Annotated in this window: 203 protein-coding genes and 16 pseudogenes (2 of these 219 only partly in view); 107 read left to right on the forward strand and 112 right to left on the reverse strand. The window is 70.7% G+C overall.

What is annotated here, in order from left to right:
* From ACIRC0_RS00520 to ACIRC0_RS00545, 6 genes and pseudogenes are all read left to right on the forward strand, one after another.
* A protein-coding gene (locus ACIRC0_RS00520) for an SDR family oxidoreductase (protein WP_403609332.1) crosses the window boundary here: on the forward strand, window positions 1-613 show its final stretch. The gene continues 917 nt to the left of window position 1, outside the view; only the last 613 of its 1,530 coding nucleotides appear in the window; its start codon lies off the left edge, out of view; the stop codon is at window positions 611-613.
* Window positions 614-671: 58 nt separating this feature from the next.
* Window positions 672-2,048 (forward strand): cryptochrome/photolyase family protein, encoded by a 1,377-nt coding sequence (locus ACIRC0_RS00525; protein WP_403609335.1) that lies wholly within the window; start codon window positions 672-674, stop codon window positions 2,046-2,048.
* A gap of 125 nt (window positions 2,049-2,173) precedes the next feature.
* Window positions 2,174-2,614 carry an SPW repeat protein gene (locus ACIRC0_RS00530; protein ID WP_403609338.1) on the forward strand — a complete coding sequence of 147 codons (441 nt, stop codon included), beginning with the start codon at window positions 2,174-2,176 and terminating at the stop codon, window positions 2,612-2,614.
* Between the two features lie 72 nt (window positions 2,615-2,686).
* Window positions 2,687-3,907, forward strand: coding sequence for an aminoglycoside phosphotransferase family protein (locus tag ACIRC0_RS00535; RefSeq protein WP_403609341.1), 1,221 nt, complete (start codon window positions 2,687-2,689; stop codon window positions 3,905-3,907).
* 4 nt (window positions 3,908-3,911) lie between these two features.
* Entirely contained in the window at window positions 3,912-4,442 is a 531-nt protein-coding gene (locus ACIRC0_RS00540) for a hypothetical protein (RefSeq protein WP_403609343.1), read from the forward strand.
* A gap of 58 nt (window positions 4,443-4,500) precedes the next feature.
* Window positions 4,501-4,798: pseudogene (locus ACIRC0_RS00545) on the forward strand (ROK family protein); the annotation flags it as partial.
* A 96-nt stretch (window positions 4,799-4,894) separates the two neighbouring features.
* On the opposite strand, the gene ACIRC0_RS00550 reads toward ACIRC0_RS00545, so the two are convergent.
* Window positions 4,895-6,355 carry a hydrolase gene (locus ACIRC0_RS00550; protein ID WP_403609346.1) on the reverse strand — a complete coding sequence of 487 codons (1,461 nt, stop codon included), beginning with the start codon at window positions 6,353-6,355 and terminating at the stop codon, window positions 4,895-4,897.
* 281 nt (window positions 6,356-6,636) lie between these two features.
* Here ACIRC0_RS00550 and ACIRC0_RS00555 point away from each other — a divergent pair, with 281 nt between their 5' ends.
* Window positions 6,637-6,903 (forward strand): GlsB/YeaQ/YmgE family stress response membrane protein, encoded by a 267-nt coding sequence (locus ACIRC0_RS00555; protein ID WP_403609348.1) that lies wholly within the window; start codon window positions 6,637-6,639, stop codon window positions 6,901-6,903.
* Between the two features lie 393 nt (window positions 6,904-7,296).
* On the opposite strand, the gene ACIRC0_RS00560 is transcribed toward ACIRC0_RS00555, so the two are convergent.
* From ACIRC0_RS00560 to ACIRC0_RS00575, 4 genes and pseudogenes are all read right to left on the reverse strand, one after another.
* Window positions 7,297-8,073: a GNAT family N-acetyltransferase gene (locus ACIRC0_RS00560; RefSeq protein WP_403609351.1), complete on the reverse strand. Its 777-nt coding sequence runs from the start codon at window positions 8,071-8,073 to the stop codon at window positions 7,297-7,299.
* A gap of 89 nt (window positions 8,074-8,162) precedes the next feature.
* Complete coding sequence (locus ACIRC0_RS00565; RefSeq protein ID WP_403609354.1) at window positions 8,163-9,017, reverse strand: GNAT family N-acetyltransferase; 855 nt, start codon at window positions 9,015-9,017, stop codon at window positions 8,163-8,165.
* Between the two features lie 443 nt (window positions 9,018-9,460).
* Window positions 9,461-10,069: a chaplin gene (locus ACIRC0_RS00570; protein WP_403609356.1), complete on the reverse strand. Its 609-nt coding sequence runs from the start codon at window positions 10,067-10,069 to the stop codon at window positions 9,461-9,463.
* A gap of 320 nt (window positions 10,070-10,389) precedes the next feature.
* Window positions 10,390-11,648, reverse strand: a pseudogene (locus tag ACIRC0_RS00575) (asparagine synthetase B family protein).
* Between the two features lie 454 nt (window positions 11,649-12,102).
* On the opposite strand from ACIRC0_RS00575, the gene ACIRC0_RS00580 reads away from it, so the two are divergent.
* The 3 genes from ACIRC0_RS00580 (at window position 12,103) to ACIRC0_RS00590 (ending at window position 15,992) form a co-directional block, all read left to right on the forward strand.
* Window positions 12,103-13,200 carry a chemotaxis protein gene (locus ACIRC0_RS00580; RefSeq protein ID WP_403609359.1) on the forward strand — a complete coding sequence of 366 codons (1,098 nt, stop codon included), beginning with the start codon at window positions 12,103-12,105 and terminating at the stop codon, window positions 13,198-13,200.
* 90 nt (window positions 13,201-13,290) lie between these two features.
* The gene (locus ACIRC0_RS00585) at window positions 13,291-14,316 is read left to right on the forward strand and encodes a Gfo/Idh/MocA family protein (RefSeq protein ID WP_403609361.1); all 1,026 of its coding nucleotides are present in this window, start codon (window positions 13,291-13,293) and stop codon (window positions 14,314-14,316) included.
* A gap of 278 nt (window positions 14,317-14,594) precedes the next feature.
* Window positions 14,595-15,992: a PP2C family protein-serine/threonine phosphatase gene (locus tag ACIRC0_RS00590; RefSeq protein WP_403609364.1), complete on the forward strand. Its 1,398-nt coding sequence runs from the start codon at window positions 14,595-14,597 to the stop codon at window positions 15,990-15,992.
* A gap of 63 nt (window positions 15,993-16,055) precedes the next feature.
* Here the strand turns inward: ACIRC0_RS00590 and ACIRC0_RS00595 are convergent, their stop codons facing one another.
* The gene (locus ACIRC0_RS00595) at window positions 16,056-17,555 is read right to left on the reverse strand and encodes a hypothetical protein (protein ID WP_403609366.1); all 1,500 of its coding nucleotides are present in this window, start codon (window positions 17,553-17,555) and stop codon (window positions 16,056-16,058) included.
* A gap of 234 nt (window positions 17,556-17,789) precedes the next feature.
* Here ACIRC0_RS00595 and ACIRC0_RS00600 point away from each other — a divergent pair, with 234 nt between their 5' ends.
* Both ACIRC0_RS00600 and ACIRC0_RS00605 read left to right on the forward strand, forming a co-directional pair.
* Entirely contained in the window at window positions 17,790-18,929 is a 1,140-nt protein-coding gene (locus tag ACIRC0_RS00600) for an aminoglycoside phosphotransferase family protein (protein ID WP_403609369.1), read from the forward strand.
* Window positions 18,930-19,214: 285 nt separating this feature from the next.
* Complete coding sequence (locus tag ACIRC0_RS00605) at window positions 19,215-21,191, forward strand: N-acetylmuramoyl-L-alanine amidase (RefSeq protein ID WP_403609372.1); 1,977 nt, start codon at window positions 19,215-19,217, stop codon at window positions 21,189-21,191.
* 58 nt (window positions 21,192-21,249) lie between these two features.
* Here ACIRC0_RS00605 and ACIRC0_RS00610 read toward each other — a convergent pair whose 3' ends face one another.
* From ACIRC0_RS00610 to ACIRC0_RS00670, 13 genes are all read right to left on the reverse strand, one after another.
* Window positions 21,250-21,747, reverse strand: a complete 498-nt coding sequence (locus ACIRC0_RS00610; RefSeq protein ID WP_103844891.1) for a hypothetical protein — start codon at window positions 21,745-21,747, stop codon at window positions 21,250-21,252.
* A 152-nt stretch (window positions 21,748-21,899) separates the two neighbouring features.
* Window positions 21,900-22,088 (reverse strand): hypothetical protein, encoded by a 189-nt coding sequence (locus ACIRC0_RS00615; protein WP_403609375.1) that lies wholly within the window; start codon window positions 22,086-22,088, stop codon window positions 21,900-21,902.
* 269 nt (window positions 22,089-22,357) lie between these two features.
* The gene (locus tag ACIRC0_RS00620) at window positions 22,358-22,852 is read right to left on the reverse strand and encodes a GNAT family N-acetyltransferase (protein ID WP_403609377.1); all 495 of its coding nucleotides are present in this window, start codon (window positions 22,850-22,852) and stop codon (window positions 22,358-22,360) included.
* A 358-nt stretch (window positions 22,853-23,210) separates the two neighbouring features.
* Window positions 23,211-23,714, reverse strand: a complete 504-nt coding sequence (locus ACIRC0_RS00625) for a hypothetical protein (protein ID WP_403609379.1) — start codon at window positions 23,712-23,714, stop codon at window positions 23,211-23,213.
* Window positions 23,711-24,958 (reverse strand): putative T7SS-secreted protein, encoded by a 1,248-nt coding sequence (locus ACIRC0_RS00630; protein WP_403609381.1) that lies wholly within the window; start codon window positions 24,956-24,958, stop codon window positions 23,711-23,713. Before ACIRC0_RS00630 ends, ACIRC0_RS00625 begins: the two co-directional genes overlap by 4 nt.
* Window positions 24,958-25,209, reverse strand: coding sequence for a hypothetical protein (locus tag ACIRC0_RS00635; RefSeq protein WP_403609384.1), 252 nt, complete (start codon window positions 25,207-25,209; stop codon window positions 24,958-24,960). Before ACIRC0_RS00635 ends, ACIRC0_RS00630 begins: the two co-directional genes overlap by 1 nt.
* A 326-nt stretch (window positions 25,210-25,535) precedes the next feature.
* A complete protein-coding gene (locus ACIRC0_RS00640) occupies window positions 25,536-25,811 on the reverse strand; it encodes a nuclear transport factor 2 family protein (RefSeq protein ID WP_403609387.1) in 276 nt (91 codons plus the stop codon).
* Window positions 25,812-25,875: 64 nt separating this feature from the next.
* A complete protein-coding gene (locus ACIRC0_RS00645; protein ID WP_403609390.1) occupies window positions 25,876-26,784 on the reverse strand; it encodes a universal stress protein in 909 nt (302 codons plus the stop codon).
* Window positions 26,785-26,920: 136 nt separating this feature from the next.
* Complete coding sequence (locus tag ACIRC0_RS00650; protein WP_200419588.1) at window positions 26,921-27,163, reverse strand: DUF397 domain-containing protein; 243 nt, start codon at window positions 27,161-27,163, stop codon at window positions 26,921-26,923.
* Window positions 27,164-27,246: 83 nt separating this feature from the next.
* Window positions 27,247-28,413 carry a thiolase domain-containing protein gene (locus ACIRC0_RS00655; RefSeq protein ID WP_403609394.1) on the reverse strand — a complete coding sequence of 389 codons (1,167 nt, stop codon included), beginning with the start codon at window positions 28,411-28,413 and terminating at the stop codon, window positions 27,247-27,249.
* A complete protein-coding gene (locus ACIRC0_RS00660; protein WP_403609396.1) occupies window positions 28,410-29,459 on the reverse strand; it encodes a thiolase domain-containing protein in 1,050 nt (349 codons plus the stop codon). The genes ACIRC0_RS00655 and ACIRC0_RS00660 overlap by 4 nt, the downstream gene beginning before the upstream one ends.
* Entirely contained in the window at window positions 29,456-30,397 is a 942-nt protein-coding gene (locus tag ACIRC0_RS00665; RefSeq protein WP_403609399.1) for a Zn-ribbon domain-containing OB-fold protein, read from the reverse strand. Before ACIRC0_RS00665 ends, ACIRC0_RS00660 begins: the two co-directional genes overlap by 4 nt.
* Window positions 30,398-30,418: 21 nt before the next feature.
* On the reverse strand, window positions 30,419-31,219 hold the full coding sequence (locus tag ACIRC0_RS00670) for a crotonase/enoyl-CoA hydratase family protein (RefSeq protein WP_403609401.1): 801 nt from the start codon (window positions 31,217-31,219) through the stop codon (window positions 30,419-30,421).
* Window positions 31,220-31,407: 188 nt separating this feature from the next.
* Here ACIRC0_RS00670 and ACIRC0_RS00675 point away from each other — a divergent pair, with 188 nt between their 5' ends.
* On the forward strand, window positions 31,408-33,039 hold the full coding sequence (locus tag ACIRC0_RS00675) for an acyl-CoA synthetase (RefSeq protein ID WP_403609404.1): 1,632 nt from the start codon (window positions 31,408-31,410) through the stop codon (window positions 33,037-33,039).
* Window positions 33,040-33,253: 214 nt separating this feature from the next.
* Here the strand turns inward: ACIRC0_RS00675 and ACIRC0_RS00680 are convergent, their stop codons facing one another.
* Complete coding sequence (locus ACIRC0_RS00680; RefSeq protein ID WP_403609408.1) at window positions 33,254-34,282, reverse strand: GAF domain-containing protein; 1,029 nt, start codon at window positions 34,280-34,282, stop codon at window positions 33,254-33,256.
* An 844-nt stretch (window positions 34,283-35,126) separates the two neighbouring features.
* Here ACIRC0_RS00680 and ACIRC0_RS00685 point away from each other — a divergent pair.
* The 7 genes from ACIRC0_RS00685 (at window position 35,127) to ACIRC0_RS00715 (ending at window position 44,323) form a co-directional block, all read left to right on the forward strand.
* The gene (locus ACIRC0_RS00685) at window positions 35,127-37,100 is read left to right on the forward strand and encodes a beta-ketoacyl synthase N-terminal-like domain-containing protein (protein WP_403609411.1); all 1,974 of its coding nucleotides are present in this window, start codon (window positions 35,127-35,129) and stop codon (window positions 37,098-37,100) included.
* Entirely contained in the window at window positions 37,097-38,635 is a 1,539-nt protein-coding gene (locus ACIRC0_RS00690; RefSeq protein WP_403609414.1) for an amino acid adenylation domain-containing protein, read from the forward strand. Before ACIRC0_RS00685 ends, ACIRC0_RS00690 begins: the two co-directional genes overlap by 4 nt.
* Window positions 38,636-38,700: 65 nt before the next feature.
* Complete coding sequence (locus ACIRC0_RS00695) at window positions 38,701-39,885, forward strand: FAD-dependent oxidoreductase (RefSeq protein WP_403609417.1); 1,185 nt, start codon at window positions 38,701-38,703, stop codon at window positions 39,883-39,885.
* Window positions 39,886-40,125: 240 nt separating this feature from the next.
* Window positions 40,126-42,936 carry a nitrate- and nitrite sensing domain-containing protein gene (locus ACIRC0_RS00700; RefSeq protein WP_403609419.1) on the forward strand — a complete coding sequence of 937 codons (2,811 nt, stop codon included), beginning with the start codon at window positions 40,126-40,128 and terminating at the stop codon, window positions 42,934-42,936.
* Window positions 42,937-42,950: 14 nt separating this feature from the next.
* Window positions 42,951-43,382, forward strand: coding sequence for a roadblock/LC7 domain-containing protein (locus ACIRC0_RS00705; RefSeq protein WP_103844764.1), 432 nt, complete (start codon window positions 42,951-42,953; stop codon window positions 43,380-43,382).
* Complete coding sequence (locus tag ACIRC0_RS00710; protein WP_263233872.1) at window positions 43,375-43,749, forward strand: DUF742 domain-containing protein; 375 nt, start codon at window positions 43,375-43,377, stop codon at window positions 43,747-43,749. Before ACIRC0_RS00705 ends, ACIRC0_RS00710 begins: the two co-directional genes overlap by 8 nt.
* Window positions 43,730-44,323: a GTP-binding protein gene (locus tag ACIRC0_RS00715; RefSeq protein ID WP_403609423.1), complete on the forward strand. Its 594-nt coding sequence runs from the start codon at window positions 43,730-43,732 to the stop codon at window positions 44,321-44,323. Before ACIRC0_RS00710 ends, ACIRC0_RS00715 begins: the two co-directional genes overlap by 20 nt.
* Before the next feature lie 27 nt (window positions 44,324-44,350).
* Here the strand turns inward: ACIRC0_RS00715 and ACIRC0_RS00720 are convergent, their stop codons facing one another.
* Entirely contained in the window at window positions 44,351-45,187 is an 837-nt protein-coding gene (locus tag ACIRC0_RS00720) for an alpha/beta fold hydrolase (protein WP_403609426.1), read from the reverse strand.
* A 159-nt stretch (window positions 45,188-45,346) separates the two neighbouring features.
* On the opposite strand from ACIRC0_RS00720, the gene paaK reads away from it, so the two are divergent.
* Window positions 45,347-46,642 carry a phenylacetate--CoA ligase PaaK gene (gene paaK, locus ACIRC0_RS00725; RefSeq protein WP_403609429.1) on the forward strand — a complete coding sequence of 432 codons (1,296 nt, stop codon included), beginning with the start codon at window positions 45,347-45,349 and terminating at the stop codon, window positions 46,640-46,642.
* Between the two features lie 28 nt (window positions 46,643-46,670).
* On the opposite strand, the gene ACIRC0_RS00730 is transcribed toward paaK, so the two are convergent.
* The 7 genes from ACIRC0_RS00730 to ACIRC0_RS00760 form a co-directional block, all read right to left on the reverse strand.
* Window positions 46,671-48,167: an acyl-CoA synthetase gene (locus tag ACIRC0_RS00730; RefSeq protein WP_403609431.1), complete on the reverse strand. Its 1,497-nt coding sequence runs from the start codon at window positions 48,165-48,167 to the stop codon at window positions 46,671-46,673.
* 67 nt (window positions 48,168-48,234) lie between these two features.
* Complete coding sequence (locus ACIRC0_RS00735) at window positions 48,235-49,785, reverse strand: acyl-CoA synthetase (protein ID WP_403609434.1); 1,551 nt, start codon at window positions 49,783-49,785, stop codon at window positions 48,235-48,237.
* Window positions 49,782-50,891, reverse strand: coding sequence for a nitronate monooxygenase (locus tag ACIRC0_RS00740; RefSeq protein ID WP_403609437.1), 1,110 nt, complete (start codon window positions 50,889-50,891; stop codon window positions 49,782-49,784). The genes ACIRC0_RS00735 and ACIRC0_RS00740 overlap by 4 nt, the downstream gene beginning before the upstream one ends.
* Window positions 50,892-51,030: 139 nt before the next feature.
* A complete protein-coding gene (locus ACIRC0_RS00745) occupies window positions 51,031-52,641 on the reverse strand; it encodes a phytoene desaturase family protein (protein ID WP_403609440.1) in 1,611 nt (536 codons plus the stop codon).
* Window positions 52,642-52,735: 94 nt separating this feature from the next.
* Window positions 52,736-53,542, reverse strand: a complete 807-nt coding sequence (locus ACIRC0_RS00750) for an oxygenase MpaB family protein (RefSeq protein ID WP_403612608.1) — start codon at window positions 53,540-53,542, stop codon at window positions 52,736-52,738.
* Between the two features lie 141 nt (window positions 53,543-53,683).
* Window positions 53,684-54,079, reverse strand: coding sequence for an iron chaperone (locus ACIRC0_RS00755; protein WP_236041565.1), 396 nt, complete (start codon window positions 54,077-54,079; stop codon window positions 53,684-53,686).
* Between the two features lie 176 nt (window positions 54,080-54,255).
* Entirely contained in the window at window positions 54,256-54,711 is a 456-nt protein-coding gene (locus ACIRC0_RS00760; protein WP_403609443.1) for a carboxymuconolactone decarboxylase family protein, read from the reverse strand.
* Window positions 54,712-54,896: 185 nt separating this feature from the next.
* On the opposite strand from ACIRC0_RS00760, the gene ACIRC0_RS00765 reads away from it, so the two are divergent.
* Window positions 54,897-57,362: a helix-turn-helix domain-containing protein gene (locus ACIRC0_RS00765; RefSeq protein WP_403609445.1), complete on the forward strand. Its 2,466-nt coding sequence runs from the start codon at window positions 54,897-54,899 to the stop codon at window positions 57,360-57,362.
* 163 nt (window positions 57,363-57,525) lie between these two features.
* On the opposite strand, the gene ACIRC0_RS00770 is transcribed toward ACIRC0_RS00765, so the two are convergent.
* Window positions 57,526-57,954 (reverse strand): hypothetical protein, encoded by a 429-nt coding sequence (locus tag ACIRC0_RS00770; protein ID WP_403609447.1) that lies wholly within the window; start codon window positions 57,952-57,954, stop codon window positions 57,526-57,528.
* Window positions 57,955-58,794: 840 nt separating this feature from the next.
* Here ACIRC0_RS00770 and ACIRC0_RS00775 point away from each other — a divergent pair.
* On the forward strand, window positions 58,795-59,973 hold the full coding sequence (locus ACIRC0_RS00775) for a low temperature requirement protein A (protein WP_403609450.1): 1,179 nt from the start codon (window positions 58,795-58,797) through the stop codon (window positions 59,971-59,973).
* 202 nt (window positions 59,974-60,175) lie between these two features.
* On the opposite strand, the gene ACIRC0_RS00780 is transcribed toward ACIRC0_RS00775, so the two are convergent.
* On the reverse strand, window positions 60,176-61,243 hold the full coding sequence (locus ACIRC0_RS00780; RefSeq protein WP_403609453.1) for a ferritin-like protein: 1,068 nt from the start codon (window positions 61,241-61,243) through the stop codon (window positions 60,176-60,178).
* 461 nt (window positions 61,244-61,704) lie between these two features.
* On the opposite strand from ACIRC0_RS00780, the gene ilvC reads away from it, so the two are divergent.
* Window positions 61,705-62,703 (forward strand): ketol-acid reductoisomerase, encoded by a 999-nt coding sequence (gene ilvC, locus ACIRC0_RS00785; protein ID WP_403609455.1) that lies wholly within the window; start codon window positions 61,705-61,707, stop codon window positions 62,701-62,703.
* A 129-nt stretch (window positions 62,704-62,832) separates the two neighbouring features.
* Here the strand turns inward: ilvC and ACIRC0_RS00790 are convergent.
* Window positions 62,833-63,090 (reverse strand): annotated as a pseudogene (locus ACIRC0_RS00790) (hypothetical protein); the annotation flags it as partial.
* Window positions 63,091-63,092: 2 nt separating this feature from the next.
* Between ACIRC0_RS00790 and ACIRC0_RS00795 the strand changes: the two are divergent.
* Together ACIRC0_RS00795 and ACIRC0_RS00800 are read left to right on the forward strand one after the other, a co-directional pair.
* Window positions 63,093-63,191: pseudogene (locus tag ACIRC0_RS00795) on the forward strand (hypothetical protein); the annotation flags it as partial.
* A gap of 94 nt (window positions 63,192-63,285) precedes the next feature.
* Window positions 63,286-63,594 carry a hypothetical protein gene (locus ACIRC0_RS00800; RefSeq protein ID WP_403612792.1) on the forward strand — a complete coding sequence of 103 codons (309 nt, stop codon included), beginning with the start codon at window positions 63,286-63,288 and terminating at the stop codon, window positions 63,592-63,594.
* A gap of 150 nt (window positions 63,595-63,744) precedes the next feature.
* Here ACIRC0_RS00800 and ACIRC0_RS00805 read toward each other — a convergent pair whose 3' ends face one another.
* Together ACIRC0_RS00805 and ACIRC0_RS00810 are read right to left on the reverse strand one after the other, a co-directional pair.
* The gene (locus ACIRC0_RS00805) at window positions 63,745-64,470 is read right to left on the reverse strand and encodes a sigma factor (RefSeq protein ID WP_403609457.1); all 726 of its coding nucleotides are present in this window, start codon (window positions 64,468-64,470) and stop codon (window positions 63,745-63,747) included.
* Between the two features lie 149 nt (window positions 64,471-64,619).
* Window positions 64,620-67,433 carry an AAA family ATPase gene (locus tag ACIRC0_RS00810; RefSeq protein WP_403609459.1) on the reverse strand — a complete coding sequence of 938 codons (2,814 nt, stop codon included), beginning with the start codon at window positions 67,431-67,433 and terminating at the stop codon, window positions 64,620-64,622.
* A 217-nt stretch (window positions 67,434-67,650) separates the two neighbouring features.
* On the opposite strand from ACIRC0_RS00810, the gene ACIRC0_RS00815 reads away from it, so the two are divergent.
* On the forward strand, window positions 67,651-69,381 hold the full coding sequence (locus ACIRC0_RS00815; RefSeq protein WP_403609461.1) for an FAD-binding protein: 1,731 nt from the start codon (window positions 67,651-67,653) through the stop codon (window positions 69,379-69,381).
* 42 nt (window positions 69,382-69,423) lie between these two features.
* Here ACIRC0_RS00815 and ACIRC0_RS00820 read toward each other — a convergent pair whose 3' ends face one another.
* Window positions 69,424-69,621: a winged helix-turn-helix transcriptional regulator gene (locus ACIRC0_RS00820; RefSeq protein WP_403609464.1), complete on the reverse strand. Its 198-nt coding sequence runs from the start codon at window positions 69,619-69,621 to the stop codon at window positions 69,424-69,426.
* A gap of 92 nt (window positions 69,622-69,713) precedes the next feature.
* Between ACIRC0_RS00820 and ACIRC0_RS00825 the strand changes: the two genes are divergently transcribed.
* Entirely contained in the window at window positions 69,714-70,145 is a 432-nt protein-coding gene (locus tag ACIRC0_RS00825; protein ID WP_403612610.1) for a malonic semialdehyde reductase, read from the forward strand.
* Window positions 70,146-70,253: 108 nt separating this feature from the next.
* Here ACIRC0_RS00825 and ACIRC0_RS00830 read toward each other — a convergent pair whose 3' ends face one another.
* Window positions 70,254-71,114 (reverse strand): helix-turn-helix transcriptional regulator, encoded by an 861-nt coding sequence (locus ACIRC0_RS00830; RefSeq protein WP_403609467.1) that lies wholly within the window; start codon window positions 71,112-71,114, stop codon window positions 70,254-70,256.
* Window positions 71,115-71,355: 241 nt separating this feature from the next.
* Entirely contained in the window at window positions 71,356-72,822 is a 1,467-nt protein-coding gene (locus tag ACIRC0_RS00835) for an aldehyde dehydrogenase family protein (protein WP_403609469.1), read from the reverse strand.
* A 244-nt stretch (window positions 72,823-73,066) separates the two neighbouring features.
* Between ACIRC0_RS00835 and ACIRC0_RS00840 the strand changes: the two genes are divergently transcribed.
* Window positions 73,067-73,780, forward strand: coding sequence for a sigma-70 family RNA polymerase sigma factor (locus tag ACIRC0_RS00840; protein ID WP_403609471.1), 714 nt, complete (start codon window positions 73,067-73,069; stop codon window positions 73,778-73,780).
* 290 nt (window positions 73,781-74,070) lie between these two features.
* The gene (locus tag ACIRC0_RS00845) at window positions 74,071-76,815 is read left to right on the forward strand and encodes an ATP-binding protein (RefSeq protein ID WP_403609473.1); all 2,745 of its coding nucleotides are present in this window, start codon (window positions 74,071-74,073) and stop codon (window positions 76,813-76,815) included.
* Window positions 76,816-76,892: 77 nt separating this feature from the next.
* Here ACIRC0_RS00845 and ACIRC0_RS00850 read toward each other — a convergent pair whose 3' ends face one another.
* Window positions 76,893-77,651, reverse strand: a complete 759-nt coding sequence (locus ACIRC0_RS00850; RefSeq protein WP_403609475.1) for an SDR family oxidoreductase — start codon at window positions 77,649-77,651, stop codon at window positions 76,893-76,895.
* 220 nt (window positions 77,652-77,871) lie between these two features.
* On the opposite strand from ACIRC0_RS00850, the gene ACIRC0_RS00855 reads away from it, so the two are divergent.
* On the forward strand, window positions 77,872-78,297 hold the full coding sequence (locus tag ACIRC0_RS00855; protein ID WP_403609478.1) for an OsmC family protein: 426 nt from the start codon (window positions 77,872-77,874) through the stop codon (window positions 78,295-78,297).
* 25 nt (window positions 78,298-78,322) lie between these two features.
* On the opposite strand, the gene ACIRC0_RS00860 is transcribed toward ACIRC0_RS00855, so the two are convergent.
* The 5 genes from ACIRC0_RS00860 to ACIRC0_RS00880 all read right to left on the reverse strand — a co-directional run bounded on the left by ACIRC0_RS00860 (window position 78,323) and on the right by ACIRC0_RS00880 (window position 84,657).
* Window positions 78,323-81,091 carry an AAA family ATPase gene (locus tag ACIRC0_RS00860; RefSeq protein ID WP_403609481.1) on the reverse strand — a complete coding sequence of 923 codons (2,769 nt, stop codon included), beginning with the start codon at window positions 81,089-81,091 and terminating at the stop codon, window positions 78,323-78,325.
* A gap of 216 nt (window positions 81,092-81,307) precedes the next feature.
* Window positions 81,308-81,649 (reverse strand): hypothetical protein, encoded by a 342-nt coding sequence (locus ACIRC0_RS00865; protein WP_403609483.1) that lies wholly within the window; start codon window positions 81,647-81,649, stop codon window positions 81,308-81,310.
* A gap of 245 nt (window positions 81,650-81,894) precedes the next feature.
* Complete coding sequence (locus ACIRC0_RS00870; RefSeq protein ID WP_403609486.1) at window positions 81,895-82,614, reverse strand: alpha/beta fold hydrolase; 720 nt, start codon at window positions 82,612-82,614, stop codon at window positions 81,895-81,897.
* A gap of 138 nt (window positions 82,615-82,752) precedes the next feature.
* A complete protein-coding gene (locus ACIRC0_RS00875; RefSeq protein WP_403609489.1) occupies window positions 82,753-83,703 on the reverse strand; it encodes an alpha/beta hydrolase in 951 nt (316 codons plus the stop codon).
* Between the two features lie 165 nt (window positions 83,704-83,868).
* Complete coding sequence (locus ACIRC0_RS00880; RefSeq protein ID WP_403609491.1) at window positions 83,869-84,657, reverse strand: DUF427 domain-containing protein; 789 nt, start codon at window positions 84,655-84,657, stop codon at window positions 83,869-83,871.
* A gap of 263 nt (window positions 84,658-84,920) precedes the next feature.
* On the opposite strand from ACIRC0_RS00880, the gene ACIRC0_RS00885 reads away from it, so the two are divergent.
* The 5 genes from ACIRC0_RS00885 (at window position 84,921) to ACIRC0_RS00905 (ending at window position 88,639) form a co-directional block, all read left to right on the forward strand.
* Entirely contained in the window at window positions 84,921-85,391 is a 471-nt protein-coding gene (locus tag ACIRC0_RS00885; RefSeq protein ID WP_403609493.1) for a carboxymuconolactone decarboxylase family protein, read from the forward strand.
* Window positions 85,392-85,586: 195 nt separating this feature from the next.
* Window positions 85,587-86,117, forward strand: coding sequence for an alpha/beta fold hydrolase (locus ACIRC0_RS00890; RefSeq protein WP_403609495.1), 531 nt, complete (start codon window positions 85,587-85,589; stop codon window positions 86,115-86,117).
* Window positions 86,114-86,542, forward strand: a complete 429-nt coding sequence (locus ACIRC0_RS00895; protein ID WP_403609497.1) for an alpha/beta fold hydrolase — start codon at window positions 86,114-86,116, stop codon at window positions 86,540-86,542. Before ACIRC0_RS00890 ends, ACIRC0_RS00895 begins: the two co-directional genes overlap by 4 nt.
* Window positions 86,539-88,071 carry an MFS transporter gene (locus ACIRC0_RS00900; RefSeq protein WP_403609500.1) on the forward strand — a complete coding sequence of 511 codons (1,533 nt, stop codon included), beginning with the start codon at window positions 86,539-86,541 and terminating at the stop codon, window positions 88,069-88,071. Before ACIRC0_RS00895 ends, ACIRC0_RS00900 begins: the two co-directional genes overlap by 4 nt.
* A 73-nt stretch (window positions 88,072-88,144) precedes the next feature.
* The gene (locus ACIRC0_RS00905; protein WP_403609502.1) at window positions 88,145-88,639 is read left to right on the forward strand and encodes a cupin domain-containing protein; all 495 of its coding nucleotides are present in this window, start codon (window positions 88,145-88,147) and stop codon (window positions 88,637-88,639) included.
* Between the two features lie 101 nt (window positions 88,640-88,740).
* On the opposite strand, the gene ACIRC0_RS00910 is transcribed toward ACIRC0_RS00905, so the two are convergent.
* Window positions 88,741-89,208, reverse strand: coding sequence for a cupin domain-containing protein (locus ACIRC0_RS00910; RefSeq protein ID WP_403609505.1), 468 nt, complete (start codon window positions 89,206-89,208; stop codon window positions 88,741-88,743).
* A gap of 290 nt (window positions 89,209-89,498) precedes the next feature.
* On the opposite strand from ACIRC0_RS00910, the gene ACIRC0_RS00915 reads away from it, so the two are divergent.
* The 3 genes and pseudogenes from ACIRC0_RS00915 to ACIRC0_RS00925 form a co-directional block, all read left to right on the forward strand.
* Window positions 89,499-90,239 (forward strand): SDR family oxidoreductase, encoded by a 741-nt coding sequence (locus tag ACIRC0_RS00915; RefSeq protein WP_403609508.1) that lies wholly within the window; start codon window positions 89,499-89,501, stop codon window positions 90,237-90,239.
* A 111-nt stretch (window positions 90,240-90,350) separates the two neighbouring features.
* The gene (gene aceE / locus ACIRC0_RS00920; protein ID WP_403609510.1) at window positions 90,351-93,038 is read left to right on the forward strand and encodes a pyruvate dehydrogenase (acetyl-transferring), homodimeric type; all 2,688 of its coding nucleotides are present in this window, start codon (window positions 90,351-90,353) and stop codon (window positions 93,036-93,038) included.
* A gap of 119 nt (window positions 93,039-93,157) precedes the next feature.
* Window positions 93,158-94,330 (forward strand): annotated as a pseudogene (locus ACIRC0_RS00925) (2-oxo acid dehydrogenase subunit E2); the annotation flags it as partial.
* Here ACIRC0_RS00925 and ACIRC0_RS00930 read toward each other — a convergent pair.
* The 4 genes from ACIRC0_RS00930 to ACIRC0_RS00945 form a co-directional block, all read right to left on the reverse strand.
* A complete protein-coding gene (locus ACIRC0_RS00930; protein WP_403609512.1) occupies window positions 94,269-94,886 on the reverse strand; it encodes an N-acetyltransferase in 618 nt (205 codons plus the stop codon). The pseudogene ACIRC0_RS00925 and the gene ACIRC0_RS00930 overlap by 62 nt on opposite strands.
* A gap of 148 nt (window positions 94,887-95,034) precedes the next feature.
* Window positions 95,035-95,694 carry an alpha/beta fold hydrolase gene (locus ACIRC0_RS00935; protein ID WP_403612613.1) on the reverse strand — a complete coding sequence of 220 codons (660 nt, stop codon included), beginning with the start codon at window positions 95,692-95,694 and terminating at the stop codon, window positions 95,035-95,037.
* A gap of 24 nt (window positions 95,695-95,718) precedes the next feature.
* Window positions 95,719-97,338 (reverse strand): cytochrome bc complex cytochrome b subunit, encoded by a 1,620-nt coding sequence (locus ACIRC0_RS00940; protein WP_403609515.1) that lies wholly within the window; start codon window positions 97,336-97,338, stop codon window positions 95,719-95,721.
* A gap of 287 nt (window positions 97,339-97,625) precedes the next feature.
* Window positions 97,626-98,195 carry an NAD(P)-dependent oxidoreductase gene (locus ACIRC0_RS00945; RefSeq protein ID WP_403609517.1) on the reverse strand — a complete coding sequence of 190 codons (570 nt, stop codon included), beginning with the start codon at window positions 98,193-98,195 and terminating at the stop codon, window positions 97,626-97,628.
* A gap of 244 nt (window positions 98,196-98,439) precedes the next feature.
* Here ACIRC0_RS00945 and ACIRC0_RS00950 point away from each other — a divergent pair, with 244 nt between their 5' ends.
* The 4 genes and pseudogenes from ACIRC0_RS00950 to ACIRC0_RS00965 all read left to right on the forward strand — a co-directional run bounded on the left by ACIRC0_RS00950 (window position 98,440) and on the right by ACIRC0_RS00965 (window position 101,606).
* Window positions 98,440-99,204, forward strand: coding sequence for a class I SAM-dependent methyltransferase (locus ACIRC0_RS00950; RefSeq protein ID WP_403609519.1), 765 nt, complete (start codon window positions 98,440-98,442; stop codon window positions 99,202-99,204).
* 149 nt (window positions 99,205-99,353) lie between these two features.
* Window positions 99,354-100,586: an NAD(P)/FAD-dependent oxidoreductase gene (locus ACIRC0_RS00955; protein WP_403609521.1), complete on the forward strand. Its 1,233-nt coding sequence runs from the start codon at window positions 99,354-99,356 to the stop codon at window positions 100,584-100,586.
* A gap of 17 nt (window positions 100,587-100,603) precedes the next feature.
* Window positions 100,604-100,870: pseudogene (locus tag ACIRC0_RS00960) on the forward strand (NmrA family transcriptional regulator); the annotation flags it as partial.
* A gap of 136 nt (window positions 100,871-101,006) precedes the next feature.
* Entirely contained in the window at window positions 101,007-101,606 is a 600-nt protein-coding gene (locus ACIRC0_RS00965) for a YceI family protein (RefSeq protein WP_403609523.1), read from the forward strand.
* Window positions 101,607-101,675: 69 nt separating this feature from the next.
* Here ACIRC0_RS00965 and ACIRC0_RS00970 read toward each other — a convergent pair whose 3' ends face one another.
* Window positions 101,676-101,942: a WhiB family transcriptional regulator gene (locus ACIRC0_RS00970; protein WP_403609525.1), complete on the reverse strand. Its 267-nt coding sequence runs from the start codon at window positions 101,940-101,942 to the stop codon at window positions 101,676-101,678.
* A gap of 279 nt (window positions 101,943-102,221) precedes the next feature.
* Here ACIRC0_RS00970 and ACIRC0_RS00975 point away from each other — a divergent pair, with 279 nt between their 5' ends.
* Window positions 102,222-103,142 carry an RNA polymerase sigma-70 factor gene (locus ACIRC0_RS00975; protein WP_403609527.1) on the forward strand — a complete coding sequence of 307 codons (921 nt, stop codon included), beginning with the start codon at window positions 102,222-102,224 and terminating at the stop codon, window positions 103,140-103,142.
* Between the two features lie 17 nt (window positions 103,143-103,159).
* On the opposite strand, the gene ACIRC0_RS00980 is transcribed toward ACIRC0_RS00975, so the two are convergent.
* Window positions 103,160-103,936, reverse strand: a complete 777-nt coding sequence (locus tag ACIRC0_RS00980) for an RNA polymerase subunit sigma (RefSeq protein ID WP_403609529.1) — start codon at window positions 103,934-103,936, stop codon at window positions 103,160-103,162.
* Between the two features lie 179 nt (window positions 103,937-104,115).
* Here ACIRC0_RS00980 and ACIRC0_RS00985 point away from each other — a divergent pair, with 179 nt between their 5' ends.
* The 3 genes from ACIRC0_RS00985 (at window position 104,116) to ACIRC0_RS00995 (ending at window position 105,452) form a co-directional block, all read left to right on the forward strand.
* Window positions 104,116-104,550 carry a cupin domain-containing protein gene (locus tag ACIRC0_RS00985; protein WP_403609531.1) on the forward strand — a complete coding sequence of 145 codons (435 nt, stop codon included), beginning with the start codon at window positions 104,116-104,118 and terminating at the stop codon, window positions 104,548-104,550.
* Window positions 104,551-104,757: 207 nt separating this feature from the next.
* Window positions 104,758-105,009: a hypothetical protein gene (locus ACIRC0_RS00990; RefSeq protein ID WP_403609533.1), complete on the forward strand. Its 252-nt coding sequence runs from the start codon at window positions 104,758-104,760 to the stop codon at window positions 105,007-105,009.
* A 218-nt stretch (window positions 105,010-105,227) separates the two neighbouring features.
* Window positions 105,228-105,452 (forward strand): hypothetical protein, encoded by a 225-nt coding sequence (locus ACIRC0_RS00995; protein ID WP_403609535.1) that lies wholly within the window; start codon window positions 105,228-105,230, stop codon window positions 105,450-105,452.
* Here the strand turns inward: ACIRC0_RS00995 and ACIRC0_RS01000 are convergent.
* Together ACIRC0_RS01000 and ACIRC0_RS01005 are read right to left on the reverse strand one after the other, a co-directional pair.
* Window positions 105,442-106,800 (reverse strand): NAD(P)/FAD-dependent oxidoreductase, encoded by a 1,359-nt coding sequence (locus tag ACIRC0_RS01000; RefSeq protein WP_403609537.1) that lies wholly within the window; start codon window positions 106,798-106,800, stop codon window positions 105,442-105,444. The genes ACIRC0_RS00995 and ACIRC0_RS01000 overlap by 11 nt on opposite strands.
* Window positions 106,801-106,920: 120 nt before the next feature.
* Window positions 106,921-107,196, reverse strand: a complete 276-nt coding sequence (locus ACIRC0_RS01005) for a hypothetical protein (protein ID WP_403609540.1) — start codon at window positions 107,194-107,196, stop codon at window positions 106,921-106,923.
* Between the two features lie 371 nt (window positions 107,197-107,567).
* Between ACIRC0_RS01005 and ACIRC0_RS01010 the strand changes: the two genes are divergently transcribed.
* The 3 genes and pseudogenes from ACIRC0_RS01010 to ACIRC0_RS01020 all read left to right on the forward strand — a co-directional run bounded on the left by ACIRC0_RS01010 (window position 107,568) and on the right by ACIRC0_RS01020 (window position 109,492).
* The gene (locus ACIRC0_RS01010; protein ID WP_403609542.1) at window positions 107,568-108,311 is read left to right on the forward strand and encodes an SDR family oxidoreductase; all 744 of its coding nucleotides are present in this window, start codon (window positions 107,568-107,570) and stop codon (window positions 108,309-108,311) included.
* Window positions 108,312-108,377: 66 nt separating this feature from the next.
* Window positions 108,378-108,617, forward strand: a pseudogene (locus ACIRC0_RS01015) (carboxymuconolactone decarboxylase family protein); the annotation flags it as partial.
* A gap of 140 nt (window positions 108,618-108,757) precedes the next feature.
* The gene (locus ACIRC0_RS01020; RefSeq protein ID WP_403609545.1) at window positions 108,758-109,492 is read left to right on the forward strand and encodes an MFS transporter; all 735 of its coding nucleotides are present in this window, start codon (window positions 108,758-108,760) and stop codon (window positions 109,490-109,492) included.
* A gap of 78 nt (window positions 109,493-109,570) precedes the next feature.
* On the opposite strand, the gene ACIRC0_RS01025 is transcribed toward ACIRC0_RS01020, so the two are convergent.
* From ACIRC0_RS01025 to ACIRC0_RS01035, 3 genes and pseudogenes are all read right to left on the reverse strand, one after another.
* Complete coding sequence (locus ACIRC0_RS01025; RefSeq protein WP_403609547.1) at window positions 109,571-109,954, reverse strand: SpoIIE family protein phosphatase; 384 nt, start codon at window positions 109,952-109,954, stop codon at window positions 109,571-109,573.
* Window positions 109,875-110,309, reverse strand: coding sequence for a VOC family protein (locus ACIRC0_RS01030; protein ID WP_403612615.1), 435 nt, complete (start codon window positions 110,307-110,309; stop codon window positions 109,875-109,877). The genes ACIRC0_RS01025 and ACIRC0_RS01030 overlap by 80 nt, the downstream gene beginning before the upstream one ends.
* 407 nt (window positions 110,310-110,716) lie before the next feature.
* Window positions 110,717-110,998: pseudogene (locus ACIRC0_RS01035) on the reverse strand (NAD(P)-dependent oxidoreductase); the annotation flags it as partial.
* A gap of 235 nt (window positions 110,999-111,233) precedes the next feature.
* Between ACIRC0_RS01035 and ACIRC0_RS01040 the strand changes: the two are divergent.
* The 4 genes from ACIRC0_RS01040 (at window position 111,234) to ACIRC0_RS01055 (ending at window position 114,813) form a co-directional block, all read left to right on the forward strand.
* The gene (locus ACIRC0_RS01040) at window positions 111,234-111,464 is read left to right on the forward strand and encodes an alpha/beta hydrolase family protein (RefSeq protein ID WP_403609549.1); all 231 of its coding nucleotides are present in this window, start codon (window positions 111,234-111,236) and stop codon (window positions 111,462-111,464) included.
* Window positions 111,465-111,600: 136 nt separating this feature from the next.
* Window positions 111,601-112,701 carry a phenazine antibiotic biosynthesis protein gene (locus ACIRC0_RS01045; RefSeq protein ID WP_403609550.1) on the forward strand — a complete coding sequence of 367 codons (1,101 nt, stop codon included), beginning with the start codon at window positions 111,601-111,603 and terminating at the stop codon, window positions 112,699-112,701.
* Window positions 112,701-114,095, forward strand: coding sequence for an aldehyde dehydrogenase family protein (locus ACIRC0_RS01050; RefSeq protein WP_403609553.1), 1,395 nt, complete (start codon window positions 112,701-112,703; stop codon window positions 114,093-114,095). The genes ACIRC0_RS01045 and ACIRC0_RS01050 overlap by 1 nt, the downstream gene beginning before the upstream one ends.
* 220 nt (window positions 114,096-114,315) lie before the next feature.
* Window positions 114,316-114,813: an Ohr family peroxiredoxin gene (locus tag ACIRC0_RS01055; RefSeq protein WP_403609556.1), complete on the forward strand. Its 498-nt coding sequence runs from the start codon at window positions 114,316-114,318 to the stop codon at window positions 114,811-114,813.
* Between the two features lie 136 nt (window positions 114,814-114,949).
* Here ACIRC0_RS01055 and ACIRC0_RS01060 read toward each other — a convergent pair whose 3' ends face one another.
* Window positions 114,950-115,573 (reverse strand): DUF5134 domain-containing protein, encoded by a 624-nt coding sequence (locus ACIRC0_RS01060; protein ID WP_403609559.1) that lies wholly within the window; start codon window positions 115,571-115,573, stop codon window positions 114,950-114,952.
* Window positions 115,574-115,591: 18 nt separating this feature from the next.
* A pseudogene (locus ACIRC0_RS01065) lies at window positions 115,592-115,750 on the reverse strand (cupin domain-containing protein); the annotation flags it as partial.
* Between the two features lie 310 nt (window positions 115,751-116,060).
* Between ACIRC0_RS01065 and ACIRC0_RS01070 the strand changes: the two are divergent.
* Window positions 116,061-116,957, forward strand: a complete 897-nt coding sequence (locus tag ACIRC0_RS01070; protein ID WP_403609561.1) for an RNA polymerase sigma-70 factor — start codon at window positions 116,061-116,063, stop codon at window positions 116,955-116,957.
* A 150-nt stretch (window positions 116,958-117,107) separates the two neighbouring features.
* Here ACIRC0_RS01070 and fdxA read toward each other — a convergent pair.
* A pseudogene (gene fdxA / locus ACIRC0_RS01075) lies at window positions 117,108-117,416 on the reverse strand (ferredoxin); the annotation flags it as partial.
* A gap of 197 nt (window positions 117,417-117,613) precedes the next feature.
* Between fdxA and ACIRC0_RS01080 the strand changes: the two are divergent.
* The 4 genes from ACIRC0_RS01080 to ACIRC0_RS01095 all read left to right on the forward strand — a co-directional run bounded on the left by ACIRC0_RS01080 (window position 117,614) and on the right by ACIRC0_RS01095 (window position 121,319).
* A complete protein-coding gene (locus tag ACIRC0_RS01080; protein ID WP_403609563.1) occupies window positions 117,614-119,356 on the forward strand; it encodes an L-aspartate oxidase in 1,743 nt (580 codons plus the stop codon).
* 60 nt (window positions 119,357-119,416) lie between these two features.
* Window positions 119,417-120,163, forward strand: a complete 747-nt coding sequence (locus tag ACIRC0_RS01085; RefSeq protein WP_403609565.1) for an SDR family oxidoreductase — start codon at window positions 119,417-119,419, stop codon at window positions 120,161-120,163.
* 13 nt (window positions 120,164-120,176) lie between these two features.
* Window positions 120,177-120,302 carry a hypothetical protein gene (locus ACIRC0_RS01090; protein ID WP_403609567.1) on the forward strand — a complete coding sequence of 42 codons (126 nt, stop codon included), beginning with the start codon at window positions 120,177-120,179 and terminating at the stop codon, window positions 120,300-120,302.
* Between the two features lie 426 nt (window positions 120,303-120,728).
* The gene (locus tag ACIRC0_RS01095; RefSeq protein WP_403609570.1) at window positions 120,729-121,319 is read left to right on the forward strand and encodes a hypothetical protein; all 591 of its coding nucleotides are present in this window, start codon (window positions 120,729-120,731) and stop codon (window positions 121,317-121,319) included.
* A 482-nt stretch (window positions 121,320-121,801) separates the two neighbouring features.
* Here the strand turns inward: ACIRC0_RS01095 and ACIRC0_RS01100 are convergent, their stop codons facing one another.
* Both ACIRC0_RS01100 and ACIRC0_RS01105 read right to left on the reverse strand, forming a co-directional pair.
* Window positions 121,802-121,954 carry a hypothetical protein gene (locus ACIRC0_RS01100; RefSeq protein ID WP_403609573.1) on the reverse strand — a complete coding sequence of 51 codons (153 nt, stop codon included), beginning with the start codon at window positions 121,952-121,954 and terminating at the stop codon, window positions 121,802-121,804.
* Window positions 121,951-122,685 (reverse strand): alpha/beta fold hydrolase, encoded by a 735-nt coding sequence (locus ACIRC0_RS01105; protein WP_403609575.1) that lies wholly within the window; start codon window positions 122,683-122,685, stop codon window positions 121,951-121,953. Before ACIRC0_RS01105 ends, ACIRC0_RS01100 begins: the two co-directional genes overlap by 4 nt.
* A 247-nt stretch (window positions 122,686-122,932) precedes the next feature.
* Here ACIRC0_RS01105 and ACIRC0_RS01110 point away from each other — a divergent pair, with 247 nt between their 5' ends.
* From ACIRC0_RS01110 to ACIRC0_RS01120, 3 genes are all read left to right on the forward strand, one after another.
* Window positions 122,933-123,826, forward strand: a complete 894-nt coding sequence (locus ACIRC0_RS01110; RefSeq protein ID WP_403609577.1) for an RNA polymerase subunit sigma — start codon at window positions 122,933-122,935, stop codon at window positions 123,824-123,826.
* Window positions 123,827-124,179: 353 nt separating this feature from the next.
* On the forward strand, window positions 124,180-124,761 hold the full coding sequence (locus ACIRC0_RS01115) for a hypothetical protein (RefSeq protein ID WP_403609580.1): 582 nt from the start codon (window positions 124,180-124,182) through the stop codon (window positions 124,759-124,761).
* A 402-nt stretch (window positions 124,762-125,163) separates the two neighbouring features.
* A complete protein-coding gene (locus ACIRC0_RS01120) occupies window positions 125,164-126,216 on the forward strand; it encodes an alpha/beta fold hydrolase (RefSeq protein ID WP_403609582.1) in 1,053 nt (350 codons plus the stop codon).
* Window positions 126,217-126,275: 59 nt separating this feature from the next.
* On the opposite strand, the gene ACIRC0_RS01125 is transcribed toward ACIRC0_RS01120, so the two are convergent.
* Together ACIRC0_RS01125 and ACIRC0_RS01130 are read right to left on the reverse strand one after the other, a co-directional pair.
* Entirely contained in the window at window positions 126,276-127,454 is a 1,179-nt protein-coding gene (locus ACIRC0_RS01125; RefSeq protein ID WP_403609585.1) for an acyl-CoA dehydrogenase family protein, read from the reverse strand.
* A 130-nt stretch (window positions 127,455-127,584) separates the two neighbouring features.
* Complete coding sequence (locus tag ACIRC0_RS01130; RefSeq protein ID WP_403609587.1) at window positions 127,585-127,971, reverse strand: ferredoxin; 387 nt, start codon at window positions 127,969-127,971, stop codon at window positions 127,585-127,587.
* 122 nt (window positions 127,972-128,093) lie between these two features.
* On the opposite strand from ACIRC0_RS01130, the gene ACIRC0_RS01135 reads away from it, so the two are divergent.
* Both ACIRC0_RS01135 and ACIRC0_RS01140 read left to right on the forward strand, forming a co-directional pair.
* Window positions 128,094-128,498: a ChaB family protein gene (locus ACIRC0_RS01135; protein WP_403609589.1), complete on the forward strand. Its 405-nt coding sequence runs from the start codon at window positions 128,094-128,096 to the stop codon at window positions 128,496-128,498.
* A 45-nt stretch (window positions 128,499-128,543) separates the two neighbouring features.
* Complete coding sequence (locus tag ACIRC0_RS01140) at window positions 128,544-128,894, forward strand: hypothetical protein (RefSeq protein WP_403609592.1); 351 nt, start codon at window positions 128,544-128,546, stop codon at window positions 128,892-128,894.
* 60 nt (window positions 128,895-128,954) lie between these two features.
* On the opposite strand, the gene ACIRC0_RS01145 is transcribed toward ACIRC0_RS01140, so the two are convergent.
* The 7 genes from ACIRC0_RS01145 to ACIRC0_RS01175 all read right to left on the reverse strand — a co-directional run bounded on the left by ACIRC0_RS01145 (window position 128,955) and on the right by ACIRC0_RS01175 (window position 140,111).
* Window positions 128,955-130,310, reverse strand: a complete 1,356-nt coding sequence (locus ACIRC0_RS01145; RefSeq protein ID WP_403609595.1) for an NAD(P)/FAD-dependent oxidoreductase — start codon at window positions 130,308-130,310, stop codon at window positions 128,955-128,957.
* Between the two features lie 140 nt (window positions 130,311-130,450).
* The gene (locus tag ACIRC0_RS01150; RefSeq protein ID WP_403609598.1) at window positions 130,451-131,707 is read right to left on the reverse strand and encodes an alginate lyase family protein; all 1,257 of its coding nucleotides are present in this window, start codon (window positions 131,705-131,707) and stop codon (window positions 130,451-130,453) included.
* Window positions 131,708-131,734: 27 nt separating this feature from the next.
* The gene (locus ACIRC0_RS01155; protein WP_403612618.1) at window positions 131,735-135,064 is read right to left on the reverse strand and encodes an alginate lyase family protein; all 3,330 of its coding nucleotides are present in this window, start codon (window positions 135,062-135,064) and stop codon (window positions 131,735-131,737) included.
* Window positions 135,065-135,102: 38 nt separating this feature from the next.
* Complete coding sequence (locus ACIRC0_RS01160; protein WP_403609601.1) at window positions 135,103-136,887, reverse strand: glycosyl hydrolase family 28 protein; 1,785 nt, start codon at window positions 136,885-136,887, stop codon at window positions 135,103-135,105.
* A gap of 55 nt (window positions 136,888-136,942) precedes the next feature.
* Window positions 136,943-137,767, reverse strand: coding sequence for a carbohydrate ABC transporter permease (locus tag ACIRC0_RS01165; protein WP_403609603.1), 825 nt, complete (start codon window positions 137,765-137,767; stop codon window positions 136,943-136,945).
* Window positions 137,764-138,759, reverse strand: a complete 996-nt coding sequence (locus ACIRC0_RS01170) for a carbohydrate ABC transporter permease (protein WP_403609606.1) — start codon at window positions 138,757-138,759, stop codon at window positions 137,764-137,766. The genes ACIRC0_RS01165 and ACIRC0_RS01170 overlap by 4 nt, the downstream gene beginning before the upstream one ends.
* Window positions 138,756-140,111: an extracellular solute-binding protein gene (locus ACIRC0_RS01175; RefSeq protein WP_403609609.1), complete on the reverse strand. Its 1,356-nt coding sequence runs from the start codon at window positions 140,109-140,111 to the stop codon at window positions 138,756-138,758. Before ACIRC0_RS01175 ends, ACIRC0_RS01170 begins: the two co-directional genes overlap by 4 nt.
* Window positions 140,112-140,365: 254 nt before the next feature.
* On the opposite strand from ACIRC0_RS01175, the gene ACIRC0_RS01180 reads away from it, so the two are divergent.
* The 7 genes from ACIRC0_RS01180 (at window position 140,366) to ACIRC0_RS01210 (ending at window position 148,118) form a co-directional block, all read left to right on the forward strand.
* Window positions 140,366-140,491: a hypothetical protein gene (locus tag ACIRC0_RS01180; RefSeq protein ID WP_403609611.1), complete on the forward strand. Its 126-nt coding sequence runs from the start codon at window positions 140,366-140,368 to the stop codon at window positions 140,489-140,491.
* 245 nt (window positions 140,492-140,736) lie between these two features.
* A complete protein-coding gene (locus ACIRC0_RS01185; protein ID WP_403609613.1) occupies window positions 140,737-141,750 on the forward strand; it encodes a hydroxyacid dehydrogenase in 1,014 nt (337 codons plus the stop codon).
* Window positions 141,751-141,870: 120 nt separating this feature from the next.
* The gene (locus tag ACIRC0_RS01190; protein ID WP_403609615.1) at window positions 141,871-142,959 is read left to right on the forward strand and encodes a LacI family DNA-binding transcriptional regulator; all 1,089 of its coding nucleotides are present in this window, start codon (window positions 141,871-141,873) and stop codon (window positions 142,957-142,959) included.
* A 382-nt stretch (window positions 142,960-143,341) separates the two neighbouring features.
* A complete protein-coding gene (locus tag ACIRC0_RS01195) occupies window positions 143,342-144,682 on the forward strand; it encodes an ABC transporter substrate-binding protein (protein WP_403609617.1) in 1,341 nt (446 codons plus the stop codon).
* 9 nt (window positions 144,683-144,691) lie between these two features.
* Window positions 144,692-145,576 (forward strand): carbohydrate ABC transporter permease, encoded by an 885-nt coding sequence (locus tag ACIRC0_RS01200; protein ID WP_403609619.1) that lies wholly within the window; start codon window positions 144,692-144,694, stop codon window positions 145,574-145,576.
* A complete protein-coding gene (locus tag ACIRC0_RS01205; protein ID WP_403609621.1) occupies window positions 145,576-146,490 on the forward strand; it encodes a carbohydrate ABC transporter permease in 915 nt (304 codons plus the stop codon). The genes ACIRC0_RS01200 and ACIRC0_RS01205 overlap by 1 nt, the downstream gene beginning before the upstream one ends.
* Entirely contained in the window at window positions 146,487-148,118 is a 1,632-nt protein-coding gene (locus ACIRC0_RS01210; protein WP_403609624.1) for a family 43 glycosylhydrolase, read from the forward strand. The genes ACIRC0_RS01205 and ACIRC0_RS01210 overlap by 4 nt, the downstream gene beginning before the upstream one ends.
* A 74-nt stretch (window positions 148,119-148,192) precedes the next feature.
* Here ACIRC0_RS01210 and ACIRC0_RS01215 read toward each other — a convergent pair whose 3' ends face one another.
* Complete coding sequence (locus ACIRC0_RS01215) at window positions 148,193-149,830, reverse strand: APC family permease (RefSeq protein WP_403609626.1); 1,638 nt, start codon at window positions 149,828-149,830, stop codon at window positions 148,193-148,195.
* Window positions 149,831-150,185: 355 nt separating this feature from the next.
* Here ACIRC0_RS01215 and dhaK point away from each other — a divergent pair, with 355 nt between their 5' ends.
* The 3 genes from dhaK (at window position 150,186) to ACIRC0_RS01230 (ending at window position 152,258) form a co-directional block, all read left to right on the forward strand.
* Window positions 150,186-151,178, forward strand: a complete 993-nt coding sequence (dhaK, locus tag ACIRC0_RS01220) for a dihydroxyacetone kinase subunit DhaK (protein ID WP_403612620.1) — start codon at window positions 150,186-150,188, stop codon at window positions 151,176-151,178.
* 71 nt (window positions 151,179-151,249) lie between these two features.
* The gene (gene dhaL / locus ACIRC0_RS01225; RefSeq protein ID WP_403609629.1) at window positions 151,250-151,849 is read left to right on the forward strand and encodes a dihydroxyacetone kinase subunit DhaL; all 600 of its coding nucleotides are present in this window, start codon (window positions 151,250-151,252) and stop codon (window positions 151,847-151,849) included.
* Window positions 151,842-152,258, forward strand: a complete 417-nt coding sequence (locus ACIRC0_RS01230) for a PTS-dependent dihydroxyacetone kinase phosphotransferase subunit DhaM (RefSeq protein ID WP_403609632.1) — start codon at window positions 151,842-151,844, stop codon at window positions 152,256-152,258. Before dhaL ends, ACIRC0_RS01230 begins: the two co-directional genes overlap by 8 nt.
* Before the next feature lie 246 nt (window positions 152,259-152,504).
* Here ACIRC0_RS01230 and ACIRC0_RS01235 read toward each other — a convergent pair whose 3' ends face one another.
* The 3 genes from ACIRC0_RS01235 to ACIRC0_RS01245 all read right to left on the reverse strand — a co-directional run bounded on the left by ACIRC0_RS01235 (window position 152,505) and on the right by ACIRC0_RS01245 (window position 155,663).
* A complete protein-coding gene (locus ACIRC0_RS01235; RefSeq protein WP_403609635.1) occupies window positions 152,505-153,050 on the reverse strand; it encodes a PadR family transcriptional regulator in 546 nt (181 codons plus the stop codon).
* Window positions 153,051-153,079: 29 nt separating this feature from the next.
* Window positions 153,080-155,095 carry an FAD-dependent oxidoreductase gene (locus ACIRC0_RS01240; protein WP_403609637.1) on the reverse strand — a complete coding sequence of 672 codons (2,016 nt, stop codon included), beginning with the start codon at window positions 155,093-155,095 and terminating at the stop codon, window positions 153,080-153,082.
* A 145-nt stretch (window positions 155,096-155,240) separates the two neighbouring features.
* Window positions 155,241-155,663: a MarR family winged helix-turn-helix transcriptional regulator gene (locus ACIRC0_RS01245; RefSeq protein ID WP_403612622.1), complete on the reverse strand. Its 423-nt coding sequence runs from the start codon at window positions 155,661-155,663 to the stop codon at window positions 155,241-155,243.
* A gap of 109 nt (window positions 155,664-155,772) precedes the next feature.
* Here ACIRC0_RS01245 and ACIRC0_RS01250 point away from each other — a divergent pair, with 109 nt between their 5' ends.
* Window positions 155,773-156,603 (forward strand): alpha/beta fold hydrolase, encoded by an 831-nt coding sequence (locus ACIRC0_RS01250; protein WP_403609640.1) that lies wholly within the window; start codon window positions 155,773-155,775, stop codon window positions 156,601-156,603.
* Here ACIRC0_RS01250 and ACIRC0_RS01255 read toward each other — a convergent pair.
* Window positions 156,600-157,376 (reverse strand): putative protein N(5)-glutamine methyltransferase, encoded by a 777-nt coding sequence (locus tag ACIRC0_RS01255; protein ID WP_403609642.1) that lies wholly within the window; start codon window positions 157,374-157,376, stop codon window positions 156,600-156,602. The two genes, ACIRC0_RS01250 and ACIRC0_RS01255, sit on opposite strands and share 4 nt — an antisense overlap.
* A gap of 325 nt (window positions 157,377-157,701) precedes the next feature.
* On the opposite strand from ACIRC0_RS01255, the gene ACIRC0_RS01260 reads away from it, so the two are divergent.
* Window positions 157,702-158,121 carry a MarR family winged helix-turn-helix transcriptional regulator gene (locus ACIRC0_RS01260; protein ID WP_403612624.1) on the forward strand — a complete coding sequence of 140 codons (420 nt, stop codon included), beginning with the start codon at window positions 157,702-157,704 and terminating at the stop codon, window positions 158,119-158,121.
* A gap of 93 nt (window positions 158,122-158,214) precedes the next feature.
* On the opposite strand, the gene ACIRC0_RS01265 is transcribed toward ACIRC0_RS01260, so the two are convergent.
* Both ACIRC0_RS01265 and ACIRC0_RS01270 read right to left on the reverse strand, forming a co-directional pair.
* Window positions 158,215-158,925 carry a GNAT family N-acetyltransferase gene (locus ACIRC0_RS01265; RefSeq protein WP_403609645.1) on the reverse strand — a complete coding sequence of 237 codons (711 nt, stop codon included), beginning with the start codon at window positions 158,923-158,925 and terminating at the stop codon, window positions 158,215-158,217.
* Window positions 158,922-159,848, reverse strand: a complete 927-nt coding sequence (locus ACIRC0_RS01270; protein ID WP_403609647.1) for an NADP-dependent oxidoreductase — start codon at window positions 159,846-159,848, stop codon at window positions 158,922-158,924. Before ACIRC0_RS01270 ends, ACIRC0_RS01265 begins: the two co-directional genes overlap by 4 nt.
* Window positions 159,849-160,241: 393 nt before the next feature.
* On the opposite strand from ACIRC0_RS01270, the gene ACIRC0_RS01275 reads away from it, so the two are divergent.
* Both ACIRC0_RS01275 and ACIRC0_RS01280 read left to right on the forward strand, forming a co-directional pair.
* Window positions 160,242-160,826, forward strand: a complete 585-nt coding sequence (locus ACIRC0_RS01275) for a hypothetical protein (protein ID WP_403609649.1) — start codon at window positions 160,242-160,244, stop codon at window positions 160,824-160,826.
* Window positions 160,827-160,922: 96 nt separating this feature from the next.
* Entirely contained in the window at window positions 160,923-161,888 is a 966-nt protein-coding gene (locus ACIRC0_RS01280; RefSeq protein ID WP_403609651.1) for an acetylxylan esterase, read from the forward strand.
* 38 nt (window positions 161,889-161,926) lie between these two features.
* On the opposite strand, the gene ACIRC0_RS01285 is transcribed toward ACIRC0_RS01280, so the two are convergent.
* Entirely contained in the window at window positions 161,927-162,652 is a 726-nt protein-coding gene (locus ACIRC0_RS01285; RefSeq protein WP_403609654.1) for a class I SAM-dependent methyltransferase, read from the reverse strand.
* A gap of 125 nt (window positions 162,653-162,777) precedes the next feature.
* Between ACIRC0_RS01285 and ACIRC0_RS01290 the strand changes: the two genes are divergently transcribed.
* From ACIRC0_RS01290 to ACIRC0_RS01305, 4 genes and pseudogenes are all read left to right on the forward strand, one after another.
* Window positions 162,778-164,361, forward strand: coding sequence for an alpha-amylase family glycosyl hydrolase (locus tag ACIRC0_RS01290; protein ID WP_403609656.1), 1,584 nt, complete (start codon window positions 162,778-162,780; stop codon window positions 164,359-164,361).
* Window positions 164,362-164,460: 99 nt separating this feature from the next.
* A complete protein-coding gene (locus ACIRC0_RS01295; RefSeq protein ID WP_403609658.1) occupies window positions 164,461-165,123 on the forward strand; it encodes a protein-L-isoaspartate(D-aspartate) O-methyltransferase in 663 nt (220 codons plus the stop codon).
* A 298-nt stretch (window positions 165,124-165,421) separates the two neighbouring features.
* Window positions 165,422-166,558: a transcription termination factor Rho gene (gene rho, locus ACIRC0_RS01300; RefSeq protein WP_403609661.1), complete on the forward strand. Its 1,137-nt coding sequence runs from the start codon at window positions 165,422-165,424 to the stop codon at window positions 166,556-166,558.
* Window positions 166,559-166,726: 168 nt separating this feature from the next.
* Window positions 166,727-167,539 (forward strand): annotated as a pseudogene (locus ACIRC0_RS01305) (D-alanyl-D-alanine carboxypeptidase family protein); the annotation flags it as partial.
* A 35-nt stretch (window positions 167,540-167,574) separates the two neighbouring features.
* Here the strand turns inward: ACIRC0_RS01305 and ACIRC0_RS01310 are convergent.
* The 13 genes from ACIRC0_RS01310 to sigJ all read right to left on the reverse strand — a co-directional run bounded on the left by ACIRC0_RS01310 (window position 167,575) and on the right by sigJ (window position 180,863).
* Window positions 167,575-168,945, reverse strand: coding sequence for a glycosyltransferase 87 family protein (locus ACIRC0_RS01310; RefSeq protein ID WP_403609662.1), 1,371 nt, complete (start codon window positions 168,943-168,945; stop codon window positions 167,575-167,577).
* Complete coding sequence (gene mptB, locus ACIRC0_RS01315) at window positions 168,942-170,360, reverse strand: polyprenol phosphomannose-dependent alpha 1,6 mannosyltransferase MptB (RefSeq protein WP_403609665.1); 1,419 nt, start codon at window positions 170,358-170,360, stop codon at window positions 168,942-168,944. Before mptB ends, ACIRC0_RS01310 begins: the two co-directional genes overlap by 4 nt.
* 122 nt (window positions 170,361-170,482) lie before the next feature.
* Window positions 170,483-171,406, reverse strand: coding sequence for a glutaminase (locus tag ACIRC0_RS01320; RefSeq protein WP_403609667.1), 924 nt, complete (start codon window positions 171,404-171,406; stop codon window positions 170,483-170,485).
* A 155-nt stretch (window positions 171,407-171,561) separates the two neighbouring features.
* Window positions 171,562-172,974 carry an aspartate ammonia-lyase gene (aspA, locus tag ACIRC0_RS01325; protein WP_403609670.1) on the reverse strand — a complete coding sequence of 471 codons (1,413 nt, stop codon included), beginning with the start codon at window positions 172,972-172,974 and terminating at the stop codon, window positions 171,562-171,564.
* A 51-nt stretch (window positions 172,975-173,025) separates the two neighbouring features.
* Complete coding sequence (locus ACIRC0_RS01330; protein ID WP_403612626.1) at window positions 173,026-174,042, reverse strand: asparaginase; 1,017 nt, start codon at window positions 174,040-174,042, stop codon at window positions 173,026-173,028.
* An 11-nt stretch (window positions 174,043-174,053) separates the two neighbouring features.
* Window positions 174,054-175,496: an amino acid permease gene (locus ACIRC0_RS01335; protein WP_403609672.1), complete on the reverse strand. Its 1,443-nt coding sequence runs from the start codon at window positions 175,494-175,496 to the stop codon at window positions 174,054-174,056.
* Window positions 175,493-176,170, reverse strand: coding sequence for a FadR/GntR family transcriptional regulator (locus ACIRC0_RS01340; RefSeq protein ID WP_403612628.1), 678 nt, complete (start codon window positions 176,168-176,170; stop codon window positions 175,493-175,495). Before ACIRC0_RS01340 ends, ACIRC0_RS01335 begins: the two co-directional genes overlap by 4 nt.
* A gap of 200 nt (window positions 176,171-176,370) precedes the next feature.
* Window positions 176,371-177,204 carry an undecaprenyl-diphosphate phosphatase gene (locus ACIRC0_RS01345; protein ID WP_403609675.1) on the reverse strand — a complete coding sequence of 278 codons (834 nt, stop codon included), beginning with the start codon at window positions 177,202-177,204 and terminating at the stop codon, window positions 176,371-176,373.
* Window positions 177,205-177,289: 85 nt separating this feature from the next.
* Complete coding sequence (gene crcB / locus ACIRC0_RS01350; protein WP_403609678.1) at window positions 177,290-177,664, reverse strand: fluoride efflux transporter CrcB; 375 nt, start codon at window positions 177,662-177,664, stop codon at window positions 177,290-177,292.
* The gene (locus ACIRC0_RS01355) at window positions 177,661-178,062 is read right to left on the reverse strand and encodes a DUF190 domain-containing protein (protein ID WP_403609681.1); all 402 of its coding nucleotides are present in this window, start codon (window positions 178,060-178,062) and stop codon (window positions 177,661-177,663) included. Before ACIRC0_RS01355 ends, crcB (ACIRC0_RS01350) begins: the two co-directional genes overlap by 4 nt.
* 34 nt (window positions 178,063-178,096) lie before the next feature.
* Window positions 178,097-178,573, reverse strand: coding sequence for a fluoride efflux transporter CrcB (crcB, locus tag ACIRC0_RS01360; RefSeq protein ID WP_403609683.1), 477 nt, complete (start codon window positions 178,571-178,573; stop codon window positions 178,097-178,099).
* 179 nt (window positions 178,574-178,752) lie between these two features.
* Window positions 178,753-179,718 (reverse strand): SMP-30/gluconolactonase/LRE family protein, encoded by a 966-nt coding sequence (locus ACIRC0_RS01365; protein ID WP_403609686.1) that lies wholly within the window; start codon window positions 179,716-179,718, stop codon window positions 178,753-178,755.
* A gap of 182 nt (window positions 179,719-179,900) precedes the next feature.
* The gene (gene sigJ / locus ACIRC0_RS01370) at window positions 179,901-180,863 is read right to left on the reverse strand and encodes an RNA polymerase sigma factor SigJ (RefSeq protein ID WP_403609689.1); all 963 of its coding nucleotides are present in this window, start codon (window positions 180,861-180,863) and stop codon (window positions 179,901-179,903) included.
* Window positions 180,864-181,032: 169 nt separating this feature from the next.
* On the opposite strand from sigJ, the gene ACIRC0_RS01375 reads away from it, so the two are divergent.
* Window positions 181,033-181,437 (forward strand): hypothetical protein, encoded by a 405-nt coding sequence (locus ACIRC0_RS01375; RefSeq protein WP_403609691.1) that lies wholly within the window; start codon window positions 181,033-181,035, stop codon window positions 181,435-181,437.
* A 58-nt stretch (window positions 181,438-181,495) separates the two neighbouring features.
* Here ACIRC0_RS01375 and ACIRC0_RS01380 read toward each other — a convergent pair whose 3' ends face one another.
* The 3 genes and pseudogenes from ACIRC0_RS01380 to ACIRC0_RS01390 form a co-directional block, all read right to left on the reverse strand.
* On the reverse strand, window positions 181,496-182,449 hold the full coding sequence (locus ACIRC0_RS01380) for a hypothetical protein (RefSeq protein WP_403609693.1): 954 nt from the start codon (window positions 182,447-182,449) through the stop codon (window positions 181,496-181,498).
* 222 nt (window positions 182,450-182,671) lie between these two features.
* Window positions 182,672-182,959, reverse strand: a complete 288-nt coding sequence (locus ACIRC0_RS01385; protein ID WP_403609695.1) for an ArsR family transcriptional regulator — start codon at window positions 182,957-182,959, stop codon at window positions 182,672-182,674.
* Between the two features lie 104 nt (window positions 182,960-183,063).
* Window positions 183,064-183,921: pseudogene (locus ACIRC0_RS01390) on the reverse strand (beta-galactosidase); the annotation flags it as partial.
* Between ACIRC0_RS01390 and ACIRC0_RS01395 the strand changes: the two are divergent.
* The 4 genes and pseudogenes from ACIRC0_RS01395 to ACIRC0_RS01410 all read left to right on the forward strand — a co-directional run.
* Window positions 183,913-184,563, forward strand: a pseudogene (locus ACIRC0_RS01395) (LacI family DNA-binding transcriptional regulator); the annotation flags it as partial. The pseudogenes ACIRC0_RS01390 and ACIRC0_RS01395 sit on opposite strands and share 9 nt — an antisense overlap.
* A 152-nt stretch (window positions 184,564-184,715) precedes the next feature.
* Complete coding sequence (locus ACIRC0_RS01400; protein ID WP_263233774.1) at window positions 184,716-185,066, forward strand: VOC family protein; 351 nt, start codon at window positions 184,716-184,718, stop codon at window positions 185,064-185,066.
* A gap of 81 nt (window positions 185,067-185,147) precedes the next feature.
* A complete protein-coding gene (locus ACIRC0_RS01405; RefSeq protein WP_403609698.1) occupies window positions 185,148-185,555 on the forward strand; it encodes a MarR family winged helix-turn-helix transcriptional regulator in 408 nt (135 codons plus the stop codon).
* 135 nt (window positions 185,556-185,690) lie between these two features.
* A complete protein-coding gene (locus ACIRC0_RS01410; RefSeq protein WP_403609700.1) occupies window positions 185,691-185,909 on the forward strand; it encodes a hypothetical protein in 219 nt (72 codons plus the stop codon).
* Window positions 185,910-185,959: 50 nt separating this feature from the next.
* On the opposite strand, the gene ACIRC0_RS01415 is transcribed toward ACIRC0_RS01410, so the two are convergent.
* From ACIRC0_RS01415 to ACIRC0_RS01435, 5 genes and pseudogenes are all read right to left on the reverse strand, one after another.
* Window positions 185,960-187,045, reverse strand: a complete 1,086-nt coding sequence (locus tag ACIRC0_RS01415) for a hypothetical protein (RefSeq protein WP_403609703.1) — start codon at window positions 187,043-187,045, stop codon at window positions 185,960-185,962.
* 103 nt (window positions 187,046-187,148) lie between these two features.
* On the reverse strand, window positions 187,149-187,550 hold the full coding sequence (locus ACIRC0_RS01420) for an SseB family protein (protein ID WP_103844916.1): 402 nt from the start codon (window positions 187,548-187,550) through the stop codon (window positions 187,149-187,151).
* 184 nt (window positions 187,551-187,734) lie between these two features.
* Entirely contained in the window at window positions 187,735-188,289 is a 555-nt protein-coding gene (locus tag ACIRC0_RS01425) for a cysteine hydrolase family protein (protein WP_403609706.1), read from the reverse strand.
* A complete protein-coding gene (locus ACIRC0_RS01430) occupies window positions 188,286-189,782 on the reverse strand; it encodes a purine-cytosine permease family protein (protein WP_403609708.1) in 1,497 nt (498 codons plus the stop codon). The genes ACIRC0_RS01425 and ACIRC0_RS01430 overlap by 4 nt, the downstream gene beginning before the upstream one ends.
* A gap of 227 nt (window positions 189,783-190,009) precedes the next feature.
* A pseudogene (locus tag ACIRC0_RS01435) lies at window positions 190,010-191,002 on the reverse strand (phospholipase C); the annotation flags it as partial.
* Between the two features lie 253 nt (window positions 191,003-191,255).
* Between ACIRC0_RS01435 and ACIRC0_RS01440 the strand changes: the two are divergent.
* On the forward strand, window positions 191,256-192,251 hold the full coding sequence (locus tag ACIRC0_RS01440) for a Ku protein (protein WP_403609710.1): 996 nt from the start codon (window positions 191,256-191,258) through the stop codon (window positions 192,249-192,251).
* 101 nt (window positions 192,252-192,352) lie between these two features.
* Window positions 192,353-192,769, forward strand: a complete 417-nt coding sequence (locus ACIRC0_RS01445; protein WP_403609712.1) for an ANTAR domain-containing protein — start codon at window positions 192,353-192,355, stop codon at window positions 192,767-192,769.
* Window positions 192,770-192,779: 10 nt separating this feature from the next.
* Here the strand turns inward: ACIRC0_RS01445 and ACIRC0_RS01450 are convergent, their stop codons facing one another.
* Together ACIRC0_RS01450 and ACIRC0_RS01455 are read right to left on the reverse strand one after the other, a co-directional pair.
* The gene (locus ACIRC0_RS01450) at window positions 192,780-193,343 is read right to left on the reverse strand and encodes a hemerythrin domain-containing protein (RefSeq protein WP_403609715.1); all 564 of its coding nucleotides are present in this window, start codon (window positions 193,341-193,343) and stop codon (window positions 192,780-192,782) included.
* A 130-nt stretch (window positions 193,344-193,473) separates the two neighbouring features.
* Complete coding sequence (locus ACIRC0_RS01455; protein WP_403609718.1) at window positions 193,474-194,442, reverse strand: LysR family transcriptional regulator; 969 nt, start codon at window positions 194,440-194,442, stop codon at window positions 193,474-193,476.
* 133 nt (window positions 194,443-194,575) lie between these two features.
* On the opposite strand from ACIRC0_RS01455, the gene ACIRC0_RS01460 reads away from it, so the two are divergent.
* Together ACIRC0_RS01460 and ACIRC0_RS01465 are read left to right on the forward strand one after the other, a co-directional pair.
* A complete protein-coding gene (locus tag ACIRC0_RS01460) occupies window positions 194,576-195,820 on the forward strand; it encodes an MFS transporter (RefSeq protein ID WP_403609721.1) in 1,245 nt (414 codons plus the stop codon).
* A gap of 44 nt (window positions 195,821-195,864) precedes the next feature.
* Entirely contained in the window at window positions 195,865-196,179 is a 315-nt protein-coding gene (locus ACIRC0_RS01465; RefSeq protein ID WP_403609724.1) for a hypothetical protein, read from the forward strand.
* A 99-nt stretch (window positions 196,180-196,278) separates the two neighbouring features.
* Here the strand turns inward: ACIRC0_RS01465 and ACIRC0_RS01470 are convergent, their stop codons facing one another.
* A complete protein-coding gene (locus ACIRC0_RS01470; protein ID WP_403609727.1) occupies window positions 196,279-196,866 on the reverse strand; it encodes a hemerythrin domain-containing protein in 588 nt (195 codons plus the stop codon).
* 247 nt (window positions 196,867-197,113) lie between these two features.
* Here ACIRC0_RS01470 and ACIRC0_RS01475 point away from each other — a divergent pair, with 247 nt between their 5' ends.
* Window positions 197,114-198,541 carry a purine-cytosine permease family protein gene (locus ACIRC0_RS01475; protein WP_403612631.1) on the forward strand — a complete coding sequence of 476 codons (1,428 nt, stop codon included), beginning with the start codon at window positions 197,114-197,116 and terminating at the stop codon, window positions 198,539-198,541.
* A gap of 19 nt (window positions 198,542-198,560) precedes the next feature.
* Here the strand turns inward: ACIRC0_RS01475 and ACIRC0_RS01480 are convergent, their stop codons facing one another.
* From ACIRC0_RS01480 to ACIRC0_RS01490, 3 genes are all read right to left on the reverse strand, one after another.
* Window positions 198,561-200,684, reverse strand: a complete 2,124-nt coding sequence (locus tag ACIRC0_RS01480) for a SpoIIE family protein phosphatase (RefSeq protein ID WP_403609730.1) — start codon at window positions 200,682-200,684, stop codon at window positions 198,561-198,563.
* Between the two features lie 217 nt (window positions 200,685-200,901).
* Window positions 200,902-203,127 (reverse strand): catalase/peroxidase HPI, encoded by a 2,226-nt coding sequence (gene katG, locus ACIRC0_RS01485; RefSeq protein WP_403609732.1) that lies wholly within the window; start codon window positions 203,125-203,127, stop codon window positions 200,902-200,904.
* Between the two features lie 34 nt (window positions 203,128-203,161).
* Window positions 203,162-203,599, reverse strand: a complete 438-nt coding sequence (locus ACIRC0_RS01490) for a Fur family transcriptional regulator (protein ID WP_200419479.1) — start codon at window positions 203,597-203,599, stop codon at window positions 203,162-203,164.
* A 135-nt stretch (window positions 203,600-203,734) separates the two neighbouring features.
* Here ACIRC0_RS01490 and ACIRC0_RS01495 point away from each other — a divergent pair.
* Window positions 203,735-204,013: pseudogene (locus tag ACIRC0_RS01495) on the forward strand (transposase); the annotation flags it as partial.
* 36 nt (window positions 204,014-204,049) lie between these two features.
* Here the strand turns inward: ACIRC0_RS01495 and ACIRC0_RS01500 are convergent.
* Window positions 204,050-204,667 carry a TetR/AcrR family transcriptional regulator gene (locus tag ACIRC0_RS01500; RefSeq protein WP_403609735.1) on the reverse strand — a complete coding sequence of 206 codons (618 nt, stop codon included), beginning with the start codon at window positions 204,665-204,667 and terminating at the stop codon, window positions 204,050-204,052.
* 110 nt (window positions 204,668-204,777) lie between these two features.
* On the opposite strand from ACIRC0_RS01500, the gene ACIRC0_RS01505 reads away from it, so the two are divergent.
* From ACIRC0_RS01505 to ACIRC0_RS01525, 5 genes are all read left to right on the forward strand, one after another.
* Window positions 204,778-205,728 (forward strand): beta-ketoacyl-ACP synthase III, encoded by a 951-nt coding sequence (locus tag ACIRC0_RS01505; RefSeq protein WP_403609737.1) that lies wholly within the window; start codon window positions 204,778-204,780, stop codon window positions 205,726-205,728.
* Window positions 205,729-205,739: 11 nt separating this feature from the next.
* Window positions 205,740-206,060 (forward strand): lysophospholipid acyltransferase family protein, encoded by a 321-nt coding sequence (locus ACIRC0_RS01510; RefSeq protein WP_403609740.1) that lies wholly within the window; start codon window positions 205,740-205,742, stop codon window positions 206,058-206,060.
* On the forward strand, window positions 205,994-206,353 hold the full coding sequence (locus tag ACIRC0_RS01515) for a lysophospholipid acyltransferase family protein (protein ID WP_403612634.1): 360 nt from the start codon (window positions 205,994-205,996) through the stop codon (window positions 206,351-206,353). The genes ACIRC0_RS01510 and ACIRC0_RS01515 overlap by 67 nt, the downstream gene beginning before the upstream one ends.
* Window positions 206,354-206,662: 309 nt before the next feature.
* Complete coding sequence (locus ACIRC0_RS01520) at window positions 206,663-207,631, forward strand: SGNH/GDSL hydrolase family protein (protein WP_403609743.1); 969 nt, start codon at window positions 206,663-206,665, stop codon at window positions 207,629-207,631.
* 129 nt (window positions 207,632-207,760) lie between these two features.
* Window positions 207,761-208,981 (forward strand): acyltransferase family protein, encoded by a 1,221-nt coding sequence (locus ACIRC0_RS01525; RefSeq protein WP_403609746.1) that lies wholly within the window; start codon window positions 207,761-207,763, stop codon window positions 208,979-208,981.
* Window positions 208,982-209,119: 138 nt separating this feature from the next.
* Here ACIRC0_RS01525 and ACIRC0_RS01530 read toward each other — a convergent pair.
* Window positions 209,120-209,383 (reverse strand): annotated as a pseudogene (locus tag ACIRC0_RS01530) (hypothetical protein); the annotation flags it as partial.
* A 687-nt stretch (window positions 209,384-210,070) separates the two neighbouring features.
* Here ACIRC0_RS01530 and ACIRC0_RS01535 point away from each other — a divergent pair.
* The 5 genes from ACIRC0_RS01535 to ACIRC0_RS01555 all read left to right on the forward strand — a co-directional run bounded on the left by ACIRC0_RS01535 (window position 210,071) and on the right by ACIRC0_RS01555 (window position 214,858).
* Entirely contained in the window at window positions 210,071-210,928 is an 858-nt protein-coding gene (locus ACIRC0_RS01535; protein ID WP_403609749.1) for an ABC transporter substrate-binding protein, read from the forward strand.
* Complete coding sequence (locus ACIRC0_RS01540; protein WP_403609751.1) at window positions 210,925-211,674, forward strand: amino acid ABC transporter permease; 750 nt, start codon at window positions 210,925-210,927, stop codon at window positions 211,672-211,674. Before ACIRC0_RS01535 ends, ACIRC0_RS01540 begins: the two co-directional genes overlap by 4 nt.
* Complete coding sequence (locus ACIRC0_RS01545) at window positions 211,671-212,441, forward strand: amino acid ABC transporter ATP-binding protein (RefSeq protein WP_403609754.1); 771 nt, start codon at window positions 211,671-211,673, stop codon at window positions 212,439-212,441. Before ACIRC0_RS01540 ends, ACIRC0_RS01545 begins: the two co-directional genes overlap by 4 nt.
* Entirely contained in the window at window positions 212,441-213,565 is a 1,125-nt protein-coding gene (locus ACIRC0_RS01550) for a LacI family DNA-binding transcriptional regulator (RefSeq protein WP_403609756.1), read from the forward strand. The genes ACIRC0_RS01545 and ACIRC0_RS01550 overlap by 1 nt, the downstream gene beginning before the upstream one ends.
* A gap of 183 nt (window positions 213,566-213,748) precedes the next feature.
* Window positions 213,749-214,858 carry an NAD(P)/FAD-dependent oxidoreductase gene (locus ACIRC0_RS01555; protein ID WP_403609759.1) on the forward strand — a complete coding sequence of 370 codons (1,110 nt, stop codon included), beginning with the start codon at window positions 213,749-213,751 and terminating at the stop codon, window positions 214,856-214,858.
* Between the two features lie 112 nt (window positions 214,859-214,970).
* Here ACIRC0_RS01555 and ACIRC0_RS01560 read toward each other — a convergent pair whose 3' ends face one another.
* The 3 genes from ACIRC0_RS01560 to ACIRC0_RS01570 form a co-directional block, all read right to left on the reverse strand.
* Window positions 214,971-215,516, reverse strand: coding sequence for a DUF488 family protein (locus tag ACIRC0_RS01560; RefSeq protein WP_403609762.1), 546 nt, complete (start codon window positions 215,514-215,516; stop codon window positions 214,971-214,973).
* An 84-nt stretch (window positions 215,517-215,600) separates the two neighbouring features.
* Complete coding sequence (locus ACIRC0_RS01565) at window positions 215,601-216,038, reverse strand: hypothetical protein (protein WP_403609764.1); 438 nt, start codon at window positions 216,036-216,038, stop codon at window positions 215,601-215,603.
* Between the two features lie 4 nt (window positions 216,039-216,042).
* Window positions 216,043-216,777, reverse strand: a complete 735-nt coding sequence (locus tag ACIRC0_RS01570) for a helix-turn-helix transcriptional regulator (protein ID WP_403609766.1) — start codon at window positions 216,775-216,777, stop codon at window positions 216,043-216,045.
* A gap of 123 nt (window positions 216,778-216,900) precedes the next feature.
* Here ACIRC0_RS01570 and ACIRC0_RS01575 point away from each other — a divergent pair, with 123 nt between their 5' ends.
* The 3 genes from ACIRC0_RS01575 to ACIRC0_RS01585 all read left to right on the forward strand — a co-directional run bounded on the left by ACIRC0_RS01575 (window position 216,901) and on the right by ACIRC0_RS01585 (window position 220,539).
* Window positions 216,901-217,299, forward strand: coding sequence for a cupin domain-containing protein (locus tag ACIRC0_RS01575; RefSeq protein ID WP_403609769.1), 399 nt, complete (start codon window positions 216,901-216,903; stop codon window positions 217,297-217,299).
* A 160-nt stretch (window positions 217,300-217,459) separates the two neighbouring features.
* On the forward strand, window positions 217,460-218,863 hold the full coding sequence (locus ACIRC0_RS01580) for an amino acid permease (RefSeq protein WP_403609771.1): 1,404 nt from the start codon (window positions 217,460-217,462) through the stop codon (window positions 218,861-218,863).
* A gap of 269 nt (window positions 218,864-219,132) precedes the next feature.
* Complete coding sequence (locus ACIRC0_RS01585; protein WP_403609774.1) at window positions 219,133-220,539, forward strand: protein kinase; 1,407 nt, start codon at window positions 219,133-219,135, stop codon at window positions 220,537-220,539.
* 82 nt (window positions 220,540-220,621) lie between these two features.
* Here the strand turns inward: ACIRC0_RS01585 and ACIRC0_RS01590 are convergent, their stop codons facing one another.
* Window positions 220,622-222,814: an MMPL family transporter gene (locus ACIRC0_RS01590; protein WP_403609777.1), complete on the reverse strand. Its 2,193-nt coding sequence runs from the start codon at window positions 222,812-222,814 to the stop codon at window positions 220,622-220,624.
* Between the two features lie 324 nt (window positions 222,815-223,138).
* Window positions 223,139-223,705 (reverse strand): TetR family transcriptional regulator, encoded by a 567-nt coding sequence (locus tag ACIRC0_RS01595; protein ID WP_403609779.1) that lies wholly within the window; start codon window positions 223,703-223,705, stop codon window positions 223,139-223,141.
* Window positions 223,706-223,792: 87 nt separating this feature from the next.
* On the opposite strand from ACIRC0_RS01595, the gene ACIRC0_RS01600 reads away from it, so the two are divergent.
* Window positions 223,793-224,716, forward strand: a complete 924-nt coding sequence (locus ACIRC0_RS01600; protein WP_403609782.1) for an SDR family oxidoreductase — start codon at window positions 223,793-223,795, stop codon at window positions 224,714-224,716.
* Window positions 224,717-224,753: 37 nt separating this feature from the next.
* Here ACIRC0_RS01600 and ACIRC0_RS01605 read toward each other — a convergent pair whose 3' ends face one another.
* Together ACIRC0_RS01605 and ACIRC0_RS01610 are read right to left on the reverse strand one after the other, a co-directional pair.
* Window positions 224,754-224,945, reverse strand: a complete 192-nt coding sequence (locus ACIRC0_RS01605) for a hypothetical protein (protein WP_403609785.1) — start codon at window positions 224,943-224,945, stop codon at window positions 224,754-224,756.
* 137 nt (window positions 224,946-225,082) lie between these two features.
* Window positions 225,083-225,241 carry the final stretch of a tetratricopeptide repeat protein gene (locus ACIRC0_RS01610; protein WP_403609787.1) on the reverse strand. Its footprint extends 273 nt past the window's final position, so 159 of the gene's 432 nt are visible here — the last part of the coding sequence; its start codon lies beyond the right edge, outside the window — the gene reads right to left on this strand; the stop codon is at window positions 225,083-225,085.

Here is a 225,241-nt window from a genome sequence, read left to right on the forward strand (position 1 = left end):
CCGGCTCGCCCTGCAGCGCGTGCGCGACGCCCAGGTCACGACCCGCTGGTCGTCCGCCTCGCCGCCCGGGGCGCCGAGCGACCCGCTGCCGACCGATCCCGACTGGGCGGGCGGCAGCCTCTACACGGACGTCCGCGAACTCGTCGTCGACGCCTCGCGCGAGGACCTGTGGCGAGTCGTCGAGGGCATCGGCGGCGAGAACGGCTGGTATTCCTTCCCTCTGGCCTGGGCGGCACGGGGCTGGCTCGACCGGCTGGTCGGAGGCGTCGGGCTGCGCCGGGGACGACGCGACGCGCAGCGGTTGCGGGTCGGGGACTCGCTGGACTTCTGGCGGGTGGAGGAGATCGAACCCGGGCACCTGCTGCGCCTGCGGGCCGAGATGCGGCTGCCGGGCCTCGCCTGGCTGGAGCTGTACGCCGAACAGGACGAGAACGGGCGGACCCGGTATCGCCAGCGGGCCCTGTTCCATCCGCACGGGCTGCTCGGTCACGCGTACTGGTGGGGGGTCTCCCCCTTCCACGCCTTGGTGTTCGGAGGCATGGCGCGCAACATCGCGCGGGCCGCCGCCAGGGCGCCGCGCACCGGTCCGGCCGAGCCCCGGCCCACCCCGTGATGTCCGCGCCGACGGGGAGCGGACCGCGGCCGGCCCTCTCTCCCCCGGAGTTCACGTCATGCACGTCTCCATCGTCCTGTTCACCTCCGACCTGCGTCTGCACGACCACCCGCCGCTGCGGGCCGCCCTGACCCGCCCCGGACAGGTGGTGCCGCTCTTCGTGCGCGACCGGGGGGTCGCGGCCGCCGGATTCGCCGTTCCCAACCGGATGGCGTTTCTCGCTGACTGCCTGCACGACCTCGACGCGGGGCTGCGCGCCCGGGGCGGGCGTCTCGTCGTCCGGTCCGGGGACGTGGTCGACGAGGTGTGCCGGATGGTCACCGAGGTGGACGCCGCCGAGGTCCACCTGGCGGCGGACGTCAGCGCCTACGCGCAGCGACGCGAGGCGCGGCTGCGGCGGGAGCTGGAGGCCCTGGGGCGCCGGCTGTGGGTGCACGACACCGTCAACACGGTCGTGCCGCCGGGAACGGTGACCCCGGTCGCCTCCGACCACTTCGCCGTCTTCACCCCGTACTTCCGGCGGTGGGCCGGGCAGCGGCTGCGCGACACGTCGGGCGCGCCGCGTGCCGTGCGGGTGCCGGACACCGCCGGATCGGAGGAACTGCCCACACGCGAAGGTCCTGCGGCGGTCTCGGAAGGGCTGCCCGCCGGTGGCGAGACGGAGGGCAGGAAGCGGCTCACCGCGTGGCTGCGCGGCGGCCTCGCCGCTTACGGGGACCGGCAGGACGATCTGGCGGGCGACGCCACCTCGCGTCTGTCACCGCATCTGCACTTCGGCACGCTCTCCCCCGTCGAGGTCGTCCACCGGGTGCGGCAGGCGGGCGGCCCGGGCGCCGAGGCCTTCGTACGACAGCTGGCGTGGCGGGACTTCCACCGTCAGGTGCTCGCCGCGCGGCCTGACGCGGCCACCGCCGACTACCGCACGCGAGGGGACCGCTGGCGGTCCGAGGGCGCGGCGCGCGCGGACGTCGAGGCCTGGCAGGAGGGCCGTACGGGTTATCCGGCGATCGACGCGGCGATGCGGCAGCTGCGGCACGAGGGGTGGATGCCGGGCCGGGCCCGGCTGCTGGCCGCGAGCTTCCTCACCAAGACCCTGTACGTGGACTGGCGCGTGGGAGCGCGCCACTTCCTGCGGCTGCTGGTCGACGGCGACGTCGCCAGCAACCAGCTGAACTGGCAGTGGATGGCCGGAACGGGCACCGACACCCGGCCCAACCGGGTCCTGAACCCCCTCGTCCAGGCCAGGCGGCACGACCCTGACGGCGCGTACGTGCGCCGCTGGGTCCCCGAACTCGCCGGGCTCCACGGGCCGGCGGTGCATGAGCCATGGCGGCTGCAGGGCCGGGAACGGGCCGTGTGCGGCGCCTACCCGGATCCGATCGTCGACCTGTCCGACGGCCTGGCCCGCTTCAGACGGGCCCGCGGACTGGGCTGAAATGCCCATACCGTCCGAGCCCTACACATAAAGAAAAGATAAGAGCACAATGAGCGTACGCGGCTCTCCCCCGCATTCCACCCCGGATGCGGTCAGGCCGTGCACAGTCGAAGGAGAGACCAGTCATGGCTGACGTCTCACACAGCAGAGGGGACATGGCGACCCACCCCGACGTCTCAGAAATGCGGACCCGCTACGCCCGCATGCTCGGTGGTCGCGATGTGGCGCTCGTGGACGGACCGGTGTTCCTGCTCGGTCTGTACTGCGCCGCATCCCCGTGGATACTCCACTACACGACGAGCCAGCCGCCGCTTGTGACGCACAACCTCATCATGGGGATCGCGTTCGGCCTGCTGGCCCTCGGATTCACCATCATGCCGGAGAGGATGTACGGCCTGAGCTGGGCCATGTGCGCGATGGGCACATGGATGATCATCTCGCCGTGGATCGTCGGCACCGGCCCGGACACCGGAGTCGTGGTCAACAGCATCGTCGTCGGCGCACTCGCCGTGGTGCTGGGTGTCCTCTGCGCGGGCGCGGCGGCGAAGAGCCCACCTCGCCCGTAAGGGGAACCTGTCGGCCGGTCCGCAGCCGCGGACCGTTCGCCCGGGTCCCCTCGCGAGCCGCACACTGGCGCGATGGGTCGAACCGTCAGTGCGTGGGTGACGTCCGGCGAGGACGTCCTCGGTGTCACGGGACCGTTTCCCGTGGACGTTCCCTGGTGGTCGGAGGTCGAGCAGGTCGTCGGGCGGCTGGAGGAGGTGCTCGGGGTCCCGGTGATGGTGCTGCGGCTGCTGACGGTGGACGGCGGTGAAGGCGGACGGGACGGCCACGCGACCTACCACGTGGAGGCGTGGGAGCGCCCGGCGTCCGGGTTGCTCGGTCAACGGGCCGCTCCCGAAGGGATGCTGGCGGGGGACGTGGCACTCCGAATGCCGTGGGCGCGTGCGGACGGACTGCGGGAACTGCTCGACTGGGGCGTCCGTACGCTCCAGGCGGCGGGACGCCCCGTCATCGGCCGCGTGGAGCAGCGGCGGACCTGGAATCTGGCGGGGTTGTTCCGGCTGCCCACCGCGTCCGGACCCGTCTGGCTCAAGGCGACGCCGCGCTTCGCCGCCGACGAGGCGGCCGTCGCCGACCTGTTCGCGCGGGTGGACGCGGGGCTGGCGCCGGCGGTGGTCGGCCGGGGCGAGCGGCGGATGCTGATGGAACACGTGCCCGGCAGGGACTGCTGGGGGGCGTCCGCCGATACGGTGACGGCGGTGATGCAACGGTTCGTGGCGGCCCAGGCCGCGCTCGCGCGCAGCCGCCCCGCCGCGCTGCGGGACTGGCGCATCCCGGTGCTCGCGGCCCGGGGGCAGGCGCTGCTCGACGGGCCGGTCGGGGCGGAGCTGGATGGTGAGGAGAGGCAGGCCGTGCGGGACTTGGCGGCTCGCTGGCGGCAGCTGGAGGACTGCGGTCTGCCCGACACGGTGGTGCACGGCGACTTCCATCCGGGCAACTGGCGCAGGGACGGCGGCCGTCCGGTCGTACTGGACTTCGCGGACGCCTACTGGGGCAACCCGGTGGTGGACGGCCTGCGCGCCATCGACCACCTCCCCGAGGCGGCCCGGCCTGCGGCGGCCCGGGCCTGGACCGCCGCCTGGGCGGCGCACGCGCCGGGAAGCGCCCCGTCCCGCGCCCTCCGTCTCGCCGAGCCGCTCGGCCATCTCATGCATGCCATCCGCTATCAGGAGTTCCTCGACGGTATCGAGGCCTCGGAGCGGCCCTACCACGAGGGTGATCCGGTGACGGTGATCCGCAGGGCGGTGCACACCCTGCGACATCCGAGCCCGTTCTTCGCGGGAGCCGGGGACTGAGGCGATGGATCACGCGGAAGCGCTGCTCATCGGTGGACGCGCCGGTGTCGGCAAGACGACGGTCGGCTGGGAGGTCTCGGCACGGCTGCGGGCCGCCGGAGTCGCACACGCCGTGATCGACGGCGACTTCATGGGGCAGGTGCACCCGGCGCCGGACGGTGATCCCCACCGCGCCGAGATCACCGAACGCAACCTCACCGCCGTGTGGCGGAACTATGCCTCACTCGGCCATCGGCGGCTCGTCTACACGAACACCGTCAGCGTGCTCGACGAGTCCGCGGGCATGTTCCGGCGGGCGATGGGCCCGCAGGCCCGGCTCGTCCGCGTGCTGCTGACCGCGGCCGACGACACGATCGCCCTCCGGCTGAAGGGCCGTGAACTCGGGTCGGAGCTGGAACGGGAGCTGCGCGCCAGCACGTACAAGGCGCGGCTGCTGGACGCGCGGGCGCCCGTCGACACCGTGCGGGTGGCGACCGACGGGCGTGAGGTCGTCGACATCGCGCGCGAGGTGCTGGCCGCCACCGGCTGGGTGTGACTCCGCCGTCGCGTGGAGGTGACCTGCGACCGGGGGGATCCTGCCACCCGGGGGAACCGGTCGGCCGTTGGAGCTGCACAACGACGCCGACCTGGCGGCGCTCGGCGAGTACACGTACGGCGTCGGCGCGGGCGGCCGCCTGTTCGCGTACATCCGCGTACATCCTCATCGGGACCGGGCTCGGCATGGGGCTCGTCAGCGAGGGCCGGCTGTTCACGGGCGCGCACGGCGGAGCCGGGGAGATCGGTTTCCTGCCGTGGCCGGGACGGCACAGGCCCCAGACGCTGGGGGGACGCGGTGCTGCTCGGCGCGCCGGCGACGGCGCCCGGCACGGCCCGGGACGTGGCGTTCGAGCGCAGGTCCGCCACCTCCTGACCGACTCCGGCCGGTCGGCGGCACCCCGCCGCAGCACAAGGGGGTGGGCCCTTGGGAGAGGCCCACCCCCGTGCGGCTCAGCTCACGTTGAGCGCCGTGTCGTCGAGGACGAACGACGTCTGCAGGCTGGAGCCCTCGGTGCCGGTGAACTTGAGGGTGACGGTCTGTCCGGCGTAGCTCGCCAGGTTGAAGCTGCGCTGGGTGTAGCCGCCGGCGGCGTTGAGGTTGGAGTACGTCGCCAGGGTGCTCAGGACCGTGCCGGAACTGTTCAGGAGCTGGACCTTGAGCGTGTCGTACGCCGTACTGGTGGTGGTCTCCGCCGTGTCGATGTGCAGGTAGAAGCTCAGGGTGGCGGAGGTGCAGGCGGACGGGATGGTCACCGTCTGCGAGAGGGTGTCGGTGTGCGCGGAGCCGTAGCCGTCCAGCCAGGCGTAGTACGAGCCCGTACGGGGCGACTCGCTGCTGGAGTTGGTGATGACGCCGCTGCTCGTGGTCCAGGTGGTGCTGCCGGACTCGAAGCCGTTGTTGCCGAGGAGCTGGGCGGCGGTGCAGGAGGTCGAGCCTCCGCCGCCGGTTCCGCCGCCGCTGCTGCCGCTCGCTCCGGAGAGCCATTCGGTGGCGTTCAGGGCCAGGGCGGCGTTGGTGGCGCCGGAGTCGTTCCAGCCGTCGTACAGCGTGTTGCCGGACTGGCCGGTGCCGTCGTCGATGGGTGAGCTGTCGCCCCAGAAGGCGACACGGCCGCTGCCGAAGGCGGACGTCAGGAAGAAGGCGCCGGTGTTGCCCGAGTAGCCGCTGCGGTAGAGCAGACCCTTGACGGAGGAGTTGTCGGACGGCTTGAGCGTGGCGGTGGTGCCGTTGGCGATGAGGCTCTTGGTGACGGTGCCGAAGGAGCCGTGCAGCACCGGGTCGGTGCTGTCGCTGATCGCGGCCGGGTAGCCGGAGGTGATGTTCAGCGAGTCGATGGAGAAGCCGAACGGGTCGGTGGAGTCGACGCTGTTGTTGGTCATCAGGTCGTTGAGGATCTCGACCGCGTCGTAGCCGTCGTTGTTGCGGTCGGCGCCGGTGTGGTCGGAGATCATGAACAGTCCGCCGCCGTTCTTGACGAAGTTCATGATCGCCGTCTTCTCGGCGGTGGTGAAGAGGGTGTTCGGTTCGGGCAGGACGAGCGTGTCGAAGTTCTTCAGGTCCAGCGCGGAGGAGCCGCCGTAGCTGAGGCTGGAGCCCGACGGCAGGGTCTTGAGGCTGTAATTGCCGGTCTTCTGCAGGGCGACGCCCCAGGAGGAGAGGGCTCCGGTCCAGTCCGTCTCGGCGGACGGCGTGGAGTCCTGGCCGAGTGGGTCGGGTTGGCTGGTGGAGACGATCCAGTCGGCGTTGCCTGCGGTCTCCGCGTGCGCGTTGTCGAACAGGACGCGGTGCGGGGTGGCCGCGTGGGCCTCGGTCGCGGCCGTGGTGGCCTGGACGGCGGCCCCCGTGGCGAGCAGGCCGCACACGGTGAGGACCGTGGCGAGTCTGTGGCGGGGCCTGGTGAGTCCGAGCATCCGGCGAACCTCCATGGGGAGTTGGGGAGAGGAGCGGTGCGGGTGCCAGTCTGCGCGCGTAGAGATTCCGCCGCGGGTCTGCGCGCGTAGAGTTCCTTCATACGCCGCCCGTACGACGGACTGTTGAACGGTACATGGCAGGACAGGGTCTGGCCATGAGAACGCCCTCCCGACAGGCCGAGGATTGACTCTCCATTGACCCGCGATTGAAGCGAACAGGAGTGTTACCACGCAGAGCGGGCACACGTCGTACGACAGACGCTTCACAAAGAGGGGCGGAGATGGAGATCTCGGGCATCATCAGTGCCATCGTCATCGGGCTCATCATCGGCGTCCTGGGGCGGCTCGTCGTCCCCGGGCGCCAGCACATCGGCATCCTGTGGACGATCGTCGTCGGCATCGTGGCAGCTCTCATCGGCGCCGGGATCGCCGCCGCGGTCGGCGTGGCCGACACCAAGGGAGTGGACTGGATCGAGTGGCTCATCCAGATCGCTCTGGCGGCGCTCGGCATCGCGGCGCTGGACCGGGCGAAGACGGCTCATCGCTGAGCGGTCCATCGCTGAACGGTTCGTCCCGGGGTACGCACCCTGGACGCCGAGCCGCATCATCAACGGGGCCGATCGGGCCGGTGTCACGCCCGATCGGCCCCGTCGCGTGTGACCACCGGGTCGCCGGCCATTCCCCGTACCGGGCGAGCGTGGCGTCCAGCGTCTTCGCGAGCGGTGTGGGGGTGACGCCGAAGCTGCGCTCGAAGGCGGCCGCAGGCCCGCCTGCGCGCGCTCGCGGCGGCCGTCCGGGACTGGGCGATCGCGCAGCCGCACCGCTGTCTGCTGATCGAGGGCACGCCCGTGCCGGGTTGCACCGCCCCGCCCGACACCCTGGACGGCGCCCGTGCGGTGCTCGAGGCCAGGGGGCGCCCCGTCAACGGCTCCCCACGCCGGCTAGGGCTTGTGCACGTAGGGCGTCGTGGTGGTCAGGGGTTCGAAGCCGAGGCGGGTCAGGATCGGACGGCTCTGGTCGGTCGCGTCGACCTGGATGTAGCGGTAGCCGCGGGAGGCCGCGACCTCGGCGCGGTGGGCGACCAGGGCCCGGTAGATGCCTCGGCCGCGCCAGTGGGGGACGGTGCCGCCGCCCCACAGCCCCGCGAAGCGGGTGCCGGGGACCAGTTCCAGACGGGCCGAGCTCACCGGTTCGTCGCCCGCGAGGGCCACCACGGCGACGACGTTGTCCCGGTCACCGGCGAGCCCGGCGAGAAGCCGGCGGCGCAGCCGGGTGCCGTCCGTGCCGAAAGCCTTCTCGTGGACGTCCGCCACGAGGTCGACGCCCGCCGGATCGGTGACCGGCACGATCAGAATGCCGTCGGGCACCTCGACGTCGAGGGTCAGGTCGGCCACCTCCGCGACCATCAGTGTCTCCTCGGGCTCGGGGGTGAACCCCGCCGCCCGCAGCCGCTTGCCCAGATCCACCGGGAGGTCGTGCCCGTACAACTTCCACTCGAACTCGCGGCCGAGCCCGGTGAAGTACGCGATCTGCTCGGCGATCGCCGTGTCCGCCGTGGTCTCGTCCAGGTCCGACCAGACGACCCCGTTCCAGCCGTGCGGCGAGCCCGTCTGGCGGACCACCGCCGCGTCCCGCTCGATACGGGCACCGGGCTCGTCGGGCCGCGCGCCCTCCCGCATGTCCCGGTCGTACAGGGCCAGTACGGCAGCGTGATCCATGGCTCACTCCAACGTCCGGGGCATGTGCTGGAACCGTAATACATCGTGACCACTGCGCGTTCGGCCCCCTTGCACCGGCGCGGGGCGAACTAGCCGAGCTCCAGGGTGGTCACCCCGTACACGCGCTCCTCGGCGAAGGATCTGACCGGTCCCGTGTACATGCGCGCTGTTTCGAACGACGGGGTGAGTCCCGCGCGTTCGGCGAGGGCGACGGCCGCCGCGTTCGGTTCGGGCACGTCGACGGCGATCTCGCGTCCGGCGGCTTCGGCGGCCAGCGCGGCGAAGAGGGCCTCGGCGTCCTCGGGGCTGTCGGCGAACAGGGGGCCGATGCGCAGCGCGTCGCGGGCGGGCCGGATCACCGCGTAACCGGTGAGGCGGCCGTCGCCGGGACGGACGAGGACCCGGTGGCCGGGGGTGGTGAGCCAGCGCTTCAGGAAGCCGGGGCGGTCGGCGGGGCAGCAGGCGCTGTCGTACGCCGCGATGGCGTCGAAGTCGGCCTTCTGGGCCGGGCGCACCCCGGGCACGGGCTCCGCGGCGGGGGCGGCTCCGGTGAACCGTACGGTGCGGTGGGCCAGTTCGAAACCGGAGCGGCGGTAGTTGTCCTGCTGGGCGACCACGCCGTCGAGGCCGACCGTACGGTCGCCGGCGTGGGCCAGCCCCGTCTTCCAGGTGGTCAGCCCCAGGCCGCGACCGCGCAGGTCCGGCCGTACGAGGTAGCAGCCCAGGAAGGCGTAGTCGGCGCCGTAGGTGACGACGGACACCGCCGAGACGGGCTCGCCGCCGAGACGGCCGATGAAGAAGCCCTCGGGGTCCTGGGCGAAGAAGGCGGCGCCGTCGGACAGACCGGGGTTCCAGCCCTCGTCCGCGGCCCAGCCGCTGATCACCGGCCAGTCGTCGAGCGTGGCCCGGGTGACGACCAGGTCATCGGGACCCGCAGAGGTCATCGTCGCGCTCCCTTCCATGGGGGGTGTCGGGCGCGGCGGAGGGACCGGCCGCGCCGCGAGCATCCTTCCCGATGCCGGGGACGTGCGCCACCGTAGGCCCGCTGGTCCCTGCCCCGGCCAATTCCCCGTACACGTAAGGGTGTTGGAACAGAAGGCCGGGAAGGCCGGGTTCACCCGTGAGGGTGTCCACCGCAGCGTCGTGTTCCATGGCGGACGCTGGCGCGACGGCGTGCGGTACGCCGTCTTCGGGACGACCCGGTCGCAGCCAGCCCAGGCTGACACCGACGGTGCCGAAGCCCCGCCGCCGGTCGGTGCGGCGGGGCGTTCCGCCGGTGCTCGGGTCGGTGATGACCCGGCAGGCAGTGTTCGCGCGTCAAACAGCGGTGTCCGGTGCGTGCTCTTGGCCGGTCCTCGCGACGGGGCGAACGCCGCCCGTGGGGGCGCTAGCGGGTCGCTGACGACCGGAAGCGCCGGTACAGCAGCGTCCCGCCGAGCAGCAGGGCCCCGCTTCCCGCCAGCGCGGGCAGGGTCACGTCCGCGCCCGTGTGGGCGAGGGTGACCCCGGCCTGCTGCACCGGGGGCGCCGTCCGTACGGGGGTGTGCGCCTTCGGCGGTGCGGCGGGGCGGGCCGTGCTCGAGGTGTTCGTGGAGGTGTTGCCCACCGACGCGTTGCCGGCCCCGGCCACGCTGACCGAGTTGCCGGTGACGTTCACGGGGATGTCGACCGGGAGTTGCAGGCCGTTGCCCGCGAGCACGCCCGAGGAATCCTTTCCGCCGGTGTGCGCGGTGGCGCCGCCCCCGGACACCGCTCCCTGCCCGGGGACGGACCGGCCCGCGCCCCGGTTCTCGCAGGCGTTTCCCGCCGCCGGGTTCAGCAGCCCCACGACGTCCACGGTGTTGCCGCACACATTGACCGGCACGTGCACCGGGACCTGGAGGGTGCTGCCGGAGATCAGCCCGGGCGAACCCGCCGCGGTGCCGTCCGCCGCGGAGTCCGCGTGCGCCGGCAGCGCCACGGCCATCGCCCCCGAGGCGGCGGCCACGGCGATCAAACCATTCCGGGTAACCCGATTCATAGGTTCCCTGCCTTCCAGACATGGTCGCGAGCACTCGCCCGCACCCCATAAAACGCAGACGAACCATCCGAGTTATGGCTTATCTGCCTTTCACCCCATCGAGTGGCACGGTCGTCGAACCGGCGGGAAGGCCGTCGCGGGCGGCGCAGGGTACGGCAGGCCCCCCGTTCCGCCTGTCCGGAGACGCGCTCCGCAGGGCCCGCCTGTGGTGATCACAGGGTCGCCGCCGGAGCCGTACGGGGACCTGCCGCCGAACGGCGGCTCCTGCGGCCCTGAGCCGCCCGGCTGAGCCGGGCTCAGGTGAGGGAGAGCTCCGGGGTGTAGAGGTCCAGCCAGAGGGCCAGGTCCAGGGCCCGTTCCAGGCCGTGGCGCGAGGCCTGGGTGATCTGCGGGGTGTCGCGGCGGGCGGCCCGCCGCAGCCGTTCGCGGTCGACCAGGTCGAAGACGGGGTGGGAGGGGCGGGCGGGGAGGTCCTTGGCGTGTTCCTGGAGGGCGAGGGCGTACTTGGGGTCCTGAGTGGAGGGGTAGGGGCTCTTGACCCTGTCGTACACGGACTTCGGGATCAGGTCCGCGGCCGCCTCCCGCAGCAGGCTCTTCTCGCGTCCGTCGAAGGACTTCAGCGCCCAGGGCGTGTTGTAGACGTACTCGACCAGCCGGTGGTCGCAGAACGGCACCCGCACCTCCAGGCCGACCGCCATGCTCGTACGGTCCTTGCGGTCGAGCAGGACCCGTACGAAGCGGGTCAGGTGCAGGTGGCAGATCTGCCGCATCCGGTACTCGAAGTCGCTCTCGCCCTCCAGGCGCGCGATGTCCGCGACGGCCGTGCGGTAACCGTCGGCGATGTACGCCCTGAGGTCCAGGGTCTCGGTGAGGTCGGGGCGCAGGACGTCGGCGTCCTCGCCCCAGTGGTGGTGTCGCGGTCGTCGGTGTGCGGCCGGGTCTCCAACTGCCAGTAGACGCGCCGGTGCACGCCCCGCCGGTCGACGGTGACGACGGTGCCGGGCTCCACCTCGCGCATACCGTCCCAGATGGCATGCCCGGGCGTCCTGACCAGTGCGAGCAGCTCCCGCAGCCCGTCGAGGCGGACCCGGGCGGAGGCCAGCGGGTTGGCGAGGATCGCCTTGGGTTCGGAGCCGAAGAGGACGCCGTCGGGGGTCGGGTGGTAGTAGATGGGCTTGATGCCCATGCGGTCGCGGATCATCACGAGTGTGCCGCGGCGGCCGTCCCAGAGGGCGAAGGCGTACATGCCGTTGAGACGCTCGGCGAGCGCGTCGCCCCACTCGCGGTAGGCGCGCAGCACGACCTCGGTGTCCGAGTCGGTGGTGAAGCGGTGGCCCAGGGCGGTCAGTTCACGGCGCAGCTCGGTGAAGCTGTAGGTCTCCCCCGAGTACACGAGCGCGACGGTGCCCTCCGGGGTCTCGGCGGTCATCGGCTGGCGTCCGCCGGGCAGGTCGATGATCGCGAGCCTGCGGTGGCCGAGGGCGGCGGCACCGCCGATCCAGGTGCCGCTGTCGTCGGGACCGCGGCAGGCCATGGTCCGCGTCATCGCATCCAATGTGGCGGTCTAGGTCCGCGGATCACGGTCGCAGGAAACCCACCCGGTGATGCCGCACATGCGTTGCCTCCCGCGTCCGATCGCCGGGGACACCGCGTTCACCTGCGGCTTCGCAAGGATCGAGGTTCGCCCCGACAAACCAGTTGTATTAAGCAGCTATATGTCGAGCGTGTGTCATGCCGCGGCAGGCGGTCAACGCGTCCGCACCTCGACCGGGCTCCCCCTCCCCACTGTTTCGGCCGGGTTTTACGTCTCGTGTACGCGCCGAGGGGCCTGATCGAGGGACGCGGCCGTCAGGTCTCGGCCACGGGCAAAGAGTTTCCCAACCTTCCGGTTCCTCTCGGGGGCCGCCGGCTCGCGGGACGGCGCTGCCGCCCAGCCGGATGCCACAGTAATCACTTTGCCCACAGTTGCCCCGAATGCCCGACAAGCGAATCGGTCCTAAGGTGCTGATATGGAGCATGCCCTCAGTCCCACGACTCTCGCGGAACTGCGCCGGCCACGGCCCTACCCCGCGGTGTCGGTGCTGACGCCGACGCACCGCCGCGCGACCGAGCACGCGGAGGACCGGGTACGGCTGCGCAACGCGCTGGCCGACGCCAAGAAGCAACTCGAGGCCGATCCGGCGGTCCCCAGGGAACGCCGTATCGACGTCGCGGACCAGCTCGACCAGGCACTCGCCGAGGTCGACCTCGGACACGCCGAGGACGGCCTGGTCATCTTCGCCGCACCGGGCGAGCACCAGGTGTGGTCGCTGGCCCGTACGGTGCCCGAGCGTGTGGTGCTCTCGGACACCTTCCTGACCCGCAACCTGGTGGCCGCGCAGGTCGCCGAGCGGCCGTTCTGGGTGCTCACGGTCTCGGCCGACCGGGTGACGCTGTGGAACGGCGGTGCAGGCCACGTCGTGGAGGAGCGCGTCGGCGGCTTCCCGCTCACCCGGAGCCGGGAGAACTTCGACGCCGAGCGCCAGATGCAGATCGGCGACATGCCGAGCACGTCCCGCGACGAGACGACCCGCCGCTTCCTGCGCGAGGCCGACACCGCGATGAGCAGGATCCTGCGCCGGTATCCGCGCCCCCTCTACGTCGCCGGCGAGCAGGCCGCGCTCTCCGTTCTGGACGAGCTCGGCACCGTCACCAAGGACGCGGTCCACGTCCGCCACGGCGGTCTCGCCCACGGCACCCCCGACGCCGTGTGGCAGGCCGTCCGGCCGGTGATCGCCGCCGAGGAGCACAGGACCGTCGAGACGGTCAGCCGTGAGCTGGAGTCGGCCCGCGGCCGCAAGGCGTTCGCCGCCGGTGTCGACGAGGTCTGGCAGAACGCCTCCGACGGACGCATCCGGCTTCTGGCGGTGGAGGAGAACTACCGCGTCACGGTCCGCGCCGACGGCGGCGACCACCTGGTGCCGGCCGAGAGCGGCGACCTGGACGCCCGCGAGGACATCGTGGACGAGATCGTGGAGCGCTGCCTGGACACCGGCGCCGACGTCCGCTTCGTCCCCGACGGCGCCCTGGGCGACGCACAGGGGATCGCCGGGGTGCTCCGCTACTGATCCGCTCCCCCGCCGAGGCTTCTGCCGGGGCCGTCCACTGCGCGGTCTACCCTGCCGGGGACGGTCCGCGGACAGGGAGGGCGGGGGCACATGGGCGATCTGCTGGGTGTGGCGGTACTGGGTGCGGGGCACATGGGCGCCGACCACATACGCCGGCTGGACCGCGTGGTGAGCGGAGCCAGGGTGGTGGCCGTGGCGGATCCCGAGACGGACCGCGCCGACGAGGCCACGGCCGGTGTCGAAGGCGTTCTGGTGCACGCGGAACCCGAGGCCGCGCTGGACGCGCCCGGTGTCCAGGCCGTGCTGATCGCCTCGCCGGGCCCGGCCCACGAGGAGGCGCTGCTCGCGGCCTTCGCGCGCGGACTGCCGGTGCTGTGCGAGAAGCCGCTGGTGCCGGACGCGGCCGGGGCGCTGCGCGTGGTGGAGGCGGAGTCCCGGCTCGGCCGGCGCCTCACGCAGGTGGGGTTCATGCGCCGGTACGACGCGGAGTACCTGCGGCTGAAGTCGCTGCTGGACAGCGGCCGGCTGGGGAGGGCGCTGATGCTGCACTGCACGCACCGCAACGTCTCCTCACCTCCCGGTTTCACCACCGCCATGCTGATCAACAGCTCCGTCTCGCACGAGATCGACGCGGCCCGCTGGCTGCTGGGCCAGGAGCCGACCGCGGTGACCGTGCTGTGCCCCGGGCCGTCCCCGAAGGCTCCGGACGGCCTGCTCGACCCTCAGTTCGTACTGTTCGAGACGTCGGGGGGCGCCCTCGTCGATGTGGAGATCTTCGTCAACACCGGCTTCGGCTACCAGGTGCGCTGCGAGGCCGTCTGCGAGGGCGGCAGCGCCCGCATCGGCGACGGGCACTCCATGGTCGTCACGACCGCGGACGGCGCGCGTGAGGAGGTCGCGCAGGACTATCTCGTCCGGTTCGCCGACGCCTACGACCGTGAGGTGCAGGCCTGGGTCGACGCCACCCGGCGGGGGCGGGTCACCGGGCCCTCCGCGTGGGACGGCTATGCGGCCTCCGTGGTCGCCGAGGCGGGCGTGCGGGCGCAGGAGAGCGGCGCCCGGGAGGCGGTCACCCTGGCTCCGCGCCCCGAGCTGTACGGGGGCGATGACCGTTGACAGCCTCAGCGGACCCGCACACGTATTCATCACCCGTACACGTGCACGATCTGACGTCTGCCCCGCGAACGCCAAGTGGCGTACGCTGCCTACGACTTGCTCGGCCGGACTGGCCCGTCACCGGCTCCGACCACACCTTCCGCAAGCCTTTGGCATATGCCAGAAGCACCACCGTATCGGGTGTTGCCAAATCCCTTACGCCCCGTCGTCGGCTGTGCCACAGTCGTAACGGTCCTTCCGCCGGACCTGGTCGAACCGTCCCCGCATCGGAGCGCGTCATGCCACCCCATCTCTCCGCGGACCGCCCCGCCCCCCCGCCGCCCGGCCGTGACTCGGTCGACGCGCTCATCTCGCAGACCCGGCGGCTGCGCGGCGAGGTGGACGCCGTACGGCGTGAGGCGCCCGAGGACGGCACGGACCCCGAGACCCGGTGGCAGCGGGCGCTGTGCGACCTCGCACTGCACCAACTCAGCGACCTGGACGCCCACTTGGCACAGTTGCGCGACGGCCCGCCACCCGTGCCCGCGGGACCTCCCGCCCCGCCGCCCGTCGGCTCCCTGCTCAGCCGGGTCGGCAGCGCGGAGTGGAACCTGCTGTCCGACGAGGCGAGTTGGTCGGGCGAGCTGTACCAGATCCTCGGCCGCGAACCCTCGTCCCCCGCGCTCACCCTCGACGAACTGCCCTCGCTGGTGCACGACGAGGACCGGCCGCTGGTGACGGCGATGGTGACGGACTGCCTGGTCGACGGCAAGCCCATCGACGGGGAGTTCCGGATCCGTCGCCCCGACGGCGAGGTCCGCACGGTGCACATGATGGGCGAGCCGGTGCTCGACGCCGACGGCAGCACCGCCTCGATGTGGGCCGTGCTGCGGGACGTCAGCGAACTGCGCCGCAGCCAACGGACGGTGCGCGAGACCGGCGACGCGATGCAGCGCCACCGGGCCCGGACCGAACACCGGCTCGCGGCCGAGCTCCAGGAGGCCGTGCTGCCTCAGCGGCGCGGCTCGCTACGGCTCCCGCGACAGGGCACCGGCGCCCTGGACCTGGCCGCCCGCCATCTTCCCGCGTCCACGAGCGCGCCGATCGGCGGCCACTGGTACGACGCGTTCGACCTGCCCGACGGGGACACGCTGCTCGGCGCCGGCGACCTCACCGGACACGGCATGACCGTCGCCTCCGGCATGGCGACCCTGATCGGTGCCCTCCGGGGCATGGCCATGACCGGCACCGCGCCCGGCCGGCTCCTGGGCTGGCTCAACCAGCTCCTGGACGCTTCCGACCAGCCGGCCCTGGGCAGCGCGGTGTGCTGCCGCTATCGGCCCGCCACGCGCACCCTGAGCTGGGCGCAGGCAGGGCACCCCGCCCCGCTGCTGTTCCGCGACGGGACGGGGCGCGTGCTGGCCGGACCCGAGGGCGTCCTGCTCGGGGCGAGGCCCCAAGCCGCCTATGGGCAGGCCGAGGAGACCCTTAGGGAAGGCGACCTGCTGCTCCTGTACACCCACGGGCTGGTCCCGCGGCACACCGGCACGGAGGCCGTGCAGAGGCTGCTCGACCTGGCTCCGCGCCTCCGCGCAGACCGCACGGCCCAGGACTGCGTACGGACTGTCGTGGAGGAGTTCGGCGAGAGCGGGCGCGAGGACGACGCTTGCGTGCTCGTCGCCAGGGTGGTCTCCTGACGGTCAGGGAGGCGGGGCAGGACGACGGCTCCGCCCTGTTCTCGGCACGGACGTACAGGCCCCCTATGCCTGCGCCCAGTTGCCACCCCTCGGCTTGGACACGCTCTTCGGGAGCGCCTGTTCGATCTCCTCACGCAGGTCCTGGACCTTCGGATAGCTCGAGTACTGCGCGGTGAGCCGGTACATCTCACGCAGCCGGTCCCAGGTGCGCTGGGAGGAGTTGGCCCCCATGGACGTCAGGGCCAGGCGGGCGTAGCGGTCGGCCTGTTCGGGGTCGTCGGCGATGAAGCAGGCGGACGCCATGGAGATGTGGTCGAAGATCTTCGACCGGTCCCGGCCGGCTCCGCGCAGCTCCAGCGCCTCCTTGGCGTGGCGCTGCGCGATGAGGGCAGCGCCGGGCTCGTGTTCGGCGAGGGTGCGGTAGGCCAGGGCCTGCATGCCGTGCAGGTCCGCCTCGTCGAACATCTGCATCCAGCTCGGCGGGGGCACGTCCCCCTTGTCGGAGACGAACAGGTCCTCCGCCTCGCCGAGGGTGCGCCGCATGGCCTGTCCCTTGCCCATCGACGCCTGCGCCCAGGCCTCGATGGTGCAGAGCATGGCCTTGGTGCGCGGCAGCACCTCGTCGCCGGAGCCCGACCTTGCGAGCTGCATCAGGTCCAGGGCGTCGTCGGGACGGCCGAGGTGCACCATCTGCCGGGCGGCGCGCGAGAGCGCCTCCCCGGCGCGGGGCCGGTCGCCGCCCTCGCGGGCCGCGTGCGCGGCGATGACGAAGTACTTCTGTGCCGTGGGCTCCAGGCCGATGTCGTGCGACATCCAGCCCGCGAGAACCGCGAGGTTGGCGGCGACGCCCCACAGGCGGCGCTGCAGATGGTCGGGGTGGCGGTAGGCGAGCATGCCTCCCACCTCGTTGAGCTGTCCCACGACCGCCTTGCGCTGCAGGCCGCCGCCGCGGGCCGCGTCCCAGGCCCGGAACACCTCCACCGAGCGCTCCAGCTCCTCGACCTCCTGCGACCCGATGGGGGCGGCCTCGTATCGGTCGAACCCGGCGAGGTCGGCGTGCAGGGGGTCGTCGTAGCGGGGGGCGTCGGCCGCCAGGGCCGGATCGGTGCGCAGCCAGTCGTGCATGGCGCTGCTGAGTGCGGATCCTGCGGCGAGCGCGGCGCCCGCGCCCACCAAGCCGCGTCGGTTGAGCATGAGGTCCATTCCCGTGAATTCGGTGAGGACCGCAGCCGTCCGCTCGGGCGCCCATGGCACTCCGTCGGGGTGCTTCGCACTCCCTTCGTCACGCCGTCTCCCCGCGCGCCCGTGCCGGACCAGACCGAGGTCCTCGATGGTCACGACACGGCCGAGTCGCTCGGTGAACAGCGCCGCCAGCACCCGAGGCACGGGATCGCGCGGGATCTCTCCCATGTCGATCCAACGCCGCACCCGGGAGGTGTCGGTCGCCAGCTGGGGGTGGCCCATGGCCGCCGCCTTCCGGTTGACCATCCTCGCGAGTTCGCCCTTGGACCAGCCGGCCAGGCCGAACAGGTCCGCGAGGCGGGTGTTGGGTTGTCCGCTCACATCAAGCCCCCAGGTTCTCGGCTGAGTTGACAGTAGCCCGCTGTCAGTTGCAGCGGGACTATTCGCCAGGGTTCGCCAGGGTGCGCCAGATGGTGTGCCACGGCCCATCGGGTGTCAGGTAGGAACGCGCCACCCCGACCCGGTCGCCGCAGGGACATTCCCCAGGGTGCGCCGGCGGCGGCCGGGCCGGGTGGGCGCGGAATTCGCAGGCACACGAAGGGATCTGTCTCACCTATGTACGCAGCATCGTCCTCCGTGTCCGCCCCGACCCGGCCGCTGCGCCCCCGCCCGGGCGCCGGCGGCCCCTACCTCGAGCCCGCGCGACCGGCGGCCCCCGTGCTCGGTGCCGACAGGACGCGGCGCGTTCCGGGCGTCGGCACCCAGCCGCTCAGCGGGAGAATCGACTTGTCCGGCCCCCAGGGCGCGCAACTGCGCACGGCGATCGCCTCGGTGCACCGCATCTGCCCGGAGTTCACCCCGGTGCAGGTGCTGCGCCGCAGCGGGCGCTCCGTGCTCCTCGTCGGCACGACGGGGCGCAGTACGGCCGTGGCCAAGTGTTTACTGGACCACTCCCCCATCTGGTCCGAGCGCTTCAGGCACGAAATAGCGGCGTACCGGTCGTTCGTCCGGCACCGCCCTCCGGTGCGGGCGCCTCGACTGATCGCGGCGGACCCTGACAACTGCACCCTGGTCATCGAGCGGATGCCCGGCCGGGTGGCCGCGCTGCAGCGGCATCCGGTGGAGGCGCCGCCGCGCGCGGACATCCGGGCGGCCCTGGGCGCGATCTGCCGGCTGAACGCGTGGCGTCCCCCGGCGGGCACGTTCGGCGCCCCGCTGGACTACGCGGAGCGGATCTCGCGCTTCCACGATCTGGGGCTGCTCACGGACCGGGACATGGGCGATCTGCAGAAGCTGCTGCACGGCATCGCCCACGCGGCGGGCCGGCAGGGCATGGGCCAGTTCTGCCACGGCGACGCCCTGCTGTCGAACGTCCTGCTCTCGCCGGCTGGCCCGGTGCTGCTGGACTGGGAGCACGCGGGCTGGTACCTGCCCGGGTACGACCTGGCGACGCTGTGGGCCGTACTCGGCGACGCCCCCGTGGCGCGGCGTCAGATCAGCCAGATCGCGCAGTCGGCGGGACCGGCCTCGCGCGACGCCTTCCTGGTGAACCTGATGCTCGTCCTCACCCGCGAGATCCGCACGTACGAGACGGCCGTGCAGCGTTCGATGCACGACACGACCCCGGCGGCACCGGGAGTGGCCCACCCGGGCGCTGCGCCTTCCGGCGAGGAGCAGCGGCTGCTGCTGCGGCGGCTGCACGACGACTGCCAGATGGCCCGGCGGGCCGTACGAGCGGCGGTCGGCACTCGCTGACGGGGACGTAGGTCCGCGGAGCGCTCACGAAGGTGGCGCACCGCGGACCTTCGTCGTGTCCGGCCGGCCAGGGCCCCTTCGGCGGCCCGCCGTTCGGCTCATTGGTCCACGCCAGTGACGCTCCGCAGGCCCTGTCACCGCCGCGGCGAAACTCCCGGCAACCGCTGCTGACGTGGGAATTCACCTGCGTGCAGGCATGATTGACGGATCGTCGGTCACCGAGTACCACTGACGGACGTTCGGCCCCGCACGCCCCAGAGCGCCCGACCGTCCCAGGAGGCTGCATTGCGAGGATCCACCACCGGCCCCCATGCCCCCGCCGGGCACAGACGCACCTCCCGAACCGCGGGCGCCGTCGCCTCGGCGGCACTGCTGCTGCCGCTGCTGGGCGCCGCCCCGGCCCCCGGGCAGGACACCCCTGCCGGCCTGCAGAGCGCGTTCGCCGCCGCGTCCGCCCAGTACCACGTACCGCGGAGCGTGCTGCTCGGCGTCTCCTACCTCCAGTCCCGCTGGGACACGCACGGCGGCGCGCCGAGCGTCGCGGGCGGTTACGGCCCCATGCATCTGACGGACGCCCGCACCGCGATCGCCACCGAGGCGGCGCACCACGGCGAGGCCGCGGACGACGCGCGCGGCGACCAGGCCCGTCCCGCGCTGCTGCCCACCACGCAGGTGCCGGCCGACGCACAGCTGCCGGCCCGGCTGAAGACGCTGACCCGGGCCGCCACGCTGACCGGCCTGCCGGCCGAGCGGCTGCGCACCGACCCGGCGGCGAACATCGCGGGCGGGGCCGCCCTGCTCGCCGCCGCGCAGAAACACCTCGGCGAGCCGCTGAGCGCCGACCCGGCCGACTGGTACGGGGCGGTGGCCGAGTTCTCCGGCGCGGACGACACCGCCACGGCGGCCGCGTACGCGAACGACGTCTTCGCGGTGCTGCGCGAGGGCGAGCAGCGCACCACGGACACCGGTGAGAGCGTAGGGCTCGCCGCGGAGCCGGGCCTCGCACCCGACACCGCACAGCTGGGGCGCGCCGGGCTCCGCGCGGCCGACGCGGACGGGACCGAGTGCCCGAGGAGCGTGTCCTGCGAGTGGATCCCGGCACCGTACGCGCAGTTCGGCGACAACGACTACGGCAACCACGACCTGGCGGACCGGCCGGGCTCGCAACGCATCAGGTACATCGTCATTCATGACACGGAAGGCCAGTGGGAGGGCGTCCTCAAGCTGATCCAGGACCCGACCTATGTGTCGTGGAACTACACCGTGCGCTCCACGGACGGACTGATCGCCCAGCACGTGAGGGCGAAGGACGTGGCCTGGCACGCGGGCAACTGGTACATCAACGCCTCGTCGGTCGGCATCGAGCACGAGGGGTTCCTCGCCTCGCCGGACGCCTGGTACACGGAGGCGATGTACCGCTCGTCGGCGCGGCTGGTGAGGTACCTCGCCGGGAGGTACGGCATCCCGCTGGACCGCCAGCACATCCTCGGCCACGACAACGTTCCGGGCCCGACGTCGTCGTACATCCCGGGGATGCACACGGACCCGGGCCCGTACTGGGACTGGCGGCACTACTTCGAGCTGCTGGGCAGGCCGTTGCACGCCACGGCCGGGCCGATGGGCGGGCTGGTGACGATCCTGCCGGACTACGCGGCGAACCAACCGCGGTACACGGGCTGCACCACCGCGGGCGAACCCTGCGCGGCGCACGGCTCCAGCGAGGTCCGGCTGTACAGCGCGCCGGACGAGTCCGCGCCGCTGATCAAGGACATCGGCCTCCACCCCAAGGGCGGCGACTCGACGATCGACGTGAACGACGTCGGCTCGCGGGCCTCCACGGGCCAGCGGTACGCGGTCGCGGACCGGGACGGGGACTGGACGGCGATCTGGTACCTGGGCCAGAAGGCCTGGTTCAGGAACCCGAGGAAGCAGCCCACGGCGGTGAACGCGTCCGGGTTCGTGGTGACGCCCAGGGACGGTCTCCCGGACATCCCGGTGTACGGCCGCGCCTACCCCGAGAAGGAGGCGTACCCGGAGGGGGTGCCCGTGCAGTCGGTCTCGCCGCTGCCGTACCGGCTGCCGGCGGGCCAGCGGTATCCGATCGGCGGCGTGGTGCCGGGTGAGTACTACTACTCGACAACCTTCACCACGGACTCGCACCGGGTGGTGGCCGGCAAGGACCTGTACTACGAGATCCAGTTCGGCCACCGGGTGGCGTTCGTCCGGGCGGCGGACGTGCGGGTGGTGCCGTCGGCGTCGTAGCGCGAACGGAAGGGCCGGGACCACGGCTGGTCCCGGCCCTCCGGTGCCTTCGGGCGTGTCAGCCCTGCTGGAACAGCTCCGCGGGCAGGGGCTTCAGCAGCGCGTACAGGTCGTCGGTGATGGGGCGGTCCCAGGCGGCGATGGTCACCAGGACGCCGTCGCTGCGGTCGAACTGGACGCAGGAGATCCGGCCCTCGGAGAGCTTGAGGCGGCGCACGATGAGGAGGTTGTCACCCTGCATCACCGGGATGTCCTCGCTGCCGACGACGGTGACCTCCTCGTCGTTCTCCAGCGCGAGCAGGAGCTGGGCCACCTCGAAGGGGACCTCGCCCTCGGCGACGTCGCGGGCCGGGGAGCCCTCCGGCAGATTACCGATGATCATCGCGGGGCCGCGACCGCCGAAGAGGTCGTAGCGCAGGAAGACGCCCTGGCAGCTGCCGTCGGGCGCGGGCAGCAGACCGGCACCGAGATTGCCCGGCCAGTCACCCGGGTCCATGGCCAGTACGTCGAAGTCGGGCCCGGCGGGGGTGGCACTGCGGCGGCGGAGGAAGGACATGCCGCCATGGTACGTGCCCGACCGCGAAACCGGGCCCGCCCCCTGGCGAGGCCGATCACGCTCCGCCGGGCGTCAGCCGATCATGCGCGCCACACTTGAGCCGATCATGTACGGCGTGCTTGAGCCGATCACGCGCCGTGCGCTCGAGCCGATCACGCTCCGCCGAGCGGGACGCGCCGCGCGATCACTTGGCGCCGTCTGATCCGCCAACCGTCCCGGCCGCGTGCGACCGTGTCGTCGTAGGTCACGCTTCCGCAGGTGCCGTCGGCGTGGACACCGAGGCCCTTGGACAGGGCGCGCACCTGCCCGGGGGTGATCTCGGTGAGGACGACGTTGGTCATGTGGTGCGCGACCGGGTTCGCCGCGCCGAGGGCGAGGGATGTCCCAGCTCATACAGTGTTTCCATGAGTCGATCGAAGTTACCGAAGGCCACCATCACGCCGGGCGAGCCCACAGCGATCTACTACCGCATCTCGCACACGAAGGACGAGGACCAAACCGGCGTCGACCGGCAGGAACGCATCTGCCGGGAGATGGCAGCGGCCCGGGCTTTAGGACGACGCTGGCATCGCTTGGTGTTTCCTCAGCCCATCAAGCCTGAGCTCGGGCATCAACTGACACTGGGAACCTCTTGCTCCTTGCTCAGTAAGATCCCGCGTGGTCCGAAACCGGACGCAGAGTAGAAGCCGACGGCGTCCTCGTTTGGAGCGAAGATGCCGGCGTAGATGATCGAGATACCGCGATCTGCGGCAGATCGCTCCGCCGCTGCGACCAAAGTTGACCCCACGCCGCAGCCACGATGTCCGTCCAAGACCACGGTGTGGATCTCGGCCGCGCGACGGGGCACCAGGATCTGGTGATCCGGGGGCTCTGCCAGTAGGACCAGCTCTGCCATTCCCACCACCTCGCCCGCCACCTCGGCGACCGAGATCAGTAACTTGGATCCGTCAGCGAGTGCCTCCTCAAAGTGCCTCCGCACCGCTTCGGCATCGGGAACCCGATAGATGTCGGGTGCGAGCTGGATGTGCCGTTCGGCATTGGCCACGCGTAGACGGACAAGAGCGGGCACGTCCCTGCTTTTAGCGGGCCGGACCAAGATCGACATGAGCTAGAGCTTCCCACCGGATCGATCTAGTAGCAAGGTGCTCACCAACTGACGTAGGGGCAAACGTTGCCTTCCAGCCCAGGTCCGGCTCAGCCGGACGCTTTGTCCCTCTATTACTGCATGAGCAACGGTGGCCTGAAGCGTCTCCCAACGCGGCGACGGACGCGAACCCGGGCCTGCGGCTGCGCTCGCAGGACGCGCCTGTGCCTACGACGGACAGGACAGCGTCGAGAACCTCCACGCCGATGAGGAAGCACGAGGTTGGCGGCGGCGGGCCACGGAGCCCCGGTTCAACTCCGTCCAGGCGTGAGCTCACTTGCTCAGACTGTGCAGCTCGCGAGAGGAAGGACCTAAAGCACTAGCCGAAGTCCGAGATGGCAGGAGATGTCCAGAAGGTCACAGTCGGCCCGTAGGAGCCGTCCTCCTCGTCGCTCACTTCCACCGTGATCTCCCGATCCGGATAGCGTGCGGACAGGACCCCCTGCCAGCACTCCCCCAGAGCCAGCGCGAGTTGAGGCAGTTCTTCCCCGAGCTGATCGTCATCCGTCAAGGGGGTGTTGCCGAAAGTGGCCCACAACTCGACGTGGTTGGCGACAGCTTCGATACGTTGCCGCTCGCCACTCAGCTTCGTGAACCAGTCGTCGACAGTGTCCTGGCGGAAGCGCTCCTTGAGGAACACGCAGCCGCGGTACTCGACCGTCTCCGGGCAAAACAGCCAGGCCGCGGCCAGGACGAAGCGCAGGCCGCCCTCGAAGTCGAGGTAGTTCTCCGGGGAGAGCTCCTCGTCCTTCCAGTCGGTGCGCCATCGTCTGAAGAACGCCGGCAGCTCACGCTCGGACCACGACGGCTTACTGGTGCTCACGGGATCTCCCAGGGGAACGCGGCGCGCACGTCCTTCGATGGGCGCACGAAGACTTCACCGGTCTTCGGATTGGTATTACGCACGTACTCTACGACGTGCGGGGTCTCCACTCCGCCATGCGCGCGTCCCTCCAAGTCCACCCGCTTCACCGCACGGCCTTCGGAGTCGTAAGTCGTATAGTTGGTTACTTTTCCGGTCTGCGGATCGGTCTTGTAGAGGGTTCCGTTTTTCGGACCGTTCTCCACCGGCAGATTGTTCCCACCGCGACCACCGGTGCCCTTGTACTGCTGACCGTTCTTGATCAGCTCGGACGCTTCCTGCTGTGCGGAGCCGCCCGCGCCGGACCCTCGGCTGTTCATTTGCAGGGGTTCGACCGCGGAGTCGCTTGTGGCGTGTTGGGTGAGGTCCACGGTACCGGCGCCTGCCAGGCCGACGCCGGTGGCGATCCCGGCAGCGGAGATAGCGTTGAGCGGTACTCCAGCGACGGCACCGGCGCCTGTGGCGTCGAGGGCGACGCCGAGCGCTTCACCGCCGGTGCTCACCCCGGCCAGGAGCATGCCGCCGAGCATCGCCGCACTGTCACCCGGATGCTGGAGCATCGCGTTTCCGAAGGAGGCAAGGTCGTTGACGACGGTCTTGCCTCCTTCCACCAGCCCTTCGCCCACATCGCTGAAGAAGTTGCCGACCTCGGACCAGAATCCCGGGCGCTCCGGGGCGGACTCTGTGGCCCTCTTCACCAGCGCGGCCGCAGTGTGCCCCGCGCTTTCCACATTTCCGCGAGCGGTTTCGAGATTCCCACGGGCGGCAGCGCGATCAGCTTCGCCAGGATCGTGAAAAGGGATATCAGCGGTGTTCCCTCTGCTGCGCGCCTCGCTGACTTGCTGAGCGTGGGCATTCTTGGCAGCTGTGGTCGTCGCCTCGCCGCGCGCGAATTGAGATATGGCCTCGCCTGCGCGCCGCTGGGCTGCGCGCAGGGAGTAAATGTAGTCGTACAGTGCGTTCGCGGCGGCGTGGAAGTAGTTGCCTGCGTCGATCCACCTGGCCGGCTGCCCACGGAACCGACTGCGGAAGGCTTCGGCGGCTTCGCCACGCCAGCCATCCTCGGTGTCGATTTTCGCCAGCCCTTCGCCGGCCTCTATTAGTACATCACCGTAGGCGAGCAGAGACTGGGCAGTCGTGGTCAGCTTATCCGGTGCGCCAGGGACGAACTCACGAGGATCAGAGGTCTCTCCGAGCTGGGCCATCAGGACGCCCCCGGGTCTGCTCCGGATGAGGACTGAAGAATGCCCTGAACTGAGATTTGGATATGCTGCTCGGCCGCTTCGTAGCTCTTGACGCAGTGGTTCAGCCGGTCGGTGACCTGTGCACCGTCAGAGGCCAGGTGTGAGACGCCACCGTTCCACCGATCGCAGAAATCGGCGATTGCTGCGGCCAGTTCCTCGTGTCCAAAGGCGTCCTTGGGTGCATCGATGTCGCTCACCTTCTTGGTGGCCATCGCGTCCAGAGTGGCACTGATCCCGGATGCTGCCTTGCGTAGCGCGTTTAGGTCCACGGAGAACCCATCCGGCATGCTCAACGCCCTCCCAATGCTCAGTGCCTGAACTGATTCGCCCGGCATGAACCCATCAAGGACCGTAATCGAGGGAGGAGCCTGGCAGCGGATCCGATGGGTCGGAAAGGGAGGGTCTGACGTGAGACACCGTCCGCTTTCCACACGTGTGCCTTTGGTAGGCACAACTCCGTTCACCGAGAAGGGCTGAGCGTGTTTTGGCCGCCGCGTGTCGCTGCTGGGGGGGACTGGTGCCGTCGGTGCTCGGTCTGTCAACGATGCATGGCGAGCAATGAGGGCCAGGGTGTACGGGATGCTCCATCTGCCCCTGCGAGCACGCAGCGATTACCGCGTGAGCAGAGCTTGACGGATGCCTCGCGGATGGCGGCGATGCCGGCCAGCGGCTCCTGGCCGAAGTCGGTGACGTCGTAGACGGCGTCGTCGGTGAACAGTTCGTCGAGCCGGTCCAGCTCACCGGCGTCGAACAGGTGCCCGTGCAGGGAGAGCAACTCGGTGACGGCCGTCCGGTCGTCGGCGTTCAGTGCCATGGCCTGTCCACCTCCAGCATGATCATGCCATCGGGCTGGCTCGGTCGCGGCGTGTTCGCCCGGTTCATCCGGTCGGCTCCACGTCGGGTGGGATCACCGCGACGGGGCACGCCGCGTGCAGCAGGACCGCCTGGGTCACCGAGCCGAGCATGCGGGCGGGAGCGAGGAGGCGGCGGCGGTGGCGGCCCACCACGACCAGTTCGGCGCCGCGCGACGCCGCGACGAGGTGGCCCGCCGCGTCGCCGGGGGGCGTGAAGAGGTCGGCCGGCACGTCCGGGTGCTGTGCGTGGTGGGGGCCCAGGAGGCCCGCGGCCAGGGTCCGGATCTCGTCCTCGACGGCGTTCTCGTCGACGGCCGGAGGCATGAGTTCGCCGGGCGCCGGCCAGGTCTCCAACGGCGGCCAGGGGTGGGTGGCGATCACGTGCAGCCGGGCGTCGCGGCGGGCCGCCTCCGCGAACGCGAAGGCAAGCGTGGCCTCGGCGGGGCTGTCGACGTGCAGACCGACGACCACACGCCGACCGGGCGCGACGGGCGGCCCTTCGTGCACCTCGCGGCCGGGGCGCGGCACCACGACCACCGGGCAGGCGCTGTCGCGTGCGGCGGCCAGGCTCGTGGAGCCGAGCAACAGGGCGGCGAAGCCGCCGCGGCCCCGTGAGCCGAGCACCATCAGCTGGGCGTCGGCTCCGAGTTCCGGCAGGGCCGCGGCCGGGAAGCCGTCCACCGCCAGGTAATCGGTGACCGGACGGTCGGTCCTGTCGTCCAGACGCGCCCTTACCTCCTCGAGCACCGGGTCCTCGGCCGGCGCCGGGGGTCCGGCGACCAGGGCGCCGGGCTGGGCCCAGGGCCCGAACTGCCGCACATGGACCACGCGCAGCGGCGCCGCGCGCAGCCGTGCGGCGGTCAGTGCCCAGTCCAGGGCGCGCAGACTGTCGTCCGATCCGTCGACGGCCGCCATGACCGGCTCGGTGCTCATGGAATCCTCGCCTCCGGGACGCGGCTGTGTTCGGAGCTCTCAGAGCTCAGCCTGACGCAGAGGGCGGCCCCGGGGCGGGTTCACCGGCCGCGTGTCCGGAGATTCGGCAGCGGGCGAGGACTCGGCGGGTGAGGACTCAGGTGAGGTCGAACTCCCCCTCCCGTGCTCCCGACACGAAAGCACCCCACTCTGCGGGGGTGAAGATCAGGGAAGGGCTCTCGGGGCGGCCGCTGTTGCGCATCGCGATGAAGCCCTCCACGAAGGCGATCTGGACATCCCCGAGCCCTCGGCTGCTGGACTGCCACTCGGCGGTGCTGAGGTCCAGCTCCGGCTTGTCCCAGCCCGTCGGCGGGTGCTGCTGGATGGTGCTCTCGGCCACGTCCGTGCTCCTCCCGGTTCGTCGTCCGCGGCCAGCCTAGCGATCGCATCGCACGGCCGACAGGGCACGTGAGGAGGATGCGTTCAGGAGCTCGGCGGCCGGTCGCCGACCAGCCACATGGAGAAGAACTGCGACCCGCCGCCGTAGGCGTGCCCGAGCACCCGGCGGGCCCCGTCCACCTGGTGTTCCCCGGCCTGTCCGCGCACCTGGAGCGCCGCCTCCGCGAAGCGGATCATCCCGGAGGCGCCGATGGGGTTGGTGGACAGCACCCCGCCCGACATGTTGACGGGGAGGTCTCCGTCTAGTTCGGTCACCCCGGCCTCGGTGAGCTTCCAGCCCTCGCCCTGGTCGGCGAAGCCGAGGTTCTCCAGCCACATCGGTTCGTACCAGGAGAACGGCACGTAGATCTCGGCCGCGTCGATGTCCCGGCGCGGGTCGGCGATGCCGGCCTGCCGGTAGACATCGGCGGCGCAGTCCTTTCCGGCCCGGGGTGACACGAAGTCCTTGCCCGCGAAGAGGGTCGGTTCGCTGCGCATGGCGCCGCCGAGCATCCACGCGGGCGGGCGGGGCGAACGGGCCGCCCCCGCACGGTCGGTGAGCACCATCGCGCAGGCGCCGTCGGAGGAGGGGCAGGTCTCGGAGTAGCGGATGGGGTCCCACAGCATGGGCGAGCACTGCACCTTCTCGAGCGTGATGTCGTGCTCGTGCAGGTGCGCGTACGGGTTCTTGAGCGCGTTGCGCCGGTCCTTGTACGCGACCAGCGAGCCGATGGTGTCCGGGGCGCCGCTGCGCCGCATGTACGCCCGTACGTGCGGCGCGAAGAAGCCGCCCGCGCCGGCCAGCAGCGGCTGCTGGAAGGGGATCGGGAGCGACAGGCCCCACATGGCGTTGGACTCGGACTGCTTCTCGAAGGCCAGGGTCAGCACGGTGCGGTGGACACGGGCCGCGACCAGGTTGGCGGCGACGAGCGCGGTGGAGCCGCCGACCGAACCGGCCGTGTGCACCCGCAGCACGGGTTTGCCCACGGCGCCGAGGGCGTCGGCGAGGTAGAGCTCCGGCATCATCACGCCCTCGAAGAAGTCGGGCGCTTTCCCGATGACGACGGCCTCGATGTCCGCCCACGTCAACTCGGCGTCCTCCAGGGCACGTCCGGCGGCCTCCCGCACCAGGCCGGCGATCGACACGTCCCGGCGCGCCGCCACGTGCCTGGTCTGGCCGATCCCTACGACGGCCACGGGTTCCTTGCTCATCGGGGATCCCCTTCGAGTACGGCGACCAGGTTCTGTTGCAGACACGGTCCGGAGGTGGCGTGGGCCAGGGCGCGGTCGGACTCGCCGCGGTGGATGCGGGCGGCGGCCTCGCCGACGCGGATGAGCCCGGCGGCCATGATCGGGTGGGCGGCGAGGGCGCCGCCCGAGGGGTTGACCGTGACGCTGTCGTCGAGGCGGAGCGCCTTGCGCAGGATCACCTCCTGGGAGGTGAACGGGGCGTGCAACTCGGCGGTGTCGACAGCCCGTTCGAAGGCGCCTGCCTTCTCGGCGGCGAGTCGCGTGGACGGCGAGTCCGTCAGGTCGCGCACGCCGAGCCCGTGCGCCTCGATACGGTGGTCGATGCCCCGGATCCAGGCGGGCCGTGCGCACAGCTCCCGGGCCCGCTCCCCCGTCGCGAGGATCACCGCGGCGGCTCCGTCACCGATCGGCGGGCAGTCCCCGGCGCGCAACGGCCGTACGAGGTAGTCACCCTGCGGTATCGAACCCCTCAGTTGCGCATGCGAGTTGGTGCTCGCGGCCGCGCGGTTGCGGGCGGCGATGGCGGCCAGCGCCGGTTCGTCGGTCCCGCCCGCGTCGATGAGCGCCTGCGCCTGGAGGGCGGCCAGGGCCACGGAGTCGGGCCACAAGGGGGCGACGTAGTAGGGGTCGAGCTGCCGGGTCAGCACGTCCCGTACGGAGCCGGGCGAGGACTTGCCGTAGGAGTAGACGAGCGCGGTGTCGGCGTCCCCGGTGAGCAGCTTCGTCCACGCCTCGTACAGCGCCCAGGCGCCGTCCATCTCGACGTGCGACTCGGAGATCGGCGGCCAGGCGCCCACTCCGTCCAGGGCGAGGGTGAAGGAGAAGGCGCGGCCGGCGAGGTAGTCGCTGGATCCGGAGCAGGTGAAGCCGATGTCGGCGGTCTTCAGGCCGGTACGCTCCAGCACCTGATGCAGGACCGGCATGAGCATCTCCACCTCGGAGAGCTCGTCGCTGGTGCGCCGGTGGGCGGTCTGGGCGAAGGCGACGACGGCGATCTCGCGGGTCACAGCAGCTCCTTGTACGAGTCGTAGTCGGCGTCGGGTTCGCCGGTGGGCCGGTAGTGGTCGGGGTAGCGCGCCCCTTGGGTCCACACCGGCTCGACCCGCAGTCCCATGCGGACCCGGTCGTAGGGGATGCCGCCGATGCGGCCGTGCAGCGCGAGGTCGGCGCCGTCGAGGGCGATGTGCGCGTAGACGTACGGCACCTCGATGTCGAGGTTCTTCGCCTTGATGTTGACGATGCAGAAAGTGGTGACCGTACCGCGAGGACCCACCTCGACCTGTTCCTGTGTGGCGACACCACAGGTGGGGCAGGCGCCGCGCGGCGGTACGTACACCTTGCGGCACTTCGGGCAGCGCTCGCCGACGGTGCGTCGTCCGGCGAGGGCGCCTATGTAGGCGGACTGGGCACGGCCCGGCGAGTAGGTGTAGTCGAGCCGGGCGGGGGCGACGATGCCGGTGATCGCGTCCTCGAACTCGCCGTCGTGGCCTGCCGGTCGGGCCGGTTCGCCGTCGTACGGCTCGAAGCAGGCGATGTCCGTGATGGCGCCGGAGCGCTCCTCGGCCCAGCGGATGCGGACCCGCAGGCCGGTGCGGACGGCCTCGGGGCCGGGGGCGTCCAGGGCGTGCAGCAGGGCGGTGTCTGCGCCGTCGAGCTTCACCAGCACCCAGGCGAAGGGGCTGGAAAGGGGCTGACCGCGGCGGGGCTCGGGGTTCCACGCCCAGGTGGTGACCGTGCCGGTGGGGGCGACCTCGACGAGGTCGCGGATCTCCTCGGCGGTGACGGGGTCGTACTCGACGGGCGGGACGAGGGTGCGGCCGTCGCGGGTCCTCACCCCGAGGACGACGCGTTCGCGCAGGCCGGTGAGGAAGGCGCTCTGGACGGGGCCGAGGGAGCGGGTGAAGGGGAACTCGACGACGAGAGGGGCTTTGAGGACTCCGGGCATCCTTGCGGACTCCTTCGGTGGTCAGGCGCGCTTGTAGACGGGCGGGCGTTTCTCCGCGAAGGCGCGGGCGCCTTCCCTGGCGTCGGCGGTGTCGAAGACGGGCCAGCCTCGCTCGAGTTCGGCGGCGAGCCCCTCGGTCTCCGTCATCTCGGCGGTCTCGTACACGGACGCCTTGACGGCCTCGACCGCCAGCGGCCCGCAGGCGTTGATCCGTTCGGCGATCTCCAGCGCCTTGGCGAGGGCGGTGCCGTCGGGCACGACATGGCCGAGGAGTCCGATGGCGGCGGCCTCGTGCGCGGAGTAGGGGCGCCCGGTGAGCAGCATCTCCAGGGCGTGGGTGCGTGGGATCTGCCGCTGGAGGCGGACCGTGGAGCCGCCGATCGGGAACAGTGCGCGCCGGACCTCGAAGAGGCCGAAGGTCGCGGACTCGGCCGCCACGCGGATGTCGGTGCCCTGGAGGATCTCGGTGCCGCCCGCCACGCAGGGACCCTCGACGGCGGCTATCACCGGTTTGCGGGGGCGGTGGTGGCGCAGCATCGCCTTCCAGTGCAGATCGGGGTCGGCGTCGAGCCGCTCGCGGTACCGCTGCCCTTCCATGCCCTTTCCCGCCAGGGCCTTGAGATCCATCCCCGCGCAGAAGGAGCCGCCGGCGCCGGTGAGCACGATAGAGCGGACGGTGTCGTCCTCGTCTGCCTCGACCCACCCGTCGTAGAGCCCCACCAGCATCGGCAACGAGAGCGCGTTCCTGGCCTCGGGCCTGTTGAGCGTGAGCACCAGTGTGGCGCCTTCGCGCTGCACGGTGAGGTGTTCCGTCCCGCCCATTCGCTTCCTCCCGTCCGCTGAACGAGAACAGCTTGCAGGAGGGGTGGAGCAAGGACAAGAGTTTTCTGACAGGTAGTCAGATTTCTTCGCCGAGGGTCCTTCACAGTTGCACCGGGCTTTGCTCTGATGACCGGCGAACCGTCGGACGCGTTCCTTGCCGCCGTGGGGACCGAGCTCAGGAGGAACCGGTGGAGTACAACCTTGCCGACCTGTTCGAGTCGGTCGTCGACGTGGCCGCGGACCGCGAGGCGCTCGTGTACGTCGACCACCCGGGCACGGGTGCGGAGCGCCGTCTCACCTACGCGCAGCTGGACCGGGCCGCCAACCGCATCGGGCACCATCTGCTGGACGCGGGGATACGTCCGGGGGAACACCTGGGGCTGCATCTGTACAACGGCGTGGAGTACCTGCAGACGGTGCTGGGCTGCCTCAAGGCCCGGATCGTGCCGGTCAACGTCAACTACCGGTACGTGGAGGAGGAGTTGGCGTACCTCTACCGGGACGCGGACCTGGTGGCGCTGGTCTTCGACGCGGAGTTCACCGACCGGGTCGCGGCGGCGCTGCCCGGGGCGCAGAGGCTGCGGCACCTGGTGCGGGTGGGCACGCCCGCGCCGGAGGCGGTCGCGCTGCCCGCGGTGGACTTCGCCGGCGCCGAGGCCGCCGGGTCGCCCGAGCGGGGCTTCCCGGCCCGCTCGGGCGACGACCAGTTCATCATCTACACCGGCGGCACGACCGGCATGCCGAAGGGCGTGATGTGGCGGCAGGAGGACCTGTTCTTCTCCGGCCTGGGCGGCGGCGCCCCGACCGGCGAGCCGGTCGGCAAGCCGGAGGAGCTGGCCGAGCGGGTCGCGGCCGGCGGCGACGGCATCACGTTCTTCCCCACTCCCCCGCTGATGCACGGCACGTCCACCCTCACGGCGTTCATCGGGTTCCACTTCGGCCAGCGGGTGGTACTGCACCGCAAGTTCGTGCCGGAGGAAGTGCTGCGGACGATCGAGAAGGAGAAGGTCACCAGCGTGTCACTGGTGGGCGACGCGATGCTGCGGCCGCTGATCGACGCGTTGAGCGGGCCGATGAAGGGCACCGACTGCTCGTCCCTGTTCAGCGTGTCGTCATCCGGGGCCATCATGTCGGAGACCGTCCGCGCGCAGTTCCAGGCGCTCGTCCCGAACGCCCTGCTGCTGAACAACTTCGGGTCCTCGGAGTCCGGTTTCAACGGCACCGCGACCGCCGATTCCGGCCCGGACCGGGGTTTCCGCATCCGGGTCAACTCCCGTACGCGGGTCGTGGACCCGGTCACCCACGAGCCGGTGCCGGCCGGCCAGGTGGGCCGCATCGCGCAGTGCGGCCACGTACCGCTCGGGTACTACAACGACCCGGGGAAAACGGCGGAGACGTTCTTCGAGAAGGACGGCGAGCGCTGGGTGCTGCTCGGCGACATGGCGACGGTCGACGAGGAGGGCGTCGTCACCGTCCTGGGGCGTGGCTCGCAGTGCATCAACACCGGCGGCGAGAAGGTGTACCCGGAGGAGGTCGAGCAGGCGCTCAAGTCGCATCCGGACGTGTACGACGCACTGGTGGCCGGGGTGCCGGACGCGACGTGGGGCAACCATGTGGCGGCGGTGGTGCAGGTGCGCCGGGGCGCGGCACATCCCTCCCTGGAGGACATCCAGGCCCACTGCCGGACGCGGCTCGCGGGCTACAAGATCCCGCGCCAGCTGGTCGTCACGGAGGTCATCCGGCGCTCGCCGAGCGGCAAGGCGGACTACCGCTGGGCCAGGGAGGTGGCGGTGGCGGCGGACCGCTCCGGCCACCGGTGACCGGGGGGCGGGGGCCTCTTACTTCCTTCTCACCGGGCCCCTTGCCGGGACTGTGGTTCGGGAGTTCACGTGCGTCGCAGCCATGTCTCCGGTGTGGCGCCGGGTTCGGCCGGGACCGAACCGGTCTCCACCCAGCGCGCTGTCGCGAGGCCCCGGCCGTCAGGGCTCGGGCAGTTCAGGAACCCGAGCCCTGGGCGATCGGCGCAGAGGGTGGTCAGGTGCGGTAGACGGCGCTCTCCCGGTGGTCCGGCATCGCGCCGAGCCGCTCGAAGCGCTCCTGGACGTTGGCCGCGAAGGCCTGCTGCTCGGAGCCGGGGTAGCTCTGTCCGGTGCTCTGCATGGCCACCGTCAGGACACCGCTGATCGGCGCCCCGGGCGACGTACGCACCGGTGTGCACAGGAAGTTGAACTCCTGCGGCCGTGGATCGTCGTACGTGGTGAGGGAGACCTGGGACAACGTGGTGGCCTGCCCGGTGCGGTAGGCGTCGTCCATCGCGTTGAAGACGCCTATGGCCTCCAGGCCGGGCAGCACCATCCGGCCGGGGCTGAACTGGGGAACCATGCCGAAGGCGGCGCCCTGCTTGCCGTTGGCGTAGCGCAGCAGGTGGTTGGGGCCCTCGGTGAGCATGATGGGGAAGGGTGCGCCGTCGAAGACGGCGAACAGCTCCTGCTGCTGGGCCAGCAGGCTGTCCCGCAGTTTGAAGTCGGACAGCAGGGTCTGGCTGAGTTCCTGCATGCCCTCGCGCAGACCGCGGTCCCAGGCGCGGGGCTTGAAGTCGGCGACGCACACGGTGCCGAGGATCATGCCCGTGTTGTCGCGCAGCGGGGTGCCGAGATAGGAGCGCACGCCCAGGTCGTTGACGAGGGGGTTGCCCTTGAAGCGGGGGTAGTCGAAGACGTCGTCCAGGGCCAGTTGGGACCCCTGGGCCACCACATGGGGGCAGAAGCCGTAGTCGCCGGGGGCCTCCCGGGAGAGGTTGCTGAGGTCGAAGGCGATCCCACCGCCGTCGGGGTTCACCTTGTCGTCGGGCGACGCGGTGGGCACGTACATGCCGCGGAACATCTGCCGCTCGTCGTTGATGAAGTTGACCATGGCCAGAGGTGACTGGGTGAAACTGGCCGCCAGCCGCGCGACACGGTCGAACGTGGCCTCCGCCTCGACGGTGTTGAGGCCGAGAACCTGCAGTCGTAGCTTCCGTTGCTCACCCGCGAGCCGGGCCTGGTCAGGAGAGAGGGGATCCATGGGATCAGATGAAAGCAGAATCCGGGCTTCCGCGGATCGCCCCACCCGCTGATTTCCGTATCACTTGACTCACGCACAACGCCTCGCGGGCCCGCGAGACTTGATCGGACCGCCTCCGCGACCACCGGGCCCGCGCGGGGGCGTGCAGATACCCAAACCGGGATTCTGTCCAAATATTTCCAGGTTTCAACCTACGGCGATCACTTCCCGCCATTCCTTGAGCGTCCATCGAGAGGAAACGATCCGGCGTACGACAATCATGCGGCGGGCTGGTTTTCGACGTCGGCGCATTCTCTCCGAACTCCCACGCGATGATCGAACTGTGGTTCGGATTCTCGTGGGCTGTGACGGACGGGACATGTCGCCGCTGGTGCGGCCCGTGTGTAATGGGTTCGTGCGATGCACCTGCGAGAGAGGGCACGGCAGCGTGGGGCAAGTACGGTTCGAGTTGCGGACCGCCCGTCACCAAAGAGAGCGACAGCGCCGTTTCGGCCAGGGCGCCATGCGCGGTTTCCCGCCAAGATCCATGCCGCTTCTGACGGCCCGCTGTCCCGCCCCTACGAGGCCCCGTCCGACAACAGGCCCTAGGGGGCGCCAACCTGCTCGAGAAGCTCTCCTGTCCGACGGACGAGCCCGGTACGACGGCGTACCGGGCTCCTGAGCGGACCGTCCCTTCCGCCCGGAGACGGGGGCCTGGCGGTAGGGCGGCGTGTCGGACGCCATGTCGCGTCCACCGCGCCGCCTCGGTAATGCCGTGATGCCGCGCGAGCAGCCAGAAGGCCGTGCGGCAAGGTCAACTGCGCCATCTCCTACGGACAGTGGCGAACATCGAAGGAGTAACCTCATGAACAGGTCGGACGCGGACGCCCGGGCGGTGGCGGTGATCGGCGTGGCCTGCCGGCTTCCCGGCGCATCGGGAGCCGACGAGCTCTGGGCCCTCCTGAGGGACGGCACGGACGCCACCAGTGAGACCCCTCCGGAACGTTATGACGTGGACGCCCTCCACTCCCCCATCCCCGGACCGGGCCGCATAGCCAGCCGCCGTGCGGGCTACGTGGACGGCCTCGCCCACTTCGACGCCGAGTTCTTCGGGATGTCCGCCACGGAGGCGGTCGAACTCGACCCGCAGCAGCGGCTGTTGCTGATGACCGCCTGGGAGGCACTGGAGGACGCGGGGCAGCGGCCCGACCTGCTGGCAGGCAGCCGGACCGGGGTGTTCGTGGGCAACGCCCGGGCGGACTACCTGGAGCTGGCCCTGCGACAGGGCCCGGACGGCGCCACCGCCTCGCAGTTGAACAACTTCCGCTCACTGCTGCCCGCCCGGATCTCCCACACCTTCGACTTCCGCGGGCCCAGTGTTGTCGTGGACACGGCTTGCTCCTCCTCCCTGGTCGCCGTACACCAGGCCGTGCAGAGCCTGCGCTCCCGGGAGACCCCGCTGGCCCTGGCCGCGGGTGTGAACCTCAAACTGCGCCCGGACGAGGGCCTGGTGATGACACAGGCCGGCGGCATGGCGGCCGACGGGCGCAGCAAGTTCGGTGACGCGAACGCCGACGGCCACGCGCCGAGCGACGCCGTGGCGGTCGTCGTCCTCAAGCGCCTTGCGGACGCCGTGGCCGACGGAGACCGCATCCGCGCCGTCATCCAGGGCAGCGCCGTCGGCAACGACGGCCGCACCAGCGACTCGGTGCTCAACCCCTCGCTCCAGGGCCAGATCGACGTGCTGCGCTGGGCGTACGAGGACGCCGGGATCGATCCCGCGGACGTCGACTACGTGGAGGCGCACGGCTCCGGCTCGCCCTCGTTCGACCCCCTGGAACTGACCGCGCTGGGCCGGGTCCTGGGCGAGGGGCGCCCGGCCGAGCGGCCACTGCTCGTCGGCTCGGTCAAGACGAACATCGGGCACGCGGAGGCCGCCGGGGGCCTGGCAGGGCTGATCAAGGCGGTGCTCTGCCTGGAGCACGGGCAGGTGCCCGCCAGCCTGCACCTGTCGACGCCGAACCCCGAGGTGGCCTGGGACGAGCTGCCCCTGGTGGTGCCGACCGGACTCGTCGACCTTCCCGAGACGGGCCGGCCCGCCGTCGCCGGTGTCTCCGGGCAGGGCTCCTCTGCACTCAACGCGCACGTGGTGATCCGCAGCCCCGCCCCCGCCGAAGCACCCGTCGCGCCCCGCACCGCGCAAGGCCCCGCGCCCGCAGGCGCCGCACGCCCCACGCCGTACGTCCTGGTGCTCTCCGCGCGCAGCTCCGCCGCCCTGGAGGCACTCGCCCGTTCGTACGCCGACCACCTCTCCCCCGGCGGCGCGGGGGCCGCGTACTCCGTGCGGGACATCTGCTACAGCGCGGCCACCCGCCGGCAGCACCACGAGCACCGGCTCGCGGTCGTCGGGGCGAGCCACGAGGAGCTGGTGGCCGCCCTGACCGGCTCCCCGGGGCTGGGCGGCAGACCGCTGTCGGCCGTCGCCGAGCGCTACCGGAGGGGCGAGGACGTGGACTGGGAGGCGGTGTTCGGCGACCCGGGCCGCTTCGTCCCGCTGCCCACGTACCCGTGGCAGACCAAGCGGTACTGGCCCGGCGAGGAGCACGACGACGACGGTGGCGACCTGGCGTCCTGGGTGCTGCGCGAGCACGCCCGCACCGGCTTCGACGACACGTCCACGCTCACCGACATCGGCATCGACTCCCTGGCCAAGCTGCGGATCATCGTCGAGCTGACCAAGCGGTCCAGCCAGGAGGTCGACCCCGAGGAGTTCGGCAGGCTGCGCACCGTGGGCGAGCTGCGCCGGTGGACGCGCGAGCTGGAGGCGGCCGCCCGATGAGCCACCCGGAGACCGCTTACGCCTGGTTCGCCCGCTCCGCCGACACCTACGGCGCGGACGCCGTCGCGCTGGAGGTGGACGAGGACCGGCTCACCTATGCGCACCTGCGCGACCTGGCGGAGCGACTGGCCGCCCGGCTGGTCCTCGCGGCGGGCGGCACCCCGCCGCGCCGCGTGGGCCTGCTGGCGAGCCGTTCGGTGACCGCGTACGCCGGGTATCTCGCGATCCTGCGGGCCGGCGCGACCGTCGTCCCCCTCAATCCCGAGCACCCCTCGGCCCGCACGGCCGAGATCGTGAAGGCCGCCGAGGTGGAGGTCGTGCTGGCCGACACCGCCGGGGCGGGCACCGACCAGGGGGTGCCCGTCCTCACCGTGGGGCCCGACGAGCTGGCGGCCCTGTCCGAGGGGCCCGCGCCCGAACTGCCGCCACCGGCAACCGGACCCGACGACGTCGCGTACATCATCTTCACGTCCGGATCGACCGGCACCCCCAAGGGCGTACCGATCCGGCACCGCAACCTCACGGCCTATCTCGCCCAGGTCGCGCCGCGGTACGACATCGCACCCGGCAGCCGGCTGTCGCAGTCCTTCGAGCTGACCTTCGACGGTTCCGTGCACGATCTGTTCGTCGCCTGGGCGGGCGGCGGCACCCTCGTGGTACCGCGCCGCAGCCAGCTGCTGTCCCCGGTGAAAACCGTCAACTCACTGCGCCTCACCCACTGGTTCTCGGTGCCGTCGCTGATCTCCTTCGCCTCCCGCCTCGGCACGCTCGCGCCGGGCAGCATGCCCACCCTGCGGTGGAGCGTCTTCGGCGGCGAACCGCTCACCCTGGACGCGGCCCGTCAGTGGCGGGCCGCCGCGCCCGGCAGCCGTCTGGAGGTGCTGTACGGGCCGACCGAACTCACCATCTCCTGCACGGCGTACCGGTTCCCGGACGACCCGGCGAAGTGGCCCGGCACCCCGAACGGCACCGCTCCGATCGGCACCGGCTACCCGGTGCTGGACCTGCTGCTGATCGACGAGGACGGCCGGCCCGCAGACAGCGGAGAGTTGTGTGTGCGCGGGCCGTTGCGGTTCCCCGGCTACCTCGACCCGGCGAACAACGCCGGACGCTTCCTGGACCCGGACGGACGGCCCGGCGGCGATGGGCCGCTCACCGACCGGCACTGGTACCGCACTGGGGACCGGGTCGCCATGCGCGACGGGCAGCTGGTCCACCTCGGACGCACCGACCACCAGGTGAAGATCCGCGGGCACCGGATCGAACTCGGGGAGATCGAGGCCATGGTGCGGCAGCAGCCGGGGGTACGGGACGCGGTCGTCCTCGCCGTGCCCGCGCCCGACGGCGAGCCGGAGCTCCATGCCGCGGTGAGCGGCGACGGCTGCACGTCCGACGGGCTGTTCGCCGCCCTGGCCGAGCGGCTGCCGCCGTACATGCTGCCCCGCCGGATCGCCGTCCTCGATCAACTGCCGCTGAACGCCAATGGCAAGATCGACCGGCGGGCCCTGCTCGACGACCTCGGACGCTCCCGCTGAACGACAACCGTCCGCGTCACGGCACCACAACACCCCATCCCCCGACGTCTTGTGAGGCAACCCACATGTACGACGCCATCGTGGTAGGCGCCCGCTGCGCCGGTGCGCCCACCGCCATGCTGCTCGCCCGCGCGGGGTACCGGGTGCTCCTGCTCGACAAGGCGCCCTCCGGCACCGACACCCTCTCCACCCATCTCATCCACCAGCCCGGGGTGGCGACGCTCGCCCGCTGGGGGCTGCTGGACGCGCTGCGCGCCTCGGGGTGCCCACCTTTGGACCGCGTGGTCTACGAGGTCGCCGACATCCGCCTCGAAGGCTGCGCCCGAGGCGTGGAAGGGCAGCGGGCGGGGTTCGCGCCACGGCGCAACGTCCTGGACGCCCTCCTGGTGGAGGCGGCGGCCGCGGCGGGCGTCGAGGTGCGCCACCACTGCCGGGTGACCGGACTGCTGCGCGACTCCAGCGGGCGGGTCGTCGGGGTGGAAGGAAGATCCGGGGAACGCCCCTTCACCGAACGCGCACACCTCGTGATCGGCGCGGACGGCATGCGTTCCACCGTCGCCCGGCTCGCTCAGGCGCCGTACACGGTGGAGGCTCCCCGGCTGACCTGTGCCTACTACACGTACTGGGCGGACGTCCCGGCCACCCTGGAGCTGTACGAGAGGCCGGGCAGCTGGGTGGCGGCCGTGGCCACCAACGACGCGGCGACGCTGGTCCTCGCCTACTTCCCGCAGTCCCGCTTCGAGGAGGTCCGCACCGACGCCCGGAGGGCCTACCTGGAACAGATCCGCACCACCGCGCCCGGCCTGTACGAGCGGCTCGCGGGCAAGGAGCCCCTGGAGCGGCTGCGCGGCACCGGTGACCAGCAGAACTTCTTCCGGCAGGCCGCCGGGCCGGGCTGGGTCCTGGTGGGCGACGCGGGACACCACAAGGACTCCATCACCGCGCGCGGGATCAGCGACGCCTTCCTCCAGGCCGATTCCCTTGCCCGCAGACTGGAGGGCCTGCTCGGCGGCGACCCGGCCGGACTCGACGCCGCTCTGCGGGATTTCGCCAAGGAACGGGACGAAGTACTCACCCCGGGCTACGAATCCACTCTCGGCGTGGCCCAACTCACACCGCACGAACAGCGGCTGTCCCTGCTGCGCGCCGTGCAGACGGATCCGGAACTGACCGCGATCTATTTCGACATGGTGGCCGGAATCGAGACGGCGGGCGCCCTCTACACCCCTAAACTTCTGGCTCTGCTGTGATATGTCCCCCCACGTCCACCCGAACGGCGACAGCAGCGAATTCCGTGAACGCACCTGGCAACTCGCGTATGAAAGCGGTTAGTTGCCCTAAGCGGAAGCTGACGCTGCGCCATGATCCTGATACGGTTCAGCCTGATCGCCGACTCCGATGACGGTGAGGTCAAGTCGCCGCGCCGGGCGCAATCCGGCACTCGCACCGTCCCAACCGAACCAGTGCTTCGCTGCCGTACGAGGAATCAGATGCCAGGCACCCGCGACCGGCGGACGCGTCATCGGTCCGCCCCGCGCAGATCTCTCCGATTCTCGTTCGTCCTGCCCTTCGTCGTGCCCGCCGTCTGCCTGACCGGACTGTGGGGGTACACGGCGGCCGGTCTCGTCGACGAGCACGTCCAGTTGCAGGCCGACGCGGACCACGACACGTCGGCCGCCCGGCCGGCCCAGGCCGTGCTCTCCGCCCTGCAGAACGAGCGCCGTCTGACCGCCGTCTGGCAGGCGAGCCGTACCGGCGCCGCGCGCAGTGACCTCGAGGCCGCCCGGAAGCGGACCGACGCGGCCCTCACCGCCTACCGCGGCTCCTCGGGCCTGGACACCTCGGCGCTGCGGCGCCGGGCGAAGTCGCTCGACGACGCGCTGGCCGCGCTGTCCGACCGCCGCCGGGCGATCGACGCCCGCACCCTGTCCGCCGCCGACGCCTTCCAGTACTTCACCGACAGCATCTCCCAGGGCGTGTCGCTGGTGACCGCCGCCGTCCGCAGCGAGAACGGGTCCCTGGCGCGGGGCGGCACCGCCACGGTCTCCCTGGTGCAGATCACCGAGATGCTCTCGCGCCAGGACGCCCTGCTGTCCGGTGTCCTGCCCTCCGGGCGCATACCGGCGACGACCCGCGCCCAGTTCGCGGAGTACCTCGCGCTCCAGCGGGAGTTCAGCGCGGCCCTGACCGCCCGTGACCTGCCCGCCGGGGCGGCCGCCGGCTACACGCAGATCACCGACGGCGCGCAGTGGACGACGCTGGGCACGCTCGGCGACTCCGTGGCGTCCGCCCAGGGCACGACGCTGCCTTCGAAGGCCTCGACATGGCCGGACACCGCGAGCGGTGTCCTGGGCGATCTGCAGTCGCTGGGCGCGGACTCCGTGCGGCGTCTCGCGGACGACGCCTCGGACCGGGCCGACGAGCTGCTGCTCGGTATGCTCCTGGGCACCGCCGCCACCCTGGCCGCACTGGCCGGCGGCGCGGTGATCGCGCTGCGCGCCCGCCGCGCGACGCTCGGCCGGGTGTCCGAACTCGAGGCGCGGGCCGAGGAACTGTCCCGAGCACTCCCCCAGTTGCTGGCCCGTATCGAGCGCGGCGAGCATGTGGACCCTGCCGTCCTCGGCCCGCAGGATCGCCAGACCGGCGACGAGCTGGAACGGCTGGCCGGGGCCATCGACCGGCTGGGCCGGGTCGCCGCGGACACCGCGATGCGTCAGTCGAGGGGCCGCGAGGGCACCGAGAAGGTCTTCGCACAGCTCATCCGGCGCACCCAGATCCTGATCCACCGTCTGATCTCGCTCCTCGACGACCTCGAGCGCAAGCACGAGGACTCCGACCTGCTGAAGGACATCTTCAAGGTCGACCACCTCGCGACCCGCGTGCGACGGCACGCGGAGAACCTGGTGATCCTCAGCGGTTCCCCGCCGAGCCGCCGCATGACCGCGCCGGTCGCCATCACCGACGTGATGCGCAGTGCGGTCGCGGAGACCGAGCAGTACACGCGCGTGAAGGTGAAGAACCTGCCCGCGGAGCGGCGTGTCGCCCTCGCGGGCCGGGCCGTCGCGGACGTCACGCACCTGCTCGCCGAGCTGATCGAGAACGGCACGAGCTTCTCGCCGCCGGACACCCAGGTGTTCGTGAGCGCCACCAAGGTGGCCAAGGGGCTGGCCATCCATGTCGAGGACCACGGACTCGGCATGCCGCCCGACAAGATGGCGTACGCCAACGAGCTGCTCGCCCATCCGCCCAAGCTGGACATGACGTCTCTGGGCGAGGACCCGCGTCTCGGCCACTTCGTGGTAGCGCGGCTCGCCGAGCGGCACAAGATCAAGGTGGAGCTGCGCGAGTCCGTCTACGGCGGCACGCTCGTCGTCGTCCTGCTGCCCTCGGAGCTGCTGGAGGACCTCCAGTCGCCGGTCCTCGACCAGCTCAGGTCGGCGGCCGCGGCGGCCGGCAACGTGCTTCAGAGCGACCCCCGGGCCGAGGACAGGGCGCTCGCGGGCGCGGCCGTGGGAGCCACCGGGGGCGTGACCGCGTCGGCGGTCGTGGGAGCGGACGTGCTCACGCACTCCCGCATCGCGGACCACAGCGGCTTTCCCGAGTACGGAGGTGCAGGTCTGTTGCCGCCCGTGTCGGAACACCCGGTACCCCCTTCCGAGCCGGACCGGTGGGCCACGCCCCAGCAGGCAGCCCCGGCCCCACGGGTGGCGACTTCCGAGGCCGGGCCCGGGTACGCGGGGCCGTCGGCCGAGTACCGGGGGCCGTCGGCCGAGTACACCGGGCCGTCCGCCGAGTACACCGGGCCGTCCGCCGAGTACCCGGGGCAGCCGGCCCAGTACTCCGGGCCGTCGACCGGGTACGGCCGACCGCAGGCCGGGCCACCGCCGGAGCAGCACCGGCCGCAGGCCGGACCCCCGCCGGGACAGCACCGGCCCCAAGCCGGGCCCCCGCCCGGACGTGAGCCCGGCGCGGGGCGCACCGCGCCCGCCGGGCAGCGGTCCGCGTTCGCCGGGCAGGCGTCCGCACCCGATGCGGCGCGCCCGCTGACGACGCCCCCGGTGCTGCCGCAGCGGACCCGGGGAGCCAGCCTCGCGCAGCAACTGCGCAGGGAGGCAGCACAAACCCAGGGCCGGCCCGAGGGCGAAGACGACAACGGCGTCGTCTCCCCGGAAGCGTCGGCGCGCGCGATGATCGCCATTCAGCAGGGGCTGAAGCGGGCCCGGATGTCCGATCCGGACGTGCCGGCCGGCACGGAGGGCCGGCCGCAGGATTCGGGGGACCCCGGTGCCAATCGACTGTGAGGGAACGTTGAGCAATGACTGAGCAGGTACATCCCGGGCCGCAGCTGGACTGGCTCCTCGACGGCCTGGTGGACCGGATCCCGGAGATCCGCTGTGCCATCGTGCTGTCCGGGGACGGCCTCCTCATCGGCAAGTCGAAGGACCTGCGCCGCGACGACGCCGAGCACCTGTCGGCGGTGGGCTCGGGCATGCACAGCCTGGCCCGGGGCGCCGCGCGCCACTTCCACGGCGGGGAGGTCCAGCAGACGGTCATCCAGATGGAGAGGGCGTTCCTGTTCGTCACGGCCGCGGGCAGGGGCGCCCGGCTGGCCGCGATCGCCTCCGAGGAAGTGGATGTGGGGATGATGGCCTTCGAGATGGGCACGCTCGTCAAGCAGGTCGGCCAGTACATGAGCGCCGCGCCTCGCGTCCAGACACCGTCCGGCGGTCTTATTCAGGATGCGTGAACCGCGGTGGCTCGACGGTGCGGAGGCCGGGCGTCATTTACGGCCGTACGCCATCACGGGCGGGCGCACCCGCCACAGTCAGCACACGTTCACACTGATCACGCTGGTCGTCTCGCGGTCCGAGGCTGAGTTCGAGTACGAGTACCTGGAGCCGGAGGCGGTCCAGATCCTCGAGCTGTGCCGGGACCGCGCGGTGGCGGTAGCCGAGATCGCCGCGCATCTGGACCTGCCGGTGAGCGTGGTGAAGATCCTCTGCGGGGATCTGCTGGGCGCCTCGCTCATCATCGTCCAGTCGCCGCCCGGGCAGGACGACCAGCCGAGTGTGGAAATCATCGAAAGGGTGATGGATGGTATCCGTCAGCTCTGAGCCGGTCATGCCCACCGCTCTGAAGATCCTCATCGCGGGCGGTTTCGGCGTGGGCAAGACCACCATGGTGGGCTCGGTGAGCGAGGTGCCCCCGCTGGAGACCGAGGAGCGCATGACCGAGGCGAGCCTCGGGGTCGACGACCTGACCGGGGTGGAGGGCAAGTTCTCCACGACCGTCGCCATGGACTTCGGCCGGATCACCATCGCGCCGGAGCTGGTGCTGTACCTGTTCGGCACGCCCGGGCAGGACCGGTTCTGGTTCATGTGGGACGACCTGGCGACGGGCGCGCTGGCGGCGGTGGTCCTCGCCGACACCCGCCGCCTGGACGCCTCGTTCGCCTCGATCGACTTCTTCGAGGCGCGGGAGATCCCGTTCGCGGTGGGGGTCAACTGCTTCGACGGGCGGCGGGACTGCACGGCCGAGCAGGTGCGGGCGGCGCTGGACCTGGACGCGTCGACACCGGTGCTCCTGTGCGACGTAAGGGACCGCAACTCCAGCAAGGCGGTTCTGCTGGCGGTCCTGGAGGCGGCCCGGGCCCGGGCGGCGGCCCGTCTGACCCCCATGGGCGGCTGACGGCCGAGGCCACCCTCTCTGGCCCGCTCAGCCCGCGAAAAAGGCGTCCACCCGCGCGGCGAAGTGCTCGGGGTCGTCCAGCCACGGGTAGTGCCCTGCGCCCGGCTGGACCGTGAACTCGGCGCGCGGGAAGAACTCGGTGACGCGGCGGGCGAGTTCGGGGCGGGGGCCGCCGTCGAGTTCGCCCGCGTACACGAGGACGGGCGCGGTCAGCCGGGCGAGCGCGGCCAGGGTGGCGGGCGGGTCGAAGGCCGCGTCGGAGAGGAAGACGTCGGCCGCCGCGTCGTTGGCCTGCCCCGCCCGGTCCGCCACGTGCACCTGCGCCGCAGCGTCCCACCGGCCGTAGAAGAAGGGTATGAAGACCGGGTCGAACCCGCCGTCTCCCTTCAGCCAGGCCTCGAACGCCGGGAAGGCTTCCTCGAACCAGGGCTCGCCCTCGTGCAGCCGCGCCGCCTCGAGCCGGTCCTCGGCCGTGGCGGGCATCCCGAGCGCCCACGGTGTGACGGTGATCAGGGCGAGCCGGGCGACGCGCTCGGGGAACCGGGCCGCGTAGAGCAGGGCGAGGCTCCCGCCCGCCGAGTGCGCGAGGATGTCCATGCGTTCCAGGCCGAGGTGCTCGCGCAGCGCCTCCACGTCGTCGACGAGCCGGTCGCAGCGGTACGTGCCCGGGTCCGCCGGCACTGCCGAGTGCCCGGTCCCGCGCAGATCGAGCAGCACCAGCCGCCGCCGGTGGTCGAGCCCGCCCAGGTCCCCGAGGTAGGCGGAGGCCCGCATCGGTCCACCGGGCAGCACGACGAGCGGCTCCCCCTCCCCCCGCAGGTGGTAGGCGAGGCGGGTCCCGTCGTACGCGTCAAAGGCCGGCATGTACCGGATCTTGGCGGCGGTGGGGCTTCGACCGCAAGAAAGTTTCAGCCGGGCTCTTGCCTCCGGCCGGACAGGCTGGATTACTGATCCTCGGCATCTACCGAATGATCGGTCGACCGGTTCGTGACGATTGCTTGTGATTGCTAGGGAGGCGTCCCCATGGCGCACGCTCAGGGCCTGCTGGACGCGGGGGAACGGCTCGACGCTCAGGCGCTGAGGGCCCTGCAGCTGGAGCGGCTGCGGGCCTCACTGCGACATGCCTACGAGCACGTGCCCTTCTACCGGGAGTCCTTCGACAAGGCGGGGGTGCGGCCGGAGGACTGCCGTACGCTCGCGGATCTCGCCCGGTTCCCGTTCACCGTGAAGGCGGACCTCCGAGAGCACTACCCGTACGGCATGTTCGCCGTCCCCAGGGAGCGGATCCGACGCATCCACGCCTCCAGCGGCACCACCGGACGGCCCACGGTCGTCGGGTACACCGACAACGACCTGTCGATGTGGGCCGACATGGTGGCCCGGTCCCTCCGCGCGGCGGGCGGCCGGCCCGGTGACACGGTGCACGTGGCGTACGGCTACGGGCTGTTCACCGGCGGCCTCGGCGCGCACTACGGCGCCGAACGCCTCGGCTGTACGGTCATCCCCGCCTCCGGCGGCATGACGGCCCGCCAGGTGCAGCTGATCCAGGACCTCCGGCCCGGGGTCATCATGGTCACGCCCTCGTACATGCTCACCCTGCTGGACGAGTTCGAGCGCCAGGGTGTCGATCCGCGCACCACCTCCCTGCGGGTCGGCGTCTTCGGAGCCGAGCCGTGGACCGAGGAGATGCGGCGCGAGATCGAGGAGCGGTTCGCGATCGACGCGGTGGACATCTACGGCCTGTCGGAGGTCGTCGGCCCGGGTGTGGCACAGGAGTGCGTCGAGACCAAGGACGGCCTGCACGTGTGGGAGGACCACTTCTACCCGGAGATCGTCGATCCGATCACCGGCGAGGTGTTGCCGGATGGTGAGGAGGGCGAGCTGGTCTTCACCTCCCTCACCAAGGAGGCCATGCCCGTGATCCGGTACCGGACGCGGGACCTGACCCGGCTGCTGCCCGGCACGGCGCGGGTCTTCCGGCGCATCGAGAAGATCACCGGGCGCAGCGACGACATGGTCATCCTGCGCGGGGTCAACCTCTTCCCCACGCAGATCGAGGAGATCGTGCTGCGCACCCCGGGCGTGGCGCCGCACTTCCAGCTCCGGCTGACCCGCGAGGGCCGGCTCGACGCGCTGACCGTGCGGGCCGAGGCCCGGCCCGGCGCCACCCCGGAGCAGCGCGAGGCGGCGGCGCTCGCCATCGCCGCGGCCGTGAAGGACGGGATCGGTGTCTCGGTGGGGGTCGAGATCGTCGAACCGGAGTCCCTGGAGCGGTCCGTGGGCAAGATCAGGCGGATCGTGGACCTGCGGCCCCGCTAGGGCCGGTCTGCGGGATCCGCCGGCGGTCTCAGGACCCGAAGCGGTCCCGCAGCTCCCGCTTCAGGATCTTCCCGCTCGCGTTGCGCGGCAGCTCGTCCACGAACAGCACCCGCTTGGGCGCCTTGAAGTGCGGCAGCTTCTCGCGCACGTGGTCGATCAGTTCGGCCTCGGTCACCTCACCGCGCGGTACGACGACCGCGGTGACCGCCTCGATCCACCGCTCGTCGGGCAGCCCGATCACCGCGGCCTCGGCGACCCGCTCGTGGGTGTACAGGGCGTCCTCGACCTGCCGCGAAGCGACCAGTACCCCACCGGAGTTGATGACGTCCTTCACCCGGTCGACGATGGTGAAGTACCCGTCGGCGTCCCGCACGGCGAGGTCCCCGGAGTGGAACCAGCCGTCGCGGAACGCCTCGGCGGTCTCCTCCGGCTTCTCCCAGTAGCCCTCGCACAGCTGCGGTGACCGGTAGACGATCTCTCCCCGCTCCCCGTCGGGCACGTCCTTGCCCAACTCGTCGACGAGCTTCGCCTCCACGAACAGCACCGGACGCCCGCACGAGTCCATGCGTCCCTTGTGCTCGTAGGGCCCGAGGACCATGGCGAGCGGGCCGATCTCGCTCTGCCCGAAGCAGTTGTAGAACGCGAGCTTCGGCAGCCGCTCCTTGAGGCGCTCCAGGACGGGCACCGGCATGATCGAGGCGCCGTAGTAGGCCTTGCGCAGGCCGCTGAGGTCGCGGGTGGTGAAGTCGGGGCGGTTCGCCAGTCCGATCCATACCGTCGGCGGCGCGAAGAGGCTGTCGGCGCGGCCCGCCTCGACCAGGTCGAAGAGCCGGTCACCGTCGGGCGCGTCCAGGATGACGTTCTGCGCGCCGACGGCGAGGTAGGGCAGCAGGAAGACGTGCATCTGCGCCGAGTGGTAGAGCGGCAGGGCGTGCACCGGACGGTCGCCCGCGCTCAGGTCGAGGGCGGTGATCGCGCTCAGATACTCGTGCACCAGGGCGCGGTGCGTCATCATCGCGCCCTTGGACAGCGCGGTCGTGCCGGACGTGTACAGCAGTTGCACCAGGTCCTCGGCGCGTGGTTCCTCGCCGTCGTACGGTTCGGTCGCGGCCAGCCGCGCGAGCAGCGAGTCGTCCGCGTCGCGCAGTGGCAGCCGCCGCACGCCCTGCGGGAGGTTCCCCGCGAGGTCCGGGTCCGCGAGGACGAGGGAACAGCCGGACTGGTCGACGATGTACGCCAGGTCGTCGCCGGTCAGGTTCTGGTTCACCGGTACGTGCACCAGTCCGGCGCGGGCGCAGGCCAGGAAGGCGATCAGATAGGCGTCGGAGTTGTGGCCCAGGGCGCCGACCCGGTCGCCCGGGGCGAGCCCGGCCTCCCGCAGCGCGCGGGCGGCGCGCGAGACGGCGTCGTCAAGTTCCGCGTAGGTCCACGACCGGTCGCCGTAGCGGATCGCCACCCTCGCCGGGGTGCGCCGGGCGCTGCGCCGCAGCGTGCCGTCGACCGTGACGCTTCGTCCCGCAGTCATGTCCCGCTCCTTCGTGTCCGGCCCTGGCGCGATCCTCGCCGGGCACGCGGGGCAGGTCAAGCAGCCGTCACACGGGGCGGGTACGGCCTTCCCAGTACGGTTCGCGCAGCCGTCGTTTGTACAGCTTGCCGTTGGGGTCGCGGGGCATCGTCGCGACGAAGTCGACGCTCTTGGGCCGCTTGTAGCCGGCGAGTTGCCGTGCGCAGTGGTCGAGGATGTCCGTGGCGAGTGCCGGGCCGGGCTCCTGGCCGGGGGCGGGTTCGACGACCGCTTTGACCTCCTCGCCCCAGTCGTCGTGCGGGATTCCGAAGGCGGCCGCGTCGGCGACGGCGGGGTGGGTGAGCAGCGCGGCCTCGATCTCGGCGGGGTAGATGTTGACCCCGCCGGAGATGATCAGGTCGATCTTGCGGTCGCGCAGGAAGAGATACCCGTCCTCGTCGAGGTGGCCGAGGTCGCCGACGGTGAAGAAGTCACCGATGCGGTTCTTGCGTGTCTTGGCCTCGTCCTTGTGGTACGAGAAGCCGCCGGTGCTCATCCTCATGTAGACGGTACCGAGTTCACCGGGCGGCAGCCGGTTCCCGTCGTCGTCGAAGATCGCGAGTTCGCTGATGGGCCATGCCTTGCCAACCGTGCCGGGCTTCTTCAGCCAGTTCTCGGCGGTCGCGAAGGCGCCGCCTCCCTCGCTCGCCGCGTAGTACTCCTCCACGCACATGCCCCACCACTCGATCATCGCCCGCTTCACATGGTCCGGGCAGGGAGCGGCGCCGTGGATGGCGTGCCGCATGGACGAGACGTCGTAGCGGGCCCTCACCTCGTCGGGCAGTGCCAGAAGCCGGTGGAACTGGGTCGGCACCATGTGCGTGTGCGTGCACCGGTGGGCGTCGATGAGGCGGAGCATCTCCTCGGGCGTCCACTTGTCCATCACGACCAGCCGGTGCCCGATGTGCAGGGAGGCGCCCGCGAACTGGAGCACGGCCGTGTGGTAGAGCGGCGAGCAGACCAGGTGGACGTTGTCGTCATAGGGCTTGATGCCGAAGATGCCGAGGAAACCGCCGAGGTAGGCCTCCTCGGGCGGCTTTCCGGGCAATGGGCGGCGGATGCCGCGGGGGCGGCCCGTGGTGCCCGAGGTGTAGTTCATGACCCAGCCGAGAGTGCGGTCGCCGGGCGCCGACCCGGGCTGTCCGTCGAGGAGTTCGGCGTACGGCCGGAAGCCCTCGGCCTCGCCGACGGAGTACCGGTGGGTGGCCGGCAGTCCGGCCTCGTCGGCTGCGGCGCGTGCCGCGTCCGCGAACCGCTCGTGCGCGACGATCACCTTGGCGCCGGAGTCGGAGACGATCCAGGCGATCTCCGGTCCGACGAGGTGGTGGTTGACGGGGACCAGGTAGAGCCCGGCCTGGGTGGCGGCCAGGTACGCGGTGAGGAACGCGACGCCGTTGGGCAGGACGACGGCGAAGGAGTCACCTGTCCGCAGCCCCGCGGCGCGCAGCCCGTGCACCAGCCGGTTGGCGTCGGCGAGCAGCCGCCCGGCGGTCCACTCCTCCCCGTCGGGCGCGACGAGGACGATGCGCCCGGGATCCGCCGCTGCCTGCGCCCAGAAACCGTTGGCCGACCGGCTCACTGCTGGCCCCTTCCGGCGATCCGGTTGATGCGGTCCACGGTCTTCTCGAAGCCCCGGGTGAGGTCGTCGACGACGGCCTGGACGCTGCGTTCGCTGGTCATACGGCCGACGATCTGGCCGACGGGCGTGCCGAGCAGCGGGTCCACCTCGTACTTCTGGATGCGGGTGATCGCCTCGGCCACCAGCAGGCCCTGCAGCGGCATGGGAAGAGCACCCGGGCCGTCCGGGTCGTCCCAGACGTCGGTCCACGCGGTACGCAACTGCCGGGCCGGTTTGCCGGTCAGCGCCCGGGAGCGGACGGTGTCGCCCGAGCCGGCGGCCAGCAGCTTGCGGACGAGGACGGGCGAGGGGAGTTCGGCCTCCGTGGTGGTCAGCCAGATCGAGCCGAGCCAGACGCCCTGCGCACCGAGCGCCAGGGCGGCGGCGACCTGCTGCCCGCTGCCGATGCCACCGGCGGCCAGCACGGGCAACGGGTCGACGGCGTCGACCACTTCGGGCGTGAGCACCATGGAGGCGATCTCGCCGGTGTGGCCACCGGCCTCGTACCCCTGCGCGACCACGATGTCGATACCCGCCTCCTGGTGCTTGCGGGCGTGCCGGGCGCTGCCGGCGAGCGCGGCGGCCACAACGCCCTGGGCGTGGGCGCGTTCGACGACGTCGGCGGGCGGGGAGCCGAGAGCATTGGCCAGCAGCCTGATCGGGTACTCGAACGCGACGTCGAGCTGACTGCGGGCGACCTGTTCCATCCAGCCGGTGATCCGCCACCCGGACGCGTCGCCCTCGGCGAGTTCGGGCACCCCGTACTCGGCCAGGGTGTCCCTGACGAATTTCCGGTGTCCTTCCGGGATCATCGCCTCGACATCGGCCTCCGTCACGCCCTCCACCTTCTTGGCGGGCATGACGACGTCCAGTCCGTAGGGGCGGCCGTCGACGTGGGCGTCGACCCAGTCGAGGTCGCGCTTGAGGTCGTCGGAGGCGGTGTAGCGGACCGCGCCGAGCACGCCGAAACCGCCGGCCCGGCTGATGGCCGCGGCGACGGCGGGAAACGGCGTGAACCCGAACAGGGCGTGCTCGATCCCGAGTTGCTTGCTCAGCTCCGTCTGCATGGGCGCAGGATGCCGCAGCGGTCGAGAGGACGGAAGAGTCTTTCTGATGATGCGTCAGATTTTCGGAGTCGGCTGTTCTCCGACGATCGGTCAGATCACCGACCGATCGGTCGGAGCACCGCGGCCCGGCGGGATCCCGTCACGCCCGGGCACCCCCCGGCAGCGGCTCCCCCAGGTCTTCCAGCACCGCCATCGCCGCGTTGTGCCCGGGCACGCCGCTGACCCCGCCGCCGCGCACCGCGCCCGCGCCGCACAGCAGGACGTTCGCGTGCCGGGTCTCCACGCCCCAGCGGCCCGTGCCTTCCTGGGCGTACGGCCAGGCCAGTTCGCGGTGGAAGATGTTGCCGCCCGGCAGCCGCAGGTCGCGCTCCAGGTCGAGCGGGGACCTGGCCTCGATGCAGGGACGCCCGTCCGCGTCGGTGGCCAGGCAGTTCTCGACCGGCTCGGCGAGATGGGCGTCCAGCTGCGCCAGCGTCGACTTCAGCAGCTCCTCGCGTACGGCGTCGTTGTCCTCCTCGAAGAGCCGGGCGGGAGTGTGGAGGCCGAAGAGGGTGAGGGTCTGATAGCCGCGCTCGACGAGGTCGGGGCCGAGGATGGTGGGGTCGGTGAGCGAGTGGCAGTAGATCTCGGACGGTGGCGCGGCGGGCAGTGAACCGGCGGCGGCCTGGGCGTGGGCGGTGGCCAGTTGCTCGTATCCCTCGGCGATGTGGAAGGTGCCGGAGAACGCCTCGCGCGGGTCCACGCCGGTGTCGCGCAGCGCGGGCAGCCGGGTGAGCAGCATGTTCACCTTCAGCTGGGCGCCCTCGGCCGGGGCCGGCGGGGTGTCGCCGGTGAGCCGGGCCAGCTCCTGCGGGGAGGCGTTCACCAGGACGTGCCGGGCGAAGACGGTGCCTTCCCCGTCCGCGCTCCGGAACGTGACCTCGGCGGCGCGCCCGTCCGTGTCGATGCGTACCGCCTCGCGCCCGGTGGCGAGGACCGCCCCGGCGGCGCGCGCGGCCGTGGCGAGCGCGTCGGTGAGGGCGCCCATGCCGCCGACGGGGACGTCCCAGGCGCCGGTGCCGCCGCCGATGACGTGGTAGAGGAAGCAGCGGTTCTGCTTCAGGGAGCTGTCGTGGGCGTCGGCGAAGGTGCCGATGAGCGCGTCGGTGAGGACGACTCCGCGGACCAGGTCGTCGGTGAAGCGGGCCTCGATCGCGGCGCCGATCGGCTCCTCGAACAGGGCCCGCCACGCCTCCTCGTCGTCGATGCGGCGGCGCAGGTCGTCACGGGTGGGCAGCGGCTCGGTGAGCGTCGGGAACACTCGCTGGGCCACCCGCCCGGTCATGCCGTAGAACCGCTGCCAGGCCTCGAACTCACGGTCGGAGCCGGTGAGCCGGGCGAACGCCTCCCGGGTGCGCCGCTCGCCACCGCCGACGAGCAGCCCGGTGGGGCGCCCGTGGCGCTCGACGGGGGTGTACGACGAAACGGTGCGCCCCCGCACGCGGAAGTCCAGCTCCAGGTCCCGCACGATCTTCCGGGGCAGCAGGCTGACCAGGTAGGAGTAGCGCGACAGCCGTGCGTCGACCCCGGCGAACGGGCGCGTGGACACGGCGGCGCCGCCGGTGTGGTCCAGCCGCTCCAGCACGAGCACGGATCGCCCGGCCCGGGCCAGATAGGCGGCGGCCACGAGGCCGTTGTGACCGCCGCCGACGATCACGGCGTCGTATCGCTCGTGCCTCTGGTTTCCCTCGTGTCCTTCGCGTGCAGGCATGCTTCTTCGTAGCACGCGAAGATCCGGATCGGCCAGAGACGGGCCGGACGGCGCCGGATCAGCCGAATCAGCGGAATCAGCGGAATCAGCTGGATCAGCCGACGTGCAGGCCGACCTTGTCCGGTGCGGGCCGTGCGCCGGGGCCGAGCCGGGCCACGGCGCGCAGCACGTGCTTCGGGGGCAGTTGCCAGCGCACGCGTGCCGGGATCCGGCGCAGCAGGGCGCCGGTCAGGCGCAGCCGCCGGGTGACCGCCGCGGGGCTCGGGGCCGTGCGGCCGTAGAGTTCGTGGGCGTACGGGGGCAGGGCGGCGTACGCCAGGTTCGCCACGCGCCGCCACAGCAGGGCGCGCATCGGGACCAGCAGCGGGTGGATCGGCGGGCGCCGCAGGAAGTCGTCCACCTCGCGGGCCTCGGGCCCGGCGGCGAGTTCGGGACGCACCTTCTCGAAGTACGCGGCCAACTCGGCCTGGTCCGCGGGGACCTGCTCGGGGTCGAGTCCGACGAGGGCGGCGGCGACCCGGTTCTCACGGACGTACCGGTCGGCCTGTGCCTCGGTGAGCCGGAACCCCGAGCGGCGCAGGACGTGGAGGTAGGAGTCGATCTCGGCGCAGTGCACCCACAGCAGCAACTCCGGCTCGTCGACGGCGTACCGCTCGCTCGTGTCGGGGTCCGTGGCGCCGAGCATGGCGTGGATCTTCCGTACCCGCGCCGCCAGCCGCTCGGCGGCCTCGGTGGTGCCGTACGTCGTCGTCCCGACGAAGTTGGCGGTACGCATCAGCCGGCCCCAGGCGTCGCGGCGGAAGTCCGAGTTCTGCAGGACGCCGCGCACGGTGGGCGGGTGCAGGGCCTGGAGGTAGAGCGCGCGGATGCCGGCGACCCACATCATGGGGTCGGCGTGCATCTGCCAGGTCACCGAGGAGGGCCCGTAGAACCCCGGATCCGCGTCCACCTGGCCAGTGTGACCTCGCCTGCCGGCTCCATCAAGAGCGACCGGCACGGGCAGCCGGACCTGCCGTGCTGACATGTCAGCACGGCCTGGGCCTCAGTTCACCGCTTTCTTCACGAGCGCGCCGATCCTCGCCTCGTCGGCGGCGGTCAGCTCCTTCAGGGCGTAGGAAGCCGGCCACATGGTGCCGTCGTCGAGGTTGGCCTTGTCGCTGAAGCCGAACGTCGCATAGCGGGACTTGAACTTCTCCGCGCTCTGGAAGAAGCAGACGACCTTGCCGTCGAGGGCGTACGCGGGCATCCCGTACCAGAGCTTCGGGGCCAGCTCCGGCGCGCTCTCCTTGACGACGGCGTGGATCCGTTCGGCCATGACCCGGTCCGACTCCTGCATCTCGGCGATCTTCGCGAGCACGGCGGCCTCGTCCTCCGCCGCCTTGGCGGCCTTGGACCCGCGGCGCGCGGAGGCCTTCAGCTCCTTGGCGCGCTCCTTCATCGCGGCCCGCTCCTCGTCCGTGAATCCCTCGGACGTCCTGTCGGTCGCGGTGGTGCTCTTGCCGGGCTTCTGTGCGTCCTTCACAGCGGGTTCCCTCCGGGTGTGCGGATCATGGATGTATGCAGTATCGGTGCTGAGTTCGCTCGCCGGCTCGTCCTGGCGGGTGGCGGCGGGCGTCATCCCCACGCGCCGGCGATCTGACGGGTGGTGGCGTTGAGCCGGTTGAACAGGTTGGTGACGCCGATCATCAGGACGATCGCCGCCAGCTGCTTCTCGTCGAAGTAGGTGGCGGCCGTGTCCCACACCTCGTCGCTCACCGCGTCGGGACGGTCGGCCAGCCGCGTCGCGGCCTCGGCCAGCGCGAGCGCCGCCCGCTCCTCCTCGGTGAAGTACGGGGTCTCCCGCCAGGCGGCGACCGCGTCCAGCCGCTCGTCGCTCACTCCGGCCTTGCGGGCCGTCTTGGCGCCGCCGACGACGCAGGCGCTGCAGCCGTTGATCTGGCTGACCCGCAGATGCACCAGCTCCAGTGTCTGCCCGTCCACGCCACCGGACTGCGCGGCCTTGAGAATCTCCTGGATGGGCTGCATCGCACCGGACAGGACGACGGCGGGGTTCTGCATACGGGACTGCATCTCGGTGTTCTCCTCTTCCGGGTCGGTGCCCCGCTGTCGTCGGGGCGTGACTCCATCACAGCCGGGCCGGCTTGCTCCGGCCACGGCGATGGGACACCGTGGGACAGCTGAAACGACCTTGACCAGCGGCGACTTGGCTCGGGAGACTTCTGCCGGAGCGGGACGGGAAACGGGGGGGGAAACGGGTGGAGTCGCAAGCACGCACGGCGAAGGCCGACCCACAGGAGGAGCTGGCGGCCCGGCTGCGCCTGCTCCAGGAACTGTCCGGGCTCGGCGTAAGGGCCCTCGCGCGGGACACCGGCCTCAGTTCCTCGTCGCTGTCGCGCTACCTCAACGGGCAGACCGTGCCGCCCTGGCCCGCGGTGGTCGCCCTCTGCCGCTTCGTCAAGCGCGACCCCCGGCCCCTGCGCCCCCTGTGGGAACGGACCTCGAACCCGTTGCCGGCGCCCCCGAGGAGCAGCCGCCAGGTCCGGCCGCTGCCCCGCAACGACCTCCCGCGCGACGTGCCCGACTTCACCGGACGGGAGGCCCAGCTCGCCGCCGTGCTCGCCGCGGTGGACAGCCATCGGGTGGTCTCCGTCGACGGCATGGCGGGCGTCGGCAAGACCTGTCTGGCGGTGCACGCCGCGCACCGGCTCGCCGCCGACTTCCCGGACGCGCAGCTGTATGTGGACCTGCACGGGTTCACCGAGGGCCGGCCCCCGCTCGACCCCGACTCCGCGCTGCGGATGCTGCTCGGCGCGCTCGACGTCCCGTCCGAGAAGGTCCCGCAGGAGGGAATCGAGCAACTGGCCGCCTGCTGGCGGTCGGAACTGGCCCGCCGACGGGTCGTCGTGGTCCTCGACAACGCCGCCGACGCCGACCAGATCCGCCCGCTGCTGCCCGGCGCCGGCCCGTCCGTCGCACTGATCACGAGCCGCAACCGGCTCCTCGGCCTGGACGAGGTGCCCCCCGTCTCGCTGGACGTGCTGAGCCCGCAGGAGAGCGCGGAGCTGCTGGCCCGCGCCAGCGGCGACCCCGTCGGCCCCGAGGGCAGGCTGGCCCGCGATCCGGAGTCCGCCGCCGAGGTGCTGCGGCTGTGCGGCCACCTGCCGCTGGCCCTGCGGCTGGCCGCGGCACGGCTGCGGCACCGGCCGGGCTGGACCGTGGGCATCCTCGTCGAGCGGATGGCGCAGGGGGTGAGCGAGTTCGACGCCGCGTTCAGCGCGGCGTTCGCCATGTCCGTGCGGCAGCTGAACCGTTCCCAGGCCCGCCTGTTCCGGATGCTGGGCCTGCTGCCCGGGGAGTCCTTCGACGAGTACGTGGTGGCGGCCCTGGCGGACGTGCCGCTGCGCAGCGCCCAGGCGATGCTGGAGGACCTGCTCGACGCGCACCTGGTCCAGCAGCCGACGGTGGGCCGCTACCGGCTGCACGACCTGGTGCACCAGCACGCGCGCCGGGCCACGGCGGAACAGGACTCGGCGGACGAGCGGGAGCGGGCATTGGGCCGGGTGCTCGACTACTACGTGCACGCGGCGGCCGCCGCCGACGCCGCCATGCCGTTCGTGTCGCCCGGCCGGGCGGCCTCCGCGGGCCCGCCTCCCGCCGAGCTGCCACGGTTCCCGGACAAGAACGCGGCCTTCGCCTGGCTCGTCACCGAGTACGCAAACGTCATCGCCGCCTTCGAGACTGCGGCCGCCGTAGGGGCCGACGTGCATGTGTGCGAGCTGCCGCGCTTCCTGCGGGCCTACTTCGCGCGGCGCTGCGGCACGACGCATCTCAACGTCCTCTTCGAGCGCTCGCTCGCCGCCGCCGAGCGCCTGGGCGACCCGCTGCGACTGGCCGAGGCGCACAGCGATCTGGGCTTCGCGCGCTACAACGCGGGCCGGATGGCGGAGGCCGCCGCCGCGTACGACGCGGCCGCTCTCCGGTTGTCCGAGACGGGGGACGCCCGGGCGGAGGCCGAGCTGGCCATGCGCCGCGGCTGTCTGAGCTGGGACGCGGGGCACGTCGAGGAGCCGCTCGAACTGTTCCGGCTGGCGGGGAAGTTGTACGAGCAGGCCGGTTGCCCGACGGGCGCGGCCGACGCGGCCGCGTCGGAGGCCTGGGCGATGCTGCAGCTGGGGCACCGTGAGGAGGCGGCGCAGCGGGCCCGGGAGGTGCTGGGCATCCCCCACACCGACCCCGCCTGGCCGCCCGCTCTGACGGCCCGGATCACGCTCGGCGTGGCCATCGCCCGCGAGGAGCCGGACGAGGCGGCGGAACACCTGCGCCATGCGCTGGCGGTGGCCCGCGACGACGGGCACCTTCACAATCAGGCGTGGTGCCTGAACTGCCTGGGCGTGGCGCTGCGGCAGATGGGCCGGTACGAGGAGGCACTGGCCGCCCACCGGGAGGCGTTCGCGCTGCTCGACGAGCTGTTCGAGGAACACTGGAAGATCCATTTCCTCAACGGCTATGCCGAGACCTGCCGGCTCGCGGGCCTGACCGAGGAGGCCCTACGGCTGCACCGGCAGGCGCTGGAGCTGGCCCCGAGGCTGGGAAACCGGTACGAGGAAGTGCTGGCCCACGAAGGCATCGCGACCGTACTCGACCGGACGGATCCGGCGGAGGCCGCCGAGCACCGTGCGGCGGCGCAGGCCGTCCTGCGGGAGCTCCGCCCCGGGGCTTAGAGCGCCCCCGACCGGCACGGATCTGTGCTCGGCGCTGCTGTGCTGTCCTGCTGTCCTGCTGTCCTGCCGAGGATTTCACGGCCGTGCGCACCGCCCCGGCGGGCGACGGGACGAGTCGGTCTCCCGAGCGCCCGTGTGCCGCCCGCCGGGGCGAATGCCCGCGTCACAGAACGGCGACGGTCTCCTGGCGGGCGTAGCTGAACCCGTCGGTGTCGAAGTAGAAGACGGCGACCTGCACCTTGTCTCCCTTTGCGAAGTGCGAACCCACGGCCGGGCGCAGTGTGACCTGCGCGATGTGGCTGTCGTAGTCGCAGACGAGCTTGTCCTTCTTGATGGTGCCCGCGGCGATCGACTCGTCGTGGGTACCCCGGCCGAGCGCCGTCGCGTTGGCCACGAGCTCGTGGTCCATGCCGGGGTCGCAGGAGTAGGTGACCTTCACCTGCAGGCCCGGAGCGTGGAACGACACCTTGTCGATGGCGAGCAGGTTGGCCTTCGCCGCCGCCGAAGGTGCGCCCGCCAGGACGCCCGCACCGACCATGACAGCGGTGGCCGCCGCCCCGGCGAGGCGTCGCCGGAGACCGGATGACTTCATCGGTTTCTTCCTTCCCCCTTGCGCGGTCACCCTTGGTCGAGGCGTGGAGAAGTTCTCCAACTGGGCGGGCGACTGCGGCAGTTGATCGATTCCCGATCCGGATGTTACGTGATCTTTGAGGGTTATGGTGCCGGATGCCGGTGCTGAGCTCCGCCCGGCCCGGTACGCGGCGGTGGCTCCCGCGGCGCGGTTGTCGATGCCGGCACAGGCGAGGCGTGCACTGCCTGGCAGATCCGTCACCAGGGTGACCACGGGGATCCCGGGCACCACCGGACGGCCGACGGCGTCGGTGATCTCGGCAGGTCCGGGGCCTTGAGGATCACGCCCTGGGTGCCGCGCCGGGTGATCCGGTGGGGAACGCGGACGAGCTCTGCGGGCGGGCAGGTCTCGCGGAAGCGGGAGCGGGAGCGGGAGCGGGAGCGGGAGCGGACGAGAAGGCCGGATTCACGTCCCGGCCGCGCAGCCGACGCGCCAGGCTGTGACCAGGCTCGCTAGTTGGCATCAGGCCACGTTCACGACCTGCACTGATGCCAAGTAGCTTCAGCGCCCGGAGCCGCAGAATCAGCAAAATAGTTGGCACTTTGGTACAGCGCAGGTCATGAGCCGTGTGTCGCCATAGCGGGGCCAGAGATCTTCGGCGGCGACAACCTTGGTGAACGCGGCAGCCACATCGCCGTGTTCCTGCGGTACTTTGCGGGGCTGTCACAAATCGTCGTCGGGTCTGGTCGTAGTCAGTGACCACTTGGAGTGGTGGGAGCAGCTTCGCCCAGTGTCTCCGTCGCCGATCGGTCGCGTTTCCGCCCCTCTTCCGCCGCTGCCCGACCCTGAGATCAGGACGCCATGAGTCAGTCACCGTACGTATCCAGCGCATGGTACCGGCCGATGCTCGGCCGCCATGCTGGTGAGGAGCACCGGACCGCCACCGCGCTGGAGTTGTTCTTCGATCTCTGTTTCGTCGCCGCCGTCGCCCAGGCCTCGTCGACGTTCGAGCACGAGATCGCTGCGGGCCGTCCGGGGCACGGTCTGCTCGGTTATGCACTCGTGTTCTTCGCGATCTGGTGGGCCTGGATGAACTTCACCTGGTTCGCCTCCGCCTACGACACGGACGACGTCCCGTACCGTCTCCTCACCCTGATCCAGATCAGCGGGGCCCTGCTCATGGCCGCAGGAGCCGCCGAGGCCCTGGAGCACGGAAACTTCACGATCATCACCTGGGGTTATGTCGTCATGCGGCTGGCCATGGTCAGCCAATGGTTGCGCGCCGCGTACACGGACCAGGAACGTCGGCGGTCGGCGCTGCGGTACGCCGTCGGCATCCTTGTCCTGCAGATCGGCTGGCTGACCCGGCTGGCTCTGCCCCACGACGGTGGTATCGCCTCGTTCGCCGTCCTCGCGGTCGGGGAACTCGCGGTGCCGGTGTGGGCCGAACGTGCCGAGGGCACCACGTGGCACCCGGAGCACATAGCCGAGCGCTACGGCCTGTTCACTCTGATCGTGCTCGGCGAGTCCGTCATGGCCGCCGGCCGTGCCGTGGGCACCGCCCTGGACACCCGCAAGGAACTCGGCTCTGTCCTGGCCATCGCGCTGGGCGGGATGCTGACCGTCTTCTCGCTGTGGTGGCTGTACTTCGCCCAGGACGCGCCGCGCCGCCTCAGGACGCAGAGGACCGCAATGCTGTGGGGCTACGGGCACTACGTCGTGTTCGCCGCCGCGGCTGCCGTAGGGGCGGCGCTCGCCGTCAACGTCGCCCACGTCACCGGTCACCGTGCTCTCACCGACCTTCAGGCCGCGGCCGCCTACACGGTGCCCGTCGCCCTCTTCGTCACCTTTGTGTGGCTGTTGCATCGGTGGACGGCGCAGCAGCCGTCCACCATGGCCGACGTCCTTCCTCCTGTCGCGGCTGTCGCCATCCTCGCCGCCACGTTCACGACGTTCGCCGTGCTGTGCACCGGCGTCATCGCGTCGCTGCTGATCGGTACGTCCCTCGTCGTCGCACAGCGCGAAGCCCACAGGTCCTGACCACCGTACGGCCGCAGAAGCCGCGCGCCTGTCCCGGGCCGCCGATATCTCTTCGCGGCGCCGCCGCGTCATGAGAACCCGGTCCAGCAAGGCCGCGGACGGCGTGCACCAGCAGACGGGGCCCCTGTCTGCTGGTGCACCACGCGGCTCGGGCCCTGTCGTCCAGAACCGTCGCTACTCAGGGAATCGCTCCGGCCTGGCTCTAGGCGCGGTCTTCGGGTGCGACGTACTCGAAGGTCGGGCCCGCGGCCAGGCCCTCGTCGTCCTGGACGGCCATCAGGCTCTGCGCCTGTCCCTTGATCGCGTACATGGTGCCCACGGACATCCCCAGCATCGCCGGGTTGCCGTTGAAGGCCTGCTGCAGCATGTTCAGCATCTTGCAGTACGTCTGATTGAACGCTTCCTGCGCTGTGCGGATCGCGCTGCCCTCGGGGTGGTCCGCCACCCGCTGGTTGGGGCGCACGGGGCGCACGCCGGCAGGGTCCGTGGTCACGGCCTCACCGGTCGGACCGGACTCGGGCGTGTCACCGGGCTGGTAACGCCGGCCCAGCGCCAGTTCCTGGAACCGGTAGTAGTGGGAGACCGCCTTGGTCTCGGGGTGGAACGGGTCCTTGTCCCCATCCCAAACGGCGGCGCGGGCCGCACCCTCACCCTGCTCGACGATCTCCTCCAGCGCCGCGAGTGCCGAGCTGAGGTCGGTGACCGGGGCGAGGTGCCCTGCTGTGTGGGCGAACGGGCCGCCGGCGACCTGACGGGTGGGGTTCCCGGTGAAGACCTGGTCCTCACCCAGTTCGGCGCACAGATACCGCAGTCCCTTCTCGATCGCGTCATAGAACTGTCCGATCGTCTCGTAACTGTCCCCCTCGGCTGGGTCTCCGGGATGCGCGGGCTGTTCGAGACGGAGGAACATTTCGAGCGCCTCCGGTCCGAACGGCAGTAGGGACAACTCTATGTCTGGGGCGGCGTGCGGCATCGTCCGCGGGTGTGGCGGCAGCATGTGGGGCGCGTCCAGGAGGGGTTGGCCGCCGACCGCGTTGAGCAGGTTCGCGGCCAGGGCGAGATGGATCATCTCCTCGACGAAGACACCGCCGATGAGTTGCGCGGCATCCGCGTTCCGCTCGGGGTCGAGCGAGTACAGGGCTGTCAGGTACGGCGGCAGCGTGGAATGTTCGAGTTCGATCGCCCACTGCAGGTGCTGGCGCAGGTCTTCCAGCGTCGCGATGCCGGTCGCCGAAACGGTGTCAAGTGTGGCGGGCTGGCCCTGAGGCATGGTAGAGGCTCACTTCGGTTTCGTAGGCGCAGGGGTGCTCATGCCATGCGGCGGTCGACGGCGGAGCGCCGCCCCCGTCGTGACGGGGTGACGAGGCTGTTCGTCCGTCGCCGACAGGGCAGGTGCACCCTCTGAGGTCACTTCACTGACAGGCGAGACCGAGCTTCTGTGACACGCGGATGGGTGCACGCGCACTGTGCGACCATGCCCTCACAGTGTTTGGTGTTGGCGTGATCCACACCTACGCATTCGATGCATAGTGAACGTGAGATAGTGTTGCGGCCGTCGACCGGCGGGCGGGCGTGCCAGGGCATCCAGGGCTCCGCCCCGGCTGGACGCCGTCCCAAGCCCTCTTGGCCTTGTTCTTCCGTCTTCCCACTCCTCCGGAGTCGCAGTGCTCATTTGCAGCCCGGCCTCAACGAACGTGTTATCCGGGGAGTTGTCCGTGAAAGGTGTGTCCCATGGCTGAGCTGTTCTACGACGCAGACGCCGACCTGTCCATCATCCAGGACCGCAAGGTCGCGGTCATCGGTTACGGCAGCCAGGGCCACGCCCACGCGCTGTCGCTGCGTGACTCCGGCGTCGACGTCCGCGTCGGCCTGCACGAGGGCTCCAGTTCCAACGCGAAAGCCGAGGAGCAGGGCCTGCGTGTGGTGACGGTGGCCGAGGCCGCTGCCGAGGCCGACGTCATCATGATCCTGGTCCCGGACCCGATCCAGGGCGAGGTCTACGAGAAGCACATCGCCCCGCACCTGAAGGACGGCGACGCCTTGTTCTTCGGCCACGGCTTCAATGTCCGCTTCGGCTTCGTGAAGGCCCCGGCCGGTGTGGACGTGTGCATGGTCGCCCCGAAGGGCCCGGGCCACCTGGTCCGTCGTCAGTACGAGGAGGGCCGCGGCGTTCCCTGTCTCGTTGCCGTGGAGCAGGACCCGACCGGAGGCGCCCTCGCGCTGGCCCTGTCGTACGCGAAGGGCATCGGAGGCACCCGCGCCGGTGTCATCCGCACGACGTTCACCGAGGAGACCGAGACCGACCTGTTCGGCGAGCAGGCCGTGCTCGCTGGCGGTGTCTCCGCCTTGGTGAAGGCCGGCTTCGAGACGCTGACCGAAGCCGGCTACCAGCCTGAGATCGCCTACTTCGAGTGCCTGCACGAGCTGAAGCTGATCGTGGACCTCATGTACGAGGGCGGCCTGGAGAAGATGCGCTGGTCGATCTCCGAGACCGCCGAGTGGGGCGACTACGTCACCGGCCCGCGCATCATCACCGACGCCACCAAGGCCGAGATGAAGAAGATCCTCGCCGAGATCCAGGACGGCACCTTCGCCCAGAACTGGATGGACGAGTACCACGGCGGTCTGAAGAAGTACGACGAGTACAAGAAGCAGGACTCCGAGCACCTGCTGGAGACCACCGGCAAGGAGCTGCGCAAGCTGATGTCATGGGTGAACGAGGAGGCGTAGGTCGTCGTACGGGCAGCGGCCTGCGCGGCAGGGGGCGGCGGTGCTCTGCCCCCTGCCCCTGACATGCCGCCGGTGGCAGCTGGGGGAAGAATCGGCGTCGTTGTGAACCGCTCCGGCTCGGTCGAGTCGTTATGAACCGCCCCGGCTCGGTCGAAGTGACACATGTGCGTCACTCCCGCGGTCTTCGCAGGCCGGCGGCTCAGGCAGGTCCTCCAGGAAGTCCGCGGACGGGGTGAAGAACAGGGAGCCCGTGACCGGGGTGGAGAAGTCCAGAATGCGGTCGTACGATGCCGACCGCGTGCCCAGGAACATGCGCTCCAGCATCGTCTCCGTGACCTCGGGATCGCGCGCGTAGCCGATGAAGTACGTACCGAACTCCTCGCGTCCATGTGCGGACCGACCGATGGGGCGGCAGCGTCGACCACCACGTCCGTTTCCCCATCGAGGTAGTCAAGGCCACCGCGGCCGCCGTCGGAGCCGAGCGGGTCGCCCTGCGCATCTCACCGGGGAACACCGACCTCGGTATCGCGGAGAGCGACCCCGCAAGCCTGTACACCACGCTCCTGGCCGCCCCTGTCCGACGTGCCCCTCGCCTATGTCCACATGCGGGAGACGGGGAAGCGCGACCTCACGCGCCACGTGCGTGCCGCGTGGTCCGGCCCGTTCGTCCTCAATCCTCGCTACGACGAGGCCGCACCGCATCTGGCGGTGGCCGAGGTGCTCGGTGAGGGGCTGGCCGACGCGGTGGCGCTGGGCCGGCCGTACCTGGCCAATCCGGACCTCATCACCCGGCTCAGGACCGAGGGCCCGTACAACACGGCCGACCCGGCCGGCTTCTACGGCGGTGGCGTGACCGGTTACACCGACTACCCGACCGTCGCGTTCGCCTGACGGGACGTGGTCCGTCCGGACCGCGGCCGGCCTGCCGGGTGCCCGTTACCCGGCAGGCCGGCCGTTTCGGTTTTCAGGTGCGGGGTGGTCCCGCCCAGCAACTGGCCCGGCACCGGGAGCCTGCGGTACCGCGGTGCGGCGAGAGACCTCTCACGCCGCGTGACGGACGGGCCGGTACTCGGGACCGGACGATCGGCGGGACGACGACAGCAAGCCGTGCGCCTGGCCCTCGGGGACGAGAAGCCGCACGAGGCCCTCCAGGTCCCCGGTGCCGGCCGCGGCCCGGAACGCGGCGGCGAGGCGACGGTGCGACTCGGCGGGGACCGGCCGCTCGCGGTCGCAATCCAGGCTGGCCTGCGCCCGGTGGACCATCACCCGTGCGTTCGGGGCGCTGACCCGGAGCAACGCCGCAAGTTCGGCGTAGGCGTAGCCGAAACCCTTGCGCAGGACGTACGCGGCCAGCCGATTCGGCGTCAGCCGCGCCATGAGCAGGGTCAGGGCCCCCTCGATCGCCACGGCCTGCTCGGCGCTCAGCACGGGATCCTGGGCGGCCCGGTCACCGAGGTCGGCCAACTGCGGCTCCAACGGGATCTCGTGGCGGTACTGCGCGGACTGGACGACGTTGATGGCCAACCGGGTCGTGGCCGTGACGAGGAACGCGGTCGGACGGTCGATCTGCGTGAGCTGCCAGCGCAGCCACACCTCCTGGACCACGTCCTCGGCTCCTGTGACGTCGCCGAGAATGCGGTAGGCGATGCGGAAGAGCCGTCTGCGCTGGGCCAGGAAGATGTCGAGCGCGATGTGCAGGTCGTCCTCGGCCGCACGGGCGACCGGGGGGTGGGTCGGCGTCGTCGTCTCCGTGCGGGGCACGGACATCGGGAACTCCTCATGGTGGACGGCACCCGTCAAGGGCGATGGCTCCACCCTCGGTTCGTGACACCGTCCCCCGCGCCCTTGCTTCCCGTGGTCGAGTCCGTAGGACCCCGTTGGGGCCCCCGGGGAGACCCCGGGTCCCGCAGCGGCCCTCACGCACTGCGCACCGTGCCCTCGTCACGCAGGTCCGCGGCCGGGGCGTTCGCCAGGGCACCCGGCAGCGCGCGACGTGAGTTGATGCCGAGCTTCGTATACACCTTGCGCAGATGCCACTCCACGGTGTGTGGGCTGATGAACAGCTCCGCGCCGATCTTCGCGTTCGTCATGCCCTCGGCGGCGAGCGTCGCGACCTGCGACTCCTGGGGAGTGAGGGCGCTCGTCGGCTTGTCCTCCCGCACCCTGACGTGTTCGCCGGTGGCGAGCAGTTCGCGGCGGGCCCGCTCGGCGAAGGCGTGGGCACGCATGCCGTCGAACATCTTGTGAGCCGTGCGCAGTTGCTCCCGGGCCAGCGAACGGCGTTGGGTGCGGCGCAGCCACTCGCCGTACAGCAGGTGGGTGCGTGCCACTTCCACGGCCACACCGCCGCGGCCGAACTCCTCGATCGCGGTCCGGTAGAGGCGGTCGGCCTCGTCACCCCCGGCGAGGAGCGCCTGGCTTCGGGCGGTGGCGCCGCGGGCCCAGCCGGAGTCGGCGGCGCGGGTGAGTTCGATCAGCCGGGCCAGGGAGGCACGGGCCTGGTCCAGCTCACCACAGCGGGTGGCGGCCTCGACGTGTTCGACCAGCGACAGGCCGGTGAAGTTGAACCCGTCGTGCTCGATCGCCGTGCGCGCGGCCTCCAGGGCCTCCTCGTAGCGTGCCAGGCCGTTGAACAGCACGCCCTGGATGTAGCCCATGGCGCCCAGCAGGGACACCTCGCCTCGTTGTTCGGCCCGTTGCCTGGCTTCGTCGATGATGCCGGCGGCGACGTCCGCCTCGCCCCGCCAGGCGGCCAGAACCAGGGTGGCGTACTTGTGCGGGGCGTGGCCGGTCGCTGCGGCGAGCGCGTCGGCCTCGTCGATCATCCGTGCGGCCTCGGCGAAGTCCCCGTAGTGGATATGCACCCCGCCGGCGTAGATGAGGGCCGGTGGCAGTGCGCCGAGCGCGCCGATGTCGCGGGCCAGGCGCACAGCTCGGCTCGACAGCGTGTCCCACGCGTGCAGGTCCCAGGCGTAGTGGATGAACGCCTCCAACGCGACCGGGGCGAGCAGCAGCCAGCGCATGGTCGCCTCCCGGGTGCCGAGTTCCTCGTGCGCGAGCAGCTCCAGCGCGCCGCGCAGCGCCGAAACGCCGCTCTCGTACCCGTCCGCGAGGAGCGCGGCCACACCGTCGAGGAGGAGGTCGGCGGCCTCGGAGCCCGAGGGGGGTGCCCCGGACGAGCGGGCCGCGATCGCGGCGGCGCGGGCCCCTGTCGGACCGTGAACCCGGCCCGCGAAGATGGTCGCGCTGATCGCCTCCAGGTACGTCTCCCGCGCCAAGGGCGACCCGGCGGCGGTGAACTGCGCGGCCGCATCGAGGAGCAGCGGTGCTGCCTCGTCGCTGCGGCTGCGGGCGAAGAGGATTCTTGCCCGCAGCCGCGCCAGGCGGGCGCGGTCCAGGGCGCTCAAGGGACACAGTTCGGCCACCGTCGCGAGCTCGGTGGCCCGGTCGGGTGCGGCGGCCGAGAAGTGCGCTTCGGCCGCTGCGAGGGCTCTGCGGCCCCGCGGCCACGGGTCCGGCGTCACCTCGGCCGCGCGTTCCAGCAGTACCGCCTCGGCCGCGATGCCGCCGCGCTGCCGCGCGCGGTCGGCGGCCTCCTCCAGCCCCGCGGCCACCTCCTCGTCCGGCCCGTCGGCGGCCTGTGCGGCGTGCCAGGCGCGCCGGTCGGGGTCCAGGACCGGGTCCGTGGCCTCGGCCAGCGCCCTGTGCACCGCTCGGCGTTCCTCGGGCTCGGCCCCGTGGTAGACAGCGGAACGGACCAGCGGGTGCCGGAACCGGACGGACTCCCCGAATTCGATCAGGCCGGCCGCCTTGGCCGGTGCGGCATAGGGGACGATCTTGAGCAGGTCCGCTGCACGGACCAGCAGGCGCGCGTCACCGACCGGTTCCGCCGCGGCGATCAGCAACAGGGTCCGGGTCGCCGCCGGCAGCGAACCGAGCCGACTGGCGAAGTCGCGTTCGACACGGCTCGCGACCGGCCCCTGGGCGCTCGGGTAGCTCGACGAGTCCAGGCCGTAGGCCAGCTCGGCGGCGCTGCGCCCACGGGAGAATTCGAGCAGCGCCAGCGGGTTGCCGCGCATCTCGGCGACGAACCGGTCCCGGACCCGCTTCTCCAGCCGCCCGCCGACCGCAGCCTTCAGGAGCTGGCCGGCCGCGGCGGTGTCGAGACCGTCGAGCCGCAGCGTCGGCAGATCGCTGAGCGCGGACTCTCCCTCGGGGTCGCGCACCGCGAACGCCATCGCGACGTCCTCCGCGAGCAGTCGGCGGGCCACGAACTCCAGGGTCTGCAGGGACACTTGGTCCAGCCACTGGGCGTCGTCGACCAGGACGAGTACCGGCCGGGTCTCCGAGACGCGGGTGAGCAGGGTGAGCACGGCGAGACCGACCAGGAAGCGGTCGGGGGGGTCTCCAGCTGCCATGCCGAACGCCACGCGCAGGGCGTCGCGTTGGGGTTCCGGCAAGTTGTCCAGCTCGTCCAGGAAGGGCGTGCACAGCTGGTGCAGGCTCGCGTAGGGCAGCTCCATGTCCGCCTCGATGCCGTGTGCCCAGGTCACCTTCACCCGCGACGCCTGCGCGGCCACGTACTCCAGGAGCACCGACTTCCCGATGCCGGCCTCACCACGGAGCACCAGTACGTGCGACCCGCCTTCACGCAGACCGACCAGCAGGTCGTCGAGTGCCGCGCACTCGCGTTGCCGGCCGACCAGGTCGGGAAGCGGGCTGGCGATCATGCGACGTGGCTCCTCGGAGAAGTCAGGGGGATGAAAATCTCTCACAACTTGTCAGAACAAGTCTTGCAACGATACCTGGAAACACCCCACACACTGTGATCAATTCAGTGTGACGGACTCCATGGTGGAAAATGCCCGGCAGCTGTCACAAAACAGGCCGCTGTCCGGTCGACCACTGCCGACGATCTCACCCGTCCGCTGTCGCAGGAGGTCCCCCATGTCTTCGCTAGGACACCAGCTCGCCACGTCTGTTCTCGTGGTGGGAGCCGGTGGGTCAGGCCTTCGGGCGGCCATCGAGGTCGCGGAGGCCGGTGTCGCGGTCATCGCCGTGGCCAAACGCACGCCCGTAAGCACGTATCCGCCCCCGGCGTCCGGAGGTCCCACGTGGGCGACGGCCGCCGTCGGCACCAGCGACGCGTGGGACCGGCATGCGGCCGACACGCTGCGGGAAGGCCGCTTGCTGGCCGACCCCCGCACGGCGCAGGTCGTGGCCCGGTACGCGGGGCAGAGCTTGCACGACGTGGGCCGCTACGGCTCGCGTATGGACCGCTGGGGTCTCGGTGAGCCCGCCCTGCCCCAGCCCGGCGAACACTCGTACCGCGGCGCGGCGTTCGCCGACGAATACGCCGTGCCGGAGGTGCAGCGGGCACTGCGGGCACGCGCGACAGAGCTCGGCATCCCCGTCCTGACCGGCGTGTACGTCACCCGGCTGTTGGTCGATGACGGAACGGTGTTCGGCGCCTACGGATTCGACCTCGTCGACGGCTCTCGCTACCTGGTGCACGCCGACTCCGTGATCCTCGCGACCGGAGGGCACACCCGCATCTGGCGGCGCACGTCCGCACGCCGCGACAAGAGCGCCGGCGACTCCTTCCGCCTCGCCGTCGAGGCAGGCGCGCGGTTGCGCGACCCCGAGTTGGTGCAGTTCCATCCCCTGGGGCTGATCGGGCCGGAGCACGCGGCCGGCCTGCTCGTCAGCGAGACGGCTCGCAGCGAGGGCGGGGTCCTGCTCAACAACCTCGGTGAGCGGTTCATGGCGCGCTACGACGTCGAACGCATGGAACGGTGCAGCCGGGACACGGTCGCGCTGGCCGCCTACACGGAGATCAAGGAGGGCCGCGGCAGCCAGGCCGGCGGGGTGTGGCTCGATCTGTCCCACCTGGCGCGCGAGACGGTTCTGACGCGGCTGCCGCGGGTGCACCAGACACTGTTGGACGTGCAGGCCCTCGACATCACCCGCGATCCGATCGAAGTCGCGCCGACCGCCCAGTTCTCCCTGGGCGGTGTCTGGGTGAGGCCCGAGGACCACAGCACCGAGGTCAGCGGGCTGTTCGTGATCGGGGAGGCGGCCAGCGGGCTGCACGGCGCGAGCCGGCTGGAGGGAAACTCGCTGATCGAACTCCTCGTCTACGGCCGGATCGCCGGCCGGGCCGCGGCGGAGTACTCGGCCCGGCTCACCACTCAGCAGCGGTCGCCGGCGGCGGTGCGCGCCGCGGAGGCGGACGTGAACCGGCTGCTGGCCGCCTACGGCGATCAGAACGTCCGCGCGCTGCTGCAGTCGGTGCGTCACCTGATGACGGAGCACGCCGGCGTCCTGCGCGACGAGGCCGGGCTCACCGCCGGGCTCGACGAGCTCGACGAGATCGAGGCCCGCGGGGAGCAGGTGGGTGTCCACATCGACATCGGGGGTTTCCAGGACCTCGCGTACGCCTACGACCTCAGGTCCACCGTCCTCGCCGCTCGCGCGACGCTCGAGTGCGCGTTGGAGCGGCGGGAGACCCGAGGCAGCCACCACCGGTCCGACTACCCCGATGTCGATCCGGACCTGACGGTCAATCTGGTGTGGTCCCCGACGACCGGGGTACGCCGCGAACCCGTCCCGCCCATCCCCACCCACATCGTCGCGTTGATGCGGGAGGTCTCGGGTGACGCCGCGTCTCCCGAGTAGGGTTCGTGGCCGCCTCGGACGGCCGCCGACCTCGCGCGCAGATCAACGGCCGCCGCGCCGCGAGGCCGTCGGCCTCGTCGGCAGGTGGCGGGAGGCCCAACCGGCCAGCTCGCTGAGGATGGGCATGAGAGCCGTCCCGTCCGGAGTGAGGCGATAGCGGACCGTGACGGGCGGTCCGGGCTCCACCTCACGCACGGTGAGTCCGGCGGCGGACAGTTCGGGCAGCCGCTCCGAAAGCACCGAGTCGCTGATGCCTTCAACCGCACGCCGCAATTCACTGGGAGCTGGCCCGCTGGGCCCCGACCGCCGCGAACCTGCAGCCGCTGCGTGTCCTGTTCGTCCGGACGCCGGAGGGCAAGGAGCGCCTGCTGCCGCACCTCGACGAGGGAAACCGGCCCAAGTCAGCCTCCGCGCCGGTCGTCGCGGTGCTGGCCGTCGACAACCGATTCCACGAGCACATCCCGCACATCCTGCCGATCCGTCCTCAGCTGAAGGAGCGCTTCGAGGGCGACTCCGCTCAGCGGGACAGCATCACTTCCTTCAACGGACCGCTCCAAGCCGGCTGCTTCATCCTCGCCGTACGCGCCTCCGGCCTGGCCGCCGGACCGATGGCCGGCTTCGACGCGGCCGGGATCGACAAGGAGTTCTTCAGGGACAACGACTGGCACTCCGTACTCGTCGTGAACATCGGCTACCCGGCCGGCCCCCCGGAGTTCGACCGCTTGCCGCGTGTGGCCCACGAGCACGCCGTCACCTGGGTCTGACCCGGGCCGCTGCCGCGCGAGGGCGTCGCAGGGCGGAGATCGACTCATATGCCAACGACCGGGCGGGCCGCGAACCTGTGACAGCGAATCGGCCGCCACGAGGACGTGTCACACGGTATGACCCGGACGGGCATCCCTGGGGCGATCGGGCAGGAGGGACAGCAGCTGGAGGTTTGTGTGGCTCTCGGTTCCCGGTATTGCGGTGTAAACCACGAGCCGCTGGGATTGGTCGGGGTCGACCAGTGTCTGACAGTGCAGTTCCAGTGTCCCGATCTGTGGGTGACAGAAGCGTTTGGAGTCACAGTAGGGCCCCAGCACGGGACGCTCCCGCCAGATGCCGGCGAACTCGGGGCTCTCCTCGTTCAGCACGTCCACGAGCTCGGCGGCGTGCGAGTCGCCGCCGTCGCGGGTGTAGGCGCCGTGCAGGTCCGCCACCATCAGACGGCTCTGCTCGGCGTGGTCGCTCTCGGGGTGGACCAGGCGGGAGGCGGGGTCGGTGAACCAGCGGTAGTGGGCGCTGCGCGCCAGACCGGTATGGGCCGTCTCGTCGCCCAGCAGCGTCACGGCCAGAGGCGTCTGCTTCAGCGTCTCGCCCAGGTGGTTCATCACCTGGGCGGGGGTGTCCTCGAGCCGGTCCAGGATGCGCATCATCCCCGGGTTGATGTGGTCCCCGCGCCGCACACGGCGCGGCCGGGCGTGACCGGCGAGCTGGAAGAGAAGGTCACGCTCCTCCAATGACAGGCGCAAGCCGCGGGCCAGCGCGGCGAGCATCTGCTCCGAGGGGTGGGGACCTCGCGGCTGCTCGAGCCGGCGGTAGTAGTCCGCCGACATGTCGCACAGTGCCGCGACTTCCTCGCGCCGCAGCCCCCCGGTACGCCTGCGACGCCCGCGGGGCAGGCCGACGTCCTCCGGCTGGAGGGCCTCGCGGCGGGCCCGGAGAAGAGCCGCCAGTGCTGCTCGGTCCGCCATGGCTGTCCTTCCTCCCGGGACAACGCAGTCCCCGACGGGACGCACCGGTCCGTGGAGCCCAGGGTGGGTCGGCGGGCGGGGTGTGGCCGTCGTCCGCCCGACACTTGCACCGTGTGAACGATGCGGTCAGGACCACCCATTCCCATGACACGGTGGATCGTGCGTCCACAACCGCGCTCACCCCGGGAGGGGAGCCGACCACCCGCCCGCTCCCCTCCCGGCGTGATGACGACGCGTCGCGTCAGCGGGTGATCGCCTTCGTCTCCAGGAATTCCTCGAGACCGGCACGGCCCATCTCCCGGCCGTTGCCGGACTGCTTGTACCCGCCGAAGGGGGCCTGGAAGTTGTGCTGTCCACCGTTGACATCGACCTGGCCGACACGCAGGCGCCCGGCGATCGCCATCGCGTGGTCCTCGTCACCGGTCACCGCGGCGTTCAGCCCGTAGATCGTGCCATTGGCGATCTCGACGGCGTGGTCGTCGTCGACGTACGGGATGACGACGAGGACCGGGCCGAAGACCTCCTCCTGGGCGATGACCGAGTGCGGGTCGACGTCGGAGAAGATCGTGGGCCTGACGTAGGCACCGGTCTCCAGGCCCTCCGGTCGGCCGGGGCCACCGACCACGAGCGTGGCACCGTCGGCGATGGCCTGCCGGATGTAGTCGTCGACGCGCCGACGCTGGGCCTCCGAAGCGAGCGGGCCGATCCTCGTGCCCTCGTCGGCGGGATCACCGACAACGTATTCCTCGGCCGCGGCCCGGAGCTTGTCGACCACGGTCTCCTGGAGCGCCTCGGGCACGAGCATGCGCACGTAGGCGCCGCAGGCCTGGCCGCCGTTGGCCCAGGCGAAGGCCAGCCCGCGGGCGACGGCGAGGTCGAGGTCGGCCTCGGGCAGGACGATGTGGGCCGCTTTGCCGCCGAGTTCGAGTGCGACTCGCTTGACCGTGCCGGAAGCGGCGACGGAGACGCTTCGGCCGGCCCGGGTGGATCCGGTGAAGGAGATCATGTCGACTTTCGGATGCCGGGAGAGGGCCTCGCCGACGACCGGGCCGGTGCCCTGCACCACGTTGAACACGCCATCGGGCAGGCCCGCCTCGGAGATGATCTCGGCGAACATCCTGGCGCTGAGAGGGGACATCTCCGACGGCTTCAGGACGACGGTGTTGCCCGCCAGAATCGCGGGCACGACCTTGGTCACCAGTTGCTGGAGCGGGAAGTTCCACGGGGTGATCGCTCCCACGACACCGATGGGCTCGCGAACGACGAGCGAGTTCTCGATCATCGACGCCCACTCGAACTCCTCGGCCGCCGCGACCGCGGCCAGGATCGAGGCGACCGGGAAGCCCACCTGCGCCTGCCTGGAGAAGCCGATCGGTGCGCCCATCTCCAGGGTGATGGTGGCCGACAGTTCCTCGCAGTGCTTCTCCAGGCCCTCCGCCAGGCGCCGCATGACGGCCGCACGGTGCTCGACGGACGTCGCCGCCCATCCGGGGAACGCGGTGAGCGCGGCGTCCACCGCCAGGTCCACCTCCGCCGCCGTGCCCTCGTGCAGCGTGGCGATGACCGATTCGTCGGCGGGGTTCACCACCTCGATCAGCGAGCCGGAACCCGGGACGGCTCGGCCGTCGATCCAGTGGGACGGAGCAGGAAAAGGAACCGCAGGTTCTTCATTCATGCCGCCAAGGCAACATCGGTCGCCGCGCGGCATCCATGCCCTCCCATGCCCATGATCCGCGTCACTGGCCCGCCAGGTCTCTCCGATACGGGGCACTGCCGCTCGACGGCGTCCGGGCCGAGGACCGGTCGCTCTCCCGAGCTCCCGGTGCCACGGGGGCGAAACACCGGGCCACCACGGGACAACTACGCACCCGCCCACGGACTCCCCGGGGCGCGATGGACGGCACCGGAGTGTGACGTTGGGGGCACCGCCCCATCGAGCGAAGGAGCCGGCCGTGAACCCGTATCTGACCGAGTCGAGGGCACCCGAGAAGGCAGCCGGCACGGCCTTCCGCTCCGCCGCCGACGAACTCCACGAGGCCGTATCCGTGTTCGTCCAGGTCCGGCCCGGACTGCTCAGGATCGCCCACCGAATCACCGGCGACGCGGTCGAGGCCGAGGACGTCCTGCAGGAAGCGTGGATGCGGTGGCAGGGAACGGACCGGACAATCGTGCTCAATCCGTCGGCACTGCTCAAGACGACGACGATCCGGTTGGCCATCAATGTCGTCCAGTCCACTCGCCGACGCCTGGAGGCCTGCGCCGGCTCCTGGCTGCCCGAGTCGCCGGACTCCCAGGCCGGTCCGGACACGGTGGCCGAGCGGCAGGACGCAGTGGAACGAGCCGTCCACCTGCTGATGCAGACGCTGACGCCGAGCCAGCGGGCCGTCTACGTCCTGCGGGAGGGTTTCGGCTACCCCTACACCCGGATCTCCGAGATCTTGCACGTCAGCGTCGCCAACGCCCGGCAGCAGGCCTCCCGTGCCCAGGAGCGACTCGCCCGCGACCGCCGCCCCCGGCCGGTGGACCCGGCCGCCCGTCGACGACTCGTGAGGGCCTTCCTCACGGCGGCCCGGACGGGCGACCTCGCCACCCTGGAGAGGGAGCTCGCCGCCGAGAGCACCCTCGGGCCCGCTCAGGAACCGCTGCTGTGCGCGACGGGCGAGTAGAAGTGCGCCGGTGAGGAGCACGGAAGCAAGGCCGCCCGCCCATTGCCTTCCGCGTAGAGCCCGATTCGGACTCGTGGCTTCCGGGCCCGTGATGGCAGCACCGGTTGATCGCCGCCGCCGCGTCGACGTCCTACACCCCATGCTCAAGCACCGCAGCCCTACCAGGCTGGGCACGTACGAACAGCCTGCCCCAGCCACAAACCTTGACCGGACAGAGAGAAGCACCCGCCTCGCCGCGACGGCCCCAGCCGCCCGCGCTGTTGTTATGCTCCCCGCGTGCAGGGGGCAGGGTGAGCAACGTGGACGGCCCGGAGCATCTGCGCGGCCGGCGCCGTGAACGGGATGCGCTCGAAGCGCTGGTCTCCGAGGTGGAGGCCGGACGCAGCGCCGTACTGGTTCTGCGGGGCGAAGCCGGAATCGGGAAGTCCGCCCTGCTGGATCGCCTGGAAGCACGCGTCGCGGGGCACCGCGTCGCCCGTGCGGCGGGTGCCGAGTCGGAGATGGAGCTGCCGTTCGCGGGACTGCACCAGCTGTGTGCCCCGTTCCTCGGACGCGTCGACTCCCTCCCGCCTCCGCAGCGAGAAGCGCTGGCCACGGCGTTCGGGATCAGTGCGGGATCGCCTCCCGACAGGTTCCTCGTCGGTCTGGCCGTCCTCGGACTGCTGACCGACGTGGCCGCCGAACAGCCGCTGTTCTGCCTCGTGGACGACGTACAGTGGCTCGACCGGGTCTCCGCCCAGACCCTGGCGTTCGTGGCGCGGCGGATGCTCGCCGAACCGCTGGCCCTCGTCTTCGCCTCCCGCGAGCAGCGGGGTCGCGACGAGCTGGCCGGTCTGCCGGAGCTGACGGTCGCCGGCCTTGACGACATCGACGCCCGTGCGCTGCTGAGTGCGGCGGTCGACGGCCCGATGGACGAGCGGATTCGCGACCGCGTCCTCGCCGAAGCACGCGGCAACCCCCTCGCGCTGCTGGAACTGCCCCACGGCCGTCTCGACGCGGAACCGGCCAACGGGCTCGACCGGAGCGGGCCCGAACCGGTGACCGGCCGCATCGAGCGAAGCTATCTCGCGCGGGTCCGCTCACTGCCGACGCCGACGCAGCGACTGCTGCTGGTCGCCGCCGCCGAGCCGATGGGTGACGTGACGCTGCTCCGGCGTGCCGCCGAGCGACTGGGCATCGGCCCGAGCGCGATCGACCCGGCGGTCACGGCGGGATTGCTCAGCGTCGGGGCGCTCGTGCGGTTCAGGCATCCCCTGCTGCGCTCCGCCGTCTACCGATCGGTCGGGCTCGCGGAGCTCCGGGAGACCCACCGTGTCCTGGCGGAGGTGACCGACCCGGTCCTCGACCCCGACCGACGTGCGTGGCACCTGGCGCGGGCGACGGTACGTCCGCACGAGGCGATCGCCGGCGAACTGGAGGCGTCAGCCGAGCGTGCCCTGGCACGAGGCGGCACCGCCGCGGCAGCCGCGTTCCTCGCACACGCGGCCGTACTGACGCCCCAACCGCGGCCCAAGGCGAGGCGTGCCCTCGCCGCGGCCCAGGCGAAACTCCGTGCCGGTGCGCCCGCCGCGGCACGCGATCTGCTGGCGCTGGCCCGCAATGGCGTCCTGGACGGACCCGGCCGTGCCCGCGCGGATCTGGTCGAGGCCCAGATCGTCTTCGCCTCCAGTCGGATGGACGAGGCGCTCCCCTTGCTGCTGGCGACCGCGCGTCGCCTGCTGCCCCTCGACGCCGAACTGGCCCGGGAGACCTTCCTGGACACCCTGTCGGCCGCCATGTTCGCCGGGCGCCTCGCCTCCGGCGCCGACGCACGCGAGGTGGCGGCGACGGCGCAGCGGACGTCACCGTCCCCCACCAGGCCGCCGCGCACTGCCGATCTCCTGCTGGACGCCCTGGCCGCTCGGTTCACCGGCGGTTACCGCGACGCGGTGCCCGCCTCACGCGACGCGCTGCGCGCGTTCCGCCGGGAGACCGACCCGGAGGAGATCCTGCGCTGGTCGTGGCAGGCCTCGGCGCTGGCGGCCGAGATGTGGGACGACGAGGGCTGGACGGAGCTGGCGAGACGCCACGAACGGACCGCCCGCACCGTCGGGGCGCTGACCGAGTTGCCGCTCGCGCTCAACTCGCAGGTGGTCGTCCACACATGGGCTGGTGAACTGGACGCGGCGGCGCTCCTCATCGCGGAGATCCCCCGGGTACAGGAAGCGGTCGGCAGCAGCTTCACGCCGTACGGCGCGATGGCACTCGCCGCCTGGCAGGGAAGTGCGCGCGCGACCCTCCCGCTGATCGAGGCCGGCGTGGAAAGCGCCGTGAGCCGCGGTGAGGGCGTCGGTGTGGCCGTCGCCCGGTGGGCTGAGGCTGTGCTCCACAATGGTCTGGGCAGGTTTGGGGAGGCGTTCGACGCGGCCCGGTCGGCGAGCGCGCATCCGCAGGACCTGGCCGTGGCCAACTGGGGACTGGCCGAGCTGGTGGAGGCCGGAGTGCGCAGCGGCCGTCAGGAGGTGGCGCAGACCGCGCTGGACCGGCTGACCGAGGCGACGGACGGCGCCGCGACGGACTGGGCACTGGGCGTACAGGCACGCTCCCGGGCACTGCTCAGCCAGGACGCCACGGCCGAGGAACTGTACCGGGAGGCGATCGAACGACTGGGTCGTACCCGGGTCGCGGCGGAGCTGGCCCGGGCGCGTCTGCTGTACGGGGAGTGGCTGCGGCGGGAAAGCCGGCGCGGCGACGCCCGAGAGCAGTTGCGCGAGGCACACGCACTGTTCACACGGTTCGGTGCGGAGGCGTTCGCCGAGCGTGCCGTCCGGGAGTTGCGGGCCACCGGCGAGACGGTGGCCCGACGCGACGGTGGCTCCGCGGCGACGCTCACCGCCCAGGAGATGCAGATCGCGCAGCTGGCCCGGGACGGGCTCACCAACTCCGAGATCGGCGCCCAGTTGTTCCTCAGCCCGCACACCGTGGAGTGGCACCTGCGGAAGGTGTACGCCAAACTCGGCGTCGCCTCCCGGCGGCTCCTGCGCACGGCGCTGTGAGCGGCACCTGTGCTGTGGGACGGACGGGCGGCCGTCACTGGGCGACCGCCGGTCCGCTGACCGCGTACCGGCGTCGGTCACAGACCGGTGGCCGTGGGCAGCCCCACGGATGCGAGGTGATCGCCGAAGGTCCGGCGGCCCTCAACGTACTCCCCGCGCGGCAGCAGGCCGCCGCCCGTCAGGGCCTTGCCCACCTTGCCCGGAAGCGTCACCGGCACGACGAGGCGTCTGCGGCCCTGAGCGCGCACCACACGACGCGCCATGTCCACCATCTCCCACCGTTCGGGACCGGCGATCTCCCGTGCCATGCCCGAAGGGCCCTGGATCGCGTGCTCGACGAGCTTCTCGGCGACGTCCCGGGCGGCGACGGGCTGGGTGAGCATTCTCGGCATCAGGACAACCGGTGACCGGCTGTCCAGCAGCGGTTCGGGAAACTCGAAGAACTGGGTGGAGCGCAGAACCGTCCACGGCACACCTCCGTCGCGGACCAGCTCCTCCTGCGCGCGTTTCCCGTGGTAGTACCCGAGATCGACCGTGTCGCTGCCCACGACGGACAGAGTCACCAGATGTCCGATCCCGTGCGACCGGGCGGCGGAGAGCAGGTGGCTGGTGGTCCGGGAGAAGAAGTCGACGGCGGTCTTCTTCCTCGTCGTGACGATGTTCGTCACATCGATCACCGCGTCGCTGCCGGACAGTTTCTCCTCCAAGCCGACGCCGGTGGTGAGCTCCACACCGTGCGAGCGGGCGAGAACGACGGCTCGATGTCCTGCGGCCTCCAGCTCCGCGACGACGTGCTTGCCCACCAGACCGGTTCCTCCGGCCACGGCCACCCGCATGTGATGCCTCCTCGTACCCACGGCGGTTTCTCCCTCTGCCCTGAAGACAGGGCAGGTACCGTCCCTGTGACACGGCGAGGCGCCCATGGACACGGACGATTCACCGGACGGTGTCCCCTTCACAGCAGCCGGCCTGTCACATGTGCCAGCCCCGCTCGGTCTGTGCGGAAGGGGGACGAGTTTCGTCATGGTCCCCGCACCTCGGCCGAGAGGAAGACCCATGATCACGCGTCTCGTGTCCGTCGCCGAAGGCGGACGGCTCACCCGCTCCATCGCGATCGGCGCTCACACGCTGACGGCCGACGAACCCGAGCCCGTCGGCGCCGATGCGGGTCCTACCCCCGGAGAGCTGCTGCTGGCTGCGTTGGGATCATGTACGTCCATGGCCGTGCGGGCCCTGGCGGACCGGCACGGCTGGCGACTCGACCGTGTCGACGTGGTTGTACGGTTCGGGGCCCAGGGACGCATCGTGAAGAACGTAGGCCTGACCGGTGACCTGGAACCGGCCCAGCGTGAGCAGTTGCTGGCAGCCGCCGGGCGGTGTCCTGTTCACCGGCTGCTGTCCAAGGAGGTCACGATCGTCACCGTGCCCGTGTTGCTGGCGGAACCCGACGACGCGTCCCAGGCCCCGCCGCTGCCCCGGTGAGCGGGCCCGGTCGGGACCCGGCTGGTCAGGACGTGGTGGCCATGGCGTCGAGTTGTATCGAGCCGATCTCTTTGCGGGAGGAGATCCCCAGCTTCGCGAAGACCTTGCGCAGATGCCATTCGACGGTGTGCGGGCTGAGGAACAGCCGGGCGGCGATCTCCGGGTTCGTGAACCCGTCCTGGGCGAGCCTCGCGATCTCGACTTCTTTCGCGGTGAGAGCCGCCGACGTCGCCGCGGCGCGTCTGCGAACCTTCACCCCCACGGCTTGCAGTTCACGTCGCGCGCGTTCCGCGAACGCCTCGGCCCCGGCCTCGCTGAGCATCTCGTAGGCCTCGCTCAACGGTGCGCGGGCGTCCGCCCGTCGGCGTCCGAGGCGCAGCCATTCACCGTAGCGAAGCCGTGCCCGGGCACCGTCCATACGGGTCCGGGCCATGTCGAGCTGCTCGATCGCCTCCCGGTGCAGGGCGTCGGCGGCCGGCCCCTCTCTCACCAGGGCTCGAGTGGCGGCGGAGATGCCGAGTGCCCAGGGAGTTCTGCTGACCTGGGCCATCTCCTCGATCGTGCGCACGGCCTCGGCCACACGCGCGGTCCGTCCCAGCCGGACGGCCGCTTCGACGAGTTCCACCCGGGACTGCAGGGACAGTCCGAGTTCCTGAGGGTTCTCGCAACCGCGCTCCGCGGCGGCGTAGGCCTCCTCGTACCGGCCGAGGCCGTTGTACAGGACTGCCGCCGCCCACTGGGTAGCCGTCACCGCCTTGCCCTCGCTCTGGAGGAGACGGTCCGTGACGGCTTCGATCGCCTGCCGGGTCGTGGACTCTCGTCCCTTGAACGGCTCCACGACGAGTGCTCCGTAATGCGCGAAGAAGCTGCTGCCGGTGGCCTCACCGATCGCGCTGGCTTCCACGCTGAGGGAGTCGGCGCCGCGGAGGTCGCCGGCGAACACCCGGTTCGACAGGTGCAGCAGGAGGGCCGGGGGCAACACGGCGAGCGCTCCGTTGCCGCGGGCGAGGTCGACCAGCCGCGCCGAGAGCTCGGACCAGGCGGCGAAGTCCCACACGCTGTGCGCCATGCGGCACACGAGGGGAAGCCACCCCAGCCCGTCCTCTCGTGAGTGCCCTTCTGCCCGGAAGGCGGTCACGGCATCCAGGACGAGCGGCGCACCCACGGAATACCCCTCGGTGATCAGCCGGGCGACGCCGGTCAGGAGGAGATCCTCTCGGCTCGCGGTGTGATCGCGGCCCGGCACGCTCAGCACCGCCTCGGCGACGTCGCGGACCCCGCAGGTGGCCAGCCGACCCGCGGTCAGGGCCGCGTAGATGGCGTCCCGGTACGTCTGCCCGGCGAGTTCGGAGTCGAACGGCTGGAGCCGCTCGGCCGCTTCGAGCAGCAGCGGCAGTCCGGCGCCGGCGCTTTTGGCCGCGGACATGATCTGTCCCCGCAGCAGCATCGCCCGGCCGGCCCCCACCTCGCCGAGCGGGCTCAGTTCCGCCGCGTCGACCAGGTCGCGCGCGGCGTCGAAAGCTCCCGCCTGGTACTTGGCCCGTGCGGCGGCCAGTGCCCTGGATCCGCGGCGTACCGGATCAGGAGTCAGTTCGGTGGCTCGATGCAGGAAGGCCGCCGCCGCAGCGATGCCCCCGCGCGCGTGCGCCCGGCCGGCGGACCTCTCCAGTTCGGCGGCCACGGCCTCGTCCGGTCCCGTCGTCGCGCTCGCCAGGTGCCACACATGGCGTTCGGGATCGAGGCTCGCGTCGATCGAGTCGGCCAGAGCCTGGTTCACCCGCCGCCGTTCCTCGAAGCCGGCGGCGCGGTGCGCCGCCGAGCGGACCAGCGGGTGGCGGAAACGCACCCACGTGCCGAGCGACATCAGGCCCGACGCCTCGGCGTGCGTGACGGCGGTGTCCACGGAGATTCCCAGACGCTCGGCGGCCTGCCGCAGCAAGGACACGTCACCGACCGGCTCGATGGCGGCGATGAGCAGCAATTGCCGTGTCTCCGGCGGAAGCGACTGGATACGGCGGAGGTAGCCCGCCTCGATCTCGCTGGACACGGGCCGGGCCGTGGGGCCTTCGAAGCCTCCGGTCATCTCCACGGCGGTCAGGCCGCGCGGCAGTTCGAGCAGGGCCAGCGGATTGCCGCGCGCCTCGGCAACGACACGGTCCCGCACACGCGAATCGAGCGGGCCGGTGACGATCGAGTCGAGGAGTCTTCGGGAATCGCGTTCGTTCAGTCCACGCACGGGAAGTTCCGGCAGGTCGGCGAGGATCTCGCGGGGCCCGGACTCACGAACGGCCAGAACGAGAAGAACCGATTCAGCAAACAGTCGGCGCGCGACGAACTCCAGGGTCTGCGACGACACACGGTCCAGCCACTGCGCGTCGTCGACCAGGCAGAGCAGGGGCTCGTCGCCGGCGGCCCCGGCGAGCAGACTCAGGGTGGCCAGGCTGACCAGGAACCGGTCCGGCGCGTCACCGGCCTGCATCCCGAACGCCGTGCGCAGGGCATTGCGTTGCGGCTCGGGGAGATCGTCGAGGTGGGACAGCAGCGGTGCGCAGAGCTGATGCAGTCCGGCGTAGGAGAGCTCCATCTCGGACTGCACCCCGGCCGCCCGGACGACACGGCATCCGGTGGCGCGGTCGAGGAGGTGGTTCAGCAGCTCGGTCTTCCCGATCCCCGCCTCGCCTCGCACCACCACGACCCCGCTGCGCCCGGTCCTGGCCCGCGCGAGCAGGTCGTCGAGGACCTGGCACTCGTCCCGCCGTCCGATGAGCTCAGTGCGTGCTCCGCTCCTCACCATGGCCGCCTCCCGGCTGCCACGATATCCCGGCGTTCACTGTCCGTGGGGCGGGCTCTAAATGGCCGTTCTCCCCCAACGCTGAGTCGAAGGGACCGTCGATCCGGTCCTGAACGAGCCAGGTCAGCACCGGCAGGCATCCTCGGTCCGGCCGGGTGCGCATGACCGACGGCTACTGGATCGGTCCTGGGGCTGCAGCGTGGTGAAGCCCCAGGAGGATCAGGTCACCGACCCCACGACGACCGCGGTGACCACGAAGGTCACCATGGTGATCACGGCCATGGCGATCAGTGTCCCGCGCAGCCACCGCGCGAATCGGATGTGGTTCGCCTCCTCGGCCGAGCCGATGCTGTCGGCGATGTGCTTCGTCACCATGCAGGCCACGTACTCCTGCTCCTCGAGATACCACCGTTCGATATCCCTCTTCTGCTCGTGGGTCAGCCCGTCCGCCCGTCCGACGAAGGCGGCCACGCGCCGACGGGCGGCGCTGAGGTGAGCCTCCCGGTACAGGTAGGCCTCTATGTCGACCAGCCCGCGGGCGGCCTGCTTTTCCGTGTTCATGATGCGCTCCCGGAGTCGGTGGCCCGGCGTACCCGGCGCTCGGGGCGGGACCGGGCCGCGGGGGTCGCGCGATGACCCGTGCACCGCGCTCGGCGACGGTTCTCTGCAATGGGGCCGGAAGGGGCCGAGGAGCCCGGCCGGCCACATGCGACACGGTACGGCCGGGGTTCGGTACCCGTGCCCGGGGCGGCCGGCCACCGACTCGGCCGGCCACCCGGCTGTCCGGTGTGCCGGGCGAGCTCCGCTCAACCGGTGGCCTGCGCCGCCTCGTCGATCAGGCGGGCGACGTCGCCGGGACGCGAGACGCTGACCGCGTGGGAGGCGGAAACGGTCTTCACCGTGGCCTCCGCGCGCTCGGCCATGTAGGTCTGCGCCTGCGCCGGGATGTTCCGGTCCTCGGTGGCCACGAGAACCCAGGACGGGATGTCCTTCCACGCCGGGGCGGAGGCACCGTCCGTCAGCGCGGCATCGACCACTGGTCGCTGGGTGGCGGCCATGATCGCCGCGGTCTCCTCGGGGACGTCGGCGGCGAACTGCTGGTGGAACTTGCTCTTCTCGATGTAGAGATCCGCGACCTGACTCCCGTCGGGCAGTGTGATCGGCACCGGGTGGAGCGTCTCCCCGAGCGTGCTGCCCGGGAACTTGCCGGACAGGGTGACCGCACTTTCGCCTTCGTCCGGCAGGAAGGCCGCGACGAAGACGAGGGCCTTGACGTTGTCGAGCCCCTTCGCGGCGTTGCTGATGACCGAGCCGCCGTAGGAGTGGCCGGCAAGGACCACAGGGCCGTCGAGGGAAGCCACGAGTTGCCGGACGTACTCGCTGTCTCCGGCCAGTCCGCGCAGCGGGTTGCTCGCGGCCACCACCGGGTAGCCGTGGGACTGGAGCTTGTCGACGACGCCGTTCCAGCTGGAGGAGTCCGCGAACGCGCCGTGGACGAGGACGATGGTGGGCTTGTGTGCATTCATGAAAGTGGCCTTTCGTTCTGCCAGTGACATTCGCGCGTCATCCGGCGTACGGCTGAACCGGTTGGCACGACTTTCCGTCCGGCGGGTGTCACTGCCGATACGCGTTGGATTCTTCGCGGAATTTCCTCGCGCAAGGGATCAGTCGGTGCCGAGAGCCTTGCGCAGGACGTGAATTGCCTGCTCGATCGCCGCGGTGGAGGCCTGAGTTCCGCGAACCGTGTTCAGCATCATGAAGTCGTGCAGGCTGGCGTTGTAGCGGACGCTCGTGGTCGGCACGCCGGCCTGGATCAACTTGCGGGCGTACGCTTCGCCCTCGTCGCGCAGAACGTCGTTCTCGTCGACCACGACGAGCGCCGGCGGCAGGCCCTGGAGGTCTTCCAGGGTGGCGCGCAGGGGGGAGGCCGTGATCTGGTCCCGCTCGGCCGGGTCGGTGGTGTAGGCGTCCCAGAACCACTCCATGGCCTTCGCGGTCAGGTGCGGTCCGTGGGCGAAGGTGCGATAGCTCTCGGTGTCCTGCGCCGCGTCGGTGACGGGGTAGTACAGCGACTGGTGCAGGAAGGTCACGTCGCCGCGCCGCTTGGCCATGTGGGTGAGGGCGGCGCTCATGTTGCCGCCGACGGAGTCACCGGCGACGACCATGCGGGAGCCGTCCAGACCTTCCTCGCCGCCCTTGGTGGTCACCCACTGAGCGGTGGCGTACGCCTGCTCGATGGCGACGGGGTACTTCGCCTCCGGGGAGCGGTCGTACTCGACGAAGACCAGGGCCGCCTCCGCGCCCACGGCCAGTTCGCGCACCAGGCGGTCATGGGTGCCGGCGTTCCCGAGGATCCAGCCGCCGCCGTGGACGTACAGGATGACGGGCAGGACACCGGTGCTGCCGACGGGCTTGACGATGCGCACCCGCACGTCGCCGACTTCGGCCGGCACAGTGATCCACTTCTCGTCCACGTCGAGCTTCTCGATCCGCCCGGACTGGACGTCGTCGAGCAGCTTGCGGGCGCCCTCGACACCGAGTTCGTACAGCAGCGGCGGCTTGGCTGTCGCGTCGGCGAATTCCTGCGCGGCGGGCTCGAGAATGATGTCACTCACGGCAAGCTCCTTGAGAAGTGGCGGTTTTGGGAAGGTATTCCACCTCATGAGACCGGGCGGGGAGTCAATGTGTGACGCGCCGGGGAGAACGGCACGGAAATCACCCACCGGCCACGGCTTTCCGGAGCGGGTCACCACCGGCGCGAGCCCGCCGGCCCGGCGCCGCTAGTGGGCCGTCGCCCGGCCGGGATCGCCCGGCTTCGGCAGCAGGAAGCCGTCGACGTACAGGTCGACGTGCTCGTTGTAGAACGCGGTCAGCCCGGCGATGCGGTTGGCGTGGATGGTCGGGAAGTCGTACGTCCAGGCGATGTCCTCGTGGGAAGCGGTGTCGCTGTCGAAGGACCAGTAGCTGCTCGTCGTGCCCTTGTACGGGCAACGGGTCACCGTGTCCGAGTGCCGCAGCCGGGTCCAGTCGATGCTCGCGCGGTCGAGGTAGTAGCGGGTCGGCAGGCCGGTCTCGAACAGTTTCACGCAGTCGGTGGCCTCCGCCAGCACGACACCGTCCACCTCGACTCGGACGCTGCTGCCCGAACGCAGGGCGTCCACGCGGGAGTAGGGGCTGCGGGGGTGGACGAAGACCGGCTCGTCCTCCTCGAACCAGGCATCCAGCGCCGCCCACTCGAAACGCACGGTGTCGTGCAGGGGGCCCGGCGCGCCTTCTCCCCAGACCCACGCCGCCCCCGCACGGACTTCCGGTCCGACCTGGAGGGTGTGCCGGTGTGCGGGACCGGCACCGAGTTGCTCGGTGTGTCCGTCGTCGTGGAGCACGCCGTCCACCAGGTCCTCGACCGGGATGCTGAACTGGGGATAGGCCTGCCATTCCCACACGTACAGCGCACGGCGGGTGTCGAAGGCGACCCGGCCGCCGATCATCCCCCGGATGCGGCGGGGGACGGGTTCGACGTGCCCGATCGGGACGATGAAGCTCGGGTGCAGAACACTTTCGGTTGCCATGGTCATCACCTTGCATTCGTTGATGCTGCGCTCGCCGTGTCCGGTGACGGTGGCTCCGGGACGGCCGCGCTCGCCGGGCGGACGGGCCTCGTCTACGCGTTCGATGCTAGCGGCTGCACACAACGTTGCTTCTCGGGGTGGAGGCCGCGAACAAAGTTGTCTTCACACGGTGTCCCGTGTCGGTGTACGCGCCGGGTTGTCACAGATGCGGGAGGCTCCCGGTCAGTGGGTTGGTAACTGTTTCATACTCAGGGAGACCCTTCATGGAAGCGCGGATCGACTACTTCGGCAACGCCCTCGCCGGCAAGGTCATGAAGCACCTCAACTCGGCCGGCGCGGCGGTGCACTCGGCACTTCCGGTCGCCACTCAGGAACTGGTGAAGATCCGTGCCAGCCAGATCAACGGCTGCGGTTTCTGCACCGACATGCACACCAAGGACGCCCTCGCCGCTGGTGAGGACCAGCAGCGTCTGAACCTGGTGGCCGTGTGGCGTGAGGCCACGGTCTTCACCGACGCGGAGCGCGCGGCGCTGGAGCTGACCGAGCAGGGCACCCGTCTCGCCGACGCCTCCGGCGGGGTGTCGGACGAGGTCTGGGCGAACGCCGCGAAGCACTACGACGACGACCAGCTCGCCGCACTGATCTCGCTGATCGCCGTCATCAACGCCTACAACCGCATCAACGTCATCAACCGGCAGGCCGCCGGCGGCTACAAGCCGGGCATGTTCGGCTGACACCGCCGCTCCGGCCCGCCCTGACACACATCGTCCGTCGCCTGGCCGCCCCGGCCCTCGGCCAGGCGACGGATCCGGCCGCCCCGGTGTCCGCCGAACCGCATGGCACGACACCGACCGCCGCCGCCATCCGAGCGTCACCGCTTCCCCGGCAGACCGTGGCTGTCCCACGGGCAACGGAATCCAGAGGCTCGCATGTCCGAAGACCACACACTCGCTCCGCTCCGCCGAGTCAGCACCGACGTACTCGAAGTCGCCTACTACGAGACGGGCTGCGCGGAGAACGACACCGTGCTGCTCCTGCACGGTTTCCCCTACGACATCCACAGCTACGTGGCCGTGGCCCCGCTGCTCGCGGACAGTGGGTTCCGGGTCGTCGTCCCCTATCTGCGGGGCCACGGGCCCACCAGGTTCCTTTCCGAGTCGACTCCGCGCTCAGGTCAGCAGGCCGCCCTGGGCGCGGACATCGTCGCCTTCATGGACGCCCTGGGCGTGGAGCGGGCCTATCTCGCCGGATACGACTGGGGCGGGCGCGCCGCCAACGTCGCCGCGGCACTGTGGCCGGAGCGCGTGCTCGGCCTGGTCTCGGTCAACAGCTACCTCATCCAGGACATCGGCGCGGCGGCGGAGCCCCTCGCTCCCGAACGGGAGGCCACTTCTACTACTTCCTCACCGAGCGCGGCAGAGCCGGTCTGGCCCACGATCCCCAAGGGGTCGCGCGCGTGATCTGGGAGCGGAACTCCCCCGAATGGCCATTCGGCGAGCGCGATCTGGAGCGGGCCGCGGAAGCCTTCGCCAATCCCGACTACACAGATGTCGTGATCCATTCGTACCGGCACCGGCTCGGTTTCGAGCCGGGCGCCGAGGCGTACGCGGAACTCGAGGCGCGTCTCGCCGAGCTGCCCGCGATCACCGTTCCCACCGTCACCCTCGACGGTCTGGCCGACGGCAACTTCCCGGCCACGGACGGTTCTCCGACCGCCCGTCACTTCACCGGTCCCCGGCTCCACCGCACAGTGGCGGGAGCCGGCCACAACCTTCCTCAGGAGCGCCCCGCGGCGTTCGCGGCGGCCGTTCGTGACGTGCGCGAACTGCGGCGGGAGAACGCCGGCCGCGGCCGCTTCGCCGGACGATGCCAGGACACGACATGAATCACTCCCCCGCCGCGGACGGCGCCGCCTCCCTCCGCATCACCAGCGCCCGCGGCCGGTGGACCCTGCTGGCCACCGTGCTGGGGTCCGGTGTCGTACTGCTCGGCTCGACCGTCACCAACGTCGCCCTGCCGCACATCGGCGACGACTTCGGCGCTGACCTCGCCGTGCTGCAGTGGACGGTGAACGCCTACATGCTGACCCTGGCGGGCCTCATCCTCCTGGGCGGGTCCCTGGGCGACCGTTTCGGGCGGCGGCGCATCTTCGTTGTGGGCATCGTGTGGTTCGCGGCGGCATCCATGCTGTGCGGCCTGGCTCCGAACGCCCCCACGCTGATCGCCGCCCGAGCGCTGCAGGGCATCGGCGGTGCACTGCTCACCCCCGGCTCATTGGCGATCATCGAGGCCTCCTTCCACCCGGACGACCGGCCGCGCGCGATCGGCCTGTGGTCGGGCTTCGGTGGCATCGGCGCGGCCCTCGGGCCGTTCGTGGGCGGGTGGTTGGTGGACGGCCCCGGCTGGCGTTGGACCTTCCTGCTGAGCATTGTCCCGGCGCTGCTGTGTGTGCCCGTCGCGCTGCGCCATGTTCCCGAGTCCGTGGGCACGCCCACCAAGGACGCGGCCGTCACGGCCGGCGCGGAGGGCCGACGGCGGCTCGGTTTCGACGTGCCCGGCGCCGTCCTGGGCGCTCTGGCGCTCGCCCTGGCCACCTACGCGCTGACCGAGGCGCGCCACGGCGGTCTGGTCGCCGTCGCCGCGGCCGTCGGCGGCGTCGTGGCGGGTGCCGCCTTCCTCAGCGTGGAACGGCGCAGCGCCGACCCGATGATGCCGCCGGCCATCTTCTCGTCCCGTCAGTTCACCGCCGTCAACCTGATCACGCTGTGCGTCTACGCGGGCACGGGCGGGTTCTTTTTCCTGACCGCTCTGCAACTGCAGATCGTCGTCGGGTACTCGGCGACGGCAGCCGGTGCGGCCATGCTCCCCACCACCTTGCTGATGCTGCTGTTCTCCTCCGGCTCCGGGGTGCTCGCCCAGCGGCTGGGGCCGCGGGCCCCGCTCACCGTCGGCCCGCTGGTATGCGGGGCAGGCATGCTCATGATGCTGCGTGTCGGGCGGGGCGCGTCCTACCTGACCGACGTCCTCCCCGCCCTGCTGGTGATGGGAGCCGGCATGGTCGTCATGGTCGTTCCGCTGACCGTGATCCTGCTGTCCTCGGTGAGCGCCTCGAACGCCGGGCTGGCCAGCGGCATCAACAACGCCGCGGCCCGGGCGGCCGGTCTGGTGGCCGTGGCGGCACTGCCGCTGCTGGTCGGGATGGGACCGGACGCCTACCGTTCGGACGCCGCCTTCGACACGTCGTTCGGCCGGGCCATGCCGCTGTGCGCGGGCCTGCTGGCCATCGGTGCGACGGTCGCCTTCGGCATGCTGCAGAAGACCGCCGCGACCTCGCGGCCGCACGGGCGGACCCACAGCTGGCTGATGGAGCCGCCGCTGGTGTCCCGCTTCGCCCACCACCGAACCGTCGAATGACACCCGGCCGGGGACTCCCCACCGTCACACCGGTGGATGCCCCCGGTCCTGCCGTACAAGAAAGGATCAAGACATGTCGTACCCGTACCCGGAGCAGAAGTACTGGGGTGAGGACGGTGAGGTCAGCGCCGTCTTCCGTCCGGCCACCACACCTGCGGAGATCGGTGAGAGCGGTACCGGGAAGGACGCCCTCCACTATCTGGCGACCACCGGCACCACTCGCGGTGAGTTCGGGCTGTACCGGGTGGAGATGCGGCCCAGGGCGGGCGGCCCCAAGACGCACTTCCACAAGCGGATCTCGGAATCGTTCTACATCCTGGACGGCACGGTGCGCGTGTTCGACGGTGTGCGGTGGGTCGACGCCCGCAAGGGAGACTTCCTGCACGTGCCCCAGGGCGGGTTGCACGCCTTCCGTAACGACTCCGACGCTCCGGCCGACATGCTGCTGCTGTTCACCCCGGGAGCCCCGCGCGAGGAGTACTTCGAGCAGGTGTCGCACCTGGCACACGCTTCGGAGGAGGAGCGTGCCGCGTTCTTCGACAAGCACGACTCGTACTTCGTGGAGTAGGAGCAGCGGCAAGGGAGGGAGCCACCGACAAGCGGGGCCCCGCGCCCGTGACACCGGTCGTCGCCGGGATGTCACGGGCGCGGGGCCCCGCCGTCCGGAGATCAGGCAGTGGGCCGCGGTGCGCGCAGGTGGGCGCGCTCCTTCAGTTCGGCCTCGTCGACCAGCTCCAGCATGGGCTTGCCAGGGGCACACAGCATGGTGACGACGAATTCGGTCCGCTCGTCGACCAGTGCGTTGCCGTCCTGGTAGTGGATGGCGTCGCCGCCCGGCTCCCAGAAGGTGCCGCCGGCCGGGATGACGCGCTCGGGCTCGCCCTCCAGTTCGAAGCGAACGGCGCCCCTGACGACGTAGCCGAACGCCGGGCCGGAGTGCCGGTGCGGCGGGGTGCCGGGGTCACCGGGCTCCCACTGGACATGGATGGTCATCGCCGAGGCGCCCTCGGGAACGGTGATCGGCGAGGCGTCCTGGAGCAACTTCGCTGCGCGGGTCCAGCTGGGGCCGTCCTCGCCGCCGGTTCCATGACCGTGCCCGTCGTGGCCGTGGTGGGTGTGCTGTGAGTTATCCGACACTGAGTCGCACCTTTCGTGTCAAACCGTGCCCGCGCGGCACATCGTCCGCCGTCACGTGGTTTCGCAGTCGTGGAGACCGCTCGACCCTTCTGACCGGGTGCCCGTTGAATCTGTGACACGGGGCGGCGATTGGCCGCAACCGGTAATCCATCGCCCGGCATCCGGCACGGTGTCACAAGAACCGGACACGATCTGTCTAGGTGTGATGAGCACGGTGGCACGCAGACGCCGCCATCGTCATCGACGGACACCCAGCAGGGTCATCGGCCCCCCGACGGAAGAGATCCCAGATGAGAGTCGTCGTTGTAGGTGCCACCGGTCTGATCGGTGCCAGAACCGTCGCCAGGCTCCGGGACCACGGCGTGGAGGTCGTGCCGGTCTCCCGCTCCGACGGGGTCGACGTCAGCACCGGGCAGGGCCTGGACCGGGCGTTGCGCGCCGCCGAGGTGGTCGTGGACGTCACCGAGGCGCCCTCACGGGAGCAGGGCGTCAGCACGGAGTTCTTCACCACGGCGACGGGCAACCTCCTCAAGGCCGCCACCACGGCAGGCGTCGAGCACTATGTCGCGCTGTCGGTGGTGGGCGCCGACCGGATCGGCTCGGGCTACTTCCGGGCCAAGGCGGCACAGGAGAACCTGGCGCGGCGCGCCACCGTTCCGTACTCCCTCGTGCGCGCCACGCCGTTCCACGAAACCGTGGCCGCCGCCGCGACGGCCGGCACCCGGCCCGACGGCGTACACGTGCCACCGCTGCTGCTGCGGCCGATCTCGACGGACGACGTCGCCACGGTGATCGCCCATGTCGCCGTGGGAGTACCGCACTTCGGAGTGCTCGAGGCAGCCGGGCCCGAAGAGCTCCGGCTGGAGGACGCCACCGCCGAGCTGCTGACCGCCCTGGGCCGGACCGACCCGCTGATCACCGACGCGCAGGTCCCCTTCTTCGGCGCGGTGCTCGAGGAGCGGACCCTCCTTCCCGGGCCGGACGCCCACCTGGGCCACCACACCTTCGCCGAGTGGCTGAAGAGCCGCTGAGACCACCGGGCGGCGACGCGCCGTCGCCGTTCACCTCCACGGGTCGTCCCGCGGCACCCACCGTGTCCGCGCCGGCCTCGCCGACACCCACGCCATGACAGGAAGGCCGCCATGAGTGATCCGTCCCGGCCCACCGAGACCCCTGTGATCAGTGAGCTCGACCAGCTACCCGATCGTGACCGGGAGGAGACCGCCGAATGGCAGGCCTCGCTCGACGCTGTCCTGCGCAACGCCGGGCCGGAGCGGGCGGCGTACCTGATGCGGCGCGTGCACGAGTTCGCCGCGCGGTCCGGGACTCCGCTGCCGGGGCTGCTGTCCTCGGACTACATCAATACCGTCCCGGCCGACGCGCAGCCGCAGTTCGGCGGCGACCTGGAGATGGAGTCCAGGATCACCGCACTCAACCGGTGGAACGCCGCGGCGATGGTCACCCGCGGTGCGCGTCTGGGGCTGGGCGGCCACATCTCCACCTACGCGTCGGCGGCCTGGCTCTACGAGATCGGCTTCAACCACTTCTTCCGGGGCAAGGACGGCGACGGCTCGGGCGACCAGCTCTTCCTCCAGGGACACGCCTCCCCGGGCATCTACGCCCGGGTCTTCCTCGAAGGGCGCCTGAGCCAGGAGCAGTTGGACGCCTTCCGGCGGGAGGCGGGCGGTCACGGCCTGCCCTCCTACCCGCACCCCCGGCGGCTGCCCTGGCTGTGGGAGTTCCCGACGGTTTCCATGGGGCTGGGCCCGCTCGGCGCCGTCTACCAGGCCCGCTTCAACCGCTATCTGCACGCTCGCGGCATCAGGGACACCTCCGCCTCACGGGTATGGGCGTTCCTGGGCGACGGGGAGATGGACGAGCCGGAGTCCATGGCCGCCCTGACGCTGGCCTCCCGAGAGGGCTTGGACAACCTGACGTTCGTCGTCAACTGCAACCTGCAGCGCCTGGACGGACCCGTCCGCTCCAACTCGAAGATCGTCCAGGAGCTGGAGGCACGCTTTCGCGGCGCTGGCTGGAACGTGGTCAAGACCCTGTGGGGCGAGGCCTGGGACCCGCTGCTGGGGCAGGACACCACCGGAGACCTGGTACGGCGCCTGGGCGAGGTGCCCGACGCGCAGCTGCAGACGCTGGCCGCTCGGGACGCGGCGTACATACGCGAGAAGTTCTTCACCGGTGACGTCCTGTCCGCCCTCTCCGCCTCTCTCAGCGACGCGCAGGTGGTCGAACTGTTCGAGAATTCCCGCGGCGGACACGAGCCGTTGAAGGTGTACGCCGCCTACCGGGCCGCGGTGGAGCACCGGGGCGCGCCGACGGTGGTCCTCGCCCAGACGGTCAAGGGTCACACCCTGGGCCCGGCGTTCGAGTCCCGTAACGCCAACCACCAGATGAAGAAGCTCACGATGGCCCAGTTTCGTGTGCTGCGCGACCTGCTGGAGTTGCCCATTCCCGACAGCGCGCTGGCCGGGGACCAGGTGCCGTACTGGCATCCGGGGGAGGACTCGCCCGAGGTGCGGTACCTGCGCGAGCGCCGGGCCGCGCTGGGCGGCCCCGTCCCGCGTCGGCGGGTGGTCGCCAAACCGCTGCCCGAACCGCCCGCCAAGCCCTTCGAAGCCCTGGAGAAAGGTTTCGGCCACCAGGAGGTCGCCACCACGATGGCGCTGGTCCGGCTGGTCAAGGACCTGATGCGCGACCCCCGCAGTGGGGCACGCTGGGTGCCGATCATTCCCGACGAGGCCCGTACGTTCGGCATGGAGTCGATGTTCCCCACGGCCGGCATCTACTCACCGCTGGGCCAGACCTACGACCCGGTCGACGCCGACCAGTTGCTCTACTACAAGGAGAGCAGGACCGGGCAACTGCTCATCGAGGGCATCACCGAGGCCGGCTCCGTGGCCGAGTTCACCGCCGCCGCGACCTCGTACGCCACGCACGGCGAGCCGATGATCCCGTTCTACATCTTCTACGCCATGTTCGGTTTCCAGCGCACCGGCGACCAGTTCTGGGCACTCGGCGACCAGATGGGCCGCGGCTTCGTGGTCGGCGGCACCGCCGGACGCACCACCATGACCGGCGAGGGCCTGCAGCACGGTGACGGCCACTCGCACCTGCTGGCCGCCACCAACCCTGCGGCGGTCAGTTACGACCCGGCGTTCGCCTACGAGATCGCGGTGATCGTCCGGGACGGTCTGCGCCGGATGTACGGCGAGCGGCCCGAGGACGTCTTCTACTACCTGACCGTGTACAACGAGCCGAAGCTCCAGCCGGCCATGCCGGCGGTGCCGGGCATCGAGGAGGGCATCGTCCGGGGCATCTACCGGTTCCGGCCCGCCGAACCCGCCGCTGCCGGGCCCCGGCTGCAGCTGCTGTCCTCCGGTACGGCCATCCACTGGGCCCTGCGCGCGCAGGAACTCCTCGCCTCCGACTGGGACGTTCACGCCGACGTCTGGTCGGTGACGTCCTGGACGGAGCTGCGCCGGGACGCGATGCGGGCCGACGACGCCCGGATGCGCGGCGAGGAACGAACGCCGTTCGTCACCCGGGCCCTGGCCGGTGCGCCGGGGCCGGTGCTGGCGGTCAGCGACTGGATGCGGCAGGTGCCCGACCAGATCAGCCAGTGGGTCGAGCAGGACTACTACTCCCTGGGCACCGACGGTTTCGGCCTGTCCGACACGCGTGAGGACGTACGCCGGTACTTCCGGGTGGACGCCGAGTCGATCGTGGTGACCGCACTGGACAGGCTGGCCCGGACCGGGCAGGTCCCACCAGCGACCGTCGAGGCGGCCCGCGCACGCTACGGCCTCGACCGGTAGAGCGGGGCCGGAACGCGACCGATCTCCCACGCGCACGACACAGGCCATCGACGACAGATCCGCAGAGCCGTCGGGCCCTGCTGGTCCCTGAGGAGTTGAACGACATCATGACGGTTTCCGTGACCCTGCCGGCCCTCGGCGAGTCCGTCACCGAAGGCACCGTGACTCGCTGGCTGAAACAGGTCGGTGAGCGCGTCGAGGTCGACGAGCCCCTGCTGGAGGTCTCCACCGACAAGGTCGACACCGAGATCCCCTCCCCCGCCGGGGGCGTTCTGCTGGAGATCACCGTCGCCGAGGACGAGACCGTCGAGGTCGGCGCCAGTCTCGCCGTCATCGGTACGCCGGACGCGGCCCCGGCGGCCCCGCCCTCCACGCCCCCGGCCGAGGCTTATCGGGCGCCGGCCGCCTCGGTTCCCCCCGCTCCCGCCGCCCCGGCACCAGCACCAGCACCAGCACCAGCACCAGCACCAGCACCAGCACCAGCACCAGTGTCGTCGCCGGCCGCGCCGGTTCCCGTCGGACCCGCTGTTGCCGCCGCCCCGGCGGCGGGAGCATCCTCGCTGCGCGGTCGGACGGTCGCGATGACCCGCGTCCGCAGAGCCATCGGGGACAACCTGAAGAAGGCCCTGCAGGAACAGGCCCAGCTGACCACCACGGTGGAGGCCGACGTCACCCGGTTGATGCGGCTGCGCAACCTGGCGAAGGACGGTTTCCTCGCCCGCGAGGGCCTCAAGCTGTCGCCGATGCCCTTCTTCGTCAAGGCCGCCGCCCAGGCGTTGAAGGCGCATCCGGTCGTCAACGCCAGGCTCGACGAGGCCGCGGGGACCATCACCTACTTCGACACCGAGAACATCGGCATCGCGGTCGACACGGAGAACGGTCTGCTGACCCCGGTCGTCAAGGCTGCCGGAGACCTGACCGTCGCCGGGCTCGCCCGCGCCGTCCACGACCTGGCCGACCGGGCCCGCAGCGGTCACCTCACTCCCGATGACGTGTCGGGGGCGACCTTCACGCTCTCCAACACCGGTTCGCGCGGTGCGCTGTTCGACACCGTCATCGTGCCGCCGAACCAGGCCGCGATCCTGGGCGTGGGCGCCACGGTCAGAAGGCCCGGAATCGTACGCAGCGGTGACGACGAGGTCATCGGCATCCGGGACCTGGTGCACCTGTCGTTGTCGTACGACCACCGACTGGTGGACGGGGCGGACGCGGCCCGCTATCTGACCACGGTCAAGGCGATCCTGGAGTCCGCGGCGTTCGAGGACGACCTGTACCCGGACGCCACGGCGTGAGGAGGCGCCGGTGCGGTCGGCTGACCGCACCGGCTCTCCCGCCGCTTCCGCCTCCTGCCCGGACGGGCCGGAGCGCTGCGGGCAGGCCGGCCGCCAGGTCGTGGACGTGGACCCAGGCCGTGACGGCACCGCCCTCCGCCGTGCGGTGCACGGGGAAAGCGACGTGGCTCAGGATGGCGTCGATCCGTTCGTCACCGGACAGGAAGAGGCCGTAGAGCGTCGCCCAGTCGCCCGTGAGCGCGTGGCGCCCCAGATGACACAGCAGGCGGGTACCCAGGCCCCGGCCCTGCCAGGAGTCCTCTACGAGGAGCGCGGCCTCCACGGCCGAGTTGTCCGGCATCAGGTGGCCCACAGCAACGATGTGGCCCGCGGTGTCCTGCGCGGCCAGGCGGACCGAACCGGCGCGGGACAGCAGAGCGGGCAGATAGGTCCGGGGGCCGGCCATCGCCCGGTGGTAGCGGCTCCACAGGGTCCGCTGCGAGCAGCGGCGGTGCATCGCCACCGTGCGAGCGAGGTCGCCGGGGCCTATCGGGATGATCCGCGGGTCGCGGCGCATGAATGTGTCCTGGCCTGACCGGGCCCGGTGAGGGCCGGCGGCGGACCGCCGGCCCTCACCGGGAGACGTGCGGACGGCACAGGACCGTCGAACGGTGTGCCAGGCGTGTGAAACAGCGGCGGACGCATCGCCGTCCGCAGCGGAAGGGTCAGCGCACCGAGCGAGCGGCGTCCTCGATGACGTCGGTGACCTTCCCGGGCCGCGAGACGCTCACCGCGTGGGACGCCCGGACCTCCGTGGTGTGGGCGCCGGCCCGCTTCGCCATGAACTCCTCTGCCGCGGGGGGGATGTTGAGGTCCTGCGTGGCCACAAGGGCCCAGGACGGGATGGTCTTCCAGGCCGGTTCGGCCGCGCCCTCGGCCAGGGCGGCGCTCGTGACCGGCCGCTGGGTGAGAGCCATCAGGTCGGTCTTGTTGCGGGGCACATCCGCCGCGAACTGGTGGCGGAACTTGTCGTTCTGGATGTAGAGATCGGTGCCTTGGGAGCCGTCGGCGTTCGTGACCGGTACGGAGCGCAGCGCCTCGCCGAGGGCGCTGCCGGGGAACCTTCCGCCTTTCGGACGGGATGGGTGAACGCCGCTCTCCGGAAGGGGAAGCGGGGAGTGCCGGTAGACGGCGGACGTGGGCGGCCCGCTGCCGGGGTCCGGGTGAGGACCGTCGCGGCTGTGTGGGAGGACGGTCGTTCGAGTCGGCGAGGTGCCGGGTGCGGGCCAACCGCCGTGTGGGCGGGACCGGTTGCGTCGGCCGTACGTCGCGTCGCCGTTCGCCCCTGAGACCGGGTACCGGGCGGATGTGTGACATGTCGGGATGACGGGTTCTGGGTACGCGCCGCGTCAGGACCGGTGCCGACCGGTGATCTCCTGGTACTCGGCCGTCGTGGGCTTGGGGACCTGCGTGCCGGGGCCGTAGAGGACGCGGCTGAGCCCGAAGCGCAGGCGCTGGGTCCGGGTGGGCAGGGCGCCGTTCGTGTCCCGGGCGGGTGCGGCCTTCAGGGGCATGTACTGCTCGTGGGCGGTCAGGGTGTGCAGGTGCGCCTGGTCGAGGGGTTCATGGACCTCGACGTACTCGCCGTTGGGAAGACGCTTGATGACGCCGCTCTCGCGCCCGTGCAGCACCTTGTCGCGGTCTCGCCACTGCAGGCCCAGTGCCAGACGCTTGGTGACGACGAAGGCCAGGACCGGTACGGCGACCAGAGCGATGCGCACGGTCCAGGTCACGGCGTTGACGGAAACGTGCAGTCGGGTGGCGATCAGGTCGTTGGCGGCACCGATGAGAGCCACCGAGTAGACGCTGAGCCAGGCCACGCCCAGGGCGGTCCGCACCGGTCGGTTGCGGGGTCGGTCCAGCAGGTGCTGCTCTCGGTCGTCGTCCGTGACCCAGGCCTCGAGGAACGGATAGGCGCCCATGGCCAGGAAGAGCAGTACGCCGATCAACAGGGGCAGGAAGTTGTCCAGGGCCAGGGTGTGGCCCCAGAAGTCGATCTCCCAGCCGGGCATGACACGCAGCAGACCGTCGGCGACGCCCATGTACCAGTCGGGCTGGGAGCCGGCGGAGACCTGGTCGGGCCGGAAGGGCCCGTAGTTCCACACGGGATTGATCTGCGCGACGGCGGCCATGAAGAAGATCACGCCGGACACGAGGAAGAAGTAGCCGCCGGCCTTGACGGCGTACACCTTGAGCGGGAGGCCGACGACGTTGCCGTTGGTACGGCCGGGTCCGGGATACTGCGTGTGCCGGTGCCGTACGGCCAAGGCCAGGTGGCCGACGATCAGGGCGATCATCAGTCCGGGGATGACCAGGACGTGCAGGGTGTTGAAGCGGGCGATCAGGTCCTCGCCGGGGAACTCACCGCCGAAAAGGAAGAACGACACGTAGGTTCCGACGACCGGGATCGACAGGAGAGTGCCGTTCACGACCTGGAGGCCGGTTCCGGACAGCAGGTCGTCGGGCAGGTCGTAGCCGGTCAGACCGCCGAACATGGCCAGGACGAGCAGCAGGAACCCGAACACCCAGTTCAACTCCCGCGGCTTGCGGAAGGCCCCGGTGAAGAAGACGCGCAGCATGTGCACGAACACGGCGGCGACGAGGACCAGTGCCGCCCAGTGGTGGGCCTGGCGGACGAGCAGTCCGGCGCGCACGTCGAAGGAGATGTGCAGGGTCGAGTCGTAGGCCTCCGACACCAACTGCCCCCGCAGCGGGGTGTAGCTGCCCTCGTAGACCACGAGGTCGGAGGAGGGGTGGAAGTAGAAGCTCAGGTAGACGCCGGTGATCAGCAGAACGACGAAACTGTAGAGCGCTATCTCGCCCAGCATGAACGACGCGTGGTCGGGGAAGACCAGGCGCCGGGCGGAACGGGCGACACGTCGGTAGCCCAGCCGGCTATCGGTCCATTGAGCGAGCCTCTCCCCCGTGCGCTCCTGCCCCGGCGCGGCCGGCCGGCTGTCGTTGCCCATCTCTTCACCATTCGTTTCTGCGTCACCCGAAGCCGGCCCCGCCGGCGCCGTGGTCCCGGGCTCTGCCGGGGGTCCGCGGCGTCGGCGTGTTGCGACTGCTTCCGGCCGCCGTCCGGCCGTGACCGTGCATGCCGGTCCCCCGGCGGATTCCCCGATCGCGAAGACCGTTTGGCATGTGTGTGGCGCGGTGCAGCCGACTCGTCCATGGCTGTGCTGCTCGGGCATGATTCGCGAACTTCTGTCGTAGTCATGACCGGCGAGGCGGCCCGGGTGTGACATCGGCGGTCCTACCGGCGGGCAGCGGACGGACCGGTCGTGTGCGACAGCCGCTCCGGTGCCTCGGTGTCAGGGGGAACGACGTTCTCCAGTTCCTCACCCGCGGCGAACCGGGCCAACTGGCGCCGGATCAGCGCTTCGAGTCGAGGCCACAGGGAAGGGGTGCACGCGCCGATGTGAGGGGTGATCAGCACGCCGGGTGTCGTCCAGAGCGGATGTCCCGGCGGGAGCGGCTCTGGGTCGGTCCCGTCGAGCGCGGCCCGCAGCCGACCGCCGTGCGCCTCCTTCAGCAGGGCGTCGGTGTCGACGACGGCTCCCCGCGACACGTTGACCAGCAGGGCGCCGTCCTTCATGCGGGCCAGCAGGCCGGCGTCGAAGAGCTGACGGGTCCTCGGGGTCAGCGGGGTGGACAGCACGACGATGTCCGCGTCCGCGACGAGTTGGGGCAGGCGCGCGACCGAGTGCACGGGCCCCCGACTCGAGTCCCGGTCCTCGCTCGCGACACGGGTCACCGCGCAGCCGAAGGGTGCCAGGAGTTCTTCCAGCGCGGAGCCGACGGCGCCGTAGCCGACGATGAGCACAGACCGCTCGTACAGGGACGGGTGGATCTACGGGCTCCAGACTCCGCGCTCCTGGCGCGCAGCGACTCCGGTATGCCCCCGGAGGTGTCCGGCCTGGAGGCCGGACCCGGAGAATTGACTGCGCATGCCATCCATCTGTGACAGCGCACGACAGTGACAACGGTCACCCTCACCTCGCGCGGGACGGCACTCCGCTCGCACACACCGCTGTCACACACCTCGCCCACACGCTGTCTAGCTGGACATGCACCCTGTCATCACCAGAGCAGCGAACGCCCGACCGCGCCCGGACTCCTATGCCGTCACCGCCGAGTTCTACGACGTCCTGCAGGCCGACCAGGACGAGGCGCGCGTCCGCCGCCTCTACGGCCGGGAGGTCGCGAGGGCCCGCGTCGGCGTGCTGGACATCGGTGCCGGGACCGGGCGGGTCACGCTGATGAGCCTGGCCGGGTCCCGGGTCGACGTGCACGCCGTCGAGCCCGCACGGGCCATGCGCACCTCCCTGATGACCCGCCTCGCCACCCTGCCCGCCCGCCCGCGGGAACGGGTGACAGTGCACCCACACGCCTTGGACGAGGCGTCTCTCTGCGCGATCGCGGACGTGGCGGTCTGCCACAACACGGTCGCCTGTCTCCCACCGGCCGCGCGCGAGGTGCTCTGGCCCGCGATCGGCACGGCCCTCGTCCCCGGCGGTTCGCTGTTCCTGCAGTTGCCGCCCGCCCTGATTCCCGTCCGCGACGTTCTGCGTCTCCTGCCGGAGAAGCGGGTCGGCGAGCACGTGTACGGCGGTCGCATGACGATGTCGGCCGCCGGGAATCGCATCCGCACCCGCATGGACTACTGGGTGCGGAGTGCGGAGGGTGTACTGCGGGAGCACACCGAGACGTTCTGGATGTGGCCCGCCTCCCGCGCCCGGATCACCGATGACCTGGCACGGCACGGATTCGTCCCGTTGCCGGGGCACCACCATCCCGATGTCCTGGCGGTGACGCTACCGACCCGCCGGTGAGCCGACGGATCACACACGGGAACGCACACGGCAGTCGTCCCGGCACGCCGGTGCGGCGGTGTCACAACCGGTCTCGTCGCCCGGTCTCAAGGATGAACGCACCGCGCGGATCGCGGTGCGCGCCACCACGAACAAAGGCGGGAATCATAGTGTCACGTGCGAATACGTTCGTGATCGTCGGAGGCGGCCTGGCTGCCGGCAAGGCCGCGGAGGAACTGCGCGAACACGGCCACGACGGACCCCTCGTCGTCATCGCGGACGAGCCGGAGCGGCCCTACATCAGACCGCCGCTGTCCAAGGGCTACCTGCTCGGCAAGGAGGACCGCGAGTCGATCCATGTGCATCCCGAGGGCTGGTACCAGGAACACGGTGTCGACCTGGTCCTGGGCACGAGCGTGACGTCCGTCGACCCACGGTCCGCAGCGGTGACGCTGGACGACGGTCGTCGTGTGCCCTACGCCAAGCTGCTCCTGGCGACCGGTTCCTCGCCGCGCCGCCTGTCCGTCCCGGGAGCGGAGCTGGAGAACGTGCTGTACCTGCGTCGTGTGGGCGACAGCGAGCGGCTCAAGGCCGCCTTCACGGAGGGTGCGCGCATCGTGGTGGTCGGCGGGGGATGGATCGGTCTGGAGACGGCGGCGGCGGCCCGTACGGCGGGGGCGGAGGTGACCGTACTCGAACGCGGAGAGCTGCCCCTGCTGAAGGCCTTGGGCCGGGAGGCGGCCGAGGTCTTCGCCGGCCTGCACGAGGAGCACGGTGTCGACCTGCGTCCCCGTGCCCAGCTCGAACGCGTCACCGGAACCGGCGGCCGGGCGGACGGGGTCCTGCTCGCCGACGGCACCCATGTGCCCGCGGACGCCGTGGTGGTGGGTGTGGGCATCACACCCAACGTCCGCCTCGCCGAGGAGGCGGGCCTGGAGGTGCGCAACGGCATCGTCACGGACGAGCACCTGCGGAGCTCCGTGGCCGACATCCATGCCGCCGGCGACGTCGCCAACGCCTACCACCCGCGGTTCGGCCGGCACCTGCGGGTCGAGCACTGGGCCAACGCCCTGCACCAGCCACGCACCGCCGCGCTGAGCATGCTGGACAAGGAGGCGGTCTACGACCGGCTGCCGTACTTCTACACCGATCAGTACGACCTCGGAATGGAGTACACCGGCTACACCGAGCCCGGCGGCTACGACCGTGTCATCTTCCGCGGGGCACCGGACGAGCGTCGGTTCATCGCCTTCTGGCTGTCCGGCAACAGGGTCCTGGCGGGAATGAGCGTCAATGTGTGGGACGTCATGGGAACGATCCGTTCCCTCATCGAGTCCGGCGTGGCGACGGAGGACGCCGTCCTCCGCGATCCCGACGTCCCCCTGGAGAGTCTCCTTCCCTGAGACACCTGCGCGACACCATGAAGGGCATCGCCGAGTCGGCGACCGACGGTGACACCGTCCGTATGGCTCCGGTCAGGATCCGGCCCATCTACGCCGACGATGTGGCCGCCGCAGTGGGCCGCACCGCCCTCGGCATCCTCGTCAACGGAGTGGTCGAGGTCGCCGGCCCCGTGCACGCGCCGTACTTCGGTGCGGAGCTGCGTGAGGACACGCTGCTCCCCGGTCCGGACGCGCACATCGCCGAGACCCGTTTCGCCGACTGGCTCGCCCAGCAGCAGGGCTGAGTCGCCGGCCGGCGGCCCTGAGGTGGCCGCCGCCCGTGTGGGGCCGTCCCCATGCGCTGCGGCGCGGCAGGCCCCCCTTTCTCGTCCACGGCACGGCGATCTTTGAGACACAGAGGAACAGAGAGAGCAACTCACCATGTCCATCCGCCACGCTCGGGCCGTTTCTCAAGGCCCCCGCTCGTACCGGGCAGTGACCGGTGCCTACACCATCGACCCGCTCCACAGCACGATCGGCTTCTCCGTCCGGCACGCCATGATCTCCAATGTCCGGGGGAGGTTCGACCGCTTCGAGGGCCTTCTCATCCTCAACGGCTCCGACCCGTCCCGGTCCGAGGGGTACGTCAGTGTCCAGACGGACAGCATCGACACGGGGATCCCGGACCGCGACACGGACCTGTCGGGACCCGCCTTCTTCGACTCCGCGACGTATCCGCTGATGAGTTTCCGCTCCACGGGTATCTTCCCGCTCGGCGACGACGAGTTCCGCCTCGCGGGCAGTCTGCGCATCAAGGACATCGAGCTGCCCCTGGACATCGACCTCGTCTTCGGCGGTGCCGGCGACGACGCCCATGGGCAACGCCGGGTCGGCTTCGAGGGTTCGGCCACGCTCCGGCGCTCGGACTGGGGGCTGGCCTGGAACACGCCCCTGGAGACGGGGGGCGTCCTCATCAGTGACAAGGTCACGCTGACCCTGGACATCTCTGCGGTGCGGGCCGACCGGGAAGCGGCGGCCTGACCGGACGCCGGGACGCGCGGGCGGGGTGGTCCTGGTCACGGGACCACCCTCAGGTCGCTCATGGAACGCTCACGCGGCCGATTCCGTCTCCGCCGGCCGGCACACCTCGCGCCGTCGCATGGCGCGGCGCTCCCCTTCCGTCGTGCCGCCCCAGATGCCCTCGATCGGGCCGGCGTCGACTGCCCACGCCAAACACTGCTCGGTCACGGGGCAATGACGGCAGACGGCCTTCGCTTCGTCCGTCTGTATCGCCACCTGAGCACTGTTGATGGTGCCTATCGGAAAGAAAAGATCAGGGTCCTCGCGTAGGCACAGGCCCCGGTCGCGCCAATTCATTGCACACCTCCTGCGATGCAGCACCCCTCTTCACTTGAAAAGACCGAAACGTCGGCACACGTGTGACATCGAGGCGGGGCCGCCCGCGCCGCCCGAGGATCGGGCAAGAAATTCACGCAAAACTGTCACGAAGCATCTGCGCCGTCGGTCTCATGAGCGGAGGTGACGCGAGACCCAGCCAGAACTCCCAGGACGCCGGACCGCCGTGGCAGTCCCGGCGGACAGCCGCATGGTCGCCTCCGCGAAAGCACCGGCAACAGGAACGGAGACCAAAGGATCATGCATCCAGAGGCGTCCCCCGTGGAAGGCGGTCTGAGCAAGGCCGTCTCCGTCTTTGTAGAGCTCCGGCCACGTCTCTTCGGCATCGCCTACCGGGTGCTGGGCAGTGCGGTCGAGGCCGAGGACGTGGTTCAGGAGGTGTGGCTGCGCTGGCAGCGGACCGACCGTGACGTCGTGGTCAGCCCCGTAGCCTTTCTGTCGAGCACCACCACAAGGCTCGCCATCAACGTGGCCCAGTCCGCCCGCGTCCGCCGCGAGACCTACATCGGTCCGTGGCTGCCCGAGCCCGTCGACACCAGCAACGACCCTGAGGTCGGCGCCGAACGAGCGGAAGCGCTGGAACTCGCCCTGCTCCTGGTGCTGGAGAGGCTCCCCCCGACCGAGCGCGCCGCTTACGTCCTGAGAGAGGCTTTCGACTACTCCTACCCCGAGATCGCGCAGATCCTGCGGCTCAGCCCCGTCAACGTGCGGAAGATCGTGAGCCGGGCGCGCAAGCACCTCACCGACGACCAGCGGGACAGCGTCGACGCCGTTGAGCACCGGATACTGCTCGACGCCTTCGTCGCCGCTGCTCGGCAGGGGGACGTCGCCTCGCTGGAGGCACTGCTCACGCAGGACGCGGTCAGCCTGTCCGACGGAAACGGCATACGCGGCGCAGCTCGTGTCCCCGTCCTGGGCCGGTCCCGCGTGGCGAACCTGTCGACCGCCAATCGCCGGTTCTGGCCGACGGTCGAGGTCGAATGGGCCGAGGCCAACGGACGAAGCGGGGTCATCCTCCGCCGGGACGGCCGGCCCGCCACCTTCATGACCGTCGCGGCCACCCACCGGGGCATCCACCAAGTGATGTGGGTCTTCAACCCGAGCAAGATCGCCGCCTTTTTCGACTCCCGCTCCCGCTGCGCGGCCGTCGGCGCCGTGTGACATTCCGGCGCGACCGGTCAGGGACGAAGGCAGTTCCAGGAGCGCAGTTTGTCGGGGTTGAGGACTACCCAGGCCTGCACGACACGGGAGCCGGCCACGTCCAGGGTGACGACCGCTGCGACCTGGTCGCCGTAGAGGGCGACGAGACCGGTGCGTCCGTTGATCGGCCAGGTGCGCAGGGTGGTGCGCGGGTGCCGGGCCAGGAGGGTCAGCAGGCTCCGGGCGACCCGTTCACTTCCGGTGACAGGGCTGGTCAGCGCACGGACCTTGCCTCCGCTGTCGAAGAACGCGGTGACGTCGGGGGTCAGCAGGGACGCCAGACGAGTGACGTCCTCATCGACGCATGCCTGGCGTACGGCTTGGGCGATCTCGTCCTGCCGGCGTGGTGACGTCGGCTGATCGCGCTGCGCACGGAGGCTGTGACGGGCGGCCCGGTCCATCCGCTCGGCCGGTGAGAGGGTGTCCGACGTCCGCGGCAGCACTTCGCTGACTTCGCCCTCCGGACACGCGTCGCGCGGCCCCCTGCCGCACACGGACCCCTGTGCGGCGCCACCGTGGTCGGGCGGGGCCAGCCGCGCCAGCGAGATGCTGCCGACGACCTGGGTCAGCCAGGCTCGCGGCACCCGTATCCGCGCCCGCTGGTGATCGGAGAGCCCATACCACTCCCGGTACGCCTCGTCGGTGACGCGCTCCGCTGCGACGCGGCTGCCCAGCATCCAGTGAGCGACCTCCAGCAGATGCCGCCGCTCCTCGAGCAGCTCCGCGATCGGCATGTTGTCACCGACAGGTTCCATACTGTCTCCTCCCTCCGAACGGCCCTTCAACCCAACGAGACACACTGTCACGCGATCCCACTGTTCAATGACACGATCAAGGGCAATACAGTGTGAGTGAAACAGGCCGCCCTTGAAGTCCACTTACCCCGGGCGGCTCCTCACATACTCGTCTTCCTCGCCTTCCGGAGGGAATCATCATGCGCAATACGTTGCGTGCAGCTGCCGTCGGAGCCGCACTCATAGGGCTTTCGCTCACCCCGGGTGTCGCCCAGGCGACGCCGGCCGGTCCTGGCGTCAGCGGCAAGATCCTCGCCCAGCAGACCATCGGTGATCATGACTACATCCTGCGTGAGATCACCATTCCCCCCGGCCAGGCGACCGGGTGGCACTACCACGACGGCTACCTGTACGCCTACGTCAAGCAGGGAGTCCTGAGCCACTTCGATGCCACGTGCGCGTCCGACGGCGTGTACAAGAAGGGCAGCTTCCTGAAGGAGCCGCCGGGCGCGGACCATGTGCATGTCGGCGAGAACCGTGGCACGACGGACCTCGTCCTGGACGTCCTCTACGTCCTGCCACACGGCGCCCCCTTCTCCCAGGACGCTCCGGATCCCGGCTGCGAATTGCCGTAACGGAGCAGCTGCCCGAGCGGCTGTCACAACTCCCCTCACTGCCCGGTCAATGCGGTGTCGACGGCCGGCGGCGGTATCCGCCCGGGCCCCGCAGCGAAGGAGGAGGAGCATGGCAGGGACACACGTCAGCCGATGCGTAGCGAGCGATCGCTGTTCGAGAGAAACCCGTCCACTGACCTCCGGCACAAGCTGAGGAAGGACGAGAGCATGCCTCGAAGCACTGACCGGCAGACCGATCCCGCCGTCGCCACCGCGTCGCTCGCCGCGGAGGCCGCCCTCCTCGAAGGACGGCTGAGCCTGCTCCGAGAAGCGATCGACGCGGTGGACGCCCGCATCGACGCGGTCTCCGCGACGCTCAAGCGCTTGCGGGGCTCGGCGGCCGGGCCCGCCGATGGCGAGGCGCGTTCGGGCGAGGGAAGCGACACCGGGCTCGATCGCTCGACAACGGATCGTCCCTGACGGACCGCGCGGGCCGAGTCGGTGCGTCGTAGCCCTGAACGATGTGTTCTCCCCGCCACCCGCCCGCTCCGTTCTCGACCGGCGTGGGCCGCTCCCTGTGATGTCCGGGTAGCACCCCCGGTGCCGGCCGGGTGACGGCGCCGACGGCATCGGGCGGCCCCGCCAGCCGCGGCCCAGGCCGAGTTGTGCCGCCGGTCGAACCGGCGCCCACGCCATCCGTGCCTGTCGCTGACACGGCCGAGGACACCGACGAGAGCCGAGCGGTTGCCGGCCACGCCGCTGCCGACGCCGACAGCGGCAGCGGCAGCGGCAGCGGCAGCGGCAGCGGCAGCGGCAGCGGCAGCGGCAGCATCAATGCCGTCCGGAGCACGCTCGACCGGCTGGTCGGCACCTCCCGCGTCCGCCGTACCGGCCGGGGTCTCTACCGCCGGGTCACGCCGTGAGCCGATCGCGGTCCTCCGTGGGCTTCTCGCTCCGGCGTGGTTCTCCGCCGGCGACGAAGGCCTCCCTCGGGTGCTGCACCGAGACGAGAGAGACGATGTCTCGGCCGTAGAGGGCGGCGGTGGCCCACACGGCGAACACCCGGGCCTTGCGCTCCCAGCTCGGTATGGCCAGCACGTGGTAGCCCCGGTGCATCAACCAGGCCGGGAAGCCCTTGATGACCAGGCGTCGGTACTGGAAGATGCCCCGGCCCAGCCCCAGCGTGGCCACCACCCCCAGACTGCGGTGCACATAGTCCTTGGTCGGCCGGCCGCGCAGTGACGCCACTATGTTCTTCGCCAGATGTCTGCCCTGGCGGACGGCGTGCTGTGCGTTGGGGACGGTACGGGCGTCCGGCCGTCCGGCCGCGAGATCGGGCACCGAGGCGTCGTCGCCGGCCGCCCAGACATCCGCCACCACGTCGGTGGCCGTACTGACCCGCAGATCCGCACGCACGGTCAGCAGGCCCCGTTCGTCGACGGGGAGGTCGGTGTGGTTGTGCACGATCGGGTTGGAGGCGTTGCCCGCCGTCCACACCAGCAGACCGCAGTCGTACTCCTCTCCGTCCGACAGCAAGACGTGTCCGTCCTTCGCCGAGACGAGCTGGGTGTTCAGATGCACCCGTGCACCCCGCTTCTCCAGTGAGCGCACCACCCACTCACCCGGCCGGTCGGTGACCTCGGGCAGAATACGGTCCCGCGCCTCGATCAGATGGAAAGACAGTTCTTCCGCGCCGATCTCCGGATAGCGCTTGAGCAACGCGGTCGCCAGGCCCAACAGCTCGCCGAAGCCCTCGACGCCGGAAAAGCCACCGCCGACGACAGTGACGGTGAGCAGCTTGCTGCGTTCGGGCCCGCGCGGCAGAGTCGCCGCGCGGTCGAACGACGTGAGCAGCCGGTCGCGGATCGCCACGGCCTCCTCGACATGCTTGAGCCCGTACGCCTGATCGCTCAGCCCCGGGATCGGGAAGGTACGGGTGACGGCTCCCGCCGTCACCACCAGCACGTCGTAGTGGAGGTCGAACGCCGGCCCGGTCTCCGGTCGGACCGTGACCGTGCGCGCGCTGTTGCGGATCTCCGTCACGGCGCCCGCGATCAGACGGGTCCGGCGCAGATGCCGGCGGAGCGAGATCGCGGCATGACGGGCCTCCACCGACCCGGCGACCACCTCGGGCAGGAACGGCTGATACGTCATGTAGGGACGAGGGTCGACCACGGTGACGTGTGCCTCCCCCCGTCGCAGCTTCTTCTCCAGGCCCCAGGCGGTGTAGAAACCCGCATAGCCACCACCCACGATCAAGATCTCACGCACGGTGTCCTCTGTTCCTCTCGGTTACCCTCCTAGACCGGTCGGCACCACTCGGTGTGACACGACGCGGGGCACGTGTGAGCCGTCCGGGTCGGCGTCCGCCGTGCGAGCGGTTGCTCGCCCTCAGGTCGCCTCATGGACCAGGGACGTACGGTGGCCGTACTCGACGGCGTACATCTTCTCGGCAACGGAGACGACCTTGTAACCGGCCGACGGGAAGTAGTCGGTGGTCCGGCGGGGAGCGGCCGTGGAGACACAGGCCTGCTCGGCCGGTACGGCGTACAGGCTCAGGGGTGCCTGGGTGGACGGCGAGAGGCCGCCGGGGATCTCGGCGGCGTCCGGGTAGCTGGTGCCGCAGACCTTCACCGGCCCGGTTCCGGCGGGCCTGACGATCGTCACACCGCGCGCCGGGACGGTGTTCCGGCCATGCGGGCCTGCGCGGTGCCGCCCCAGGTGCGAGACTGCCACCATCGGTCCGACTACCCGCGGTCGACCCGGACCGGGGAGTCAACCTGGTGTGGTCCCCGACGGCCGGGGTGCCGCGAAACTGTGCCATCCGTCCCCACCGATATCGCCGCAGGACGTCTCAGCCGATGACAGGCCCTCCGTGCAAGGGCCGATCCCGGGGCGACGAAAGGCGTTGTGTGCCGCCGTGTCACACATCGAGCCCCCGTCTTGTCAGGAGGGAAACGAGCAGTCGTGGCCGGTGCCCTCGGTCGGCCCACCGCAGACACGCGAGGCACCGGCGAGAAAAAGTTAAGGGGAAACCTATGAAGGTCGTCGTGATCGGTGGGACCGGACTCATCGGTTCCAAGGTCGTCTCCAAGCTCAACGAACATGGTCACGAAGCGGTGGCCGCCGCGCCGAACACCGGAGTCAACACGGTCACGGGCGAGGGCCTGGCCGACGCGCTGAAGGGCGCCTCGGTCGTCGTCGACGTCTCGAACTCTCCTTCCTTCGACGACGACGCCGTCATGGAGTTCTTCCGCGCCTCCACGGCCAACCTGCTCGCCGCGGAGGCCGACGCCGGCGTGAGCCACCACGTGGCACTGTCCGTGGTGGGCACCGATCGCCTCCAGGAGAGCGGATACTTCCGCGCCAAGCAGGTTCAGGAAGACATGATCAGGGACTCCGGAATTCCGTACTCGATCGTGCACGCCACCCAGTTCTTCGAGTTCGCCAAGACCCTTGCGGACTCGGCGACCGACGGCGACACCGTCTCCGTCGCCCCAATCAAGATCCAGCCCATCTACTCCGGTGACGTGGCTGCAGCCGTGGGCCGCACAGCTGTCGGCACACCGGTCAACGGGATCGTCGAGGTCGCCGGCCCGGACACTTTCACGCTCGAGGATTTCATCCGCAAGGGCCTCGCCGTCCACAACGACCCTCGGACGGTCGTGACGGACCCGAAGGGCCTCTACTGGGGCGCCGCCCTCAAGGAGTCCGATCTCCTCCCCGGTCCCGACGCACGGATCGGCGAGACGCACTTCGCCGACTGGAGCGCACAGCAGTAGCGGGATGTACCGGGGCTCACGGCTCCGGATCACACGCGAACACGGCCAACCTGGTGGCCGTGTTCGCGTGAGGCCACGGTCTTCACCGAGGCCGAGCGCGCGGCGCTGGAGCTGACCGAGCAGGGCACCCGTCTCGCCGACGCCTCCGGCGGGGTGTCGGACGAGGTCTGGGCGAACGCCGCGAAGCACTACGACGACGACCAGCTCGCCGCACTGATCTCGCTGATCGCCGTCATCAACGCCTACAACCGCATCAACGTCATCAACCGGCAGCCCGCCGGCGGCTGCAAGCCGGGCATGTTCGGCTGGCACCGCCGCTCCGGCCCCCGTCCGTCTCCTGCTCGCTCCGGCCCACCGAGCAGGGGACGGACTCCTGGCACACCCGCGCCTGCCCCACATCACCACCGTCGACACGATGGGCGACCCGGCCTCCGTTCGCATCGCCATTGCCCGCGGCCGATGGACGCTCCTGGCCATCGTGCTCGGCTCCAGCGTCGTCCTGCCCGGCTCGATCGCCACCGACGTCGCGCCGCCGCACATCGGCGACGACTCTGCTGTGCGGCCTGGCTCCCGACACCACTACGCTGATCGCCGCCCGTCCACTGCAAGGCATCGGCGGAGCGCTGCTTCCCCCCGGATCACTGGCGATCATCGAAGCCTCGCTCCACCCGGACGACCGGCCGCGCGCGATCGGCCTGTGGCCGGGATTCGGCGGCATCGGTGCGGCAATCGGACCGTTTCCCGGCGGCCGGCTGGCGGACGGCCCCGGATGGCGCTGGACCTTCCTGCTGACGATCCCACCCGCGCTCGTGTGCGTGCCCGTGGAGCTGCGCCACGTCCCGGAGTCCGAAGTACTCGGCGCTGGCGGCCGACGCGGCGCCGCGGGCCTGGCCAGCGGCATCGACAAGGCCGCGGCCCGTGCGGCAGGACTGGTCTCCGTGGCGGCGCTGCCGCTGGTGGTAGGGATGGGCCCGGACTCCTATCCACGCGCAGACCGTGTTCGAAACGGCGTTCAACCGTGCCATGCCGCTGCGCGCGGGGCTGCTCGCCATCGGCGCGTCCGTGGCCTTCGGCACGCTACGTCAGACCGCCGCCGCCCATCATCCGCGGCAGGGCCGGGCGCACGGCCGGCTGATGGAGCCGTCGCGAGTGTCTCGCTTCGCCCATCATCAAGCCGTTGATCGAGCGCTGGAGAGCGCTTGGGGGGTAGGAACCAGTTGTATGTGCGAGAGCCTTGTACGCCGCTGAGATCCAGGAAATCAGGCCTGGCCCCGCCGATCGCAGGCAAGGTGAAGGACGGCCACGTCGTCCACCAGTCCCCCGAACGGAGCGGCCAGCAGCGAAGCTCCGCGTACCGGGGCGTCGACGCATTTTTGGGACTCCAGGTGCGTGTGCCGAGCCGCGACGCTCAGCAGTCCCTCTACGCCGAGCCGTCCGCGGGCGGTGCGGCCCTCGTAGAGGCCGTCGGTGAAGAGCACCACACTGTGCTGCACGGGGCCGTGCACGCGGTGCACGAGCACATCGAATCGATCGCCGAGACCCTCCAGCGCCTGCGCGGCATCCTCAGTTCCGGGCCGGCACCTCCTGCAGCACCCATCCGTTGCCGTCCGGGTCGCTGAACTCGGCGTACGAGCGATAGTCACGGCGCTGTGGATCAGGTCCGCCGACTCGCTTCTCGTCGGTGCAACGGTGAAACACCTCGCTCGTGTCGTGGAATATCCCTCCCGTCTCGATTCCCCTCCCATCGAGTTCCCGGCAGGCTTTCTCGATGTCGGAGACGACGAGATGGAGACCCTGCGCCGAGCCCGGAGTGGCCGTGGTGACCCCGGTCCCGAACAGGATCGAGCAAGGGGATCCTGGGGGCGTCATGTGCACCACGCGATAGGAGTCGTCGTCGAGATAGTCGGCATCCAGGCGAAAGCCGACCGCTTCATAGAACGCCTTGGACCGATCGACGTCGGAGACGGGCAGGACAACGACTTCCAGTTTGAATTCCATGGCAACGGAACTTTCGCGGACTGACGCCTTTCCATCTGCGGCTGATGTGTCGCCGCTAGGAGCGAGGGCGCCGGACTGCGCCGGATCCTCGACCTCCTGGATCTCCACCTGGTACTTGTAGATCTCGGGTCGTCGTCCGTGGGAAGCGACGGTCCATCCTTCCGCCACCCGCCAAGCGGCGTCGGTGCCTTGGAGGTGCTTTCCCTCGGGCGCGGCGGCGGCTCGAAGCTCGGTATCCAGCTCTTCATGCCGTTCGTGCGGCACGTGGAGCTCCAAAGCAAAGCGGCGCAGGGAACGGCCGCTGTGAGCGGACACAACGGCAGGCAGCGGTGCGGCACTCAGCTCGCGGATCGCGCCGAGCAGAGTGACGTGCAGTGTTGTCATCAGCGGTTCTCTTCCATGCCGTCGATGTGCTTCTCGTAGACCTCGCCCTGGATCGGGTCCGGGACCAGGATCATGATGACGTCGGCCTCGGCGGCGGCCTCGGCCGCCGTCACCACGCGCAGGCCCTGCTCCTCGGCTTTCGCCTTGGAACTGGAGCGCTCGTGCAGGCCGACGCGGACGTCGAGGCCGGAGTCACGCAGCGACAGCGCGTGGGCGTCGCCCTGGCTGCCGTAACCGATGACCGCGACCTTCCGGCCCTGGATGACGGACAGGTCGGCGTCTGCGTCGTAGAACAGCTCAGCCATGGCCATCCCTTCGCTCGTGACGCACCCTCGTGGCACGGCGTGGAGAAGAGATCCGCCATGGAGAGTAACGAAAACACTATCGCAGCCTATGTTGTCACACTGATTGCACCTTGCCGGTCAAGCAGCTGGCGGCTGGCGCCCCGTCGGGGCACCCTGCACCCCGTCGACCCCGAACAAGAAGGGCCCGCATGGGTTCTCTGCCTGGCCGACACACTGTGCAGGGGCATCGAGTACCGTGGCCCTGGGCCGCCGTCAAGGACCTCTGACGGACCTCTGTCGTGAAAGGTCTCCCGTTCCCCATATCGACCGGATGGACGTACCGCTCCTGCTGTTGCGGGGCCTCGACGACGTCGTGTGCCCACCCTGGCGGGCAGAGGTCTTCACCCGTGCTCTTTCCCGGCACGCGGTGCCGTACGAATACCGGTCTTCGAAGGAGAGGGGCATGGATTTCGCCGGCAGGACCTGACGCACGCCCCACCTTTGCGCTGTCACATACGCCGAGGGTCCGCGGTCTTGTCTGCGAGGGCAGGGTGGGCGCGCCGAACCTCCCGGGGAGCACGGCTCGCGCGTCCGGCCCCACCGACTTCGAGAAAGGCGGTTCCATGCCGTTCGGCTCATCGACCATTCTGGATGCCGGCCCCTTCGACGGGGTGGACCCCGACGAGTTCGTCAGGGCGGCCATGCAGTGGCACTTCACGCCCGAGACCGGGTCCCGGTACTGGCTGGACCGGGCCGAGCGGCTCGCCTTCGACCCTCGACACGATGTCAAGGGTGTGCAGGACCTGTCGCTCTTCCCCGATCTGACGGACGAACTGCGGGAGGCACGGGTGACGGATCTCATCCCCCGCGGCTATGGATCCCAAGCCCGGCTCCTGAACGTGTTCGACAGCGGGGGGACGACCGGAGCGCCCAAGCGCGTCGTCCAGATGGACGATTGGATGCGGCACGGAACGGAACAGGTGGGCCGTCGCCTCAAGGACCACGGCCTCCCCGTCGGTGCTCTCTGGCTGACCGTGGCCCCCACGGGCCCGCACCTCGTGGGCGACGTGCTGCAACGTGCCGCGGCGGGCCTCGGCAGCCCGGGCCTGGGTGTCGACATGGACCCCAGGTGGGTCAGGAAACTGGTCGCCTCCGGCCGACGCGACGAGGTCGACGCGTACACCGACCACATCGTCGATCAGTGCCGGCGCATCCTGCTCAGCCAGGACATCGGCGTCATCGCGGCCACCACCCCGCTGTTGGAGCGCTTCGCCCGGGAGGACGAACTCGTCGAGATCATCAACGGCAGCGCCAAAGCGATCATCTGGGGCGGCACCCACATGGATCCTGACACTCGGGACCTGCTGAGGTCGGACGTCTTTCCCGACGTGCCGGTGATCGGCATGTACGGCAACACCATGATGCTCACCGCGCTTGTGGAGAGGGTCGGTCTCACGGAGTCGGAGCCCTGCGTGTTCGACCCGGTGTCCCCCTACGTCTTCCTGTCCGTCGTGGATCCCGACACAGGGGAACAAGTGGCGGAGGGTGAGCGGGGCCGGGTGGTGGTCAGCCACGTCAGCAAGTCCATGCTGATTCCCAACAACTGGGAGCGGGACACCGCGTTGCGGGTCCGCCCGGCCGAAGGCCACGTCGGTGACGCCGTCGCCGATGTGGCGCCGGTTGCCACGGTCAAGGGCGAAACGGTGATCGAAGGCGTCTACTGATGCCTCCCGTACGTACGACTGATCCCGTGTACCTTGACGCCCTGGGCCCTCGCGGGGCCTACCGCACCCGAGTTTCCAGCACGGTTACGGACGTGACCGGGGCCGAGACCGCACGACTGAGCCTCGTCCCACCGGTGTTCGTGTCCCGGGCGACGGCCGCCCTGCGGCAGGCCCCGCCGATACCCGCAGCCGACCTCGAAGGCTTGTTCGCCGCGGCCGGAGAAGCATTCGCCGCGGGCACGGTGGGGGGTCTGAGCGTGAGGGAGTACGAACGTCTCGTGAGCCGGACCTCGGGTACTCCTCTCGCGGTGGTGCGCGCCGCCACCAGGGGCACGGCGCACTTCGTACGGCAAGCCCCTTCGTCCGCCGACCGGGGCAGACCGCGAGGCGCGGCCGGCGGCCTGAGCGACCCCGCCGTCCACGAGACCCATACGGTGTGGGCGCGTCGGGGCGATGTGTTTGCCGTCAACGCGTCCGGCAACCACCCCGGCGTGCACCGTGTGTGGCTGGAGGCACTGGCGTTGGGTTACCGCGTCGCCGTCCGCCCGTCCAGACGTGAGCCCTTCACCCCGTACCGGCTTGTCGCGGCGCTGCGCCGAGCGGGGGTACGGGACGACCAGCTCATGCTCCTGCCCACCGACCACCGGACCGCCGATACGGTGGTCCGCGGCGCCGACCGGGCTGTGGTGTACGGCGGCGACGACGTGGTCGCCATGTACGCGCACGACGCGAGGGTCCTGCCGCAGGGTCCGGGCCGGTCGAAGATCCTCATCACTGCGGACACCGACTGGCGCGACCACGTGGACACCATCGTCGCCTCCGTCGCCGGCGAGGGCGGAACCGCGTGTGTCAACGCCACCGCGATCCTCGTCGAGGGCGACCCGGCACCTCTCGCCGAAGCCATCGCGGCGCGCTTGTCGGTTTGGCCCAGCCTCCCTCCGCAGGACGAGAGGGCGCTGCTGCCGGTCCTCCCGCAGGAGCGGGCGCACGCCCTCAGCGCGTACCTGAAGACCGTGTCTGCGGGGACACACGCTTGGCTCGGCGGAGAGGGAATCGCCGACGATCTGGGAGACGGCAGTGCCGTGCTGCGCCCCGCCGTGCACCAGACCGAGAGCGCCCATGCGGTCCAGCTACGCACCGAACTGCCGTTCCCATGTGTCTGGGTCGCTCCCTGGTCGCGGTCGGACGGCGTGGCACCCCTGCGCGACACACTCGTGCTGTCGGCGCTGACGCGTGACAGGGACCTGTTGGAAGCCCTGCTCGCCGAACCCACCATCGCCAATCTGTATGTCGGCGATCAGCCGACCTACGCGATGGCTCCGGGCGTACCCCACGACAGCTATCTCTCGGACTTCCTGATGCGGAGCAAGGCCGTCTTCGGACGCCCGTCATGACCGCTTGCCTGTCACACCCGGTGCGGCTCGTCGGTCTACCAGTCGTCCCGCATCCCGCAGCGTGTGAGGAAGACAGAGTGAGGATGGTCATGAGCGGCACGGCGGCCCGCACTCGCGGCCGGGTGCGTCACCCGGTCCGCCGACGGCACATCGCACCGGGAGGCACCACGTTTGTCCACATGCCCTCCGGCGCACACCGCGAGGACGCGGGAGTCATGCCGTGACAGAACCGATCGGGTTGCCCGACCTGTCCGTCGAGAAGGACTACGTCGGGGACGCGTTCTCCGCCATCTACACCACCACCGTGACCGTACACGGCGGCGCGGTGTCGCACGGCCGGGCATCGGGCAGAGCCCGGTCGTCGGACGGGGCCCTGGACCTCGATCTGCGCATGCCCGCCGAACTCGGAGGGGAGAGGCAGGGCACCAATCCGGAGCAACTGTTCGCCGCCGGCTTCGCAGCCTGCTACCACGGGGCTCTGAGCCTGGTGGCCCGGCAGGAGGACCTGGATCCCGCCACCCTCTCGGTCGACGCCACCGTCGCCTTCGGGCGGGACCCCGACGACGGGGGATACCTCCTCCACGTGGATGTGGTCGTGAAGTGGCCCGGCGTCGACCCCGCCGTCGCCACTGACCTGCTGGAGAAAGCCAACTCGCTGTGCCCCTACGCGAGGATGGCCTGGCAGGGAACGCCGACGACCATCACCTTGGCCCTCTAGGCTCAGCGTCCGCGGTCACGTCCGGCGTGACCGCGGACGGCTCGTTCCGTCTCCTGCGAGGCGGTCCGAAGGAGGTCCTGGCGGTCGGAAGGAGGCATCTGGCCTGCCGCCTGCCGTGCCCACTCACGTGCGGCGATCAGTGGGGAAGCACCAGCATCACGGCCGTACCGAGAGCCATCGCCCCGTCATCGATGTGCCGCAAGGGCGTGGCCGCCGCGGCCCGACGCGCGGTACTCACGGCTGATCGCAGCGTGGGCATGGGGCGGGTCAGCGACCAGAGCGCGCATGCCAGCAGATACGACGCCAGCGACAGGGTGATCGCGGAACCGCTGGGCAGATGGCCGGCCTCCTGGCCGTTGAGCAGGATGGGACCGGATGCCGGCAGCGCTCCGTGCAGATGGTCGTGTGCCGTCCCCGTGTGCGGCGTGCGCAACATCCAGGCCATCGCGGCCATGCCGGCCGCACGAGGCAACCGGTGGACGACCGCCGCTGCACGGTTGCCTGCTCGGCGGTCGGCAGGCAGGAGGAACCACAACGCGGCGACTGTGAAGACACCGCTCAGGAGTCCCCCTGCCACCGCGTGGATGGTGACCCAGGGCATGGCGGCCATGGACAGAGCCATGACGGCGTGCAACAGCTGGTCCACTCGGGAACGCAGTGCGAGCTTGGGTGCCCGGACGTCCTGTGCCCATCCATGGACCAGCACCACGACGAAGAGCAGCGTCAGCATGCAGTGCACGAGGCCGACGGGCGTGCCCACGCCGAACCCGCGCCCTGCTCAGGTGGTAGGGCGGGGCGCCCGCAGGTGCGCGCGCTCCACCAGTTCCTTCTCATCGACCAGTTCGAGCATGGGCTTGCCCGGTGGGCACAGCATGGTCACCACGAATCGGGTCCGTGCATCCGTCAGGGCGTTCCCGTCCTGGGAGTGGATCGCCGTCATCCAGCTGGCGCCCCCCTCCTGATCGCCGTGACCGTGGCCGGAGTGGTCAGGTGTTGGCGTGTTGTCCGACACAGAGTCGCACCTTCCGTGGACATGAACGTTGTTCGCCACTGGTGACCGGATGAGGGACGCATCTGTGACAACCCCGATGAGCCACACCGCGAAAGAAATGGACGAAACAGTACGCATTGATTGCCACCGTGTGGGCGAGGGCCTCGGATGAGTCAGCGTGAGCGAAGGCGGCCCATAGCGCGTACCCCTCCGCTCGCGCGTAGCATGATGGGCGACATTCCAGAAGGGACCATCCATGCGCGCCGGCCCCCACTCTGACGCCTTCGACCGAGGACTCCAGGACTTCCTTTCGGCGCGTCCGCGGCTGTTCGGTATCGCGTACCGCATCCTCGGCAGCGCGGTCGAGGCCGAGGACATTGTGCAGGAGGCGTGGCTGCGGTGGCAGAACACCGATCGTGCGGAGGTCCACGAACCGGTCGCCTTCCTGACCACGGTCACGGCCCGACTCGCGATCAATCTGGCCCAGTCCGCGCGAGTGCGCCGTGAGTCTTACGTCGGACCGTGGCTTCCCGAGCCGGTCGACACCACGCAGGACCCGCACCTGGGGGCGGAACGGGCCGAAGCCGTCGAACTGGCGGTTCTGCTGGTGATGGAGAAGCTCAACCCGGTCGAACGCGCCGCCTATGTGCTGCGGGAGGCGTTCGACTACCCCTACAAGCGGGTCGCCGACATCCTGGAGACCGGTGAGGCCAATGCCCGGCAACTGGTCAGCCGGGCCCGCAAGCACCTGGGTGCGGAGCGGAAGGAGCCCGTCAGCCCGGCGGCGCACCGGCGTCTGCTCGAAGTCTTCCTCGCCGCGGCGCGTACGGGAGACCTCTCCACTTTGGAGGACCTCCTCACCGCGGACGTCGTCAGCTACTCGGACGGTGGCGGGATCCGTGGCGCGTCCAAGATTCCCGTCATCGGCCGCGTCCGCGTCTCCCGGTACCTGGTGGCCTTCGCCCCCCGCTTCTGGCCGGAGGCCGAGATCCGCTGGGTCGAGGCCAACGGTCGGCCTGCCGTGCTGATCGCGCGGGACGGAGCTGCCGTGGCCCTGCTGTGCGTCGACGTCTCCGAGGCGGGCATCGACCGGATCATGTGGGTGATGAACCCTGCCAAGCTGACCCCCTACGTGCTGTCCCTGGGTGCCTGACCTACCCCTGCGGTGCCCTGGTGGCGGGCTCGACGCCATGGGCGCCGCGGTTCCGGTCGTGGGTGACGCGTTTCAGAACGGGAACCACAGGTCGGCGTCGGCGGCCGCCTCCTTGCGGACGGTGAAGCCGGACAGTTCGTTCTTGGCGGAGCTCTGCGGGGGCAGCGCCGCGACCAGTGCGTGGTCTCCCCGCGCAGCACCTGACCCGGTCTGTTCTTGGGGCGCTCCTTGGAAGTACTCGGCGTTCACGGATCGGTAGACCGCCCAGTGCACCGGCAGGTCGTCCTCGTGGAAGATGGCCTCGACGGGACAGACGGGCTCGCATGCGTGGCAATCGACGCACTCCCACGGGTTGATGTACAGGGTGCGCTCCCCCTCGTAGATGCAATCGACCGGGCATTCGATCAGACACGCCCGATCTTTGATGTCGACGCAGGGCTGCGCGATGACGTAGGTCATCCTTCCCATCCCCTTCCTGGCCGGTGACTCGTGAACCGCACGGCCTCGTGCGGACGACCGGTGTGACCGGCCGGACGGCGTTGTTGTGACACCGCGGCCCCCGCTTCCGGCAGCTCCTCCCGGGCCGCACCGAAGGCCACCGGAAGGTGTCACAAATGGTTGCGGCGCCCGGTCGTACTGGGTGACCACCCCGAGCGATGGGAGCAATTGTGGTTGCCACCGAACAACGTCTTGCCACCACGGTGCTGGTGATCGGCACCGGCGGGGCCGGCCTGCGGGCGGCGATCGAGCTGGCCGAGGCCGGCGTCGACGTCCTTGCCGTCGGCAAACGCCCCAAGGAGGACACCCACACCTCCCTGGCCGCCGGCGGGATCAACGCGGCCCTGGCCACGATGGACCCCGAGGACACCTGGCAGCAGCACGCCGCCGACACCCTGAAGGAGAGCTACCTGCTCGGCGACCCTCGCACGGTCGAGATCGTCACCCAGGGCGCGGCCCTGGGCATCGACGACCTGGAGCGCTACGGCATGGCCTTCGCTCGGGAGGAGGACGGCCGCATCTCCCAGCGCTTCTTCGGCGCCCACAAGTTCCGCCGTACCGCCTTCGCCGGCGACTACACCGGCCTGGAGATCCAGCGCACGCTCATCCGGCGTGCGAGCCAGCTGACCATACCGGTGCTCGACAGCGTCTACATCACCCGGCTCCTGGTCCACGACGGCGCCGTCTTCGGGGCCTACGGCTTCGACCTCACCGACGGCACCCGTTACCTCGTGCACGCGGACGCGGTCATCCTCGCGGCCGGCGGCCACACACGCATCTGGCGGCGCACCTCCTCGCGGCGGGACGAGAACACCGGTGACTCCCTCCGCCTGGCGGTGGAGGCGGGAGCCCGTCTGCGCGATCCGGAACTCGTGCAGTTCCACCCGTCCGGCATCATCGAGCCGGAGAACGCCGCCGGCACGCTGGTCAGCGAGGCGGCCCGCGGCGAGGGCGGCATCCTGCGCAACGCCCTCGGCGAGCGGTACATGAACCGCTACGACCCGGCCCGCATGGAGCTGTCCACCCGCGACCGCGTGGCGCTTGCCTCCTACACGGAGATCAAGGAAGGCCGCGGTACGCGCAACGGCGGCGTATGGCTCGACGTCTCCCACCTGCCCCGCCAGACGATCATGGAACGGCTCCCCCGCGTCTACCAGACGCTCCTCGAACTGCAGATGCTGGACATCACCCGCGACCCCATCGAAGTCGCCCCCACGGCGCACTACTCGATGGGGGGCGTCTGGGTCCGCCCCGAGGACCACAGCACCGACGTCCGCGGCCTCTACGCCATCGGCGAGGCCTCCAGCGGTCTGCACGGCGCCAACCGGCTCGGCGGCAACAGCCTCATCGAACTCCTGGTGTACGGCCGTATCACCGGTCAGGCCGCCGCCGCCTACTCGGAGTCCCTGACCGCGCAGCCACGTTCGGCCGCCGCGGTGGCCGAGGCCCGGGCGGAGGTCGACGGCCTGCTCGCCGCGGACGGACCCGAGAACGTGCGCGCCCTGCAGCGCGCCATCCGCAACACCATGACCGAGCACGCCGGCGTGGTCCGTGACGAGGAGGGTCTGCGCACCGGGCTGGCGGAGCTGGACGACATCGAGAAGCGAATGGAGAACGTGGGTGTCCATCCCGACATCGCGGGCTTCCAGGACCTCGCGCACGCTTTCGACCTGAAGTCGGCCGCGCTGGCGGCCCGGGCCACTCTGGAGGCGGCTCTGGAACGCCGGGAGACGCGCGGGTGCCACAACCGCAGCGACTACCCCGACATGGATTCCGCGCTGCAGGTGAACCTGGTGTGGTCCCCTGACGGGGGCATCACCCGCGAAGCCATCAGCCCCATTCCTGACGAGATCGCGGCCCTCATGGAAGACGTCTCGGCGGATGGAAAACTCGTCGAATAACACTGTGTCACAGCGAATCAGCGAATCAGCGAATCAGCGAATCAGCGAAAGGAATGAACCATGAAGGTCGTAGTGATCGGCGGTACCGGACTGATCGGCTCGAAGGTCGTCGCCAAGCTCAACGAACACGGTCATCAGGCGGTGGCGGCCGCCCCGAACACCGGCGTCAACACGCTGACGGGCGAGGGCCTGGCCGAGGTCCTGGACGGAGCGGCCGTCGTGGTCGACGTCTCCAACTCCCCCTCGTTCGCGGACGACGCAGTCATGGAGTTCTTCCGCACCTCCACCACCAACCTGCTGAAGGGGGAGGCGAACGCCGGTGTCACTCACCACGTCGCGCTGTCCGTGGTCGGTACGGAGCGGCTGCAGGAGAGCGGGTACTTCCGTGCCAAGCAGGCACAGGAGGACCTGATCAAGTCCTCCGGGATCCCCTACTCCATCGTCCACGCCACACAGTTCTTCGAGTTCATGAAGGGCATCGCCGAGTCGGCGACCGAGGGTGACACCGTCAGGCTGGCGCCGGTGAAGATCCGGCCCGTCCACTCCGACGACGTCGCCGCCACCGTGGGCCGCACCGCTGTGGGCACCCCGGTCAACGGCGTGGTCGAGGTGGCCGGCCCCGACACCTTCCAGCTGGACGAGCTGATCCGCAAGGGCCTGGCCGCCAAGAACGACCCGCGCACGGTCGTCACCGACGCGCACGCCCCGTACTTCGGCGCCGAGCTGCAGGAAACCACGCTGCTTCCCGGCCCGGACGCACGCATCGGCGAGACGCGCTTCGGTGACTGGCTCGCCCAGCAGCGGTAGGCACCTCCGCGCCATGGGCTTGCCGATCCACGTCCTGGTGGAGCGGCAGGCCCACTTCCGTGCAACGGCCCCGCACCATGTGTCCGCCCTCACCTTGGGGAGGGAGACCCTCGCCTACGGCTACGTGGAGATCGCGTGATGGCCACGGTGGTGCGTGAGCTCACGGAAGGAAGGGGCGCGGGCGGTTCCAGCTGCGCAGCTTGTCGGGATTGAGACCCAGACCTGCACGCCCCGGGAGTCGGCGATCTCGGGGGCGATGACCGCCGCGACCTGGCGGTCACACTGGGCGACAAGGTTCCGTGCGTCGGGCCGGGCGGGCAGCCGGGGACCGAAGCAGAGGTTGCGACATGCTTTCACAGCACGCGGATGGTGTGCCGTACGGCAGCGCAGCGGTGCCAGAGGTGCGCAGTCCGTCGAGTGCGATCTCACGGTGCATCCTCTGGGATCAATCCTCGTAGGCTTTGACATACGATGTACCGACACACACATCCCCGGGTCCGAGCCGAGCGGCACCGCAACTGACTTCGAGAGGCGCGGCACGCAGGGTTGAGGATGAGAGGAAGACATGGTCTCGGCAACTCGCGCGGCGCATGACATCGAGATCACTGCCGCGAGCCTCCAGGAGGACCTGGCCCGCCTGGAGATTCAGAAGCAGGCACTGGAGCGGGAACTGGCTGCCGTCGCCTCTCACCTCGACTCCGTTCAGCGCGCTCTGAGCGCCCTCACTGTCTTGATGGCGGAGCCAGCCGGACGCCGCGCTTCCGAAGACACCGTGGAGGCTGGCGGACACCGTGCGGCTGACTCGCAAAGGCGAGCGGTCACGGACGCTCCGGATATTGCGCCCGTCCGCACCGCGGACAAAGCGACGAAGCAGCCCAAGGCGCAACAGCCGAAGCACCACCAGGGGGAAAAGCAGTCCGCGTCGTCCCGCTCGGAAACCGACGAGCGGCTAAAGTACGGTGCGCTCACCGAACAGATTCTGGAGTACTTCGCCGGTGTCGGCGACGCGGAGGTACGCGCTCGTGACGTCGCCGCGGCATTCGGCCGCGACACCGACAGCGGGAGCATCAACGCAGTGCGCAGTACGCTCGACCGTCTCGTCGGCACGTCCCGCCTCAGGCGGGCCGGTCGCGGTCTCTACCGCGCCCGGTCCTGATTCCGCAGCAAGGCTGCCTCGGACGCCTGCTCGAGGGGATCAGGCAGGCGCCCGAGGCGCCGCGCCCGCAGAACGTCCGTTCCCGGGTGCCCGAATGCTTACTAGGGAGCGGCACACCGTCGCCACGGTCATGCCGATCGGCCAAGGCGCCGACGAACCGGTCGCGGTCATTGCGTCGGCTCATCCCCTCGCCTTCCGGGTGGTCTGCCGGGCGAGGACAGTGAGGGTGCGGTGTGCGGGTGAACGTCGCGGCGGGTGGTCTTGGCCAGTTCCATCCACTCATTGCTCAGCGAACGCCGGGAGCGGTCGTCGCGGCTCGGGGAGTCGTACTGGACCGCGCTGATCTGAACCCTCCGCCCCCGTCGTCGGCGCCGCGATGGCGCCGACGACCGCGGCGGCCGCGAGCGCGGCAGCGGAGTAGCGGCGAATGACCTCCAGTGGGCCGGTCCAGGAAGGCCAGGGAGTTCAGTGCAATGCCGTTGTTACGCGTTCGCGGGTTGGGGCCAGGTGGGGTGTTCGGCCGTTTGAAGCCGGTAGTCGGACATCTTGATCAGCACCGGCAGCAGATCCCGCAGGTTCATCTGGGCCGTCGCCGGGCCGAGGGGGACGTCCCGTACGGGCGAAGCGCTCGTCACACGCTCGCATGCGCGCTCCAGTGCCCCTCCAGGATCTCGGCCACCTCCGCGGGCCGCTGGAGCACCGGCCAGTGGTTGCAGTCCATCTCGATCACCGGGGAGGCATGCAGGGAGGCGCCGAGCTTGCGTCCGAACTCGATCTGGCAGGCGGGGTCGAGCTTTCCCCAGAAGATCAGGCACGGCGCCGACACGGCGGACAGTCCCGGCTCCCACTCCGCCCCCATGGTGACCGCCGACCGGTACAGCCTGAGGATGGAATCCTTCATCGGCTCGTCCAGGCGGCTCATCATCTCCTTGGCCAGGTCGATGGGCACGTCGAAGCCGGCCGCCACTTCTTCGGCGAAGGACTCCGTCCGCAGCTCGCTCATGAACCGGTCGCCCTCGACCCGGTCCTGCCAGATCTTGGCCAATGGGTGCCACACGTATCCGGAGTTGATCGGTCCGTTCCCTCCGGCCCAGGTGCGGACCAGGTCGGGACGCAGGGAGGCGACGCGGAGGGTGAGGATGCAACCCCAGTCGTGCCCGACGAGGTCCACCGGCTCACCGACCCGCTCCAGCCGTTGGATGAGCCAGTCGACGTACTCCTCCTTGGTGGAGCTGAACCCGGCCGGGCGCGCGGCGCCGAAACCGGGCAGGTCCCAGGCTTCCACGTCGGTCCTTGTCAGGTGCTGTCGCACACCGCCCCATACGCGGTGGGTGTCAGGAACGCCGTGGATCAAGATCGCGGGCATGAGTGAAATTCCTTCATCAGAAGACGACGCATCGTACACGCGAAGCGCAATCACATCTTGTCACATTGTTTTGGTTCGTCGTCCCCCTGCGTTTCGGTTGGTCGTCCTCCGCGCGCGGGGGACGTAACGGCCACCGTCCGTGAGACGTTGTCACATGATCCGTGCTTGTCCGGTCTGCACTGCGAGGGCACTGCCGGCCGACCGTGGTGGTGGCAATGTGGTGCCACGCGAGAGGAAGGGACGCCTCATGGGCCAGACCGGTGACACGGTACCCATCGCGGAGCTGCTCGACGAACGAAGGCACCTGCTCAATGTCGCTTACTGGATGCTGGGCACCTGCCCCGAAGCCGAAGACGCCGTCACCGCGACCTACCGGCGGTGGTACGAGCTGACCGACGCCCAGAGAACAAGCATCACCGAGCCGCGCAGCTGGCTGACCAGAGCGACGGGCAGCATCTGCCTGGCCCATCTGCCCCTCTCGGAACGTCTGCCCGCGAACGCCGGCGGAAAGGACGGTGCCACCGAACTCGACCGGGCGCTGGCAGAAGAGATCAGCAACGTGCTGCTCAGGACCCTGGACACCCTGTCCGCGGCCGAACAGGTGGGGTTCGCCCTCAACGATGTCTCCGCCCCTCCAGGCCAGGCAGTTCCCGATGTCGTGGGGCAGGCAGCCCTCGAAAGTGCCGAACTCGCCGATGGCGCCCGCCGCGCACTGCGCACCAGCCGCACACGCCCCACCACACCGCAGCAGCACGAAAAGGTCGTCCGCGCCGTCCGGCGGGCCTGCGCCACGGCCGACGCCTCGTATCTGGCATCCTTGCTGGCCCCCCACGCCAGCGCGTTCTTCGACGGCGGTGGCAAGGTCCGCGCTCTGACCCGGCCGGTGCACGGCAATCAGCGTGTCGTCCGCGCCCTCCTCACCCTCCTCGCCCCCCGCCCCCACACCACGCTGCACCTCCGCTCCGCCAACGGCCGCACGGCCATCGTCGTACGCCACGACGACCAGGTGGCCGCCGTCATCAGCTTCGATGTCGCCGGTCACCACGTCACCCACGTCTGGGCCGTCCTCAACCCCGACAAACTACGCGCCTGGAACCGGCCCTACCCAGCTGTCGGCGAGCGCGGCACACAGGACGATTGAGAAGTCTTCACCCCCTGGGGAGCGCCGGCACCCGCGTACACGGAGTGCCGGCACAGCAGTGTCGTTCCCGTCAAGCCACCGCGGAAGGGCCCGCCCGTTGCGCTGCGCCGAGGACAGTGGCAACAATTGAGGAGCAAGCTTTCACGCAACCATTGCTGCGTCTTCATCACAGTGACAGCAGGGGACTTCAATGCCGACGCGTCAGCGCATCGTATGAGAGCTGCAGACGTTCTGCGTGAGGAGTACGTGTTGCCAATGATGCACCGAAGTACCCGCCACGGCGTCCGGACCGCGCGGCACCGCCGGTGAGCTGGGGCGAGGCGCGGCATGAGGGTCGAGGATGAGAGGGAGACATGGCTGCGGCATCTCGAGCGGCGCGCAACATTGAGATCACCGCTGAGAGCCTCCAGGAGGAGCTCAGCCGCCTGGAGCTGCAGAAGCGGGCGCTGGAAAGGGAACTGGCCGCCGTCGTCGCCCATCTGGGATCCGTTCAGCGGGCCCTGAGCGCCCTTGAGACCGTGATGGCGGACCCGGAGGGAGCGATGTCGGCAGCGGACACCGTCGACACGGGTCGGCACCGTGCCACAGAGTCGACACCGGCCAGGACGGACACTCGGTCGGCCGCCCCTGCCGACACCTCGGCCGAAGTCACGCCGGTCTCTCGGCGGCCCGCAGGCCACAAGGAAGCCGGGAAGAGGCCATCCAACCCGGAGGCCGACACTGAGCGAACGTACGGCAGGCTGACGGAACAGATCCTGGACTACCTCGCACAGGTCGGCGATACCGATGTACGCGCCCGCGACGTGGCGACGGCACTGGGCCGCGCCACCGACAGTGGCAGCATCAACGCAGTGCGCAGTACGCTCGACCGTCTCGTCGGCACGTCCCGCGTCCGACGTACCGGACGGGGTCTCTACCGCGCCCAACGACCCTGAACAGCCCCTCGGGCAGGCGAAGCAGCGGCCCTGGACACCGGCTCGCGGGGGATCGAAACAAACGTCCAGGGCCACGACACCCGCTCGGTTCGTTCAGCGGGTGCGACAGCGTTACCGACACTTTCGCGGGTTGGTCGTCCAGCGCCGAAACACTGTGTTGATGCTACCGCACTTCGACACCTTATGAAGCCAGAGTGCCACTGTTGTCCATGAGAGCGGCTCGGTTCATAACAGTGTTATAACCTGTCGCGTCTCTCTAGAAGCACAGGAGTCCTCGGTAGACCATCGGAAGGCGTGAAGCACTCGCATCAGCCTCCAGTACTCCCCCGGACGATCGACGATCAGTCATCGCCCCTGTCCCCCACCACCCACACGATCACCGCCCACCACGGACACACCTGCGTGGAACAGCGTTACCACGTCGCCGGCTCAGGTCCGGTGTGCATCGCTCACTCAGGCGGGCCGGGCATCGGCTGGGAGTATCTGCGCATGCTCGGGCTCGAAGAGTGCCTGACCATGGTCTACATCGAGCCGGTCGGCACGGGCGACTCCGGACGACTACCCGATCCCAACGACTACACGGTGGGCACATTCGCAAGTCTCCTGCACCGTGTGGTCGAACGCCTGGAGCTGCCGAAGGTCACCCTGCTCGGCCACTCTCATGGTGGCTTCGTCGCCCAACAGTACGCCCTCGACCACCCCGACCGGCTCAATGCCATTGTTCTGTACGACACGTCGCCGGTGGCGGACGAGCAGTTCTGGTCGGCGGCTGTCTCCGCCACGAAGCGCTTCGTGCAACGGCATGTCGACAACCATGCGGAGGTGGCCGATTACGTCGCAGCCCTCAACACCCGTTTCGACCTCCTCAACGACGACGACGCCACGGCCGTTCTGCGGCACATCATGCCAGCCTATCTCTTCGACTACTGGGGCAGGGAGAAGGAGTTCGCGCCCGCCCGTCAGTCCCTTCGTAGGTACGCGGCTCCCACCCGGGGGCAGAGCGCTCCGTTCGACGTCCGGAACGAGCTGCCCGGCATCACCACATGGACACTCGTCCTGGCCGGGAGACAGGACTTTATCCGCGGGCCACGCTGGGCCCGTCTCCTCCACAAGGGCATACCCGAAGCCGAGTTGGCGATCCTGGAGGACACCGGGCATCTCGCGCACATCGAACGTTTTGTGGTGGTGGCTTCGGGTCAGGTCCGCGAGGTCAGCGCGCTGCTCGCATGCATGGCCTTCCATCAGACGTGGCTTCAGATCGAGGCATCGGCGCTCGCGGGTCCCTACGCGACTCTCGTGGCGACAGCCCGGGCGGAAGCCGGCGCGCACATGAGTCTTGCCTGGCAGCAGCAGATCGCCACCGATCGCGGCATGAAACTGGGTATGGCGTACCCCGGGAGCAGTCAAACGCAGCCCGCGCCACCCGGCATCAAAGTGATGCACCGTCAGCTCTGAGTGCAAGAGCGGATCATGGTGCCAACTAGAAATCAACCATAAATCCTGGTCACAGGCCGTCACCTGCGCACGCGGGGCATGCCGAGGCCGATCCAGGAGATGATCTCGCGCTGGATCTCGTTGTTCCCGCCGCCGAAGGTGAAGATCACCGCCGAGCGGTAGCCGCGCTCCAACTCGCCGTGGAGCGCGGCGCCCGCCGAGCCCTCCTTCAGTGGCCCCGCGGCCGCCACGACCTCCATCAGCCAGGCGTAGGCGTCACGGCGGGCCTCGGAGCCGTAGACCTTGACCGCTGAGGCGTCCTGAGGGGTGAGCGTGCCCTCCTCGACCGCGCTCACCATCTGCCAGTTCAGCAGCTTCAACGCGTCCAGCTTCGTGTGCGTCAAAGCCAGGCGGCGGCGCACCCAGGGCAGGTCGATCACCCGGCGGCCGTCGGTGAGCTTGGTCTCCATGGCCCAGCGCTGCACGTCGTGCAGGGCGCGGATGGCCATGGTGCCGTGGGCGGCGAGGGTGACGCGCTCGTGGTTGAGCTGGTTGGTGATCAGCCGCCAGCCCTGGTTCTCCTCGCCCACGCGACGGGAGACGGGGACACGGACGTTCTCGTAGTAGCCGGCGGTGGTGTCGTGCCCGGCGAGCGTCCGGATGAGGGTGCAGGAGTAGCCGGGGGCGCTGGTCGGCACGAGCAGCATGGTGATGCCCTTGTGCGGTGAGGCCTCGGGGTCGGTGCGTACGGCGAGCCACACCCAGTCGGCGGTGTCGCCGTTGGTGGTCCAGATCTTCTGCCCGTTGACGACGTACGCGTCGCCCTCGCGGACCGCGCGGGTCTTCAGCGAGGCGAGGTCGGTCCCGGCGCCGGGCTCGCTGTAGCCGATCGCGAAGTCGATCTCCCCGGAGAGGATCCTCGGCAGGAAGTAGTCCTTCTGCTCGTCCGTGCCGAACCGCATGAGTGTCGGACCGACCGTGTTGAGCGCCATCAGCGGCAGCGGCACCCCCGCCTGGGCGGCCTCGTCGAAGAAGATGAACTGCTCCATGGCGGTCATCCCGCGCCCGCCGTACTCCTTCGGCCAGCCCACGCCCAGCCAGCCGTCACCGCCGAGACGGCGGATGGTGTCCCGGTAGAACCGCTTCTGCGCCGCAGGGTCGGTGTGCCGGGCGTGGGCCCCCTCGGGCACCAGCCGCGCGAAGTACCCGCGCAGCTCGTTGCGCAGCCGCTGCTGCTCGGGCGTGTAGTCGAGATGCACGGCGCCTCCAGGCTCCCCATGGCCGGTCCTGACGGCGCACACCGTAGAACCTGTTCCAGAAATTGGGAATGCCGAGGGAGGGGAATGCCCGGCTCGGCGTTCGGAGCGTCGAGTCCGGTGTCCGGATCCGTCAGCCCAGGGTCTGAAGGAATTCGGAACAGGCCCGGGCGGCCGCGCGACAGGCCCGCGCCGTCTCCTCGCCACCCGGGTCCGCGTCGAAGACGTGCGCGGTGTCCAGGCAGACGGCCCGGCACCAGGTCACCTGGCCGCGGATGTCGTCCTCGTCCTGACTGCCGTACGCGGACAGCACGCGGCAGGTCGCGTCGCAGACCTCCGCGCACATGATGCCCTTGCGGCGCAGACGTTCCTGGCCCTGAGTACCGCCCGGTTCGGCAAGGCTCGCGCGCAGGGCGCACGCCCGCGCGCACTCCGTGCACGCCTGTGCGCACGCGAAGCGATCCTCCAGAAACCGAATGGGATCCTGCTGAGAAGTCGTGTGTGAGGTCGTGGCTGTCACACCGCGCGGGTAGCCGATGGCGACCCCGTCAAACCGGCGTTCGCGGGGACTCTGCCCGTTTTCGCGGCGGGCCCCAGGGCACTCGTGGGGCACAGAGAGCGACGAGACGAGGAGGTGGATCCGTGCCCGGACGACAGGAACTGCCGTCGACGCTGGAGCGCTCCTCCCAGGACGCGCAGCGCACCTGGATCAAGGCGCACGACTCGGCGGTCGAGAGTTACGGCGAGGGCGAGCGGGCGCACCGGGTGGCCTACGGCGCGCTCAAGCACACCTTCGAGAAGGTCGGCGACCACTGGGAGCGCAAGGAGGGCGGCCGCAAGGGCCCCTCGGACCCCCGGTCGGCGCGGCCCCGGCAGCAGGGCGGGCGCAGCGGCGAGGGCGTCGACGAGAACGCCTCGAAGGAGCACCTCTACCACGTCGCGCAGCGCCTGGGCATCGACGGACGGTCCCGGATGTCGAAGGCGGAGCTGCTGGACGCGATCCGCAAGGAGAACCGCTCGCGTACCCGGGCCGCACGGTCGGGGTGAGCCGCGTCCCACGTCAGGCCGTCGCACAGAGGGAAGTGAAGATCCATGGCTGAGCCCGGCCGCGGCACCCTGCCGCTGCCCGACTACGACGAGCTGCCGCTCGGCAGCCTGGAGAGCCGCATCCGCGCGCTGAACGCGGACGAGGTGCAGCAGCTGCTCGCGTACGAGCGTGAGCACGCGGGCCGTGTCCCGGTGACCGAGCTGCTCACGGCCCGGTTGGAGCAGTTGCGCGCGGGCGCCGAGCCGACGTCCGGTGACACCGCGGGCCTGCGTCCCGAGGCGAGCCGGAGCAGTGGGGGCTCGCCGGTGTCCCCGGCGACCTCGCCGGAGCCCATGAGCCCGCCGCCGCACGGCACACCCGATCAGCGGGGCAAGCCGAAGGGCAACCGCACCTGACCCGGGTCGGTCGGCACCCGCGGCGATCGCCACCCGACCCGCGTCAGTCGGCCGCCTTCGTCAGTCGGCCGCCTTCGGTGCCGTGTGCGAGGCGATCAGGTCGGGCGTGAGATAGGCATCGGTCCGCTCGAAGTCCTTGAGCGTGGCCGGGCGCCCGGCCTGGAAGCCGGTGCGGACGAAGTCGTAGCCCGCCATCGCGTTCAGCGTCCAGTTCGTCAGGGTGCGCAGGCGGGCCGGGACCGTGCGCAGGGCGCCGAGGTGGTACCCGCGCGCGACGACCTGCGCGGGCAGGCCGGTCAGTTCCACGCCGAGCGGTTTGGACACAGCCTGCACGCCGCCGAGGTCGACGACGAGCCCCAGGTCCCGGTGCCGGTAGGGGGTCAGCGGCGCGCCGCGCAGCGCCGCCGCGACGTTCTTCGCGGCCTTCCAGCCCTGGCGCATGGCGTGCTGGGCGGTCGGCGGGCAGATGGCGTCGGGGCCCTTGGCGAGGTCGGGCACCGCCGCGGCGTCACCGAGGGCGAACACGCCGTCCAGGCCCGGCACGGCCAGGTCGTCGCGGACGACCAGCCGGCCGCGGTCGGTCTCGGCGTCCAGCGTGGCGATCAGCGGGCTGGGGGCGACGCCGGCGGTCCAGATCAGGGTGTGGCAGCGCAGCTTCCGGCCGTCGGTGAGGGTGACGGTGTCCGCCGTGGCCTCGGCGACCGAGACGCCGAGTGAGACGTGCACGCCGCGCCGCTCCAGGATGGCGAGCGCCTTCGCGCCGAGCCGGTCGCCGAGTTCCGGCATGAGCTTGGGCGCGATGTCGACGAGGTGCCACTTCACCAGGGACGGGTCCAGGCCCGGATAGCGCCTCACGGCGGCGGTGGTGAGGTGGTGCAGATAGGCGGCGGTCTCGGTGCCGGCGTAGCCGCCGCCGACGACCACGAACTGCAGCCGGGTCTCGCGCTCGACCGGGTCGGAACTGGCCGCGGCGAGGTCGAGCTGGGAGATGACGTGGTCCCGTACCCAGGCCGCCTCCGCCAGCGTCTTCATGCCCACCGCGTACCGGTCCACCCCTGGGATGTTGAACTGCCGGGTCACGCTGCCGGGCGTCAGCACCAGGTAGTCGTAGTGCTCGATGGTCGTCTCGCCGTTGATCTTGCGCACGACCACGGCCTTGGCGGAGGGATCGACGCCGACCGCCTGGCCGGGCACGAGCAGCGTACGGTGCAGCAGCCGGCGCAGCGGGACCGCGACCGACTGCGGGGTGAGGATTCCCGACGCGACGTGCGGCAGCAGGGGCAGATAGAGCTGGTGGCTGTAGGGCGCGACGAGCCTCAGGCGCGCCTCGGCGGGCTTGAGAATCCGCTCGAGTCGCCGCGCGGTCTCCATGCCGGCGAACCCGCCGCCGACGATCACGATGCGGGGCACGGCCATGACAGATCCCTCCAGCGGGAGACTACGACCCCTGCCACGCTAGGGAACAGGGCCCGCATCCGCACCCCCAGCCGCACTGTTTTCCGCGCGGGCCCGTCGGCCGATCCGATGCCGGCGGGCCCGAGCGGCCCCGCGGTGCGCTACTTGGCGTACGTCAGCGTGCCGAAGCCGAGCTGGTCGTAGCCGCCGCTGGTGGAGCCGTAGTCACCACCGCCGCCCTCGGGGGCGACGAGGTTGTAGTACATCGCCGAGATGTACTTGTCGTCGAGGTACAGGCGCCGGTTGTAGTGGAAGTGGAGCATGGCCCACACCGGGCGGATCTGGCCGCGGGAACCGGAGCTGATCACCGTCTGCGACTGCTGGCTGCAGGTCGTGCCGCTGCCCCAGGTGTAGGTGGTGTACGGCACGTCCTGGCCGATGTTGTACTTGGCGACGTACTGGGCCGCCTTGAAGAACCTCCTGCTGTCGTAGCTGTACAGGTCCGTGCCCTGGTTCCAGGCCATCTCGCAGATGGCGCCCATCTGCCCCATGCCCATCATGGTGTGGCCCTGGTCGCGGCCCGACTCCTGCCACTGGCCGAGGTCGTAGCCGTCGACGTCGCTGTAGAGGAACGGAACGGCGTGCTTGATGGAGCCGTTGCCCGCGCCGTTGTAGAAGTAGTTGACGGCCTGGTCGTACTTGGCGCCGTCCTCGCACAGGATCGCCGTGGCGAGGATGGACGCCATGTTGCACAGGTCCCAGTTGGCCCAGTAGTTCGTGATGCAGGCCCCGTTGTGGTTGACCAGGAAGTCGTTGTTCATCGGGTAGAAGACGTTGAGCATCATCTTCTTGAACCCGGCGAGGTCGAAGCCCGGATAGTCGCGCATCAGCTCGCCCACGTTGGCGAACTGCCAGCCGTAGATGCCGGCGGCGAGGAACCGGTCCGCGTTGCCCTGGATCGAGGTCAGGGTCTTCGACCAGGCGTTGCAGATCCTGACGGCGCAGTCGCCGTTGGCGCTGGTGCCGGCGACCCACCATCTCAGCGCGTTCTGATAGGCGGCGGCGATGTCGTTGTAGAGGATGCCGTAGTTCTCGGGGTATCCCGAACCCCGGTAGACGATGGACTGGGGGTTGGGCGTCCAGGTGGACGCGGAGTGGGAGTTGCTGGTCAGGCGCTGCCAGCCGGAGTACCAGGGGTCCGTCCCCGCGGCCACCTTCACCTTGGCGCGGTTCAGGTCGCCCCAGTTGTGCAGGGCGCCGGGGTGGGTCCAAGAGGTCGGGGCGGCTCCCGCCGACCGCATGGTGGCGGCGCCGATCAGGCCGGCGGCGGCGAGCCCGCCGGCGGCGCGCAGGACGCCCCGCCGGCTGGGCCCCGTGTGGGGGGCTTGTGGTGCTGGGTGGAGATCTTCGCGGCTCATTCGTGCATCTCCGATCCGTGGGGGGATCTATGTCGTGGTGATGCTCACCTCGTCGAACTGGGAGGTGCCGAGGGCCAGCGGGTTGCGTGAGCAGACCACGAGGCCCACGTAGTAGGGGGCGTCACCGAAGCCGGGGATGTCTCCTGTGGCAAGGGGGGTCCAGGTGACGCCGTCATCGGTGGAGACGGACGCGGCGAAGCTCGTACCGGTGCGCTTCAGCCGCAGCAGGCAGGGGGCGGTGACCGCCGCGTTGCCCGTGAAGGCGGACTTCCCGGCGACGGTCGTGCGCAGCATGAGCTGGGCGCCGGCGCCGCCGGTGACGATGGCCCCGGCCGCCTGGTCGAACGGCGACAGGGACTTGGCCATGAGCAGCCCCACCCGGTCACCGCTCACCCCGCTGCGGGAGACGAGCCTGGCGGTCACCTCGCAGTCGCCGGTGACGGGCCGTCGTACGAACTGGCCTGTCATTCCCTGGCCGTTGGCGTTGAGGTCGGTCCCGGCGCCCCGCACCACGAAGGTCCCGTCTTCGTAGGAGGTGCTGCCGGGGGTCTGGATGGCGACCACGCCCAAGGTGCCGAAGGCGCGATCGTCGATGACGACGTCTCCGAGGTCGCCGTACGTCCAGGGGTCCGGCGGTGAGGTGCCGACCGTGAGGCTGAGGGTGCCGGTGGCGTCACCGGCCGCGTTGCCCGCGGTGGTCGTGACGCTGAACTCACCGGTCTCGCCGGGTGTTCCGGAGACCAGGCCGGTGCGCTTGTCGACGCTCAGCCCGGCGGGCAGGCCGTCCGCCGCGAACCGGACGGGCTCGTGCGACCCTCGCAGCAGGAACTGGAAGGGTACGCCCTTGTTGGCGAACGCCGCCGTCGCGGAGGTGACCTGTGGCACCGACGGCGTCGGCATCGTCGCGGCGGCCGGGTCCGACAGCGGGCCGCGTCCGGCGCAGTTCGTCTTGGCGACGACGTAGTGGTACGTCGTGCCGGGCGTGCCCGCGGCGTCCGCGTACCGGATGCGGGTGCCGAAGCCGACGGGGCCGACGCAGGCCGCGATCGTCTCGTACGGGCCGTCGGCCTGCGTGGACCGCAGCACCTTGTAGCGGCCCGCGAGGTCCGGGTCGGTCCAGGCCAGTTGCACGGCGTCGGCGCCCGCGGTGGCGCTCAGGTCGGTGGCGGTGCGGGCGGGACGCGGCACGGACCAGACCTCGCCGCGGGTGCGTGAGGTGACGCTGACGTTGTCGAAGGCGCCGGTGCCGGTCTCGGCGTAGTCCTGGTCGACGCCGAGGCAGGAGGTGAGGGTCAGACCCGCGTACGCGGTGTGCCCCAACTCGACCTCGGTGGAACCCACTTCGGTCCAGCGGATGCCGTCCGGGGAGATCGCGCCGGTGCAGCGGTCGCCCCGGCGGGTCACCCGCACCCAGTAGGGCATGCGCATCCGGTAGCCGTCGCCCGCGCCCTCGACGTACGGGGCCTCGAGCGGGGTCGCCGACTCCGGCAGCGTGCCGAGGTTGGAGATCGGGAAGCCGGCGCTGGAGGTGATCGCCTGCTGTTGTGAGGGCGGCACGGGGGTGCTGCCGGTGGCGGAGATGCCTGCCCCGTCCCGGGGGCGCACGGTCCACACACCGCTCCAGGTGTGCAGCGGCAGCCCCTGGATGAGCATCGAGGCGTGTGCCGCGTCCGCGTCCAGGGAGGCGCGCAGGGTGACCCCGATCTTGGAGTACTGGGAGCTGAGGGGGAACACGACCCGCGCGGTGATCGTGCCGTCGCCGGCCAGCGGCAGGTGGGCCAGACGGTAGGTGTCGGCGGTGCCGGACGCCTCCAGCACGAACCGCTCGCCGTCGAAGACCGCCGAACCGGGGATCTTCACCTCGCCGATGTCCTGCGTGGCCCAGGACTCGGGGAGCCCGGCGGCGGCCGCCGCCCAGGCCGAGCTCGCGCCGCTGCCCCGGGAGTTGGTGGCGGTGACGGTGTAGTAGTGGACGCGGCCTCCGCGCGCGTCGCTGTCGGTGTACGTCGTCTTGTCGACACCGGTCGCGATCTGCTCGTACGGGCCGTCGGGGGCGGTGGCCCGCAGAACCGTGTACGTGTCGGCCCACGCGGTCGGCAGCCAGGTCACGGTGACGGACCTGCCGCCGCCGACCGCCGTGACGCCGGCCGGAGCGGCCGGGACCGTGGGCTCGGGCGCCGTCGTGCCGGCGTAGGTGAGGGTGCCCCAGCTGGGCAGGTCGTCGTTGCTGCCCTCGACGACGCGGGCGCCGCCCGTGCCGCGGAAGACGGCCGCCTTGGTGTACGGGGCGTCGAGACCGCGGACACCCGCGTAGTGGGCGTAGTACATCTCGTAGATCGGCGGGAGTGTGCCGCGGGAGACGGCGGAGACGGCCGTCTTGATGTACTTGCCGGTGCGGTCCAGGTCGGGGACGAAGGGGACGTCACCGCCGAGGTTGTAGCGGGCGGCGTACTCGGCGTTCGCCAGGATGCGGTTGTCGTCGAAGCCCCACAGGTCGACGCCCTGGTTCCAGGCGACCTGGGCGGCGTCGCCCATCAGGCCGACCGCGAGCTGCTCATGGCCCTGGTCGCGGCCCGACTCCTGGCCCTGGCCGGCGTCGGTGACGACACGGTGCGGGACGCTGCCGTTGCCCGCGCCGGCGGCGGCGAACCGCAGGGCGTCCTCGAAGAGGGTGCGCTCCTCGCAGAACACACCGATGGCCATGATGGACTGAATCGACGTCAGGTCCCAGTTGCCGTTGGCGTACAGCATGTAGCCGGAGACGGCGGGATACCAGACGGTGAGGAAGGACTCCTCACAGCGGGCGATGTCGGAGTCCGCCCAGCCGTCGTAGTCGCTGTGCCGCAGCAGCTCGGCGGCGTTGACGAACTTGAAGGCCTGCAGACCCGCGCCGAGCGGACCGTCGGCCCCCGTGACGGCCGTCAGGGAGCCCGACCACACGTTGAGGATGTCGCGGGCCTTGTCGGCGTAGGCGCGGTTGCCGGTGATGCGCCACATGAGAGCGAGCTGGTAGGCGGCGGCCGAGTCGGCGACGGCCTGGTTCTGGAAGTTGGTGGGGCCGCGGCCCCAGGAGGTGATCTGGCCGGTGTTCTGGATCGTGTACGTCGCCTTCGAGCGCGAGTGGGCCGCGAGCGCGAGGAAGCCGTCGTAGATCGGCGATTCCTTGGCGGCGACCGCGGCCTTCATGCGGGCCAGGTCGTCGGCGCTGTGCAGCAGTCCGGGGTGGGTGAAGGCCCGGAGCGTGGTGGTGTCGTCCTGGGCCCAGGCAGCCGAGGCGGAGGCGGACAGCAGTCCGCCTCCGGCGGCGACCACGAGCCCCGCAGCGCCGAGGAACGACCGTCTGCTGAGGGGAAGCACGAGGGTCACTGGAATATCTCCTGGTCAGCGGTGCCGCATCACGCGTGCTGCACGGTGAGCGTGACGGTCTGGGTCGCGGTGCCCACGCTGTTGGTGGCCGACACGGTGACGTCGAAGGAGCCGACGTTGTCCGTCATGACGCCGGAGATCAGACCGGTGCCGGTGTCGATGTCCAGCCCCTTCGGCAGCCCGTCCGCGCTGAACGACGTCGGCAGCTCACTGGCCGTGATCAGGTAGTTGAAGACCTGGTTCTTGGTGCCCGCGGCCTGCTTCGGGCTGGTGATCTGGGGCGCGTTGGTGGACGTGGCGTCGGTGGGGTTCAGGAACCGCGTGTTGATCACGTGCTCGTTGGCGTACGCCGGCATCATGTCCCAGAACGTGTACCAGCCGGGCTTCTTCATCCCGTTGCCGATGAACTTGCCGTTGATGACGAGGTTCTGGAAGGTGACGTTCTTGATGACGTGGTCCGCGTCGTAGCCGACCATGATGGCCGGGTTGGCGTGCGTGCCGTTGTACGAGAGGTTCTTGATGTACACGCCGTCGATGCCCCGGCCGACGGAGGTGTTGTACGACGTGTTGAACATGACCCGCATGTTGATCAGCTGACCCCAGCGGAAGTCCTCGACCCGGATGTCCTGGGCGCGGACGTTGCTCACCAGGTTGCTGTCGCCGGGGTTGAGCGCGATGCAGCCCTGGTAGTTCATCTGCGGTTCGCGGTGGTCGAGGATGTCGATGTTGCTGAAGACGAGGTTCTCGATGGTCTCCGGCTTGTCGGTGTTGCCGTGCGTACCGACGTTGATCGGGTGCGCGACGTCCGCCCACAGCGTGGAGTTGCGGACGGTGATGTTGCGGCAGTCGCCGTAGTAGTTCCAGCGGTGGGCGTAGATCGCGATGCAGTCGTCGGCGTTGCGCATGTAGACGTTGTCGATCAGGACGTCCTGGCTGGAGAACACGTCGATGCCGTCGCCCCACTGGCCGTGGCTGTAGGCGTGGAAGTTGCGGATGGTGACCTGCTTGGACTGGCCGATGGTGGCCGCGTAACCGCTGCTCGGGTTCAGGACCATCACGCCGTCGATCTCGATGTTCTCCGAGTACTCGACCAGCACGCCGCTCGGGGAGTTGTACAGCACACCGCGGCCGCGCAGCCGGGCGTTCTGCACGTTCTGGAACGCGACCTGCGACGTCAGCACGGCACCGCCGGCCAGGTAGACCGTCTTGCCGCTGGGCACGGTCAGTACGTTGTTGGTGGTCTTGTGCAGGCCGGGGCCGAAGTAGACGACGTCCTCGTCGTCGGGGTCGGGGACGTGCGTCTCGATCGGGTTGGCGTGCAGCTGCAGGTTGTTGAAGATGTCCCCGTCGACCTCGATGGAGAGGTTGCGCGGCTCGGTGAGGGTGAAGCTGACCGTCGCGCCGTCCACCGTGAACCGGGTGCCGTACGACAGCGGGCGGATCCGCGCGCTGCCGATCGTGCCCTTGGAGGACGTGACGGCGACCTCCACGGTGCCCTGGAAGTCGAACGTGGCGACGGAGGAGTTGAACACCGGACCGCTGCCCGTGTTCGCGTCGATCTGCTTCGCTCTCGCGCGGTAGACCGGCACCGTCTGCCAGTCGCCCCCCGGCGTACGGGCCTTGACGGAGTAGCTCAGGTTGGTCGGGACCCCGCTCGGAATGGGGTAGATCACCAGCTTGTCGGTCGATGCGGGCGTGTCGTCCGCTCTCGCGGTGCCGGCCGCCGCGCCGACCAGGGAGTACGCGGCCGCAGCGGCGCCCGCGGCCTGGAGAACGGTGCGCCGGGTCAGGCCGGTGCCCTGGGTGTCGTTCATGGACAAGTTCCTTAACTGAGCGGGGAGATGAGAGACAGACGGGAAGAAGGGGCGGTCACTTGAGACCGGAGGTGGACATCCCGGTGACGAAGCCGCGCTGGGCCACGAGGAAGATCAGCAGGATGGGGACGACGTACATCACGGTGCCCGCCGCGATCCAGTTGTTGACCGGCAGGCCCTGGGCGTTGACGTACGACGTGGAGATCGCGACCGCGAGCGTGGAGCGGTCGTTGGACAGCAGCAGCATCGGAGCGATGTAGTCGCCCCAGCTCCAGGTGAAGGCGATGACGAAACTGGTGGCGAGCGCCGGCCAGGACTGCGGCAGGAAGATCCGCCAGAAGATCCCGCTCCAGCCGCAGCCGTCGACGATCGCCGCCTCCTCCAGTTCGCGGGGCATGCCGGCGAAGAACTGCCGGAACAGGAAGATGAGGAACGGAGCGCCGGACAGGCCCCACAGCACCCACGGCCAGTACGTGTCGACCATGCCCAGCTTCGCGAAGATCAGGTAGGTCGGGAAGAGCGTGATCATCTGCGGCAGCATCATCGTGCCGAGCAGCACGCCGAACAGCTGCTTCTTGCCGGGCGCGGACAGGCGCGCGAAGCCGAAGCCGACCCATGCCGAGCTCAGCGTGACGAGCGTCGCGTAGATCGTTGCGATGATGAGGGAGTTGCGGGCGTAGCCGAGGAAGTCGACGTTGGTGAACGCGTCGACGAAGTTGCCCCACTTCAGGTCGTGGGGCCACCAGTGCACGGGCGAGGCCGCGAGTTCCGAGGTGGACTTCAGGGCGGTGATCACCAGCCAGCCGAACGGGCCGAGGAACAGCCCGGTGATGATGACGAGCGCCGCGTACAGAGCGAGGCGGGGCAGCCGGGCGGTCACTTCTTCGCCTCCGGGTCGACGTTGTAGAACACCACGCCGGACGTGGTCTTGAAGATGAGTCCGGTGACGATCAGGATCAGCACGAACAGGACCCACAGCAGGGCGGAGGCGTAGCCGAAACGGCCGTAGGCGAAGTACTCCGCGAACACGTGCATCATGTACAGGTAGTTGGACTGCGGGACCGACGTGACGCCCCCGGGCGGAGGCATGGACGCCAGCAGCAGCGGCATCACGGTCTGCACGGAGGCGATCACGCCGGTCACGGCCTGGAAGAGCAGCACCGGCGACAGCAGCGGGACGGTGACGCTGCGGAAGGTGCGCCAGGCGCTCGCGCCGTCGACCCGGGCGGCCTCGTGGAGTTCGCGAGGAATGTCCTGGAGCCCGGCCAGCGAGATGATCATGATGTTGCCCGCGCCCCACAGCACGGTCATCAGCAGCACGTAGCGGGCGTACGGGTCGCTGAGCCAGGCGACGGCGTTGATGCCGAAGATGTCGAGGACGCCGTTGGTGGCACCGGAGTTCGTGTCGAAGAGTTGCTTGAAGATGAGGCCCGCGCCGACCGGTGGTACGACGGCCGGCAGGTACAGGAGGGTGCGGAAGATGCCGCGGGCCTTGATGGGCCGGTTGACGAGGACCGCGAGCGCGAGGCCCGCGACGATCGACAGGGGCACGGAGGTCACCGCGAACAGCCCGGTCCGGCCCAGGGCGCCCCAGGTGACCGAGTCGCTCAGCAGCTCGCGGTAATTGGCGAGGCCGATCCAGTGCCAGTTCGGGGAGATCCCGTCGAACGTGGTGAAGCTCAGCCACTGCGCGAACGCCATCGGGCCGATGGTCAGCAGCAGGAATCCGGCGATCCAGGGCGCAGTGAACATGTAGAACGCGCGGTGCTGCCGCGTTGCGACGGAGGTGTGCCGCCACGCGGGCTGAGCGCTGTCCGCGCCCCTGGCGTGCTCGGGCCGCCCGGTGACGGTGGCCAGTTGGTCGGCCGTCATGACACCAGCTCCTTTCCGCGCTTCATCTCTTCGTTCGTCTTGTCGTTGAGCCGGTCGATCAGCGTGCCGATGGACATCTGGCCCCTCATCGCCGCGGGGATGATCAGGTTGACGACCGCGTCCAGGGCCTCGACCTTGGCGTAGGGCGTGAAGGAGACGACCGAGAAGTGCTTCAGCTCGGCCTCCTGCACCGCGATGACCTGCCTCTGGTAGTCATTCTGGCGAGGCATCAGGGGGCGTAGGGACTTCAGGCTGGGGATGCCCCAGCCGCCGGTCGCGCGGTCCTTGGCCGGGCCCTGGCCGAAGAACCACTCGAAGACGCGCCAGGCCGCCTGCTTGTTGTGCGCCTTCTTCGGCATCCAGAAGCCGGTACCGGCCTGGCAGGCGCTGATGCGGGGCCCGCCGGCGAATCGGGGCGCGGGGGCGAGACGGGACACCTTCGCCACCTTCTCGTCTCCGTTGATCATGCCGCCGAGCCAGTAGCCCGAGTTGGTCATGGCCATGCGGTCCGCCATGTAGGTGGGGCCGTCCCACGCATCGGGGTTCGGGTTGATGAGGCTCGGTCCGACCCCCGTCTTCGCGTAGTCCACGTACCAGGTGAGCGCCGTGCGGGCCTCCGGGCTGGAGAAGTCGATGGTGGCGTAGTCGTCGGTGAACAGGTTGCCGCCGGCGGCGGCCGTCAGGGCCGCGAGGTTGACGGTCAGGCCGACGCCGTTGTAACTGCCGCCGAACACCCTGGTCTGGCCGCCCTTGCGCTGGGTGAGCTGTTCGGCCTTCTCCAGCCACTCCTCGTAGGTGATCGGCTCCGTGGCGGACGGGTACGCGACGCTCTTCTGGTCGAACAGGGCGGTGTTGTACCAGTACATGGAGTCCTGGGAGAAGTCCTTCGCCATGCCGTAGCGGGGACCCTTGCCCTGGGCCTTGCCGTCCCAGCGCCACAGGTCGTTCACCGGGTCGAGGTCATCGACCTTGAGGACCGTGCTCTTGGCGAAGTACGGATCCAGATTCTCGGCCACGCCGCGTGCGGCGAAGTACGGCGCGTCCGTGGCGCCCACGCCGCGCACCAGCTCCGGAGGTTTGCCCGCGGTGAGCATCGCGATCAGGCGGGTGACGTCGTACTTGACCCGGATGATCCTGATGCCGAGCTCCTTCTGCGCCTGCTTGATCTGGTCATCGGCGATGTCGCCCTCGTTGACCATCACCGTGATCGAGTCGCCGCCGCCCCCGCTGTCCGCGGCGCCCGCTACCTGCAGCGCACATCCGCTGAGGGCCGCCGCACCTGCCACGGCGCCGCCGGCCGACAGGGCGAGGAAGCGACGGCGACTGGGGGGAGCACCGGCGTGGGAGCGCATGAACGCCTCACCTTCTGCTTCGGGGAACGCGGCACGGGCTCTGCCTGGGAACGCAGCGATCCGACGGGAGTAACAGGTAGCAACCGGTTGCTACGAACGAGTGGGCAGAGCTTCTTCCGGGACGGATGGCACGTCAAGGGGCTTCGCAGATTTTCGAAAAGTCCGTGTAACTGCTGAGGCATGCGCGAGCAGAGCCGCGAACCACCGGGCGTCGAGCCTCGCATAGGGGATGAGCTGGGCGTTCGCCGAATCCGGTGGACGTGTTACCCGGAGTGGAGGTCATCTGGGACCAGTCACTCCCGATGCGAAGGATCGGCGTCGGCCCCCACCTGGTCGTCGGCGAACTGGTGGTGACCGCCGACAGACGCACCCCCGGATGAGCGGCGGAAACCGTTACGGTCCACACCGGCAGGCCTGACCGAACCCCTCCGTACGAGCTCACCCCGCGCCGACGGACACCGCCCGAACCCCCCACCCCCCACTGCCACCTGGGCATTTTGTCTGCGGAAGCGGCCGAAGGCCATCCATCCCGGGTACCCCGTCGTACTGATTGACCATGACTCCACCGCGGAATTACGGTAGAAGACGCTTTCAGAAAACGTTACCCACCCGCTTCAGGAGAGACATGCCCAGCGCCCAGCCCCCCAGGGCCGTGTTCGCCATGGACCCGGTGCACCTGCCCCTGCTGTTCCCTCCGCCGCTCATGGCCCGGCTGCAGAAGGCGGTCGACATCGACACCGCGCTCGTCGTACGGGACTTCAACGACCCGGCGGCCGCACCCGCGCTGGCCCGGGCCGAGGTACTGGTCACCGGCTGGGGCTGCCCCCATCTGGACGCGCGCACCCTGACGGCGGCGCCGAAGCTGCGTGCGGTGCTGCATGCCGCCGGCTCGGTCCGCTCGCTGGTCGGCGAGGCGCTGTGGCGGCGGGGTGTCGCCGTCTCCAGCGCGGTGACCGGCAACGCGCTGCCGGTCGCGGAGTACACGCTCGCGATGATCCTGCTCGCGGGCAAGGACGCCTTCGGGCACCGGGAGCGGTTCCGGCACACCCACGCCTACCCCTCCCCCGCCGAGACCGCGGGCATCGGGAACCTCGGCCGCCGGATCGGGGTCATCGGCGCATCGCGGGTGGGCCGCCGGCTCCTGGAGCTGCTGCGCCCGTTCGACTTCAGGGTCTTCCTCTACGACCCCTACGTGACGGCCGACGAGGCGGAGGCGCTCGGTGCCGAGTCCCTGCCGCTGGACGAACTGCTGCGCCGCAGCGACATCGTCAGCCTGCACGCCCCCGACATCCCCGAGACCCAGCACATGCTCAGCCGCGACCGGCTCGCCCTCATCCGGGACGGCGGTGTGCTGATCAACACCTCACGGGGCGCACTGGTCGACCAGGACGCCCTGACCGACGAGTTGATCTCCGGCCGCCTGAGCGCGGTCCTGGACGTCACCGAGCCCGAGCCGCTGCCCGCCGGCTCCCCGCTGTACGGGCTCCCCAACGTCTTCCTCACCCCGCACATCGCGGGTTCGCTCGGCAACGAGCTGGAACGTCTCGGCCTCGTCGTCGTGGCAGAGGTCGAGCGCCTGGTCGCGGGCCTGCCACTGGCCCATGAGGTGCGCCGTGCGGACCTGGCCCGTGTCGCGTGAACGGCCCGTCCACAACCCGGTCCGGCGGGGAGTAACGATGGGATACGGTTTCGGCACCGGGGGAGGGCGGGATCCCGGCTCGTCGGACGAGAAGGTCCCTACCGTGAAGGAGTCGCTACGGTGAGTCAGCGCAAGGCGTCGGCCGAGGCCGGACGGGCCACCATCCGCGACGTGGCGGAGCGGGCGGGCGTGTCGGTCGCCAGCGTGTCGCGCGTCCTGTCGGGCAACTACCCGGTCTCCGACGAGCTGCGCCGCCGCGTGATGAAGGTCGTCCGGGACCTGGACTACGTCACCAACGCCCACGCCCGCTCCCTGGCCGGCGGTGGCACACCGACCGTGGCGATCCTGCTGAACAACATCACGGGCGCCGCCTTCGCGCACGTCGCCAAGGGCGTCGAGGGCGCCGCCTCGCTGCGCGGCTGGCTGTCACTGGTGGGCACCACCGGGGACGACCCCGAGCGGGAGCTCGCGCTGGTCAACCTCATGCGCCAGCAGGGGGTCGCCGCGGTGGTGCTGCTCGGCGGGGCGTACGACTTCGACGAGTACCAGCTGAGGATGGCCCGCTTCGCCCGCTCCCTGGACGCGGCCGGCTCACACCTGGTGCTGGTCGGCAGGCCGCCGCTGGAGGGCGACGTACCGGCGACGACGGTGGACTACGACAACGAGGGCGGGGCCTACGCGATGGCGAGCCATCTGCTGTCCGCCGGACACCGCCGCGTCCTGGTGCTGCCGGGACCCGCCGAACTCACCACGGCGCAGGGCCGGTTGAGGGGCGCCCAGCGGGCCTTCGAGGCGTACGGGGTGCCGTTCGACCCGGGCCTGGTGCGGCACGGGCCGTACGACGACGAGCACGGGTACACGGCCGTCGAGGCGGCCCTGCACGAAACGCCGGACTTCACCGCCGTCCTCGCCGGAACCGACGTGGTGGCCGCGGGCGCCATGCAGGCGCTGCGCGCGGCGGGCCTCCGGGTGCCCGACGACGTCTCCATCGTCGGCTACGACGACATCCCGCTCGCCTCCCAGCTCACCCCCCAGCTGACCACCGTGCACGTCCCGTACGAGGAGATGGGCCGCGTCGCGCTGCGCGCGGTGGCGGACCGGCGCGAGAGCGGCGCGAGCCGCCGCAGGGGAAGCGACGGCGACCACCTGGTATTGGGCACGCACGTCGTCGTACGCGGCTCCGTGCAGCCGCCGCGGCGACAGTCGTGACAGGGCACTCGAAGTTCGAAGTTTCGTAAACGGTTTCAGCTGAAGGGACATCACGTCCCTGAGAACGCTTACCGCACACCACATAGAACCGGCGTAAGCGCCAGTGCACTGCGTTGACCTGCGCAGATATGCCGACTCACCGCAACGGCCACCCGCCTCCCCGGCTTATGTGGCGGACAACGGGCCGTAACAATTTCCGCCCGGCCTCTTGCTAGAGACGTGGAATCGTCCTACGGTCCCACGGCAACCGCTTACTACCGCTTCAGCTTGGCCGACCCCCCGCAACCGCGAGCCGACGGTTTCCCGGCCGCTGTTCCTGGCCATCACCGAGCCGCCGTCCTCTCGTTCTGAGAACGCCTACATTCCGAAGGATCACGGTCAGATGAACTTCACCAGCTCCCGGAGAAGGTTCGCCCACGCCGCCGTCGCGGGCATCGCGCTGACAGGTCTCCTCACCGCCTGCGGCGGATCCGACTCGGGCGACGACGCGAAGTCGAAGTCGTCCGGCCCCGTCACCCTCGACTTCTGGGGCTGGGCCAACGGCCAGGAGGCCGTCGTGAAGGCGTTCAACGCCTCCCACAAGGACATCAAGCTGAAGTACACCAAGGTCACCGACCAGCTGACCATGCAGAAGCAGCTGACCAACGCGGTGAAGGCGGGCAACGCGCCCTGCCTGGTGCAGAACACGGCCGAGTACGTGACCAGCTGGGTCTCACAGGGCGCCCTCGCCGACATCACCCAGTACGTCGAGTCCAGCAAGGACAAGTTCAACCCCGGCTCCTGGGCGAGCGCACAGGTGCAGGGCAAGATGTACGGCGTCCCCACGAGCTCCGCGCCGAACTTCACGATCTACCGCACCGACATCTTCCAGAAGTACGGCCTCAAGGCCCCGGCGACCTGGGACGACTTCATCGCCGCGGGCAAGGAGCTGAAGAAGCACGGGATCAAGATCACCAACTTCGCCGGTGAGGACCCGAGCACGCTCGAGGTGCTCGCGATGCAGGCCGGGGCTCACTGGTACGCCATCGACGGCAACTCCTGGAAGGTGAACTTCCAGGACCCGGGCACCCTGAAGGCCGCGCAGGTGATCCAGGAGATCATCGACAACGACCTGAACTCCAAGCTGTCCTTCGCCGACTACGCGGCCGTGCAGCGCAACTACGACAACGGCGGCACCGCGACCCGGCAGATCTCCACCTGGCAGCAGTCCGGCATGGTTGCGAACTTCACCAAGTCCTTCGGCAAGTGGGCCCTGGCCCCCTGGCCGACGTTCAAGGGCGAGGCGCCCAAGACCCCGGCCGGCACCAACCTGACCGGCAGCGTGACCCTGGTGAGCAAGCAGTGCAAGAACCAGGAGCAGGCCGCCCAGGCGGCACTGTGGTTGTCCACCGACCAGACCGCCGTCAAGACGATGGCGAGCCCGGAGACCGGCAACGGTGTGTTCCCGGCGCTGGCGGACAGCGACTCGTACGTGACCGAGGCGACCTCCGAGAAGCTGCTCGGCAAGAACTACGAGGCGGCCCAGCAGGTCGTGAGGGACAGCCTGAAGACCGTCACCACCGACTGGACCTTCGGCCCGGACTGGACCGCGATGTTCACGGAGATGCAGGCGGGCTGGGCCAAGGTCGTCAACAAGCAGGAGAAGGTCACCGATCTGCTCGCGCACATGCAGCAGTGGACGGTCAGTGACCTGAAGTCCCGCGGTATCAGCGTCGAGGGCTGAGGCAGTCTCGTGATTCGTTCCATGCGCTGGAAGGGTGCCGCGTTCACGGTGCCCTTCCAGCTCGGCTTCGTCTTCCTGTACCTGCTCCCCATCGGGTACGCCGTCTACCAGTCGCTGTTCCGCGAGCAGCAGTCCGGCCTCGGGCTCGGGGGCTCGACGACTGAGTTCACCGGGCTCGACAACTACACCAAGGGCCTGAGCGACTCGGCGTTCATGGGCTCCATCCTGCGGGTGGTGCTCTTCGCCTGCGTCCAGATCCCGGTGATGCTGTTCCTCAGCCTGGTGCTGGCGCTGCTCCTGGACGCGGTCACCTCCAGGGTGGCCGGCCGCTTCCGGATCCTGCTGCTGGTGCCGTACATGATCCCCGGGGTCGTCGCGGCGATCATGTGGGTCAACCTCTACAGCCCGGACGTCGGCCCGCTCACCCCCCTCGGCGAGTTCTTCGGTCTCCACTGGAACTTCTTCGCGCCGTCGATGGTGTGGCCGTCCATCGGCAACCTGCTGACCTGGCACGGCATCGGCTACAACATGGTGATCATCTACTCAGCGCTGCAGGGCGTGCCCCGCGACCTGTTCGAGGCCGCCCGGCTCGACGGCGCATCCGAGATCCGGATCGCGCGCAGCATCAAGATTCCGTACGTACGCGGGGCCCTGGTCCTGACCGGTCTGCTCTCGATCATCCAGATGCTGCAGATCTTCAACGAACCCGCGCTGTTCCGGAACGTCACCCCGCAGACGGTCAGCGACAGCTTCACGCCAATCATGATCATCTACAACCAGGCGTTCAACTCCGGCAACTACCACTACGCCGCGGCACTGTCGGTGCTGCTCGCCCTGATTCTGGGCGTCGCCTCCTTCCTCTTCTACCGGTTCACCTCGAAGGAGGCCGACTGATGGTGCTCACCGACAAGCGCACCGAGCGGCCCCCCGTCCGCAGCGTCCGGCGTCTGGCCCGTCCGGAATCCGCCTCCCGCGGGCGGGGCGGCCAGCGCTTCCTCCTCCTCGGGCTGGTCCTGGCCAGCGTCTACAGCCTGTTCCCGGTGTGGTGGCTGCTCGTCGCCGCGACCAAGAACCGGACCGCGCTGTACCAGAGCAACGGCCTGTGGTTCTCCGGCTGGCACCTGTGGGAGAACCTGCACCAGGTGTTCACCTACCAGGACGGCATCTTCCTGCGCTGGACGGCGAACTCGTTCCTGTACGCGGGTGTCGGCTCGCTCGGCGGCACCCTGGTCGCCCTCGCCACGGGCTACGGCCTGGCCCGCTTCGACTTCCCCGGCCGGAACGTGGTCTTCGCGTGCGTCGTGGGCTCGTTCCTGATCCCGATCGCGCTCCTGACGCTCCCCCTCTACCTGCTGTTCTCGGCGATCGGCCTGGTGGACACCCCCTGGGCGATGCTGATCCCCTGCCTGATCAACCCGTTCAGCGTGTACCTGGCCAAGGTGTACACGGAAGCCACGATCCCCTACGAGCTGCTGGAGGCGGCCCGCATCGACGGCGCCGGTGAGCTGCGGATCTTCTTCAGCATCGTGCTACGGATGATGACGACGGGCGGGGCGACGGTGTTCCTCCTCGCCTTCGTCAACACCTGGAACGCCTTCTTCCTCCCGCTGACCGTCTTGCGCGGCAAGGAGAACTGGACCCTCAACCTCGGCCTGTACAACTGGTCGGGTACACGGATGGAGTCCGGCATCGACCTGACGGGTCTCGTGCTGACCGGTGCACTGCTGTCCATCGTGCCGATGGCGATCATGATGGTGGCGATGCGCCGCTACTGGCGGACCGGCGTCACTCTGGGAGCCCTCAAGTGACCGTGTTGCGCAATCCCGTGATCCGCGGTTTCGCCCCGGACCCCTCGCTGGTCCGGGTCGGCGACTGGTACTACGTGGCGACGAGTTCGTTCGAGTGGTTCCCGACGATCCCGATCCACCGGTCGCGCGATCTGGCGCACTGGGAGTACGCGGGTCATGTGCGGGGCGCAGTCCCCGGGGACTCACTGGCCGGGGTCCCCGACTCGGGGGGCATCTGGGCGCCGTCGCTGAGCTGGGACGGTGAACGGTTCTGGATGGTCTACACGATCGTCCGCTCGGTCGGCACGGCGTACTTCGACCTGGACACGTACGTCACCACGGCGACCGAGGCGGACGGGGGGTGGAGCGCGCCGCGCCGGGTCGCGAGCCATGGCTTCGACCCGGCGCTCTTCCACGACGGGGGCCGGCTGTGGCTGCTCAACCTCCAGAACGACCACCGCCCGGGCGGGGATCGTTTCGCGGGGATCGTCCTGACGGAGCTGGACCGCGCCACGCTCGCCCCGCTCGGTGACACGCACCTGCTGCTTCAGCACGAACGGCTCATCGAGGGACCGAAGCTGTTGCGGCGCGACAGCTGGTACTACCTGGTCCTCGCGGAGGGAGGCACGGGGTTCCAGCACGGGGTGCGGGTGGCGCGCGGGCGGACCGTCACCGGCCCGTACGAGCTGGACGACGCTCCCCTGCTGACGAGCCGGGACGATCCCTCGCTGCCGTTGCAGAAGGCGGGGCACGCGGAGCTGGTCGAGACGCCGGAGGGGGCGTGGGTCATGAGCCATCTGGCGGCCCGTCCGCTGCGGACCCCGGACGGTCCCCGGTGCACCCTCGGCCGCGAGACGGCGATCCAGGCCGTGACCTGGGATTCGGACGGCTGGCCCCGGCTGCGGCAGGGAGGTTGGCACCCTCTGGTCGAGGTCGACGTCCCCACGCACTCCGACCCGGGGCCTCCGGCCGCGCGGCCCGAGCCGCTGTCCTGGCCCTGGAGCACCCTGCGCGGATACCCGGACCCCTCCTGGGCCGACACGACCAGCCGTCCGGGCTGGATCCGGCTGCGCGGCCGTCAGGGGCCCGAGTCGTTGTGGGAGCAGAGCCTGCTCGCCCAGCGCATCACCGAGCACCGCGCGGAGGCCGAGGTCACGGTGGAGGCGGCGCCGCGCACCTTCACCCAGGCCGCCGGCCTCGTCCTCTGGTACGACACCCGGTCCTACCTGACGCTCGACCTGACCTGGGCGGAGTCCGACGGCGAACCGCAGCGGGGCCAGCAGTGGCGGGGGGCCGGCCGTACCGTGCTCAGCCTGGTGGAGCGGGACGAGCAGGACCTCCGGCAGGTCGCCCTGGTGGACGTGGAGGCGCGCGATCCGATCAGGCTGGGCGTCACCGTCGACGGCGCCGAGGCCCGGTTCTGGTATCTGCGGGCGGGCACGCGCACACCGGTCGGGCCGCCGCTCGACTTCAGCCGGCTGTCCGACGACCACGGCTCCCGGCTGCGGTTCACGGGCGCCTTCGCGGGCATCCACGCCCGCGACCTGGTGGACGCCGCGTTCACGGCCGACTTCACCGGCTTCCGTCTTACCTGCACGCCCCGGGTGACGGTGCTGGGGGGAGCGGAGCTGACGTCCCATCACCGGTGAGGCCGCCGCCGCACAACGAACGGTGTCCCGTCGGCCACGGCTCGGGCCGACGGGACACCAGTACAGGAGCGGGGTCAGTGCGCCGGAGCGTCGGTGACCACGACCTCCTCGATGTCGCGCTCGATCTGCTCGGTCGCGGAGGCGGTTGCCTTGGCCCAGTAGTAGATGCCGAGCGAGAAGGCCGCGACGACCAGGATGTCCCACCACAGCGGCAGGTCACCGTTACCGCCGAAGGTGCTCAGGTAGGAGATCACGCCGATGCCCGCCAGGTAGGGGAGCAGCCACTGCGCGGCCTTGAAGTCCAGCCGCGGCGCGTTGGGCAGGTTCTTGCGGATCGCGTAGGCGGCGTACGAACCGAGGAGCACGTAGCCGATCAGGATCGCGAAGCCCAGGCGCCACAGGGTGTCCCAGCCGGACCAGAAGATGATCAGGTTGGCGACCACGAAGGACAGGGGCGAGATGATGTTGCCCGCGGGCAGCTTGTACGGACGCTCGTGGTTCGGCAGTCGGTCCTCGAAGACGCCGTAGGCCAGCGGAGCGCCCGCGTACATCAGCACGCTCGCCGAGGTGATGAAGCTGACCAGCGTCTGCCAGCTGGGGAACGGCAGGAAGCAGATCACACCGGTCACGAACGAGACCGCGAGACCGAACCACGGCACACCGCGCTTGTCCGTCTTCGCGAACACCTTTGGTGCGTAGCCGTTCTTGGCCAGGCCGTAGGAGATGCGGGAGGTCGCGGTGGTGTAGATCAGGCCGGTCCCACCGGGGGAGATGATCGCGTCGGCGTACAGCACCCAGGCCAGCCATCCCAGGCCGCACAGTGTGGCCAGACCTGCCCAGGGGCCGCTGATGCCGGCGTAGTCCAGGTTCGCCCAGCCCTTGGCGAAGGAGGCGTGGGGCAGGGCGGCGATGAAGACGACCTGGAGCAGGAGGTAGATCACGGCGCCGATGGCTACCGAGCCGAGCGTCGCGCGCGGCAGGTCACGCTTCGGGTTGCGGCTCTCGCCGGCCAGCTGGATGGCCTGCTCGAAGCCGAGGAGCGCGAAGATGATGCCGCTGGAACTGATCGCGCCGAGAACGCCCGCGGCGCCCTTCGGTGCGAAGCCCTCGGAGGTGAAGTTGCCCGGGTGGAAGTTGCTGATCGCGATGATGAAGATCGCCGCGAGCGGGACCGCGATCTTCCACCAGGTGGCGACGCTGTTGGTGTGCGCCAAGACGCGCACGCCGAGGAAGTTGACCGCGACGAACACGGCCATGAGGAGCACCGCTACGACGATGCCGCTGGTCGTCAGCGTGCCGTTGGCGTTCTGCAGTCCGTCAGCGAAGTGCCAGTGCTTGGCGTAGCCGATCATGGCCTCGACCTCGATCGGGGCCACGGTCGCGGCCTGCAGCCAGGAGAACCAGCCGAAGGACATACCGGCCAGGCCGCCGAAGGCGTAGTGCGGGTAGCGGGCGGTACCGCCCGCCACCGGGAACATGCCGCCGAGTTCGGCGTGCACGAGGGCGAGCAGCACGATTGCCACCGCCCCGATCACCCACGAGATGATCGCGGCGGGACCAGCTGCCACGACGGCCTTCTCGGCGCCGAAGAGCCAGCCGGAGCCGATGATGGACCCCACCGAGGCCCACATCAGTCCGATCAGACCGACGTCACGCCGCAGACCGGTCCGGTCGCGGGTGGCGTCGGGGGCTGCATGGTCCAGGTTCACCATGTCAAGGGGCCTCTCACTATCTGAGCAGGGAATTAACGCGCAATTGGCGGCTCAGGGTAGGAACGGAGACCCGTTCGACAGAAGGTCGTCACCTGAAATTTGACCCTTCCAGGGGGATTTCTTTTACTCGCACTTTGCGCAGGTCAGCCAGGGTTCCGGAATGTCCGTATTCAGTCCGGGAATGCGAGAAGAAAGTAAGACAGGTCACACTTCTCGAGGTATTCGACCCGCGGAGACGGTCATGCTCATGCCGAGCGGCCCGCGCAGGCCGGACGCGCTGAAGAACGTCCGCACACGTGACCACCGCCTCCCGAACATCGATACTGCCGACAGCGAGTGGACGCAGGAGGCTCCCATGAAGATGTTGATCAATGTCCCGGAGACAGTGGTCGCCGACGCGCTGCGGGGCATGGCGGCCGCGCACCCCGAGCTGACCGTGGATGTGGAGAACCGGGTGATCGTACGGCGTGACGCCCCGGTCGCCGGAAAGGTCGCGCTCGTCTCCGGCGGCGGTTCGGGCCACGAGCCGCTGCACGGCGGCTTCGTGGGCCCCGGCATGCTGTCGGCGGCCTGCCCGGGCGAGGTGTTCACCTCCCCGGTGCCCGACCAGATGGTACGTGCGGCGGCCGCCGTGGACAGCGGTGCCGGCGTCCTGTTCATCGTGAAGAACTACACCGGCGACGTGCTGAACTTCGACATGGCGGCCGAACTCGCCGAGGACGAGGGCATCCAGGTCGCGAAGGTCCTGGTCAACGATGACGTCGCCGTCACCGACAGCCTCTACACGGCGGGCCGGCGCGGCACCGGCGCCACCTTGTTCGTGGAGAAGATCGCGGGGGCGGCGGCCGAAGAGGGGCAGCCGCTGGAGCGGGTGCAGTCCATCGCCCGGCAGGTCAACGAGAACTCCCGCAGCTTCGGTGTCGCCCTCAGCGCCTGCACCACGCCCGCCAAGGGGACCCCCACCTTCGACCTGCCGCCCGGCGAGCTGGAGCTGGGTATCGGCATCCACGGCGAGCCGGGCCGCGAGCGGCGCCCGATGATGACCGCACGGGAGATCGCCGACTTCTCGGCGAACGCCGTCCTGGACGACCTGCAGCCGCGCAATCCGGTGCTCGTCCTGGTCAACGGCATGGGCGCCACCCCGCTGCTGGAGCTGTACGGCTACAACGCGGAGGTGCAGCGGGTGCTGTCCGAGCGTGGCGTCCCGGTGGCCCGCACGCTGGTCGGCAACTATGTCACCTCCCTCGACATGGCCGGCGCCTCGGTCACCCTCTGTCAGGTCGACGAGGAGCTGCTGCGGCTGTGGGACGCGCCGGTGAGCACGCCGGCGCTGCGCTGGGGCCTGTGAGCGACCTGTCCGCCGGGCCGGTCGCGGGGCAGACGAGTGAGGTCAACGTGCGTATCAGGCAAGGAGATGCAGTGCTCGACGCCGACTTCTTCCGCCGTTGGATGACGGCCGCCGCCGCGTCCGTCGACCGCGAGGCCGAGCGGCTGACCGCGCTCGACTCGCCGATCGGCGACGCCGACCACGGCAGCAACCTGCAGCGCGGCTTCCGCGCGGTCACGGCCACGCTGGAGAAGGAGGCGCCGGACACGCCCGGTGCGATTCTCCAGCTCGCGGGCCGTCAGCTGATCTCGACGGTCGGCGGTGCCTCCGGCCCGCTGTACGGGACGCTGCTGCGCCGCACCGGCAAGGCCCTCGGGGACGCCACCGAGGTGACCGAGCAAGAGCTGACGGACGCCGTGCGGGCGGGCGTGGACGCCGTGATGACGCTCGGCGGGGCCGCGCCCGGCGACAAGACCATGGTCGACGCCCTGGTGCCCGCGGTGGACGCGCTCGCCACCTCCTTCCGGGCGGCGGCGGCCGCCGCCGAGGAGGGTGCCGTGGCGACCACCCCGTTGCAGGCCCGCAAGGGCCGGGCGAGCTATCTGGGTGAGCGCAGCATCGGGCATCAGGATCCCGGCGCCACCTCCTCCGCCCTGCTGATCGCCGCGCTCGTGGAGGCCTCCGGTGAGTGACAGCAACGAGAACCTGGTCGGGATCGTGCTCGTCTCGCACAGCCCGGCGGTCGCCGAGTCGGTGGCGGCGCTGGCGAAGGCGCTGTCGGGCGGCGGGGCCACCGCGCCCATCGCCGCGGCGGGCGGCACGGTGGACGGCGGGTTCGGGACGAGCTCCGAGCTGGTGTCCGCCGCGGCGGCCTCCGTCGACCGGGGCGCGGGGGTCGCCGTACTCATGGACCTGGGCAGCGCGGTCCTCACCGTGAAGGCGCTGCTCGCGGAGGGCGACGAGCTTCCGGCGAACACGCGGCTGGTCGACGCCCCGTTCGTCGAGGGTGCGGTCGCCGCGATGGTCACGGCGTCGACGGGCGCGGACCTGGCGGCGGTGGAGGCGGCGGCCGGGGAGGCGTACTCCTACCGGAAGGAGTGACGGGCGCCCCCCATCGTGGGGATGTGCGGCCGAGGGCCGGGGCGGAACGGGGCCCCGGCCACTCGACCGCCTTCGCCGGCGCGGGATCAGCGACGACAGCGGACCGCGCCGTCGGCACGAACTGCCCTCGAAGGCAAGCGAGTTCACGCCGCGTAGGGCACCAGCATACGTAGCCCGGGCGCGCCCGGGCCAACGCCGCCCCCGTCCGCGGGGTCCGGTTGAGCTGTCCGGGTGCGGGCGGATCCGCTATTCGGGCGCGGGCAGCTCCTGGAACTCCTCCAGGGCGTGGGTGAGCCACTGGATCCAGAAGGTCTCCAGGTCGATGCCCGCCCGCAGCACGAGGTGCTGGAGGCGGTCCCGCACCGAGTCGCGGCCGGGCCCGAAGTCGCGTTCCTCGATCTCCCGGTACTCGGCCAACTGGCGCCGGTGCAGGTCGAGATGGCGGCGCAGGTCCGTCTCCACCCCCTCGGTGCCGACGACTGCGGCGGCGCGCAGCCGCAGCAGCAGCACGTCCCGGTGCGGCTTGGGGTCCTGGGAGGCGGCCGTCCAGCGGGCGAGTTCGGCGCGGCCGGCCGGCAGGACCTCGTACGACTTCTTCTGTCCGCGGGCCGGCTGCTCGGCGGGCAGGGCGCGGATCAGGCCGTCGCTCTCGAGGCGTCCCAGCTCGCGATAGATCTGCTGGTGGGTGGCCGACCAGAAGTAACCGATCGACCGGTCGAACCGACGGGTCAGTTCGAGCCCCGACGACGGCTTCTCCAGCAGGGCGGTCAGGATCGCGTGCGGGAGGGACATGGCCTCATCCTAGGGACCGGCTCCGGCTCCTACAGTGCCGCTGCCAGCTCGGTGCCTTGCTTGATCGCACGCTTGGCGTCCAGCTCGGCCGCCACGTCGGCGCCGCCGATGAGGTGCGGGGTGCGGCCCGCGGCGAGAAGCTCCTCGTACAGGTCGCGGCGCGGCTCCTGCCCCGTGCACAGGACGATCGTGTCGACCTCCAGGACGCGGCTGTCCCCGTCCACGGTGATGTGCAGCCCGGCGTCGTCGATCCGGTCGTAGCCGACGCCCGGCACCATGGTCACGCCCCGGTGCTTCAGCTCGGTGCGGTGGATCCAGCCGGTGGTCTTGCCGAGCCCGGCGCCGACCTTGGAGGTCTTGCGCTGGAGGAGGTGGACGGTGCGCGGCGGGGCGGGCCGCTCGGGGGCGGCCAGGCCGCCGGGGGCGCGGTAGTCCATGTCGACGCCCCAGTGGCGGAAGTACGTCGCCGGGTCCTCGCTCGCCTTGTCACCGCCGTCGGTGAGGTACTCGGCGACGTCGAACCCGATGCCGCCCGCGCCGAGGATCGCCACGCGGTCACCGACGGGCGCGCCGTCCCGCAGCACGTCGAGGTAGCCGAGGACGCGGGGGTGGTCGACGCCGGGGATGTCGGGGGTGCGGGGGGAGACGCCCGTCGCCACGACGATCTCGTCGTATCCGGACAGGTCACCGGCGGCGACGGGGGTGTTCAGCCGGACGTCCACGCCGCGCAGGTCGAGCTGGGTCCGGAAGTAGCGCAGGGTCTCGTCGAACTCCTGCTTGCCCGGCACCTTGCGGGCCACGTTGAGCTGGCCGCCGATCTCACCCGCCGCCTCGTACAGCGTGACGTCGTGGCCGCGCTCGGCGGCGGAGACGGCACAGGCGAGTCCGGCGGGACCGGCGCCGACGACGGCGACGCGCTTGCGCAGCCGGGTGGGGGCGAGGACGAGTTCGGTCTCGTGGCAGGCGCGCGGGTTGACGAGGCAGGAGGTGATCTGCCCGCTGAAGGTGTGATCGAGACAGGCCTGGTTGCAGCCGATGCAGGTGTTGATGGTCTCGGGCCGCCCGGCCGCGGCCTTGGCGACGAAGTCCGGGTCGGCGAGCATCGGGCGGGCCAGGGACACCATGTCGGCGTATCCCTCGGCGATCAACTGCTCGGCCAGCTCGGGGGTGTTGATGCGGTTGGTCGTCACCAGCGGCACCGAGACGGCGCCCATGACCTTCTTGGTCACCCAGGCGTACGCGCCGCGCGGCACGGAGGTGGCGATGGTGGGGATACGGGCCTCGTGCCAGCCGATGCCGGTGTTGATGATCGTGGCTCCGGCGGCCTCGACCGCCTTGGCGAGGGTGACGACCTCCTCCAGGGACGAGCCGCCGGGGACGAGGTCCAGCATGGAGAGCCGGTAGACGACGATGAAGTCCTCGCCGACCGCCTCGCGGACACGGCGCACGATCTCGACCGGGAAGCGCATCCGGTTCTCGTAGGAGCCGCCCCAGCGGTCGGTGCGCGTGTTGGTGCCCGCCGCGATGAACTCGTTGATGAGGTAGCCCTCGGAGCCCATGATCTCCACGCCGTCGTACCCGGCCTGCCGGGCCAGGCGGGCGGCGCGTGCGTAGTCGTCGATCGTCTGCTCGACCTCTGCGTCGGTGAGGGCGTGCGGGACGAACGGGCTGATCGGCGCCTGGAGGGCGCTGGGCGCGACGAGGTCGCGGTGGTAGGCGTAGCGGCCGAAGTGGAGGATCTGCATCGCGATCCGCCCGCCCTCGCGGTGCACGGCGCCGGTGATGACGCGGTGCTGTTCGGCCTCCGCGTCGGTGGTGAGCTTGGCGCCGCCCTCGTACGGGCGTCCGGCCTCGTTGGGGGCGATGCCGCCGGTGACGATGAGCCCCACTCCCCCGCGCGCCCGCTCGGCGTAGAACGCGGCCATGCGCTCGAAGCCGCGCTCGGCCTCCTCCAGGCCCACGTGCATCGAGCCCATGAGCACGCGGTTGGGCAGCGTGGTGAAGCCCAGGTCGAGCGGGGTCAGCAGGTGCGGGTAGCGGCTCATGGAGGCCCTCCGTGCGGCGTGTCGTCCGTCTGTTGTAGACGACGGCGACAGGTTTGTGCAACTAGTTGCACAAAGCCGAAGGGCGGTTCGGGTGCCAGCCATCAGTCCGCCCTCAGCCGGCCCTCAGTCGGCCCCCAGCCGGTCCTCAGTCCACGTCGACGTCGTCGAAGAGGTCGAGCATCCGGGTCAGCACCCGCAGACACGCCTGCAGATCGACCTCGGTCAGGTCGCCGCGCACCTGCCGCAGCAGCGTGTACTCGCGGGCCGTGACAGCGTCGATCAACGCCTGCCCCTCGTCGGTGAGCCGGAACAGCGAGGAGCGCTTGTGAGCAGGGTTCGGGATGCTCTCGACCAGCCCGCGCGCCGCCGCCTCGTTGACCATCCGCTGCACGAACTGCCTGCTGAGCGCCTGTGCGCGCCCCATCCGCGGAACGGTCATGGGCCCGTGGTCGCGCAACAGGGCGAGCACCGCTCGTACGCCGACGGAGACACCCTCGATCGCTTCGGCCTGCTCGACCTTGCGCTGCACCCGCCGGTACAGCGGGCCCACCAGGGCGAAGACCTCCATCAGACGGGGGGCGAGGACATCCGGGGCGAGTGGCGCGTTCTGATCGGTCACACCGGCAATTATGACACCTGAGTTGTCAATCTCTCGGGGAATTGACACCTTGGTTGTCATGACGGAGACCGTGGAGACACTGAAGACATTCGAGAGCGGTGACTGCCGGCTGGCGTATCGCGACGAGGGCGCGGGGGCGCCGCTGGTGCTGCTGCACGGCGGCTTCCTCGACCACCGGATGTGGGACGACCAGATCCCGGTGTTCGCGCGGACCCACCGGGTGATCGCCCTGGACGCGCGCGGCCACGGGGCGTCCTCGAACGCGACCGGGCCGTTCCGCCACACCGACGACCTCGCCGCGCTGCTGCGCCACCTCGGCACCGGTCCCGCGACCCTGGTCGGGCTGTCGATGGGCGGAGCGATCGCCGTGGACACCGCTCTGGAGCACCCGGACCTCGTCCGCGCCCTCGTCGTCAGCGGCGTCGGCACGAGTGAGCCCGACTTCCAGGACCCGTGGACGCAGGCCGCCAACTCGGCGTACTGGCATGCGCTCGGCGCCGGCGACATCGACGCCTTCCTCGACGCGTTCGCACGGTTCATACACGGTCCGCAGCGCACGGCTGAGGACGTCGACCCCGAAGTCGACCGGCGGGTACGGGAGATGGCCCGGGGGACGATCAGCAAGCACACCCGCGACGAGCCGGACCACCAGGTCCCCGTCACCGACACCTGGGCCCGCGCCGCGACGATCGAGGTGCCCGTGCTGGCCGTCAACGGCGGCGCCGACTCCCCCGACCACATCCGTATGGCCGAGCGTCTGGTCCGCACCGTCGCGCACGGCCGGGCCACGGTCGTGGAGGGCACCGGGCACTACCCCAACATGGAGCGGCCCGATGCCTTCAACGCGATCGCCCGGGACTTCCTGCGCTCCCCTGAGGCGGGTCGCTAGCGCCTGGTGCCGATCAGCACGTTGGCGTACAGCTCCTCCGAGACGGCGAGCCGGACGCCGAGGCCGCCGTGGGTGAACGCCTCGATCGCGGAGGGGACTTGGCGTTCGCTCGTCTCGACGAGCAGACGGCCGCCGGGTGCCAGCCACGCGGACGCCCCGGCGGTGACCCGGCGCAGCACCTCCAGGCCGTCGAAGCCGCCGTCCAGAGCGGTCAGGGGCTCGTGGTCGCGGGCCTCCGACGGCAGCAGCGCGACCTCGTCCGTGGGGACGTAGGGGACGTTGGCGGTCAGGACGTCGACACGGCCGCGCAGTTCGTCCGGAAGGGCGGCGAACAGGTCGCCCTCATGGACCCGCCCGCCGTACGCGGCGACGTTGCGGCGGGCGCAGCGTACGGCGGCCGGGTCGATGTCGGCGGCGTGGAGTTCCGGCCGGTCGAGCCCGGCCGCCAGCGCCGCGCCGACCGCGCCCGAGCCGCAGCACAGGTCCACGACGAGACGGGCGCCGCTCGAGACTGCGAGGGCCTGCTCGACGAGGAACTCGGTGCGGCGGCGGGGCACGAAGACGCCGGGCTCCATCGCGATGCGCAGGCCGTGGAACTCGGCCCAGCCCAGGACGTGTTCCAGGGGAAGCCCGGCGATGCGCCGGTCGACCATGCGGGCGGCCTCGTCGCGGGTGCGGGCGGTGGACATGATCAACTCCGCCTCGTCCTCGGCGAAGACACAGCCGGCGGAACGCAGCGCGGAGACGACGTGGGAACGTGACAGTGGTGGCATGGAGCCGAGAAAGCCTTCCGGTGGACCGAAGGGCGCACTCGCGGTCAGCCGGCGGCGGTGGTCCGCGCCGTCCTGAGGTGGGAGAGCACCCGAGCCGACACAGCGGTAATGGGACTCACCTCCTCGGCCACACCGGCCGGGACGGTCCTCGGCCAGGACGGACACCCTAGCAGGAGGGACGTTCGCGCAAGCCCCCTCCGGCCGCGAAGACGTCCGCGCCGACTCGAGTTGTACTCTACAACTGAGCGACGAGGGAGGTCCCGTGCAGACAGAGCACGCCACCGCCGCGTCCGTGGAAGCCGCCGTCGAGACCATTCAGCGCGAGATGACGGTGTTCGCCCGGCGCGCCCGGGCCTCGGCCGGCCGTATGCACCCGGAGCTGTCCCTGGTCTCGTACACGCTGCTCGGGCACCTGGAGGAGAGCGGCGGCTGCCGGGCGACCGACCTGGCCGCGCACTACGCCCTGGACAAGTCCACGGTGAGCCGGCAGGTGGCCGCGCTGCAGCGGGCCGGGCTGATCGAGCGGCGGCAGGATCCGGACGACCACCGGGTCCAGGTGCTGCAGCTGACCCAGGCGGGCACGCGGATCCTCGCCCAGGTCACGGAGAGCCGCCGGGAGGCGTTCCGGGAACGGCTCGCGGGCTGGCCGGAGCAGGACCTGGAACGCTTCGCGGCCTACCTGCTGCGCTACAACGCCGCGGCCGCCGCCCCACCCGTCGGGCCGCCCGCCCCGGCCGACGGCTGACGGCTGGCGGCTGACGGCTGACGGCTCACAGCTGGCGGCGCACGGCGAACGACGGGAAGGGGCCCGCCTGCGGCGAGCCCCGGAGCCCTGCTGTCAGATCCCCACCACCTGCTCGTCCCCCAGCCGCTCCGGGACCCGCGCCGACACGAACCTCGTCGTGCGGCGCAGGCGGAAGCCCAGGGACTCGTAGAGGCGGATGGCGCCTGTGTTGCCCGCGCCGGTGTGCAGGAACGGGGTCTCGCCACGCTCGCGGATGCCGTGCGCGACCGCCAGGACCAGCCGGGTGGCCAGGCCCTGACCGCGGAACCCCGGATCGGTGCACACGGCGCTGATCTCGGTCCAGCCGGGCGGGTGCAGCCGTTCACCCGCCATGGCGACCAGGGCTCCGCCGCGGCGGATGCCCAGGTAGGTGCCCAGTTCGACGGTGCGCGGCAGGAACGGGCCGGGCCGCGTGCGCGCCACCAGGTCCAGCATCTCGGGCACGTCGGCCGCAGTGAGCCGTACGGCCTCCGGGTCGGGCGCGGCGGCGATGCCGTCGTCGACGAGTTGCACGCCGTCGAGGGCGAAGGTGATCTCCCAGCCGTCCGGGACCGCCCCGCGGAAGCCGGGGAGCGGGGCCTCGGCACCGGGACCCGCCAGCGCTGCGAGGTCGGCCCAGTCGTCGGCGTCCGGATCCTCCGGCAGGCCCACCCACGGCGACACATCGACGGGGTAACGCAGGATGCGGCCCCGGCGCTCCGCGAAGTGGGCGTGCGGGCCGGTCAGCGAGGCGAGCGCCGGGTTGTCGAGCACGTGGTCGCTCATGCGGCGACCTCGATCACGACCTTGCCCCGGGCGTGCCCGTCCTCCACCAGGCGCAGGGCCTGCTCGGCATGTTCGAGCGGGAAGGTCCGTGTGACATACGGGTTCAGGTCGCCTGCCACCACAAGCCGTGCCACCTCGTCGAGCACCGCGGCGGTACGGGCGCGCTCCACCCGCGCTCCGCCCAGCCGCCCGACGTCCTCCGGAGCCGCCCCTGCGGTGATCAGCTTGGAGCGGTCGGAAAGCAGGGTCGCCGTCTCCTCCAGTACCTCGCCGCCGACCAAGTCGTAGACGCCGTCGACGCCGCCTGGTGCGACCGCCCGCACCCGCGCGGCGAGGTCCGTGCCCGAGGGGACGTGGACGGCGCCGAGCTGCTCGACGAAATCCTTCTTGGCCTCGCTCGCCGTGCCGACGACGCGCAGGCCGAAGGCGCGGGCGATCTGCACGGCCGCGACGCCGACTCCCCCGCCGGCGCCGGTGACCAGCAGGGTCGCACCGGCGGGCAGCCCGAGCTGCCGGATGCCGTCGTAGGCGGTGGCCGCGGCGACCGGCAGGACCGCCGCGTCCGTGAGGGACAGGCCGTCCGGCACGTGCGCGCTCACCGTCGCGGGCAGCAGCGCGTATTCGGCGTATCCGCCGGTCACGGTGTTGCCGAAGACCGCGTCCCCGACGGCGAAACCGGTCACGCCCTCGCCGATCTCCTCGACGATCCCGGCCACCTCGCTGCCGAACACCACCGGGAACGAGGGCGTGCCGGTGTCGCCGGGGCGCCGGAAGCCCGAGCGCAGCTTCCAGTCGACGGGGTTGACGCCCGCCGCGCGCACCGCGACGAGGAGCTGTCCGGGGCCGGGGCCCGGCCGGTCGGCGTCGATGAACGTCTGCGTCTCGGGGCCGCCGTAGCGGGTGTACGCGTACGCCTTGGGCATGTCCTGCCTCACTCTCCTTCGCTGTCGCCGGACCACCCGTCGCAGGAGCCACCGGTCCCGGCCACTACAGCGCAAGGAAGATCACGGAGCGGCTATTCCCGGGCGTCGGCAGAGTTCATACGCCTGCAATGACCGGCCCCGGCGAGCGTCCCGGCGCACCGGGAACGGGGTGTCGCCGCGGGGGTGGGCCAAGGTTTCGTGGCCACAGGTCCGGGAACCCCGCCCGAGAGGGAGAATGGCCATGAAAGCCGCTTCACAAGCCGCTTCGTGTCGGACACGTCCCGTCGGGGACAGGTCCACCCCGGGCCACGGGAGGCACCCCGGGCCGTGCGCCGAGTGGCGACGCCCGCCGCGCACCGACCCGCAGGCGGGGCATGCGGCAAGGAGGTCGAGATGCGAACCCGGGTGCACGGCTGGCGCTGGAAGCGCAATCCGCTGCGCCGCCGTTGCGATGTCGTCGAGGCGTGGACGGCGCTGATCGTCGCCGTGCTGCTGTGTGTCGGGGCGCCGCTCGTCGGCACGGCCGTGGGCTGGCGGGCGTACGAGCAGGGGCAGGCCACGCAGGTGGCCCAGCGCGCCGAACGGCACCAGGTGGCCGCGGTGCTCGCCGAGGACGCCCCGGCCGCCGCGCCCGCGACTCAGGGCGGGAAGCAGCCCCTGTACCCGGCGAAGGTGCGCTGGAGCGAGCCGGGCAAGGGCACGCTGACCACGATCGCCGAGGTCCCGGCGGGTTCGCGCAGCGGCGACCGGGTGCCGGTGTGGCTGGACTCCAGGGATCGCGGGGTCGCCCCGCCACCGAGTGACGGCGCGGTGTGGCAGCACGCCCTGACGGCCGGTGTGTGGGCCGCGGGCGGCATGGCCGGGACGGTACTCCTGGCCCGCGCCGTGACCAGGCGGGTCGCCGAGCGGCACCGCATGGCGGAGTGGGAGGCCGAGTGGGCCCGCACCGGGCCCGAGTGGGGGCGGCGGACGGCCTGACCGCGCTCACAGGGAGGCGGCCGATGAGGTCTGGCGGGTCCGTGACAACCACCGTACGGTGTGATCATCCGCACCCGACGTCAAAGGTGGTCCTTCATGGCCCTGTTCGACCTACCGCTGGACGAACTCCGCGAGTACCGCAGCGCGTCCGTCGAGCCCGCGGACTTCGACGCGTTCTGGACGAAGACGCTCCAGGAGGCCCGCGAGCATGACCTGGACGCCCGTTTCGAACCCGTCGAGACGGGACTGAGGACGGTCCAGGTGTACGACGTGACGTTCGCCGGGTTCGGCGGCCACCCGGTGAAGGGCTGGCTGACCGTGCCGGTCTCCGTGGAGGGTCCGCTGCCGACGGTCGTGGAGTTCGTCGGCTACGGCGGTGGACGGGCCCTTCCGCACGAGCATCTGCTGTGGGCGTCGGCGGGTTTCGCGCACTTCGTGATGGACACGCGGGGCCAGGGCAGCGGGTGGGGCGGCGGTGAGACGCCGGACCCGGTGGGCAGCGCGCCGTCCTTCCCCGGGTTCATGACGCGCGGGATCGAGGATCCCGAAAGCTACTACTACCGGCGGGTGTTCACCGATGGCGTGCGCGCCGTGGAGGCGGCCCGCGCACATCCGCTGACCGACGCCTCCCGTACCGCGGCCGTCGGCGGCAGCCAGGGCGGCGGTATCACGATCGCGGTCGGCGGTCTCGTACCGGACCTGGTGGCCGTCGCGCCGGACGTGCCGTTCCTGTGCGACTTCCCGCGCGCGACGACGATCACGGACCGCCACCCGTACCGGGAGATCGGCAGCTACCTCAAGACGCACCGCGGCCGTACCGAGCAGGTGATGCGGACCCTGTCGTACTTCGACGGCGTGCACTTCGCCGCGCGCGGCCGGGCACCCGCGCTGTTCTCGGCGGCGCTGGAGGACCAGACGTGTCCGCCGTCGACGGTGTTCGCCGCGTTCAACGCGTGGGCGCACGAGGAGAAGACGATCGAGGTCTACGACTTCAACGACCACGAGGGCGGCGGCGCCCACCAGCAGGGGGTCAAGCTGCGCTGGCTGCCGGCACGTTTCTGACGGCCAGGGAGACCCGGCCGAGGCCCGCGCGGGTCCGGTCAGGTCCTGGTGGCCACGATCAGCCGGCAGCGCGGGCTGCCGTCGGGCCGGTGGCCGAAGTCCCTCAGTGGCCGGTGCTCCACGGTGAATCCGGCGCGGGTCAGCTCGCGCCGGACGTCACTGAAGCGGAACGTCCGGTAGTACATGACGAACGGCGGCCGCCACAGGGCGTTGCGCACCCGCATCGCGGTGTCGAAGCCGAGCAGCGCCCAGTACCAGGGCGAGGCCGGGGACGGCGGGGCGCCGACGGGGAACACGAACCGTCCGCCGGGCCGCAGCACGGAGTGCACCTCGGCGAACAGGCCGGGCAGCTCGCGCGGCAGGAAGTGGCCGAACGCGCCGAAGCTCACCGCCAGGTCGAAGACGGGGCCGAACGGCAGGGCGCGGGCATCACCGCGTACCCAGGCGACGTGCGGCGGCCCGTCGGACCGTGCCCGAGCGCGTGCGACGGCCAGCATGCCCGCGCTGAAGTCGACGCCGGTGACGCTCTCGCGGCAGACGGTGCGCAGCACCTCCGTCCCCGCGCCCGTACCGCAGCACAGGTCGAGCCCGTGCGCGAAGGGCCCCATTGCCTTCAGCTCCCCTTGGACGGCGTCGAGGACGGCGTCCGGCGTCCGGAAGGGCGTCTGGTCGAACTTGGGCGCGAGCAGGTCATAACCGCGCTCGACCGACGACAGCGCCTGGACGGTCAGCTCGCGGAGGGTGGGACCGTGCGGGGAGAACATCGGCATCAGCTTAAGGCAGCGCGACCCCGGGAGGGGCTCGTCTCCGACCGTTCCATTCGGATCATCTTCGGTCAACGGCCGACGATGCCTGCGGGGCCGCCCGCCGCTCACCTAGGGTCGTCTGCATGACTTCGTTCCGTCCTGCCCCCGCCTGGCTGGCCGACGCCGTCTTCTACCAGATCTACCCGCAGTCGTTCGCCGACTCGAACGGCGACGGCATCGGTGACTTCGACGGGATCACCGAGCGCCTGGACCACCTCGCGTGGCTGGGCGTGAACACCGTGTGGCTCAACCCCTGTTTCGTCTCCCCGTTCCGCGACGCCGGGTACGACGTCGCGGACTACCTGACGGTCGCGCCCCGCTACGGCTCCGCCGACGATCTCGCCACGCTCGTCGACGAGGCGGGCCGCCGCGGCATCCGCATCCTCCTCGACCTCGTCGCCGGACACACCTCCGACGCGCACCCGTGGTTCCGGGCCTCGGCGGACGACCCGGACGACCACCGCTACATCTGGGCACCCGAGGGCCGTCCCGAGGGCTTCGTCCCCTCCCCCGGCACCCGCCCCGGCTCCTATCTGCCGAACTTCTTCGACAGCCAGCCCGCCCTCAACTTCGGCTATGCGCGGGAGGATCCGGCCGAACCCTGGCGGCAGCCGGTCGACGCGGAGGGCCCGCGTGCCAACCGGGCGGCACTGCGCGAGATCATGGACCACTGGCTGCGGTTCGGCGTCTGCGGTTTCCGCGTCGACATGGCCGCGTCCCTCGTCAAGGACGACCCGGACAGGACGGAGACGGCCGCGATCTGGACCGAGTTGCGCCACTGGCTGGACCGGGCGCACCCTCAGGCGGTGCTGCTGTCGGAGTGGGGCGACCCGGAGGTGTCCGTCCCGGCAGGCTTCCACACGGACTTCTTCCTGCACTTCGGCGGCCCCACGAACGGTCTGCCGCTGCGGTCCCTGTGGAGCAACGGCGAGGGCACGGTGAACGCGGCCTGGGACCCTCTGGACTGCTTCTTCGACCCCGGCGGCAGGGGCTCTGCGCGGCCGTTCGTGGAGGCGTACGACAAGGCGACGACGGCGCTGGCGGGCTGCGGCTTCGTCTCCCTGCCGACCGCCAACCACGACTTCTCCCGGCTCAACTGCGGCCCGCGCACGGCCGAGCAGCTCCCGGCGGCCTTCGCGTTCCAGCTGACCTGGCCGACACTGCCGGCGATCTACTACGGCGACGAGATCGGCATGCGGTACGTCCCCGGCCTGCCCGACAAGGAGGGCAGCGTCCTCGGCCCCCGCTACAACCGGGCGGGCTCCCGCACCCCGATGCAGTGGGACGAGGGCCCGAACGCCGGCTTCTCCACGGCACCCGAGGACCGCCTCTACCTCCCCCTGGATCCCTCCCCCGACCGCCCGACGGTGGCCGCGCAGCGCGCCGACGAGACCTCGCTGCTGCATCTCGTACGCCGGCTGATCGCCCTGCGCAGGACCACACCGGAGTTCGGCCCGCGCGGTGCGGTGGAGGTGTTGCACACCGGATACCCGTTCGTGTACGTCCGGGGCGGCCGGTTTCTGGTGGTCGTCAACCCCCGGAGCAGCGAGGCGAGTTACGGGTACTCCGCCACCGCTCGCGCGCTGGAGGTGTCGGGGGTGGAGCTCGCGGACGGGACGATCACGGCACGGGGGTCCGGCTACGGCATCTTCGAACTCGACGGGTAGAGGCGCCGGCTGCCCGGCGATGGGCCTCGGGGGGCCGAGAACAGCGCATCGGGGTTCGGAGCGCAGGTATACGCTGGCAGTGAGGGTGAGGTGAGCCCTGTGCACTCCGTACCCAGCAGCCCCGAAGATCTCGTGCGGGCTCTCCGATCCGCCGGGATCAGGGACGAGCGGCTGCTGGAGGCCGTGCGGACGACACCCCGGGCCCGGTTCGTGCCCGCCGCTCAGGCGGCCGCCGCCTACCGGGACACACCCGTTCCGATCGGGCAGGGGCAGGTCACCACACAGCCGTCGCTGTCCGCCGTGATGATCGAGAGCCTTGAGCTGAGCGGAAGCGAGCACGTCCTCGAGGTCGGTACCGGTCTCGGTTTCCAGACCGCGCTGCTCGCCCGGCTGGCCGGCGACGTGGTCAGCGTCGAGATGCGGCCGGACATCGCCCGGCAGGCGCGCGGCAATCTGGCCGGGCAGGGCGTGCGGAACGTGGAGTTGCGGGTCGGTGACGGCAGCGGCGGTGTGCCGGACCGCGCCCCGTACGACGCGGTGATCGTCTCGGCCGCGTTCCCGAAGGTGCCCGAGCCGCTGGTCGCACAGCTACGGCCGTCCGGCCGCCTGGTGCAACCGGTCGGGCCGGGCGGGCACGAACAGGTGGTGTGCTTCGTGCGCACCGCGTCCGGGCTGGAGCAGTGGCGGATCGTGACCGCGGCCTGCTTCGTGCGGCTGCTCGGGCGGTACGGCTTTCCGCAGGACGGCACGGATGTCACCTGAGCGCGGAACAGACCGCGTCCCGTCCGTGTTCTCCCCAGCAGAACCGCCGAGTGCTACAGTGCGGTGAGCACTTGTGTACGCCCCGTCCGGGGCGCCGGTGCCTGTTTCTCCCCGTTCGCCGTTCCGCCCGTCGTTTCGGACCGGCGCATCGGCTTTCCTTTCGCCACCTCGTCAGGCAGTGCGTCGTACGCCGTTGCCGAGGTGCCGTTCCTCGCCGTGGCGAGGCGTGATCCTGCCGCCTCCCGGCCCCTCTCCCCCCTTCTCTTCTTCTCTTCCTTCCGTTCCTGAAAGGCCGTCCATGACCACCACACTCGAACACCCCCCGATCCAGCAGGAGCGAACGCCTCAGACCGTCTCCGGAGTCCTCGACATCGACGCCGGCGGGAAGGGGCACCTGCGTGCCGAAAACTGCCTCGCCTCGCCCGCCGACCTCCCCGTACCGCCCGCGCTGATCCGCCGTCACGGGCTGCGCAAGGGCGACAGCCTCGCCGGCACCCGTACCGGGCGCTCCCTCACCGAGGTCGAGCTGGTCAACGGCCGGCCCCCGGAGGAATCACACAGCCGTCCGCACTTCCGCGACCTCACCCCGCTGCACCCGCGCGAGCGGCTGCGGCTCGAGCACCCGGCGTCGGGTCTGGGCGGACGCGTGATGGACCTTCTCTCGCCCGTCGGCAAGGGCCAGCGCGGGCTGATCGTCGCCCCGCCCAAGACCGGCAAGACCGTGCTGCTCCAGCAGATCGCCGCGGCCGTCGCCGGCAACCACCCCGAGTGCCATCTGATGGTCGTGCTGCTCGACGAGCGGCCCGAGGAGGTCACCGACATGCGGCGCTCGGTACGGGGTGAGGTGTACGCCTCCACGTTCGACCGCACGCCGAAGCAGCACATCGCGCTCGCGGAAATGGTCGTCGAGCGGGCCAAGCGACTGGTCGAGCAGGGTCAGGACGTCGTCGTCCTGCTGGACTCGCTGACCCGGCTGTGCCGGGCCCACAACAACGCGGCCTCCTCCGGTGGCCGCACCCTCAGCGGCGGCGTCGACGCGTCCGCCCTGCACGGCCCGAAGCGCTTCTTCGGCGCCGCCCGTCTGGCCGAGGAGGGCGGCTCGCTCACCATCCTGGCCACCGCCCTGGTGGAGACCGGCTCCCGGGCCGACGAGTTCTTCTTCGAGGAGCTGAAGAGCACCGGCAACATGGAGCTGCGCCTCGACCGCGCCCTGGCCGCCCGACGCATCCACCCGGCCGTCGACATCGCGGCGTCCGGCACCCGGCGTGAGGAACTCCTGCTGCCCCCGGGCGAGTTGGCGGCCGTACGAGGACTGCGGCGCGCCCTGCAGTCACAGGGGCAGCCCGCCGTGGAGACCCTGCTGGAGCGGTTGCGGGCGACGCCCGACAACGCGGCGTTCCTGCGCCAGGTCCAGCCCACACTGCCGGCCGGCTGATCCCTCCGGCCGGACACGCTCCGGCGTCAGGCATCCGGGTGCACGATCCCCCCACTCGGCTCACGCCGACCGGGCGGACGCGCGCTCACCGTTCCTACGGTGTCCGGTATGAGCATCGGATTCTCCTCTCGCGCCCTCCTCTCCTGCTGCGCTCTCTGCGCGGTGGGCATGTCGGCCCTCGCGCCGCTGCCCGCCGCCGCTCTGACGGGCACCGGCGCCGGCGCTCCCGGGCCCGCCGCGTCGCAGTCGCCGCTCCTGTACGGGCCCGGCACTCAGGTGCGGCCACGCGCGGGAGCCCCCGAGGTGCCGTATGTGTCGGCGCTGTCGTGGCTGGTGGCCGACGCCGACACCGGTGATGTGCTCGCCGCACACGACGCGCACCGCCCACTGCCGCCCGCGAGCACCCTCAAGACCCTGTTCGCGCTCACCGTGCTGCCGGCGCTGCCCGCCGGCACGCGGCACACCGTCAGGGAGCGGGAGCTGGCGGGCATCGGGCCCGGCAGCAGCCTCGTCGGGATCAAGGAGGGCCTCACCTACCGGGTGAGCGACCTGTGGAAGGGAGTCTTCCTGCACTCCGGCAACGACGCGGTGCATGTGCTGGCCGCGCTCAACGGCGGCGTGGAGACCACGGTCCGCCGGATGCAGGCCAAGGCCCGGCAACTGGGCGCCTTCGACACCCAGGTGGTCTCGCCGGACGGCTACGACGCCCCCGGGCAGGTGTCGTCGGCGTACGACCTCGCGGTGTTCGGGAGGGCCGGGCTGCGCAATCCGGACTTCGCCCGGTACTGCTCCCTTGCGGAGTCGACGTTCCCAGGCGAGGGCGCGTCGTACGGGATCCGCAACACCAACCGGCTGCTGACCGGCGCCGACGGCGTCGAACGCTACCCGGGGCTGATCGGCATCAAGAACGGCTACACCAGCAACGCGGGCAACACCCTCGTGGCCGCGGCCCGCCACGGCGGGCGCACCCTCGTGGTGACCGTGATGAACCCTCAGGAGGGCGGTGGGCTCACGGTCTACGAGGAGGCCCGCTCGCTGCTCGACTGGGGCTTCGACGCCGCCGGGCGGGTCGCGCCGGTCGGCTCGCTGCTGCCCGAGGGCTCGGGCGTGGCGGGCTCCGGTCCCACCGCGCTGCCGACGACGACCCCCCGCAAGGAGGACGAAGACCCGTCCGACTGGCCGGAGGCGGCGACACTGGCGAGCGCCGTCGGTCTGGGGACGGGCGCGGCGGTCGCGCTGGCGCTGCGGCTGCTGGGCAGACGCCCGGAGCGGGACTGACCGACCGGCAGCCCGAGCAGCAGGCCGAGGGTGATCCATGTGTAGGTGTTGCTGCCGAGGAAGCCGTCGATCCCGGACGCGTCGTCGAACCACAGCCACACCACGCTGGTGCACAGCACCGCGTACAGGGCGGCCGCGGTCCGCAGCCGGCGTGCGTGCACCAGCACCGCGAAGGAGGGCAGCAGCCACACCAGATGGTGCACCCAGGTGATCGGGGAGACCAGGCAGGCGACGAGCCCGGTGAGGGCGAAGGCCGCCCGCCAGTCCCCGGCGCGCAGCGCCCGGTGCGTGCGCCAGGCCCACACCGTGAGGACCAGGACGACGGCCAGCGCCCAGGCGGCCCGGCTCGGGTCGTCCGGCGCCGATAGCCGGGCGAGGACACCCTGCAGGGACTGGTTGGAGACGTAGTCGAGGCGGCCGACGCGGGTGGTGTCCCAGACGGCGCTGGTCCAGTAGAAGCGGGAGGCGTCCGGCGCCGCCCACGCCGGGAACAGGGTGGCGGCCCCCGCGACGGCGGTGGCGACGGCGGCGGCCCGCCATCTGCGGGCGAGCAGCAGCAGAGCGATGAACACCGCCGGGGTGAGCTTGACGGCCGCCGCGAGTCCGATACCGGCCCCCGCCCAGCGCCCGCGCCCGGTGGACAGCAGCCAGGCGTCGGCGAGCACGAGCGCCAGCAGCAGGAGGTTGACCTGCCCGAAGCTGAAGGTGTCCCGGACGGGTTCGAACAGGGCCAGCGCGCAGGCGGCCAGGCCCCAGCCGAACCAGCCGTAGCGGCCCAGCTCCCGGCCGAGGAGGATCCACACCACGGCGGCGAGGGCGGCCAGGTTGAACAGCAGGGCGAGCGCGATCGCCGTGTGCAGGCCGACGAACGCCATCGGCAGCATGCACAGCGCGGCGAACGGCGGATAGGTGAAGCCGTACGTCGTGCCCGGCACCCGGTAGTCGTAGACGTGGCCGCCGTAGTGGATCCAGGCGTTCACGGTCCCGTAGTAGACCTTCAGGTCGAACCAGCCGCGCAACAGCGGCACGGTGGCGGTGAAGACGGTCACGGCGGCGGTGAGACCGAGGACGAGGGCGAGCCGTCCCTTCTCGGTGCTCGGCGGTCTCACGCGGTCCGTCCCAGTACGGGTGTCTGGGCCGCCTGGTGCGCCTGCCACAGCACCACCACGGCGAGCAGGCCGCCGGAGACGGCCAGCACCACCTGGGCGAGGTCGGGCGGGCCGCCGCTCGGCAGCACGGCGAGCGCGAGGACGGCGGTGGCGGCGGCCACCCGGTGGCGTACCAAGGTGCTGGGGGCCGCTGCGGCGATGAGGAACAGTCCCCACAGGGCGTACCAGGGGCGGATGGCCGGGCCGAGGACGGCGACGACGGCGAGGCTCAGGCCGAGCGCGTAGACCGGGGCGGGCCGCAGCTTCACCCAGATGACCAGCACGGTGATGGCGGTCGCGGCGACCCCGACCGCGTGCCAGGCCGGTTCCGCGACGGGCGCGAGGTCGCTGCCGAGACCGTCGAGCATCCGGCCCGTGACCCGGCCGAGGACGCTGGTGGGTGACCAGTTGTGCGGGGAGACGGGTGTCTTCAGGGCCGCTATCCAGCCGTACCCGGTCCCGGCGACGGCGGTGGCCGCGGCGGTCGTGGCGAGCGCGACCACCGTGGTCGTCACCGTCGCCCGGACGACACCGACGTCCCGGCGCAGCACGATCACGGCGAGCAGGCCGAGCGCGGCGGGGGCCTTGACCAGGGCGGCGAGCGTGACCAGGACGACGCCGAGGACGTGCAGCCGGCCGCGGGCGGCTAGTGACTGACTGGAACTCCAGACAGTCACCAGCAAGCCCATGCCGAGCAGGCCGAGCATGATGGCGTCGTTGTGGGCGCCGGCGACCAGGTGCAGCAGGACGAGCGGGTTGAGGGCGCCGAGCCACAGCGCGGCGGCCGGGTCGGCGCCGCAGTGCCTGGCGAGCCGTGGCAGCGCGAACGCCATCAGGGCCACGCCGAGCAGCGCGACCAGCCGCATGCCGAGCAGCCCGGCCGGCAGCTCGCCGCGGGTCGGTCCGGACAGCGCGGAGGCGACGAGGAGGAAGACCGGACCGTAGGGGGCCGCGGTGTCCCGCCACACCGGAGCCACCTCGTCCGCCAGCGGACCGCCGAGCTGGGCGGGCCCGTGGGCGTAGACGTCGAGGTGGGCGTGGACCATGGCGCCCTGGGCGAGGTAGCTGTAGACGTCCCGGCTGAACAGCGGCGGGGCCAGCAGCAGCGGTGCCGCCCAGGTGGCGAGGACGAGCAGCAGGGTCCGCGGCGTCGGCGGTTCGGGGCCGCGGATCACCCGGCCGAGCAGTGCCCAGGCGGCGATCAGCAGGACGACACCGAAGTACACCCCCACCAGCCCGAGCGCGGCGCGCCCGGACTCCGGGGAGACCAGATCCTCGACCGGCAGGGCCCCGGCGGTCTCACCGCCCAGTGCGAGAAAGGCGGTACCGGCCAGACCGAGCGCCTGGCAGCGGCGGAGATCGACGGGGAAAGCCATGGCCAACACTCGGGAAGCGTGTCAACACCGGGTGGCCGGAAAGCAACGTCCGTCTCTCGCGCGGGCGGCCTGCTTGTGACCGCCGCGTGATCGACGGGCACAGGGGGGCACGGAAGTCCCGGTCAGAACACGGACAACCCGGTCAGCGTGGTGAAGCGGTCGAGTGCCGCGACGCCCGCGACGGAGTTGCCGCGCTCGTCGAGGCCGGGGCTCCATACGCACAGGGTGCAGCGGCCGGGCACGACCGCGATGATGCCGCCGCCGACGCCGCTCTTGCCGGGCAGGCCGACCCGGTAGGCGAAGTCGCCCGCCGCGTCGTACGTGCCGCAGGTCAGCATCACCGCGTTGACCTGCTTGGCCTGGCTGCGGGTCAGCAGCCGGGTGCCGTCGGCGCGGATGCCGTGCCGGGCCAGGAAGCCGGTGGCGAGGGCGAGGTCGGCGCAGGACGCGGTGAGGGAGCACTGCCGGAAGTACTGCTCGAGCAGCACCGGCACGGGGTTGCCGATGTTGCCGTAGGACGCCATGAAATGGCCGAGGGCGGCGTTGCGGTCGCCGTGCGCGGCCTCGGAGGCGGCGACCTCCGTATCGAAGCAGAGCCCGGGGTTGCCGCTCTCGGCGCGCAGGAAGTCGAGCAGGGTGCCGGCCGCGTCACCCGTACGGGTGTGCAGCCGGTCGGTGACGACGAGGGCTCCCGCGTTGATGAAGGGATTGCGCGGGATGCCGTTCTCGTACTCCAGTTGGACCAGCGAGTTGAACGGGTTGCCGGACGGCTCCCGGCCCACGTGCTCCCACAGCGCGTCACCCTCGCGGGCGAGGTCGAGGGCGAGGGTGAAGACCTTGGTGATGGACTGGGTGGAGAACGGCTCCCGCCACTCCCCCACCCCGTAGACCGTGCCGTCCAGTTCGGCGACGGCCATGCCGAAGCGGCGCGGGTCCAGGGCGGCGAGCGCCGGTATGTAGTCGGCGGCCCGGCCGCGACCGGGGCGCTGCTCCATCTCTTCGGCGATACGTTCCAGCACGGGCTGGAAGTTCAGCGACGGGGCCATGGTCACCATCGTGCCGCCCCCTGCGACGGACCGCTCACCTGACGTACCTCGTGATCATGCGCTGGATCCTATGACGCGGCCGGGGCTGCTCCACCCGGCAGGGCGGCGGACACGGCCGCCGCCCCCAGGTGCCTGCTCCCTGCTCACCGGGAAGGTCAGACCTCCGGGGAGCCGCTGCCCGCGACCACCTCGGGCCGCAGCAGGGCCTGCAGCCGCTCGGCGGGCAACAGGCCCTTCTCCAGGACGAGTTCGGCGACGCCGCGCCCGGTGGCGAGGGCCTCCTTGGCGATGCCGGTGGCCGCCTCGTAGCCGATGTACGGGTTGAGTGCGGTGACCAGGCCGATGGAGTTCTCCACGGCCGCCCGCAGTTCCTTCTCGTTGGCCGTGATCCCGGAGACGCACCGCTCGGCGAGGGTGAGGCAGGCGCGCTCCAGATGCGTGATGCTCTCGGAGAGGGAGTGGAGGATGACCGGTTCGAAGGCGTTGAGCTGGAGCTGGCCGGCCTCGGCGGCCATGGTGATGGTGACGTCGTTGCCGATCACCTCGAAGGCGACCTGGTTGACGACCTCCGGGATCACCGGGTTGACCTTGCCGGGCATGATGCTCGAACCGGCCTGCACCGGCGGCAGGTTGATCTCGTTCAGGCCCGCCCTCGGTCCGGACGACAGCAGGCGCAGGTCGTTGCAGCTCTTGGAGAGCTTGACCGCGATCCGCTTCAGCACACCGGACATCTGCACGAACGCGCCGCAGTCCTGGGTGGCCTCGACCAGGTTGGCGGCGGTCACCAGCGGCAGGCCGGTGATCTGCGAGAGGTGGCGGCGCGCGGACTCGGCGTATCCGGCCGGGGCGTTGAGGCCGGTGCCGATCGCGGTGGCGCCGAGGTTGATCTCGTGGATCAGCTCGACGGCCTCCGCGAGCCGGCTGCGGTCCTCCTCCAGCATGACCGCGTACGCCGAGAACTCCTGCCCCAGCGTCATCGGCACCGCGTCCTGCAGCTGGGTGCGGCCCATCTTCAGCACGTCGCGGAACTCGACCGCCTTGGCCGCGAAGGCGTCCTGGAGCACGGTCATCGCCCTGAGCAGGCCACGCACCGCGTAGACGGTCGCGATCTTGACTGCGGTCGGGTAGACGTCGTTGGTGGACTGGCCGAGGTTGACGTCCTCGTTGGGGTGCAGGTGCCGGTACTCGCCCCTGGCGTGCCCCAGCAGCTCCAGCGCCCGGTTGGCGACGACCTCGTTGGCGTTCATGTTGGTCGAGGTGCCCGCACCGCCCTGGATGACGTCGACCACGAACTGGTCGTGCAGCTTGCCCTCGCGGATCTCTCGGCAGGCCTCCACGATGGCGGCGGCCTTCCTCGGCTCCAGCAGGCCGAGTTCCTCGTTGGCCAGAGCCGCGGCCTCCTTGACGGCGGCCAGGGCGTCGATCAGGTGCGGGTAGGCGGAGATCGGCGTCCCCGTGATGGGGAAGTTCTCCCTGGCGCGCAGGGTGTGGATGCCCCAGTACGCCTCGGCGGGTACGTCGCGGTGGCCGAGCAGGTCGTGTTCGCTGCGGTGGGCTGCGGCGGTCATGGCAGTGCGGGCCCTCTTTCGGAGGTGGACGAAGCGAGGTGGACGAGTCGGTCAGACGCGGGTCCGGGGGGTGACGGGGTCGAGGGCGCGGACCGGCCGGACGCTGCCGACGGGTTCGCCGCCGCCGAGCAGCGGCTCGCCCGCGAACTCGGTGAGCGCCGCCGGGTCGACGCCGGCGCGGGCCAGAGCCGCGGCGGCGACCGGGATCCGTGCCCGGTTCGCCCCGTCGGCGATCTTCACGGCGACGGCACGGCCGTCGGGCAGCGCGGCGAACTGGACGCCCTCGAAGCCGTCCTTGGCGAGGAGCCCGGGCACGGCCCGCATCAGCGCGGCGACGTCGCGCCCGGAGCCGGAGGCCATCTCGGCGTGCTCGCGCACCGCATCCGCCACCCGCGCCTCCGGGGTGCCGGCCGGCGCGGTGGTGATGCGGGCCGCCGCACGGGCGAGCCCGTGCAGCGAGACGGAGAACAGCGGCGCGCCGCAGCCGTCGACGGTCACCCGGGCGATCGCCTGGCCGGTGAGGTCCTCGACGATCTCGGCGATGGCCTGCTGGAGGGGGTGGGCCGGGTCGAGATAGTCCTCCAGCGGCCAGCCGTTGAGCCTGCAGGTGTACAGCATGGCCGCGTGCTTGCCGGAGCAGTTCTGGGCGAGCCGGGAGGGCGGGCGGCCCTCCCGGATCCAGTCGTCGCGCACGACCGGGTCGTACGGCAGGTCCGGGATGTTGCCGAGGTCGTCCTCGGTGACACCGGCCAGCTCCAGGATCCGCCGGGTGCCGGCCAGGTGCCGTTCCTCGCCGGAGTGGCTGGCCGCGGTCAGCGACAGCAGCTCCCCGTCGAGCGGAAGCCCGGCGCGCACCATGGCCACCGCCTGCACGGGCTTGAGGGCCGAGCGCGGGTAGAAGGCGGCCTCGATGTCACCGAGTTGCAGCTCCACTCCGCCGTCGGCGCCGAGGACGACGACCGAGCCGTAGTGGATGCCTTCGACGACGCCACCCCGGAGGAGGTGGGCGATCGGTGCGTGCAGGGGCTCCCGGATCACAGGAGCCTCGGCGACCGGACTTCCGTACAACACTGCGTGGTTCACACATTCACCTTGGGGGACTTACTGCGGCCGACCCGGCCGCGGACGCCGAACCAGCCGGCGACGAGGGCGGCGACGATCAGCGGCAGGCACAGCACGGTGGTGCGGCCCGCGCCGCCGTCGGCGTACATCAGGACGAACACGGAGGCGAGGAAGCCGAGTGTGACGATCTCGGTCCACGGGGAGCCGGGCAGGCGGTAGCCGGGGCGCGACAGTTCGCCCCTCTGCGTCTTCCGCCAGAAGAGCAGGTGACAGAGCATGATCATGCCCCAGGTGGACAGGATGCCGATCGCCGCGAAGTTGAGCACGATCTCGAACGCGTCCGCCGGGACCACGAAGTTGAGCCCGACGCCGAGGACACACATCCCGCTGGTGAGCAGGATGCCGCCGTACGGGACCTGGCTGCGGCTCATCACGCTCGTGAACCTGGGCGCCGAGCCCGACATGGCCATGGAGCGCAGGATGCGGCCGGTGGAGTACAGGCCGGAGTTGAGCGAGGACATGGCCGCGGTGAGGACTACGAGGTTCATCACGCCGCCGGCTGCCGGGACGCCGATGTTGGACAGGACCGTGACGAAGGGGCTCTCGCCGGCGGAGTACTTGTTCCAGGGCAGCAGCATCGAGAGCAGGAGCACCGAGCCGACGTAGAACAGGCCGACGCGCCACATGATCGAGTTGATCGCCCTCGGCATGATCTTCTCGGGGTTCTCGGTCTCGCCCGCGGCGACGCCGACCAGTTCCACGGAGGCGTAGGCGAAGACGACGCCCTGGATGATCAGCAGCATCGGCAGCAGACCGTTGGGGAAGACGCCGCCGTGGTCGGTGATCAGGGACGGGCCGGGGGTGCTGCCGTCGACCTTGTGCTGGGTGACCAGCAGGAAGATGGCGATCGCCATGAAGACCACGAGCGCGCCGACCTTGACGATGGCGAACCAGAACTCCAGTTCGCCGAAGATCCTCACCGAGATCAGGTTCACCGTGAGGACCACGGCCAGGGCTATGAGCGCGATCACCCACTGCGGGATGTCGGAGAACAGGCCCCAGTAGTGGGTGTAGGTGGCCACGGCGGTGATGTCGGCGATGCCGGTGGTCGCCCAGTTGAGGAAGTACATCCAGCCTGCGGTGTACGCGCCCTTCTCGCCGAGGAATTCACGGGCGTACGACACGAAGGCGCCGGACGACGGCCGGTACAGGACGAGTTCGCCGAGCGCGCGCACCACCAGGAACGCGAAGACGCCGCAGACCGCGTACGCGACGAAGAGGGAGGGGCCGGCGTCGGCGAGGCGGCCGCCGGCGCCGAGGAAGAGGCCGGTGCCGATGGCCCCGCCGATGGCGATCATGTTGACGTGCCGGGACTTCAGGGACTTGCGGTAGCCCGCGTCTCCGGCGTCGACGTGACCGGACGATGGGCGCGTCTCTTCTTTGAGGTGCTGTTCGCTCACGCCTCTGGTCCGCCTTCCATGGGGAGATCCGTGCGCCGGGGGCGCAGGATGTCGGTGAGGGTCGTCTCGACGCGGTCGATGTGGTGGGCCATGGCCGCCACCGCGTCGTCTTCGGAACCGTCCATCAGCGCCTCGACGATCGCCCGGTGCTCCCGGTTGGACTGCTCGCGCCGGCCGCCCAGTTCGTTGAGGAAGGCCGACTGACGCGCCAGTGCGTCGCGGATCTCCTCGATGACCCGGCGGAAGACCGGGTTCTGGGCGGCCTCGGCCACGGCGAGGTGGAAGAGGGTGTCCATCGCGACCCACGCGGTGGTGTCCGTCTCCCGCTCCATCCGGTCCAGCAGATGGGCCAGGTGGTCCAGGTTCTCCGGGGTGCGGCGCAGCGCCGCGTACCCGGCGACCGGGATCTCGATGTGACGGCGCACCTCCAGCAGGTCGCTCGCCGCGTAGTCGCCGAAGGTCGGGTCCTCGACCGCGTTGGCGACGACGAAGGTGCCCTTGCCGGTCCGCGAGACGGTCAGCCCCATCGTCTGCAGGGCCCGCAGGGCCTCGCGCAGCACGGGGCGGCTGACCTCGAGGGTGCGGCACAGCTCGGCCTCGGAGGGGAGCTTGTCACCGATCGCGTACTCGCCGCGCTCGATGGCGCCGCGGAGGTGGGTGAGGACCGCTTCCATCGCGCTGACGCGCCGCGGCCCCGGACCACCTGTCTGGCTGTCTGACAGGTTCACGGGGGTTGATCCTCCGGGTTACGGGACGGGACTGTCAAGGGGCGGAGTAAGGAAACTTTCAAGGGGCCGGGGCGCCTGAATATCGGCTTCCCGACCCCCCGATGATCAGCGGTGATGGCTCGTGGGCTGCTTCCAGGACGGCCCGGTCAGCTGAGTACGCCCGTCGCGAGCAGGCCGAGGAGCGCCACGCCGACCACGATCCGGTAGATCACGAAGGCGTTGAAGGAGTGCTTGGCGACGTACTTCAGCAGCCACGCGATCGAGGCGTAGGCGACCACGAACGACACGACCGTACCGACGGCGAGCGGCGCGGCGCCCACGCCCGTGCCCAGGGCGTCCTTCAGCTCGTAGAGGCCGGCGCCGGTGAGGGCCGGGATGCCCAGGAAGAAGGAGAGGCGGGTGGCGGCCACCCGGTCGAGGTCGAGGATCAGCGCGGTCGACATGGTGGCGCCGGAGCGGGAGAAGCCCGGGAAGAGAAGGGCGAGGATCTGCGAACTGCCGACCAGCATCGCGTCCTTGAACGAGGTGTCGTCCTCACCGCGCTTGTGCCGGCCCATCTGGTCCGCGCACCACATCACGCCGCTGCCGACGATCAGCGAGCCGGCCACCACCCACAGCGAGGCGAGCGGCCCGTCGATGAGCGGCTTGGCGGCCAGGCCGACCAGGACGATCGGGATCGTCGCGGCGATGACCCACCAGGCGAACTTGTAGTCGTGGTGATACCGCTCCTGCTTGTTGAACAGGCCCCGGAACCAGGCGGAGACGATCCGCACGATGTCCTTGAGGAAGTACAGGAGCACGGCCGCGATCGCGCCGACCTGGATGACGGCCGAGAAACCGACGACGGCCTGGTCGTCGACCGGGATCCCCATCAGCCCCTCAGTGATCTTGAGATGGCCGGTCGAGGACACGGGGAGGAATTCGGTCAATCCCTCGACGACTCCGAGGACGGCGGCCTGACCGACGTTGATGACGCTCATGGGATCCAGTTCTGAGGAGTTGGTCGACAGTGCTGTAGACGGTGGTGCTGGGGAATTTGTACTACGCGCGGGTGACGGCCACCGACTAGGGCCACACGGCCTGGGCGAGCGAAACCCCGGCAAAAGCCGCACCGAGGCCCGCCGTCACGCTCGCGACGACGTTGAGGGCAGCGTAGAACCCCGAGCCCGTCTGGGTAAGCCGCAGGGTCTCGTACGAGAACGTCGAGTACGTCGTCAGCGCCCCGCACAGGCCCGTACCGAGCAGGAGCTGAAGGTGCGGCGAGGCATGGCCGGCCGCGGCGGCGCCGGTCAGCAGGCCGAGGACGAGGCAGCCCGTGACGTTGACCACCAGGGTGCCCCAGGGAAAGACCGTGTCGTGCTTGAGCTGCACCGCGCGGTCGGTGAGGTAGCGCAAGGGTGCGCCGATCACGGCGCCGAGGATCACCAGCAGCCAATTCACAACGAGTTCTCACCTGTCCCCTCGTCCGGTTTCCCCGTGTCCGGTTCCCCCCGCCCGGTTTCCCCGCGTCCGGCGTACCGGATGACCTCGCAGTCGTCGAGCGTCACGAGTCCTTCCGTGACGAGTTCGTCGAGCTGGGGCAGGAAGGCACGGACGTGCTCCTCCGTGTCGACGATCACCACGGCGACGGGCAGGTCCTCGCTCAGCGACAGCAGCCTCGAGGTGTGGATCAGCGACGAGGCGCCGAAGCCCTCGATGCCGCGGAAGACGCTCGCGCCCGCGAGACCCGCGGCATGCGCCCGGTGCACGATCTCGCTGTAGAGGGGCTTGTGGTGCCATGTGTCGTGCTCGCCGATGAAGACGGTCAGCCTGAGGGCCCTGCCGGTCAGTCGTGTCATGGCCGCCTCCGCGGGCGCCGGTCGGTGGTGTCGTTCATCGCTGCCGCCACGCCAGGACGCGACGGACGGCCGTCATCGCGAGCCAGACCGAGGCGAGGGCCCCGAGAAGCGTCGCGAACAGATACGCGAGTGCGGTACGCGGATGGCCCGCGTCGACCAGCCTCTGGATGTCGACGGCGTACGTCGAGAAGGTGGTGAAGCCGCCGAGCACGCCGGTGCCGAAGAAGGGCCGCACCAGCCGGTGGGCCGCCCACACATCGGTGATCACGACCATGAAGACGCCGATCACGGCACACCCGACGAGGTTGACACCGAAGGTGGTCCACGGGAATCCCCCGGTCCGTACGGTCCACAGCAGCGAGGCGCCGTAGCGGGTCGTGGCGCCGATGGCGCCGCCGAGGGCGACGACCACGACGACGGGTCCCTGCCCGTGCCAGGGGGACGGCCGCCGCGGCGGTTCGGGCGATGCGGCACCGGTGGTGTCGGCGCTCTTGGGGTGCGGGACTGACATGGACGTACTTCTCCTACTCGCCGGGGCCCTGCCGGACGGGCACGCTCATCGCAAGTAGGGACCGTTGGCGGCGGCACTGCCGCGGTTCGGGTACGGCGGGCCCCACCGCCGCGCCGCGGGACATGATCGCGGCCGGGGAACAGATTACCGCTGGGCACGGTGGCCGCGCACACGCGGGGTCAGCGGGCGTCGGCGGGCAGCTCGCACACGGCGATGCCGCGTTCCCAGACGCTGCCGAGGACCAGCCGGCCGTCGGCGACGCAGGCGCTGGTGGACATGCGGAAGCCGGAGGGGCGGTGGACGAGATGCCGTCGGACCCGGCCGTCGTCGTCGACCGCGAGGGCGCCGGCCATGGCCGCCGGGCGGTACGGGGCCCGCACCGCGAGCCGGGCGGCGGCGCGACGCACGGGCGGGGCGGCGCGGTGCAGCAGGTCCAGGGCGGGAACGTGCGGTCCGGCGAGGCCCACCCAGATCGGACCGTCGGGTCCTTCGCGCCAGAGGTTGTCCGGCAGGCCCGGGAGGTCCTCGGCGAAGGGTTCGGCGTGGCCGGAGCGCGGCCCGGTCAGCCAGTAGCGGGTGAGACGGCGGGCCCCGGTCTCGGCGACGACGAGGAAGGACTCGTCCCCGGCCGGGGCGAGACCGTTGGCGAACTGCAGCCCCTCCAGGAGCACCTCGGGTTCCCCGGCGCCGGGAGCGAGGCGCAGCAGCCGTCCCGTCGCGGTGTGCTCGGCGATGTCGCCGATCCACTGCTCGAAGGGGTAGCGGCGGCTGGACACGGTGAAGCAGACCGTGCCGTCGGACAGGGCGACGACGTTGCTGCAGAACCGCAGGGGCTCCCCCGCCACCGAGTCGGCCAGCACGCGTACGGTGCCGTCGTCGAGGGCGACGCGCAGCAGTCCCCGATGGGCGTCGCAGACCAACAGGTCGCCGTCCGGAAGGAGTTCGAGGCCCAGGGGCCGGCCTCCGGTCCCGGCGAGCACCTCGACGCGGGTGCGGTCCGGGTCGGCGAGCCCGTCGAGCCGCAGGATGCGGCCGTCTTCCACACCGGTCAGGACGCGACCGTCTGCGTCGGCTGTGACGTCCTCGGGCCCGCGCCCGCCGAGGTCCACGTACCGGATCGGGACAAGTGCCTCGGGTCGGTCCATGTGCGCCTGCCTTCCCTGTCGAGGACGGTCCATGCTCGCAGCGGGTACCGGCGGTGCCGCTCTCCTTCCGGAGATGCATCGAACTCCGGAACATACAGCGAGAGTTGGACCACTCTGCGTGTTCCCCACCATACGAGAACGACCGCGGTGGTCGTCTGCCGGCGCATACCGCGTGATCGGATTCAAGACGCCGGGTCAGCCTGCACGTTCTCGGTCCACGGGCGGAGTTTCTCCGGGTTGCGGACCGCCCAGATGCGAGTGATGCGGCCGTAGGTGAGGCTGAACGCCGCCACGGTCACGGTGACGCCGGCATGCTGGGCGACCAGACCCGGAAGGCCGTTGACCGTCCGCTCCAGGAGCGTCAGTCCAGGGGCCTTGCCGGCGATGTGGATCAGGTACTGGGCGATGCGCTCGCTGCCCTCGACCGGGCGGAGGACGGCGCCGACCATTCCGCCACCGTCGGCGATCATCGTGGCGTCGGGGTCGAGCAGGTCGACGAGGGCCTCGATGTCCCTGGCCTCCCACGCCTCTTTGAAGTTCCGCACCAGACCGGCCTGCCCGGCCGCCGGAACCACCGGAGCCTGCGCGGCGCGCACGCGTCGACGGGCCGAGGACGCCAGCTGCCGACAGGCCACCGGCGTCCGGCCGACGATCTCGGCGACCTCGGCGAAGGGGTACCGGAAGACGTCGTGCAGTATGAACGCCACGCGTTCGGCCGGCGTCATCGACTCCAGCACGACGAGGAACGCCATGTTCACCGACTCGTCCAAGGTGACCCAGTCGGCGGGATCGGCCGGCTCGGCCCCGCCGCCGGCCGGCCCGGTGATCCACTCCGTACGGTCGGGCAGCGGCTCGGGTATCCATTCGCCGACGTAGCGCTCGCGCCGGACCCGCGCCGAGCCGAGCAGGTCCAGGCAGATACGGGTGGCCACCGTCGTCATCCAGGCGCCTGGCGACTCGACGGCCTCCTGCCGTTCCCGGGACATCGCGTACCAGCGGGCGTAGGTCTCCTGCACGGCGTCCTCGGCCTCGGCCAGCGAACCGAGCAGCCGGTAGGCGAGATTGATCAGCTGGCGTCGCTCGCCGACGATCGCGCTCAGGTCCGGCTCGGACCGGTCATGACCTGGCTCGGATGGGGTGCTCATGGTCGCGACCGCTCCCTGGTTCTCTTCGTCCGCTTCGCCTCTCCCCCTTCGACGAAACACCGCACCGGAGTGTGAGGCCGGCGCTCGCCTCACATTTCACGGGCCTACGTCGTCGAACCACCGAGACACTACCGACCCACCGCCGCAAGGCAGAAGAGGGGACCGCGCCATGGCCACACAGACGACCGCAGAGCAGCGCAGCCTCACGTTCCTCCAGGTCTCGGTCGCCCTGCAGACCTTGGCCATCTTCTTCCAGGCGGTCACCGCCGGAGTGCTGTTGTCCTCGTCCCACGGCGAGGTATTGCACAGCGTCGGAGCACGCGTGATGTACGGCGCATCGATGCTGTACGTGCTCGCCGCGATCCTGGCGTGGCGGCCGGGCGGCGGCACGCCCCGCCCGATCCTGTACGCGTCCGGGTTCCTGGTACTCGCGTCGGTGCAGGTGGTGCTGGGCATCGCGCACGTGCCGTCGCTCCATGTGCCTCTGGGCGTCCTGATGTTCGGCCTGAGTGTGCTGGCGCTCGGCCAGGTGCTGACCGCCCACTTGCCGGAGCGCTCCGGCACCCGGTCGTAACCGCCGCGCACGCGCTACCTGGCCGTCCGAGGCAGGCACTCACCGGCCAAGTGCGCAGTCACCCGAAGACCACCATGTGCGTCGGCGGTTGTCCTGGCGCCGGGGACGGACCGCGGAGCTCACCTTCAATCAGTACATCACGGACTGCGTCGCGTACCGCCCTGACAGATTCACCCCGATACTGCTGGAAGAAGGGTGTGGCCTGGAGCAGCAGGGAGCCGTTCGGGAGAGGGACGACCGAGTCGAAGGCCTCAGAGTTCTGGAGAGCTTCCAAGCCCCCCAGAAGCTCGGCGATTTCACCCGAAACCACCATCAGCCAGGAGTACCCCCTGAGGCTTTCACGCCACTGCGGCGTGTTCCGTGACGGTACCCGCGCCGGCCCTCGCACATAGCGCTCGAGTTCCGTCACCCCTCCGGAGCGGTCATACGAAAAATGCCCGAACACGACATCGTGTCGCATGCACGCCCAAGTCACCGCAGACCGGAGGCGCTTGTGTTCGGCCCGCGCGGTGGCAGCGCCACTCAACATCGCTTCGTCGACATGGTAGGAAAGTTTCACGTAGTCAGGAAGTTCGTCGTCAAACGAGACAGAAAGCCGAAGGACAGGGTTTCCGATCTCGCCGCCTGCCGAAAATCGCCCGATTTCAACTGCGGCGAATTCAGGTGACTCCTCGATGCGGCTCCTCAGCCAGGAAGCCGCTTCCGGACTGTACGGATTGTACAGAACGTCGAGTGACCCTTGAGGGGAGACCGAGATGAATCCCCATGTACGGCCCGGAGTCGGGTTCTGCACGCTTTGATTCACTTGGGAGTAGCCAGTGCCCAAGACAGGTGGGCTCGGCGCAAGGTGATTCAACTCGTCATGTATGGCAGCTTCCGTCACACCATCTGTGAGCCAACCGAGCGCAGCCGAAACCAAGTCAGACTGTTCCTCCCCGTACACGGTGAGTTCTGCTACCAAGCCATGGTTCACGGCGGAATTGATCGATTCGAAGGCATCCATTGCAGTCACCCGAAGATCCGAACGGTTACCCGGCGGGGCGCCGGAGGTTCGTCCGGCGATCCCGGCGCGTAACTAAAGCACGTCGACGGAGACCACGAGGGCGGAGGGCCTCGCTGCGCACCGCGTTCATCGCGGGCGGCCCGTTCGGACGGGCCACATGCAGCCGGGGCACTGCCCAGGGCCGCCGCCTCCGGGGGCTGACCGCAGACCGGATGTCGGACGTTCGGTGACTCACCAGCCTTTCTCGAACATCCGCGCCGCCTCGGCGATCCGTACCTCGTCTCGGCGGTAGTGGGTGCGGCCGCGCATTCTCCTCGTACGCAGGAGGCCGATGGCGGCGAGGAGGCGCAGGTCGGACTCGGCGACGCAGCGGGGTACGCCGAGTTTCGAGGCCACGGCGGCCGCGGTCACGCCGTTCTCGACGAGGTCGGTGTGCCGCTGGGGCGGGAAGTGGGCGCCCGGGTCCTTCAGCCACTCCAGGATCCGCAGCCGCCTGTCGCCGGCGGGTCTCTTCAGCATCTCGTCCCTTCCGTACCGCCCTCCAGTCCCACTCTGCCGTGGCGGACGGTGCGGGGCCGAGGCCCGATCGGGCCGAACTGAGAAGGCCGAACGGCCCCTTGTTTGCCCGACTCCCCCGTGCGACGCACCACTTCGACGTCGCGCGGCAGTTCCGCGCGCGGCGCGATCCCGGCGTCGTCGGCGGCCCAGCCCAGCAGCGCGTCCAGGCCGTGCACATCGAGCCGGGTCGAGACGTACCAGGCGGAACCCTCGCCGTGGCGGTGGCGGGTGATCGCGGGGTGGCCGGCGGTGAGGCCGTCGGCGTAGGTCCACACGGTTTCGGCGCCGCGCGGGACCACGAACTCGGTCCACACGTCGCCGCTCAGCTCGGAGCCGTCGGGCCCGGTGATGCGGACCCGCTCGCCCTTGAGCAGCGGCGAGAACTCCTCCACGGCCAGTCCGAGGACGTCGCGCAGGGCGCCCGGGTAGGGGCCCTCGTGGACGGCGTCGTGCTCGTCGACGATCCCGGAGAAGTAGGAGACGACGAGCGTGCCGCCGTTCTCGACGTACTCCTCGAGGTTCTTCCCGGCAGCCTCGGTCATCAGGTACAGCGCGGGCACGACGACAAAGGGATATCTCGACAAGTCGGCTTCCGGGTGGGCGAAGTCGACGGTGAGGTGGCGGTCGTAGAGGGCCTCGTAGAAGGCGTCGGCGCGTTCGCGCGGGTCGTGGTCCTCGCTGGGGCGCCACTGGAGGTTCTGCGCCCACCAGGAGTGCCAGTCCCACAGGACGGCCACGTCGGCCTGCGTGCGGGTGCCGCGGATCGGGCTCAACGAGTCGAGGGACGCGCCGAGTTCGACGACCTCGCGCCACACCCGGGTGTCCGTGCCGCCGTGGGGAAGCATCGCCGAGTGGAACTTCTCGGCGCCGCGCCGTGACTGCCGCCACTGGAAGAACATGGCGCCGTCGGAGCCGCGGGCCACGTCGACGGCGTGCTGCTGGTCTCCAGCCACTCCGGTGACCCGGTCGCCGAGGAGCTGCGCGAGGCGGGCGTACCGCTGGTCGCGTGCGGCAAACCCATCGGGCTGGGCGCCAAGGTGAGCTATGTGGCTGCGGACGACCGGGACGGCGCCCGCGAGATGGTGCGCCATCTGCTGTCCGTGGGCCGGCGGCGGATCGGCGTGGTCACGGGCCCCCTCGACACGCCGGGCGGCGTGGAGCGTCTCGCCGGCTACAAGGAGGTCCTGGGCGAGGCCGGCCTGGAGATCGACGAGAAGCTCGTCGTCCCCGGTGACTACAGCCGGGCCGGCGGCGAGGCGGGCGCAAAACGGCTGCTGGCTCAGGCACCGGACATGGACGCGGTGTTCGTCGCCTCCGACCTGATGGCCCAGGGCGTGCTGACCGCACTCAGGCGGGCGGGCCGCCGGGTCCCCGACGACGTGGCGGTGGGCGGCTTCGACGACTCCCCCGCGGCCACGGCGGTGAGCCCCGCCCTCACCACCATCCGTCAGCCCTGGGACCGGATCAGCAACGAGATGGTCCGCGTCCTGCTGGCGCAGATCGGCGGCGAGGACCCGGCGGCGGTGATCCTGCCGACGGAACTGGTGAAACGCGAGTCGACGTGACCTCACGGCCGCACGGGCGCGCCGCTCGGCCACCGAGCCGCCGGCGCTCTCGTGCGACCGGTCAGTTTCGGAGAAGCCGTGCGCCACTCCCCCTCCGTAGCGTGAGAGCACCGGCGAACGACGTCGGCCCACCCACCGCCAAGGAGCACACGATGACCACGGGCCTGCAGACCATCATCTATCCCGTCAAGGACCTGGCCGCGGCCAAGTCGATGTTCAGCGCCCTGCTGGAGACGGAGCCGTACGTGGACGAGTCCTACTACGTGGGGTTCCGGGTCGCCGGGCAGGACGTCGGGCTGGACCCGAACGGGCACGCCAAGGGCCTGACCGGGCCGGTGCCCTTCTGGCACGTGTCCGACATCGAGGCCCGGCTCGGGGCGCTGGTGGACGCCGGGGCCGAGGTGCTGCAGGACCTCCAGGACGTCGGCGGCGGCAGGCTGATCGCCTCGGTGAAGGACGCGGACGGCAACCTCGTGGGCCTCCTCCAGGACCCGGCCGCGTAGGGGTTTCGCCCTGCGTGAAGTGCTTGCACACACACTAGTTGCAAGGTAAACAAACGGGGGCTTTTCTGTTACCGTGCGGGTATGGCAGTGAAGACGGCCGGCTCCCGGCTCGAGGAACAGTGGCGGGACATCCTGTCGGTGCACGCGCGCACGATGTGCGAGATCGACCGTGTGCTCCACCCCCACGGCCTCGGCGCCAGCGACTTCGAGGTCCTCGACATCCTCGCCACGGAGACGCCCGACCACGGCGACCAGTGCCGGGTGCAGAACATCGCCGGGCGCGTCCATCTGAGCCAGAGCGCGCTGTCCCGGCTGATCGGGCGGCTGGAGAAGGACGGCCTGGTGCGGCGCTCGGTGTGCGAGGAGGACCGGCGCGGCGTCTGGGTCGCCCTGACCGAGAAGGGTCGCGCGTTGCACGCCGAGGTGCTGCCGCTGCAACGCGAGGCCCTCGCCCGCACGCTGACGTCCTGGCCCGGCCGACCCGCCTGACCCCGCGGCACGGGGTTGTCGGCCTGGCGCACGCCCGGCCCCGCGCGCGATCGCATGCGTGGCCGCTCCGTGTGAACCTGGTGGTGCAGGCGCCGCGGCGCGCACGACATGGGCCAGGACAACCGGAGGGACGTCATGGAACAGGTCGGAGACAAGCCGGAAGAGGTACGCAGGCATCTCGAGGAGGAGCAGCAGCAACTCGAGGAGCAGCAGCCGTCACGAAGCGGGGTCCGGCCGGACGACGAGGGCGGGCAGACGGTCACCGACGAGGAGGTGGAGCTGACGGCCGCTGACCAGGAGGCCGGGCAGACGGCCGCTGACGACGCGGCCGACGTCTCCGGCAGGGACGCCTAGCGCCTGCCTTTCGGATCAGGTCGGCCCGCCAGGCCCTGGGCCGGCCGCGCTCACCCCGTCGCGGGCCGTCGGTCCACCGGGCGGCGCGGCGGGATCTGGGGGGAGTCGAAGTCGCGGGGACCGCTCCACAGCGCGGGTACGGCGTCGCAGCGGCGGCACAGTTCGTATGCGATCGCCTCGTAGTTGACCCGCCAGCCCTGGTAGTGCGGCCAGGCCTCCTGCGCCGTCCGCTCCGCCATGAAGCCGGTCGCCTCCAGCATCGCCACGGCCGTGTCGAACTCCGTGAAGGTGAGGTGGATGGGGGCGTCGGGTGCCGGGTCGGCCTCGAACGGGAAGCGCAGCGAGCGGGCGATGTCGCGCAGGGCGGTGAACCCGGCCCGGAGCACCAGCCGGGACTCCGGCGGCGCGGCGCGCGGCGCCAGGGAGAGCTGCATCGCCGCCGCGTCCATGACGGCGAGCATCCCGACCAGCCAGTTCCGGTATGGGCGCGGCGAGCGGAACGAGATCAGCACCGGGTAGGTGGAGTGGCTCTCGCCGATGTCGGCGGCCAGCCGCTCCCACGCACGGTACAGCTCGGGCAGCGCGGTCTCGGTCTCGACGAGCCACTGACGGGCCAGGATCTCCGGGCCCCAGGCGGGCTCGCCGGCCCGGGACTGCAACAGGGTGACCTCGAGTTCACGGCGGTTGTAGGCGGCGTACAGGGTGGGCAGGTAGGCGATCTGCAGGGCGATGACCACGGGCCCGGTGGCCGCCGCGACGAAGTCCAACGCGGACAGCCGCAGCCGCGTACCGCTGGCGAAGCCGAGCGTGAACAGGCTGGAGCCCGCCTCACGGAACGCATTGCTCCAGCTCAGCGGGGACACGGAGTACAGCAGCAGGCCGTAACCCACGAGCGCCCCACCGAGCCAGATGGCGAGCATGCCGATCAGGATCAGCGGGGCGAGCCAGGCCTGTGCCCGGTCGATGTCCTCGTAGCGGCCGCTCGGCGCGGCCAGCCGCAGCAGCCGCCGCAGTGCCCACCACAGCCGGTACACGAGGATCGAGTACAGCCCGCGGGGCACCACGAGAGTGCGCACGATGCTGGAGAGCACGGCCACCAGGACCAGGGCGCCGGCGACGCCGGAGATCCATCTCATGCGGTCATTGTGGACCGCGTGGCCCGGCCCGCCTCGGCACAGCCGGTGCGGTGCTCCAGGGCGTCGCGGGCCGCCACCCCCGACGCCGCCGTGCGCGTGAGCCCTACGGCCTGGCCAGCAGGTGGCGCACCCCGTCCGAATTGAGGGTCAGGCCGTGCGGGGAGGCCGCGTCGATGGTCAGAGTGAGGTCGCCGGTGGGCCACTGGGACGCGAGCGCGCCGAGCGGCACCAGGCGGTAGCGGGAGACGAACGGCAGCAGGTCCGCCATCTCCGTCTCCGACGTGAACACCGGCACGGTCTGTTCGCCGTCCGGCTGCTCCAGGACGGGCAGCGCGACGGTGTTCGGGTTGTTGGCGTCCTCCTCGCTGGCGTCGTCCGGCACGGGGACGAGCACATCGCTCCCGGCCAGCGTGTCCAGCGCCTCCGCGTCCCCGGCATCCACCGCAAGGGTGTCCAGTGCCGCCTGGGCCGCGGTCGGGTGGTGGTTCTTGTCCGGAGTGTCCATGGCAAATCCCCAGGTAGGTGCGGGCGGGACGCCCCGGAACCAGTGGCTCCGGGCGCACTCCCGCCCACGTACCCATCCCGCGCCGGGCCATGCATGCCGCACGGGTCAGGTGTCGGCCCGGCCAGGGGCACGCAGGCGCACGGCTGACGCGTGGGCCCGGGGCGGCCGACGTGCGGGACGCCCGTCAGGCCCGCCGCTCCGCGAGCAGTTCCCCGGTGGTGACCACCCGGATCAGCGGGCGGTAGAGGTCCATCACGCTCAGCGCCCGGTCGTGGGCGGTGTCGTCGGCGCCCGCGCAGGCGTCGGCGGCCACCAGCACCTCGACTCCCGCGTCCGCGGCGGCAAGAGCCGTGGACAACACGCAGCAGTCGGTGCTGACACCGGCCAGCACCAGACGGCCTTCGGGTCCGACACGCCCGGCCAGTTCGGGCGTCCACTTGCCGAACGTGGTCGCGTCCACCACGTGCCGCGCCACGGCGGCGAAGTCGTCGGTCAGCCGCCACAGCGGGGCGTGCGGCGGTTGCAGGGCGAAGGGCCACTGCTCGTAGTACGCCCGCCAGGTGCCCTCGGGTGTCCGGGGTGCCAGGAAACGGGTGAAGGTGACGCGTTCCCCGAAGGCGGGCAGCAGGCGCCGTACGCCGTCCGCCGCCTCCCGGAAACGGGGGGCGGCCCAGGGGCTCGCGGGATCGGCGAAGACGCGCTGCATGTCGATCACGGCGAGCAGGCCGGCGGCGGTCATGCGATCGGTGCTCCTTCGTTCGTCGTCCGGCCCCTGGCCTCCTGCTCCTGCCGGTGCACCCGCCCGCGGCCGAGGACGAGGGTGCCGAGGAGGCCCACCGCGAGGGCCGCGAGAACGCCGAGGTTGGCGTACGCCCAGGCGCCCGACGTGCCGCCGAGGCCCAGGGGGCCGAGGAGATAGCCCTGCCAGTCCAGCCAGCTCGCGGCGGTGTTCGTCACCAGGCCCCAGCCGATCGCCGTGGCGGCGAGGGTCAGCAGCAGGGGGGTGAGCGGGACGTCGCCGTAGCGGCCGTTCGGGCGGTAGAGGTCCTCCTCGTCGTAGTCGCGGCGGCGCAGGGCCAGGTCGGCGAGCATGATGCCGCACCAGGCCGCGATGGGGACGCCGAGCGTCGTCAGGAAGCCCATGAACGGGCCGAGGAAGTCACCGGCGAAGAAGACGATGTAGACCGAGCCCGCGATCATCAGGACGCCGTCGACCAGCGCGGCCAGGGGGCGGGGAATCCGCAGCCCGGCGGAGAGCAGCGCCAGGCCCGACGAGTAGATGTCCAGCACCGCGCCGCCCACCAGGCCGAGCACCGCGACCACCGCGAACGGGACCAGGAACCAGGTCGGCAGGATCGTGGTCAGCGCGCCGATCGGGTCGGCGGCGACGGCCTTGCTGAGGATGTCGGACGAGCCCGCCAGCAGCAGCCCGAAGACCAGCAGGAGCAGGGGGGCGACCGAGGCGCCGAAGGCGGTCCAGCCGATCACGCCGCGGCCGGAGGAGGTGCGTGGCAGATAACGGGAGTAGTCCGCGGCCGCGTTGACCCAGCCGAGCCCGAAGCCGGTCATCATGAAGACCAGGGCGCCGATGAACTCCTGGGTGGAGCCCGCCGGATGGGCACCGACCGTGTGCCAGTGGATGTGGTCGGCGACCAGGGCGATGTAGACGACGGTGAGCACGCCCGTGACCACGGTGATCACGGTCTGCAGGCGCATGATCAGGTCGAAGCCCATGACGCCGCCGACGACGGTCAGCGCGCCGACCAGGACGAGCGCCGCCACCTTGGTCCCGGTGCCGCCGCCCCAGCCGAGCCGTCCGAAGACGGTGGCGGTGGCCAGGGTGGCGAGTGCGGTCAGGACGGTCTCCCAGCCGACGGTGAGCAGCCAGGAGACCACCGACGGCAGCCGGTTGCCGCGCACACCGTACGCGGCGCGGCTGAGCACCATCGTCGGGGCCGAGCCGCGCTTGCCCGCGACCGCTATGAAACCGCAGAGCAGGAAGGAGAAGACGATCCCGATCGCCCCGGCTGCCAGCGCCTGCCAGAAGGAGATCCCGAAGCCGAGCGCGAAGGCGCCGTAACTGAGTCCCAGGACGGAGACGTTGGCCCCGAACCAGGGCCAGAACAGCGTCCGCGGAGTGCCCTTGCGCTCGGCGTCGCCGATCACCTCGAGGCCGTGCGGCTCCACCTGGAACTGCCGTCCCCCGGGTCTGCTGTCGGAGGGGTCCGTCATCGTCGACCTGCCTGTCTGGACGCGTTCGCCGCAGGCCCGGTCGGTCCGGGCCGGCGTCCAGGGTAAGCGCGCGCCACGCACGGTTCACCCGGCCCTGCCGGCTTCCTCGTGGCACCGGCGGGGCTCCATGAGCGGCTGGTGGAGGTACTCGGCCACCGTGACCGGTGGAAACGGGCGGTGGCCCCGGGATCGCCGGGGCCACCGTTCATGTGTGCGTGTGTGCCGGATCAGGCGCCCGCGCGCTCCCTGCGGCGCAGGGTGAGGAAGGTGCCGGTCGCGCCGGCCGCGACGAGGGCGCCCGCCGCGATGCCCACCGGGAGGGCGGGGAACGACGAGGCGTCGGTGCTGACGGCCGTGTTCTGCATCGCCGGGCCGGGGGTGATGCTGGTGGCGACGGCCTTCACCGGGTGGATCAGGCCGACCGACTGCACCGAGCCGTCCGTGTTCAGCAGCACCTGCTTGTTGTTGGGGTGCCGGAAGTCGAACATGCCCGCCATGGAGCCGGCGGTGGCGTCGAAGGAGTGGTCACCGATCCGGCCGGTGTGCCAGTTGTCCTCGATGAAGCGGATGATCGAGGACTGGTCGGTCTGCGTGTGGTCGACCTTGTTGACCTTGCTGTACGGGGAGACCACGAGCAGCGGCTGACGGGTGCCGGGGCCGCAGCGGTCCTGGTAGCCGCCGGACGCGGCCGGGCCCGCCTGGCAGGCCGGGCTGTCGGTGGCCTTGCCGTTGGAGCCGGTCGAGGTGTCCGTGGAGCCGTTGCGCGGCTTGGCGTAGGCGTGGTCGTACCAGCCGTCGGAGTCGTCGTAGGCGATGACGATCGCCGTGGACTTCCACTGCGGCGACTTCTGGATGGCGTTGATCTCGTTCACCAGGAAGTGCTGCTCGTCGATCGGGTCGGAGTAGCCGGCGTGGCCGTCCTGGTACTCGGCGGCCTTGAGGAAGCTGACCGCGGGCAGCTTGCCGGCCTTCAGAGCGGCGTCGAAGTCGGTCAGGTCGTAGTTGTGGTTCGCCTGGCCGTTGTGACCGATCTCGTCGACGCTCTTCGGCGGCAGGTGGTGAGGGTTCGACGTCGACTTGTAGTACTCGAACGGCGAGTGGTGCGGGCTGTAGTCGATGACCGAGGCGCCGCCGACGTTGGTGTGCGCGGTGTCGCACTTGGCGTAGTCGCCCTGCTTGCCGTCCCACGCGGTGGACGGACGGAAGCCGCCTTGGAACCAACTTTTTGCTCCGCGCCTCCCCGGACGACGTGCGAACGTACCGACGCGCCCGGGTGCGGGCGCGATCACTCGTGCTAGGCAGCACCGTACGCCCGAACGGCCCTGCGACAGGGGCGGACACCGAGAGTTCCGTCAGGGTTCACCGGGTGCTCGCCGGTCGCGGAGGTCGTCAGTCCTGCGGACCGCTTCACCGTGCCACGCGCCCGCCCCCTTCGTACGCTGGTGCCCTCGGGGCATGTCACGGAGGTCTGCGATGCCCCGGAGCATCTGGTCTGGAGCGATCAGCTTCGGCCTGGTCACGATTCCGGTCAACGTGGTGCCCGCGACCGAGGACCACAGCGTGCGCTTCCACCAGTACCACTTGGAGGACATGGGCCGGGTCCGGGTGCGCAAGTACTGCGAGCTGGAGGACCGTGAGGTCCCGCCCGAGGAGATCGGCAAGGGCTACGAGCTGTCCCGGGAGCGGGTCGTGCCCGTGCTCGACGAGGAGCTGCGTGAGCTGCCGTTGCCCACGGCGAAGGCCATCGAGATCGCCGCGTTCGTGCCGGCCGGGTCGATCGACCCGCTGCGCATCGGCGAGGGCTACTACCTGCAGGCGTCCGGCACGGTCGCCGCGAAGCCGTACGCGCTGCTGCGCAAGGCGCTGGAGCGGACGTCGAAGGTCGCGGTGGCGAAGTTCGCCTGGCACGGCCGGGAGAGGCTCGGGCTGCTGAGGGTGCGGGACGAGGCGATCGTGCTGCACGCGATGCGGTGGCCCGACGAGATCCGCGACCCGGGGGAGCTGGCTCCGCAGCAGGTCCGGCTCTCCGACGACGAGATCACCGAGGCGGAACACCTGATCGACCGTATGACCCGTGAGGACCTCGAGGGCCCCGACTTCGTCGACCACTACACCGAAGCGCTCGAGCAGGTGATCGAGGCCCGGCGTGAGGGGCAGGCGCCGCCCGAGATGCCGGAGCCGGAGGCGGGGCCCGGCAAGGTGCTGGATCTGATGACCGCGCTCCAGGCGTCCGTGGCCCAGGCGAAGGCCTCCCGCGGCGAGGAGACGGAGGCCGAGGTCCACGAGCTGCCGGAGAAGAAGGCCGCCGGCAGGGCGGCGAAGAAGGAGCCCGCCGAGAAGACCGCGGCGAAGAAGACGGCCACGAAGAAGACCGCGGCGAAGGCCGGGGCGCAGACCTCCGCGCGGAAGGACACCGCACAGAAGAAGACCGCGGAGAAGAGGACGGCCCGTCGGCCGCGCAGCGCCTAGGCACCGGCGCGGCCGACGGGGACACCGCGCATCCGGGTCGTCCACGACGCCGACCTGCGGGAAGCTGGAACTGCGGCCACTCGTTCATCCAGGGGCACACCATGGCGTTCCACGCGATATCCAAGCGGCACCCTCCGCGCCTGCCCGCGCACCTGCTCTCCCCCGCCGACCTGGCGACGGAGAACGAGCGGCTGCACGAGGAGAACGCGCAGCTGCGGCAGGCGGTGACCTCCCATGCCACCATCGACCAGGCCATGGGCGCCGTGGTCGTGCTGGGACGGATCGCGCCGGAGGAGGCATGGCGCGTCCTGCGCGACGTCTCCCAGCACACCAACACCAAGCTGCGGGTCGTCGCCGAGCACATCCTGAGATTCGCGCAGGGTGACGCCCTTCCCGACCCCGAGCTGAACCAGCTGCGGCAGGCGCTCAGCCGGTACGAGATCCACTCCCGCGCCGACCGGCCCGCCGGTGAACCGCCCGCCGACCCTCCGGTGATCCGCCCGCCGACCCGCCGGTGAACCGCCTCGGTCAGTCCTTTTCTCCACGCCCCGTGAGCGCGTCACGGATACGGTCCACCAGGCCGGCGCCCGGCGAGAGCAGCTTGTTGGCCGGCGGCTTGTCCGGGGCGGAGGGGTGCGGGCGGGTCGGCGCCGTCCGCTTCGCCCGCCGGACCTTGTCGCCCAGTTCGTCGAGGGCTTCGGCGGAAGCCGTTCCGCCCAGCCTCGGGAAGAGGTTCCCCTCCTCGTCGGCCACATGGGACCGGATCTCGGTCATGAGCATCCCGATGAGCCGGTCGAACTCCGGGTCGTCCGCCTCGTGGCGCTCCAGATCCTTCATGATCTGTTCGGCCTTGGCGTGGTCCTCGAGCTCCTTGTCGGCCACCGCGTCCCCGTCGGGCAGGAACTGCCGTACGGCCGGGTAGAGGTAGGCCTCCTCGGCCACCGAGTGACGCACGAGCTCCATGACGGCCTGATCGGCGTACACCTTGCGGTTCTTGTCACCGGGCGGCAGTGCCTCGATCCGGCCGAAGAGCTCCTCCACTTCCCGATGGTCCGTCATCAGCTCGTTGATGACGTTCCCTCCATGTCCCATCTCCAACGCCTCCTTGTGGATTCGGCTGGATACGGCGACCCCACGAGGGCTCGCCCGGCACACCGGGTGCCCCCGTCGACGGGCGGATAACCGGGGTGTCGTGGTAGGTGGTGGGCCCGGTTCCTCTCGCTCACGACGGGGTCGGCGCCGGGTGATGCGGTGGCCCCGACCGCTTCGCCCATGCCGGGGTCCAGGTCTCGGTGTCGGAGTGGTCGAACCGCGCGGAGCGGAGGTGGTCGCGGAGTACGGCGAGTGCCGGGTGCGGGTTGTCGCGATGCCATAGCAGTGAGTGCGGGTAGACCGGCGCCGGGTCGCGCACGGCGATCCGCCGCAGGCCGTGGTCGGCGGGCCAGACGAGGCGTGTCTGCTCGCCGACGAAGGTCGCCAGTGACCGGGAGTCGGCGATGGTGTCCAGCAGGGGCTCGGTGCCGAAGTCGGGACCGGTGATCTCGATGGTGAGCCCGAACGCGGCGGCGAGGGCATCGTAGTAGGCGGCCCACTCGGTTCCGGGCACGATGCCGGGCATCCAGATCCGGTGCCCGACGAGCTGGGCGGGCGTGACCGCGCGGGCGGCGGCGAGCTCGTGGTCCGGTCCGGTGAGAAGCTGGACGGGCTCGTCCAGGGCCCAGGCGACCCCGATGTCGTCGGGGAGCCTCCGGCCGGGCATGGTGACGGCGCGGAAGGACGCGTCGATCGTGCCGGAACGGATGGCCTCGACGGCCGCGTCGGCGTCGAAGAGGGTCACGACATCGAGCTCGACGTCCGGGTGCGCACGGTGGAAGCCGCGCAGCACGGCAGCCGGGGCGAGCCGTCGGCCGATCACGTCGACGCGCAGCGCGCGGCGGCCGGGACGGACGGAGGCGACCGCCCGCTCTTCGGCCCGTAGCAGATCGCGGGCGTGGGGCAGGAACGCCTGTCCGTCGATCGTGAGCTTCGCTCCCCGCGCGGTGCGGGTGAACAGCCGCACGCCGAGGATCCTCTCCAGCGTGGCGATGCGTTTGGAGACCGCCTGCTGGGTGATCGACAGTTCGGCGGCGGCGTCCTGGAACCGCCCCGCGTCAGCGGCGGCCACGAAGGTGCGCACGGCATCGAGATCCACGCCGCCACCGTATCCGCACAACAAAGGGTTGTGCTTTCCTGTTGGATCGGTTGTTTGATCTCGTCATCCACCACTCGCTTTGATGCCGATGGTCAGCGGCAGGTTGTTCGGGGCGGCGAGAGGTGCGTCGGGTATGGCGGGGAGACGGGCGCTGGGGCGGCGGTTCGAGTGGTTGTGGGCAGCGTATGCGGTCAGCTCGTACGGCACAGGGCTCGGGTTCGGCGCGTTTTCCGTGCTGGCGGTTCTCGTGCTGCACTCCGGGCCGACCCAGGTGGCGGCGCTGTCCGCGGCGGGGCGGGCAGTGGGAGCCGTGGTGGCGGTGCCACTCGGTCCGTGGGTGGAGTTCCGCCGCAAACGGCCGGTCATGGTGGCGATGGACCTGACCCGGTTCGCGGCGTTGATGAGTGTCCCCGCCGCGTTCGCGCTCGGCCGGCTCACCTTCGCCCAACTCCTCGTCGTCTCCGTGGTCGTCGCCGCGGCCAACATCGCCTTCAACGCGGCCAGCGGTGCGTATCTGAAGGCGCTCGTGCCGCCGGAGGACCTGCTCGTCGCGAACGGCCGGTTCGAGTCCACGATGTGGAGCGCGACGGTGGTCGGGCCGCCGCTCGGCGGGGCGGCGATCGGGATGTTCGGCCCGGTGACGACCGTGGTGGCCGATGCGGTCAGCTACCTGCTCTCGGCGCTGGGCATCCGCGCCATCGGCGGGACGGAACCGCGCCCCGCGCGGACCGGGGCACCGCGGCTGCGCGCAGGGGATCTCCTCGAGGGATGGCGCCACATCCTCACCCACCCCGCGCTGCGCCCGCTGTTCCTCAACACGATCGTGGTCAACGGCCTGATCATGGCCTCCGAGCCGCTGCTCGCCGTGCTCCTGCTGGGCCGCCTGGGGTTCGCACCCTGGCAGTACGGTCTCGCGTTCGCGGCCCCTTGCGTCGGTGGTCTCGTCGGCTCACGCCTGGCGCGCCGGCTGGTGGCGCGGTTCGGGCAGCACAGGGTGATGCTCACAGCAGGGGTGCTGCGTGCGTGCTGGCCTGTCGGACTGGCGTTCGTCCGGCCCGGTGTCCCCGGGATCGTCCTCGTCATCGCCGTCCAACTCGGCCTGGTCACCTGCATCGGCGTGTTCAATCCGGTGCTAGCCACCTACCGGCTCGACCACACCGGCCCCGACCGGGTCGCCCGCACCCTGGCCGCGTGGTCGGTCAGCAGCAGCGCCGCCATCGCGGCCCTGACCGCTCTGTGGGGTCTGCTGGCCGCCGTCACCGGCCCCCGCACCGCGATCGCGGTCGCCGGAGTCCTCCTCCTCGCCACCCCGCTGCTGCTCCCGCGCCGCGAGAGCGCGCCCGGGAACACCAGGAAACAGGCTGCCAGCCTCACCTGACACGGGCGCGTTGCCGGACGACGGGCTCTGGGTACTCGGCGCGCATGAACGACAAGCACCGCAACCACGACAGTGACGGGCGGCGGACGGCCGAGCAGGCCGCCCGGGAGCAGCGCGAGGCGGAGGACCAGCGCGCCGCTTCGCGTCCGTTCGAGTATCCCTACCCGGAGCGCCGGGCAGGCGTCAGGGCCCGGCGCCGCGTGACGGAAGAGGACGCGGACGCCGACATGGCGCCCGGCGTTCCCGGCGGCTACGGCACCACCGGTGGCGGCCAGCCGGGCGGCACGGGCGCGGCCCATCCGCCCCGGCCTTCCCGGCAGCAGCGCCGGGAGGGCGACGGCGACACGCAGGAGCCCTGACGGTGCCCACTGACAGGGCGACGCCACCGCCGGTGTTCCGCCGGCGGTGGCGTCGTCCGTCTGCCGGTGCGCACACGGTTGAGTGTGCGCCCGTGTGTCTCAGGTGCGGCCCGACGATCCGGTGATCGCGTCCTTCACCCGGTCGACCATCGACGCGAAGGGGCCGGTCAGCAACTGGGCCGCGGGCGATCCCGCAGCGGTGGGGTGCGGATGGGTCGGTGCCACCTTCTCGACCATCTGCAGCCTTGCCCCGAGGCCCTTGAGCTGCTCCTCGTCGCAACCGCGCCGCACCGCGGGGAACTCCTCCTGCTCCTCGTGCTCGGCGTGGTCGATGACGGCCTTCTCGAAGGCGGCGAGTTTCGCGTCGAACTCGGCACTGGTGACGTCCATCTTCTCCAGCTCGGCGAGGACCTTGTTGGCTTCCTCCTCCTCGTGGTTGCGGGCGTCGGCCTCGGCGTCACCGGCCGTCTTCTTCGCGGTGGGGCGCAGGATCAGCTCCTCCGCCGTCTCGTGCACCGCCAGCAGCGCCCTCAGCTCGTCGAACGTCTGCTTCTTCTGCTCGCCCTGCGCGCTCTTCACGTCGTCGAACAGGTCTCGGATACGTGCGTGCTGCTCCAGCAGGACGCGGACCACGTCGCCTTCCGGAAGCCTCGCCGCCTCCCTGCGTTCCATCGTCGCATTGCTCACGGCACTGCCCTCCTCTGAGCGTCGTTCACTGGGCGGGTAACCCCATCCCACTAGGGCAAACGGAACAAACAGGGCACAGGTCGCACACCGGCCTGCCACATATGCCCCCGGTCGCGCCGCCGCGTGAGGAGGAACGGCGGGCGTTGCGACGCACCTCTTGACCGGCCGCGATCAGGGGAAGATCGTGTGACCGGGGGCGGACCGGTACGCAGGAGGCGCCTTGACAAGCACATCAGCAGAGCCGCGGATGCCGGGCCTGGAGATCCGCTCCATCGACTACGTCCCCCTCGACGAACGCCACGGCAAGCTGTGGCACCTCGGGCCGCTGTGGTTCATGTCGAACGCGCAGATCGCCACGCTGGCGGTGGGCCTGATCAGCATCACCGAGGGCGGCAACCTCATCTGGTCGCTCATCGCGATCGTGGCGGGGACCGTCGTCGGCACCTTCTTCATGGCGTTCCACTCGGCCCAGGGCCCGCAACTGGGGCTTCCCCAGATGATCCAGTCGCGGCCCCAGTTCGGCTATGTAGGGGCACTTCTGGTGTGGCTCTTCGCCTACCTGCAGTACGCCGGGTTCAACGTCTTCAACACCATCCTCGCCGGGGACGCCCTGCACACCACGCTGCACGGAGGCGTCGACCTGTGGGTGGTCGTGGTCACGGTCGTCGCCTTCCTCGTCGCGCTGGTGGGCTACGACGTCATCCACCGGGCCGAGCAGGTGCTGACGTACACCTTCCTGGTCGTCTTCGGGATCTTCACGGTGGGGGTCCTGGTCACCCTGCACTACCCGCCGGGCTCCTTCGACCTCGGCGCCTTCCGGTGGACGCCGTTCCTCGCCCAGTTCGGCGTGGTGGCCGGCTACCAGATCAGCTGGGCCATCTACGTCTCGGACTACTCGCGGTACCTTCCGCCGGACGTGACGGTCCGCAAGACCTTCTACTGGACCTACTTCGGGTCGGCGCTCGGCGGCATCTGGCTGATGGTGCTCGGGACGCTGCTCGCCGCCTGGGCGGGCAAGGACTTCGACACCATCCGCTCGATCGACGCCGCGGGCGACAAGGTGTTCAGCGGATTCGGCGCGATCGTGCTGCTGTTCGCCGCGCTGGGGCTGGTGTCGGTCACCGCGCTGAACATGTACGGCGGGTCGCTGACGCTCATCAGCGCCATCGACTCCTTCAGGAGGGTGCGCCCGACGCTCGCCGTACGGCTCGTGACCATCGGACTGACCGCGGTGCTCTCCCTGATCGGCGCACTGTCCGCGACGTCCAACTTCCTTCAGAACTTCAACAACTTCCTGCTGCTGGTGCTCTACCTGTTCATCCCGTGGACCGCGGTCAACCTCATGGACTACTACGTGGTGCGCCGCGGCCACTACGCCATCGCCGAGATCTTCAATCCGCGCGGGGTATACGGGCGCTGGGGGTGGCACGGCATCATCGCGTACCTGGTCGGGTTCGCCGCCATGGTGCCGTTCTTCTCCGTCCCGAACCTCTACGTCGGGCCCGCCGCCGAGGCGCTCGGCGGAGCCGACATCTCCCTGTTCGTCGGACTGCCGGTCGCCGCGCTGCTGTACTGGCTGCTGACCCGGTCCATCGATGTGGAGGCCGAGAGGCGACTGGCCGAGGCGGAGGCCGCGGAACTGGAGCGAGCGGCACACGAGCACCGCGAACCGTAGGGCCTGTCCTCGGATCGGCTCATACGGCGGTCACGACCAGTGCGGCCTGGTCGTCCAGGGAGGTGTCGTGGGTGAAGGCGGCGACGGCGGTGGTGACGGACTCCAGCAGGGCGGCGGCGGTGGGCGGAACCGTGGTCAGCGTGTCGGCCAGCCGTTCCTCGCCGAACAGCTCGCCGGCCGGGGACCGCGCTTCGGTGATGCCGTCCGTGACGAGGACCAGGCCGTCGCCCGGGTGCAGGTCGACGCGCACGGGTGATCCCACACCGCCCAGGCCGAGGCCCAGCAGGAGGCCGGGCGGCACGAGCCGCTCGACGGTGCCGCCTGCGCGGCGCACGAGCGGCGGCACATGGCCGGCACGCATCAGGGTCACCGCCTGTCCGGTGGTGGTGTGCCGCAGTTCGCCGTAGACGAGCGACACGAACAGGTCCTGGCCCTCGGTGTGCTCGGCCAGGGCGTCGTTGATCGCGGCGACCACGGCCACGGGGTCGCGCAGCAGACGGGCGACCGCGCGGGCCGTGTGCCGGACCATACCGGTCGTGGTGGCGGCCACCGCTCCGTGACCGCACACGTCGCCGATCATGACGGCCCAGCGGTCGCCGGGCAGCGGGAAGACGTCGTAGAAGTCGCCGCCGACGTCGAGACCCTCGCCGGCCGGATGGTAGGAGGCCGCGAGGGCCGCGCCCGGCACCTGCGGCAGCTTCGGGGGCAGCAGCCCGGCCTGGAGTTCGTGCGCGAGCCGCACCCGGTGCGTGAACTGGCGGGCGTTGTCCGCGCTCAGAGCCGCCCGGCCGGCCAGCTCTTCGGCCAGTGCGACGACGTGGCCGTCCCAGTCCGGGTCTACGGCCAGCAGCGCCAGGGCGCCGAAGGTGGATCCGCGGGCCGTGAGCGGTACACAGAGGTAACCGGCGCCGTGTCCGCCGGGCTCGGTGCCGGGGCGGACCTCGATGAACCCGGTCTCCGTCGTGCCGGAGGCCAGCACGCGGGCGACCGCGCGGTCCACCGCCTCGCACCACTCCGGTGCCACGAGCAGCCTCTCGTGCGCCCGGGTCGCGGCCGCGGAGGCGATCCGGCTGTGGTGGCCGCCGTCGGCCACGTAGACGGCGCACATGTGCGCCAGGCCCGGGACCGTCAGCTGGGCCAGGCGCCGCAGGCTGTTCGAGTAGTGCTGTTCGCGCGCGATGGCGGTGCTCGCCTCCAGGACGAAGGCCAGGTCTTCGCGGGCCGAGCTCTCACGCTGCCGTGCGGCTCGGCCCGCCGCCACGGCCTGGTGCCGCTCGATGGCCAGGGCCGCGACGCGCGTGAAGGCGGCGCCGAGGGCCAGGTCCTTCAGTTCCGGGATCTTCGGCGTCCGGTGGTACATGGCGAACGTGCCCAGCAACCGGCCGTCCGTGCTCAGGATCGGGGTGGACCAGCAGGCCCCGACCCCCGCCCGCTTCGCCAGCTCGCGGTACTCCGCCCAGAGCGGATCGGTGGCGATGTCGGTACAGACCACCGGGGCGCGCCGGTACGCGGTGGTGCCGCAGGATCCCTGGCCCTCGCCGATCGGGACACCGTCGATCGCCTCGTTGTAGAAGTCGGGCAGGCTCGGGCCGGTGCCGTGCCGCAGCCGCCGGCCGTCGGCGTCGACGAGCAGCACCGAGACGAGCATGCCCGGGGAGAAGTCCTCGATCGTCCTGGCCATGCCGGTGAGAATCTCCTGCAGCGGGGCCTCGCGCGCGATCTGCTCCAGCAGGGCGCGCTGCTCCGCCGCCAGCAGCTGCGTGTCACGGTAGGCGGTGGTGTCCATGGCGATCACCACGACCCCGTCGACCCTGCCCACGGCGTCCCGCCGGGGCTCATAGGTGATGTCGAAGATCCTCTCCTGCTCCGCCCCCGGCTCCCCGAGGACCAGCCGTTTGTCCCGGGTGCGGTAGGGAACGCCGGTGCGGTACACCTCTCGGATGCGGTTGATCACGCCCTGCAGAGCCGCATCGGGTATCAGCTCGACGATCGGCACGCCGGTCCGCCTCCGGCCGCCGCAGACGATGTCGAAGAACGCCGAGTTCGCGGTCTCCACGATGTGGCCGGGACCGCTCAGGGAGGCGAAGATCACCGGGGCCGGTCCGAACAGGTCCGCGTCCGGCGGCCACTGGGGGGAGAGCATGGTCGCACCGGGTGGTCCTGGGACGTCGGGCCTTATGGACATGACCGGGCCCCCTTTCCGCTGTCCACTTCCAGACAATTTATACGTCTTTTTAGCGGAAGTTCAGGGTTGGGCGGATTTTAGCGGTATTCGGAGATGAGTGTGTCGTGCGGTGTCCACAAACGGACGACGCCCGGGCCGGCCGTGCGGGCCTGCCCGGGCGTCGTGATCGGGACGATCAGACGAGGTCGAACCGGTCGAGGTTCATCACCTTGTCCCACGCCGCGACGAAGTCCCTGACGAACTTCTCCTTCGCGTCGTCACTGGCGTAGACCTCCGCGAGCGCGCGCAGCTCGGAGTTGGAGCCGAAGACGAGGTCGGCCCGGCTGCCGGCCCACTTCAGCTCGCCGGTGGCGGCGTCGCGGCCCTCGAACGTGGTCTGGTCCTCGGAGGTCGCCTTCCACGTCGTGCCCAGGTCGAGCAGGTTGACGAAGAAGTCGTTGGTGAGGACGCCGGGCGTCTTGGTGAAGACACCGAGCTGCGAACCCTGGTGGTTGGCGCCGAGGACGCGCAGACCGCCGACGAGCACGGTCGTCTCGGGGGCGCTCAGGGTGAGCAGGTTCGCCTTGTCGAGCAGCAGGTACTCGGCCGGCAGGCGGTTGCCCTTGCCCAGGTAGTTGCGGAAGCCGTCCGCCGTCGGCTCCAGCGCCTCGAAGGACTCGACGTCGGTGTGCTCCTCGCCCGCGTCCACGCGGCCCGGGGTGAAGGGCACCTCGACCTCGAAGCCGGCTTCCTTGGCGGCCCTCTCCACGGCGGCGGCACCGCCGAGGACGATGAGGTCGGCCAGGGAGACCTTCTTGGCACCGGAGGAGGCGTTGAACTCCTGCTGGACACCCTCGAGGACGCGCAGCACCTGGGCGAGCTGGTCGGGGTCGTTGACCTCCCAGCCGCGCTGCGGGGCGAGGCGGATGCGGGCGCCGTTGGCGCCGCCGCGCTTGTCGCTGCCGCGGAAGGTGGAGGCGGACGCCCAGGCGGTGGTGACCAGCTGAGACACGGTGAGGCCCGAGTCGAGCAGCTTGGTCTTCAGGGTCGCGATGTCCGCGTCGTCGATCAGCTCGCCCTCACGCTCAGGCAGCGGGTCCTGCCACAGCAGGGTCTCCTCCGGGACCTCCGGGCCGAGGTACAGCGACTTCGGGCCCATGTCGCGGTGGGTGAGCTTGTACCAGGCGCGGGCGAAGGCGTCCGCGAACTCCTCCGGGTTCTCGTAGAACCGGCGGGAGATCGGCTCGTAGATCGGGTCGAAGCGCAGCGACAGGTCGGTGGTGAGCATCCGCGGGCGGTGCCTCTTCGACGGGTCGTGCGCGTCGGGGATGATCTCCGGGGCGTCCTTGGCCACCCACTGGTGGGCGCCGGCCGGGCTCCGCTCGAGCTCGTACTCGTACTCGAAGAGGTTCTTGAAGAACCCGTTGCTCCACTGGGTCGGCGTGGCGGTCCAGGTGACCTCCAGGCCGGAGGTGATGGCGTCCCCGCCCTTGCCGGTGCCGTAGGTGCTCTTCCAGCCCAGGCCCTGCTCCTCCATCGAGGCGGCCTCGGGGTCGGCGCCGACGTGGTCCGCCGGGCCCGCACCGTGGGTCTTGCCGAAGGTGTGGCCACCGGCGATCAGGGCGACGGTCTCCTCGTCGTTCATCGCCATGCGGCGGAACGTCTCACGGATGTCGCGGGCCGCGGCGATCGGGTCCGGGTTGCCGTTCGGGCCCTCCGGGTTGACGTAGATCAGGCCCATCTGGACCGCGCCGAGCGGGTTCTCCAGCTCGCGGTCGCCGGTGTAGCGCTGGTCGTCGAGCCAGGTGGTCTCGGGACCCCAGTAGACGTCCTCCTCCGGCTCCCAGACGTCCTCGCGGCCGCCACCGAAGCCGAAGGGCTTGAATCCCATCTGCTCCAGGGCGACGTTGCCGGTGAGGATCATGAGGTCGGCCCAGGAGATGCTCTGGCCGTACTTCTTCTTGACCGGCCACAGCAGACGGCGGGCCTTGTCGAGGTTGCCGTTGTCCGGCCAGCTGTTGAGGGGGGCGAAGCGCTGCTGGCCGGCGCCGGCGCCGCCGCGGCCGTCGCTGATGCGGTAGGTGCCCGCGCTGTGCCAGGCCATGCGGATCATCAGCGGGCCGTAGTTGCCGAAGTCGGCGGGCCACCAGTCCTGCGAAGTGGTCAGCACCTCGGCGATGTCCCGCTTCACCGCCTGCAGGTCGAGGGACTTGAACGCCTCGGCGTAGTCGAACTCCTCACCGAGGGGATTGGCCACGGCGGGGTTCTTGGCGAGGATCTTCAGGTTGAGCCGCTCCGGCCACCACTGGCGGTTGCCGCCGCCCTGCGTCGGGTGCAGGGCGCGCCCGTGCGCGACGGGGCAGCCGCCGCCTCCACCCTCCGTCTTCGGGTCTGTGACGACTGCGTCGTGGTTCTCGGTCATGGCAATCCTTCCGGATAAGAGCGGATCACGGTGCTCAGGAACTGCGGGCGGTGGAACATGCGGAGCACAGGCCCCAGTAGACGACCTCGGCCTCGTCGATCGAGAAGCCGTGGTCGTCGGACGCGGTCAGGCAGGGCGCCTCGCCGACCGCGCAGTCGACGTCGGCGACGGCGCCGCACGACCGGCACACGACGTGGTGGTGGTTGTCGCCGACGCGTCCCTCGAACCGGGCGGGGCTGCCGGCCGGTTCGATACGGCGTATGAGTCCCGCCGCGGTGAGCGCGTGGAGGGCCTCGTACACGGCTTGAAGCGAGATGTGTCCCACGCGGTCGCGCACTCCGGAGGCGATCGCCTCGACGCCGAGGTGGTCGCCTTCCCGGACGGTCTCCAGCAGCGCGACGCGGGCCGCCGTCACCCGCAGGCCGGCACCGCGCAGCTCCTCGGCGGTGGTCGGAGTCCGGGATGCGGTCATGGCGTCGAACCTACCCCCGCAAACACGAAGAGTTCAAGAAAACGAGCGAACCAAGTTTGGAGTGTCGCGGCGGGGGCCGTGCGCTCGGCACTTGTCCTGTGCCATCGAAGTTTGATCTTTGCCATCGAAGCAGGCCGAGGCCTGCGGCTGACCGGCGAGGGCGGACTGCCCCAGCAGCTGACCAAGCGGTTGCTGGAGTCCGCCCTGGAGGGCGAGATCACCGACCACCTCGGCCATGACAAGCGCGATCCGGCGGGCAAGGGTGGCAACTCCCGCAACGGAAAGCGCCCCAAGACCGTCCTGACGGACGTAGGGCCGGTAGAGACCGTGGTGCCCCGCGATCGGGACGTCTCGTTCGAGCCGAAGATCGTCAAGAGGCGGCAGAGGCGCCTGACCGGCGTCGACGAGATGGTCGACAGACCCGACCTTCGCCCGGTGAATGAGGTGTGGTCACACGACGTCTCGTTGGTGGACTCCCAGAAGCCGTTGCACTGCGCGGCGGGCGCGTCCAGATGCTTGCTCGTCGCGATGGAGCTGCAGGGAGTGGTTGAGAGCCAGCATGATCCCGACCAGCTCATACACCAGCTGGTCGGGGTCGGTGTCCGGAGGCAGGTCGCCAACGGTGATGGCGCGACGGATGTGGATACTCAGGTCGCGGCGCCAGAGTGAGTCCAGGCCGGCGAGGGCATCGCGCACCGGTCCGCCGCGGCCGTCGAACTCCGCCGCCGCTGCGGTGAAAAAACAGCCGCCGGGCAGCAGCTGCCGCTCCAGATACGACACCCACGCCTCACACAGCGCGCGCAGACGCGCCAGTCCCGGCGGCACGCCCCGGGCTCGCTGCGGCACTTCGCGGGCGAACATCTCCGCCGCGGCGTCGACGACGGCGAGTTGCAGGCTCTCCTTCGTGCCGAAGTGGCCGAGCACGCCGGCCTTGCTCATCCCCAGCTCGGTTGCCAGCCGGCCGATAGTCAGCCCCTCCAGGCCGTCCACGGACGCGAGAGCCAGACCACGGTCGACGATGCGTTGGCGGGTGCGGCCGGCCTCAAGGACGGAGTTGCGAGGACTCATGACATGGCATGGTAGCCGCTCACCTCCTCTTTAGCTTCCGACCGATCGGTTGCTATATTCCGGCGGACACCCGCCCGTCCTGCCACGCAGCCCGACTGAGGGAGACCGTCATGCCCGGAACCCGTATCGCCGCCCTGGGGCACTATCAGCCGTCCCGCGTGCTGACCAATGCGGACCTGGAGCAGCTCGTGGAGACCAGCGACGCCTGGATCCGCCAGCGCACCGGGATCGCCACCCGCAGGATCGCGGGCGAGGACGAGTCCGTCACCGACATGGCCGCGGCCGCCGCGGCCAAGGCCCTGGCCGCGTCCGGTCTTGTACCGGCAGAGATCGGCCTGGTCACCGTCGCGACCTGCTCCGCCATCGACCGCTGCCCCTCCATCGCCGCCCAGGTCGCCGCTCGCCTGGGCATCCCGGCCGCAGTCTGCTTCGACCTGAACAACGGCTGCGCCGGCTTCACCACCGCCCTGGCCTGCGCGGATCACTCGCTCAAGGCGGGAGCGGCCCGGCACTCGCTCGTCATCGGCGCCGAGAAGATGTCCGACGTCACCAACTGGAGTGACCGCAGCACCTGCATCCTCCTTGGTGACGGCGCAGGCGCCGCCCTGATCAGTGCGACGGAGACGGACCACGAGGGCATCGGCCCCGTCGTCTGGGGCTCCGACCCGACCCGCGGGAACGCGGTGCGACTGATGGACGCCTGGCAGCCGAAGTTCGCGCAGGAGGGCCAGACGGTCTTTCGCTGGGCCACCAGCGAGCTGCCCGCCATCGCCGAGAACGCCTGCCACCGGGCCGGCATCGCCACCACCGACCTCGCCGCAGTAGTCACCCACCAGGCCAATCTGCGGATCATCGAGGCACTGACCCGACGTCTCGACCTGAGGGATGACGTCGTCATCGCCCGGGACGTCGTCGACTCCGGCAACACATCCGCCGCCTCCGTCCCGCTCGCGCTGTCCAAGCTCGTCGAACGCGGCGAAACACCCTCCGGCGCTCCGGTGCTGCTGTTCACCTTCGGCGGCGGCCTCTCCTGGGCCGGCCAGGTCGTCACCTGCCCTTGAAAAGCCGGCCGATGCTCTACTCCCTCGCCCGACTCGTACTCGCCCCGCTACTGCGACTGATCTACCGGCCCGTCATCCGCGGCCGCGACAATGTCCCACGGCGCGGCCCGGTCATCCTCGCCAGCAACCACCTGTCGTTCATCGACAGCATCGTCATCGCGCTCTTGGCCCCGCGCCCGGTCCACTTCCTCGCCAAGAACGAATACTTCACCGGCCGGGTCTCAAAGGCGCCCTCACACGCTGCTTCTTCACCGCCTTCGGGTGCATCCCCGTTGACCGCCGAGCACACCGCAGCGCGCAGGCATCGCTGGACGCAGCCGAGCAGGTCCTGACCAGCGGCCGCGCCTTCGGCAGCTACCCAGAGGGAACCCGCTCCCTCGACGGCCGCCTCTATCGCGGACGAACCGGAGTGGCCTGGCTCGCTCTGACGACCGGCGCCCCCGTGGTGCCGGTGGCGCCGACGGGCACCGAACGGCTCCAGCCAGTGGGCAGGCGCTTGCCCCGCTACCACCGCATCACCGTGGAGTTCGGCACGCCACTTCAAATGCACCCAGTCCCAACCCGCAATGCGCCCAGCTCAGGCGCGGCGAGCCGCTACGGACAAGATCGTCAAGGCGATCGGTGACCTGTCCGGACATGAATACGCCCAGGTCTATGGAGGACGCCGGAAGCGGGGGCGTGTCACACATGAACCACATCGAGCGGAGCGCCGTAGTCGGAGCCTGAGTCACCCAGGCCACACAAACTTCAATGGCACACACTCGATGACCAGTGACACAGGACAGCAGTTTGAAGCGGGCATGCCACAAAATTCTCGCTTCCCGCCCCTGGTCCCGATGACGCGGCGACCGGTATACAGGCCCCGGCGAACGTGCGCCGGCCACCGCCCGACGCGGGCTCCGCGCGCCGTTCCGGCCTCAGGGGGAGGACTTCCATGGCGCACGCCAGGCTTTCCACGGCGCACGACACCCATCCGGGCGGAGCGGCGGGACGTGGAGCGGAGAGACCCGGAGCGGCGAGACGCCGCCGGTGGCCGCTCGCCGTGGGCGCGGCCCTCTGCGGTTGGGCCCTCTTCGCCACCTCCACGGCACCTGCCGCGGCGCACGAGGCGGGGACCGCCCGCGACACGCACTACGTGTCACTCGGGGACTCCTACACCTCCGGCCCCGTCATCCCCCGGCAGGTGGACGCCGCCTGCGCCCGCTCCGACCACAACTACCCCTCGCTCGTGGCGGCGGAGCGGCATGTGACCGCGTTCAGGGACGTGAGCTGCGGCGGCGCGACGACCGACAACATGTGGAAGGCTCAGGGCACCAACGCGCCCCAGCTCGACGCGGTGCGGCGCGACACCGATCTGGTGACGGTTCAGATCGGCGGCAACGACATCGGTTTCGGCTCCATCATCGCCACCTGCGCGCGCCTGAGCTCGCAGGACCCGACAGGCGATCCGTGCCGGCGCTCGTACGCCTCCTCCGGGGTCGACCGGTTGACGCTCGCCGTCGCGCAGACGGCGCCGAAGGTGGACCGTGTCCTGCGGGCCGTGCACGCCAGGGCACCGCACGCCCGGGTGCTCGTCGTCGGCTACCCGGACCTCCTGCCCGACGACGGCAGCGGCTGCTACCCCTCGGTCCCGTTCGCGTCGAAGGACTTCCCCTATCTGCGGGACACCGAGAAGCGACTGAACCTGATGCTCCGTCTGGTGGCGGAGTGGAACCGGGCGGAGTACGTCGACACCTACGGCCCCACGCGCGGCCACGACATGTGCAAGGCCCCGGCGGACCGCTGGATCGAGCCGTTGCAGCCGGCCTCGCCCGCGGCCCCCGCGCACCCCAACGCCCAAGGCGAGGAAGCCATGGCGCGAGCCGTGCTGGAGCGCCTGGGCGAAGGACGCGGACACCACTGAGCCGGACGGCACCCATAGCCCCGCCTTTGCGGCGGATCCGGACACGCGGCCGAGGGAGATCGTCCGTGCCGGTGTGACGTTCCCTACTGCCCCCGAATGAAACGTGGCGAACGGGCAACGTTCCCCTTCATGCCCGTTCGCACACCCCCGGTAGACGACACGACGACGGCGCCCCGGACAGCGCCCGCCGCCACCACCGAGCCCGCCACAAGGGTCCCTCCGTCCGCTCCGGCGCCGTCGCTGCCGTCCCTCACCGGACTGCGCTGGATGGCCGCGCTCCTGGTCTTCGGACTGCACGTGCGCAACTTCGGCTATTTCGGAGGCACCGGCGGCCACATCATGACCTGGGCGTTCGACGCCGGGGGTACCGGGGTGTCGTTCTTCTTCATCCTGTCCGGATTCGTTCTGATGTGGACCGCGCGGCCGAACGACCGCGTGCTCTCCTTCTGGCGGCGGCGCATCGCCCGTATCTTTCCCGTTCATCTGGTCACCGCCGGGATCGCGCTGCTCATGGTCTACACGCCGCCCCATCTGGCGAAGCCGACGGCGGCCCAGGGAGTGGCCAACGTCCTGCTGGTGCACGCCTGGCGGCAGCCCTGGTGGCAGACGCTGAACCCGGTCAGCTGGTCGCTGGCCTGCGAGGCCTTCTTCTACGCCGCCTTCCCGCTGATGGTGGTCGTCCTGCGCCGTCTCGGTCCCCGGGCGTCGGCGGCGCTGGCCGGGGCATCCGTGCTGGCGGTCCTGGTCCTCGCCCGGGCGGACGCCCACGACTGGGTGAGCCAGTCGCTCTACTCCCTCCCCGCCGCCCGCCTGCCCGAGTTCGTCCTCGGCGCCGCCACCGCCCGGCTGGTGCGGCTCGAACGGTGGCGCGGTCCCGGCCTGGAAGCCTCACTCGCCCTGGCGATCATCGGCTACTTCCTCGTGCCGCAGATCACCGACGGGGGGTACCCGGCCACCGCCTGCACCCTCATCGGCTTCGCGCTGCTCATCCCGGCGGCGGCCGTCGCCGACCTGCGCGGCCTGCCCTCGCTGTGGCGGCACCGGCGACTGGTGCGCCTGGGGGAACTCTCGTTCGCGTTCTACATGATCCACCTTCTGGTGCTGCGGGCCGGCACCAGCCTGCTCGGCAACTCGCCCCGCTTCGGCCTGCCGACGGCCGCGGTCACCACCGCCATCGCGTTCGGTCTGTCCCTCGCCCTGTCCTGGGTGCTGTACGAGGCGGTGGAACGCCCCGCACGACGGCTGCTGCTCCGCGGTCGCCGCTCCTCCCGCACACACCGGGCCCCGAAGGCCGCCGTGCCGGAGCCCATCGCGCCCACCCGCGAGGCTCCGGCCACGGCACCCGACTGACGGGGCGCCGCACAGGACCGGCGACGCCGGGCGCCCTGGTCGAGCCGCTCCCCACCGGGATCGGCTCGGCCGTGGCGCACCCGGCGCAGCCGGGCGTGCCACGGATCACGTGGCGGCAGCCAGGTGTGCCGGTCCGCCTCAGCCCACGGTCGCCTGCACGTACGGCACCAGCCGCACAGGTCCGACCAGGCCGTGGGCCTGGCGGGCGGCGGCGCCGAACACGGCCGCCTGGACGGCCCTGAGGCGGTTGATGAGGGGTGTCGCCACCTCGATCTCGAGGGTGTTGTCGCCCTGTCACAGCAGGGCGCCCACGTCGACGACGGGGTGCAGGCGGTCGGCGGGCGCCAGCCGCGTGCCGTTGACGGTCACCCGGAACGTGTCGCTGACCTGCCCGAGGTCCAGGTAGGGCCGTCCGGCCACCACCACCGGAACCTGGGACGCACCGACCGCGGCGGGTCGGCGAACCACTCGCGGCCGAACCACTCGCCGCCCGGCCGCCCGCTTACTCCGTCGGCGGCGAGGGCGACGCGACCCGGCGACGTGGCCTGGAGAGCCACCGCGGTGCCGGCGGCGGCCAGGCCGGCGGCCAGAACCGAGCGGCGTGAGATCCCGCCCCGCCGCGAGATGTGTCCATGCATGAGTGCGACCCAGAGGATTCGGAGACCGAACGTTTTGAATCGTTTCAATCACCTCGAACGCCGGAACGTTAAGCCGCCGTTCCGGCAAGGTCAAGACATCGGTGGCGCGTTGGGGCGGCAGCCCACACGGCGACAACTTCCGGCCCACGCGGGTATTGACCGCCCATGACGCACGTGAGAACGTTCTCTCACCCAGCCGGGAGAACGTTCTCTCAAGACTTCCGAGAGAACGTTCTCAGCAAGCGCGCGTCGAGGGACCTGTCGCGCCCCTCACGTGCCGTCCGCGACCGCGGAGGGGCATCCGGCTCCGCAGCCGTCGGCCACCCGGCAACCGCCGTTCGGCCCCGTCGATCAGGCCGTCACCACCCGCACCACCGGCCGGAATCCCGTGCGCCCGGCACGGGTCCGGTGCTCAGCGCACGCATGACGTTCCAGCACGCATGGAGGAGACATGGGGAAGTTCCGCTCGGCCAGAGGGGTGGCCGCCGCGGCGGCCGTGCTGGCCCTCGCCGCGACCGGCTGCGGTTCCGGTTCCGCGGCGGACGCGAGCTCGTCGGCCGCGAACGCGTCCGGCGTGGCCCAGGCCGGCACGCTGAAGGTCGGCACGTCGAACAACACCAAGCCGTACACCTACGAGGAGAACGGCAAGCTGACCGGCTTCGACGTCGACCTGATCTCGGCAGCGGCACAGAAGCTGAAGCTGAAGCCGCAGTTCGTCTCGCTGGACTTCGCGGGACTGCTGCCGGCGGTCAACAATCGGCAGTTCGACGTGGCCGCCGCGGCCGTGGGCATCACCACCGACCGTGTGAAGATGGTCGACTTCTGCGACGGCTATCTCGCGGGCTACTTCGGCCTGTTGACGGCCGCGAAGAGCGGCATCACGTCCAAGGTCTCCAGCGTCGAGGGAAAGAAGATCGCGGTCCTCCAGGGCTCCATCACCGACGTCAACTCCGCCACACTGATCCCCGGCGCGCAGATCGTCCGCTTCCCCGACAACAACACGGCCGCCCTGGCCCTGAAGAACGGCCGCGTCGACGGGTTCTTCAACGACTACGGTCCCAACCGCGCCATCGCCGGCAAGTACCCGGCCCTGCACCTGAGCCAGCCCCTCACCGTCCCCGCCACCGACTTCCCCGCCGGCTGGGCGGTCCGCAAGGGCAACACCCCGCTGCGGAGCAAGCTCGACACCGCGCTGAAGGAAGTCGTCGCCGACGGGACCTGGCTGAAGCTCTACAAGAAGTACTTCCCCGAGGACCCGGTGCCGAGCGGCAGCCAGCTGCCCCCGTACAAGGCGAAGGCCCTGAAGTGAACGACCTCCTCGACAACTTCTTCGACTGGCGTCTGATCGGGCGGGTACTGCCGGACCTGCTCACCTACGGCCTGCGCAACACCCTGCTGCTGTCGGTGCTGTCCGCACTCCTCGGCAGTGTCATCGGCATGGTGCTCGCGGTCATGGCCCTGTCGTCCCGCCCCTGGCTGCGGTTCCCCGCCCGCGTCTACACCGACGTCTTCCGCGGTATGCCCGCCGCGCTCACCATCCTGGTGATCGGCGAGGGTGTGTTCGCGGCCCGGGTCAGCTGGCTGGCCTCGCCGTACCCGGCGGCCATCCTGGCGCTGAGCCTGATGTCGGGGGCCTACATCGGGGAGATCTTCCGCTCGGGCATCCAGAGCGTCGACAAGGGACAGGGCGAGGCGTGCCGGGCCCTCGGCCTCACCCACGGCCAGGCGCTGCGCCTGGTGGTGGTGCCGCAGGGTGTGCGGCGGGTGCTGCCGGCGATGGTGAACCAGTTCATCGGCATCATCAAGGACTCCAGCCTCGTGTACTTCCTGGGGCTGATCACCACCCAGCGCGAGCTGTTCCGGATCGGCGAGGACGAGTCGGTCACCTCGGGCAACCTGTCACCGCTGCTGGCCACCGGCCTGTGCTACCTGCTGCTGACGGTCCCCCTCACCCACCTCGTCAACCACATCGACCGGCGGCTGCGCGAGGGCTCCCGTCCGGCGGCGGCGCCCGAGGAGCCCTCGCTCGTCGACCCGAAGGAGGTGCTGGTGTGAGGACGCCGGACCTGACCGTCTCCCCGGCCGAGCAGCGGTACACGGGCGCCTCCCTTCAGGCGCGCGACATCCGGATGCGGTTCGGGCCCGTCGAGGTGCTGCGCGGTGCGGACCTGACGGCGCCGGCCGGTGAGGTGGTGTGCGTCATCGGCCCCTCCGGCTCGGGCAAGTCGACCCTGCTGCGCTGTCTGAACGGCCTGGAGACCCGCACGTCGGGCGAGGTCCTGCTGGACGGCGAGGACACCGCGGCGATGGACCCCGACGTGCTGCGGCAGCGCATCGGCATGGTGTTCCAGCAGTTCAACCTGTTCCCGCACAAGACGGCCCTGCAGAACATCACGCTGGCGCTGCGCACCGTGAAGAAGCTGTCGAAGGAGGAGGCCGCCGAGATCGCGCTGCGGCGTCTGCACGACGTCGGGCTCGGCGACCGTGGCGGACACCGGCCCGCCCAGCTGTCCGGCGGGCAGCAGCAGCGGGTCGCCATCGCCCGGGCTCTGGCCATGGAGCCGCAGGTGATGCTGTTCGACGAGGCCACGAGCGCGCTGGACCCGGAACTGGTCAAGGGGATCCTGGAGTTGATGGCCGAGCTGGCCGGCGCGGGCATGACCATGGTGGTCGTGACCCACGAGATGGGCTTCGCCCGGCAGGTCGCCGATACAGTGGTGTTCATGGATGCGGGAGTCGTCGTGGAGTCCGGGCCGCCGGAGCAGATCTTCGACGCGCCGCGGTCCGCGCGGCTGAAGAAGTTCCTCTCGCAGGTGCTGTGATGGCGGCGAACGGTACGGGAGCGCAGGGCGGACGCAAGCGTCCGACGGTGGCCGACGTGGCCCGCGAGGCCGGCGTGTCGGTGGCCACCGCGGGCCGCGCCCTCGGCGACTACGGCCGGGTCGGCGACGCCCTGCGCGACCAGGTGCGGGCCGCCGCCGCCAGGCTCGGCTACTCCCCCAACGGCGTCGCCCGCAGCATGCGCTCCGGCGGCACCCGCACCATCGGCTTCATCGGGGTCGACATCTCCAACCCCTACTTCGCCACCGCGATGCGCGGCATCTGCGACGTGGCCCGCGAGGAGGGCTACGAGGCGATCCTGGCCAACAGCGACGACCGCATGGACGCCGAACGGGCCGCGGTGAAGGTCTTCCTGGAGAAGCAGATCGAGGGCCTCGTCGTCGCGCCGAACGCCGTGATCGACGTCGCCCACCTGCGGCGCGCCCAGGACCTCGGGGTGCCGGTGGTCCTGCTCGACCGCCACAGCAGCGCCCTGGACGCGGACAGCGTCGTCATCGACAACGAGGGCGCCGCGAGGGAGGCGGTCGAGTATCTGCTGGAGCTGGGCCACCGGCGGATCGGGATGCTCCTGTACGTGGATCCCGACGAAAGCCCCGAACTGGTCACGTCGGACAACGGCCGGCTGACCGTACGGGGGGCGGCGCGCCCCTCGATCGACCGTATCCGCGGCTACCTGGCCGCTCTGGACGCGTACGGCGCGGAGTCGTCCCGGGAGCTGATCCGCTGCTCGGTGATCGGGGACGCCGCAGAGTTCGAGAAGGAGGCCCACGCGCTGCTGTCGCTTCCCGAGCCGCCGACCGCCGTCTTCGCCGCCGACAACGTCGCCACCCAGGGGTTGTTCACAGCCGTCCGGCAGCGGGGCCTCGCCCTCCCGGGCGACATCTCGCTGGTCGGCTTCGACGATCTGGACTGGACGACTCTGGTCGACCCGCCGCTGACCGTGGTGGGCCAGTCGCCGATGGACATGGGACGCACCGCTGCCGAGCGGCTCTTCGCCCGGATCAAGGGCGACGACAGCCCCGGCGAACGGATCGTGCTGCCCACTCGGCTGCTCGTCCGCTCCAGCGCCGCGGAGCCGCGGCGCGGCGACGCCCGCGCCGACTGACACAGGGCCTGGCCCCGAGACCCTCACCCTCACCCTCATCCTCGCTCAGCGCAGCGCGTACACGACGCGGCGCACGCACCCAACACGCTCATGCGAGCGCATCCCTCACGGCGCCCGCGGAAAGGCACGTTCACCATGCCCGTTTCCTCACCTTCGTCCTCTTCTTCCTCCAGCCGTCGCCGCGTGGCCGTGGTCGGCGGTGGCGTGCTCGGCGTGTCGACCGCGGCACAGCTCGCACGGCGCGGCGCGGACGTCGTCCTGGTCACCGACTCCGGCCTGACCTCGGGCGCGTCGGGGCGCTCCCTGTCGTGGCTGAACTCCTTCGGCGGTCCCGGCGTCCGCTCGGCGGCCTACCACGACCTGCGGATGCTGGGCCTGGACCGCTACCGCACGTTCGCGCACCGGGTTCCGTCCTCCTCCCCCTACCTCCGCTTCGACGGCGGACTGACCTGGGCCCCGTCCGGTGACACCGAGCCGCATCGCTCGGCGTTCGCCCATATGCGGCGGTGCGGCTACGACGCGGTGTGGCTGAACCGCGACGAGGTCGCCGACCGGACGCCGGGCGTCGACCCGGCCGCCGTCCCCGACGAAGGGGCGATCTTCAACCCCGGTGAGGGCTGGGTGGACCTCGCGGCGCTCGTCCAGCGGCTCGCCGCCGACCTCACTGGGGCCGGCGGCCGGATCGTCACCGGTGCCGGAGCGGCATCCGTCATGGTGGGGGGAGGCCGTGCCAGGGCCGTGCGGACCGGGTCGGGTGAGCGGATCGACGTCGATGCCGTGCTTCTGGCGACCGGTGCCGCCGTGCCGCGGATGGTTCAGGAATACGGTGTCACCATCCCGGACGCCACCCCGGTGGCCCTCCTGGTGCGGACCCCGCCCGTGGACACCGCCCTGCGAGCGGTGCTCAACACCCCGCGTGTGGCCGTGCGTCCTGCGCCGGACGGTTCACTGGTGATGGACTCCGACGCGGCGGCGGACGAGGTGGTCGTCCACCCGGACGGCAGCTACGAGGTCAAGGACGCCACGGTCGAGCGGCTGCTGCGCGAGGCGTCGGCCGTGCTGGAGGGCAACCCCGTACTGACCGCCGCCTCCTACGGGGTCGGGCCCAAGCCGATCCCCGGCGACGGCGAGCCGGTCTTCGGCGAACTCGACGAGGTACCCGGCCTGTTCGTGGCGTTCACGCACAGCGGGGCGACGCTCGCTTTGATCGCGGGTGAACTGCTGGCCGACGAGATCGTCACCGGGGAGCCCAGCCCGCTCCTCGCGGACTTCCGTCCGGGCCGCTTCGGCTGACCCCGCCCGGAACGGCAGGGTGCGCCGGGGACACCCTGCCGTTCCGCCGTGCGGTCCGGCAGCCCGGCCTCGCGCCGCACCGGTCGGTCCCCCGCTTCTGCGGCCTACCCGCTCACTGCCCGGCCGGAGGCTCGACGTCGTAGACGAGCAGTCCGTCGTCGCGCAGCCGCACTCCCTGGCTGAGGGAGTGCGGGACGAGCCGGCCGTCGTGCATCAGATGCAGGACGGCCCGCCCGCGTGCGAGCACCACGAAGTCGGCGATGAGGCGACGGTGGCAGCGCCACCAGACCGCCTCCCCGCACATCACGGCCGTCCGGCGCTGTGCGGCTTCCTCGAGGAGCAGCGTGATCGCGTCGACGAACTCGGCCGTCCGGGTGTGTCCGGCGTATCCGCGGAAGGACTCGTTGCGCCACACGGTGTCGGGTGAGTCCTGCGGCACCTTGCGGAATCCACCCAGTCGCGGCTCCCAGCGGTAGGCGATCCCGCACTCGGGCAGCCACTGCCGCAGCCGCTCCCTGCCGACGTCCGGGTTGCGGCGGCTTCCCGGCGCGGTCCTGACATCCACCACGGCGGCGATCCCCGCCGCGCGCAACAGGTCCGAGAGCCGGTCGCGGTCCGCCGTACCGTGTCCGAAGGTGACGAGCGCCTGTTGCCTCATACGTCCAGGATCGTCCGAACGCCTGGTCCCGCAGCCGCTCCGGCTCGGCGACCCCGGTCGTGGGTCCTCCCCGTGCGGCTGGGTTCACCGTGTCAGCACGCTGACGCCCAGCGCGATCAGGCCGACGGCCTTGAGGATCTCCAGGGCCACGTAGTACAGGTGCGCCCGGGAGCGGGGCGCGTCCTCCCCGGTCTCTCCGACCAGCACGCGATCGGACCGCCGGTTGAGAAGCGGCCGGACCACACCGAGCTGCACCGCCAGCAGCACCACCACGCACGCGGTGAGCACGACCACACCGGTCGGCGAGCCTCCGGCCGCCACCGCCGCGATCAAGACGACGGCCCATACGGCCTCGGCGAGGTTCAGCGCGCGAAAGACGAGGCGGCCGATGCCGAGCCCGATGGGAATCGTCACTCCGGGGGCACGGAACTTCAACGGCGCCTCCAGGAAGGAGATCGCCAGGACCATGCCCAGCCATACGAAGGTCACCGCGGACGCGATGGCGGCCCCCGTCGTATTCATTCCCTCATTCGCCCTTCTGTGCAGCGGTCGCCCGGGGCGGCCCCGGCTCCGTCGGATCGTGTGCCCGTTCTCCTGCGGCGGGCCGGGCCGCGTGTCCCAGGCGCGCCAGGCAGGCACCGGGTTCGGCGAACGGCTCCAGTGCGGTGGCGGTGACCGGGCCGCCCCATTCCGCGAGCGCGCCCTGCATCAGGCCCAGGTGCAGCGGGCAGACGACGGAGCCGTACTCCTCTGCCAGTTCGAGGAACGGGCAGTGCCGCAGCCGGATGGTCTCCGGCACCGGGGCGCCCTGCCCGGGTTCGGGAGCGAAGCCGAGGTCGGCCAGCAGGGCGGTGAGCCGGGTGGCCGCCTCCTCGTCCGTCAGCCGCCGGAACGGGGGTGGCGGGTCGGCCAGGTAGCGGCCCCAGGCGCGCCCGGCCTCCCGGGCGGCCTCCGCCGCGCCGGGACCGGCTGACGCCAGGCGGCTGAGCAGCATCTGGGCCAGCAGGCGGTAGTTGCGCACACCCGCGCGGTCCATGCCCGGCCGCGGGGTGTAGACGGCGCGGGGGCGTCCGCGGCCCGAGGGTTCCTCCAGGCTCCGCCGCGCCTCGCCCCCCTCCACCAGAGCGTCCAGGTGGAAGCGTGCCGTGTTGGCGTGGATGCCGAGCCGCTGCGCGACCTCGGTGACGCCCAACGGCCGCCCCGACGAGCGCAGCGCCCGCAGCACCTCCCGCCTACGAGGGCGCTCGACCGCACCGCTCACGGCGCGCTCACCCCCTTCTCCGCCACGGCCGCGGACCGGCCACCGGCCGGACGCCTCCGCTGAATTTCTACGAATATCACTTGGAATAATAGGCACACCTACGCACCGGACGAACGGCCATCGATGACTGACCCCTCCGCCCCCGCATCGGACGGCATGCCCGTGGACGCCGCCGTCCCGCGCCTGTTGTGCGACATCCGGGCCCTCACCGACATCGCCCCGGAGTCGGCCGGCGCGATGTGGAAGCTCGCCGAGTCCGGACGCCAGCTCGACGCCAACCTCATCCGCCTGCCCGCCCGGCAGCGCGTGGACACCCACACCGAGCCGGACCTGGACGTCCTTCTCCTGGTCGTCGCCGGCGACGGCGTCCTCGGCAGCCCCGACGGGCCACGCCCTCTCACCGAGGGCACCCTGCTCTGGCTGCCGCGCGGCTCCACCCGCAGCGTCACCGCGGGGGAAGGCGGACTGTCCTACCTCACCGTCCACAAGCGCCGCCCTGGCATGCAGATCCGCCGCCGCTGAACGATTCCCGGCTCGGCGACCGCCACGGCGCATCTTTTGCGGCGCTCGACGGCGCCATACAGGACAAAGGCGTGCGATTTGGAGTCACATCGGGCCATGCCGGACCATGGGTCCGCCCCGGCGACCCCGGGCACCAGTTCGATGAAAGGCGCACCACCCCATGCACGTCACCGGAACCGTCCCCCCGTCGGCTCCGGCCCCTCAGGAGGCCCTGGCGGCTCCTGCCCCCGCCGAAGACCCCACCGGCACCACCGAAAGGCACGCCCGCCGCTTCGGGCTGCCCGTCGCCACCGCCCTCGTCATGGGCAACATCATCGGTGGCGGCATCTTCCTGCTCCCGGCCTCCGTCGCCCCGTACGGCACGGTCAGCCTGGTCGCCTTCGGCGTCCTGACCATCGGGGCCATCGCTCTCGCACTCGTCTTCGGCCGGCTCGCCGAGCGTGACCCGCGCACCGGCGGGCCTTACGTCTACGCCCGCGAGGCCTTCGGTGACTTCGCCGGTTTCCTCGCCGCCTGGGCGTACTGGATCACCACCTGGGTGTCGAACGCGGCACTCGCCGTCGCGGCCGTCGGCTACCTCGACGTGCTGATCCCGGTGAACGGTCACCGCTGGAGCGCCTGTCTGGCCGCGCTCACCCTGCAATGGCTGCCCGCCCTCGCCAACTTCGCGGGCACCCGCTACGTGGGCGCCGTCCAACTGGTGTCCACCGTGCTGAAGTTCGCACCGCTGCTGCTCGTCGCCGTCGGTGGGCTGTTCTTCTTCGACCCGCACAACCTCGGCCCGTTCCACGCGGGCGGCGGCAGCGCGATCGGTGCGGTGTCCGCCTCCGCCGCGATCCTGCTCTTCTCCTACCTCGGTGTGGAGTCCGCCGCCGTCAGCGCGGGCGAGGTCAGGAACGCCCGCCGCAACGTCGGACGCGCCACCGTCATCGGCACCACGGGCGCGGCGCTGGTCTATCTCCTCGGCACCCTGGCCGTCTTCGGCACGATCGCGCACGACCGCCTGGTGAAGTCCACCGCGCCCTTCTCGGACGCCGTGAACGCCATGTTCGGCGGCAGCTGGGGCGGCTGGGCCGTCGCGCTCGCCGCGCTCGTGTCGATGACCGGCTGCCTCAACGGCTGGACGCTGCTGAGCGCCCAGACCCCCTATGCCGCGGCCAAGGACGGCCTGTTCCCCGCGCCCTTCGCGCGCCGCCGGCGGGGCGTTCCGACCGTCGGAGTCGGCGTCACCGTCGTCCTCGCCTCGCTGCTCACCGTCTACAACTACACGTCGGGCTCGGCGAAGGTCTTCGAGATCCTGGTCCTCGTCACCACGTTCACCGCGACGGTGCCGTATCTGCTGGCCACCGCCGCGCAGCTCTTCCACCTCGTCTCGGGGCGGGGCGAGCCGGTCGACCGGGCGCGGCTCGTGCGGGACGCCGTGGTCGCGTCGGTCGCGGCCGCCTTCTCGCTGTGGCTCGTGGCGGGCGCCGGGTACGCGGCGGTGTACCAGGGCGTGCTGTTCCTGTTCGCGGGGGTCATCGTGTACGCCGTGCTGGCGGCCCGGCGGCAGAGGACGACCTGATCCCGGGGCGGCCGTTGCCGTCGGGGCCCGGCCGGCCCGGATGCCTGGGGAAGTGCCGGATTCAGCGGCGGGGCGTGGCCGTGCAGACGTGAGAGGCGGTTGATGCCGATTCCGTCCGGTTGCGCGGCGCGGCGGCGGGTACTCGCGCCCCCAGCGTTTCGCTGATTGCACTGCTCGGTGACGGTGACGGAGGACAGATGAAGGCCCCAGGTTCCGGATTCCGGTCGGCGCTGCAGGCCTCTTCGGAAATGGTGGGTGGCCGATACCGGTTGGGAGCCGGAATCGGCCGGGGAGGCGCCGCCGACGTCTATGAGGCGTTCGACGTCCGCCTCGGTCGCGAGGTGGCCGTCAAACTCTTCCGGCCGGACACCGATCCGCAGATGGAAGAGCGGTTCTCCGAGGAGGCCGTCCTCCTCGCACGTATGCAGCACCCGGGGCTGGTCACCATCTACGACGCCGGCCGGCACGGGGAGCGCGCCTATCTGGTGATGCAACTGATCAAGGGCGAGACGCTGCGCACGCATCTGGCCGCCGGGCCCCTGCCTCCCGGACGTGTCGCCGAGCTCGGTGCCGCCCTTGCGCAGGCGCTCGCCCATGTGCACAGTGCCGGCATCGTGCACCGTGACGTGAAGCCGTCGAATGTCCTGCTGAACGCCTCCGGAGCCCCTCACCTGGCGGACTTCGGTATCGCCCGACTGGTGAACGCCACGCGGCACACGGCCTCCGACGTCCTGATCGGAACCGCGGCCTATCTGTCCCCGGAGCAGGTCATGGGCAAGGAAGTGGGACCGTCCGCCGACGTCTACGCGCTCGGCCTGGTCCTGCTGGAGTGCCTGAAAGGCGAACTGGAATACGAGGGCACCCCGTTGGAGTCCGCCGTGGCCCGCCTTCACCGCCAACCCGTGGTTCCGCCCTCGGTGCCCCATGAGCTGGCCTGCCTGCTGAGCGCCATGACCGCTCAGGACGCAGGCGCCCGTCCGGACGCGGAGCACTGTGCCCAGGCGCTGTCCGCTCTGTGCGCCGATGCGTGGGTCCCTGCCCGCATCGGTGGTGCCGCGGTCGGAGGAGCCGAGGAGTTTCCGGTCGAGCCCACAGCCGCACATCCGCTCACCGGAACGAGGCATGCCGGCACAACGAAACACACACGCCGCCGTGCGGCGGGCGCCGTCCTCACCGCACTCTCGGCCACGCTGACGGCCACTCTCGTCATGGCCCCGGGCAGCAGCGATACCAACGCCGGGCGGCCCGACTCCGGCCCACCCTCGTCCCCGTCGGCCGAGTCACCGACCAAAACCGCGACCAGGGAAGCACCGTCCACGGCGGTCCCTCGACCGACCGCGTCCACGCTCCCGTCCGACTCGAGGACTTCCCGCTCCCCCGTCTCGAACGGCTCGGACGACGGCAACGGCACTGACGACCGCACTCCACCAGGGACCGCACTCCGCGACGCCCGTGCACCGAAGCAGAACGCCAAGAAGATCGCGGATTCCGGAACGGCCGAGGATTCCGGGGCCCCCACGGATTCCGGGACGGCCGCTGATTCCGGCACCCCCACGGATTCCGGGACGGCCGCTGATTCCGGGACCCCCACGGATTCCGGGACGGCAGGCACGGCAGGGGATGCCGGGAGGACCAAGAAGGCCCAGGTGTCCAAGGGACACGAAGACCACGGTTGACCCGTGTGCAGCCGGACGTGCGGAGTCACGAGTTCGGTCTGCCGGGCCGCGCGGCCCGGCAGACCTGCCCGTCACACTGTCGCTAGCTGCGACGCCCGGACGGATCGTGCGCGGGCGTGTTCCGGTCCTCACCGGGGACGGGCCCAGAACCGACGGATTCGGCGGCCGTGCCGGCCGGCGCTCCCTCCGCGCGGTCCCCGTGCCCCGGCCACCAGGCCGCGTGGCCGATCAGCGCGGTGAGACTCGGTGTGAAGAACATCGCCATGACGAAGGCGGCGACGGCGATGCCGAAGGAGACCGCGAAACCCATCTCCGTGAGCAGCGAGTTGCCCGCCAGCATCATCGTGGCGAAGGTCGCCGCCAGGATGAATCCCGCGGCGGCCACGGTCGGCCCGGCGTGCCTCAGCGCCATGCCGGCCGCCTCACGTGGCTCGCGGCCTTCCCGGGCCTCCTCGCGGAGCCGGGCGATCATGAGGATGTTGTAGTCGGTGCCGATGGCGACCACGAAGAGATACATGATCACCGGGAGCATGAACATCAGCCCCGACTGTCCCTGTCCCTCCTGGAAGATCCATACGGTGGCGCCGAGGGTGGCGCCGAAGCCGAGGCCCACCGAGGCGATCAGGTACCAGGGGGCGACCACACTGCGCAGCAGCAGCCCCAGGATGACCATGATCAGGACAGCGGCGACAGGGAAGACCGTCCGGTAGTCGTGGTTGACCGCGGCATTGATGTCCTTGTAGATCGAGGACATGCCACCGACGAGGGCCTCGGTGCCCTGCGGGGCGGAGGAGTGGGCGATGTCGCGCACCCTGCCCACGGCGTCGATCGCCTTGTCCGTCGACGCCTCGTACTTGAGCGTGACGGTGAAGTCCGCGGTGGTGCCGTCCTTGTTGACCTGGGTCATACGGGCGCCTGCGACGCCGTCCACGGCACCGAGTTTCTTCGCGTACGCGTCGAAGGCGGCCTTGTCCAGCGGCTTGCCGTCGGTGCTGGAGAGGTAGACGTCGGTGGGGGCGGCGGCGCCCGCCGAGTACGCCTTCTGCATCTCGTCCTGGACGACCATGGACTCCTTGGTCTTGGGCATGGAGCCCGAGGCAAGGTCGAACGTGGCCTTGTAGCCGAACGTGCCGAGCGACAGCGCGACCAGGACGAGGCCGGACACCGCGGCGGTCAGCGCCGGGCGGCGCTGCACGCCGCGGCCGAGGGCGGCGAAACGGGCGTTGTCCGGCTCGCGTTGCCAGGACTTGGAGGGCCAGAAGACCTTCGGCCCGATGAGCGAGACCACGGCCGGGATCAGGGTCAGGCCCGCGATCAGGGTGGCGGCGACCGCGATGGCGAGCGCCGGGCCCATCTGCTTGAGGAACCCGAGCGTGGACAGCACCAGTGCGAGGAAGGCGATGATGACCGCTCCGGCGGCCGAGGCGATGGCCTCACCGACCCGGTCCACCGCGTTGACCATGGCCTGCTTGGGCTCGTCGCCGGCGCGCAGGCGTTCGCGGTAGCGGAACATCAGGAAGAGGAAGTAGTCCGTGCCCACGCCGAAGAGCACGACGATCAGGATGGACGAGATCGAGCTGTTGGCCTGCAGGTCGAACAGCTTGGTGGCGTAAGCGATCAGCCCGTTGGCGACCGCGGACACCAGGCCGATCAGGATCAGGGGCAGTACGGCCAGGATCGGCGCCCGGAAGATGATCAGCAGCGTCACCAGGATGATCACGAAGGTGCCGATGCCGATCAGTGCCTGACCGCGCTGGGACGAGTCCTGCTGGTCGAGTGCCTGCGCGGCGGAGCCGCCGAGCTTGGCGTCGAGATGCGTGCCCTTGGCGAGTTCCTTGGCATCCTCGCGCAACACCTTGGCCGCGTCGGCCTGTTTGGGCTGGCCGGCGTTCTTGCTGTCCATCTGGACCAGGGTCAGGGCGTACCTGCCGTCCTTGGACGGCTGGCCGGGGACGACCTTCTGCACCTGGTCGATGTGCTTCTTGCCCAGTTCGGAGGTGATCCGGGCGACGTCCTGCTGGTCGGCGGCGGTCAACTTGCCGCCGTCGGTGCGCTGGTACAGCACGATCGCGGACGGGGTGAAGGCGCTGGGGAACGCCCTCGTCTGGAGATCCGCGGCTTTGATGGACTCGTAACTCTTGGGCAGGAAACTGCTCTCGTCACTGTTCGAGGGCAGGCTGGGAGCGGTGGCGACGATCGCCACCGCCGCGATTAACCATGCCACGATCGTCCAGACGGGGTGTCGGACGACGGCGTTCCCAATACGTCGGAACATGCGGGAGGGTCCTCCTGAGCAGGAAGATCACCGCAGCCCGGGGAGCGGACCCTGGCATCGGCGACCCCGACCGGCACGCATCGAACGGGCCGGTCGAATGGTTGTCTTGAGGTCCGATCGTAGTGGCCGCACGCCGAGATCATTGGGTCGGGCGTCCACTGATGTGAGAAGCCGTTGTCTTGTGTGATCCGGCTGTCGAGTGTCCGACGGTGAGGAGTGAACTTCGGTCCGGACAAGGCGCGTTGGAGCGCCGCACGACGCGGGCCCGCGCGGGCGGGGCCGTCGGCGGCGGTGCCACGGCAGGGCCGCCGGGCGCCCCTCCTCCTAGGCTCCCGCAGCCACGGCCTTGAGCTCCTCGAGCGATTCCCGCATCAGCTGCGACATCTCGCGTTCCTCGGCCGCCGCGATCCAGCGTTCGAAGCCGACCTTGAAGACGGCGACCCCCGCCTCAGCGGTCAGGCTCGCTGCCGGCTCCCCCACGCCCCGTCGGCGCAGGGTGTCGGCGAGCGCCGCCGACATCGAGGCGAGCTTGATCAGTTCGCGCTCCCTAAGTTCCGCGTTCGCCATGATCACAGCCTGCCGCCTCCGCGCGTGCTCGCGCCGGTCGGCGAACACCTTGGAGACCGCGTCAAGGCCCACGGCCAGCAAGTCGATGGGCGCTGCGGACTCCGGAGCGCCGGCGACCGCCTGCACGAGCAGGCCCTCCAGTTCACCGGAGCCGGCGAACAGCACCTCGCGCTTGTCGGCGTAGTGCCGGAAGAAGGTCCGCTCCGTGAGCCCGGCCCTTTTGGCGATCTCGGCCACGGTGGTCTGCTCGAACCCGCGCTCGCTGTAAAGCTCCAACGCCGCCTTCGCCAGGCGCTCACGCGCGTTCGGCTCCCATCTACCCATGCACCGATCTTAACGTGATGACAGCAACTGACATCAGGTGCTAGCGTCGATGACAGTAACTGACATCAACAGTTCGGGGTCTTTGTCATGCGCATCTTTGTCACCGGCGCGTCCGGCTGGATCGGTTCCGCCGTCGTGCCCGAGCTCATCGACGCGGGGCACCAGGTCGTCGGGCTGGCCCGCTCCGACGCCTCCGCCGACGCGCTCACCGCGGCCGGGGTGGAGGCCGTCCGCGGCACCCTCGACGACCTCGGCGTCCTGCGGGACACGGCCGCCGCCTCGGACGGGGTGATCCACCTGGCCTTCAAGCACGACATCGCCTTCACCGGCGACTTCCAGGGCGCCGCCGAGGCCGATCGCCGTGCCGTCGACGCCTTCGGCGACGCGCTCGCCGGCACGGACCGCCCCTTCGTCCTCGCCTCCGGCCTGGTCGGACTCGCACCCGGGCGCATGGCGACCGAGCGGGACATGCCCACGATCGACGGCTCGCCGACGTCGATCCGACCGGCCACCGCGCAAGCGGTGCTCGCACTCGCCTCGCGCGGCGTCCGCTCATCCGTGGTGCGGCTCTCTCCGACCTGCCACGGCGAAGGAGACAACGGCTTCATGGCGACCCTGGTGGCCATTGCCCGCGCCAAGGGAGTCTCCGGCTACATCGGCGACGGCGCCAACCGCTGGCCGGCCGTCCACCGCCTCGACGCCGCACGGCTGTTCCGTCTGGCGGTCGAGAAGGCCCCCGCCGGATCGGTGTTGCACGGCGTCGCGGAAGAGGGTGTCGCGATCCGCGACATCGCCGAGGTGATCGGCCGTCACCTCGATGTGCCGACGGCCTCCGTGGCCCCTGAGGCCGCATCCGAGCACTTCTCCTGGCTGGGCGCCTTCCTCCGCGCCGACGCCCCGGCGTCGAACACCCTGACCCGCGAACTGCTGGACTGGGAACCGACCCAGCCCGACCTCCTCGCCGATCTCGACAAGGGCCATTACTTCCACACCTCTGCCACCACCGACTGACCAGCGCCGAGACGCCGTCTGCGCGAGGCGCCTCCGGTCAGGGGTCCACAGCGTCGATCCGGCCCAGAATGCCGAGGCAGGCGCCCGTCAACTGCTCGAGCTGTGGCGCTGCGACCGCGTCGGTGACGAGGCTCCGCACCGCCTCGACGTGCCCGGGGGCGGTGGCCACCGTCTTGGCCCAACCGGCCTCGGTGAGCACGGCGTTGGTGGCGCGCCCATCCTCGGGCACGGCCACGACGCACCCATCCCTGCCGCTCGAGCCGCTCGTCGCTCGTCGCTCGTGAGCCAGCGTGGTTCCCGGGTGCTCGGGTGGCGGGCCCGGTGTCATCGGTACCCGCCACCCGCTGTCGCACCACCGGCGGCATGTCAGTCGTCGGCCGGGAGCTCTCCGGTGAAAGCGGCGGCCATGCGCAGCCAGGGGGCCGCGTCCTCGTGACGGCCCTGGCGTTGCAGGGTGCGGCCCAGCATCAGGTGGGCGTAGTGCTCCACGGGGTCACGGTCGATGATGTGCCGCAGCTGCTCCTC

This window comes from Streptomyces sp. NPDC093984 (assembly GCF_044764595.1).
Classification (GTDB): Bacteria; Actinomycetota; Actinomycetes; order Streptomycetales; family Streptomycetaceae; genus Streptomyces; species Streptomyces cynarae.

Bases quoted from the DNA above. Each gene is read 5' to 3' on its own strand.
- ACIRC0_RS00525 (WP_403609335.1), top strand. From the start codon at position 672: ATGCACGTCTCCATCGTCCTGTTCACCTCCGACCTGCGTCTGCACGAC.
- ACIRC0_RS00530 (WP_403609338.1), top strand. From the start codon at position 2,174: ATGGCTGACGTCTCACACAGCAGAGGGGACATGGCGACCCACCCCGAC.
- ACIRC0_RS00535 (WP_403609341.1), top strand. From the start codon at position 2,687: ATGGGTCGAACCGTCAGTGCGTGGGTGACGTCCGGCGAGGACGTCCTC.
- ACIRC0_RS00540 (WP_403609343.1), top strand. From the start codon at position 3,912: ATGGATCACGCGGAAGCGCTGCTCATCGGTGGACGCGCCGGTGTCGGC.
- ACIRC0_RS00550 (WP_403609346.1), bottom strand. From the start codon at position 6,355: ATGCTCGGACTCACCAGGCCCCGCCACAGACTCGCCACGGTCCTCACC.
- ACIRC0_RS00555 (WP_403609348.1), top strand. From the start codon at position 6,637: ATGGAGATCTCGGGCATCATCAGTGCCATCGTCATCGGGCTCATCATC.
- ACIRC0_RS00560 (WP_403609351.1), bottom strand. From the start codon at position 8,073: ATGGATCACGCTGCCGTACTGGCCCTGTACGACCGGGACATGCGGGAG.
- ACIRC0_RS00565 (WP_403609354.1), bottom strand. From the start codon at position 9,017: ATGACCTCTGCGGGTCCCGATGACCTGGTCGTCACCCGGGCCACGCTC.
- ACIRC0_RS00580 (WP_403609359.1), top strand. From the start codon at position 12,103: ATGGAGCATGCCCTCAGTCCCACGACTCTCGCGGAACTGCGCCGGCCA.
- ACIRC0_RS00585 (WP_403609361.1), top strand. From the start codon at position 13,291: ATGGGCGATCTGCTGGGTGTGGCGGTACTGGGTGCGGGGCACATGGGC.
- ACIRC0_RS00590 (WP_403609364.1), top strand. From the start codon at position 14,595: ATGCCACCCCATCTCTCCGCGGACCGCCCCGCCCCCCCGCCGCCCGGC.
- ACIRC0_RS00600 (WP_403609369.1), top strand. From the start codon at position 17,790: ATGTACGCAGCATCGTCCTCCGTGTCCGCCCCGACCCGGCCGCTGCGC.
- ACIRC0_RS00610 (WP_103844891.1), bottom strand. From the start codon at position 21,747: ATGTCCTTCCTCCGCCGCCGCAGTGCCACCCCCGCCGGGCCCGACTTC.
- ACIRC0_RS00615 (WP_403609375.1), bottom strand. From the start codon at position 22,088: ATGACCAACGTCGTCCTCACCGAGATCACCCCCGGGCAGGTGCGCGCC.
- ACIRC0_RS00620 (WP_403609377.1), bottom strand. From the start codon at position 22,852: ATGTCGATCTTGGTCCGGCCCGCTAAAAGCAGGGACGTGCCCGCTCTT.
- ACIRC0_RS00630 (WP_403609381.1), bottom strand. From the start codon at position 24,958: ATGGCCCAGCTCGGAGAGACCTCTGATCCTCGTGAGTTCGTCCCTGGC.
- ACIRC0_RS00635 (WP_403609384.1), bottom strand. From the start codon at position 25,209: ATGGCCACCAAGAAGGTGAGCGACATCGATGCACCCAAGGACGCCTTT.
- ACIRC0_RS00640 (WP_403609387.1), bottom strand. From the start codon at position 25,811: ATGGCACTGAACGCCGACGACCGGACGGCCGTCACCGAGTTGCTCTCC.
- ACIRC0_RS00645 (WP_403609390.1), bottom strand. From the start codon at position 26,784: ATGAGCACCGAGCCGGTCATGGCGGCCGTCGACGGATCGGACGACAGT.
- ACIRC0_RS00655 (WP_403609394.1), bottom strand. From the start codon at position 28,413: ATGAGCAAGGAACCCGTGGCCGTCGTAGGGATCGGCCAGACCAGGCAC.
- ACIRC0_RS00665 (WP_403609399.1), bottom strand. From the start codon at position 30,397: ATGCCCGGAGTCCTCAAAGCCCCTCTCGTCGTCGAGTTCCCCTTCACC.
- ACIRC0_RS00670 (WP_403609401.1), bottom strand. From the start codon at position 31,219: ATGGGCGGGACGGAACACCTCACCGTGCAGCGCGAAGGCGCCACACTG.
- ACIRC0_RS00680 (WP_403609408.1), bottom strand. From the start codon at position 34,282: ATGGATCCCCTCTCTCCTGACCAGGCCCGGCTCGCGGGTGAGCAACGG.
- ACIRC0_RS00685 (WP_403609411.1), top strand. From the start codon at position 35,127: ATGAACAGGTCGGACGCGGACGCCCGGGCGGTGGCGGTGATCGGCGTG.
- ACIRC0_RS00690 (WP_403609414.1), top strand. From the start codon at position 37,097: ATGAGCCACCCGGAGACCGCTTACGCCTGGTTCGCCCGCTCCGCCGAC.
- ACIRC0_RS00695 (WP_403609417.1), top strand. From the start codon at position 38,701: ATGTACGACGCCATCGTGGTAGGCGCCCGCTGCGCCGGTGCGCCCACC.
- ACIRC0_RS00700 (WP_403609419.1), top strand. From the start codon at position 40,126: ATGCCAGGCACCCGCGACCGGCGGACGCGTCATCGGTCCGCCCCGCGC.
- ACIRC0_RS00705 (WP_103844764.1), top strand. From the start codon at position 42,951: ATGACTGAGCAGGTACATCCCGGGCCGCAGCTGGACTGGCTCCTCGAC.
- ACIRC0_RS00710 (WP_263233872.1), top strand. From the start codon at position 43,375: ATGCGTGAACCGCGGTGGCTCGACGGTGCGGAGGCCGGGCGTCATTTA.
- ACIRC0_RS00715 (WP_403609423.1), top strand. From the start codon at position 43,730: ATGGTATCCGTCAGCTCTGAGCCGGTCATGCCCACCGCTCTGAAGATC.
- ACIRC0_RS00720 (WP_403609426.1), bottom strand. From the start codon at position 45,187: ATGCCGGCCTTTGACGCGTACGACGGGACCCGCCTCGCCTACCACCTG.
- paaK (WP_403609429.1), top strand. From the start codon at position 45,347: ATGGCGCACGCTCAGGGCCTGCTGGACGCGGGGGAACGGCTCGACGCT.
- ACIRC0_RS00730 (WP_403609431.1), bottom strand. From the start codon at position 48,167: ATGACTGCGGGACGAAGCGTCACGGTCGACGGCACGCTGCGGCGCAGC.
- ACIRC0_RS00740 (WP_403609437.1), bottom strand. From the start codon at position 50,891: ATGCAGACGGAGCTGAGCAAGCAACTCGGGATCGAGCACGCCCTGTTC.
- ACIRC0_RS00745 (WP_403609440.1), bottom strand. From the start codon at position 52,641: ATGCCTGCACGCGAAGGACACGAGGGAAACCAGAGGCACGAGCGATAC.
- ACIRC0_RS00750 (WP_403612608.1), bottom strand. From the start codon at position 53,542: ATGCACGCCGACCCCATGATGTGGGTCGCCGGCATCCGCGCGCTCTAC.
- ACIRC0_RS00755 (WP_236041565.1), bottom strand. From the start codon at position 54,079: ATGAAGGAGCGCGCCAAGGAGCTGAAGGCCTCCGCGCGCCGCGGGTCC.
- ACIRC0_RS00760 (WP_403609443.1), bottom strand. From the start codon at position 54,711: ATGCAGTCCCGTATGCAGAACCCCGCCGTCGTCCTGTCCGGTGCGATG.
- ACIRC0_RS00770 (WP_403609447.1), bottom strand. From the start codon at position 57,954: ATGAAGTCATCCGGTCTCCGGCGACGCCTCGCCGGGGCGGCGGCCACC.
- ACIRC0_RS00775 (WP_403609450.1), top strand. From the start codon at position 58,795: ATGAGTCAGTCACCGTACGTATCCAGCGCATGGTACCGGCCGATGCTC.
- ACIRC0_RS00780 (WP_403609453.1), bottom strand. From the start codon at position 61,243: ATGCCTCAGGGCCAGCCCGCCACACTTGACACCGTTTCGGCGACCGGC.
- ilvC (WP_403609455.1), top strand. From the start codon at position 61,705: ATGGCTGAGCTGTTCTACGACGCAGACGCCGACCTGTCCATCATCCAG.
- ACIRC0_RS00805 (WP_403609457.1), bottom strand. From the start codon at position 64,470: ATGTCCGTGCCCCGCACGGAGACGACGACGCCGACCCACCCCCCGGTC.
- ACIRC0_RS00810 (WP_403609459.1), bottom strand. From the start codon at position 67,433: ATGATCGCCAGCCCGCTTCCCGACCTGGTCGGCCGGCAACGCGAGTGC.
- ACIRC0_RS00815 (WP_403609461.1), top strand. From the start codon at position 67,651: ATGTCTTCGCTAGGACACCAGCTCGCCACGTCTGTTCTCGTGGTGGGA.
- ACIRC0_RS00830 (WP_403609467.1), bottom strand. From the start codon at position 71,114: ATGGCGGACCGAGCAGCACTGGCGGCTCTTCTCCGGGCCCGCCGCGAG.
- ACIRC0_RS00835 (WP_403609469.1), bottom strand. From the start codon at position 72,822: ATGCCGCGCGGCGACCGATGTTGCCTTGGCGGCATGAATGAAGAACCT.
- ACIRC0_RS00850 (WP_403609475.1), bottom strand. From the start codon at position 77,651: ATGCGGGTGGCCGTGGCCGGAGGAACCGGTCTGGTGGGCAAGCACGTC.
- ACIRC0_RS00855 (WP_403609478.1), top strand. From the start codon at position 77,872: ATGATCACGCGTCTCGTGTCCGTCGCCGAAGGCGGACGGCTCACCCGC.
- ACIRC0_RS00860 (WP_403609481.1), bottom strand. From the start codon at position 81,091: ATGGTGAGGAGCGGAGCACGCACTGAGCTCATCGGACGGCGGGACGAG.
- ACIRC0_RS00865 (WP_403609483.1), bottom strand. From the start codon at position 81,649: ATGAACACGGAAAAGCAGGCCGCCCGCGGGCTGGTCGACATAGAGGCC.
- ACIRC0_RS00870 (WP_403609486.1), bottom strand. From the start codon at position 82,614: ATGAATGCACACAAGCCCACCATCGTCCTCGTCCACGGCGCGTTCGCG.
- ACIRC0_RS00880 (WP_403609491.1), bottom strand. From the start codon at position 84,657: ATGGCAACCGAAAGTGTTCTGCACCCGAGCTTCATCGTCCCGATCGGG.
- ACIRC0_RS00885 (WP_403609493.1), top strand. From the start codon at position 84,921: ATGGAAGCGCGGATCGACTACTTCGGCAACGCCCTCGCCGGCAAGGTC.
- ACIRC0_RS00890 (WP_403609495.1), top strand. From the start codon at position 85,587: ATGTCCGAAGACCACACACTCGCTCCGCTCCGCCGAGTCAGCACCGAC.
- ACIRC0_RS00900 (WP_403609500.1), top strand. From the start codon at position 86,539: ATGAATCACTCCCCCGCCGCGGACGGCGCCGCCTCCCTCCGCATCACC.
- ACIRC0_RS00905 (WP_403609502.1), top strand. From the start codon at position 88,145: ATGTCGTACCCGTACCCGGAGCAGAAGTACTGGGGTGAGGACGGTGAG.
- ACIRC0_RS00915 (WP_403609508.1), top strand. From the start codon at position 89,499: ATGAGAGTCGTCGTTGTAGGTGCCACCGGTCTGATCGGTGCCAGAACC.
- aceE (WP_403609510.1), top strand. From the start codon at position 90,351: ATGAGTGATCCGTCCCGGCCCACCGAGACCCCTGTGATCAGTGAGCTC.
- ACIRC0_RS00930 (WP_403609512.1), bottom strand. From the start codon at position 94,886: ATGCGCCGCGACCCGCGGATCATCCCGATAGGCCCCGGCGACCTCGCT.
- ACIRC0_RS00940 (WP_403609515.1), bottom strand. From the start codon at position 97,338: ATGGGCAACGACAGCCGGCCGGCCGCGCCGGGGCAGGAGCGCACGGGG.
- ACIRC0_RS00950 (WP_403609519.1), top strand. From the start codon at position 98,440: ATGCACCCTGTCATCACCAGAGCAGCGAACGCCCGACCGCGCCCGGAC.
- ACIRC0_RS00965 (WP_403609523.1), top strand. From the start codon at position 101,007: ATGTCCATCCGCCACGCTCGGGCCGTTTCTCAAGGCCCCCGCTCGTAC.
- ACIRC0_RS00970 (WP_403609525.1), bottom strand. From the start codon at position 101,942: ATGAATTGGCGCGACCGGGGCCTGTGCCTACGCGAGGACCCTGATCTT.
- ACIRC0_RS00975 (WP_403609527.1), top strand. From the start codon at position 102,222: ATGCATCCAGAGGCGTCCCCCGTGGAAGGCGGTCTGAGCAAGGCCGTC.
- ACIRC0_RS00980 (WP_403609529.1), bottom strand. From the start codon at position 103,936: ATGGAACCTGTCGGTGACAACATGCCGATCGCGGAGCTGCTCGAGGAG.
- ACIRC0_RS00985 (WP_403609531.1), top strand. From the start codon at position 104,116: ATGCGCAATACGTTGCGTGCAGCTGCCGTCGGAGCCGCACTCATAGGG.
- ACIRC0_RS00990 (WP_403609533.1), top strand. From the start codon at position 104,758: ATGCCTCGAAGCACTGACCGGCAGACCGATCCCGCCGTCGCCACCGCG.
- ACIRC0_RS01010 (WP_403609542.1), top strand. From the start codon at position 107,568: ATGAAGGTCGTCGTGATCGGTGGGACCGGACTCATCGGTTCCAAGGTC.
- ACIRC0_RS01030 (WP_403612615.1), bottom strand. From the start codon at position 110,309: ATGGAATTCAAACTGGAAGTCGTTGTCCTGCCCGTCTCCGACGTCGAT.
- ACIRC0_RS01045 (WP_403609550.1), top strand. From the start codon at position 111,601: ATGCCGTTCGGCTCATCGACCATTCTGGATGCCGGCCCCTTCGACGGG.
- ACIRC0_RS01050 (WP_403609553.1), top strand. From the start codon at position 112,701: ATGCCTCCCGTACGTACGACTGATCCCGTGTACCTTGACGCCCTGGGC.
- ACIRC0_RS01070 (WP_403609561.1), top strand. From the start codon at position 116,061: ATGCGCGCCGGCCCCCACTCTGACGCCTTCGACCGAGGACTCCAGGAC.
- ACIRC0_RS01080 (WP_403609563.1), top strand. From the start codon at position 117,614: ATGGGAGCAATTGTGGTTGCCACCGAACAACGTCTTGCCACCACGGTG.
- ACIRC0_RS01085 (WP_403609565.1), top strand. From the start codon at position 119,417: ATGAAGGTCGTAGTGATCGGCGGTACCGGACTGATCGGCTCGAAGGTC.
- ACIRC0_RS01090 (WP_403609567.1), top strand. From the start codon at position 120,177: ATGGGCTTGCCGATCCACGTCCTGGTGGAGCGGCAGGCCCACTTCCGT.
- ACIRC0_RS01095 (WP_403609570.1), top strand. From the start codon at position 120,729: ATGGTCTCGGCAACTCGCGCGGCGCATGACATCGAGATCACTGCCGCG.
- ACIRC0_RS01105 (WP_403609575.1), bottom strand. From the start codon at position 122,685: ATGCCCGCGATCTTGATCCACGGCGTTCCTGACACCCACCGCGTATGG.
- ACIRC0_RS01110 (WP_403609577.1), top strand. From the start codon at position 122,933: ATGGGCCAGACCGGTGACACGGTACCCATCGCGGAGCTGCTCGACGAA.
- ACIRC0_RS01115 (WP_403609580.1), top strand. From the start codon at position 124,180: ATGGCTGCGGCATCTCGAGCGGCGCGCAACATTGAGATCACCGCTGAG.
- ACIRC0_RS01140 (WP_403609592.1), top strand. From the start codon at position 128,544: ATGGCTGAGCCCGGCCGCGGCACCCTGCCGCTGCCCGACTACGACGAG.
- ACIRC0_RS01145 (WP_403609595.1), bottom strand. From the start codon at position 130,310: ATGGCCGTGCCCCGCATCGTGATCGTCGGCGGCGGGTTCGCCGGCATG.
- ACIRC0_RS01150 (WP_403609598.1), bottom strand. From the start codon at position 131,707: ATGAGCCGCGAAGATCTCCACCCAGCACCACAAGCCCCCCACACGGGG.
- ACIRC0_RS01160 (WP_403609601.1), bottom strand. From the start codon at position 136,887: ATGAACGACACCCAGGGCACCGGCCTGACCCGGCGCACCGTTCTCCAG.
- ACIRC0_RS01170 (WP_403609606.1), bottom strand. From the start codon at position 138,759: ATGACGGCCGACCAACTGGCCACCGTCACCGGGCGGCCCGAGCACGCC.
- ACIRC0_RS01175 (WP_403609609.1), bottom strand. From the start codon at position 140,111: ATGCGCTCCCACGCCGGTGCTCCCCCCAGTCGCCGTCGCTTCCTCGCC.
- ACIRC0_RS01185 (WP_403609613.1), top strand. From the start codon at position 140,737: ATGCCCAGCGCCCAGCCCCCCAGGGCCGTGTTCGCCATGGACCCGGTG.
- ACIRC0_RS01195 (WP_403609617.1), top strand. From the start codon at position 143,342: ATGAACTTCACCAGCTCCCGGAGAAGGTTCGCCCACGCCGCCGTCGCG.
- ACIRC0_RS01205 (WP_403609621.1), top strand. From the start codon at position 145,576: ATGGTGCTCACCGACAAGCGCACCGAGCGGCCCCCCGTCCGCAGCGTC.
- ACIRC0_RS01215 (WP_403609626.1), bottom strand. From the start codon at position 149,830: ATGGTGAACCTGGACCATGCAGCCCCCGACGCCACCCGCGACCGGACC.
- dhaK (WP_403612620.1), top strand. From the start codon at position 150,186: ATGAAGATGTTGATCAATGTCCCGGAGACAGTGGTCGCCGACGCGCTG.
- ACIRC0_RS01235 (WP_403609635.1), bottom strand. From the start codon at position 153,050: ATGTCCCTCCCGCACGCGATCCTGACCGCCCTGCTGGAGAAGCCGTCG.
- ACIRC0_RS01240 (WP_403609637.1), bottom strand. From the start codon at position 155,095: ATGAGCCGCTACCCGCACCTGCTGACCCCGCTCGACCTGGGCTTCACC.
- ACIRC0_RS01245 (WP_403612622.1), bottom strand. From the start codon at position 155,663: ATGGAGGTCTTCGCCCTGGTGGGCCCGCTGTACCGGCGGGTGCAGCGC.
- ACIRC0_RS01250 (WP_403609640.1), top strand. From the start codon at position 155,773: ATGACGGAGACCGTGGAGACACTGAAGACATTCGAGAGCGGTGACTGC.
- ACIRC0_RS01255 (WP_403609642.1), bottom strand. From the start codon at position 157,376: ATGCCACCACTGTCACGTTCCCACGTCGTCTCCGCGCTGCGTTCCGCC.
- ACIRC0_RS01260 (WP_403612624.1), top strand. From the start codon at position 157,702: ATGACGGTGTTCGCCCGGCGCGCCCGGGCCTCGGCCGGCCGTATGCAC.
- ACIRC0_RS01265 (WP_403609645.1), bottom strand. From the start codon at position 158,925: ATGAGCGACCACGTGCTCGACAACCCGGCGCTCGCCTCGCTGACCGGC.
- ACIRC0_RS01270 (WP_403609647.1), bottom strand. From the start codon at position 159,848: ATGCCCAAGGCGTACGCGTACACCCGCTACGGCGGCCCCGAGACGCAG.
- ACIRC0_RS01275 (WP_403609649.1), top strand. From the start codon at position 160,242: ATGCGAACCCGGGTGCACGGCTGGCGCTGGAAGCGCAATCCGCTGCGC.
- ACIRC0_RS01280 (WP_403609651.1), top strand. From the start codon at position 160,923: ATGGCCCTGTTCGACCTACCGCTGGACGAACTCCGCGAGTACCGCAGC.
- ACIRC0_RS01285 (WP_403609654.1), bottom strand. From the start codon at position 162,652: ATGTTCTCCCCGCACGGTCCCACCCTCCGCGAGCTGACCGTCCAGGCG.
- ACIRC0_RS01290 (WP_403609656.1), top strand. From the start codon at position 162,778: ATGACTTCGTTCCGTCCTGCCCCCGCCTGGCTGGCCGACGCCGTCTTC.
- rho (WP_403609661.1), top strand. From the start codon at position 165,422: ATGACCACCACACTCGAACACCCCCCGATCCAGCAGGAGCGAACGCCT.
- mptB (WP_403609665.1), bottom strand. From the start codon at position 170,360: ATGGCTTTCCCCGTCGATCTCCGCCGCTGCCAGGCGCTCGGTCTGGCC.
- ACIRC0_RS01320 (WP_403609667.1), bottom strand. From the start codon at position 171,406: ATGGCCCCGTCGCTGAACTTCCAGCCCGTGCTGGAACGTATCGCCGAA.
- aspA (WP_403609670.1), bottom strand. From the start codon at position 172,974: ATGACCGCCGCAGCCCACCGCAGCGAACACGACCTGCTCGGCCACCGC.
- ACIRC0_RS01340 (WP_403612628.1), bottom strand. From the start codon at position 176,170: ATGGAAGCGGTCCTCACCCACCTCCGCGGCGCCATCGAGCGCGGCGAG.
- ACIRC0_RS01345 (WP_403609675.1), bottom strand. From the start codon at position 177,204: ATGAGCGTCATCAACGTCGGTCAGGCCGCCGTCCTCGGAGTCGTCGAG.
- ACIRC0_RS01355 (WP_403609681.1), bottom strand. From the start codon at position 178,062: ATGACACGACTGACCGGCAGGGCCCTCAGGCTGACCGTCTTCATCGGC.
- crcB (WP_403609683.1), bottom strand. From the start codon at position 178,573: ATGTCAGTCCCGCACCCCAAGAGCGCCGACACCACCGGTGCCGCATCG.
- ACIRC0_RS01365 (WP_403609686.1), bottom strand. From the start codon at position 179,718: ATGGACCGACCCGAGGCACTTGTCCCGATCCGGTACGTGGACCTCGGC.
- sigJ (WP_403609689.1), bottom strand. From the start codon at position 180,863: ATGAGCACCCCATCCGAGCCAGGTCATGACCGGTCCGAGCCGGACCTG.
- ACIRC0_RS01375 (WP_403609691.1), top strand. From the start codon at position 181,033: ATGGCCACACAGACGACCGCAGAGCAGCGCAGCCTCACGTTCCTCCAG.
- ACIRC0_RS01385 (WP_403609695.1), bottom strand. From the start codon at position 182,959: ATGCTGAAGAGACCCGCCGGCGACAGGCGGCTGCGGATCCTGGAGTGG.
- ACIRC0_RS01400 (WP_263233774.1), top strand. From the start codon at position 184,716: ATGACCACGGGCCTGCAGACCATCATCTATCCCGTCAAGGACCTGGCC.
- ACIRC0_RS01405 (WP_403609698.1), top strand. From the start codon at position 185,148: ATGGCAGTGAAGACGGCCGGCTCCCGGCTCGAGGAACAGTGGCGGGAC.
- ACIRC0_RS01410 (WP_403609700.1), top strand. From the start codon at position 185,691: ATGGAACAGGTCGGAGACAAGCCGGAAGAGGTACGCAGGCATCTCGAG.
- ACIRC0_RS01415 (WP_403609703.1), bottom strand. From the start codon at position 187,045: ATGAGATGGATCTCCGGCGTCGCCGGCGCCCTGGTCCTGGTGGCCGTG.
- ACIRC0_RS01420 (WP_103844916.1), bottom strand. From the start codon at position 187,550: ATGGACACTCCGGACAAGAACCACCACCCGACCGCGGCCCAGGCGGCA.
- ACIRC0_RS01425 (WP_403609706.1), bottom strand. From the start codon at position 188,289: ATGACCGCCGCCGGCCTGCTCGCCGTGATCGACATGCAGCGCGTCTTC.
- ACIRC0_RS01430 (WP_403609708.1), bottom strand. From the start codon at position 189,782: ATGACGGACCCCTCCGACAGCAGACCCGGGGGACGGCAGTTCCAGGTG.
- ACIRC0_RS01440 (WP_403609710.1), top strand. From the start codon at position 191,256: ATGCCCCGGAGCATCTGGTCTGGAGCGATCAGCTTCGGCCTGGTCACG.
- ACIRC0_RS01445 (WP_403609712.1), top strand. From the start codon at position 192,353: ATGGCGTTCCACGCGATATCCAAGCGGCACCCTCCGCGCCTGCCCGCG.
- ACIRC0_RS01450 (WP_403609715.1), bottom strand. From the start codon at position 193,343: ATGGGACATGGAGGGAACGTCATCAACGAGCTGATGACGGACCATCGG.
- ACIRC0_RS01460 (WP_403609721.1), top strand. From the start codon at position 194,576: ATGGCGGGGAGACGGGCGCTGGGGCGGCGGTTCGAGTGGTTGTGGGCA.
- ACIRC0_RS01465 (WP_403609724.1), top strand. From the start codon at position 195,865: ATGAACGACAAGCACCGCAACCACGACAGTGACGGGCGGCGGACGGCC.
- ACIRC0_RS01475 (WP_403612631.1), top strand. From the start codon at position 197,114: ATGCCGGGCCTGGAGATCCGCTCCATCGACTACGTCCCCCTCGACGAA.
- ACIRC0_RS01480 (WP_403609730.1), bottom strand. From the start codon at position 200,684: ATGCTCTCCCCCCAGTGGCCGCCGGACGCGGACCTGTTCGGACCGGCC.
- katG (WP_403609732.1), bottom strand. From the start codon at position 203,127: ATGACCGAGAACCACGACGCAGTCGTCACAGACCCGAAGACGGAGGGT.
- ACIRC0_RS01490 (WP_200419479.1), bottom strand. From the start codon at position 203,599: ATGACCGCATCCCGGACTCCGACCACCGCCGAGGAGCTGCGCGGTGCC.
- ACIRC0_RS01500 (WP_403609735.1), bottom strand. From the start codon at position 204,667: ATGAGTCCTCGCAACTCCGTCCTTGAGGCCGGCCGCACCCGCCAACGC.
- ACIRC0_RS01505 (WP_403609737.1), top strand. From the start codon at position 204,778: ATGCCCGGAACCCGTATCGCCGCCCTGGGGCACTATCAGCCGTCCCGC.
- ACIRC0_RS01510 (WP_403609740.1), top strand. From the start codon at position 205,740: ATGCTCTACTCCCTCGCCCGACTCGTACTCGCCCCGCTACTGCGACTG.
- ACIRC0_RS01520 (WP_403609743.1), top strand. From the start codon at position 206,663: ATGGCGCACGCCAGGCTTTCCACGGCGCACGACACCCATCCGGGCGGA.
- ACIRC0_RS01525 (WP_403609746.1), top strand. From the start codon at position 207,761: ATGCCCGTTCGCACACCCCCGGTAGACGACACGACGACGGCGCCCCGG.
- ACIRC0_RS01535 (WP_403609749.1), top strand. From the start codon at position 210,071: ATGGGGAAGTTCCGCTCGGCCAGAGGGGTGGCCGCCGCGGCGGCCGTG.
- ACIRC0_RS01550 (WP_403609756.1), top strand. From the start codon at position 212,441: ATGGCGGCGAACGGTACGGGAGCGCAGGGCGGACGCAAGCGTCCGACG.
- ACIRC0_RS01560 (WP_403609762.1), bottom strand. From the start codon at position 215,516: ATGAGGCAACAGGCGCTCGTCACCTTCGGACACGGTACGGCGGACCGC.
- ACIRC0_RS01565 (WP_403609764.1), bottom strand. From the start codon at position 216,038: ATGAATACGACGGGGGCCGCCATCGCGTCCGCGGTGACCTTCGTATGG.
- ACIRC0_RS01575 (WP_403609769.1), top strand. From the start codon at position 216,901: ATGACTGACCCCTCCGCCCCCGCATCGGACGGCATGCCCGTGGACGCC.
- ACIRC0_RS01580 (WP_403609771.1), top strand. From the start codon at position 217,460: ATGCACGTCACCGGAACCGTCCCCCCGTCGGCTCCGGCCCCTCAGGAG.
- ACIRC0_RS01590 (WP_403609777.1), bottom strand. From the start codon at position 222,814: ATGTTCCGACGTATTGGGAACGCCGTCGTCCGACACCCCGTCTGGACG.
- ACIRC0_RS01595 (WP_403609779.1), bottom strand. From the start codon at position 223,705: ATGGGTAGATGGGAGCCGAACGCGCGTGAGCGCCTGGCGAAGGCGGCG.
- ACIRC0_RS01600 (WP_403609782.1), top strand. From the start codon at position 223,793: ATGCGCATCTTTGTCACCGGCGCGTCCGGCTGGATCGGTTCCGCCGTC.